Here is a 230,686-nt window from a genome sequence, read left to right on the forward strand (position 1 = left end):
GTGGCTCGCCCGCAAACGCAATGCGCCCGGAACGGTCTACGAATATAACGATGTCCGCGTGAATGTCCTCGCGCTCGCCGCTCTGAATGTTTGGCGGCGGCCGCTGCCTGAGGTTTTGCGGGAATATGTGATGGACGAGATCGGCGCGTCGAACACGTGGCGGTGGTTCGGGTATGAGAACTCGTATGTGGTAATCGACGGAAAGATCATCCAATCGGTCAGCGGCGGTGGCCATTGGGGCGGTGGAATGTTCATCAACGCATACGACATGGCGCGGTTTGGGCTTCTAACGTCGCGAAACGGCCGCTGGGGAACGAAACAGCTTCTTTCAGATGATTTTATCCGACAGGCTAGATCGCCTACTTCTGTGCAGCCGACATACGGCTTCATGAACTGGTTTTTGAATACCGATCAAAAGTATTACCCATCGGCTCCGGCGTCTGCTTTCGTTCACGTCGGCAATGGTACGAATATCATCTACGTCGATCCCGACAATGACATCGTTCTCGTCGCACGCTGGATCGAGAACGCGAAGATAAATGAATTTATCGGGAAGGTCATGGCGAGCCTAAAAAACTGATTCTTGCCCGTTATTTAAAGAACAGCTGATAGCCGTCAGTTAATGGCCATCAGCTGTTCCTCGATCATCGGACTTACTCGAGATATCCGAACTTGCCCTGCCGGTAATCGTCGATCGCCATAGCCAGTTCTGCCTGCGTGTTCATCAGGAACGGGCCGTACTGGGCGATCGGCTCGTTCAGCGGTTCGCCGCTCATCAATAAGAATATGCCGTCCTCAAGCGCCGCCACCCGCAGCGTTTCGCCGTCTTTTTCGAATAAAGCCAGATTGTTGAGCGGCAATTTCTCTTCACCGTTCAGCATTGCCGAGCCCTCGATAGCAAGCAAAGCCGTCGTATAGCCTTCGGGATAGGTCAGCTCGACAGTTTCGCCCTGCTTCATCTTCAGGTTGTAAAGATGGACGGGAGTGAACGTCGTCGCCGGGCCTTTTACACCGCCGAATTCACCGGCGATTATCTCAACCTCGCCGCCTAAGGGGAGTTTGACGCGACCCATTTCGGCATTCGTGATCGCCTGGTATTTTGGCTCGGTCATCTTGTCCTTCGCGGGCAGGTTGACCCAAAGCTGGACCATCTGAAAAGGCCCGCCCTGCCGGTTCGATTCCTGCTCGTGAAACTCTTTGTGAAGCAGGCCGCTGCCGGCCGTCATCCATTGCACATCGCCCTCGCCGATGATGCCGCCTCCGCCCCAACTGTCGTGGTGCTCGACCTTGCCTTTGTATGCAATGGTCACCGTTTCGAACCCGCGATGCGGATGCGGCCCGACGCCGAAGGGCTCTTCCCGCGGCGGAAACTCGGTCAACGCACCGTAATCGAGCAAAAAGAACGGGCTCATCCGCTCGCCCGACAGCGGCCCGTGCGGGAAAAATCCGTGCACGTTAAATCCATCGCCCACCCAATGCTTCGGCGGCGGCGGAACGATCCTCTCAACTTTTTTCACCTGCCCGGCCTGTTTTGTTTGTGCAGTCATCTTTGATCTCCTTGTTCTCCTTTGCGACTCTGCGTCGTTGCGGTAAAAATACCATCCACCGCAAAGTCGCAAACCCATTACAAGAAGTCTATCGGTTCAGACCGGCAATGTAACCATCAATTGCGGCAGAAAGGATCTAATACTTTTGGGTGAGTCAATGCAGAAGCCCGCGCGTTAGCAAGGGCGTAAACTCGTTCGGAGTGGACCCCACGCCACGATAACAGGTCATTTAATCCGTCGAATCTTGAAAATCAAACGGAATATCCTCTTGGCAATATAAAACGTAGTCGACCGCAGCGATGACGTGCTTTGGCTTCCATAAGTATCTGGTGCTCGCTCCGCGCGACCAGATCTTGCGTTCACGATCGACCACGTTCGCTTCCCGCAGCCTTCTTGTCGAATAAGCTTTGAGCTCGTTTACGATCTTTTCCGGTTTGCAGCTCGCACTGACCACCGCGTGGCCATGATTCGATCGGATGTTGACTGCCCGCAGGACATAACTCCGCACCCCACAAACTTCTCGGACCGCGGTCGCGACCAAACGCCTGCATTCCGCCTCAAGCGTGAACGACGGCTGAGCTTGTTGGTGTTTCATCGCGGTTACGAATTCATTGCGTGGTTTGATCATCGGAGCGCCAAAAACATTGTTCGTCCCATCGCGTCCGACTGAGCTTCGGGCATCGCCGTGGTGCCACGTTCCAAAGGTTCGGAAGGTCAGCAGATAGGCGATCGGGAAGTCATTGTTCTCGTAGATCTCGAAACCGTAGTCGTCTAACATCGTTTCCTTTTGTACTTCGCCTGTGTGATCTAAATTGCTCGCGTTTCAGCGAGCACTACGCCCTTGCTTACGCGCGGGCTTCCGCATTACTCGCCCTATTCTTCACGCCCTTGCTTACGCGCGGGCTACTGCATCTATCTTCCTCGCGACCATCAGCCCGTCTCTTATTGGCAGAAGGATGTTCTCGACGCGGTCGTCGGCTAGGACCATTTGATTGAAGTCGTGCAGGGCCTGCGTGTTCTCGTCTTTCTCTTCGTCGAGCACGCGGCCGCTCCAGAGGACGTTGTCGGCGATGATGAAGCCGCCGGGGCGGACCAGATCGAAAACGAGGCGGTAATAGTTGGAATAGTTGGGCTTATCGGCGTCGATGAAGACGAGGTCGAATGGGCCTTGCATATGCGGAAGGAGGAATGCAGCTTCACCGAGCCGCAGTTGGATGCTGTCGGCGTATTCGGTTTTATCGATAAAGCTTTGGGCCACGGCGTTCGTTTCTTCGTTGACGTCGAGAGATACGACCCTTCCGCCCGCTGCAAGGCCTTCAGCCAGGCAAATTGTGGAATAGCCAAGGTAAGTGCCGATCTCCAAAACGGCCATCGGGCGGATCATCCGCGAGAACATCGACAACAAACGGCCTTGATAGAAGCCGGAAAGCATCGATTTGTCTTCATAACTGGCTTCGCACATTTCGCGAAGCTCACGCAGCACAGAGCTTTCGTCTGAAGTGAAAGATTCGCCATACTGGACGACGGCTGAATGATCTTTGTCCTGAATGAAACTCATATGACGTAATTATAGTTGATGAATATCGAACCACTAGAAAACGATCGGATTGACGCGGTGGTCGAGCTCTCCCTACAGGCTTGGGCGCCGGTCTTTGAGTCGATCGAACGCACGTTGCATCCTGACCTCTTCCGCCGATCGTACCCCGACGGCTGGCGAGCGAGCCAGCAGCAGGCCGTGACGGACGTCTGCTCGTCCGGCGAGTTCGAGGTTTTCACCGCAAACGAGGGCGACGAAACGCTCGGCTTTATAGCGATCCGTCTCGACGAAAAAACGAAGATGGGCGAGATCTACATGATCGCCGTCGATCCGGATAAGCAGGGCCGCGGCATCGCATCGGTGCTCACTGAATTCGCCTTGACCAGAATGAAAACGGCCGGAATGGAGGTCGCGATGGTCGAAACGGGGGCCGATCCGGGCCACGAGCCTGCGCGGCGGACCTATGAAAAAGCGGGCTTTCATCCCTGGCCCGCCGTCAAATACTTCAAATATCTCTAAAGGTCGACGCGAACCAGCCCCCGCCTGATGGCGGTCGTCGCTGCCGATGTTCGGTCCGAAACGCCGATCTTGCCGAAGATGTTCTGGACATGCGACTTTATCGTATTTTCGGTCACATCAAGGGCAAAAGCGATCTCCTTATTCGACATGCCGCCGACGATCATCCGCAGCACGTTCGATTCGGTCGGCGTCAATTCTTCCTGGCCGATGTTCTCGCTCAGGATCTGCGCGATGTCATTTGGGATATACTTTCGGCCTGCGGCGACCGTGCGGATCGCGTTCAACAACTCGTCCGGCGATACGTCCTTACAGATAAATCCGCTCGCACCCTTGGTCAGAGCCTTTTTGATCTCGGCGTCGCCTGCATGTTCGGCCAGCACAATTATCTTTGCCTTTGGGTCTTCGATGAAATAGTCGTCGAGATCGTCGATCGAACACGAATCAGGGAATCTGAGCCCAAGTATGATCACATCCGGCCGCAATTCGCGAAACAACCTGAGGCCGTCGGCACCATTGTCAGTTTCACCAGCGATCGCGACGCCGGTCTCAGCGCCGATCACAGCACGGATACCGATCCGTGTAAGCGGCTGGCTTTCGGCAATAACTACGGTCGTCATGCAAGGTTTGCTGTAAATTCTACAAGCGGCCGGATCAGATCGGTATCGTAATTCGTCTTCACACCCTGCATCACCGCCGTGATACGTTCAAGGCCCATGCCCGTATCGACAGATGGGGCCGGCAGCGGTGTCAGTTTAAAAGTGCCGTCCGGTTCCTGCGTACGGTTGTATTGCATAAAGACGAGGTTCCAGATCTCCATCGTCGTGTCGCCCTCGCCGTTGACCCAGATGGCCGAGTTCTTTTCCGGGTCGTGCGGGTCGTCGCCCATGTAGTAATGGATCTCGGAACATGGGCCGCATGGGCCGGTATCGCCCATTTGCCAGAAATTATCTTTTCGTCCGAACCCTAGGATCCGCTCGGGTCTCGCGCCAACCTTCTCCCAAAGTGCCCGTGCCTCGTCGTCCGGCCCGACCTCGTCGTCGCCTTCGAAAACCGAAAACCAAAGCCTCTCAGTATCGAGCCGAAGTTCATTCACCAAAAATTCCCAGGCATACTTTATCGCGTCTTCTTTGAAGTAATCTCCGAAAGAAAAATTACCGAGCATCTCAAAGAATGTATGGTGGCGAGCCGTTTTGCCGACCTCGTCAAGATCGTTGTGTTTACCGCCGGCACGTATGCACTTTTGCGATGAGACCGCACGCTTGTATTCGCGTTTTTCATTTCCGAGAAACACATCCTTGAATTGGTTCATTCCCGCGTTCGTGAAAAGAAGCGTAGGGTCATTGGCGGGCAAAAGCGGCGATGAATGGACGATCTTGTGCCCGTTCCGCTCAAAATATTCCAGAAATTTCTGCCTGATCTCAGTACCTGTCATAAAAAAAGAATACTAGCACATCGCGACTTCTGCGAATAAGGCGCAAAAAAGCCGGACGTAGTCCCGACGTCCGGCATCAGCTCTAAAGGAGAATGTGGGATCACCTCCCCACAGCGGCCTCCGCAGATTACCTGCGAGGGCGAAAGCGAACGGCCGAGTGGGATGTTCGTGAGTGTCCGGCCGTTCTCTTTTCAAAAACCTGATCGCTCTCAAGGACCGCCCTTTCGTCAATTGTCTGCGATACCCGAAGAGCGATCGTCGATTAGTTCGGCATTACGACCGTGTCGATCACATGGACGACACCGTTCGATGCCTTGACATCAGCGATGATTACCTTCGATTTGCCGCCCTTCTCGTCCATCAGGATGACGTTCGCACCATCGAGCATAGCGGTGATCTTGCCGCCCTGAACGGTGGTGAGTTCAGCTTTGCCATTTCCTTTCTTGATCGCCGCAACCACTGACTTCGCATCGAATTTGCCGGCCACGACGTGATAGGTCAAAACCGCAGTGAGCGTACCTTTGTTCTCAGGCTTGAGAAGCGTCGCGACGGTTCCAGCCGGCAGCTTGCCGAATGCATCGTTAACCGGTGCGAAAACTGTGAACGGGCCCTTGCCCTTCAGCGTGTCAACCAGGCCTGCTGCCTGAACTGCTGCAACAAGAGTGGAAAGATCCGATGTCGCGACAGCAGTGTCGACGATGTCGGCTTTCTTTGTGTCCATGGCCATCTGAGCCGAAACGGCAGATGCCGAAACGCCCATTACGAGTGCGAATGCAAAAACACTTAAAATCAACTTTTTCATAATATCTCCCTAGCTCGTTTGTTTTTTAATTGTCAAAAGGAAATAGATTCCCCTTTGGCTACAGTTTTCGCAAAGGCTCTACTATCGGATTCAGAATGTGATGAATAATTCTTTCTAATGAGGGAGAAATATATGACGCGTGTGTTTTGGGGGCCGAAATTCGGCTAAACGGCTGGCGATATTCTGCGATCTTCGTTTTCATCGATCTCTTCTAAGATCGATTCGCCTGAACTTTCATCGCCGCAGGTCCAACGCCAGCTTTCATATAGTCGGATCCGTCCGTCGGGCAATATTTCAGGCTTTGACGAGCAAATCCCGGTCATCAACGTTCCCTTGCTGTTGACGTGTTGGTATCGCATATCAAGCGAACCGTCGCTAAGGACCTTTGCGATCAGGGTTCCGAAAACGATCTCACCATCGCCATATTCTCCCCAAACGATATCGCCTTTCTGGTGATAATGAAACCGAGTCTCACTGCCGACCTCGCCATTAATACTATTTGAGGCCGCACGGAATCGGCGATCGTTATAGTCGATGGTCATATAGCTTCGATCTCGTCGATGTCGCCGGATCTAGGCAGCGAGTTGAGCTTTGAACGGACCAGTTCAAAGCCAAAGCCTTGCCTCAAAAGGTGGTCGTACAGCTTTTTCAGATCTTCCCGCGACTGCGGCATTCCTTTCGATCGTAAACGCCGCTCGATCGCGAGATCGATCAAACCGTCCTCCGGAAATTTTTCGAAAGCCTCACGCACTGCGGCCTCGGCCGTCTCCTTGTCGATCTTTTTCTGCGACATTGCGAATTGGAGCCGACGCTTTCCTTGCGGCCGCTGACGCAGTTTGGAGGTTGCGACCTCTTTTGCGAACTGATCATCGTTCAAATAATTGTATTCCTTTAATTTCTCTAAAACACGGTCGACGATCTCGCTATCGGTCCATGGCTTCTCGAGCAGCCGTTCCCGAAGTTCAGCGACCGAACGGGGTTTTGCGGCCAGCAGTTTAACGGCGCGATTCATCGTCCGCTCGCGCGCCCGTTCCCGGTCCGCGATCACTCTTTCACTTTCCTCGAACTTTCGGGCCTGCCGCCTCATCGGTGCTCGTTCCTCCGATCGATACGATAAGAATACCGCATACACCGGCGGCAGTAAGCATTTTCCGCAGCGTTGGTCTAAAATGGGTCAAATGGATGGCATCCTGATAATCGACAAACCCGAAGGAATGACCTCGCATGATGTTGTGGCACGGTTGCGGCGGATCCTTAAAATAAAAAAGATCGGCCATACGGGGACGCTCGATCCGTTTGCGACCGGCGTACTTGTCATGCTCGTCGGGAAGGCGACCCGACTTGCACGGTTTCTAGACCGCGACATCAAGGAATACGATGCGCTGATCAATTTTGGTTACGAGACCGACACCGGCGACCGAACCGGAACACGGAAAGAAACTGAAGCGGTCATGGAGCAAAAACAAATAACTCCGGAAGATCTGATTCGGGTGATCGCAGAATTCATGGGCGAGATCAAACAGGTGCCGCCGATGTATTCCGCAAAAAAGGTCGATGGGAAAAAACTCTATGAATTTGCCCGAAAGGGCGAAGAGATCGACCGCGATCCGATCGACGTAACTATATTCAAGATACAGATAAGTCAGGACAGACTTCCGGCCGAACCTGCGCCGGGCACCTGGAATCTACGGTTCCTCATCAAATGTTCCGCCGGAACATATATCCGTACGCTCGCCGAAGACATTGGCCGCGAGTTGGGCCCGCGAGCTCATTTGGGTGAACTGCGTAGGACCGGAGCTGGCCGGTTTGACCTTTCACAGGCGTTCTCGCTGGACGACCTCGAGCGTCATGATGATCCGGCAAGTTTGCTCATACCGATGTCTGAAGCCGTCAGCGACCTGGCCGAGATGAGGCTTGATGCTGAGCGCGTAAGACGTACACTCGACGGGCTTCCCACGGGATTCGTCGACGAGGCAGTGAACGACGGCGATGCGGTCCGAATGGTCGACGAAAATGGAGAACTCATTGCGATCGGAACCTTTTGCAGCGGCGAGAATGTTGTCCAGCCAAAGGTCGTTTTAGGTTAATATTACTGCCGTGAGGAGATGATGAAGAAAAGAAATCTTGCGATAGCGGTTGGCGGTGGATTGGCGGCGGCGGTCGCTGTAAAGATGCTGACGCGCGCAAAAGCGGTCGATTGGGAATCGGTCTCCCGAAGTGTTCCGCACTCCGACCGATCTCATTTTGTAAATGTCGATTCGGCACGCGTGCACTATCAGGAATTCGGCGATAGTTCGAATCCGCCGATCATTTTGCTCCACGGCTATACGGCTTCGGTATATGTTTGGAAAACTGTCGCGCCGATCATCGCCGAGGCCGGTTTTCATGTGATCGCGGTAGACCTTCTTGGGTTTGGCTATTCAGAAAAGCCGGCTTGGTTCGATTATTCGATCGGGTCGCAGGCGCGGATGATATCGCGTTTCATGGACCGGCTTGGCATTGGTCAAGCCGTCATCGTCGGCAGTTCATACGGCGGTGCAATAGCGGCGACCCTGGCGCTTGACTATCCTGCACGCGTCGGCAAACTCGTCCTGGTCGATGCGGTGATCAATGATGATGTCAAGAACCACCCGATCCTTCGGCTGGCATCGATACCTGGTGTCGGCGAGGTTATCACACCCTTCTTGGTTGATTCGCGGATGTTCCTGAGGATGCGTATGCAAAATACTCTCGCTCCTGCGAACCATCACATGATCACCGACGAACGGATCGCAAATGTCCGCCGTCCGCTGAATGCAGCCGATGCTCATCATTCGGTCCTTGCGACCTCGCGAAACTGGCACGCCGAGCGCATCGAAAAGGACGCACATTTGATCAACCATCCAACCCTTTTGATCTGGGGAGATCAGGACAACGTTATACCGATCGCGAACGGATATAAGCTTTACGGATCGATCGTTCACTCGCGTCTTGTTGTTTTTAAGGACTGCGGCCATGTGCCGCAAGAAGAGAAGAGTGAACTTTTCGCCGAGATCGTTATCGAATTTTGTCGCCACGCCAAAGGCGAAATTGGCGAACGAAGCTCGGGTGACGTTGCTCTGACCGGCGTCTGACGTGGGTGCTGTCCGGATCCGGAATTTTCTCGATGACACATCCTGATTCAATCAGGGCCGATCTATCGAACGCGGCCCTCTACGGCAGCGGGGTCTTTACGACGGTTGCGATCATTAGGGGCAAGCCGTTGCTTTGGGAGAAACATTGGCGGCGCCTTGCTGCAAATGCGTTATCGATCGGTCTCGACACTTCAGGCTTCGATGAGCCGTTCGTATCCGGTGCACTTCGTGAGGTGATCGAAAAGAACCAGGTCGTAAACGGACGAGCGAGGATCACGTTTTTTGACGGATCGGAAAGCGTTCTGTGGTCCGAGAAGGACGAGAGAAAATGCGGGATCTCTATCATCACGGGTGAACCGCGAAAAAAGCCCGAAGTACTAAAGTTGAACGTATCGCCTTACCGGCTGAATTCCGCTTCTCCGCTTGCAGGCGTTAAATCGTGCAATTATCTGGAGAACATCCTCGCATTGAACGAGGCGCGACGCCGGGGCTATCACGAGGCGATCAGGTTGAATCAACGCGAAGAAATTGCAGGCGGTTGTATGTCGAACGTATTCTGGCTTCGAGGCGGCGTACTCCACACACCAAACCTCGCGACCGGTTGCCTGTCCGGAACAACTCGTGAGTTTGTGATGGAAAAACTCGCGTGTATCGAAACAGCAGCGACCGTCGATTCGCTCAGGCAGGCTGACGCGATCTATCTCACTTCTGCCGGTTTTGGTATCACGCAAGTGTCCGTATTCGAAGAAAGGCGTTTTGATGCAGGATCGCAGGCGATCGAAGCCATATGGCCGCGATAATCCTGGGCGCAAAAACACGAACACCGAGGAACGGCGTTCGTGCTTTTTATTCACAAGAACGGGAACGTTTTAAGCCGCGGTCTCGAAAAGTGCGAGGATCTGCTTGCCTTCGTTTGAACGCGGGTCGATCGTTCGAAGGTGTTTTTGGCCCTGCATTTCCCAAATCGCTGTCACCGTGCCTTCTTTTTCAACTGCCTGGTAATGGACGTCTTCGGGCTCGGCGGGCACCTCGTTCTCAATAGCATCGGCAACCGGCTTTTCCTCGGTCGCTTCGGCGGTCTGCACTGCTTCTTCTGGCATCAAAATTCGATTTCTCCTTAAAACGTTATCAAAACTGAACTTTTTATAGAACAAAGAGTTTTACACACATACTGCGGTCTTGTCGAGCATCATTTCGACTTGACCCGCTTTGGCGTCAGCTCGTAAAACCAAAAATCATTGTTCGGCTGATCTATCTTCAACTCGTCCGCTTTACCGCTTCGGTCGATGGTAAAGGAAACGAATCCGCGAGGAAAATTGTATGCGACAGATGGCCGCCATTTGATCTGAAACGTATCGTAATGCCAATGTTCGAGATCGGCGACAAATCTCGGTGACCTCGAAAACTTCATTACGAGACGGCCGTTTTCTTCGACGATGTTGACCGAACCGTAAAGCTTGTCGCTATACTCGCCGAAGTAATCCGAGAGAGCAAGACTCGGTTTTGTGTTGGCAATTCGGCTTGCAGTTTCGGTTTTCGATCTCTCAGCATCGGCTGCGGCCATCGCTTTCACCCTGGCAAGGAACTCGGCATTCCAGTCGCGTTTCGGTGCTCCGACCATGACGTCGGTGATCTTATTCATCATTACCGAGTAAGCCTGAAACTCGCTGTTCGTCAAGATCACAAATCCGGTGTTTTCCTCGGGTATCAAAACCGTAAAGGACAACATGCCATCTAACCCGCCGCTGTGATTGACTATCTTACGGCCGTGATAGTTGTAGGTGAACCAGCCCATTCCCACGCCGCTAAACTGCCGTGTCGGATTGGTTCGCGCCGCGTCCTCCGAGATCGGAAGAAACATGTGCGGCTGCCACATTTCCCAGATCCGGCCAGACCCGACCAGCTGTTTGCCCTCGAAAGAGCCTCGTCCGAGCTGAAGCCTGATCCATTTTGACAGATCGGAAACCGACGAATTGAGTGCCGCCGCCGAATACGCTCCATCCACATTTCCGCGATGCAATACGCGCAGCTTTCCGCCCGATTCGTTATGCGGAAAAGCGGCATTTTCAGGCAGGTCATTGACACTGCATGTGGTTCGTTTCATATCCAGCGGCGTCAAGATGCGATCGGTAACGAATCCGCACCAGGATTTGCCCGAAATCTTCTCTATGATCCGGCCGGCCGCGATGAACATAATGTTCTGATAACCGTAGCGCGTTCGGAAGCTTGAGACCGGCTTCAAATATCGGACGCGCGACAGTATTTCGTCGGGTGTAAGATCGGCCTCGTACCAGAGAAGGTCTCCGCTGAACGTATCGAGCCCGACCCGATGTGTGACCAGATCGCGGACGGTCAATTCGCTTGTGACCCAAGGGTCATACATCTGAAATTCCGGGAGAAATTTCGAGACCTTGTCATCCCAATTTAGTTTTCCTTCATCAACGAGCATCGCCAGGCTAGCGGTCGTAAATGCTTTTGAGTTCGAAGCGATCGCAAACACCGTATTCTGATCTACCGGAGAGTTCCGCCCGAGTTCACGTGTGCCGTAACCCCTTGAAAAAACGACCTTGTCATCCTTTACGATAGCTATCGCCATTCCCGGCTGCCCCCAATCGGCCATCACCTTTTGAGCGTAAGTGTCGATCTCGGCTACACGGTCCTCGATCGTTTGGGCCGATGCCATAAACGGCACCAATGTCAGGATCAAAAGCAGCTTTGCATACTGATTGAATTTCATATTTTTCACATTGTCTCGTGTCGACGGTCAACAGCGTCCATTCGCCCTCGACGCCTGAGAACGATCGGGCGCCGCTCTCGCTAAATTCGATCCCCGAGCCGGCCATAAGATCCTTGACCGTTCGCGAAGCTATCAATTCTCGCGGACGGGCATGCTCGGCGATGTGACTTGCCAGGTCGACTGCAGATCCGCTGTCTGCCCAATCCTTCGCGTCACATTCACCCGTGTGAAGGCCGACGCCGACCGCAATCCCCAGACCCGGAGCTGAGTTTCTGATCTCAGCTGCACATCTTATCGAACGAGCAGGCCCATCAAATGCCGCAACAATATTACCATCACCGTCCGATGTCCGCCGTCCGTTGAATAGCACGATCATCCTTTGAATGAATGCAATGGCGCGATCAAGCGCCTCTGACTGCTGCCTTTCGCTGGTTTTATCATCGCCGTTGACCGGTTCGACGCGGACACACATTACTGTCGCAAGTAAGCGGTCGACGGCAATGTCTGGATGCGAGTCGGAAACAAAACCCCTGATTTGCGCAACGATCGGTTCCTGATCGCCGACGAACGGTAAATGATCGTCGCCGTCGAGTTCGACGAACTTGCTGCCGGGGATCAACGAAGCGGCGTAGCGGCCTTCTTCGACCTTCAGGCAGAGATCGCCGCTTCGGTGAATGACGAACGTCGGTACACGGATCGACGGCAGCACATTTCTCACATCGATCTTCGATGCCGACCGCGGTTCCCCATTCACGCTACAAAGCGAAAGCAACACCATCGTTATCGACCAGTTCGGCCAAAATGGTGACATTCCCGTCGCCGGCGATTATGACGGCGATAAACTCGCCGACACTGCGATCTATCGGCCTAGCGTCGGGCAATGGCGGTTCAAACGCAGTTCTAACGGCTCGAATTTTGCAGCCACGTTCGGAACGCCGGCGGATCGGGCGGTGCCTGGCGATTATGACAAGGACGGAAAGCACGATCTGGCATTCTTTCGGCCAAGTACGAATGATTGGTTCATTGCCCGGAATTCAGATCAGTACGCATCGTTCTTCAGCCTGCCGTTCGGAGCAGCCGGCGATATCCCGATCGGTGTAGCGGTGAATCCTTAGCCCAAACGTTCGCCGTCACTTTTGACGGCGGATACCTTGCCCCAAGACAAAGGCGGACGTGACCGTAAAGTGATTTTCGGTAATATCCGCCTATTGCATTTCTGTGACCGCAGGAAATCCTGCAACGATCTTTTTTCCGCTCCCGCTACGACACTCTTCCCAATTCGGCCGTATTTCTGTATGCTTTGCGAACAATGTCACCGATCGCGATCACGCTGATGCTCCTGGTAGTAGCTATCGTGCTATTTGCCACAGAGAAGATACCCGTCGACGTAGTCGGGATCCTTCTTGTCATCGCACTCGTGATGACCCAGGTCTTAACGATGCAGGAGGCCGTTGCGGGCTTTGGCAATGACATCATCATCACCATCGGCGGGCTTTTCATACTTGTTGGCGGTTTGATCAAGACCGGCCTCGTTGATCTTATCGGGAGACGACTTTATCGTTTTGCAGGCAACAATGAGTTGATGTTGACCGCGCTGATAATGGTCACGGCGGCGATCTCGGCGTCAGTCCTGAAAAATACGACGACGACGGCGATGTTCCTTCCGGTCGTTATCGGCCTTGCCGCGAAAGCGAAGATCGCACCTTCGAAATTGCTGATGCCTCTCGCATTCGGTGCGATCCTTGGCGGCAGCTGCACCCTTATCGGCACGTCGACAAATCTTGCGGTAAGCGGAACCATCCAGCGCTATGGCTACGAAGCGTTGTCGATGTTCGAACTGACGCCCGTTGGCGTAATGGTAGCGCTGGCAGGTATTGCATACATGCTCGTTTTCGGCCGAAAGCTGCTGCCCAAACGCGGCGGTGGCGAATCATTGACCGACGAATACAGCATTCGCGAGTATATTTCCGAATTGGTCGTACTGCCGGAATCAAAACTCGTCGGTAAGACGATCGGCGAATCGAACATAAACACCGAACTCGAACTCAACGTTATCGGATTCATTCGCGAGGGAGAACGGCGCGTTTCGCCGAAGGCGTTCGAGCGGATCCACGCAAATGATCTGTTGATCGTTGAAGGAAAGATCTCGGATATCCTTCGGGTGAAGGAACAAGCCGGTCTCGAGATAAAGCCTGATTTCAAACTCAACGACGACGAACTCGAAAGCGCTGATATCGAGCTTTTCGAAGTAATGGTGATGCGCGATTCGATCCTGGTCGGCCAAAATCTCAAGGCGCTCAGGTTTCGCCAAAATTACGATCTGACAGTTTTGGCGATCAACCGTCACGGTGAGACCTTTATCGAAAAACTCTCGGACGTAAAGCTTAAGTTTGGCGACGTGCTGCTTGTTCAGGGTTCACGCGATACGATCGAACCGCTTGTCGTTGAGAACGAGATCCTGCTTCTTGAGGATGTTTCGGCGGCCAGCATGCGGCTCGAAAAGCGAAAATGGGCGATCGCCGCATTTGCCCTTTTTCTGACGTTATCGGTCTCAAAGATCACCGTAGGGATCGATATTCCCCTGGCGATCTGCGTGCTGGCTGGCGTTCTGCTTCTTCTTGCGACGAAGACCGTCCGTTATGCCGAAATGTACTCGCTGATCGATTTTCGCCTTCTTGTACTGATTGCGTGCATGATGAGCTTTGGTATGGCGATGGAAAGAACCGGGACCGACCAATTTCTCGCCGATCTGATCCAACGCTATTTCAGCGATTATGGGGCGATGCCCGTGCTTGCCGGGTTTTTTCTGCTGACCGTGATCCTGACACAGCCGATGTCAAATCAAGCCGCAGCTCTTGTCGTTCTGCCGGTCGCGATCAAAGCCGCTATCGCGCTCGGGCTCAATCCCCGAACGTTCGTCGTCGCCGTCACTTTTGCGGCGTCGTTTTCGTTCATCACGCCGCTCGAACCAGCGTGTGTACTCGTTTATACTCCCGGCCGTTATCGCTTTACCGATTTCGTCAAGATCGGTGCCATTCTAACGCTGATCGTTTTTTGTGTTGCGATGATCCTTGTCCCTGTCTTCTGGCCGCTCTAAGCCTTGTCCGAACCGACGGCGGACGTCAATTTTCTGCCTTCAACGAACTCACGAAAATGTCGTATTCGGATTCCCCGTTTTATGATCAGCAGGAGCCCGGCGGCCGACCAGAAAAGAATCCTCCCTTTTCGTATTATCGCCAGCGTCACGCCGATGCCGACACTCAGGCCGACGGTCTCGGCAACAAACTGCGCTCCTGCTTCATCGATCCCGATTGAGAAAGGAACCAGTTTGAATACGATCGTCAATAACCGGCTGATCGATTCCAACAAAAAAGCATTGACCGCAACCGCACCGGTCTCCGTGATCCGGCTCAGAATGAACAAGACTTCTGCGACGCCCAGCGCATGATATACGATCTCTATCAGACAGATCGGCAGAAAACGGCGCGGATGCTGCCGATAATAGCCGTAGATGAAGTTCTCGAACAGCCGGACCTGTACACGACCGTGACCCAAAATGCTTGTGAGAAATCCTTTCTGAAAAAGCCATTCACAGGCCTCGCTCGCGAAATGCCATTGTCGGATGATCAAAAGGATCAGGAAAACGAAAGAAGCGGCAATCAAACCGATCACAACGTTGATCGTGATCACCCAGTTCGGTTCCAATGGGAACAGCCGAACGAAGGTGATCGACCCGGCTATCAGGAACGCGCTCGTCGTAAAGCTGTAAAACAGATTCTCCGTCGCCACCGATGAGAGCCCGATGACCAGCGGAACCTTCCTCCGAACGGCGATCGCTTTTGCGGTGCCGCTGACGAGTATGCCGAGCGGCATCATGCTGCTCATTGCCTCGCCAATTACAACTGCGGGCACGGTCTCGCGAAGCGGGAGAGAGTAAGGATGAAAGACCGATAGGCTCCAGGCCGCGGCGCGAAAACAAATGCGGACAAAAAAGATGACGAGAATTATCGCGAAGCCGTCGATGCCAAATTTTTGAATATTGTCCGCGATCTCGCCGACGCCGACAGAATAGACAAAATATGAGAAAAGCCCGATGCCGAGAAGCGTCATCACAATGCCGACCGTCCTGAGCCGTCTCATCCTTTTTACGGGGACATCGCTAAGATCGATCACTTGGCCGTCATCGGTAGTTTCGGGTGTCACGGTCATTGCCTTTGCCCTTTGGCGTGTCTAAAATGGTATTTTATCCAAATTCGAATAACAAAATCGTATATAGGAAATTGATATGAGCACCGCAACAGGACAAGCATTTGCAAATAACGGCCTTACTGTTTTGACCGAAGAAGAAGAGCTATTTCGCGCGTCCGTCCGTGAATTTGCCGAGGGCGAGGTACGGCCCCGCGTCGAGGCAATGGAACATGCCGCAAAACTCGATCCGGAATTGATCAAACAGTGTTTCGAGCTCGGACTGATGGCTATCGAATCGCCCGAAGAATACGGCGGTGCGGGTTCGACCATATTCAACGCCATTGTGGCCATCGAAGAACTTGCCCGAGTTGATGCAAGCGTCTCGGTATTTGTTGATGTGCATAACACGCTGGTAACTAACGCATTTATGCGTTGGGCCACCGACGAGCAAAAGAAGAAGTACCTGCCGCAGCTTGCCGAAGGCCGCGTCGGTGCATATGCCCTAAGCGAAGCAGGTTCGGGCTCAGATGCGTTTGCATTAGCGACCCGTGCGGTCGATAAAGGCGACCATTACGAGCTCACCGGCCAGAAGCTTTGGATCACCAACGGCAACGAAGCCGAGATCTTCATATTGTTCGCGACCGTCGACCCGGCCGCGGGTTACAAGGGCATCACGGCGTTTATCGTCGAGAAAGGCTTCGAAGGCTTCTCGGTCGGCAAGAAAGAGGACAAGCTTGGCATCCGTGCTTCCTCGACGACGGAACTCATCCTCGATGGCTGCAAAGTGCCGAAAGAGAATGTGCTCGGCGAGGTCGGCAAAGGATACAAGGTCTCGATCGAAACGCTCAACGAAGGCCGCATCGGCATCGGGGCACAGATGCTCGGCATCGCCCAGGGAGCCTACGAGGCCGCTCTGAAATACACCGCCGAACGCGAGCAGTTTGGCCAATCGATCAACAACTTCCAGGCAGTGCAGTTCCAGCTTGCCGAGATGGCCGTCGAGATCGAAGCGACGCGTCTTCTGGTCTATAATGCCGCCCGGCTCAAAGACGCCGGCAAGCCTTTTTTGAAGGAAGCCGCAATGGCAAAGCTATATTCGTCGCGTTGCGCGGAGGCCGTCGCTTCAAAAGCTATCGAACTCTTCGGCGGCTACGGCTACGTCAAGGACTATCCGGTCGAGAAATTCTGGCGCGATTCGAAGATCGGTTCCATATACGAAGGCACCTCGAACATGCAGCTTCAGACCATCGCGAAGCTCATAATGAGCGGAAAGTAGGCGTAATTGACAAGATCGCCGCCGTTGGTTTAATGTTTTTCCTGCATCAGGAGCGGTTCGAAAGAACCCGGCAACCGGCGAGAAACGGTGCTTTGAGGTGAAAATCTCGATGTGCGAAAGCGAGTAGCTTTCAGAAATCTCAACAGTTCGCTTAAGGCCTATTACTCTTGATGTGAGTGATAGGCCTTTTCGCTGCCTGATGTATTAACCAAAAAAAGGAGAATACATCAAAATGACAAATTACCCATTTCTAGTTTACCTGCTCGAGCCGGGTAAATTTCTAACCAAGACGATCCGTTTTGTTCCGATCTCCGAGAAAAGTTCCGACAGGTCTGGTATAACGGTTCGTTGCCGGATAAGCCCTTACGACGATCTCGGCGAGCTTTTACCTGAGGTCAGGTCGCTCATTCGCAACGTCGGGCATGAGGAATTCATAAAAACAGGTCTTCTGGTGTGCGCGGTCTACGGAGCGGATGATTGTGACTACATTGCACCGAACGGAACGCCTTATCCTTCTAACGATCCGCCGAGATTAGGCAGGAATCTCTTTGATGAAGGAGAAACGGCCGAGACAGAAGAGGATCTTTCCGATCTTTGCCCGATCGGCGCAGTAATAAGTCTCGCTGACGCCCAAATAAAACGAAAGAACGAGACTGTCCATTGAAAACCGGGAGAGACCCCTCACTCTCCCACTTCAAAATTTCGAAAAACACTTCGAAAATCACAGCGAAAGTTGTATTCTCAGTGTCGGACTTCTTGGAAAAATGGACGAAAGCGTTCGAATTCAAAACTGCACCTTAGTATTCAAGTGCCCGTTATTGTGGACTGAGCTTGAACCGACCTCCGACGAAGGGATGAGGTCCTGCAGAGTTTGCGATAAAGGCGTCTATCTCGCGGAAGATGATGAAGCCGTCGCGATCCTTGCAGCTCTCGGGAGATGCGTGGCATATCGATCACCGATACGACCATTGAGAGAGGACGAGGTCGATTTACTCGGGATGTTTGTTCCTGACTTTGATGAAGACGAAACCGATACCGAATCATAGCTTATGGACTCGGCGGCTATCACGATAAAGAAGGCATCCGTCGCGGACGCGAAGCTTTTGACCGACCTTGCATACACGACGTTTTGGGATGCATTCGCACATCACCCTAAAAATGCGCCTGACGATTTGAACCATTACATGCGGCAGGCGTTCAGTCTTGAGCAGACCGCTGCAGAACTCAGTGACGAAAGGAACGTTTTTATCATCGCAGATCTGGATGACGAACCGGCCGGCTATGCCAAGCTTATCATTGGTGCGGTCGAGAACGGCATCACCGCTGAAAAACCGATCGAGCTCAATCGGCTCTATTCACATCAGCGATTTCTTGGCCTCGGCGTCGGCCAAACGCTGATGGATCACTGCTTTGAGCTTGGACGCGAATACGGCTGCGACGTGATGTGGCTGGGCGTTTGGGAATATAATTCGAGGGCACAGAGGTTCTACGAGAAGAATGGCTTTCGCGCTGTAGGTAGCCACGTGTTCCAACTCGGGGCCGACCCTCAGACCGATCTCTTGATGCAAAGGGAACTTTGAACGAACCGATACAGCTCGACGTTTTGTATTCCGCAGACGATTTTGCTCGCGGAACCATGTTCATTCAAAGCCGCTCGCCGATCCTTCGATATGCCTTTTTGGCACCGTTGATCGTTCTTGCCGTCTCTGCGGCCGGCCTCTTCGTTATCCCGGGGACTTATCGGCTAAGCGAGGCGAATCAGCGCTTTTTTCAGCTATTCGGAATTTTCCTTCTTATCTTGTCGCCGATGCTCTACTTTGCGACCCGAACCAAATCAAGCTTTTGGCTGCGACGACAATTCCAGAAACAGATCGACAGTTCGCCCGCTCTTCAGAAACCGCAGAGAATAGAAATAACCGAAGACGGTGTGATAGGTACAACGGAGTTGTCAAAAGGCGAGACCCGCTGGGAGGCAGTGATCGAAGCGATCGAGACTTCCGATTACTTTTACTTATTTACCGCAAAGAAGATGGCGATGGTACTACCAAAACGCGCATTTGCGGACAACACTCAGATCGGACAATTGCGAGAACTCGTGGCTGCCAAACTTGGGTCGAGGGCAGTGCTGCTCCAATAGCCTTGCTTCGATCGCGTCGATGATGTAACGTTTCATGTGTGCGACAAATCAATAACCCGCCGAATCCTTATTCCCGCTTTTCGGCGGAGTATGTAGGCGAACCACCGCCGACAAAGCTCGAGGTCTACGAAGAAACAGCGACAAAAAAGGTGATCACAAAGGCTTTTGCCTCTGATTGGGAAGGCGGGTGGCGGTATACGGTAAATTGCTACCGAGGCTGCATTCACGGATGTACATACTGTTTCGCACGTCAGTATCACGAATACCTCGGTTACGGAGCGGGAACAGATTTCGAGACAAAGATCGTGGTCAAACCGAATACACCGCAATTGCTTCGTGAAGAACTGAAGAAAACGTGGGACAAGATGCCGCATCTCGACTTTTCGTTCGCGACCGACCCTTACTTGCCGCTCGAGGCCGAATATCAGTTGACGAGAAAGTGTCTTGAGGTATGTGCAGAGTTCAGGGTTCCGGTCGCTGTAATTACAAAGAGCGCACTTGTAACCCGTGACGTCGACATCTTAAAGCGACTTGCCAGGGTTTCGGTCTTTTTTTCGCTTCCTTTTCTTACAAAAGAGAGATCAAACCCATTTGAGCCGTACACACCTGTTCCGGAGGCGAGATTCCGCGCGATGAAACTGCTTTCGGATGAAGGCATTCAGACCGGGATCGGGATCGCACCCGTAATTCCGGGTTATAACGAGGCCGATATCCCGGGCTTACTTGAGCGTGCCAAGGAATGCGGGGCCCAACGTGCTTTTATGTCGATGCTTCATATCGACACTGATTCGATCGAAGAGTATTTTGTTCAGAGGATGACCGACCGGCTGTCGCCTACGCGGGTCGCCAAGATAATTAATACAATGAAGCGCGAACGCGGCGGCACTTTGCGGCATCGTACCTACAATGAGCGCATGACGGGCAAGACCGAGCAGTGGGAGGTGACCGAACGATTGTTCGATTTTCATTCTCGGAGGCTCGGCTTTAAAACGCATGAGCGGCCCGAGCTATCTGATTCAGCCCCCGTATCAGAACCCGTTCAGCAGAGGCTCTTTTAAGCAGAGTCACAAACTTTGAAGGACGATTTCGTCCTTTGGCCTGCGCCGTCTAACATAATTTTCATTCCATGGAGGTAATAATGAGGTCTTTTTTCAATGTGATAATGTTCGCGGTTTTCGCGGCATCGGTTTTTGCGATAAACGTCAGTGCGCAGGACAAAGGAAAGGAACTGCGATCGGCGATCGATCGCGTCGACAAGGCGTCAGATGTGATAAAGGAGGTCATGAAGATCTCAGAACGATCGATCCCGCGCGATCTGCTTTCAAAGGCAAAAGCGATCGTCGTGTTTCCCGGAACGCTTAAGGTCGGCTTTATTGTCGGCGGACAAGGCGGAAGCGGCGTTGCGATCCGTCGGTTGGACAGCGGCTGGAGCGCACCGGCATTCCTGAACATGGCCGGCGGAAGCATCGGGCCGCAGGTCGGCGGACAGAAGACCGACTACGTTCTTTTGGTCATGAACGAAAATGGGCTCGACAAACTCTTGCGCGACAAGTTCGAGATCGGCGGCGAAGGGAGTGTTTCGGCGGGTCCGGTCGGCCGCACGGCTTCGGCAACGACCAATGCGAGGCTTGATGCCGAAATTCTTAGTTATTCAAGGAGCAAAGGCCTGTTTGCGGGTATATCGCTTAAGGGGGTCGTGATCTCGCAGGACGAAGATATGAACCAGGCGATCTACGAAAAATCAGCTCGTCAACTGCTGGTTGAGACTCCGATCGGTTGGGCCGATGCACCGGCGTCGCTGCAAAAGTTCCCAAAGACCGTCGCCACGTATACGCGATGATCGGCGTCCGGATGTCACAACGAAAGCGCCGCCATCGATGCGGCGCTTTTTTTGCATCGCCATTGGTGCTAGTTTCAAGATAATGCAAAACCGAATAGACGTTTTCGAGCAAATGCTTGCGGCTGATCCTGACAACACGATGGTGATGTTCGGACTGGCGAAAGAATACGAAAAGGCCGGCCACAACACCAAGGTCATCGAGCTTCTCGAAGCCTATCTCGCAAAAGCCGATGATGAGGGAAATGCTTACGGCACGCTCGCTGCAGCCTACGCAAGAAGCGGTGACCGGGATAAGGCGATCGAAACCTATGAGAAGGGCATTGGTGTCGCAATGGCCCACGGCCATCCAACGATGGCAAATGAATATCGGATGACGCTCGATCTCGACTACACCGACTAGGGTGTGGTGCAGGCCGAAACGGTCGCCTTCCTGATCCTAACGGGCTTTTCCGGCTTTTCGTCCGTCACCTTCGCTTTGTTGATCGCATCGGCCACTTCCATACCTTTTATCACACGTCCGAATGCTGCAAAGCTGCCGTCGAGATGTGATCCGGTGCCGACAAGGATGAAGAAGTTTGTCGTAGCGGTGTTTGGTTCTTCGTTGCGGGCCATTGAGACGACGCCGCGTTCATGAAGTATCTTGTTCGGCTCGTCAGGCAGAGTCCGGCGGGCACGAGTACCTATCTCATAGGTCACCTTTCCCTCTCGCGTCCAGATGTCTCCGCCTTGAATTACAAAGCCTGGAACTATACGGCTGAACGTTGTTGTATCGAGCAATCCGGTCGCCGCCATGTTAAGAAAATTTCGAACCGATTCAGGGGCGTGCTCCGGATACATTTCTATCACGATCTCGCCGGCTTCCGTATCGAAGCTGACACACTGGGCAGCCATCGTTTTAACATCAGCCTTGTCGAACGGTTCGGCCTTTGCTTCGGGTGTAGGCGTCGGCCGGGGATTCGCCTTCGCCGGCTCCTGGACCTGCGGGGTCTGGCCGGTGATGCCAACTACGAAAAACGCGACCAAAAAAATCATCGAATACTTCATACTCAGACGATTTTCGGCCAAAGCGAATCGGGTGTAAAGTGTTTTTGAGCCGCCGAGGACAACTTTTTAGATTACTCCGGCTTACTTACACCAACGAAGGCAAACCGAATTATGAGAACGATCTTGAATCTTGGATTGATACTGCTCATCTCCGTCTCTGTTTACGCCCAGCGTGAGCTTGGCGTCCGTCCGACCGAGACGGGCGGCCCGCTGATCGCCGAACAAGCTGCGTTCGATGTAATGACCTATAACGTCAGCGTCAGGGTCGAGCCAAGTTCGCAATGGATCTCTGGAACCACGGTCATGACGGCAAAGATCGTTAAGCCGACCGCCGTCATTGTGCTCGATCTTGATCCGGCATTCACGATCGAGCGTGTTTACGGCGAATCCGGCGAGAAGGACCGGCAGGCCGCGATGCGCTACGAGCATAAAGACGGGAAGATACGGATCTTTTTCCCGAAAGTGAAGAAGGCCGGCGAGGCTTTCGAGACGTTCATCACGTATTCGGGCAAGCCGCGAAGGGCACCGCGTCCGCCTTGGGTCGGCGGCTTTATGTGGGAAAAAACGCCGAGCGGAGCAGATTGGGTCTCGGTTGCGCTGCAGAACGACGGCGCCGATCTCTACTTTCCGGTGAAAGATCATCCGTCGGACAAGGCCGACCGCGTGACGATGAATATTACCGTTCCCGACCCGTTGGTCGCGGCAGGTCCGGGCGTCCTTCAGGATGTTAAGAAGAATGCCGACGGCACATCGACCTTCAACTGGCTGATGACCAATCCGATCCCGAACTACTCGATCGTCTTCAATGCGGCACCGTACCGCAAGATCGAGGATTCGATGAGAAGTATCACGGGCGAGACCATCCCGATAGTTTTTTACATCCTGCCAGAAAGCTACGAGAATGGCGCAAAACTGATCGCTGAGACAAAGAAATACGTTCAGTTCTTTGAAAAATACAATGGGCCGTTTCCTTTCCGTTCGCAAAAACTCGGGATCGTAGAAACTCCGCATCTCGGCATGGAGCATTCGACGCTGATCGCTTACGGCAATAAGTTTCAGTATAACGCCGACGGATTTGATTGGCTGATGCTTCACGAACTAGGGCATGAATGGTGGGCGAATCTCGTAACCGCCAGGGACTGGAAGGATTTCTGGATCCATGAAGGATTTCAGTCGTTCATGGATACGCTTTATCTCGAGCACATCGGCAAAAAGGACGCATATTTCGAATCGATGCGCCAGCGTGCTCGGCGAACGCGAAACATGCAGCCGGTAGCGCCGCGGGAAGCCAAATTCGCTTACGAGGTCTATCTTCAGGCTCCGGACTACATCCAGAGCGACGGCGACATCTACGGCAAGGGCGCTGTTGTTCTTCATACACTTCGATATCTGATAGGCGATGATGCCTTCTTTCGTGCCCTCAAGCGAATGGCGTATCCGACGATCGCTATGGAACGCCTGACCGACGGCCGACAAACACGCCTCGTTGATACCGACGATTTTCTTGCGATCGCCGAAAAGGAATCGGGCATGAAGCTTGGCTGGTTTTTTGAGGTATATCTCCGCCAGCCGAAACTTCCGAGACTGGTAGTGACCGAGGGTTTGTCGAGTTTCGCCAACCAGCCCAGCCGACTGGTGCTCCAATGGGAAACCCCGAACGCGCTGCCTTTCCCGATGCCGGTTGAGGTCGAGATCGGCGGCAAGACACAGCGCGTCGAGATGAGAGGTGGAAAGGGAATCGTCAATTTCACGGGGGCAACCCCGGTCGTTGATCCTAAGGGTTGGATATTGAAAGCACAATAGCATCGTTTGGTGAGCCTTTGCGTTTACCGAAACCAGAACCCGAATTGTTTCGGATCTGAAATTCGAAGTGGGCTTCGACCGCGGAAATTGCCCGAAACAGCCCATTTTGATATCCTTTTCAATTACACATCTATTAGAAATATTTATTGAAAGGGTTCATTTTAATGTCTACATCTGCGAAAGAGATCGATTCAAAAGCTGAAAAGAAGGCGATGAAGGGAAAAGCGGCCACCGAGATCGACGATAAATATCACGGGCTTTCTCCCGAAACTCTCGTCGGGATATACCGCACGATGTACCTGTCGCGCCGGATCGATGATAAAGAGATCCAGCTCAAGGGCCAGAACAAGATCTTCTTCCAAATATCGGGTGCCGGCCACGAGGCCTTGCTTGTTGGTGCGGCTCTTGCGCTCAAACCCGCTTACGATTGGTTCTTTCCATACTATCGCGACCGTGCGTTGATGCTGGGACTTGGCATGACGGCCCAGGAAATGCTCTGGTCGGCTGTCGGCGCTGAGAAAGACCCAAATTCGCACGGACGCCAGATGCCCTCACACTGGGGCCATAAGGATCTGAATGTGCCGTCGCAGTCTTCCTGCACCGGGACGCAGGCGCTCCATTCGGTCGGAGCAGCCGAGGCAAGCTACCGGGCTTCGCTCCTCAAGGAACTTCAGGATAAGGTCGTAGGCTTTAAGGGCGACGAGGTCGTTTATATGTCGGTCGGCGACGGAACGACCAGCGAAGGCGAATGGTGGGAAGCTCTGAATACAGCCAGCAACCTTAAGCTGCCAGTGATCTTTGTCGTAGAGGACAACGGCTACGCGATCTCAACTCCGGTCGAGGTCGGAACTGCCGGGGGCGACATATCAAAGTTGGTTGCCGGCTTTCCGGATCTTTTCATCCAGAAGTGCGATGGTACCGACCCGCTCGCGTCCTACGCAGCATTCAAACGCGCGGTTGCGTATTGCCGTCAACGCAAGGGGCCGGCGTTTATCCACGGAAAGGTCATCAGGCCATACTCACATTCGCTGTCGGACGACGAAAAGCTATATCGTCCGGACGAAGAACGCGACGCCGATGCGGCGATCGATCCGATCAAGACGTTTGCAGAATTTTTGATGAACGAGGGCATTGTTTCGTCAGAAAAGCTGGAAGCTCTTCGAAAGGAGGTCGACGACGAGGTGAACCGCGCCGCCGATATTGCGATCGAAACGCCGCAGCCTGCCCCTGAATCGGCATATAGGAACGTTTTTTCACCTGATGTTGACCCGACCGACCGCCAGTTGTTCGATACGGAAGATGGAGCCGAACTTTCGGGCAATCCGGGAACGATGGTCGATCTCATCAACCGCTGCATGCACGAAGAGATGGAGCGCGACCCGCGTATCGTGGTCTTTGGCGAGGACGTTGCCGATTGTTCTCGTGAAGAATATCTCGAGCGTGTCAAAGGAAAAGGCGGCGTTTTTAAGGTGACGGCAAACCTGCAGAGAAAATTCGGCAGCACCCGCGTTTTCAACTCACCACTTGCCGAGGCGAACATTATCGGCCGTGCGGTCGGGCTCGCCATCCGCGGGCTTAAACCGGTGGTCGAGATACAGTTCTTCGATTACATCTTCCCTGCATTTCACCAGATCAGAAACGAAGTGGCGGTAACGCGTTGGCGCTCCGACGGCGACACAAAATGCCCGATGGTAATGCGCGTCCCGGTCGGCGGCTATCTCAAAGGGGGAGCCGTTTACCACTCGCAATCGGGCACTACGCTCTTCGCGCACACGCCGGGGTTGATGATCGTTTACCCATCGACCGCGCTCGATGCCAATGGACTATTGCGGACCGCGATCCGATGCGACGATCCGGTCCTGTTTCTGGAACATAAGCATCTTTATCGCCAGGTCTACAACAAGTCTGAATACCCGTCGAAAGATTTCCTTATCCCGTTCGGTAAGGCTCGAAAAGTGCGTGAGGGAAATGACGTCACCATCGTGACTTTCGGCGCTTTGGTCGAACGTTCTAACCAGGCGGCAAAACGCCTCGAGCAGCAAGGGATCACAGTCGATCTGATCGACCTCCGGACACTTGTGCCTTACGATTGGGACGCGATCGTCGATTCGGTCAAGAAAACCTCACGGGTCATCGTTGCTCACGAAGATCCGATCTCTTACGGGTATGGAGCCGAGATAGCTGCCCGCATTTCGGATGAGCTCTTCGAGTATCTCGATGCTCCGGTACGCCGCGTCGGCGCGACAGATACGTTCGTTGCGTACGCCCCGCAGGTCGAAGACTTCATCTTGCCTCAGAGCGAAGATGTTGAGACAGCGGTGCAGGAATTGATGAAGTATTAGTTACAACTCGACGCAACTTTTATCTCTTTCTGCCGTATCTAAACTCGCACCCGATCGCAAGATGATCGATCACTTAACATCAAAGTTTCGCTATTTTGCATGGCTCGGTGCGGCTTTGATGTGCGCCTTCGCGGTACCTGCGATCGCTCAGCAGTCCAGCCCCGCGCCGCCAAGTATTGTTCGGCCTGGCGCTCCGGGCCAACCTACGACCGTTCTTCCCTCAACGACAAGGGCCGCTCTGCCGCCGCGATCTCAAAAGGATATCGAGTTCATGCGGGGAATGATCATGCATCATGCCCAGGCCGTTGAAATGACGGCCTTGATCGGGGCTCGAACCGAGAACAAAGAGATCAGATTGCTGGGCGCGCGCATCAGCCAGTCGCAGTCGGACGAAATCAACTTCATGCGTCGATGGCTCGAGATCCGGGGAGAACCTGTGTCAATGCCGATGTCGAACAAACCCGGTTCGCATGCGCACGGCGGCCATTCGGCGGGCGATCAGATGATGATGCCCGGCATGCTCAGCGAAAAGCAGATGAATGAGCTGAGAAAAGCGAAAGGGCCCGATTTTGACAGGTTGTTCCTTAAGGGAATGATCCAGCATCATTTGGGTGCGCTCGTCATGGTAAAAGATCTGTTCGACACGGCGGGTGCCGGTCAGGATGCCGAACTTTTCAATTTCGCATCGGACGTCGACAGCGGTCAACGTGCCGAGATAAAGATCATGGAGGCAATACTTGGTAAAGACGCTTAGAGGAGACAAGATGATATTCACTCGCAATTTTTCCGTACGATTTTTAGCCGCTCTGATATTTTCACTTTTGTCTTTCGCCTCAGTGGCCACGGCACAGGGGCTCGAGAAAGCACCGCCGCTGCCCGCCGGAATGAAAGGGTCCGACGCAAATGATCCGCGGTCAAAGTTGTCGCCCGGTCTGTTCGATGCTGGCGAAGTCTCATTCGGCATCAAGCATCTATTGCTCCTAAAGAAGCCCGACGCCTTTCAACTCGGTGTCGATCCTAACAGCCCGAAGGTCGGTAAGGCGCTGACAGCCCTCGGGGTTCCGCCAAACGCTCAGATCCCGGCTGCGATCAAAATGACCTTTGCCGGACTCGCGTTCGCCAATTCAGATCTGGCCTTCCAGGGAAATCATCTCTTTCTCGGGAATTTCTACGGGATGAATATCTACGACATCGGCGATCCGGCAAATGCAAAGCTGGTGACATCGATGATCTGTCCCGGCGGGCAGGGTGACGTTTCGGTGCATAAAAACCTGATGTTCATGTCGGTCGAGATGCCCAATGGTCGATTGGATTGCGGCGAACAGGGATTTCCGCCGCCCGCCGCTCCCGCTGCCGGGCAATCTCCTGAGCCTGGGCCGCCCGCGCCGCAAAAAGATCGATTCCGCGGGGTAAGGATCTTTGATATCTCGGATATAAGAAATCCGAAGCAGGTGGGTGCGGTTCAAACCTGCCGGGGTTCGCATACGCACACACTTTTGGTTGATCCGAAAGACAAAGCCAATGTATACATTTACGTGTCGGGAACTTCATTCGTTCGTCAGGAGGAAGAGTTGGCTGGTTGTTCTGGAGGTGCACCCGACAAAGACCCGAATACCGCCCTTTTTCGGATCGATGTGATAAAGGTTCCGCTTGCCGCGCCGCAGGACGCCAAGGTGGTCTCAAGCCCGCGTATCTTTGGCGACCCAAAGACAGGTGCTATCAGCACCCTTACTGATGGCGGTTCACATGCCAATAAAGGAAGGCCGGTCGAGACCGATCAGTGCCACGACATCACTGTTTATCCGGAGATCGGCCTCGCTGCCGGAGCATGCTCAGGCAATGGCATTTTGCTGGACATCAAAGATCCGGCAAATCCGAAGCGGATCGAAGCCGTAAACGACCCCAATTATGCTTATTGGCATTCGGCCTCATTCTCGAATGACGGGAAAAAGGTCGTGTTCACAGACGAATGGGGCGGTGGAATGGGGGCACGATGCCGAGAGAACGACCCGAACAAATGGGGAGCGAACGCGATCTTTAATCGTGAGGGCAATAAGCTCATCTTCGCAAACTATTACAAACTTCCGGCTGCGCAATCCGAAAGCGAGAATTGCGTTGCCCACAACGGCTCTTTGATCCCGGTACCCGGACGCGACATCAAAGTGCAAGCTTGGTATCAAGGCGGCATCTCGATCATGGACTTTACCGACCCCGCGAATCCGATCGAGATCGGCTATTTCGACCGTGGCCCGATCGATTCCAATATGCTGATGATGGGCGGTTCATGGTCTGCGTACTGGTATAACGGACGGATCTATTCCTCCGAGATCGCCCGAGGCCTGGACATCTTTCAGCTGACGCCGACAAAATTTCTGACTCAGAACGAGATCGATGCCGCCGAAGCCGTAAGGGTAGCCGAGTTAAATGTGCAGACCCAGGAAATGACCGCCTGGCCCCGATCGTTGGTCGTCGCGAAGGCATACGTCGATCAGCTCGAGCGTTCGAATGGGCTTCCGGCCGGTCAGATAGCGTCATTGCGCAAATCGATCGAGAGTGCCGAGTCTTCGAAGTCTTCGAACAATTTCGGGGCTTTGAAGAAGCATGCCGAGGTAATTGAAAGAGCAGCCCGGACATCGACAAACGCGGCCGACGTATCGCGGCTCAAGGCATTGGCCGAGATCCTCAGGAAACCGTCAAACTGACAAACCTGAGCATTGAATGGACATCGTTGCTTGCAACGACGGCTCCACTTTCTGCCGTCAATGTCAGATTAGGCGAGACATACGGGCTTTGGCCGTCCTTTCTAATAGGTATGGCTGAAGCCCGGCGTTTTTCTATATCCCGAACTGCGCGAAAAGCAGGCGGAACACTATGAAGACCATTCCCATCGTTCTTGCATTTACACTTTTATTCGTTCACAGTTCGTTCGCACAAAACCCATCGGTTGATTCAGTTCGCGACTTTCGCAAAGCGAACGAACATCGCCTCCTTACCGATTTCGTCAAGCTGCTCTCGATCCCAAATGTCGCCTCCGACACCGTCAACATCCGTAAGAATGCTGACCATCTCGTCGCCGAGATGCAGAAACGTGGGCTGAAGCCGAAGCTGCTCGAAGCCGCAGACAAGAAAGTTCCGCCGGTGGTCTATGGCGAATGGATGACGCCGGGAGCGACGAAGACCGTAATATTCTACGCCCATTATGATGGACAGCCGACCGATCCGGCGGCGTGGACGGGAAGCAGGCCGTGGGAGCCTGTTCTCAGATCGAGCGCGCTCGAGCAAGGCGGCACGACGATCGCGTTTCCGAACGACGGTGAGAAGATCGACCCCGAATGGCGAATTTACGCACGGTCGGCATCGGATGATAAGGCCGGCGTGTTCGCGATACTTACCGCTTTCGACGCACTGATCGCGAAGGGCATCAAGCCCACGGTGAATATCAAATTCTTTTTCGAAGGCGAGGAAGAAGCCGGTTCGGGCAATCTAAAGGAGATATTGGAGAAGCACAAGGATCTGCTCAAGGCCGATGCATTCATCGTCTGTGATGGGCCGGTGCATCAATCGGGGCGTAAACAAGTAGTATTCGGGGTACGTGGTGACGTGAATGTCGACCTCACCGTCTATGGAGCCAAACGGCCGCTCCATAGCGGCCACTACGGGAATTGGTCGCCGAATCCTGCAATGATGCTCGCACAACTTCTCGCTTCGATGAAGGATGACAAGGGCAACATTATCGTCGAAGGCTGGAACAACGACGTCGAACCGCTCGGGCCCGCCGAGATAAAGGCGATCGCCGACGCACCGCAATACGATGAGCAGATAAAGCGCGAACTTGGAATTCTCTTCACAGAGGGCGGCGGGAAAAGCTTGCTCGAACGCATCAATCAACCTTCATTGAACATCAACGGTATAAGAAGCGGGGATGTCGGCGAGCAGGCGCGAAATGTAATTCCGACCATGGCAACGACCGTGCTCGACCTTCGCCTGGTAAAAGGGAATGACCATATTCGACAGGTGGCTAAGCTTCGAAGGCACATTGAGTCGCGCGGCTATTACGTCATCGATCGCGACCCGACGGACGAAGAGCGGCAGAGGCATCCGCTGATCGCAAAATTCATCCATCTCTCGGGAAGCTACAATGCCCAAAGAACGCGGATGGATCTGCCCGTTTCGGTTGCAGTGGTCGAAGCGGTCCGGACGGCCTCGACCAAGCCGATCGTGCGAATGCCGTCGTTAGGCGGCAGCCTGCCGCTCTCGATCATCGCTGATGCGTTGAATCAACCGACCATAACCGTGCCGATCGCCAATCACGACAATAATCAGCACGCCGAAAATGAAAACATCAGGCTGCAAAATCTCTGGGATGGTATCGAGATATTTGCAAGCCTGATGACAATGAAGTTTGATTAGGTCTACTCCGCCGCAGTGTGCCGTGAGTGCTCGACTGCCATAATACTCGGAAATCCGACCGGAATCTCGCGGCCGTCGATCTCGTGGCCGCAGATCGCAAATCCGAGACCGGAATTGCGAAACTCGATCTCGTCCATCGCCGACCGAATATCAAAACCGGACAGCAGCGACGCGTATGCACCGCCGCCGCTCGTCTTTCGCGGAAGCTTTTCGTCGGATATGGCCGAATTATATGCGAATGTCGCCATGATCACGGCCGAACGCTTGAGGTCTTCTTCGAGTATCCGTTCAGACACGTCCTGTGTCGTATGCCACGAACGGGTGAAGTATTCGATCGGATCTTGTATGAACTGAAAACCCGGTAGACCTACAGCATCGAACGCCTGGTGATCGGTGCCTCCGGTGTTATTGATCGTCACGGTCGTTGCATTCCAGTCTTTGAAGTTGCCGAGCCAGTCTTTGAATGTCGAACGAAGCTGTTCGTGACCCTGAAGATAAATGCCGCGGATCTGTCCCGTTCCGTTATCCAGATTGTAGTACGCCGCAAATTTGTCATGTGCCGGCTTTCTGTTTATCGGCGGACGCGGGCCGCCGCCAAATGCCGCAAATGCCGCCGCGTCTGAGCCGTCACCGATCGTTCCGTAATTTTTGGCCACATAACCGCGGGCGCCGAGCAAGCCCTGCTCCTCGCCGGTCCAAAGGCCGATCCTTATCGTTCGACGCGGCTTAAGCCCTGATGCCTGTATGATACGCATCGCTTCCATTACAACCGTAACGCCCGCACCATTATCGGTAGCACCGGTCCCGGCATGCCACGAATCGAGGTGTGCCCCGACCATGACCACTTCGTCCTTGAGATCGGTTCCGGGGATCTCAGCGATAGTGTTATAACCCTGCAGATCGTCGTCGAAAAACTGTACCTGCAGGTCGACGGTCATCTTGACCGGAACTCCTTGTTTGATAAGCCTTACCAGGCGATTGTACTGCTCGACCTCGGCAACGAGCTGCGGGATCGTTGCGGGAGCATTCTTTGAGTAGATCCTCATTCCCGAAACCGGCTGTGCTCCCGGCTCGGTCGGCGGAAGGTTTGCACCCATTACGCGGATCGTGCCGGCATCGGTTCCGAAACCCGAATCGATCAACACGGCCGCACCTTCTTCAAAATAGAATCTGGCCTTACGCTGATTGAACTGCTGTGCGGCACGCTGTGCTTCCGTCGGGGTCGGCTGCGGCTGCGGTGCGCCGGCGGGTTTTGCATTTTCCAGGACGGCCAGAGCCTCATCGGTGTTTCGGGTCGCATAGGGTTTGAAGATATCGTTGATGCCACGCTCAGGTGATGTCAGAACAATGGCACCTTTGAGCTTGCCTTTGTATTTTTCGAGCCCTGCTTCGTCAGTTGCGTCGATATAAAAGACATCGCTCGTGACGGCGCCGTTTGTCGACGGCGACCACGCTTTCGGATACGCTCGAAATGCCGTGGTCTGTTCGCCGGCTGTCACCGTCGCCGAAAAATTCTTCAGTTCCCATCCCCGGCCAAATTCGCCCCAAGGATCGATGATCGCATTTTTCAATCCCCACTTTTCGAGCTGTTCTTTGGTCCAGCGGTTGGCTCGCCGCTGTCCCGGCGAATTGGTCAACCTCGGGCCGATGACATCGGTCAGATATCGGATCGTGGCCATCGCCTGCGAACGGTTCATGCCTTCGTCTTTGATCTTCGCGAGCGCGTCGGCCGCGGGCACGGCCTTTTGTCCAAATATGGTGCCCGGCATCAGCAGGGCAGCCAGGGCCAGTAAAGCAAAACTCTTATGTCGATTCATTAAAGCAGACTCCTTAAGGAAATTATTTGCAGCAAAATATCGGTGTCTTCAATACGATAAGGTTAGCCGTTTGGTTTCCGATGAGGCAATCAATGCGTGACAAGACGATATATTCCGGTGTCGAGGCGTTCGGCAAACCCTTCATCGACAAGCTCGTGATTGGCCCTGCCCGACTCCCAACGGTAAAATCCGAACTTGCCCGAAAGTTCGCCAAGCAATGTGATCCCGCACATTTCGAGGTATGCCCGGGCCAATTCGCGAACCGCTTCCTCACGTTTCATTTTTTTGCTCATCTCGGTCGGAAATCGGGCCTCGGCGGGCGTCCAGATGTAGGTGAACTTCGGCAGGTAAACCACTTCCTGAGGCACGACCTTCATTCGTCGCTGAAGCTCGTCGATCGCATTGGTGAGGTCCTTCTTGTCCTTGAAGCCGCACTCGGAGCGAAGGTCGGCGGTCGCCATTTCCCATTCTTTTCGGAGCACCTTCAACACCAATTGAGCGTTCTTTGAAAGAACTCCGCTCTCGCCCTTTCTCGAACAGCCCCAAATCGCATTGAATACAGGGATCATCCGTTTCGCGAGGAACATCGAGTTTCCTTTCACAAGCTTGGCATAATAGACGTTGCCGCGGGCGATCACTTCGTCCTTGAGGACCCATGCCAAGCTTGCTTCCGGATCCTTCTGAACGTTGCGCGGCATCATCGCATCGCGACGCCCGCAGACAGCCCAGTAGACCGAAGGCAATCGCTTTCTTTCATCGGTCAGCCCAAGACAAAACCCGAGGTCCTCGACCATTGCTTCGACGTCTTCGGCGGTCTCGACCTTTAGGGCTTCTTCGCGCCGCCATTTACGGTCGCGATACTGTTCGACCTCCTCGGGGATCTGTCTCATAACGAGACAATTTAACCACAAGCCGGCCGCTTACAAAAAAAGGAAGAGAGTTGATCACCTCTCTTCCCTTATCGATCTTGGATGTTTCGGTCGTTTAGTTTTCGGATACCGGTTCAGCATTGCGTATTGGCGAGGTTGATTCGACCGATATCGTCGAGCCGGCCATTAGCCGAATATCGTCGCGGCCCATGATCGCGACCGATCCCGCACCAGCGCCGCCGCCGATGATCGCTCCGAGTACGGCACCTTTACCGCCGCCTGCTATCGCTCCGATAACGGCGCCGATCCCGGCTCCTATGCCGCCGCGTTTTGCGGTCTCCTTCGTTTGGCTGTCGCCCTTGGTCGTACCTTCGTTATCGACCCTTACTTCTTTGCCGTTCTGGTCCTTGACGTTCTTGACCGAGCCGGCAAAGTCATAAGCCTTTCCGTTGCGGAGCGTGATCCGCTCGAAATTGAACGTGACGTTCGACCGGCCGGATATCTGTCCTGAGCGCCCGACACCGGAAATATAGCCTTCGATCACCGCCCCGCGATATTCCATCGGCGATTGAACCGTCATCTTGAAACGATCGTTGTTCTGAGAGACCTTTGTGTTTATCTCATTCTCGAGCACGCCGGTGACGATCGTTCCGTTCGGTATTAGAAACTCGCCGATACGTGGTTGGCTGAGTGTCGGATTCGGGCTATTTGCCCCGACCCGATCAGCCGGATCATTGCTCGAATAAGCGTCATCATCAGCATTGTCATCGTTTATCCCGAGACCCGCGACCAATTCGGTCTTTTTATAAAAACTTTCGGCGAAGATCGTTTCCTGCAGGTAGTCCGTCGTTATTCTGCGGGTGACCTTCAGGCCGTCGCCATCGGGTGTGAATGTGATGGTGTAATCGGTTTCCCCGCCCAGGCTCGAAACCGTAAGCGATTCGCCGCGAAGCGTCGCTTTGACACGAACCGATCTTCCGTTGGATTGCTCGGTGCGTTCGCTGCCGTCAGCCACGAAGCTTACCGGTGATGCCTTGGACGAAGCAAGAGTGATCCGATCGCCGCGAACGCTTATCGCAAGTTCGTCAGGAGCATCAAGCTTTGATTCGAGTTCCTTCCTTTGCTGCCCGCTGACCGTTGAGCTTGAAAGTATGTCGGCGATGTCTTCGCTTCGGCTGCGGTCGATGCGATACGTGCCGGTCAAGGGATTGGCCGGCGCCGAGTTGACCGGAACGTCCATTGACGGTTCATTATCACGTGAAGCGTTTGAAATGCGTCCGTTCCAACTCGGAGTGACGCCATAATTGGCCGAAAGTCTTTCGATCAATCCGCGGATCTCGGTCCAGGTACCTTCGATCGACCTGTTCTGCCGATTCTGCCGAAGAAATCCGTTGACGTCCTGTGCGGAGGTAATTATCGCTTCGACGTCATCGCGGTTCTCGCGCCTGCTTTCGAGGTTGTCCTGAAATGCCTTAACCGCAGCCTTGAGCCCGTTGACGCCTTGTGTCGCATCGTTGATCGCATCGCGTCCGGCCGAACTGCTGCGGAGTTGATACCTTAGCGTGTAATCAAGGTCGTCGATCTTTGAATTCAACGCCCGAAGTGTGTCCTGCACCTCGCGCATATTCGTTCGTTGAGCCGAGACCTGGCCCGCAAGCCCAAAAACAAGTGTACCGATGAGAGCAAAAACCGAAATTCCGCTTAAGATCCGTCGCATAAGAATATCTCCTGACAATTGAACCGCTTTCAGCGCACACCTGCGCCCGCGCGTTATGAAGCATTTTTCATACCAAACGTTGTTTTCTTTTGGCACCTACATATTGTACACAGTGCGTTATGATAAGATTTTGATTCATTCTTGAACTTATAACGGAGATCGATCAATGGCTTCAGCAACGCACAAGGGAATCGTGAAATACGCCGGCGATGAGCTTTTTATCGGCACCAGCCCGAGTGGTCACTCGCAAGTTATTGATACAAATGGTGATAGAGCTTCGGCACCGACGCCGATGGAAATGCTGCTCGTCTCGGTTGCGGCCTGTACCGCCGCCGATGTCATCTCGGTATTGAGAAAGAAACGTCAGGACGTGACCGACTACCGCGTCGAGGTCACCGGCGACCGGGCCGAAGATCATCCGCGAAAGTTCGTCAAGTTTCAGGTTCACCATATCGTGCACGGCCGTAACGTTTCCGAACAGGCGTTGGCTCACGCGATCGAGCTTTCCGATTCCAAATATTGTTCGGTGGCCGCCACAGTTCGGCCGACTGCCGAGATCGAGACAAGCTACGAGATCATCGAAGTCTCCTGAAATGTGGTTCGAAGCTCACTCTGCAGCTGCCATCACTCGTGAGGATTCAAAAAACAAATGAGATCTGCCATTGCCGCACTTTTGTGCTCGTTGTCACTCGCCGGCGCCGCCTTTACCCAAATACCGGTCTCAACCCAAATTGCGATCCTGAAGGCAGAAGACGCCCGACGATTTGACGCTACACTCGAAGGTCTTCTAAAAAGCCCAAGCGAGCAGGTACGAATCCGGGCGGCGCTTGCGGCGGGCCGGATCGGCAATGCGGCGGCAGTTCCCGCTTTGGTCAGGCTGCTGGGCGATCGGTCGGAAAAGGTGCGTGAAATGGCGGCGTTCGCGCTTGGCGAAACGGAATCGATCGAGGCGGCGAATGCGATCAGGATCGCGTTAGGCGAGACTGCCCGGGCTCAGATGCCGGGAGCTGAAAAAGCGAACGTCCGCGGGCGTCTGGTGGAAGCGGCCGGTAAGATCGCGGCTGCGAATGCACAGGATGAGAGGTCAAAAACTCTAGGCGAAGCGATAAAGTTCATTTTAGCCGCGGAAAAAGAGCAGCAGACGTCGATCGAGACAACGCGGCTAGCTCTGACCGCTGCCCTGCGTGCACGGCCCACGGGGGTTGAGGAAAATGTGCGATTCTTCCTGCGCCATACCGATCCCGGCGTGGTAAGCGATGCACTGAACACGCTCGCACGGCTGCGTGCAAAGAACGCTAACCGCGACGCACGCGACCTTCTCGAGACGAATACGAATGCGATCGTTAGAGCGAACGCGGCAAGGCTTCTCGGTGCGGCAGAAGACAAAGAAGCCGTCGATCTGCTGATCAGGGCCGCGACCGCTGATGTTGATTCCCGTGTCCGTGTTTCTGCAATTCGCTCGCTTGCAACCCTGCGTGACCAGAAAGCCGCCGAGCCGCTGCTTTCGCGGGGCGAGGCGTTGCTTCAGGCCTATTCAAAGGCGAAAAAGCCGAACTTCATGCCGACCGAACTCAACGAGTTCATCGAGGTGGCAACGGCTCTTGGCCGTATTCTTGCGAACACGGATAATGCACGTGCCGATACGCTGTTCAGCGATTTCGGCAAGACCGACAAGGGTCATACGCCTGAAGTTTACGTCGCACGTATCCGCATTGGGCCGAAACGGGGCGACGGTTCGACGCCAGATTTGGTCAGCTGGAAGCAGTACCGCACTCTCGCGCAGATCGGCGGTGAATTTGCGGCGATCGAACCGACGAGCGAAGTCGGCAAGGCGATGAAGTTGGAAGCACCTGGCGTTTTTCGTCCGCTCGCAAAAGCATTTGCCGACGCCGACCCGGCGGCTGAAGGCGACAAAATGAAAGCTGCTCCGGACGTGCTAAGAGCCTTCGCGCGATTCAAAACCTCCGATCTTGAAGACGTCCTGCTTGAAGCGCTGGATAATCGCGAAAAGGAAAAGGATCTTTTTACGCGGGCCGCGGCCGCAGAACTACTTTCCGAATTGCCCGCATCGAAAAAGATAATAGATGCGTTAGAGGCCGCATACGAAGTTTCTCTCGTGACCGATACGGAATATAACGATGTACAGCTCGCTATCCTCGACGCATTGTATAAGCTCGACAAAAGGGAAGGCATCAACGTTTTCATTGGCGCGATAAATGCTCAAGACTATCTCGTGAGAAAAAAAGGCTTTGAAATACTCGGAGATAAAGAGCTGCAAAAGGAATTTCCGGTTATCGAAACTGCCGTACGAAATGCCCGAAAAGAAATGAAGGACCAGGTCCTTCCCTGGGGCGGGGTCCACACGAAGCTCGGCCAGATCTTGAATGCCGAACGCGATTATCAGCGTGCCGCGGCGCGGCGAAACGGTAGTATCCGTGCTGTTTTAACGACTCAGAAAGGGACCTTTACGATCGATCTGCTGCCCGAAGATGCTCCGCTGACGGTGGACAATTTTGTGAAGCTTGCCCGGGCCGGTTACTTCAACGGGCTTGAGGTCCATCGTGTCGTACCGAATTTTGTGATGCAGGATGGCGATCCGCGCGGTGACGGAAACGGCGGGCCGGGCTGGTCGATCCGGTGTGAGGTCAATATGGTCCGCTACGAACGCGGCGCCGTCGGCATGGCCCTGAGCGGCAAGGACACCGGCGGCTCGCAATGGTTCGTGACCCACTCACCTCAACCCCACCTCGACGGCGGCTACACCGTCTTCGGTCGAGTGAACGAAACGGGGATGAAAGTCGTAGATAAAATTGTCCGCGGCGACAAGATCGTCAGCGTGCGGATCGTGGGGCGGTAGGTGACCAAAACCTTCTTTACGGTCGTTTTTCGGCCAGATGGATCAGCATTCGAATGAACGACCTAGAACTTGAGCGCCGGCGAGTCAAGGTCGAGGAAGGCCTCGATAACCTTGCTCATTACCTTGACGGTCTGTTCAAGATACCGTTTACAGGATGGCGGTTTGGGCTCGATTCGATCATCGGTTTGATACCAAACGTCGGCGATACGCTGACGATGTTTCCGTCGTTCTATATTCTGCTCGCGGGTGTGCGTTATGGCGTGCCGAAGATCACGCTGCTGCGGATGGCGTTCAACATCGGGTTGGATTACGTGGTCGGGATGGTTCCGTTCGTCGGCGATGCATTCGATTTCTTTTGGAAATCCAACAAACAAAATATGGACCTGATCCGCGAACGCGCCCGCGGACACGGGACAGGAACGACCAGCGACTATATCTTTGTTTTTGCCATCATCGGTTTTCTTATTCTGCTTCTGGCATCAACCATCTTCGTAAGTGTTTACATCATCTGGGCGATGATCTGGGAGATCGTGACCGGGAATATCTGAGCAAAAGAATCACCGTCCGCTTTTGACGACCAGCTTCCGTTTTGCCTCGACGACAAGACCAGGACGGCGTGATGTAACAGTGATCGTCCGTTCACCCGGCTTCTCGGCGAACGAGATCTTTGGCGTATACGTCAAGACATAGCTGCCGTCTATGACGCGGGCGATGGCTGCGGTCTTTTCGATCATCTCTTCCTTTGTTTCCGGGACGATCATCGAACCATTCGTGTTTTCGGTGAGTAACGTGAGGGCCTCTTCGGCCGCTTCGAGGTCTGCCTTTCTACGCCTCATCGTTTCGAGGTGTTTGCGGTCAAGGCTGATCGTCGGGCCGATCTTCGGGGCCGTAGCTGCATCGCGTGCGCCGTTCGGAAGCTGGGCCGCAACTTCGGGCGGCATCGCACGCGGCGGCGGCGTTTTCGAGATCGCTTTCGTCCGCGGTTCTATATCGGCAAGCTCGAGTCTTGTGTAGCTGACGACATGAACGTTGATGTCGGTTGAAAGAAGTTCGCGAAAGGCGTTCACACGCTCGAGCGAGTTTGCGAGGCTGTCGGTCCCATCCGTGATCAACACCAAATGCCGGTTGTCGACCTCGTCACGCGTCAGCATCTCGGCGGCGAGCTTTATTGCCTGTAGGAACGCCGACCGCAAGCCGAATTTCGTCCGGCCGATAGCAGCGATTGTCGCATCACGGTCGGTCGTCCATTCCGAAACGATCTCGGGCCGGTCAGAATATTGAAGTATCGCCACCGAATCTTCCGCCCGCAGTCCGCTGACGAGTGCGGCGGCCGCCTTTCGGGTTTGATCGAGCGACTTTACCCACCGCAATTCGCCGCCGGTATCCATCACTATCAGCACGCTGGCAGGTATCCGCCGAAGGCTCGTCGCCTGATGCAGAATGTCGTTTTCGGTTATCACAAGATCTTCGGGCCGGACATCGTTGATGAATTTGCCGTCATCGCCGTACGCGAGCACGTTGATCTTAATCTCTTCGGTTTCAATACGGACAGGTGTGTCTTCCGGGGTCGGTGTCGGAGTCGGTCGTGCCCGCCCGCTCTGGCCGCTGGCCAACGCAACGCCAAGCGTGAACAGCAAAGCAACGCAAGAGATAAGTCGATTCGAACCCAAGGTCATATTGAGGTGAGATGCCGGGTCGCCGTTTTCGTTTGCTCCGCAATTCAGAGATCGGGATGTGTGTTTACAAATCGGATCAGATGACCGACGTAATCACGAAAGTCCGGACATTCTATACCGTGGGCTTCGAGCAGTTCGTCAGCGACGGCGGTGTCGTATTCCTGTTCGATAAAGAAGTATGGCACGCCTGAATGCGGCAGGCCGGTGAGCTTCGGCGTGATCCCCAGCATCAGCGACCATTCCACCAATGCCGCAGGCGGATGAATGACCGAGAATTTCCCGGTGAATGAAGCCGAGATCGCGTCAAAGAGCTCGGCCGTCGTCAGCGGATCGGGGTCGGCGAGAGCGACCGTTTTGCCGACCGCTGCTTCGTCACGTGCAAGTTCTGCGATACCTTCGACAACAAAATCTACCGGCACCAGATTAAGCCGGACCTTATCGTTGCCGACATTCACGAACCGCAGCAAAGACGGCGCCTTTCGAATATAGTGGATCAGATAATAAATGCCATCGTACTTTGCGGTTTCGCCGGTTTTCGAATCGCCGACCACGACCGCCGGCCGAAAGATCGTAACCGGCAGCTCTTCCTTTAGTTTCTCTACCTCTATTTCGGCAAGGTATTTCGTTTCCTCGTAATGATTCCGAAATCCGGCATCGTGGACGAGATCGGTTTCGAGTATCTGCCCGAGCCGTTTGCCGGCAACGTAACAGGTCGAGATGTAGTTATACCTTCGGAGGCGGCCGGCTGAGCGTGCGAGATCGTTTACGTTACGCGTGCCTTGCAGATTGACCTTGTACGCGACCTCTTTATCAACCGCGAGGTCGTAAACGGCGGCAAGATGGTAAATTTCCGTCGTTTCATCTCGAATGATCTCGAGATCGTCTGCCGAAACGCCCAGATCAGGCAATGAAATATCACCTGTGACCAATGCGAAGTTCTCAAGCGGAACGTTCATATCGTTCGCGATCCGTTCGACGGCCTTTGTCGCCGTTTCGACGAACTTCGGCTGGACGAGCAGAAAGAACTGTACGTCTGAACGAGCAAGCCGCGCGACGAGCCGCTCGGCGATAAACCCGGGAAAGCCGGTCAAGAAAACTGTCTCAGAAAAGCTCATTTCTACTAACTTATCAAAAGAGCGGGGCTTAAAGAGTGTCAGGCATCACGGTCGTGAAATTATTTCCACCTGTGGAAATCTATGCTAAAGTGTTCGGTTACAGCATCTGAACCATGATGACCGAAAGCGAGACAAATTCAAGCACATCGAACGGAGGGTTGAAAGCCGCCGTGATGTCCGAACTTGATGAGCCGCTTTGGGCCGTCATCTCTTTCGACCGGGTCGAATCTTCGGGCGTTTCTTATGCCGAAGCGAGCGAGTTGATCGAAAAGCTAAACAAAGAAGGCGTTGCCGGACTTTGCATAGTCACGATCGATGCCGCCGAACGCGCCAAGCACTAGCGTCCATTCACCATTCCAAAACGACCTTTCCAAAGCTCTCGTTAGACTCAAGATAGCTGTAGGCCCTTTCAACCTCGTCAAACGAAAACACCCGGTCGAGATTCGGGCGGATAGTGCCCGACGCAAAGAGAGGAACGATGTCCGATTCGAAACCTTTCATCGCAGATGCCTTTTCTTCGGCCGAACGAGAACGAAGAACGGTTCCCTTGATCGTCAACCGTTTTGCCAGGGCGACCCCGAGGTCGAACTCGGCTCTTCGGCCGCCGGTCAGGCCGACAAGCATCAGTCGGCCTTTCGGTGCGAGGCATTTCAGGTTTTGCTCGAAATAAGACGCACCGACCAGGTCCAATATCACATCCGATCCGCGGCCTCCGGTCGCGCTGAAGACACTCTCCGTGAAATCACTTGCGATGCTTGTATCGATTCCCTTACCGAGCCCGAACTCCCGGCAGCGTTGAAGCTTTTCGTCGGAGCGCGACGTTCCTAAAACGGTCGCACCGATCGCTTTTCCGATCTGGAGTGCGGCAAGGCCAACGCCCGACCCGACCGCATGGATCAAAAGGGTCTCACCTCGCGAAAGTCCCGCTTGGGTTACCACTGCATCGTGAGCCGTGACAAACGCCTCAGGGATGGCCGCCGCCTCCGAAAACGAAAGATCTTCAGGGATCTTTGCGACGAGTGAATGATCGACCGTCAGATATTCGGCCTGTCCCTCGCCGGCCGTGATCCCGAAAACACGATCGCCGATCGAAAGCCCCTTTACATCCGGACCAACCGCTGCCACCTCGCCCGCAAATTCGAGCCCCGGGATGTTCGGCGAAAATCCGGGCGGCGGAGGATATAGCCCCTTTTTCTGGATCAGGTCGGCGCGGTTAACGCCCGCGGCCTTTACACGCAACAAGACCTCCGATCCGGAGGGCGGCGGCGGATCGGCCACTTCGCGGATCTCAAGTCCCGCGCCGTCGCCAAGATCTGTTATGAACACGGCCTTCATTCTGGTCAGTGGTCGCGGCCAAATGGGTCGTCAACGCCTGAGCATCGTGACAACGTCATTTGCCTTGAGCGAATTCCCGGTCGCGCGCTGCAGGTCGGCTATCGCTTTGTTGAGTTCGGTCTGTGCACGCAGTTCGCCGCTTCGAGCGTTTGTCAGCGCGGTCTGACGTTCGAGTACCTTGTAAACGTCCGATTGGCCCGCGTCCAGCTTGCGCTGTTCTGATTCGTACTGCTTCGCATTGTTTTCGCGGGCAACTGACGCGGCGCGAAGCCGTGCTTCTGCCGTTCTCACAGATTGGATAGCGTTACGAACGTCAACCTGGATATTTTGCTCCAACTGTTCACGCTGTGTCTCGATCCGTTCACCTTCGACGAGCGATCGACCCAATTGCGCCTTAGCCGTCTTATCACCAAAAAGCGGCAGGTTGAATTGGACACCGATCCGGAATGTCGGGTATTTGTTGCGAAAGATACCGTTGTAGGGATTGCCGGTCAAGAGTTCAAGGTTCGCCTGCTGCTGCTGACACGCTGGCGAATTCGGATCGGTCGAACAGGGTGTCGGGAAACTCGGATTGAAATCCGGATTCTGGCTGCCGCCGACACCCGACGATGTATAGCTGGCAACGAGATCGATCTGCGGCTTGCTTTGATTCTTGTAGAACTTTCTATCAACTTCGTTTATATCTTTCTGCACCTTATTCAGCTCGAGTTCAGGACGATTTTGCATCGCAGCCTCGATCGCCTCGACCAGGGTCGTCGATGGTGCCTTGAGGTCCACCGGATCGACGGGTGTTATCGATTCGGCCCAGACACGATCGTATCTGTTCGGAGAAATAAGGTTTTTCAGAGCGTTCTCGGTCTGTGTGACGGTATTCAGCGCATCGTAGACCGCCTGTTCGAAATTCGCGACCTGCGTCTCCGATGCGACGATGTCGATAGGCGCAAGCTGGCCTTCCTCAACCAGCCGCCGATTATGCTCGAGCTGATCTTTCGCGTCGCGGACCGCATCACGCTGAACCTGCAGGTTTCGCAGCGCAAAGGTAAGGTCCCAATATGCCCTCTGAACACTCGTGATTATCTCGATCGACCGCTGCCTGAACTGTGCGTCGGTTAGCGAGAGGTTACGCTTGGCGATCTCGATGCTTCGGCGGCCCTGGTCAAACCCGCGTCCTCTAAGCAGCGGCTGCGTGACAGTGAAACCAATGCTCGCATTGTACTGCGGGCTCAGGATCGAGATCGGGTTATTTGAGGTCAATCGCTGATTGCTGACGTTTGCGGTCAAGACCGTTCCGAAACTCGGGACGTAGCCCTGCAGGGCCGCGTTGCCGACCAGCGAACCGGTGGTCGTGTTCTGGTTGGAGCTAAAGATACTTACGTTCGGCGCCGTCGCACGTTCATAAGCGGTTTGGCCGGTCAGCCGAGGCTGGAAAAAACCGCGGGCCGATTGCAGGTCAAACTCGGCTATCTTCACGTTCTTTCGGGTCACCTCGATGTCCTTGTTGTTGTCCAGCGCAAGTGCTATCGCCTCGCGCACCGTCATCGGCCGCTGATCGGTCATTTCAACCCCGACGCGGCCAAGGTCTGGCAGCGAACGGTCGTCGGTTTTGAAATTCGGTGCGATCTGAGGGACACCCTTTACCTCATCCGGCGCAACGCCGGCCTTATCGCGACCGAATGGCGTCGGGGAAGCTACTGGCGACGGCGGTTCGGTCTGGCCAAAGGCCGACGCTCCGCCACAGAATGCTACAAGAATCAATAAAATGAATGATCGCGCTAACATAAAATTAAGTGGCTGATCGGGCACGGCATTGGTCGTCGTGCAGTCTCAGCGTTTCACAAAAAGTGAAACCGAATGATGCATTACGATTTGCCGAACAGCGAACTCGTAGCCTGCGAAAACCGCCGTCGAATACCGCCGAAGAGCCAGTCTGAGGCTCGTCCGACATACTGAAAGAGCCGCATCTCGCTGAGGTCGTCAAAGATCGAATAAAAGACCGGTACGGCAAGCAGCGTCAACAAAAGACAGAGCGACTGACCGCCGACGACAAGGACGCCGATCGAACGGTTCGTTCCCGAACCGGCACCTGTCGACATGATCAAAGGGATCATTCCGGCAACCAAAGCGATGGTCGTCATCAAGATCGGCCGCAGTCTGTCGCGGTTCGACTGAATGATCGCGTCATAGCGGCCAAGCCCCTGCGAACGGAGAGTGTTCGTATGGTCGATCTGAAGGATCGCGTTTTTCTTGACAACCCCGAAAAGGAGCAAAAGCCCCAGCCCAGAAAAGATGTTTACGGTCTGTCCGGCGATCAGCAGGCTGACAATGCCGAACGGGATCGACAATGGAAGCGTAAGCAGGATCGTCACCGGATGGATGAACGATTCGAACTGGGCGGCGAGTACGATGTACATGAAAATGAACGAAAGTACGATCGCAAGAGCAAAATAGTAGAGCGATTTACCGAGCTCTTTAGATTGGCCGACGTAACCCGTCGTGTATCCGGCCGGAAGATTCAGTTCCTTAACGAACTTATCGATCTCGGCGGTTATGCTCGTTGCCGATCCGCCGGGCCGCGTGTTTGCCAGCAGTGTTACCTGCCGCTGGCGGTTCGTCCTTTCGATCGAGCTCGGGCTTGTGCCCTCGATACCCTTGACGAGGCGGTCGAGCGAGACCCATCCAAGTTTCGTCGAGGGCACGATCATTCGCTTCAGCCCCTCGATGTCCGAACGATAGTTGCCCGTCGCCCTGACGACGACGTCAAACTGATCGGCACCTTCGTTGAACGTGGTGGCTTCCTGGCCGGCAACGAGCGTGTTGAGAGCCTGCGAGATGTCGCCGACCTTAACGCCCAGGTCAGACGCCTTTTCACGGTCGATCTCGAGCTGAAGTTCGGGCTTGCCGCTGATCAGGGTCGAATCGACGTCAACCGCATCGGGCACCGTTTTCATCCGCTCGATGATCTTCGAAGAGTACTCCTCGAGCTTCTTGAGGTCAGGCCCCGCGATGAGAAATTGAACGTTGGCGTTCCTGAAACCGCCGCCCGAAAATGCGGCGACCTGCTGAACTGCGGTACGAAGTTCGGCCGGAAATTGCTTGAGCAATTCACGCGTCTCGCTCATCAGTTCTTCCTGCGACCGTTCTCGATCCTTAATGTCTGTGAGCTTTACGTAGATGCTTCCGCTATTAACGACGAGATCTTGTCCGCCGCCGGCCGTAACAAGCGTATCTGTGACGCCGGGCTGCTTTCTGATCTCGCTTGCTATCCGCTCGAGCGTCAGCGAGGTCGCGCCAAGGCTGTAGCCCTCGGGTGCCCTCACCGAGACCTCGAACTGCGACTGATCGTCGACCGGCAGAAAGTTCTTACCGACGTATGTGAAAAGCGGAATGATCGACAGAAATACCAAAATGCACAACGTGACGATCAGCCACCTGCGAGCCATTGAGAATCTGAGCAACGCGGTATAACCATCGAGGACATGTCTGAACCAGCCCGTTTCTTTTGAGTCGTGGTGCGCGTGATGAGCCGGCGTTTCCGAATGCTCCGCAACCACAGTGTCGGATTCGATGACCTCGGCGACGTCGCCTGCCGGCTCGTCTTTCGGTCTTTTGATCAATCGGGCCGCAAGCATCGGCGTCAGTGTGAACGACACGATCAGCGAAACACCGACGGCGAATGATGCCGTCAGACCGAAGCTTGACATGAATCGCCCGACGATACCCTGCATGAACCCGATCGGGACAAACACCGCCATCAGCGACAGCGTTGTCGCAAGAACGGCGAGCCCGATCTCTCGCGTTCCTTCGATCGCCGCCTGAAATGGGTTCATTCCCTTTTCTTCGACGAAACGGTAAATGTTCTCGAGCACAACTATAGCGTCGTCGATCACGATGCCGACCATCAGCGTGAGGGCGAGCATCGTTATCGAGTTGAGCGTATAGCCCATTGCGAACATCAATGCGAAGGTCGAGATGATCGAGGTCGGGATCGCGAGTGCGGCGATAAACGTCGATCGAAAACTCCAGAGAAAGAAAAATACGACGATCGAAGCAAAGATAGAACCAAGGACCAAATGTTCTTCGAGCGCGGCGACCGAGTTCTCGATGAATATCGAGTTGTCGCCGATGATCCGCATCTCATAACCGGGCGGCAGGGTCGGTTCGATCTCTTTCAATCGCTCCTTTATCTCGCGTGCAACGGCGACCGTGTTCTGCCCTGATTGTTTTGCGACTATCAGCGTTACGGCAGGCTTTCCGTTGAGCCGAGCTTCGGATCGGATCTCTTCCGCCCCATCTTCGACATAGCCGATGTCCCTGACCTTTACCTGGTATTCGCCACGTGCCGCAACCACGACATTCGCAAATTCTTCGGGCTTTCTGATCTTACCCATCGTCCTTACGGCCGTCTCTTTTTGTCCTTCGTCGAGACGCCCGCTCGGAAACTCGAGATTTTGAATTCGCAAGCCGTTCGATACCTCTGCCGGGGTGATGTTGTAAGAACGCAGCTTGTCGGGATCGACCCAGACGTTTATTTGCCGCTCTTGTCCGCCTATCAGCGTGATCTGGCCGACCCCGCTTACTGATTCGATGCGCTCCTTGATCTTGTCTTTTGCGACCTGCGTTACGTCGCGAAGCGATGTCGGCGCCGACACCGTTATGCGAAGGACCGGTGCCGCATCAGTGTCAAGCTTTATGACGGTAGGCTGTTCGGCCGTAACCGGCAGCCGCGGGATGACGCTCTGCACCTTCTGCTGGACCTCGTTGAACGCGACCTCGACGTCCTTCTCAAGCAAAAACTGTACGAAAACACGCGAGACACCCTCGATCGACGATGACCGAAGTTCATCGATCCCGCTTATCGTATTTACGGCTTCCTCGATCTTGTCGGTGATCTCGGTCTCGATCTCCTCGGGTGATGCTCCCGGGTTTACGACCGTGACCGTCAGCGTCGGAAAATCGATCTTCGGAAAGAGATCGACACCGAGACTAAGAAAAGAGAACGCACCGACGACCACGAGCGAGAGGATCAACATCGTGGCAAAGACGGGCCTTTTAACACATACTTCTGCTAACCACTGCATAAATCAAAACTCTCCAGATCAACTAAGCCTCAGCTGCCGTTTTCAGCGCCTTATTCATTTCGATGAATCCTTTTCGGGTATCTTCTTCGAGCATTCGCCACAAGATCGGCACCAGTATTCCCGTAAACTCCTCGCGATGAATGAATCGCGTCGTGTCATTATCGATCGGCTCTAGCCGGAATTCGTGTTTTCCGTCGAACAGACCGCCGATAAGCAGCTTCCCTTTCCACACAAACGCCTCATGCTTCTCAAACCGTACGATCTCGGGCTTAAGGGTAATGCCCTTTCCATCGCCCGGTTTGATATGAACCGTGAGTCTGCCGCCAACCACCTTTTCACCCTCGATCTTCCGAACGAACGGATTCCATTCCGGATATCGGTCAAAGTCGGCCAGGATCTCCCAGACGCGCTCGCGTCCGGCGGCGATCTCGATCTCGGTCGAAAGCACCTTCATACGATCACTGCCTTACCAGGACGCCGTCCGTGAGCAAGTTAAGGTTGCTCGTTGCGACGGTGTCGCCTTCGACCACCCCGTTCTTTACCTGGATCATATTGTTCTCGAGCAGCCCAAGCTGAACGATCTGCTCGCGTGCCGTTCCATCCTTGATCAGATAGACCCGATTGACGTCGCCGTCCGTCCGCACCGCGGTCACCGGTATCATTACCGCCGGTTCAGGTTTCGATTGTGTGATCCGAACGGTCGCGAATTGTCCCGGTTTCAACAAGCCGTCGACATTCTGTACTTCCGCTTCGACGAGCATCGTCCTTGCCTGCTGATTGACCGATGGAGCGATCCGGACAATGCGCCCGGCAAAGCTGCGTTCCGGGTAGGCGCTCGTTTGCAGCGATATTCCCTGTCCGGTCGCGACCTTGCCGACGGTCTGTTCCGGAATGTCGATCTTCACCCTGAGCGTCGAAGTTCTAACGATCGTCGCGATCTTCGAATTCGGAACGTTCGGCGAAATGTATTCGCCGAGGTCGGCATTGCGCTCAGAAACGAAGCCGCTGATCGGAGCATAGACGATCGTATCGGTCACTGATTTTTGCGCCTGTGCGATCGCGGCCTCGCTTGTTCGGATGGTCGCCCGAACGCTGTTCGCCGCCGCCCTTGCCGAATCGACCGCCGCCTGAGCCGTGTTGATCGCACGTATGGCTACCGCCGCATTCGACCGAGCCTCGTCCAACTGGCCAAGCAAAGCGTCGCGCTGCGATTTGCGCTGATCGTAAGCCGAACGCGAAACGTCGCCTGTTTCGAGGAGCTTTTCGGTCCGCCGCAGTTCCTTTTCAGCGAGTTCGAGCTGTGCGGTCACCGATTTGACCTGCGAAAAGTCTTTGATCTGGAATGTCTCGCCATCCCTTACGCCGAGCCGTGCCTGCGTTTGCCGCAAGCTGGCAAGGGCCTGATCGACGTTGGCATCGGCCTGCAGAACCGCCTGTCGCTGCTGCTCAAGTTGCGCCCGAGCCTGCTCGAGCCGAATATTTGCATCTCGCGAATCGAGCCGCACGAGAACATCGCCCTGATTCACATAGCTGCCGATATCAAAATTCACCTCGACGATCTTGCCGCCGACGGCGGGCGCCACATCTGTCTGGGCATCGCTTGCGAGGTTGCCGGTCGCCTCGATGTACGACGGTATCGCCTGTATCGACGCCTGCGCCGTCGTTATGTCGATGGTCGTCGGCACATTGTTTGCGGAGTTGTTCGTGGCCGAATTGGCCTGCGAACCACATCCGGCGGCGATCATCGACAAGGTCGATATAAATGCGATCACCGCGAAAAGTAAGATTCGATTTCTCATGGTCTTCGTCTGCTCAACGAGCAAAAATATTATTCCCTCTAAACTATTTGAGTACGCCGCGGAGCAGTATCTCAGCAAAATTCTTCGCGGCCTCTTCGTTCGAAATATCAAGGATCCTCTTTTTCTTGTCCCAGAGAATGTTGTTAAGCGAGTGATGGATCAGCATTCCAAGAAATGAGCGGACAATGATCCGCGGGTGCATTTCGCGCATTGCTCCGTCAGCCTGCCGGCGCTCGATATAGCCGCCGATGAAATCGTAGACCTTCGAGACGAACTCATTGAAGAACCGGTCTGCAAGATCGTGCTCCTCAAGCGCCGAATAGAACAAGAGACGCATGAAACCGACGTCGGCTTCGTGTTTGTTCAGAGCCTGGAGGGCAAAGTTATAAAAGACAGCGTGATCGTCCTTTTCCTCGATCGCCCTGAGAAGCTCTGCGTTGCCCTCCCAAGGGTATTGGTGAAGCCCGTCCTCGCACGACTTGCTGTGCAGGATCGCACCGTAAAGCTCATCCTTGGTCGAAAAATGTCGAAAGACCATCGCTTCAGATACGCCCGCCGCGTTCGCGATCTGCTTTGTCGTCGTGCCGCTAAAGCCGTGACGAGAGAAAAGCTCGACAGCTGTCGTCAGTATCTGTTCACGCCGCTCATCGCCAGACATTCGGCCTCCGCGGTCACAATTGAATAGGTCTTTGATCAATTTTGCTCCTTAAATCAATGTTAAGTAAGTGCTTACTTACTCGGAATCGGTAGATTCTCATTTCCGGGATCGTAATGTCAAGCAAAAATTCGGTCCCGGACCAAAAGACGCATTTTCCGGGCATTACCGGCAATGTCTTCGCTCCGGAGAGATCCATGGTTTCGTATTGATCCGAACTTTTCGTGAGAAAATTCGTTACAACTGTCTGATGTTGTGAATCATCCGAAATGGCGTAAAATGCGGTGCCGATCTGGCCATACAGCGCACATAGGATCGAAACAGCAGCAAAAAGGAGTAGGAAAAAATGTCAGAATTCGAAGAGGAAGTAAAAAAGGCGGAGAAAGAGCTCGAACAGAGCCTTGTTCCGGTTGGTGGGGAATTTTCAAACCGCGTCAATGATGACGAGTATTTAGGAGATCTAAGAATGCAGGCACAGGAATACGGTCAGAAGTTTCAGGATGCGGCAAGCAAGGCCGCCGATTTCGCAAATGAGAAATTCGCGCAGGCAAGCGACAAGTTCAAGGAATTGCAGAACAAGGATCCGAAAGAGTTGATCGAAGATGCAAAAGAATTTGCCCGTCAAAAGCCCGGTCAGACGATCCTGATATCGGCAGCCATCGGCCTCGTATTGGGATTTTTGCTTAGACGAAAGTAACGGTCGTTCTGTTAGGACGCGCGACAAAGGCGGCCATTTCGATGGCCGCCTTTGTGTTTGTGTTGGTCCCAGATCTATTCTTGGGCGTGAATCAAACGCCGTGTCTTATCGCCGAATAGTACGTCGATCTTCTGAGCTTCGATCACAGCGGTGACTTCGCCATGTCCAAAGACCGAATGTGTCATGGCCTGGCCTTTTTTATACTTTCGGGTGCGGTCATACGGCGAGGCTGCCTTTGCCTTACCGACAGCGACCGAGGTTTTCACACCTCGATTGAAGGTGCTGGCGGCCTCACACGTGTCACAAGTCGCTTTTGAGATCTTCCCAAGTTTTGTAACTGTCTCGATCGTGTGCGGCTGTTCAACATCGCAACCCGAACACATCATGGTGATCGAATCACCTACTGCATACTTTTCAGCTTTCATATTCCTTTCTCCGTTTTACCGGCGTCTGCGGCCGCCGAACGAGCGAAACGTCCGTTTCGGGACGAATTTAGCTGCCGGCTTGACCGGTGCGCTAATGACACCGCCAAAATCCGGCAACAGGACGCGCTCGACGCTTTGCCCGGTCAACCGTTCAATATCGCGCATCGAATGTTCCTCTGCGGTGGTAAATAGAGTTATCGCTCGCCCTATATTGCCCGCCCGCCCGGTCCTTCCGATACGATGAACGTAATCTTCCGGGGCCACCGGTATATCATAGTTTATCACATGTGAGACCGAATCTATATCGATCCCGCGTGCCGCAACGTCGGTCGCAACGAGGATCCGTGTCCGCCCGTTCTTGAACTCGCGAAGGGCCGATTCGCGTTGCGATTGCGAACGGTCGCCATGGATGCGGTTCGATCGGTGAGATCGCTTTTCAAGAACATGTGCGATACGGTCGGCACCGCGTTTTGTCCTGGTAAAGACCAGAACACGTTCAAAATTCTCTCTTTCGAGAAGGTCCAGCAGCAGCGGCATCTTCATCTGCTGTGCAACGGGATAAGCCGTTTGTTCGATAGTAACTGCCGCCTTGCCGCGGGCACTTACCTCGACGTATGTCGGGTCGGTGACTATCTGACGGGCGATGCGTTCGATATCCGGGGCCATCGTGGCCGAAAAGAACAGGGTCTGACGATCGGCCGGAACAGCCTTCACGATCCGTTTGATCGCTGGCAGGAAGCCCATATCGAGCATTCGGTCAGCCTCATCGAGCACGAGCGTGGTCAGTTTGCTGAAATTGACCATGCCTTGCTCCATAAAGTCGATCAGCCTGCCGGGTGTTGCGATCAGAATGTTTACGCCGCCCTCGAGCGCCTTGATCTGTTTGCCGTAGCTCGAACCGCCGATCACGGCAGCACAGGTGATGCTTTTCGGGGCGAATTTACGGCATTCCGCATCGATCTGGTTTGCCAGTTCGCGGGTAGGCGCCAGTATCAGGACCGACGTTCCACGCTGTTTGCTTTCATTGAGCCGCTGTAGGATCGGCAGCAGGAATGCGGCCGTTTTGCCGGTCCCGGTCTCAGCGGTCCCGATGACGTCGCCGCGATCCAATATGACCGGAATAGCCTGTTTTTGGATGGGTGTAGGCTCGGTGTAACCCATTTGCTCGCACTTTGCCGTTAAAAACGGCTGCAAGCCAAGTTCACTAAAATTCATTTGTATTTAACTATATTAGTTCCACCGAAGAACTCGATCTGGTGGCGGATGCCCGGCTTTTTCGCAAGGCAGATCACGCGACCATCATAAGCACAGTTGGCGCAGACCTATGTCGGCGCTCTGCATATGCAGTTCATCAGTGATTATTTAAGAAGTTCTCTTACGGTGGGTTAAAACTTTCGGTGTAACGGTTGCAGCGAAGGACCAACGTTCGAAGGCACAAGACAATGTCAAATGCCCCTTCTGACAGGTATTAACGGACCATCTCTCGTTCCTATCCTAACGCCGTTCACGATGAAGGCATATTACCGTCGACAAAAGAGTGATGGAATTATCAAATTGTGAGATTACAACAATTTACGGAAAGTTGCAAGCTATTTCGATGCCAACCATTCCGCCGCCACGTCTTTCGTTAGGCGATTGTTGCTATCGACCTCGTAGTTCATCTTCCGCATCGCTTCAGTCGAGATCGCATCGGCAAGCCGGTCGAATGTCGGCTTAAGCATCGTGGTAAGATCGCTGCGGGCAATGAAAACGGCCTGGTACGGCGGAAAAAAGCGTTTGTCGTCTTCGAGTTGGAAAAGGTCAAGAGCCGAAATAAGGCCGTCTGTGGAATTACCGGCGATGATGTCGAGTTCGCCCGATCGCAAGGCCCGATACGTCAGCGAAAGATCCATTTCCCGCGGCTGCCTTGCAAAATCAAACCCGTATGCTTTCGCAAAACCGCGATAGCCGTCTGCCCGCGACATGAAATCTTGTCCGAACCCGGCTTGCCATTCCCGCGATATCTTTACAGCATCGGTGATCGTCCGGAGGCCTTGTGAACGAGCCAATTCACCGCGAACAAGTATCGCGAAGTCGTTCGAGAAACCGAGCGGCGGGCTAAGCGTCAAACCGAAATTTGTTTCATATGCGGCCTTCGTCTGGTCATAGACGGCCTGCGGATCGGTTATCGGTGTTTTCTTGAGGATCGCGGTAAAGGCCGTTCCGGTATATTCAGGATAAACATCTATCTGCTTTGCGATCAGGCCTTCGTGTGCGAGATTGCCGCCGAGTTCGAACTGCCTGACAACTTCGAAGCCTTCCTTTTCGAGCATCTGAGCGAGAATTTCGGCAAGAACGACCGATTCGGTAAAGTCCTTTGAACCGATCACTATCCGTCCTCGCCCGGTCGGGAGTTCGACGCCTGTCGAGTTCGCGTTTTCAGATCGGTTCCATCGATCCGATAGATAACCAAACCCTGTTGCCGCGACCAGAAAACCCGCGATCCCATAGCCGATGAACCGCCGCCGCATACGGTTCGGTCTGTCGGTCATAGCGTATGACCGCTCGATCTGCCCGAGGCCAAGGTCGAAAAGCAGCGCGAGCAAAGCCGAAGCCAATGCACCCGCGATCAGCAAGTTATTGTCGTTTTGCCTTAATCCGCGGAAAATATAAGTCCCTAGCCCGCCTGCGCCGACCGCCGCCGCAACTGTAGCAACGCCGACAGAAATAACGACGGCTACCCGAATTCCCGTAAATATCACGGGCATCGCGAGCGGCAGTTCGACCAGGGTCAGCCGCTGCCGATCGGTCATACCGATCGCTTTTGCCGCTTCGGTCACCTTTGGGTCGATCCCTGAAATGCCTGTAACGGTGTTCTTGATCACGGGCAACAGCGCGTAAAGTGCCAATGCAATGATCGCAGTTCGGGCCCCGATGCCGCCGATGAAGGGCAGCGGGATCAGCAGACCGAACAAGGCCAGGCTCGGAACCGTCTGCATTACGTTCGCAATGCCCAAGACAGGCGCTTGCAGCTTTTTGATGCGGGTAAGGGCGATGCCCAACGGCAGCCCGACGGCTACGGCTATTGCGGTCGAAAGGAGAACGATGAACACATGCTCGCGCGTCAACACCAGCAATTCGTGAAGATTATCGCGGATGAATTGTATTAGATCGGCCATTCTCGATCGACCATGACTAACGAGCCGTTAAGATACCTTCGGGTAGGTCGGCAAGAACTTCGGAGCGACCCGGCCTTTCGTTCTCTGCTCGAACGCGTATGCGTATTTGATAAGCGAAGGTTCAGTGAACGCTTTGCCAAAAAATGCCATTCCCGAAGCCGTGTTCTCGCGTAATCCGGTCGGGACGGTTATGAAGGGGTAACCGGCGACCGCGGCGATCGACCATACCGCTCCGCTCGTTGGCGCAACGATCGCATCTAATTTGTCCTTTACGACAACGGCATCGATGCCGTCCTCGCGGGTTGCCTTTCTTATTCTTGCCAGCGAATCAAGATATGCTTTTTCCGTCAGCTCGCCCTTTTCCTGTGCTTGAATGAACAGCTCCTGCCCAAAAAGCGTCAGCTCTTTTTCTTTGTTATCTTCATTGAACTTGATCAGATCTGCCAGCGACCTATATTTCGCCCCGCGTCCGGCAAGATATTTGTTCAGGTCGGCCTTGAATTCGTAAAGTAAGACATTGAGACGATCGGCCGAAAGATCTGCGTAATTCGGTTCGAAACGCACATCGATCAGGGTCGCGCCAGCCGATCGCAACGCTTCGATGAACGGTTCGAAATAGGCTTTTATTTCGGGTCGCGTCGTGAACTGCATGGCGAGCCCGAGCCTTGCTCCTTTCAGGCCGTTGACGTCAAGGACCCTGGTGTAGTCTTTCGGCGTCATCTTAACTGCAGCAGCGGTTATCGCGTCCGTCCGGTCGCGTCCGACCATTGCTCCGAGCATTATGGCTGCGTCGGCGACGGTTCGCGTCATCGGCCCGGCCGTATCCTGCGTATGTGCGATCGGGATAATGCCGCTTCGCGAGATCAGCCCGAGCGTCGGCTTCAGACCAACGACGCCATTCGTGACCGCCGGGCAGATTATCGACCCGTTGGTCTCGGTCCCGACTGCGGCCGCACAAAGATTTGCTGACGGGGCGACACCAGAACCAGAACTCGACCCGCAGGGATTCTGATCTAAGAAATACGGATTATTCGTCTGCCCGCCCCGTCCTGACCAGCCGCTGATCGAGCGATTGCCGCGAAAATTTGCCCATTCGCTGAGGTTCGTCTTTCCTATGATCACGGCGCCTGCATCGCGGAGCCGCTTAACGACAAAGGCGTCGCGTTTCGGAACGGGTGCGCCGACGAGCGCGAGCGAACCCGCGGTCGTCATCATCTTATCGGCCGTATCGATGTTGTCCTTTATCACGATCGGGATGCCGTGGAGCGGCGAACGCACTTTGCCGCGCTTCCGTTCGCTGTCCATCCGATCGGCGATCGACAGTGCGTCCGGGTTGATCTCGATGACCGAGCGGGTCTTTGTATCGATCTGCTTGATCCGCTCGAGATACATCTCGGTTAGCAGACGTGCCGAAAGATCGCCTGACCCAAGCTTTGCCTGCAGGCCGATGATGGTGGCTTCAACAAGCTCCGGGAACGGATCGCTGTTCATTGCTCCGGCGATCGATCTGCGTTCGGTGCCGAGTAAAGCGATCGCGGCGAGTCCGGCCGTTCCGTGTTTGAGAAATTCCCGTCTGTCAGTATTTTTTGTTTGCATGATCTTGATCGTTGCGTTCTGCCGCGCGTTTCGCGGCTCAAATAGTTTCAAGATACGCTCTCACAAGCGGTATCTCTGATGCCTCGAAGTCTGCCGGTTCGGCGTTCAGTACGATCTGTCCCTTTTCCATCAACACGATCCGCGTGCCGAGCAGCATCGCTTCGTGCAGATCGTGGGTCACAAAAACAGCGGTCTTTCCCATCCGAAGGACGATCGATGCGAATTCTTTCTGAAGTTTCGTTCGGGTCAACGGATCAAGGGCGCCGAATGGTTCATCAAGCAGGAGCAGTCCGGGGTCGGCAGCCAAAGCTCGGGCGACACCGATCCGCTGTCGTTGTCCGCCAGAGAGTTCGTGTGGGAACCGGTCTGCAAACCGCTCGGTAGCGAGGCCGACCAGCTCGAACAATTCATCGACACGAGCCTTCTTCTTTTCTTCGCTCCAGTGTTCGAGTCTTAAGATGATGCCGACATTCTCGGCCGCGGTCATATGCGGGAAGAGACCGCCGTCCTGAAGAACGTATCCCGTTTTTCGCCTCAACTCGATAGGGTCCCAATCGGTCGTCGGCCTGCCTTCGACCAATACATTTCCGGACGTCGGTTCGATAAGACGATTGATCAACCGCAGCGTGGTGGTCTTGCCGCAGCCCGATTCGCCCAGGAGCACGACGACCTCACCGCTTTCGATCTTGAGATCGATCTCGTTCAGGATGCGTACGCCGTCGATCTCGAACGAAACTCCCCGAAATTCAACTATTGGTCGTCTTTGATCAGGCATCGCATCGAGGGTCTATACGAGAGTATTCGTCATTCAAAGCACATTCATTCCCACTCGATCGTGCTCGGTGGTTTCGATGATATGTCATAGACCACGCGGTTCACCCCGCGGACCTCCGACGTAATTCTCGACGAGGCCTTGGCCAAAAAGTCGTGAGGGAGCCGGGCCCAGTCGGCGGTCATTCCGTCGGTCGAGGTTACGGCTCGAAGGGCGACGGTCTTTTCGTAGGTGCGAAAATCGCCCATCACTCCAACGGATTGTATCGGCAGCAGCACAGCGAATGCCTGCCAGACGTCTTTGTAGATGCCAAAATTGTGCAGCTCTTCGATAAAGATCTTATCGGCCTTCTGCAGCAGCTCGACCTTTTCGGGCGTGATATCGCCGAGGATGCGGACGCCGAGACCCGGGCCGGGAAACGGATGGCGTTCGAGTATCGTCTCCGGAATGCCGAGATCACGGCCGATCAGACGAACCTCGTCCTTGAACAATTCCCGCAGCGGTTCGATGAGTTTGAGGTTCATTTTCTCCGGCAAACCGCCGACGTTGTGGTGCGATTTTATCGTTACCGACGCACCGCGAAGCGAGACCGATTCGATAACGTCCGGGTAAAGCGTGCCTTGCACGAGCCACTTTACATCACCGATCCGTTTTGCTTCCGCGTCAAAAACGTCAATGAATTTTGCACCGATCGCTTTGCGTTTCTGTTCGGGATCAACGACACCTGCGAGCACCGAATAAAAATCTGCAGAGGCATCGACGCCAACAACGTTCAGATGAAGATTGTCCGTATACGCCTTCAGCGTATCTTCGAATTCGCGATACCGAAGCAATCCGTTGTTGACAAAGATGCAGTGCTGCCTCTCGCCGATGGCTTCGTGAACAAGCACCGCCGCGACCGTCGAATCGACACCGCCGCTCAAACCGCAAACGACCTTGCCATCCGGGCCGACCGTCTCGCGGATGCGTTCGATCTCTTCTTTGATAAAACTCGCCGGCGTCCAGTCACCTTTGCAGTCGCAGATATTGAAAAGAAAATTCCGCAGGACCTCTTTACCCAAAGTGGTATGCGAAACCTCAGGGTGAAACTGCACACAGTAAATGCCGCGTTCGTCGTTCTCGATCGCCGTAACGACCTCACCGGTCGTGGCCGTCTGCCGAAATCCGGGCGGCAATTCGGTAACGTGGTCGCCGTGGCTCATCCATGCGTCGAGTTCGAACGGAAGTTCGTTGAAGAGCTTTGTCGCACCGCTCAGCACTTTTACTTTTGCGTGGCCGTATTCGCGCTTCGCCGCCGGTTCGTTCCTACCGCCCAGATCGACCGCGACCATCTGCATTCCGTAACAGATCCCGAGGACCGGCGAATTCACCTTGTCATAAAAATCCGCCGCAACCCGCGGCGCGTCTTCATCCGTCACGCTCGACGGCCCGCCCGAAAGTATCACACCCTTCGGCCGCTTCGCGGCGATCTCATCCGCCGATAAATGAAACGGATGGATCTCGCAATACACGCCCTGTTCACGCACCCGCCGCGCGATCAACTGCGTGTACTGCGACCCAAAATCAAGAATTATTATTAGTTCGTGCTGCATCCTTATGTCAGAACCAGGAGCCGCAGCCAGCGGTTCCTCTGGTTGGCAATATGAAGGTTCGATTATACGTGGATTGTTCAAGATTGTCAGAACCGGAAACTTCGGGGATACTCCTTTCTTCCCACGGCTCCGCCGCTCGACGCGCGATGAGTCTCTGGCTTGCCTAGCGACTCCGTCACACCCGCGGCTTAACTACCATCCAGATCATCTAAATCTCCCAAACCACCGCTTTTCGCGCAAACTGCTATTTGAATGCTCTTCGGTTCGTTGCAACATCGAAGCGTGAGCGAAAAGGAATATTTCGAGGACGAAATCGAAACGGACCCCGAAGTTGCCGAAAGGTATCCGTGGCTGGCCGGCGGCGATGTGGATGAGACATGGGGAAAACCGCCGCCGCTTTCAGCGAAGCATCAAAAGATACTTGACCTTGAGCGCGAAAAGCTCGCGGCTGAATCAAAGGTAACCGCCGAGTGTAAGACCAACTATCACATACTTAGCGAATTGGCCGAAGAGCACTTGCCCGAGCTCAACTTTCGGCGTTACGACAATCTTTTTCTCGCACGTCAGGCAAATGCATTTCTTGCTGAAGAGACTCTCGGGCCCGGCCCTTTGCGCCGCCTGTTCTCGGACCTTTGGCTTTCCGGTGAACTATGCGTACTGTTTGGTGACACCGGCTGCGGAAAAAGCGTACTTGCAATGCAGATCGCACGCGCTGTCTCGGGCGGCGAGCGGTTCGAGCCTTTTGAAATGGATGTCGAACCTCAGCGCGTTGCTTATTTCGATTTTGAGCTGAGCGATGAGCACTTCAAGAAACGTTACAGCTCCGGCCCTCCCGATACTTCCATTGACGAGCCGTTGTTTCCCGCCGATCTGATCCGCTGTACGCCACAGGACCTGCTCCGGCTTCCGCCCGGTTTCGAAGACTATTATGAATTGCTGATCGACTCGATGGTCGACCTGGTGTTCTTTCTGAAAGCCAGGATCGTGATCATCGACAACATTACGTGGCTGAGTTCTACCGTCGAGAGTGCCAAGGCTGCCCTGCGGCTTATGAAAACGCTGGTCGCTTTGAAGAACAGATTCGACCTCTCGATCCTCGTGCTGGCGCACACGCCCAAACGTTATTCGCGAACGCGCATTACGGGCGAGCACCTTCAGGGATCACGGATGCTCTCGAATTTTGCCGACAGCATCTTTGCATTGGGATTTTCGAGCCGCGGCATCGAATGCAGGTATCTGAAAAGCATAAAACACCGCAATGCGGCCGCGCGCGATATCGAAACCGAAGTCGCCGCGATTCGCATCGAAAGATCCGGCCGGTTTCTCGGCTTCACTTTTGACGGCTACACCGACGAACGCTCGCACGCGGGCTGGAACCGCGGCGAATCCGAGTCGGACAGGGTCGCCCTGGTGAAGCGCATTGTCGATCTAGCTCTGAAAGGCCATACGCAGCGAGAGATCGCAAAGCAATTGGGAATGTCGGCCGCGACCGTGAACAGATGTTTGAAATTGAAGGAGGACGGCGATGAATAATGCGTTTCAGCTTGTTTCATATGAAACAAATTTTGTTCCGCGTTGTGAAACGAAACAAACAAGCCCTTTGTTTTCAACACGAACCGCCGGTTTTCTTTGTATACTGAAACGCATCCTTGATGATCCTTTCGAGCACCTTTTCGTCGATGTCCGAGAGCCGTTTGATGTAAAGGCAGCTTACGCTCGATGTATGCTTGCCAAGCTTCGCGAGCAATTCGGGCTGTTTAGGCGAACCGCAGATCACATAAAGCGTCATGTTCTGCTTTCGCGGCGAAAAGCCGGTCATCATCCAGTCGAGTTTGCGGCCGTCAGAATATGTGATCTCATAACTGCCGTAACCGACGATCGCCGGGCCCCACATCTTCGGCTCGAGTCCGGTCAGTCGATTGAACATCTCGAGAACACGCAATCCGTCCGCACGGCGTTCGGGATTTTCGATCGAGTTCAAAAAATCTTCAACGCTCGCATCCGTTTCGCGGGTCTTCGGTTCGTACTTTGCCATAGTGAAGAAATTATATTCACAAATATCGCGTGTCGCCTAGCGCAAATGGTAGGTGCAAGGCGACGGCACGGTTTGCGTTCATTAGTTGCGGCTGGGCTACAAACCCGGGTCTCAGATAGCAAATTGATCTCAAGCCGTCGGTTTCGTGATATAGTTCGCGCAAGATTTGAGGAGTTTAGGACCATGAGAGATCGGATGTTCGGCATTTTCATAATGATGATCGCAGCGTTACTTTTTCCGCCGACCATAAGCCCGCAGGCCGCAGGCAGTAAGCTCGTCACCTTCAAGAACAGCAGCAAAACACCGGTCAAGGTTTGTCTCTATAAAGATGTGAATAAGACCTACCCGTTTGCCTTGAAGTGTATGACGCTTGCACCGGGAGCGGCGCAGGTTTGGGACCAGGGAAAGGTCGCCGAGTACGATGTTTTTGCATTCGATCCCGGAATAATCGATGTTCTCCGGTGTTCGTTCATGGATCTTACAGAGTTCAGTGTGGTCGAGGTTTTCGATAAAGAAAAAAACGACCTTCGTTGCGTCAAACCATCTGGCAGGCACACGGTCGTTAGGCCGACACCAAAACCGTCGCCATCGCCGATCGCCGAGATACTTCGCGTCTGTAACACGTCGATCGACGAAGAGGTCTTTTTCGCCATCACTTTCGCGCTCGGACAAACGAACCACATGACAGAAGGCTGGCGGAGCGTAAAAAAGAATGAGTGTACGAACGTAAATCTGTCAGAACGTTGGCGGCTGCAAGGACTTCCGGCACAATTCCGCTACAAAACATACATCTATGGCGAAACTGCGGGCATACTCGGCGGTGCCGTCAAGAAAGTGTGGGAGGGCGACGACCCTAAGCTTGCTTTCTGCATCAATGACGACAAGACCAGGCAATTCGGCAACAAACAACAGGAAGTGACCGAAGACGCCGTTCTTTGGGAATCGGACTGCACCCCAGCAGCCGGAAAACGAATGGTAAAGATGTGGCCCGTCACGGTGCCGAAGCTAGGCGATCCGTGGAAATGGAATTTCTAATTGACGAACGAAGCAGTGCAAAACTTGACAACAACGGGCGAAATTCCTAATCTTTATGTTCGCCCGTCGCTCGGGCACGCGATATTCCGCAGTAGCTCAATGGCAGAGCATTCGGCTGTTAACCGAAGGGTTGTAAGTTCGAGTCTTACCTGCGGAGCCAATTCCTTTACAGAAAGGCCCGTCATCGACGACGGGCCTTTGCTGTTTCTGACCGGCTATTTTGTTGCGGCGTTTTCCAGGATCAACGGTTCAAAGGGGTCACGATCGATCGTTTTGAAGGACAGGCTATCAGATTCCAGCACGATCTCGATCAAACTGTCCTCGCGAATGCGGCCTTGGATCAACGCTTCCGAAAGCTCATCCTCGACGTATTTTTGCAGCGCACGTTTCAGCGGCCTGGCACCATAACTTCGATCCGCACAAGTACGCTCTATGAGCCAGTTGCGGGCATCCTCGGACATCGCAACCGTTAGATTGCGTTTCTCGAGCATTTGATTAAGCCGATCAAGCTGAAGGTCGACGATCATTGCAAGATCTATGTCGTTCAGTTCATCGAAAATTATCACTTCATCGAGTCGGTTGACGAACTCAGGTGCAAAGGTCTGCTTGACCTGAGTCATCACCTGCTCGACCAACTTTTCCCGAGAGGCGTCATTCCCCGATTGAAACCCGACATTGCCGCGTTTCTGGATCGACCGTGCCCCGATGTTCGAGGTCATTATGAAGATAGCGTGCTTGCAATCTACCGTGTTGCCCTGTGCATCGGTCAGAATTCCGTCTTCAAAGACCTGCAGGAGGATGTTGTAGACATCGGGATGCGCTTTCTCGATCTCGTCGAAAAGCACGACGGCATAGGGCGAGCGGCGGAGCTTTTCGGTAAGCTGGCCGCCGTCGTCGTGACCGACGTATCCCGGAGGCGAACCGATGAATTTGGCGACCGCGTGTTTCTCCATGAATTCGCTCATATCAAATCGGATCAAGACGCGCTCGGATGCAAATAGGTATTCAGCGAGACTTCGAGCTACCTCGGTCTTGCCGACTCCGGTTGGCCCGAGGAACAAGAACGACCCAACGGGTTTGTTTGGCTGTTTGAGCCCGGCCCGCGATCGCCTGATAGCGCGTGCGAGAGCTGAGATCGCCGGCCGCTGCGACACGATGCGCTTGTGCAGCTCGTTCTCGATGTTGAGCAGCTTTTCGCTTTCTTCGAGTTTGATCGATGCGACCGGCACGCCCGTCCAACGGGCGATCACCTCATCGACATCGTCCTTTGTCACTTCAACCGCGATCAGCGAATCCTCGATGGTCTGCAGTTCATACGATATCAACTGGTCTTCATTTGCAGCCGCGCGTTTCCAATTTTCGACCGCCGCTTTCCACGAAGGCTCCGACGGATTTTCGTGCTGGTAACGAAGTTTTGCCCGCGCGCCGGCTTCGTCAAGAACGTCGATCGCTTTGTCCGGCAGGAAACGATCAGGAATGTAGCGGTTCGATTGAAACACCGCCGCTTCGAGGGCCGATTTCGTATAGCGGATCTGATGGAACGCTTCGTATCGGTCGACTACGCCTTTGATGATCTCTATCGCCTGTTCTTCTGTCGGCGGAGCGACCTTAACAGCCTGAAATCGCCGTTCGAGTGCGCGATCTTTCTCAATTGATCTGCGAAACTCCGATGGGGTCGAGGCACCGATGCACTGGATCTCACCGCGGGAAAGCGCCGGCTTCAGGATATTCGCCGCATCAAGTGTACCTTCGGCCGATCCTGCACCTATCAATGTGTGCAGCTCATCGATGAAGACGATATTCTCGCTGTGCTCTTTCAGCTCGGCCATGATCTTTTTGAGACGCTCTTCAAATTGGCCGCGATACTTCGTTCCGGCAACGATCAGCGAGAGGTCGAGAGAAAGGACGCGTTTATTCTCAAGAAATGTGGGGACATTACCATCGACGATCCGTTGTGCAAGGCCCTCAACTATCGCCGTCTTCCCGACGCCGGCTTCGCCCAACAGTACCGGGTTGTTCTTAGTTCGCCGGCAGAGTATTTCGATCAGACGTTCGATCTCAGCGTTGCGCCCGATCAGTGGATCAAGCTTGCCCTTTGAGGCTTCGGCCGTCAGGTCGCGGGTAAACTCCCGAAGTCCCGGTGTTTTGGTGTCGTTGCCTTCGGTTTGCAAGATCTTGGGCAAACCGCTTTGCCGCCCGATCTCGTCGCGGACGTCCTGAATACGAAGGCCGAATTGAAAAAGTATCTCTGCCGCAACTGAACGCTCCTCGCGAAGCATACCCGCCAAAAGGTGCTCGGGCCGAATGTTCTTGTTGTTCAGCTTCCGGCTTTCTTCGCCGGCCCAAAAAAGGATTCGTTTGGTTTCAGGAGAAAGGTGTAGCTCGGCAGACTGCGGGATCCGGTCGCGAACAACGATCCGTTCTTCGACCTCTTTTCGTATAGTGTCGACCGAGAGCGAATTGCGAAACGGAAAAAACCGCGGAGCGATCGTCTTATCTTCGCGCATCAAGCCCAGAAGCAAATGCTCCGGTGCGATCACCTGCGAACCATATTGAAGTGCCTCGTAGCGGGCAAAAAATATGACGCGACGCGAACGTTCGGTGTAGCGTTCAAACATAAGTTACAGCTTCGCCTCGGTTATAACGCTATTATAGCGGAAGAACTGGCGAGTTCAGCAATGAGACAGATTGAAAGTGTTTCGAGCTACGCGATATATAGTTGCAAACAAAGGATAAATCCAGAAGAAATGTTTGGGCCGGATCAGTTTGTCATCTTCGAGCGTGTGTCTACTTTTATCGGCACATCGGGGTCCGGCTGCGGTATCTCTACCACTAGCGGCTTATGGTCTTTGCCGATACTGCCGATCACCTTGCCCGCCGGAGCTAGTTCGACCTTGGACGAAAGTACCCGCGAGATACGCTTTGGAAGCAGGATCGGTGCGATGCTCGCGATCGAATCAGCCAACGCAACTATATCGCCGCCGCCCGACCAGTGTTCGCGGACTATGTCTTCGTTCGTACGATTGACCAATCGCAAAAGCGTGAGAGCAACCATATAAAGGTCGTCGATCTGACCGATGAAAGGGAAAATGTCCGGTATCAGGTCTATCGGCGAAATTACATAGACGATCGCGGCGAGGAAAAGAGCTTTCTCGGCTACCGGGACCCGCATATCTTTGAGCAATCGTCCGAGAAGCAACACCATGTTCGGCAAGAACATCAGAAAATTACTCATCCTGCCGCGAGCCTCGCGCCTTACTTTCCTTCCGATCTGCGTCTTTGACTTTTCGATCTTACTCATCGTTCGATTCCCTCGCCTGAATGCACTAAGTCTAGAAACAACCCGAGGTTTGTGCAAGTTTAAGTCGTTATGGTTGTATGGTAAATTGACTGAGAGAGTAAATGCCAGGCGGTCGACCCGTCTGCTCATTACCTCTCGCAAATCGAAAAGATGATCTTAGAATCGATCCGCAAGCGGTCGGCGGCCGACCCGCAGCACATTATACTTCCTGAAGGCGAAGATCCGCGTACGCTGGCTGCAGCCGAGATGTGCTCGCGAGACAAGATCGCCCGGATCACTCTCATCGGAAATGAGGAACGGCTACGCGATGCCGCGAGCGATACCGGGATCAATCTGAACGGCATATCGATCATCGATCATCGCAAATCAGCCGATCTGGGCAAATTGGCCACCTTGTTCTACGACCTGCGCCGATCAAAGGGTGTTACCCTCGAAGAGGCCGAGCAGACACTGAAGGATCCGCTTTATTATGGAAATATGCTCGTTCGCGCAGGCAAAGCCGACGGTTCAGTTGCCGGTGCGACCAACACGACCGCCCATACAGTCGCGGCCGCCCTTCGGTGCATCGGCGTTCGGCAGGGTTTTAAGACCGTATCTTCATTTTTTCTGATGGTCGTTCCGGATAAGTACTTCGGAGCCAAGGGGGCAATGATCTACGCCGACTGCGGTGTCGTGATCGACCCGGACGCAGGCGAACTGGCAGAGATCGCTATTGCTTCGGCGGATTCATGCCGAACCCTTCTCGCGGTCGAACCGAGTGTCGCATTGCTTTCGTTTTCGACGAAAGGCAGCGCAAAGCATCAGTTGCTAGAAAAGGTGATCGAGGCAACGAAGACCGTGCGCGCTCGTATGCCGGAACTGATCGTCGACGGCGAGCTTCAGGCCGACGCCGCACTCATTCCTTCCATCGCCCATTCGAAAGCGCCTGGCTCGCCCGTCGGCGGAAAGGCGAACGTGCTTATCTTTCCCGACCTCAACGCCGGCAACATCGCGTACAAACTGACCGAACGTCTGACCGGCGGCACGGCCATCGGCCCGATATTGCAGGGCCTTGACCGCCCATGCAACGACCTCTCTCGCGGATGCAAGGCCGAAGATATTGTCGATGCGGTCGCCATTACGGCTGTCCAGTCCCAGGCCCGAAAGCGCAACTAAAGCCTGTCGGAAAATTTCGCCTCGTACCGGCTGGCTTTCAGAAACTCGTTAAAATCCTTGATCTCGAGAATATCCTTAACGGCCTGTTTCTTATCGGCGGCGTTCTTGTAATACGCTTCGGCGATCTTGTATCCGATGTAATAACCCAGATCCGCCGGACGGTCCTTTATCTTACCGCCATTGTAGAGCCATCGAGCGCTGTCATCTGTAACAGCCGAGTTCCTGAACTCTTCCCAGAGTTGTTTTTCTCGCGGGTTACCCCATTCGTGAAGATGATGGTTAATATGCTTTCCGGATATCATTTCGGCCAGAAAGTCTGCACTGCCTTCACCGATCACGGAACCCAATAGCTTTCGTTCCTTCGGATATTTCTGTTGATAGTGGATCAGTTCGTGAGCGACGATGTAGGGGATCTCATCGATCGGCTTTAGTACATTTTTCAGCCAATCGCTGAGTTCCTCCATCGGGGTGTCAGGGGTTAGGCCATACATGTCAACGCCGATCAACAATGATCTTTCCGTAAACGTTCCGCCGGAGTTCATCTTGCCGATCATCAAATAAACGTCCGGAAAAACCGCAGACGGATATAGTTCTTTCAGTCTATTAAAAGAGTCGCGCATCGGCCCCTGAAACTTGTGCGCCTTTAACGATACCTCGCGCAGCGAAGCGTAATACTTGGGCCGTGCCTCTATCACATCGACAAGCTCGCACGACGAAGCCACTCGATAGGCAGTAAATTCCTTTAAGCCCTTACTCCCTTTTCTCAGATATTCATCCCGGAATATGTAAAGGCTGTTTTCGGGTCTAGCCTTATCATAAGCCTTCCAGAAAAGGTCGATATCTGACGAAACGATCTGCGCCTTGTCCGGATCGGTGTTCAATATGACTGTTTCATTTTGAGCAAAAGCTGTAAAAACAAAGGCAAGAACACATTGCGCGAGAAAAAGGCTTCGAATTTGTATGGCATTTTTACTCATGGTAGTTTTCAATGCTTCTTATGGGATAAGACGCATTGACGCGGCGAACCCGGCCAACGCTGCACGGCGAGTTTATCTATTTCGATCCAATGGATCTGCGATCAAGGCAGCGATGCGCAACGGGCCGCCGCTGCCGCCCCTGATCTTCATCGGGAAGGCAAAAACGTGAAAGCCCTTCGCCGGAAGCTTATCGAGGTTTGCCACGTTCTCGAACGCCGGGATGTTGTTGGTCATCAGCGCGACATGACTTTCAAACGTGGACGATTGCCCGTTGTCGATGCTGGCGGTATCGATGCCGATCGCTTTGAACTTTCGGTTCTCGACAAGCCACTTTGCGGCCGCCGGATGCAGGCCCGGGAAATGTAGGTCTTTGACCGCATCGGGTCCTTTTCGATCGGTTCCAAGATAGCTTTTCTTATCCGGCCAACGCGACGCAAAGCCGGTTTGAAATAGGATGATGGCTCCATCCGGGATCGGCCCATTTGTCGTCTCCCACGCGTTGATATCATCAAGGGATATCAGATAGTCTCGATCGGCGGCAGCTTTTGCCGTTACGTCGATCTTCACACCGGGTGCGATCAACTCGCTCAACTCGATCTGGTCGGAGGTTTTCTTTCCTTCGGCGAAATGTATCGGTGCGTCGAGATGAGTTCCGCCATGCTCGGCCCCGGAAAAGTTGTAGGCAGAATAGTAGAACCCCTTGTCCGTTTTGCCTTCGGCGACCGTCGTTCGCTTGAACGGCTCGGCCGTCACCCAATAGACCGTATCTTCGGAGAATTCATGCGTCAGGTCGATCCAATCTCCGTTGAACGGATCTGCAGTACTCGGCGTGCATGATACAAATAAAAGCGCGCTGAAAAGCAATCCGACGAGATTTCGCATAGTGTTTTTTCCGTGCAACCGACCGCTTCACGATCATCGATCGATGGGCTTTCGCTTCGCAACATCAAATGACTTGCCTGATGTAAGAAAGCTCAACTGAAATGGCTGTTTTCCGTTCTTCGAGTAAACCAACATCACCTGCGTTTCGCCCGAGACGGTCAAGCGGCGGTTGTCTTCAATGAGAACAGCGGTGTCCTCATCAATGCCAATGCCAAGCATATTTGGGTTCTCCAGCATCAAACCGAACAGCCGGTTGTGACGCTGGCGAACGAGAAAGTGCTGATCGAATAACACATTAGGCAAAAGCCCGAGGCCTTTGCGGACACCGACCTTCGTGCCGTCCAGAACCTTTAGGTCGGCGTCTCCGGTCATCATTGGATCGGACATTACGGCTGCCCCGGCGCTCGTTCCGCCAAAAGGCGTTCCGGCGGCATACTTTTCGCGGATCAGCCTGAGCAATTCATCGTCGGCAAGTACATCCATTATTCGGTTCTGATCACCACCCGAAAAAAAGACACCTGATGAACCTTTAAGTTGGTCGATAAAAACTGACCTCGTAGCCGCATCGAGCGGCCTCACCGGCGCGTGCTCGACCGACACCGCCCCTGCCGAAACAAATTGCTTTTTGAGCGACTCGAAGCTTTCTGTCGGGACGCCGCTGGCCCACGTGATGACCATGATCTTAGCTTTTGTTCCGCCGCTCCATTCGACAAAGCGTTTCATCGCTTCGGGCGGACGTTTGCCGCCGCCGATAACGAGCAGTCGCTGCTGCCCGAAAGCAGAAATACAGAGGATCAACATGACCGTGATCAAGAGAAGCCGAGATCTTTTCAATGGATACAAGGTCAAAACCTTCATAATTAATTGTAAAGAATGAGATCCGCCATCCGGCGTTATCTCTTATCAACTGGCCGAACGGCTGGAATGTCCGGCAACGATCAGCCAGCGACCGTTGTTATGGACCAAAGTCATTGTGTAGTGAAGTACGAACGGGTCAGGCGATAACTTTGATTCCGCAGCCGACGCCGCTTCGACCTGACGGGGCGATACGCCTCGGACAACGGCTGTATCGCCGTATATCGACACCCTAATGTCGCGAATCTCCATTTTTGCATACTTAACTTTACTGGAAACATACGAGGTAATGAACGCCGCCCGATCGGTCGGTATGCCCGAACTATGTACCCAAACGAATGACGGGTGTAACAACTGTTCGACCGTTCGAACATCACCGGCGGCAACGGCCCGGCGAAATTCTGCTTCCGCGAAAAGCACTTGCTTCCGAGCATCTTCATCGGCGATAGGTATCCGAGTGGCCTGCCATGCCACGGCCTGCCACCTGCCGTTTTGCTTAACGAAAGTTCCGGTGTTCAGGTGCAAAGAGACCGTCTGCTTTCCCATCAGGTTGGTGGTTCCAACGAGTTTGAAAGCGACTACGGCTGTATTGCCGTATTTCCGTATCCTCACATCCTCAGCGGTATAAACTGTCGTTGCGTCATCAGGTTTTGCCGGCGTGACGGAACGAACGCCTTTCATGAGGTCGGCTTTTCCGATGCGTTGCCCGGTTCCACGCGTGTACACAAGGTCTTCTGACCAAAACCGCTCGTGAACCGCAGCATCATTTCGACCGGCGCCCGCAAGAAATTCGTTAAGGAGCCGGTTAAGTTCCGCAGCATCACCAACAGGTTGGGCAGTGGCAATTGTCCACAGTCCTGTCAGTACAATTACGAGCGAAAGGATCTTATTCATATAACGATCGGCTTAAAAAGAACAGCATCGGGGTGCGGTTTAGAACTCCTATCGGTAAATTTCCGCTTCTCCCTTTGGGCGGGTCTTCCAACGCTTATGCGACCACATCCATTGATCGGGATACTTGCGAACAATGGCCTCGATCTCTGCGGTGTATGCGGCGGTCGTCGCAACAAGGTCCGCTTTGCGGTCATCGGTCTTCACGGGGTCGATCGTCCGTCCGCGCACCAACTTATATTTGCGCAACTTATCGTCCCAGACACAAAATAACGGGAAAAGGACCGCACCGGAGCGGCGGGCAATCGTTGCGGCTCCGCCGGGCGTGCAGGCCTGCACGTGAAAGTACGGTACAAATACACCCTCTTTCGGGTGGGCATTGACATCGGCCACAATTCCAAGTGCCCGGCCTTCGCGCAAGATCGATATCGCGGTCATGGCTGAATTGGTCTTGTTCAAAGGGCGATTGCCAAACTGAGTCCTAAATCGCCACGTCATCTCTTCGATCCGCGGATTATCGATCGGCCGCGCCAGGTAACTGAAAGGTTCAAATGCTACGGCAATTGCAAAAGCCAGCAACTCCCAATTCCCGAGGTGGCCGGTTATCACCATGATCCCGCGCCCGTCACTTTTCAATTTATGAAACGCGGTATAAATGTCGCCGTCCTCATCGAGATCAACAAGATCTCTTACTTGTTCGGACGTTGCATGCCTTAACTTGCTCATTTCCCCGAGAACCCGGCCGAGATTCTTGAAGCTGCCCTTGGCGATCTTTAACCTTTCCTCAAGCGCCATCGTCGGGTAGGCCAGTTCTAAATTCACCAACGCTGTGCGTCGCATTCCGCCTAAAACGGAAAAACCAAACCGACCGAAAGCTAGCCCGATCGCAACCGCAGCGGATCTCGGCAAGAACCCGAGAAAGGCAAACACGACCTTGGCGGTCCAAAATTCGACCAAGATCTGAGATTTGCCCTTTTTTGCCATACGGCATTTTCAACCTTTCCATCGACGAAAGGCAAGTACCGCATTCAGGCCGCCAAATGCAAACGAGTTTGAAATCGCAGCATTCGTTGCTTTCTCGATCGGGATGTTCTTGATGACGTTTATCGAGCATTCGTCGTCGTTCTCGTTAAAATTTGCGGTTGGCGGAAGAACGCCATTTTGAAGCGCGAGGATCGTCGCCGCGGCTTCGATGGCTCCTGCGGCCCCGAGTGCGTGGCCATGCATTGATTTTGTCGAACTGACCGGCAGATCGTCGGTGTGATCGCCGAAAACGAGTCGTATGGCCTGCGACTCCATAACGTCGTTCGCGGCAGTCCCGGTGCCATGCGCGTTGATGTAGCCGACCTCGGCCGGATCCATGTGGCCGTCATCAAGTGCGCGGCGAATTGCCTTTGCCGCACCTTTTGCGTTCGGCAACGTGACATGATGAGCGTCGGCCGACATGCCGAACCCTGCGATCTCGGCAAAGATGTTTGCGCCCCGATCTATCGCTGTCGAGAGCTCCTCAAGGAAAAACATCGCGCCGCCTTCACCGATTATCATCCCCGCACGGTCGCGCGAGAAGGGACGACATGTGTCCGGCGAAACTACTCGCATTGCTTCCCAAGCCTTCAGATTTCCGTAGGTCATCGGAGCCTCGCTTCCGCCGGTGACCGCGGCGTCGATCGTGCCTTGACGTATCAGCCAATAGGCTTGGCCGATGGCGTGGTTTGAGGACGAACAAGCGGTCGAAAGGGTGAATGCCGGGCCCGTGATGCCAAATTCCATCGAGATGTGGCTAGCAACCGCATTGCTCATCGATCGAGGTATCGCTATCGGCGGAACGCGCGATCTATGCTTGGCGTAAAGATCGTAGAAGAGTCCGTCCTCGGTCATCTTGCCGCCGAGACATGAACCCGTAACGACACCGGTTCGGTCTCGCAGAAGATCGTCGAATTCGATACCGGCAGAGGTTATCGCTTCGCGTGCCGCAGCGAGCCCGTATTGTGCAAATGGATCGAGCAGTGTTTGCAGACGATCGTCAAAATGATCAGCGGCATCGAAATCACGAACTTCCGCCGCATTCTTGAACCGGAGATCCGAGGTGTCGACTTTTGTGATCGGGCCGATCGCTGCTTCGCCGGAACGCAATCTGTCCCAAAATTCAGACTGGTTCCCGCCCAGGGCCGAAACCACGCCGATACCGGTGATCACTACTCTTCTCATTATAGATCGGATCTTCGAGGAGGATATCTACGCGGCTTCTTTTGCCGCGATCAACGATTCGATGCCGCCGATAACCTCGGCGACCGAACGCATCGATCGGGCTTTTTCGTCAGGTACGATAATGTCGAACTCCTCTTCGAGCTCGAATATGAGATTGAGGCCGTCAAGAGAATCGAAACCCAGATCGTCGAAGGTCGCTTCACGATCGACTTTCGAAGGCTCCAACTTCTTAAATTCTGCAAAAATACCGACAACACGATCTGCAACCGATCTTTCCGACATCTGTTCACCCCTTTTCCAGCGCGTAAGTCTTGACCAAACACCAATATTATCTGTTTCTATCGGGCAATGAAACAGCGGTTCACCAAATCGCGAAGATGCGCCCTGCTCGGCATGCGATCAGGCAGCCGCCGAAACACCGAGCCACCGCAGCGCCGGGCCGATCGAACTGAAAAACTTGACCCTCGCACCTCGATTCCGGGCGGCCGTTACAAACAGGTCACTGATCTCGTCCGGTTCATAGTCATGTAAACAAAGAGCTATCCAGAGATCGGGATAAACCTCGGCCGCTTCTACGCCCGATTCGAAAGCATTTATCGTGTCCATCCGGCGCTTCGGCGATGTGCCTTCGATAAGGATCTTTCCGCAGGAATACTGCCGGCACAATTGACCGATCTTCTGCCAAAGCAGAGTCATCGAATCAGGGTTTATCTCCATCTCGGTTCCATGACGAATGTAGATATGGTCACCGCGAAACTCAACGAGCATTTCGACTTCCATGTTGCGACTCCTCGAATTGCTGATGAAACAGGCAGAAACTCCAACGTACCGGACCGGTCAAAACAACTCTTACAAAACTCTTACAATCATACCGAAAAAAAACTGTTACGATTCAGAAATCGGTGCAAATTGTGCACCTAACGATTATTGGGAGTATCGAGAGCAAATATGCAAAACGTGGCCGAGTTTAAGCCAAAATCTGAATCGATCAACTGGAGTACGTTGATCTTCGTCATTGTTTTTCACCTTGTCGCGGTAACGGCATTTTTCACATTCAGTTGGTCGAATTTGGCAGCGGGATTGCTCTTGTGGTGGGTTGCCGGTAGTCTCGGCATCGGTATCGGATATCACAGACTGCTTACACATCGAGGCTTCAAGGCTCCAAAATGGCTCGAGTATACGCTCAGTGTACTCGGTACCCTCGCGCTGCAGTCGGGACCATTAAGCTGGGTCACGACCCACCGAATTCACCATGCGTTCACTGACACTGACAAAGATCCGCACAGCCCGCGGAACGGCGCTTACTGGTCGCATATCGGTTGGATCTTCCGCGGAACCGCGCAGTTGCAATCGTGGGCGACGATGCAGCGTTACTGCCCTGATTTTGCAAACGACCGCTTTCACCAGTTCTTGAACAAATACTATTACGTTTCGACGATCATCGTCGCTGGCGGCCTCTTTGCCATCGGCGGTTGGTCGATGGTCGTTTGGGCAATATTTCTGCGAACGGTCGTGGGATGGCATTTCACCTGGCTTGTGAATTCGGCCACACATTTGTGGGGAAGCCGTCGGTTCGAAACACGCGATGATTCGCGAAATAACGCTCTGGTCGCGGCCGTCACGTGGGGCGAAGGTTGGCACAATAATCACCACGCCCATCCGCGATCAGCGAAACACGGACTTGCCTGGTACGAGTTTGACATCAACTGGATCGAGATCCGGATCCTCGAAAAGCTCGGGCTTGTGTCGAATGTCTACGCCTACAGCGACCGGCAGTTCCGCGATGAACCACAGTCCGAAGCGATCGAGCTGACACCGTTGCGCGACGCCGCCTGATAAGCTGACACTTTGAGCGGGAAACGGAAAATGAAGCCTTCTCGGTTTCAAATTTCCGTTTTCCGTTTTACATTGCAATGTACTGATGCGGCGCCGAAAAACAGCGATATTCTTTCTTGTGCTTGGCATTGCCCTGTCAGTGCTCGCGGTCGCATTGAACGTTGGGTGGATACTCCTAAATCTGCGTCAGGTAGCACTCCTGATCCTTGGCATCGTGTTCTTTGCTTTGATCATAACCGGATTGATCCTCAACACGGTCTTCCTGGTCCGTGAGATACGTCGCAGCGAACAACATGACGCATTTCTCAACTCGGTGACCCACGAATTAAAGACCCCGATCGCGTCGATCAAACTCTATCTTGAAACGCTCAAATCTCGCGAAGTCACGAAAGAGAAGCAGCACGAATTCTACGACATTATGCTTTCCGACGCCGACCGCTTGCTGAATACGGTCGAGCAGGTACTTCAGGCCGGCAGGTTGCGTGAGAAACGGCTCCAATACGACGTTACCGAGATCGATATTCAGGAAGTGATCCGGAACGCGATATCGGCCGTTCTTTCAAGGTACAACCTATCGCCGGGCGTATTTCGGTATTACGGACCGGATGAGCATTTGCCGGTGCTCGGCGACTACCGCGAACTCGAAACCGCGTTCATCAATCTTTTTGACAACGCGGTCAAATATTCCGCCGGCGAACCGAACGTTTCAGTACGCGTTCGTCGAATGGATATGAAAGACCGCGTAGCTATAAGGATTCGCGATAATGGAGTCGGTATACCGGACGCGGATCTCAAGCGGATATTCAAACGATTCTATCGGTCAACAACTCCGTTGGTGAAAGAGACAAAAGGGACCGGACTTGGCCTTTTCATCGTTAGATCGATCATCGAAAATCATGGCGGCTCGATAAGAGCCGACAGTAAGGGCGAGGGTAAGGGAACCACGATACTTGTTCAATTGCCATTACTTTGAAATGAAGATACTTGTAGTCGAAGACGAAGCCCACATTGCCGAGGGCCTTCGCTTTAATCTTGAGGCAGAAGGTTATCTCGCCGAGGTAGTCGCGGATGGTGAAACCGCACTCGATCGGCTTGATAAAGAGCGGTACGACGCTATTGTCTTGGACGTCATGCTTCCGGGCGTCAATGGCTTTGAAACGGCCAAAACGCTTCGCGAACGCCGCGATTTTACCCCGATACTTATGCTGACGGCACGAGGGCGCCCGGAAGACGTTCTTTTGGGGTTCGAGGCTGGCGCCGACGATTATCTTCCAAAACCTTTCGCCCTCGATATATTTCTTGCGCGGCTAAACGGCCTGCTGCGGCGAACCGCATGGTCAAAGGCCGAACCCGCGGCGGCAACGACCGACGATGTCGTCATTGTGAACGGTAGAACGATCGACTTCACAAATCTTGAACTGCGCAAGGACGGCACCGTCTACCATCTGACCTTAATGGAGATCAGGCTTCTCCGCTATCTGATCGAAAATCAGGGTGTTACCGTCTCGCGCCGAACGATCCTTGAGGATGTGTGGGGCTTGCAGGAAGATACAGACACCCGTGCGATCGATAATTTCATCGTTCGGCTTCGAAAGTACCTTGAGGACGAACCGAACAATCCGAAGATCGTACGAACTGTCCGCGGGGTCGGTTATAGATTTTCGCTCGTGTGACCCATTTTGGTTCAGGTCTCAGTCCCTGTAGTGCTTTCGAGCGATCACCTTGATAGCATGGCGCCAATTTTCATGGAGTTCCCATCGCCACAGCTCGATATCGCTGCTGATCATTCTCGCATACAGGTCGAATTCGTGGTGAAAACTTAGAGCCGGTGCGACCAAGTAAATGAGCGCTGGCTCTTCCGATATCTCAAGGTCTCCAAAGAGTCGGGCATCACGCAGATTGCCCCTTCGTCGTTGGATCTCGATCGTGCGCCAATAATCGACAGCCTGAAACACGGCATTGCGGTCGGGCGCGGCCTTTATCTCTATCACCACAAGTCGGCCGTCTTTCCGCAGAGCCAAAAGGTCGATCCGGTCGCCTGCCGCGCGAAACTGGTTGTGGATCGGAGCGAGGATGAGGTTTGCATCGAGCTTCGTGATGTCCCGCCGCAGGATCGATTCGAGCCAAGCCTCTGTACCAAGACGAAAAAGGTCGTGACGTCGATCTGGCGGTTCGTGGTCGCGACGCCGGTGGAGTTCGTCTACAAGATCATAGAATATCTCTTGTGTTTCTTCGTTGAGTGGCTTTCGGTCTCCGCCGGTTCCGAACCAGCATCTCTCATGCCCCATCGTCGTCCGCACACGAGCAAATGGGAGGCCTCTGAATCGGAGTGTCTCGCCGTTCCGTGAGAAAACGACATCGATCTTGTCAGGAGCCATTGCAATGATCTCTCTCGCCCGTCCGCTTTCGCAGATCCGACGTTCGGCGGGGAACTTCTTCGGGCGGTCCCGCCAAAGTGCGTTCATCGACAGGGCTCCGATCGCCTTGGCCTTGACCGCTCCGGACTCACCCGCGACCTCGAAAAAACGTAGGTCCGACGTATACGACGGTTTGAGCAGCGAAGCCAGTTTTCTCAGCTCTCTGATCTGGCGCTTTGTCCCGGCAATAAAAAACTCCTCCGCCGGACTCTTTTTTCGTTCCTTCGACCGCGCAAAAAGCTTCAATGCGTCAGCCAGGAGCGACTCGTGATTCATCGTCGCGGTCGTGTCGACGAGGATGGCGATAGAGCGGCCTAAAGCATCTACGGCGTCTGCGATCGCCAATCGTCCGTTTTCATTTATCAGCGAAATTGTTTTAACTTGTTTGAGTGGAAAGTTGTTTGCAACGGCGTCGAATACCGCATTTGCATAATGAAGCCTGGCAGCATCAATGTGCTCGCGTAACGCCGAGGCAGGTTCTCGTGGAATCAGCCGGATCAGTTCTTGACGATGTCTCGAAGGTGCAACAACCTGGATCTCGAGAACGCCTCCGTCCAAACTGCACGATATCACACGTTTTCTTTTGAAACCGGCCTCGTCAAACGACCCGATCACCAAACGATCGGCGATGGCCGCGATCTCGATCTCGTCTTGACGCAGAGGAATTGTCTTTCCGTTCTCAAAAACCGCCAGCCACTCGAAATGCGAATCCAGGGTTGTTCGGAGCATTTCGCCTGTGTCAGTTAAGTTCACCATTCGTATCTTTGGTCGAAGAAGTTCATCATCGCCTCTGACCAATCGGCATAACCCTTCTCCGACGGGTGAATTCCATCAGCGAAAAAACCGTCGATCTCAAGATCACGCGGCTGGTGGTAATAAAATATACGCTCCATCGGGCCGGTCAGATCCTTGATGTTCGCGTCATGCAGTTTAGAAAGTTCCCAAAGGATGAACTTTATTGGGTGAGGGATCGCCGGCGAGAGCTTGATCATCGGGCAGTTTGACAAAAAAATGACAGCGTCAGGATATCTGTCGCGCATGATCCCAAGCAATTCGGTCATATCGCGACGCCACTTCACCGGGCTGCTCAGTTTCATTACGTCGTTTCCGCCAAGTCCGATAAGGATATAGTCGAACTGCTCATCAGGGATCAGAGGAACGAGTTCGTCAATGGTCCGTCGCGCCGTGACGCCATTCTTCCCGACCACGATCCATTCCACGGGCCTACCGATTCGACGGCTCAATTGCGTTGCGAATTGGCCTGCGAGTGCTTTTTCATGAGTACTCGCACCAAGGCCGGCAACCGTCGATTCGCCTATGACGAATAACCGAGCCGAAGTCCCTTCGCCTGCCGTTCTTCCCTTTTCACCTCCGCCAGCACCCGGCAGCAGGCCAACCTTACGCCTTGTATACTGGCCCTGCAGATACAATAGCGGGGCGAACGGCAAAATCGCCGCGCCGGCGATCAAAAATGTGGCTTGCCACCTTATTAAACTCATTACATCTGCAGCCCGCTGACCACGCGCTATGTTAAAATTCAGGCACCCGGATGCGTTTGTCAAATGCCCCTAAATATTTTCTGTTCGGCGCATTTCTGTTGATCTCAACGGCGGCCTGCGGTTCATCCGGAAACGGTTCCAACAGCCCTCCGGCTTCAATTCCCGAGCCGCCGAGGAGCATACCGTTCGCAACTAAAGAACCTGATGTTTATTCGGCCGGACTCGTTGTCATCACCGGGGGATCAGAACGGAAATTCGCGATCGTCCGCGATAACACCAGGCTCCGCATTGACTTTGAGGTCGGAACACCTGCGCACCGCGTTTTCATACGCACGTCAGAGCTTTACCTTGTTGATCCCCTCAACAAGCGTTTTGCGGATATCTCAGGGGCCGATGATCCGTATTTCGGTCCGGAGTTTGTCATGGATCTTGCAAATCAACTCTTGACGGCAAAGATCTATTCGGACTTCGAAGATATCGGCACCCGGGACGGTTTGCTTGTTTTCCGCACCGTGCTCAACGGGTCGACCACGTCTGAGGTTTTGGTCCTTTTTGATAAGCTTCTGGGCATGCCGGTAAGACAGGAGTTTTATTCGGTCGAGGCCGAAAACCGGACCATGATGTATGCGGTCGAGTTGCGTGATTTTTCTACGTCGATCGACGCCGCAGCATTTGAGATCCCAAAGGACTTTCGGAGGGTTTCTCGCCGGGAACTTGAGCAATGATGGTGCGGCAGCATTCGTGATCTCGAGCTGGAAAAGATCCCTCGGCGCGGACACGGTCGCTGGGCTGTCGGGATAAAAAGAAGAAATGGACCACCTCAGAAAATTCCTCCGATATGTCATGCCCTACAAATGGTCCATTGTAGCGGGCGTGTTTTGTATCTTGATCTCGATGAGCTTTGGCCTGCTTGTGCCGTCGCTTGTCGGGATGGCAGTGGACGACCTCAGCGAAAGCGTTACCTGGCAAAAGATCATTTACTACCCAATTGCAATACTCGGCGTAAACCTCATAAGCGGAGTCTTTTTGTTTTGGCAGAGGCGGCTTTTGATCAATACCTCGCGGCATATCGAGTTTGACATGCGGCGGGATTTCTATGCATCGCTTGTCGGTCAACCGCTTGAGTTCTTCCAGAATACACGCGTCGGCGATCTAATGGCTCGGGCGACCAATGATCTTGCCGCCGTCCGACAGATCGTTGGCCCAATGATCCTCTATAGTTTTCAGGCGATCTTTGCGTTGGCGATCACCTTGCCGATCCTCTTCAATATTTCGGTCACCCTTACGCTCCTGGTTCTTATACCGCTTCCTTTTGTATCTTTGACAGTAAAATACCTCGGTCAACAGATACATATAAGGTTCGAGAAGATCCAGGAGTTCTTTTCCGACATAACCGCGCGAGCTCAGGAGAATTTGAGCGGCGTTCGAGTCGTTCGCGCCTACGCGCAGGAAGACTCTGAGGTAGAGCAGTTTCGTGTGCTGAATCATGAGTATGCCGAACGCAATCTGAAATTGGTCAAATTCTCAGCGGCAATGCGCCCATTGATGTTCTTTTTCATCGGGCTCGGTTTTGTCATCATTGTTGCGGTCGGTGTTCCGATGGCCGTGAGGGGTGAGATAACGGCAGGAGATTTTACGGCATTCATGCTCTATCTTCAGCGAATGATCTGGTATCTGATCGCGCTTGGATATGTGGTAAATCTCTATCAGCGCGGTACTGCCTCTTTGAAACGTTTCAATGCCGTGCTCGAGACCGAGCCGACAATCAAAGATGATCTGGACGTGTCACCGCAGTCGCCGATAAAAGGCGACATCGAGTTTCGCAACCTTTCCTTCGCCTACGGTGAAAAAGTTGTTTTGGATAAGATCGATCTCAAGATCGGGCAGGGCGAGACCGTTGCGATCGTAGGCAAGACGGGCAGCGGTAAATCAACTCTCGTGAATCTGATACCGCGGCTGCTCGACGCACCGGAGGGCTCAATATTGATCGACGGCCAGCCGATCAAGCGGTTCCCAATCGAACAACTCAGACGCTCGATCGGTGTTGTCCCGCAGGAGTCGTTCTTGTTCAGTGACACATTGGCAGAAAACATCGCCTTCGGTATTCCCGGATCACCTTCGTCAAATGGCCGTGCCGGAACTGACCCTGGAACGATCTCGGTTCAGAAAGCGGCTGCCGTTGCCGGACTTGCCGAGGATATTGGCGAATTTCCGAATAAATACGATCAGCTTGTTGGAGAGCGAGGGATCACATTGTCGGGCGGACAAAAGCAGCGAACGGCCATCGCTAGGGCCGTAATCCGCGATCCCAAGATACTTATCCTCGACGATTCGCTCTCGGCCGTCGACACGTACACCGAAGAAAAGATACTTCACAATCTGCGCGAAGTTCGCGAAAATCGAACGACTCTGATCGTCTCGCACCGCGTTTCGACGATCAAAGATGCCGATCTGATCTGCGTTCTGAACAACGGTCGGATCGCAGAACGCGGGACGCACCGCGAATTGCTCGAGTTAGATGGTGAATACGCCCGGCTCTACCAGCGCCAGCTGCTCGAAGAAGAGTTGGACGCTACGTTATAGGAACGGTTCGAAACACCGGATGATCAGGATCGTCAGACCGCGCATATGACCGAGATCGATCAGAAATACCGCACGCTGGCAATACTTTGGCTGATCTTGTTGTTTTCGCAGCTATTGTTTGTAGTTGTGATCTACTCGTCGAAGGCCGAACTGTTCAGCGATCGCAGCGAGCAGTCGTCGTTCGGCAACGAATCGACGGTTGTTTTTGGGGCTGCGTTCCTCGCCATCGCCAATCTAGCGATCTCTTTCTTTTTTCGAAGAAAGGCGATCGAACAGGGTATTGCTGAACAAAAGCCGGAATACATACAGACCGCGCTGATCATCGGCTGTGCGTTTTGCGAGGCTATATCGATAATCGGGCTCGTTCTTGCCCTTGTTTTCGAGTACCAGTATTTCTATCTCTGGTTGTTGGTTGGGTTTATTGGCATCTTTCTCCATTTTCCGCGACGAAAGAACCTCGTTGCCGCAACGCGACCCACGGCAGGCAATTGTTGACTTATTCGGATTTCGATTCGCTTTTACGAGACCTGATTTGAACCGCGGCAAATCCCGACCTCGGTTATCAAACCCGAACGGGACCGCGCAAAAAATAGAAACGCCGCCAAGATCTCTCAAGGCGGCATGATAAATTGTCACTGCGATTTGCTATGGAACGTGAACGGTTACTGTCCGGCGACCGAAGCGTCGAGCTTCGGTACAGCTTGCCATCCAGATGTCGAGGCGTTTTCCTTTGATCTTTCCGCCAGTATCCGACACAAGATAGCTACCGCTATAACCGCCGCCGTTAACATAGATCTTGCTTCCGAGTCGCAAAACGCGAGGGTCGGCAGCAATTATTCCCTGTCTGACGCTGTGTCCCATCGCGGTCTTACCGCGAAGGCAATAGGCCGTTGCCACAAACGAGCCGCGGTTTGCTCCCGCAGATTTCGACATGACCGTTTTTTCAACTAATTTCTTTGCTTCCGATCTGTCCTGACCTTCTTTTTTCTGTTCGTCTTTGCCGGCCTTTACCGGATCTTGAATGTTGACCTCGTCTACCAGGATCGAATCTGCTTTTGCCGAATCTAATGTTAAATCTGTCTCTAAAATATTACCGATCGTATTAAATTGTATTTGCGAACCGTTCGCTATATTGAGTTCGTTCTCTGTCTGGGACTGTGCGTAGATAAAAACCACGAACAGGCTCAAGATCGACAGAATAACGCCTCCTCTAACGAGTTTATTCATTATTCTTTCTTCTCCTAAATTTGTCTTCAATAAAACGCAAAAATAGTGGTTTTGACGAGGTATTACGTCGGCCACTATTCAAAAACAGCCATAAAATTGAAGACTCGTACCGGCCGGAGCCGGCTGCGTCGGCCGTTAAGGGCCAAAACAATTAAAGAGGCTACCACATTTCGGCACATGTGTCCAACAAGCACAATCCCGGAAGCCCTTATCGCAAAAGGCATTTCGGCTTTATCGCGTGTTTTATGGTGTGTTTTTCGGATGCTTTTGGTAGACTATCGAGGCAATTGCTGCCGCATTTTGCAGCCGTCGGTTCTCTTGTTCAAATCACCAAACAAACCCCGAGGAAGATGCTATGCAGGAACGCCGTCAGGGACAGCGATACATAATCTCCTTTCCGATCAGGATCAGATGGAAGGATGAGACCGGTACAGAGGTTATCGAAGAAGGGCTGACCGAAAATGTTGGTCTCAACGGTACGCTTGTCTACCTTCCGCGCAAGCTGCCAACTGTCGGTTCGAAGGTCAATCTTACGGTCACCGAAAATACCGACGACCCGGTCACGGTCACGGCGCAGGTCATTCGTCTTGAACGGAATGCAGCGCACCCGCAGGCGGCTCTCAATTTGATCGACGGGATCCGCGTCTGGAAAAAGAAAGTTTGGGAATTTGCGGGCGAGACGATCGCAGGTGAAAAGCCTGACGAAATAGACGATTGGTAGATCGGATCGACAGAGACGCTACGGTCATCGCTGGACCACCCAGATCAAATAATGAAAATTCTTGTCCTTGGAGCAGGCCGTATGGGTTACGGTGCGGCCTATGATCTAGTTCACAATTCGCCCAATGTCGAGTCGGTGACGGTTGCCGATTTTGACGTCAAAAAGGCCGAATTGGTCGCGGAGCAGGTAGGCACCTCACGGATCGCGGCGCATCATGTTGACGCGGCAAGCGAATCCGACATCGCGAGACTGATGACCGGCCATGATAGCGCCATTTCTTGTGTCAATTACTGGTACAACGAATCGCTTTCGCGAGCGGCGATCGCGACAGGTACGAATTTCTGCGATCTCGGCGGAAACAATTATGTCGTCGACGCCCAGCTTGCGATGGACGACGAAGCCGCCGCCGCGGGCATCAACATAATTCCTGACTGCGGCCTCGCTCCGGGTATGGTCTCGATACTCGCGATGTACGGAGCGGCAAGGTTCGTTCGTCTCGATGAATTGCACATCCGCGTCGGCGGCCTGCCGCAGCATCCGCAACCGCCGCTCGATTACCAGCTTGTATTTTCGGTCGAAGGTCTGATCAACGAGTATATTGAGGTAGCTCGCGTGATTCGTGACGGGAAAATAGCTGAGGTGCCGTCAATGACCGAACTCGAATCGCTCGAGTTCGCAGGTTTTCCGCCGCTCGAAGCCTTTCAGACGTCCGGCGGAACATCAACGCTGCCAGATACTTTCGTCGGGAAGATAAAAGAACTCGATTACAAGACGATCCGCTACGCCGGCCACTGCGAGAAATTTAAAACGATGATCGATCTCGGCCTGTGTTCCAGCGAGGAGTTGGTCGTCGATTTTCAGAAGATAAAGCCGCGAAAGGTGTTTGGCGAACTTCTCCAGCAGAATCTGCCGGCGGACGGGCCCGACTACGTACTCGTCCGGCTTGAATTCGTAGGAACGCTATTGCCGGGAGCTCGGGACACAGAGGCTTCCGCAACAGGGGTCACGAACTCCGCATCTACTCGGTTGCGATATGACATCGTCGACCGCTTTGACCCTGCGACCGGCCTTTCAGCCATGATGCGGACCACCGCATTCCCCGCCTCTATCATCGCCCAGATGATGGCAAAGGAAGATGTCCTGATGCGAGGCGCAACACCCCAGGAAAAAGCAATCGACCCCGAGAAGTTCGTCGCTGAACTCGCTCGGCGAAACATTTCAATAGTCAGCTCGTGAGACCACGGTCACTTCTTTGCGATCTCCTGAACGATCAGCTGTTGTATCAGCGGGGGGTTTTCCGGGCTGAGTGTGAAATAGACCAGGATGTCGATATTTTCGCCCTCAATCACGAACGTTCCCCGCAGTTGGTTTTGAGCGGCCATTCCCTTTACCGATAAGATCTTCCCCGCTTTTGCCCAGAGTTCCGCATGTTCTTTCTTCAGTTTGCCGATCGGGTTGTCCGGAAAGAAATTCTCGGCAAAGATGCCGCTCGATTCCGCTTTTTCCCAACTCGGAAGGAGCTTTAACAGTTCCGCTTTTCGCTTTTCCAGGATCGCCGAAACAGGCAGTTGTCGTGGTTTCAGTCCGGCATCCCTGATGATCATGTCAAGGATCTCGAGGTTGATATTCCCAAGGCCCGCATATGTCACGTTTCCGAACGCAACGATCCCGATCCCATATTCCGGCATCACTCGCCAGTGACTCCCGAACCCCGGCAAGCCGCCGCCATGTCCGATATAAACCCGGCCCTCGCAATCTCTCTGCCAGCTGAGCCCGTAGCCGTACGCGGTCACCGAGGCGCAAACACGTCCGCCCGGATATGTGAATCGTGGATTCATCCCGCTGAATCGCCAGGGGTGTTGCATCTCGCGCAATGAGTCGCGTTTCACCGGGCCATTGTCCGCGGCGTTCGAAGGCGGCGACGCAGACAAATGAAGGGCCATATACCTGCTGAACTCATCGATCGACGAGATCATGCTTCCCATTGCACCCCATGAACCGTCGGCCTTGTCATGAAGCAATTGCTCTTCGATCCATTTGTCGTCAAGCCAGCGATAGCCATGTGCGAGTTTGTCGGGTGGTATGTTCGCGAACTCCCATTCTGACGTATTCATTCTCAACGGCCGCCAAATATTGTCGCGGACGTATTGTTGATACGGCTTGCCCGAGACCTGAGTAATTATCCGTCCCAAAAGGGCAAAGCCCAGATTTGCATATTCGTACGCGGTGCCGGGCGGGTTTGAAAAGGCGATCTGGCTCTCTATCAGTTGCGAGAGTTCTTTATTCGAATCCGACAACTGTCGGTCGCCCCACGGATTATCTTCAGGAAATCCCGCTCCGTGTGTTAGAAGCTGCCGTATTGTGATATGTGTCGAGTCGGCTGTCGGATATTTCAGCTTTTTCATCTCCGGCACGTAAAGATAAGCCGGATCGTCGAGCCCAAGCTTGCCGTCGTCTCGAAGCTTCAGAATTGCCATCGCTGTAAAACTCTTGCTCATCGACGCGATCCGAAACAACGATGCCGACGTTACTGGCGTCTTTTTCTCTAAGTTCGTAAAGCCGTCACTGCCGGCAAATTCGAGCTTTCCGTCAACGACTATGCCAAAGGCGATGCCGGGAAAGTGGTTCCTTGCGGCGTACTCCTTGTAGATCTTTTCGATCGCAGGAAACAATCGCTTTATTTTTTCCAGCCTTGCCGGATCGGTAAATTCTGCCGGCTTATAAGCCGTATCGAACAACGGTGGTTCAGCCCGCCTTCCCTGAGCTGAGGCCGCAATGCCAACAACAAGCAACATGAGAATCGAAACAACATACCGCATATGAACACTCCCAGAGATACCCAAGGTCGTTAGCAACGACCGACACATAAATATCGAATTTCAGTTCGCTACAGATGACACCTACTTTAGTCGAAGTTGGTCGGGAAACGCTAATTCGACCGTTGTGGTAGACAAGCCCGCTTTCAGATTGCGATGGGCCTAATTTGACCACGCTCTTAGCCCTCGGATCATGGCAAAGAAAGGGGCTCTGAATGCCGGTTGCACGAAGCAGGGAACAGCCGTTGTCCGAAGGCGGTTCTTTCATAACTCGCTCCCTGGGAAAACACCCGTAGTTGCCTTATGTGATCGAATTTATTAACGACGAATGATTTGCTTCAGAGAAAACAAAATTTGAACTGTAGGTTGCGTCCGTGATATAATATTTCACAGACGGGCCGAAGTGACTGGCCGCGGTCTTTGATATTAGGTGTGAATCGTGCGATCAGCCGCCGTTGCCGAAGAGACAAAAGATGCAAAGTGTTACTCGTCTGATAATGCGCCTTGTAGAAATGGTTTCACTAAATGAGACGAATATAGTTGGTATCTTATTGCAAGGCTTCATGTTGAGCCACCTCAATGGGTATTCTAATGTGAGACGGCAGCTTCGGCCAAAAAGCGTAAACTCCTTGGCGTTGTTTGAATCGAGGCCCAGATCGACCGACATTGTTTCAATCGAGTGCCAGGCGGGATGGTTGGTCTACCTTACCGATTTCTCTCCTGGCCGGTATCTGACGATCGCCTGAGCGTCCACATCTGCTTTTGTAAAGGCGACGCGTTTCAGTTCGCCCTTTGCGAACATTTCGGCCTGGTCGTCGTGATAAGGCGACGAAGGTAAACGGCCCTGTCCATATGCAAGAACGGAATATGCCTTCGGCACGACGTCGAATTCGACCGCGAGAACCCAACAGTCGCCGCCTACTGCCGCAAACTTGCCGTCTTTATCGCGTTCGAACGTCATGATCCTGAAGCAACCCAGGTCATTGCCGCAACCCCCTACGGGCATGTCGACCTTGCCTCTACGGACTCGGTGGACATCGCCCCATTCAACGTCGAAACTGCCATAGCGTTTCTTGACCTCATCGACCGCCCAGGCGAAGGATTCGGCCGCTCGTTTCGGATCGGCCAACCCGCGAGGGGTTGTAAGCGGATCATCAGCCGTCCAGACGTTTGCGTAACGCTTGTCGTCCGGCAGTGCCTGACGAATTTCGCCATGAATGCCTGAGTAATGCCGCCACCATTCCTGGAAGACAACAGAACCCCGGCTCGCAGGCGAGGTTGTGTTGTCCCAACGTTCAATAAGGGAAAGAGATGCGGCAACGTCACCGGACGGAGCTGTTGCCCTGACCGCTGCGATCAGGTCGTCTTTGACGCGGTCGGCGAGAAGTGTCCGGTAACTGTGCTTGAGTCGGACAATATCCTCAAGGCTGAATTTCTCGTCACCGCCGATCAACTGAATGGCGAGTTGACTTCGGAGTGACAGACGAGGCTCTTCAAAATTAGGATATGCGTTCCGAGTAACTATCGGCATTCGAACATTGGTGTAGTGGTGCGAACTGTTCTCGTTATGAACGTAACCGCACGGCGGGTTCAGCACCTGCGGCAAAGCGTCGAAGGGAACATAATTGATCCATACATCCTTAATGCCTCGGGCAGCCACGGCCGTTAGTTCATCTACCGGAGGATGCGGCAGAAGAGGAAGAGCGGCGTTCGATAGATAGTAGATGTTTCCCGCACGGTCGGCGAAGGTAAAATTTGAGGTGACTCGCGCACGCATTTTCATCGCCGCTTTCCACTCGTTGAATGTCCGTGCGCGCATCATTCTTAGAAACTGCTCACCGGCACGGATCTCACCGTCGCCAGCGTATTTGAAAACGTAGATCTTGCCATCGGCCCGCTTGATCACCGGACCGAGAGCCGTTGTCCAAAACTCACGGGTCTCGGTAAGGGTGCTGCCACCGCTGCGAAACGGTATGGTGATCAGTTCACGCTTGATCGGAACTGATCTGCCGTCGAACAGGTAATGATCGGGCCTTTTCGGATCAGCATCCAGCTCATAGATCTCGTCGAGATCCTGCGCATTGTTGGTGGTAGAGAATCCGAGGTTGCGGTTGAAACCGCCGATGACGGCAAATGGACCGCCGATACGGAAATCACCGTAGAAATCGATAACGCCCGGCACGGTCAAATGAGCCTCGTAATATCCGGCGGTCCAACGCAGATGAGGGTTGCGAAGAAGGATCGTGTTGCCCGATCTGGTGCGGCTTGGGGCGAGGGCCCAAGCGTTCGAACCGTCGTCCGGGGTTTCACCCTCATCGTCCATCGCTGCCGGATCTTCGTCTGAACGACCGGACCGCCGATTTAGAAAGTTGCGAATTTTCTGGGGCGAAGGCTGGATAAGTTCGGTAGCAAGTACGTCGAAGCCGACAAAATCGCTTGGCATGCCGATCGGAAATTCGCTGCGATGGAGGTCGATAAAACGATTGACGCCTGCTGCAAATCCCTCGTAAACGTCACGTACGTTCTTCGAAAGGAACGGATATTTTGGCAAGGCTTTTGATCGCTGCCTGAGTATGTTGAAGTCGGAATCGATCCGCTCGTAACCGACGACCGAAGCTTGTCTTCCGCTTGCTTCAAGCACTCGCAGTCCCGTCAGATTTCCGTGATCCTCCAACTGAAGCCACGCGAGCGCGAATCCCGCGGCGAATAGATCTTTCGCACGGATGTGCGGTACACCTTTTTCGGTGCGGATGACCTCCATCCGCTGCCAAGGTTGTGATCCGACGGTTATTTGAGCTTTAGCTTCTACGTTCGAAACAAATATTGGAATAATAAGCAAAAATATGAGCTTCATCTTTATTTCGATTGTGCCAGCGAAGGGTGAACGGGATTGAAAGAACTATATCATCGAAAACGACAGGCAGTAAATCGACAGATTTTAAGCAAAAAGCCTCCCGTTTCCGAGAGGCCGTTTGACTTGAATCAAGTCGATACTTAGGCATTCACGCCAACTAAACGTGGGTTGGCCTTTTTCTTCAAGAGCTTCCGCAGTTTCAAACGGGCCTTGTGAAGTTGGGACTTCGACGTCCCCACCGAACATCCAAGGATTCTGGCCACTTCCTCGTGCTCAAAACCTTCGACGTCATGCAAGACAAACACGTTCTTGTAGCCGGTCGGGAGCTGTTCGATCGCGTTTTCAAGGGCGATCTTGTCAACGACCCTCATTCTCTCAGGATCGGCCGTTCCATTCACAACCTGATCGGGTGTTTCTCCTTCGTCGGTAACCTTTTCGTACTTAACATTCCGTTTCCGGAAATGCATGAGTACTTGGTTCACTGTCATGCGATGCAGCCAGGTGGTGAATGCCGAGTCACCTCGAAAACTGCCGATCTTGCGATACAGCTGGATAAAGACGTCCTGAGTTATATCTTCCGCCTCATAAGCGTTCTGGAGCATCCGTAAACAGATCGAATAGACGCGGCGGTGATGGCGCTGATAAATCTCTTCAAAAGCGACCATATCGCCCATTGCCGCCTTTTGCGTCAGCTGAAAGTCAGTACTGGCAACGGTGTTAGCAATCTCAGAACCGGAGCCGCTCGGAACCGTTTCACTCTGCCAAACCGGAAAGTTTAATGTTTCTGTTGTCATCTGCTCGTAACCCCCGCCATAGATGGAGTCAAAAAGCGTGCCAAACGATTGTTTTTCGAAAAATCCTGCCAGATCATTGAATTTTCTTTGTGTTTTTCTAGGCATATCTTTCTATTCGGCGAACATCTCACTCAAGATTCATCTCGATGCGTGTAGTCTTTAGAGCATTTCATGCACGATTTGGTGTGCACAATATCTTCGAGCGCATTGTCGTCGAAACGGCCCAAATGTTAAGATTCTTATTCCATTCATTGCCAAGATTATTTCGTGGTTTTTGATGGATCGATACATGTCATTCATTCGACAGTTCACGTCTTCTCTGATCCTTTTGTTGGCGCTTGGGTCGCAATTATTTGCACACGCTGGAACTACACCAAATACGAAGATTCAGGAGATCGACGAATTTGATGGCGTTCCTATTCTCTTGAAGCACTTGCCAAGGTGGGAACAGGTGCGCGAGAAAGCGGTCTTTACGACGTCAGTCGAAGGCCTTGTATCGTTCTTTGGTGAACAACCGATCTTTCAGCGGATGGATTTTATTCCTGGTACTGAAGCGGTCGCGGCTCAATATGATGAAGGAAAATTATTGATCATCGAGTATTCGACGCCGCAGGCCGCAACGCTAGCTGACGAGGCATTTCGGTCGCACCTCGCCGAAGAGCCCGAAACCCCGCCGTTGATGTATCGCAGGATCGGAAATTATAGTGTTTTCATCTTCGAATCGACTGAACCGGAAGCTGCGCAAAAGCTTATATCCGAAGTCAGTTATGGGAAAACGGTCCAATGGCTTGGTGAGGATCCGTTTCTTGTTCAAAAATTCGAGCGGTATTTTGCTTTGACGGCACGCGATGTGGTTGTGTCAACCATTTTATGGATGTTCATTGGTGGCATCTCGGCTGTATCAATAGGCGTGCTTGCTGGCTTGATGTTCTTCAGGGTTCGTGAGAACAAGCGAAAAATAAGACGACGTTACTCAGACGCTGGCGGATTGACTCGACTAAATCTGGACGACCTGTCCGAACCATGGCCCTCTGACTAAGGTAAGGCCGAAATTAGAGCATCGATATCTTCGCGAATATTGTAAAAATGCGGGGCGATTCTTAACCGGTCGCCACGGGCGCTCACAATAACATTTTCAGACCGAAGTCTTTCAAAAATGTCTGCCGAGTCTATACCACCGCAGTGTTTTAGGCACACGATTGCGGACCTCTCATTTGCGATTCGGGAACTGATGATCTCGTAGTTCTTCGATGAAAGAAGCTCACACAAGTAATCTGAAAGTCCGTATAAGTAGTTTTCGATCTTGCAAAGTCCTGTTTCATTCAATAATTTCAAGCTTTGTTCCAGCCCATAAAAAAGCGACGAAGGTCCAGTTCCGCTCTCCCACGCAAGAGCGTTTGGCTTGACTGGCTGTTCCGTATTGTCAAAGTCCCAAGGTGTCTCAACACTTATCCAACCGATTGAGGTTGGTTCGATGCGTTCACGGGCACGATCAGAAATAAAAAGTATGCCGCAGCCCTCGGGCGAACAAAGCCATTTGTGGCTGGCTCCCGACGCGATATCTACAAATTGCGCAGGAAGATCAAACCCCATTGCCCCAAATCCTTGAATAACGTCAACCGCGAATAAGGCATCGACGCCGCGGGCAGCCCGCCCAACTCGCTCAAGGTCTGCCTTAAAACCTGATCCATATTGGACTGCACTTAATGCGACCAACTGCGTCTTTGAATCAATCATCTCGATCAGTTCTTGCAGATCGATACGCCCATCGCGTTCGGGACACAGCCGTAGTTCGACACCCAGCCGGTCACGGATCATTCGCCACGGATAGAAGTTTGCTGGGAACTCACGCTCAAAACTAACGATATTTGCATCAGGATTCCAGGAGATCCCGTTCGCGACGGAAGCAAATCCGTCGGAAGTATTTCGCATAAACGCGATCTGCTCAGGTCTCACTCCCAGCATTTCCGCAACAATGTTTCGTACACGTGTTTTTGTTGCAATCCATTCCGAATAATGTTCGGAGCCGTGTGATGCAACGTCACGCAACTGTGAAACGACGGCATCGATCGCAGTAATCGGCATTGGCGACACCGCTGCGCTATTCAAATACGTTTGTTCGGTTGCTGCGGGAAATAGAGAGCGAATCGACGGGTTCATTTCACGATTACCTAATCAGATGTCGAGTGCACTGCAATCTTAGCACGACTCGCGATCGTCGCAAGGTTGCGAATCGATTCCAGAAATTCTTTGACAAACCTTGTAGCGAAAGCTACTTTCTAGTTTGGAGCATTGCGGCCCAGACTAATGGCGCCAAATTTGACTTGGATCAATTGCCAACAATGGAATTCAAAAGGAAAGGCCAAATCGCGTTCGGAAGAATCTCTCCTGAAGATGATGGCGATATTGTCGTGGTGGAAATGCGCCGTGAGTCGCGAAACGGACTCTGGAATGAAAGCCTCCGCTTGGTTCGTGACGTTTTCCTTATCCTCGTCGTTTTTGTCTTGTTTGGGGTTTTTGCAGTCCAACCGGTCGTCGTCGAAGGAACATCGATGCTGCCTCAATTAAACGACGGTGAGCGTTTGCTGGTCAACAAACTCGTGTATTACAAGATCCAAAGTGTCAGATGGGGGCACCTGGAACGCGGTGACATTGTTGTCTTTTGGTACCCTAAAGAACCTGACAAGAGCTATGTGAAGCGAATTATTGGCTTGCCCGGCGAGACAGTTGAGGTTCGAAGTGGACGCGTCTTCATCAATGACGTTGAACTTAAGGAAGACTATCTCGATATCGAACATAACCAATCGATGCCAAGTTGGCCGGCCCGAAAAGTCGAAGCTCATCATTATTTTGTAATGGGCGACAACCGTGACAACTCTTCTGATTCGCGATATTGGGGCTTAGTGCCTGAAAAATACATTTATGGAAAGGCCTTTTTTCGCTATTGGAAGCCCGGCAAAATGGGTTTTTTGGAACACGGGGAATATCAGGAATTGAAACCAGACTCTAACGACCTTCCAAATGCAGCGCGTCGTTAGAGTTTCGCTTTCAATTGAATTAGCAAATCAGACGTTTTGGTCACACACCTCTGACTCGCCAATCTCTCGGTTTTTGTTTTTCGTCCTCTCGCATAGTCAATTGCGTTGAGATAATATCGATATCCGATGACTTTTGCTGCAGACGCGATTCTAGTTCTTGAGGACGGTCGAACATTTCATGGCCGGTCTTTCGGTGCCATCGGCGAGACCTTTGGTGAAATGGTTTTTAACACGTCCATGACCGGTTATCAGGAGATCTTGACTGATCCGAGTTACGCTGGTCAGATCATTTGTATGACCTATCCACTGATAGGAAACTACGGGGTAAACCAAGACGATGTAGAATCACGCAGGCCATGGGCGGAGGGGTTTGTTGTTCGCGAATCGAGCAGGATCCGATCGAATTGGCGTTCGACACGGTCACTACCGGACTATCTCTCAGAAAACCACATCGTTGGGATCGAACACGTCGACACACGTGCTCTGGTACGCCACATTCGCAACAAGGGAGCGATGCGAGCCGGCATTTCTTCGGTTGATCTTGAACCCGAAAGCCTCCTCAAGAAAGTTCTCGAGTCGCCGGACATGAAGAAGCGTGAACTTGCTTGTGTTGTGACAATCGAGGATACGTTCGAATACCCGTCGCTGGATGAAGCCCGATTCCATATTGTGGCGTTTGATTTTGGTGTGAAAACAAACAGCCTGCGTGAGTTCTCCAAATTCGGGTGTCGCGTCACAGTCGTGCCGGCAACTACCACGGCAGAAAGTTTGCTCTCACTTAAGCCCGATGGGATCTTCCTATCAAACGGACCGGGCGATCCATCTGCTATGACGACAATAGTTTCCGAGATCAAGAAGTTGATCAGATCAAATGTACCAATTTTCGGAATTTGCCTGGGTCACCAACTGATCGGCGAAGCATTCGGAGCCAAGACGTTCAAGATGAAATTCGGCCATCGCGGCGGCAATCAACCGATCAAATATCTGAAGACCGGAAAGGTCGAGATAACTTCGCACAACCACGGGTTTGCGGTTGATCCCGACTCCCTCCCTTCAGATGTCGAGGTCACCCATATCAATCTGAACGACAATACCGTTGCCGGCCTGCGGCACAAGACCTTACCGGTCTTCTCGGTCCAATTTCACCCGGAATCAGCCCCGGGCCCGCATGATTCGGAATATCTTTTCGCGCAGTTTCTGGAGATGTTGGAGAAAAAGGAAGATTAATGAAGATCGAACGTGTTCACCCTCTGGATACGCCCAAAACGTGCTCTCTGGTTGAACTAAGGTTCGAGATCGTTGACGAGAGTGACCGGGAGGCGATAGATCAACCGTTAGAGGACTGCCTCCACCCGAATGGTAAGTTCGTTGGGATGAGCAACCCCAAAATGGTGGAGAAAATCGATGGGCATTCTTCTCTTATTTCCTCGATCCGTCTAGACCTTTATAATCGAGAAATGGCTCGGTAGTATTACCGGAAGAAAACCCCACTACCAAGCCATCTTTCATCTATATCTTACGAAAGGCCGTAGTCAGCCTACTGCCCGATGCCGTAAATATACGGAGCGATGATCAACGAAACGATCGACATCAACTTGATCAGAATGTTCATCGAGGGGCCGGAAGTGTCCTTGAATGGGTCGCCGACGGTGTCACCGGTGACTGAGGCTTTGTGCGGCTCACTCTTCTTGTAGAACATCTCGCCGTTAATTTCGACTCCCTTCTCGAAGGACTTCTTAGCATTATCCCATGCACCGCCAGCATTGTTTTGGAACATACCCATAAGTACTCCTGAAACAGTCACGCCCGCGAGCAACCCGCCAAGAACTTCAGGGCCAAACGTGAACCCTACAATCACAGGCGTTACGAGCGCAATGGCTCCCGGCATCAACATTTCGCGGATCGAAGCCTTGGTCGAGATTTCCACACATTTCTCATATTCCGGCTGTGCCTTATATTCCATAATTCCCGGAATGTCGCGAAACTGACGACGGACTTCCTGAACCATGTCCATTGCTGCTTTGCCAACGGCCTGGATACACAACGCCGAAAAGATGAACGGTATCATTCCGCCAACGAAGAGACCGGCAAGCACATTTGCTTTGTAAATATCGATGCGGTCGATGCCTGCGATCCCAACAAAGGCAGCGAATAGAGCAAGTGCTGTTAGGGCCGCTGACGCTATCGCGAATCCCTTCCCGGTTGCTGCAGTTGTGTTGCCAACAGCGTCCAGGATGTCGGTGCGTTCACGGACCTCGGCGGGGAGTTGGCTCATTTCCGCAATGCCGCCGGCATTGTCGGCTATCGGGCCAAAGGCGTCGATGGCGAGCTGCATTGCGGTCGTGGACATCATACCCGCGGCCGCGATGGCAACGCCATACAGCCCTGCGAAATAGTATGAGGTAATGATACCGCCGGCGAGGGTCAGGATCGGGATAACGGTCGACTTCATCCCTACCGATAGTCCGGCTATGATGTTCGTGGCATGACCTGTCGACGATTGCCGCACGATCGACATCACTGGCTTTTTGCCCATCGCGGTGTAATATTCGGTGACGTAGCTCATGATCGCACCGACCACCGTCCCGACGACGATCGCGTAGAACACATCCATTTTGTCGAACGAATTCGACCTAAGCGTGATCTGGCCTTCCGGCAGCAGCCACATTACCGCAAAATAGGCGGCGATCACCGTCAGCACGATCGATGACCAATTGCCGAGGTTGAGTGCGTTCTGAACATTCCCCTTGTCATCACTGATGCGAACGAAAAATGTCCCGACTATCGAGAAGATCAGCCCGAGGCCGCAGATGACCATCGGCAGCAGGATAGGCGACATGCCGCCGAACGCGTCGCGGACGAGTATCTCCTGACCCAGGACCATCGTTGCGAGGATCGTTGCGACATACGATCCGAAAAGGTCGGCGCCCATGCCCGCCACATCGCCGACGTTATCGCCGACGTTATCGGCGATCGTTGCCGGGTTACGGACGTCGTCTTCCGGAATTCCGGCTTCGACCTTGCCGACGAGGTCGGCCCCGACGTCAGCTGCCTTGGTGTAAATACCGCCGCCGACGCGTGAGAATAGTGCGATCGATTCGGCACCGAGCGAGAAGCCGGTCAAAACCTCGATCGCGGTCCTCACCTGGTTCGCACCGAGATCCGAGAATGTCGCAAGAAAAACGATGAACAATCCGCCGAGGCCGAAGACCGCAAGGCTTGCAACCCCGAGGCCCATCACGGTTCCGCCGGTGAATGAGACCTTCAATGCCTGCCTCAGGCTTGTGCGTGCGGCCTGTGTCGTCCGAACGTTGGCCTTGGTGGCGACGCGCATGCCGATGTAGCCGGCCGTCGCCGAAAAAACGGCTCCGATGATAAAGGCGACGGCGATCAGCCAATGGGAGTGTATCTGCCGCCCATTGACCTCATGGATGGTTCCCGAATAGGCCAGCAATGCGGCGGTGATGACGACAAAGATGCTGAGGACGCGCCATTCGGCTTTCAGAAACGCCATCGCGCCGTCTGCAATATGCTTGGCAAGGTCCTGCATATTCTGGTCGCCGGCGTCCTGCTTGCCGACCCAGGCGGATTTATACGCCATCACCAGCAATCCGATGACCCCGAAAGCGGGCACTAAATAGATCACGTAATCGTTCATATTGTTTTGTTGCGGACGGCCTGCAGAGAGATATCGGCGAAAGAGCCTTACTTCCTTCGGGTCGAACCGCCTTGATCAAAATGTCTTATGGATTCGAATAAACTCCGTTGAATATCAAAACTAATGATTATCGAACAAACGCCGCCTTTTAACAAACGTCGCGAGCGAAATTTCGGCGGTCAACACGGCGCCATTCGGCACCCGGCCGCGATATCCGGCAGGCGCGGGCGTAATGCTCAGCGGCAGCCGGAGCGTGACGGGCTCGATGCGGAGTTGGGCGGGAATCGAAAGATAAAGGCAGGATAAACGGGCCGGAAAAACGCGAACATTTACAAACCGGACGGATCGGCCAAAGCCGCCGGGCCGCCAATCGAGGCGGTGGGGGCGCTTCTTGCAGGGAGCAAGAAAATGCTTGACGCAAACCCAACGACCGTGTTATCAATGAAACATCCGTGCGAGAATGGCACGCGAAAGATGATGCAGCTTGACAGACAATGCGAGAAATTCATGGGCGGGCCGACGCTTGCCTACACCGAGCGGGTCCACGTGACGATCAGCCCGAAGGGCGCGATCTTCCTGAACCAAAAGGCACACAAGATGATGGGCCGCCCGCTCGCCGTCTATCTTTATTACAACCGGCCAAAGGACACGATAATCCTCGAACCGACCGACGCGATCACGGCGAATGCCGCGTTTCTCGTTCGCGACGACGGCCTCTCGACCGGCAGGCGGATCTATGCAAACCCTTTCTGTAAACATTTCGGCATCCGGATCAGCAAGACCCAGCGCTTCATCGAGCCGACCGTCGATGCCGTCTCTCGAATGTACCTGAAACTCTCCGAGACCGTCTCGGTCGCCACCGGCCCGCGAAAGAAAAAGTATCAAAAGTAAGATTTAAGGCGTGACATTATAGTACCGTATACAGTACCATTCTTTTTAGGCGGATTGCATAGACATAAATATGACAATTTCCGAAATTATCGCGGAGCTTGAGGTTCAAAAGGCCAGTACGAGGTTCTCCAAACTAATGCGAATATGCGAAGAGTTTTTCGGAAAGCCAAGAATGAAGGGCAGCCATCATATTTTCAAGATGCCCTGGCCGGGCGATCCGAGATTGAATATTCAATCCGACAAGGGCAAGGCGAAACCTTATCAGGTTGAACAGGTCATCGCGGCGTTAAATAAACTGGACAGAGAGAGTTGAGGTAGTAAGTATGACAAGGGCAAAAGCATTAAGATCTAACAATAAAGCGGAAGAATATAGCTATACAGTTGCGTGGTCTGAGGAAGACGATGCCTTTATTGGGTGGGTGGCCGAGTTTCCGTCTCTTGCGGCGCACGGCGGCACGCAGGAAAAGGCATTGCGCGAGATCCGCAGCGTCGTCGGATTTGTGATCGAAGACCTGATCGCCGAGAATGAACCGATCCCCGAACCGCTTGGCCGCCGCAGCTACAGCGGAAAGCTAAATGTGCGAATGTCAAAAGAGCTCCATCGCCGCCTCGCGCTCGAATCCTCTGTCCAGGGCGTTTCGCTCAACACTTTGATCAACACAAAACTTGCCCGTTCGTAGGCTCTCTGTCGGCCAAATGTATCTGATACTCTCCGAGACCGTCTCGGTCGCCACCGGCCCGCGAAAAAAAGGTCAGAACCGTGAGCGATAGCGACTTGGTTCTTTGGTCCGAAGCGAAAACCATCATTTTAAGAAGCGCAATTGCTACGAAAGTGCGATCGCAGCGAGCAGCACTACGTGGGCAAACATATGAGCGATGACGGCGGATTCGAGGCCGCGTTTCCAATATAGAAAGCCTGCAGCAATGCCGAATATCGAGTTTGCAGTGATGACATAGATAGTCAATGCTGCGGTCAGGCCGCCGCTCAATGCAGAGGCGATCGGCAAATGCCCGGCTCCGAACAAGATCGCCGAAGCCACGATAGAGACAACGAACCAGACGGAGCTCGGCGAACCCTTACCTCGGTCGAAGGCCTTCCAAAGAGCACAGACAATCAGCGTCATCATGCCCCATCGAAGCAATATCTCTTCCGTGACGCCGCCGTATAGAAAACGCGTGATCGGCGGCATCATTTTGTTGAATGCGTCAGCACGAGCGATAAATTCGTCGGACAGGAACGGAGTTGCCAACAGCCAGCACGTGGTTATCGCCATACCTGCCAAGATTCCCCCAAAAATGCCGGGAATGATCTGCGGCCGCAGTGCGGGAAAAAATGGCCTTCGCTCTGCAAGAGCTTCTGTGGCAGGCGCATGCAAACCTGCCTTTGGCGCAAGCCACATCCCGGCCAACACTGCCAGCGTCACCAATACACCCGGTTGGATAACGGCCAGCAGCCTGATCACGCTCATCGGGATGTCAGGCTGCGACATACCTTCAGCTTCCGGAAGCATCTTTATCAATGCCGAAATATCGACAAGCAAAAACGACAGAACGCCCGTAAAGCCTGCAATCCAAAGTAAAAGAAAAAGACGAAGTCTTGGAGACATTAGCTTTGCCTGAATTCAGTATACATCCCCCGTCGTACGTTCAGTTATTGCCATCAGAATTCATTTTGGGTTTTTTTGATCGACAAAAATGCGGTTCGGCAAAGCATCCATTTCCCTTTGCCGGCATCTCAAAACAAAGAAGCCAAGAATCTGAATGATCGTTAGCTAGAAAGATATAAAAACGAAACGAGGTGATCCTATGAAAGGCACGGGAAGTTTCAGCCTTACGGTGGTAGTGTGTCTATGCATCGCAGTTGTATCAGCTTTCGCCCAGACGGCGTATCGCGTATCGGCTCCTTACACGTATGAGAATCTCACGATATTTCTCATCCACGGAGCTGACACGAGCAGCAACAAGAATCTGATCACGCTGCAAGAAGCGATGGAGATGAAAGTATTCAAGGTCTATGAAACTGATGACGTTAACGAGCTGATCGTTGAGAATATCTCGCCGATATACGACGTTTTTATCCAATCCGGCGATATCGTCAAAGGTGGCAAGCAGGATCGTGTGCTCGCGATCAGCATAATCGTTCCGCGAAATTCGGGCAGAGTCTCTATCGAAGCTTTTTGCGTCGAAGCCGAAAGATGGGAGGGCCGCGGCAACGAAAGTAAGAAGGAATTTTCCTCGTCCGAAGAGCGCATTGTTTCAAGGGAATTGAAGATCGCTACACAGGGAAAGGTAGGCGATCCCGGATCAGGAAGCGGCACAGGTTCCGGCGATGGCCAAGGCTCGGCAACAGGATCAGGATCGGCTGGTGCACCGGGTCCTGCACCGGTGTCCGGCGCTGTTAGAGGTACATCAACGGCTTCGGAGGTTGTTACCGTCGCAGGACGAGGTGATCAGACTGCTGTTTGGAATGAGGTTGCGAACTCGCAAAAGAATCTTTCGGTCAATGTAACGGCGGATATTACCGTAAATGCCTCTTCGTCAAGTCTCCAGCTTGCGCTCGAGAACAAGAAGCTAAAAAAGGCGACGGAAGTGTTTGTTAAGAAGTTTGACGGCCTTGCAAAAGGCAAGAGCGACGTCATCGGCTATGCATTCGCGATAAATGGAAAAATAAACAGCGCCGATATTTACGTCTCGAATCACCTATTTGCGAAACTATGGCCAAAGATGCTGAAAGCCGCCGTTACCGAAGCGATCTCGCTCGCCGACAAGCCAAAAGCAGAAACCGAACCGACCGCCAGCGATATCAGCACATTTATCGCCGAAGCCGACAAAGGAACCAGGAAAGAACGACAGACCGTCGCTAAGTCAAAGGTCGTCACCAGGGCCTCAAAGAACGAGGCCGTGTACGAAGCCCGCGACAAATCCGGCCTCGTCGTCCATCGCAATTATGTGAACTTGAATTGATCCGGCAGTTGGTCTCGTGTTGTGCACAATGCTCCAGATTTCTACTTATGGCAATGCACAAGCTGCCAAACTTGGGTCAAACTCCGGCGCGAAGTTCACAGCGATTTTGAACGGCAGCACGTCAGGTGTTCAAGCGGCCAACTGCTAAGAATACTTTGCTCATTCGGTCACAAGACCAAAGTCTCCTTTGCACCTATCCGATCCGCCAAGTAGATGCCGAACCTCGATACGCTGCGCCAAACGGCGGGACCTGCATTTCTACCGCGCTATTGCAGAAGATCTTCATTTGCCCGATACTGCTTCGATATATGGGTTTAGACATTTATGTTGGATCGTACACTCGGTACTTCACCGGAAATTGGGAGAACATCGTACAGCAACGCGGACGAGAGGAAGGCTGGGACGTTCAGATCATACGGCCAGATGATGATGATGACGATGACGCAATTACCGACCCGGAAGATGTGCGCTCAGCGGTTCTCGATTGGCGACGCGAAATCGAAACAGGCCTCGGCAACGATCTGAAAGAGCCGCTTGATTGGGACGAATCGGACGACGCACCCTATTTCACTGATAAACCGGCGTGGGATGGTTATGGATCGCTCCTGCTTTGGGCGGCGTACTCAGAGCATCCTGAACTGAAACGACCGGTGGCATCGACCGAAGATTGGTACTCTGATCCCGCGTTTCAAAAAAGCGTTGAGCCCGACTTCAGAACGAGCTTCCCCTCCCTCCTAAGGGACGTTGAAGCTTGGCTTCCGGCGCAATTCATGTTCAATTTCAAAGCAGCGGACCTCTCGGGTAAAGAAATGCACTTCGGTTCCGCGTATTCGCTTCGCGACGAACTCTACCACTTGAACAAGACAACGTGGGATGCGACAGAGGAAACACTTACGATTTGGCGGCGCGAGGGGGCCGAACATCTTGCACCACTGGAAACTCTTGCTCGCTGTGCCTTTGGGATGTTTTGGCAACTAGTAAATGATGCCATAGAACACCGACTTATCATGAAGCTCGATTATTGAGGAGTGCTCAGATCAGTGAAAACGATTTCGATCAGATCAAACTTACGCGAATCGATGATCGAGATCACGACGGAGGTCTCGACGTTGCTTCGGGATGCGGGTGCGACGGACGGTGTGTGCGTTCTTTTCACGCAGCATACAACATGCGGGCTGACGATAAACGAGAATGCCGATCCTGATGTAAAGAGCGATATGCTCGGGTTTTTGCGGCGGCTGATACCGCAATACGACGGGCACTTCACGCACTTCGAACACAATTCCGACTCGCATATCAAGGCGTCGCTGGTCGGCTCGAGCGTAACGGTGCCGTTCGAGAACGGGAAGCTCTGCCTCGGCCGGTGGCAGGGAATATACCTGTGCGAATTCGACGGGCCGAGGGAAAGAACCGTTCTGGTGACGATAATATGACCGCCGGATATTCGGGAACGCCGCTGGCGAAAAAGCTCGGCATCAAAGAAGGGATGACGGTGGCGGTTGTTGACGCGCCGGAGAATTATGCCGAGTTGGTCGGGCCGCTGCCGGTGGGTGTAAGGGTGTTTAGCGGGACGGCAGATGACATGGTCGCTGCCTACACCCCGTTCCGAGATGCTCCGGCGGCGACCCCGCCTGCTCCCGGTTCTGACCCTGCCGATATTCTTCATTTATTTACCAACACGCGCGATGGTTTGTTTCGCGGACTGGCCGACGCGAAACACCGGATAAAACAGAACGGAGCGATCTGGGTCTCATGGTACAAAAGGGCCGCAAAGCTGCCGACCGAGATCACCGAAGACACGATACGCGAGGCCGCTCTGCCGCTCGGGCTGGTGGATGTAAAGGTCTGCGCCGTCGATGAAAAATGGTCAGGCCTAAAGTTGGTCATACGAAAAGAAAATCGTATATAATCGCTCAGTTCTCAGATACCTGATCCACCGACACGAGGAGGAGCGAATACGCGATGCCCAACGTTGACCCGCGAATCGACGCATACATAGAAAAGTCGGCTGATTTCGCAAAGCCGATCCTTACGCACATCCGCAAACTTGTTCACAAGGCGTGCCCGGACATCGAAGAAACGATGAAATGGAGCATGCCCCATTTCGATCTCAAAGGCCCGGTCTGCAACATGGCGGCGTTCAAGCAGCATTGCGCGTTCGGCTTTTGGAAACAGCAGATGCTGAAACACCCGAGTATCGACTCTGACCGAAATACTCTGAGCAGCTTTGGCAAGATCACATCGCTCAAGGACCTGCCGAAGGACAAGGTGATAATCGACCTTATCCATCAAGCGATCGAACTCAACGAAAAAGGCATCAAGGCCCCGCAAAAGAAGCCTTCCGAAAAGAAGGAACTCGTCGTTCCCGATGTGCTTGAAAAGGCACTTAAGAAGAACATCAAGGCGAGGGCGGTATTCGAGAATTTCAGCTACAGCCACCGAAAGGAGTACATCGAATGGATCAACGACGCAAAGACCGATGCGACGCGTGAAAAACGCCTCGGAACTACGATCGAGTGGCTGACCGAAGGAAAAAGCAGAAACTGGAAGTACGAGAAGTGTTAACAGATCAGGGAGATACAAAAAACTAAAATGGCAGATCCGATCCTAGTCGCAAAACGAGACGCATCAGAGTTTTTTCTGCTGCCGCAAATGGCAAACCGCCATGGGGTCATTACCGGTGCTACCGGGACGGGCAAGACCGTCACGCTGCAAAAGCTTGCCGAGGGCTTTAGCCAGCGGGGCGTGCCTGTCTTCATGGCCGACATCAAAGGCGATCTGACCGGCATCAGCCAACCCGGCGGAATGCACCCAAAGATCCTCGAGCGGCTGAAATCGCTCGGGATGGAGAACGTCGCGTTCGAAGGAAGCCCCGTCACCCTTTGGGACGTCTTCGGAAAACAGGGACATCCGCTGAGGGCGACCATTTCCGAAATGGGGCCGCTGATGTTATCGCGGATCCTGCAGCTTAACGAAACGCAGGAGGGTGTTCTGACGCTTGCGTTTAAGGTCGCCGATGAGCAAGGCTTGCTCCTTCTCGATCTGAACGATCTGCAGCAGCTGTTGATCTATGTCGCAGAAAATGCCGATGAATTTACGACCAAGTACGGCAATGTCTCGAAGGCCTCGGTCGGTGCGATACAGCGGGGCTTACTGCAGCTCGAACAGCAGCAGGGCGAGGTCTTTTTCGGCGAGCCTGCGGTCAGGCTTGAGGATTTCATGCAGACGCTGGGCGGAAAAGGCGTTCTCAACCTGCTTGCCGCCGATGATCTTATCAATTCGCCAAAGGTCTATTCGACCTTCCTGCTCTGGCTCTTGTCGGAATTATTTGAAATGCTGCCCGAAGCGGGCGACCTTGATAAACCCAAGATCGTCTTTTTCTTCGATGAGGCCCATCTGCTCTTCGACGATGCGCCAAAAGCGCTTGTGGACAAGATCGAACAGGTCGTCCGGCTTATCCGTTCAAAAGGCGTCGGCGTCTATTTTGTGACTCAAAGCCCGGCGGATATACCGGATTCGGTGCTTGCTCAACTCGGCAATCGCGTGCAGCATGCGCTGCGTGCCTATACGCCGAAAGAGCAGGAGGCGGTGAAGGTTGCCGCAAAGAGCTTTCGCGAGAATCCGAACGTCGATACCGTAAAGACCATTACCGAACTCGGCGTCGGCGAGGTGCTGATCTCGTGTCTTGATGAGAAAGGCGTGCCGACGATGGTCGATAGGGCGTTCGTCGTGCCGCCTGTCAGCCAGATCGGGCCGGTGACACCGGAACAGCGTGCACAGCTGATCGCAACATCGCTGGTTGCCGGCATTTACGAAAAAGAGATCGACCGTGAATCGGCGTTCGAAATACTGACAAAACGTGCCGACGAGCGGATGGCAGCCGAAGCGGAGGCGAAGGCCCAGCTGGAAGCTCAAAAGGAAGCAGAGAAACAGGCGAGGGCCGAGCGTTCAGCGGCACGCGGTCCTGACACGCTGATTGAATCGGTGACAAAGAGCGTAGCACGATCGGCGAGTTCGTCGATCGGACGGCAGATCGGGAATACGATCGTTCGGGGAATACTCGGCGGCATTTTTGGAGGAACTACCTCGAAGAAGAAATCGAGCTGGTTTTGAGGTTGAAAACGATGTCAGATGAAACGTTATTGATGGTCGGTACGGCGAAGGGCTTGTTCATACTTCGCGGCGGTAATGGCAAATGGTCGATCGACGGGCCGCACTTTCCGGGCCTTGCGGTCTATTCGGCGTTCCTCGATCAGCGGAAGGGCAGGAACGAGATGTGGGCCGCACCCGCGAGCTGGCATTTCGGCGCCGAACTTTGCAAGAGCATGGACATGGGCAAGACCTGGGATCAGCCCGAGAAACGCCGCATCAAGATGCCCGCCAATACGAAAAAGTCGCTTGAGAATATCTGGCAGATAGCCGCCGGTGGCGATAACGATTCGCTATACGTCGGCGTGGCACCCGCGGCGCTGTTTGAATCTCATGACCGCGGAGCGACATGGAAACTGAACTCCGGCCTCTGGAAACATCCGCACCGCAAGCAATGGCAGCCGGGCTTCGGCGGCCTCTGCCTGCACACGATCGTCACCGACCCGAAGAACCCTAAGGACATCAAGATCGCGATCTCGACCGGCGGGGTTTATCAATCTGCCGATGGCGGCGAAACATGGCGGGTGACGAACACCGGCGTCTCGGCCTATTTCATGCCGAACAAATATCCCGAGTTCGGGCAGTGCGTCCATAAGATCGCCCGCCATCCATCAAAGAAAAAGCTGTTCTTTCTTCAAAATCATCACGGCGTTTACCGCAGCCGCGACGGTGCCATTACGTGGGAAGAGATCGAGACCGGGCTGCCGTCGAACTTCGGATTTGGCCTGACGGTGAGCGAGGCCGGGTCGGCGTTCATCGTTCCGCTCCAAAAGGACGCCGAGCGATTTACCTGCGAGGGCAAGCTGCGCGTTTACCGCACCCGCGACGAGGGCAAAAGCTGGCAGCCGCTGACAAAAGGATTGCCTCAGAAAAATGCCTATGAGGTGATATTGCGCGATGCGGTCACCTCGACCGGCAACAACATCTTTTTCGGCACAAAGAACGGCAAGCTCTTTGCCTCGCACGACGACGGCAATTCGTGGAAGATGATCGAAGGCTCGCTGCCCGAGATCTGCTGCGTAAAGGCATACACGCTCTAATGAAGGTTTATCTAAGCGGCCATTTGAAAGCATTTACCGGCGGTGAAACGGAGGTCAGGCTGGGCGATGGACCGGCGACTGTCGGCGACGCGCTGATTGAACTTTGGTCGCAGCACCCTGCTCTCCGCGAGCGGGTATTGAACGAGCAGGGCGAGATCCGCACGCACGTAAATGTCTTTCTCGGCGACAAAAGCGTGAAGCAAGCCAAGGGCCTTGAGACGGCGATCGATGCGGACGAACTGCACATCTTTAACGCTGTAAGCGGCGGATAGTCCCATTACCAATTTGTTTTATCGAACGAATATGAAATCCTTTCTTATTCTACTCGTCCTGTTTGCCGCTAATGTCTGTGAAGGACAAATAGACCTCGATTCAAAAAGCATCGGTAATCTCGTCTCGATCGCTGACCTGCATTCTAAAGGCGGTAATCCCTCCGAATATGCCGCTTCACTTGATCAACTGCGGACCCCTCGCTTGAATAAATTGGTCGATACGATCGTCGCTCTTGGCAAACGAGACGGAACGATGCTTGATTCTAAGTTTCTGCAAAGGCCGGGTGATGATGAGCTGTACTTCTGGTACGTCATTAGAGAGATCCACTATAACCGCGTTTCTGAAACCAGGAAGCCGCGCCCAAACCTAGAGGTGGCTCAAGAAACCATAGCGAAGGAGATCGATAGCCGTTGGTTACTAGACAATTACTATTACCGAATCAGAAGCGGCATTGCGTCATATTTCAATGAAGCAGATCTGAGCAAACTTGATATCAAGATCGACGAACTCGGATTTAGAGACAAGACCGAACGGGCGATTTTCTATTTCAACATTGTGGAAGCGCTGGCCGGCGGTCGATTTATGGCGCTAATGATCTCTGGAAACGAAAAGAAGATCTTGACGTTCACCGATCGGATGCCGAGCTTCAATGGCAAACCGTATTACATGTTTGATGAGTTCGACTATCCCGATTTCGAATGGATCGGGTACGAAAAGGTTGAGTCGTATAATCAAAGGCATTTTGAGCGGTTATACATGACACTGTATGCGCATTTTGAGGCGGAATCTGACTTTCGAGATAAGCGCAAGGCCGAGGAGATCCTGCGCAATTCGATCCTAACCAATCGCGACTATTTTAAGTTTAGCGGAATGCAGAAGCGGCTGGAGCCGCTATTGAAACCGCGGCCTTAAACGGTAAACACAAGCTAATGCTCATAAAGAATGCAATTTTGGACCGCATCAAGGCGGGTGAGATCAAGCTGATCTTTCGCCGATGGAAGAAATGCGGCGTCAAGGCCGGCGGAACGCAGATGACGCAGCTTGGCGTGCTCGGCATAGACGCGGTCGATATCGTAAAGGAAAACAAGATCACGCCGGCAGATGCGGCGGCTGCCGGGTTTGGTTCGAAGAAAGAACTTCTCGCCTCGATGCCGCCGGCCGAGGAGGGCACGGACATCTATCGCATTGGTGTGCATTGGGTCGGCGAAGACCCGAGAAAGTCACTTCGGGCAAAAGACAAGCTATCGAAAACCGAACTCGACGACATCGTCGCAAAACTCCGAAAGCTCGACGCCGGCAGCAAACGCGGGCCATGGACGCAATTGTACCTGCAGATGATCCGCGACCAGCCCAACACCCACGCACAGATCCTCGCCGAATCCGTCGGCCTCGATATCCCGACCTTCAAACCCTGGGTCCGCAAGCTAAAGGCCCTCGGCCTGACCGAATCGTTGCGGCCGGGATACAAATTGTCGCCCCGCGGTCATAAGGTGCTCGAAACGCTAACGCGGAAACACGAATAATAGCGGGTCTAAGTCCCGATGAAAGTCGTTCAGCTAAATAAGAGTGTGTGTCTTACAACTGGGTATTATGACCCGAACCCAACACGCTTTCGTCCCGAGGAGCCGCCGGTTTCAGAACGACAACTTCCATTAGTGTTCAAGTGTGACCAGTGCCATACCGAGATCGCTTTCAAAACAAGTGATCTAGAGAAACACTGCGATTCGAACTTCACTAATCTGAGCGATGATCAATCGAAGCAGTTTGCGAGTTTCATCGCTGAAAACGACCTCAATGATCTTTCATTTCTCGATTTCCCCTGTCCGAACTGTAAACGAGCGGTCATGATTCTATATAGGTGTGGACCTTCCGGCTATTGGGGTGAATTCTCGTTCGAGATCGAATCGGTGCTTGTCCTGAACGCCTAGGTAATTCAAGTACGTCAACAAAATGAAGAAGTCGAATGACCAAACGAAGAGTCTAAAGGACCGCTTGACGATACTTATCCACGTAGTATTTTCTACGAAAAACCAGGCAAATCTCATCGATGAGAGAATTGCACCGTTGCTCTATACGTGTATCGAAGGGGTTCTCTGGGAACCATATCATTCACCGGCTTTGGCTACGGGAGGTGGAAGCGATCACGTGCATATTTTACTCGGCCTTTCGCGTACTGTGACGCTTGACGTCTTGGTTCGTGAGGTGAAGGAACGCAGTGCCGTGTTCATGCGATCACTTGGTGAGAAGTACAAGAATTTGGAATGGCAGGAAGGCTTTGCTGCCTTCACTATCAGCCGCTCCGACGCAAAAGAAATAGAAACTTATATCTTGCGTCAACGGGAGTTTCACGCCAAGACTTCATTTCAAGATGAATATCGTTCGATCCTGACGGAACACGGCATTGAATACGACGAGAATGAAATGTGGGATTGATCTGAGCTACGGAGCGATCAGTTCGACCGAAGGAAAGTATCGTTTGAATCTGCGAGGATCGCGGGTGAGAACTCGGAAGCCCGAGACCTCGGCATGTGCGCCGATGTAAAAGTCTGGCATCGGCGTGGTCCGCGAGCCGCCCTTTCGGCGGTATTTTACGAATGCACGGCCGGCAAGAAATGCAGCCGCGAACGGAAGCGGCTCACGCCTGTAAAGGTCCGTGGGAAGCCTTGCATCCAATTCCTCGATCCGCTTAAAACCCGACGCGACCTCGGCATAAATGATCGGGTTGATCACAACTGCCGAATCGTTCATTACGGATTCCAGTGCGGACGAAGACCATTCGAGCCAACGAGCGTCGCCCGTTAACACGTCGATCAAAACACTGCTATCCACCAGGGTCTCTTTCAGTCGGTACCTCGCGTCAACGCTAAGATCTCGTCCGTGGTCAGCCCCTTATCCGTCGCAGAGCCCGCAAGGAGTGCGACCGCACGAGCACCGCGGCTCATGTGACCGTTCTTGTTGGATTTACGCTTCTTAAGCGTCGCCGAATCACCGCGTACGATGAAGTCGACTTCACTGCCCGGACGGATCCCGAGTTTCTCGCGGACGTCGATCGGTATTGTGACCTGTCCTTTTGTCGTAACTCTCATGGTATTACTCCTTTGGTAATACCTGCCGAAGTATTACCTCGTAAAGTAATACTAGCATCGAGATAAGGTGAATACAACAAAGACGCTCGCCGGGCTTCGCCGAAGGCATTGAGGCCGGCGGCCCACGATGTTTCGATCTCTTTTAGCAAAGCTCCCGATTCGATCGCCTTTCGGATCTTGTCGGTGCCGCAGAGCCAGCCGGCGCAGCAATAGACGGCTTTAGCGGCACGGCCACAAATACATGCCGCCAAGTTTTTGATACGTTTGCTCGTCGGCCTTAGCAAGGTCTTTCTTGCCCAGCGAACAGTAAGCGGAGGCTCGGCTTGCGTAATAGAGCGGATTCTTAGGTTCGAGTTCGATCGCCTTCGTAAAATCCTTGACCGCCGATTCATGATCCCGCACGTCAGAATAGCTTTGACCGCGTCCGAAATAGGGCTTTGCAGACGCCGGAGCGAGTTCGACCGCTCGTGTATGATCTGCAAAACACACTGAGATCTTCTTTAGCGAACAATTATATTTTGCCCTCTGAGTGTAAGCATCTGAATATCTCGGGTTCAACGCGATGGCTGCGGTCGCATCATCAATGGCTAGTGAGTCATTTTTCATACCAAAGTGGGCCTGCCCCCGCCAGTTCCGATATTCGGCAGCCTTTGGTTCAAGCTTTATCGCTTCGTCGAGATCCGACAACGCTTTTTCAAAAAACTCCTCATCGTATCCGGCCAACAAAAGGTTAGCCCTGCCGCGTTTTGCCAGAACGGAATGTTGTTTCGGCGCGATCTTTAGTATGTGCGTGTAATCGGCAATTGCCAGATCGAGTTTCGCTGTATCCAGCTGCTGAGCCCGTTCATAAATATCGAAATAAACGTCACCGCGAACCTCACGGATCTTCAGATTTCCGGAATTGAGTTCGATCGAACGGCTCAGATCGGCAATCGCAGCGTCAAGGCTTCCATTTGCCCGGAGTATCTCGCCACGGGTCCAAAGTATCGCCCAATTTCCCGGCTTTATCCGGTTAGCTGTATCGATATCCGCCAAAGCCTGACGCAGATCCCCTTTCGCCTTGTACGCTTCTGCCCGAACCAGATAGCAGCCTTGATTCTGTTCGAGCCGCAAACATTCGCTTGCGGACTTGATCGCCTGGTCGAATTCACGTTTTTCAGCCTGGCGGACCGCAAGGTTCATCCATTCCAGCGGCGTTTTCGGAACAGATTGAGCAACCGCGCCAATGACAAAAGCCAAACAAAGGAACATAACCGAAAAAAAGATCTTCATATTGTTCTAATACAGCAGATACGGCTTTCTTGCTTCCGCAAATTCGTTCAAGCCATCAGACCAAGAATCTTCTATCTCTTTAAGCGAAGCTCCTGATTCGATCGCTTTGCGGATCGTGTCGGTGCCGGAGACGACGTCGAAAGGATTTTGGTCAAAGACGTATTCGTAGGGGTCTTTTTTCCATTCGAAGTGCTCGGTGTAAAGGTCGTAGGCGGTCTTGATCATCGCGATCCCGACGATGACGGGCGTGAACGCTTCGCGATCGGTGACGTGTATCTGGACGCCTCCGCAAAGCCGGCTGGCGCATTTTTGAAACGTCGGGATGAAGTTCGTTTGGCGGAAAGCGACGCCGGGAAAGTTGTAGGCTTCGAGAGCCGCGGCCCAATCGTACGCATCGATGAACGGCGCGCCGTTTATCTCAAAAGGCTTGGTCGTCCCGCGGCCCTCGCTCATTTCGGTGCCTTCGATGTGGACCGTCGCCGGAAAAACGACACAAGTATCGACGGTCGGGATATTCGGCGAGGGCAGCACCCAAGGCAATCCGGTCTCGTCGCCCCACATATCGCGCCGCCAGCCGTCCATCTTGACGACCTCAAGCTCGCAGCCGATGCCAAAGTGTTCGTTGAACAGCCGGGCAAGCTCGCCGGTCGTCATGCCGTGGCGGGTCGGTATCTCGAACTGGCCGACGAATGACTTGAACTCGTGTTCGGTGATGTTGCCCTCGATGGCGTTGCCGCCCAACGGGTTCGGCCGGTCACAGACGACGACGCGTTTGCCGAGCCGCTTGGCCGCGCGCATGCAGTTCGCCATCGTGTAGACGAACGTGTAGATGCGGCAGCCGACGTCTTGCAGGTCGAAGACGATCGTGTCCACGTCCGCAAGCATCTTGTCGGTCGGCTCGCGGGTCTCGCTGTAGAGCGAATAGATCGGCAGGCCCGTACGTTTATCGACCGTGTGGTCGGTCTCGATCATGTTGTCCTGCACATCGCCGCGGATGCCGTGCTGCGGGCCGAAGAGCGTGGTCAGGTCGATCTCAGGATGCTCAAAGAACACATCGGCCGCGTGGCGAAGATCGGGCAGAACGGTCGCCTGATTGCAGACCAACCCGATCCGCTGGCCTTGAAGAAGGTCGAGGCGGTCACTCAGCAATGCCTCAATTCCGGGACGAATTCTTTTACTGTTCATGTTTGAAAACTCGAGGAACGATCTCGAAGAAAAGATTGGGAAAAGTATCCCGCAAAGACACAAAGACGCAAAGTCCCGGCAAGCAAAACGAAGCCCCGAGCGAACCGGCTCGGGGCAACGTGTCAGCGGTCTTGAAATCTATTTCGCGTCGACGACCGGAGCGTCGGGCGCATTCTTGCCGACCGAAGCGATGCCATTCTCCATCGAGCGTTTTGTCTTGTACATTTCGCTTTTGCCGATGGGCTCGCCGTTGGCAGCCTTCAGCACAAAATAGACCGATCCGTCCTTCGCCGTTTTGCGTTCGAAGCGTCCGTCGGTCGTCGCGTTCTTTTTCACAGAAGCGATACCGCCCTCGGCGCTCTTTCGCGAATCGTAAGCTTCGCTGCTCAGTATTATCTGTCCGTTAGATGCCTTAAGATTGAACCGAAATTTGCCGTTCTTGCCGGCCTTGATCTCAAATTTTCCTGCCATAGATCGACTCCTAAAAGTAATATTAAATTCAGATTGCCTGAGGGATAATTCTCTGATTCGCCAAAGGATACCATAGACGGTTTCGCCCGACCAACCACACGACCGGGTCGGCAAATCTTATTCGAGAAAATCTCCGGCGCTGACCTGACGCGGTTCGAGCTTGTTGCGGTTGACGATGCGGGCGCAGCCGTTCCAGCGAAGGATAGCATCGTCGTTTCCGGCAGGCCTTATTGCCTCGGCCTTTTCGAAGTGGTCCATTGCGCGAGAGAACAACTCGTAGGCATCGAGGCCGCCTTTTGCCAACACGGCTTTCGCCCGGCGTTCATAAACGATGCCGGTGTAATAGAGCTTCTGATATTCATCGGTCAGCTTTGCAAGATAATCGTTGATGTGGGTATCGCCGACGGCATAGTCTTTTCCGAAGCGGTCGCTCATTGCCAGAACGATGTTTTTGATCGCTTCCTGATTGTCGGGATCGACGGCGAGTATGTCGAGATAGATGCTTTCGGCGGCACCGGGTTCGTTCAGCAATCGGTAGCGGTTCGCTTTCTCAAGAGCGGCAGCGACAGCATCGTGCGAAAGGGGTTTTAGTTCAAACATAAGCTTTGCCTCGCGTCAATCATTGGCCTGCGGTGCAGATCCCGATCCGGCGTACGTCTTTTCGTTACGCCGCCAGTTAAGATATCCGACAGCAAGCCCGAAAAGCGTCGCATGAAAAAAGAAGGTCGTCCACGTTCGTGACGAACCGAAATACTGTCCGAACGTCTGTCCTTCGTCACGCAAAATGAAATAGCCGACGACCTGCATAACAACGGCAAACGAACCGCCGGAGATCAGAATGCCGTCAAAGAACAGATATCTTTTGAGACCGGCATCGCGTTTCTTCTGCCAAAGCTCTCGCGAATACTTCATTTCTTTCTGAAAAGCCTGACCAATTTCTTGAGCGGATCGTAGTGCTCATCGACCACTCGCTCTTTGAGCGGGATGATCGCATTGTCGGTGATCGTGATGTGTTCGGGGCATACCTTGGTGCAGCATTTCGTGATGTTGCAATATCCGATGCCGAACATATCCTTAAGATCTTCGGTCCGATCCTCGGTGTCGAGCGGATGCATCTCGAGCGCCGCAGTATAGACAAGGAACCGCGGCCCGATGAACTCCTGGTGCTTGCCGTGGTCGCGCAGAACGTGGCAGACGTCCTGACACAAATAACACTCGATGCACTTTCGAAATTCCTGAACGCGGTCGATGTCGTCCTGCTGCATTCGCCAGGTGCCGTCTTCGGCGTCGGGCGGACGAGGCTTGAATTTCTTTATCCGTTTTTTTACTTCGTAGTTCCACGAAACGTCGGAGATCAGATCTTTGATCGCTGGAAAGGCCCGCATCGGCTCGATCGTCACCGGCTGCGTCAGATCGATCGTGTCGAGCCGCGTCATGCACATCAGCTTTGGCATGCCGTTGATCTCGGCCGAACACGACCCGCACTTGCCGGCCTTGCAGTTCCAACGGCAGGCGAGATCGGGTGCAGATTCGGCCTGGATCTGATGCACGGCATCGAGCACGACCATGCCCTCGCTCACATCGGTCTGATAGTCGATCATCTCACCGCTCTCGCGGCCGCCGCGTCGAATGCTGAATGTTGCGGTTGTCATTTGGGTATCGCGTCTAATGTTGCTTTGGCCTTTTCAATTAGCTGCCGAAACTCGACGAGTTGCTCAATCGGAAGGAAAACAGATTTGGCGCCTATAGATCCAGCCGAAAGTGCAACCTTGAGACGATTACTCGAATCGTTGAAAGTTGTAATCTCGAAGTCACCTTTCGTTTTGAATTTGGCTTCGAAATTCGCAAGTTGAGTCACTGATTTGTCCGCCTTTGCGACATACTCCAGCCCTTTGATCAACCCATCAATTTCTTTAAGTTCGATAAAGCTTCGTCGGGTGGTTGAATAACGCTCATTATCCGTGACTTCAACAGCAACACCCAGTACTTTATTTCGATTTGATGCGTCAACGAACTCGAATGCGGTTACCTCGACTGTGCCTCCGAGCCCAGACATAGAGCCAATCTTTGTAAAACCCTTTACGATTACAGTGCCGAGGCGCTCTTGGAACAAATCGAGTTCAGTTTTTTGATCATTTGTGGGTGCTTGAGCTGCACTTCTGGTTGCCTGGCTCGATGCATCTACAATCCCACAAGACAAAATAACAAATACCGTCAAAACTGCTGTTCTCATTACCCCATTTCCTCTATAACTTGTTTCAACTCTACAGGCATTTCCGGGATCGGTATCCGCGAGACCTGCATTTTGCCGTCAACCTGCCTTACCGCGATATTGACCTTGCCAAATTCCGGATCCTTTTCCGGGTAATCGTCGCGAAACTGTCCGCCGCGGCTCTCTTTGCGTTCGATCGCAGATAGGGTTATCGCTTCTGAAACGGTGAGCAGGTTTCTGAGGTCAAGCGCCGTATGCCAGCCGGGATTGAAATCGATATTTCCGGGGACGAAGGTGTTTGCGGCCCGGAAATTCAGTTTTTCAAGGCCATCCAATGCCTCGAGCATCTCGATCTCTTGCCGGACGATGCCGACCAGATCCTGCATCATCTCCTGCAGGTCGTGCTGTATCGCAAAAGGGTTCTCGCCGCCGTCACGCTCGAAGGGCTCAAGTGCGCGTTTTGCTTCGGCTTCGATCTGGGCGACGTCCATCGAGCCGTGGCCGTTCTCCTTTGCAAATTGCGCGGCATATTCGCCGGCCCGTTTGCCAAAGACGATCAGGTCGGAGAGCGAGTTGCCTCCAAGCCTATTTGCACCGTTGATGCCGGATGCACACTCGCCGGCAGCGAACAGGCCAGGCAAGGTCGAGGCCTGCGTATCGGCATCGACGCGGATGCCGCCCATGATGTAATGGGTCGTCGGGCCGACCTCCATCGGCGTCGTCGTGATGTCGAGATTCGCGAGCTGCATGAACTGATGGTACATCGACGGCAGCTTGCGTTTGATGTGTTCGGGCGCGTTCTGGATCTTTTCTTTGATCCAGGCGATATCGAGGAAAACACCGCCGTGCGGCGAACCGCGGCCCGCCTTTACTTCGCGGTTGATACATCGCGCGACATGGTCGCGGGTCAACAGCTCAGGCGGACGGCGTGCGTTCTTGTCCCCGGTGACGTATCGCCAGCCTTCTTCCTCGTTATCGGCGGTCTGATCCTTATAGTTTGCCGGGATGTCGTTGAACATGAACCGCTCGCCGAGGTTGTTCTTGAGGATGCCGCCCTCGCCGCGGACGCCTTCGGTCACGAGAATGCCGCGGACTGACGGCGGCCAGACCATGCCGGTCGGGTGAAACTGGATGAACTCCATATCGATCAGCTCGGCTCCCGCGTGATAAGCGAGTGCATGGCCGTCGCCGGTTCCTTCCCAAGAGTTCGAAGTGATCTTGTAAGCGCGGCCGACGCCGCCGGTCGCAAGAATTACGGCTTTGGCTTTGAAAACGCGAAAACGCCCGTGCTCGCGTTCATACGCAAAGCAGCCGACAACGCGGTCGCCGTCTTTGAGCAGCGAGATCACCGTCACTTCCATGTGAACATCAATGCCCTGATGGATGCCGTGATCCTGCAGCGTGCGGATGAGTTCGAGTCCGGTGCGGTCGCCAACGTGCGCAAGACGCGGATACCGATGCCCGCCGAAGTTTCGCTGAAGGATCTTGCCGTCCTTTGTCCGGTCGAACACGGCTCCCCAGGCCTCGAGTTCGCGTACGCGGTCCGGTGCTTCCTTGGCGTGAAGCTCGGCCATACGCCAGTTATTGACATACTGGCCGCCGCGCATCGTATCGGAAAAATGAACCTTCCAATTGTCGCGGTCGTCGACGTTGCCCATCGCCGCGGCCATCCCGCCCTCGGCCATCACCGTGTGAGCCTTGCCAAGCAGCGATTTGCATATCAGCCCGACGCTGACGCCGGCCGCGCTCGCCTCGATCGCCGCCCGCAATCCAGCTCCACCGGCACCGATAACTAGAACGTCGTGTTCGAATGTTGTGTAATCCGTCATTAAATAAGTTCACCGCCGAGAGATTAAAACGGCCAGAGCCTAGCCTTCGTTCGAAACCAGAAACTATCAAGCTTGCTGATCTGCTTGATCACATCACTATATCCGGCCTTTAGCTCCCTTGAGTCGGGACATTCCGCCCGAATTTTGAGTTCCTTCCCATATGCAAAAATCAGGTAGTCCGCATCTTCTTTAAGACGTGTTAGTGAAGGACATGATCCGCTGAAGTCCGTCATATCAATATCAACGGCGACGAATTCTTTGCGAACTCCTTTGAACGACTGCTCAACAAACAGAACCAGAAGACCATCTTTGTAATTCTGGACATTCTGGGGCGATTCATAATGATCTTCATCTGCCAGAGAGCCCACAAATATTGCGGTCGCTTTTCTAAACCTCTTAGGCAAGGGGTCAACCACGCACGTGCAGGCGAACGTACTTAATGAAGCGGCACAGATTACTAGCAACGCTGAGAAAACTACTCTCATAACCTCGGCGTCTCCCGCGTCTCGGCGGTCAAAAAATTCTGTAATCCGTAAAGACACCCATCGAACACATCCGCACGTAGAAATCTGAGAAACCCACCCAGAACAAGCTCATCCACGCGAAGAGCATATGATTTCGGTTCAGCTTGCTGACCCAATTCCACAATCCGCGACGTACTGGCTTGTCCCAGAGCACATCGCATCCGCCGCCGACGAGATGCCGCAAGCTATGACAGCCGAATGTATAGCCCGCAAGCAGGATCGCGTTCAGCGACAGAACGATCGTCCCGACGCTGACGCCGGCCGCACTCGCCTCGATAGCCGCCCGCAGCCCCGCGCCACCGGCACCGATGACTAGGACGTCGTGTTCGTATGTTATGTAATCTGACATTAAAAGAATTTGCTAACGAGAGACGCGATGACTCTTATCAAAATGACGGCTATAACAAAAAAGACGCCCAACTTAATAAGTCGCCAGCCCTCGCTTCTCTTTCCAGTAGTAATCCCTGCTGAGAAATGCTCGTTAACCTGCTTGTTTAAGCGATCAAAATCGGTTGAAATCGATTCTCCTTTTCCGCGAAATAATTCGCCGGTTTGCGGATCATATCCGGTGAACCCTTTCCCAATTAATACGTCCGAAATTATTCCAACCTCATCGGTTATTGCATTTGAACTGTTCACGTCCCAGTACGGAAGCGAGATAGCTATTTGCGAGTTGAACATACAAATCTGATAGGTTTCAAAATTCAGTTCTAGGTAATCCTCCTCTTTTCCTTCAAAACTTTCAAAATTAAACCCCCTCTTTGCAAGCTCGACTTTGATCTCATTCATCAGCTCTTTCGAAATGAAGTGCGGATCCGTGTCAGATGCTTCCGATTCGAGATACTTGTCAACGTTTTCAGCGGAAAGTTGGTTACTTCTTATGAAGTCAATGTCATAGCTCATCGTTAGAACAGTCGAAAGTCCGTCCAATATCCCATCGACACCATCCGCACGTAGAAGTCCGAGAAGCCGACCCAGAACAGAGACATCCACGCAAAGAGCATATGCCGGCGGTTCAGCTTGCTGACCCAATTCCACAATCCTTGCCGTACGGGCTTGTCGGAAAGCACATCGCATCCGCCGCCGACCAGATGCCGCAAGCTATGACAGCCGAATGTGTATCCGCCGAGCAGGATGACGTTCATCGTCAGCACCAGCGTTCCTACCCCAATGCCGAAGCCGTCGGAGAATTGTGTTGCGGCGACGGCGTCGTAAGCGAGAATTCCGATGAAGACGATCGCAACGTACAGGAAGTATCGATGGATATTCTGGAAGATCAGCGGAAACTTCTTCTCGCCGCGATATTCGTGCCGCGGTTCGCCGACCGCACAGGCGGGCGGATCGGCCCAAAATGCCTTGTAGTACGCACCGCGATAGTAATAGCACGTAAACCTAAATCCGCCTGGCGCCCACAGGATCAGGAAGGCGGGCGTAAGCGGCAGGATAATGTTCGGCATCCATGCAGGCCACGCCCCAAACCAGGAGTGTGTCGAGATCGGCTGTCCTGCGGCCTCCCAGATCAGCGGCGAATACATCGGCGAAAGGTACGGCCCGTAGGTGTAATGCTCACCCTGGAACGCGGCCCACGTCGAATAGACAATGAACGCCGAAAAGCCGAGAAATGTTGCCAGCGACTGCAGCCACCATCGGTCACGACGCGTTGTCTCGCCAAAACCGCGCCGCGTGATTGAAACCAAGTTCGATGCCATCGAGCCGACCTGACCTCCTGATTTAGGTGTGTTGACGAACTTGCCGGAGCGGGCTCGGAATGAGGACCCGAAACGCCGGAAGCCGGGCAAAAGCTGGAATTAAAGGACGTAACTTTGCGTGAAACTGATAAAGTTTTACGCGAAAGGCCCCGGCAAGTCAAGGAAAACCGATATTCGCTTCCTGCACCCGATTTGACTCAGATTGCGGGCCAACGTATTCTCGCTTTTCGGATTTTAGCGGTTTACCTGTATAATTTAGAGCTTTGTCGGGCAAAGTCTGAAAGGCAACCTGAGGTTGATTCGTCGAATCAAACTCGACGTAAAACATACGTCATTGAAAAGCCGCCCCCTTTGTCATTATTCCGGCGTTCTATATTAGGGAAAAGGCGGCTTTTTGAGCTTTCAGGGCTTACCATATCGCTGTTATTAGGAACTTTTTTTTGTATGCAAAAATTCAGCGCATTCGGACTTGTTTTTTTGAGTCTTGCCATTATGGCGTCTCCGGTCCTTGCGAATTCGGACACAATCAAGAATGCGAACCCTCTCCCAGAAACAGTCGCAGCTCGACAACAGGTCATCGAAAGCGTGGATATCCAGGGCAATCGCCGATTGCGTGACGACGACCTTATCTATTACATCAAGTCCCGGCCCGGCGACGTTTATGACCCTGTAGCTCTCGAACGCGACCTCCGCGAGCTCCTCTCTCTGAACTTTTTCGACAAGACAGCGACCCGTGTGCTGACGACCCCCGGCGTCCGCGGCGGTGTCAACGTGATCTTTGAGGTCCGCGAATGGCCGATCATTCGCGATCTTGTTTTCACGGGAATGAAGGCCGTCACCGAGTCGGACGTGCTCAAGGCGTTTCGCGAGCAGCGGGCGGGTATTTCGAAGGAAGCGATATACGACCCGGTCAAAGCTCGATCCGCCACCCGCATCCTTCGCGAACTTCTCGCCTCGAAAGGTTATCCGAACGCAAAGGTAAATATCAAAGAAGAAGAGGTTTCGGCGACCTCGATCGCGCTTACATTCGAGGTCGAACAGGGAAACCGCTCGAGGATAATCGACATCGTTTTCGAGGGTAACGAGAAATTCAAGGACGGCGAACTTCGAACGGCATTGCAGCTTGTCAAAGAAACCGGGTTGATATCGCGGTTCAAGGGCCAGGACATACTCGACATGCGCAAGCTGCAGTATGACCTGCAAAAGAACGTGCGTTCTTACATGTTCTCGAAGGGCTATTTTCAGGCCCGGATCGGCGAGCCCGTGGTCGAAGGCCTTGGCGTAAAGCGAACGAGCTTTCTCCCGTTCATCGTTCTCCCGATCCCGATCATTTCGACAAAGGACGATACGCTAAGGATCGTCGTTCCGGTAACTGAAGGGCGAATTTTCCGTGTCGGTGAGCTCAAGGTCGAAGGAAACTCGATCTTCTCCGAACAGCAGATCCTGAGCTACATCGGCTTGAGGTCGGGCGAGATCGCAGACGGCAAACGTCTTCAGGACGCAGTTTACGAAGATCTGAAAAAGGTCTACGGCGGGCAGGGCTTTGTCAATTACAACGCCGAATTCGAACCCAACTTCAAAGACAATCCGACGAACGCTGCCGAAGGGATCGTCGACATCACGATCACTATCGAGGAAGGCAAGCAGTTTTCGCTTCGGCGGCTGGAATTTACCGGCAACACTTTCACCCGCGATCGGGTGATGCGGCGTGAATTTCTGATCAACGAAGGCGATATTTACAATCAGAATTACCTCGAAATATCGATCGCCCGGCTAAACCAAACGCAGTATTTCGACCCGATCGATAAGGATCAGGACGTTGAGATAAGGACAGACGAGGAACAGGGCGACGTTGACCTGATCGTCAAGATCAAGGAAAAAGGAAGGCAGCAGATCTCGTTCAACGGCGGCATTTCGGGCGTCGGCGGTTCGTTTTTCGGCCTCGAATATTCAACGAACAACCTGGCCGGCCGCGGCGAAATATTGTCCTTCAACGTTGGCGCCGGCAACCGTCAGCAGAGCCTTCAGTTCACATATCAGGAACCTTACTTTCGAAACCGTCCGATCTCGGTCGGGTTTTCGCTCTTTGCCTCGCGGTACAAGTTTTTTGGCGAAGGCACGTTTCTGACGCAAAACCAGGACATTCTCAATGACCTGTTCGATCCGCTCGGCCAGGTCCAGACCGACGAAAGCAACCTCTTCACCCAGAGCACGTATGGTGCAACCGTGTTTGCGACCGCACCGCTTTCCGAGCTGTTCTTCAAAAAGCGAAGGTTCACCCAGTTTTCACGTGTCGGGCTGACCTATCAGTTTTCGACCACTTCGATAGAAGATCCCGAGATCAACGAATCAGCCGATCCGGCGGAACGGATCCCGGTCATCTATCGTCAGCCGGGCATCATCACCAGCCGCGTGACCGGCTCATTCGTATATGATACGCGGCAGCCGGCAGCAAACGGCATCGACACCCTGAGCGGATCGCAGCTTAGCCTTTCGTTCGCATTGGCCGGGCTCGGCGGCGACGTCCGAACATATCAGCCGAACGTTTCTTATTCGAAGTTCATCCCGGTCCGTAGAAAGAAATCTAAGAACCCTGAGGTGTTTGCTTTCAGGATACAGGCAGGAACCATCGGCGCATTTGCAACGACCGATACGATCCGAAATGCCAACTCGATCGCGTTCATCGGCGGCGTACCGGTCTATGAGCGTTATTATCTCGGAAGCGAGAATGACATTCGCGGCTACAACTCGCGAGCGATCGGGCCGATAGCCCCGTTCGACACATATGTCACGACCCGCAACATCCAGGTGGCGACGAATAGTTTTGGAACCCCCGTTCCGATCACAGGCTTTCCGCCGGGATCGCAGATACCGGGCCAACTCGCCTCGATAGGATTGCTTACCGGCCCTGACGGAGCCAATCCCGCACTTTTCACCCGAAATTTCCGGTTTATCGGCGGCGATACACAGTTGCTTGGGAACTTTGAATACCGCATCCCGCTCTTTGGGCCTGCAACGCTCGCCGCATTTGCCGATATCGGCAGCGTTTTCAACATCAGGAAGACCGGGACACAAAGGATCGACAGCGAATTTCTGCCTGATGACACTTTTCTCGGGGCGGGCCGGATAACCGCCCTGGGGCTGATAAATACTCCGGTCCTTGAAAGCAGTTTCGGCAGCATCCTCTATTACCGCGGCCGCGTGATGACGAAGACCGACTTTATCAACGAGTTTTGCCGGGGCAACAGGTTCGGCTGCCCGACCTCGCTTTCGCCCGAAGTGCAGCAGCTTTACCTCCGCGGCGAAGCCCAGCAGAACTCGCTCTTGAGGGTCGATGACAGTGCTTTCAATAAGATCAGTGACTACAGGTCGACCGTTGGCCTCGAACTGAGGGTTCAGGTGCCGATCGTCAATGTTCCGTTTCGTTTGATCTATTATTACAACCCTAACGGGAAGTTCGGCGTGACACAGGAAGTTCCCGGTATATTCCTTCCGGGTCAGCGGAGCGGCTTCCGATTTACGGTAGGCAGGACGTTCTAAAGGTCGCTTTCGGCGGCAGCATGAAAATTGACAAGAATTGCGGATTGAAATAATATTGTCGTTCTTTTGCCTGGAAGAATACCCACAGGCAACATTTTCAATGCAAAAGGTTTCAAAGTAGTTACCGAAATAACATCTCAGGTATTGGCAGGCAATTTTAAGGAGTTTTACAGATAATGAAAAGATTTAGTTTCTTGGGCATCAGTTTGGTTCTTGCGGCGGTGTTCGCGTTCTCGGCTTCGGCCCAGACAACGGCCGCACCGGCTAAGATCGGTTGGATCGACACCGGTGCATTTGCCAACGAAAAAGAAGGAATCAAGCGATTTACGAATGCAATGACCGCGCTCGGTAACGAAGCCAGGCCGAAAGAGCAGGAGCTGATCGGAATCCAGACCCGCGTCAACACGATCGCCGAAGAGCTGAGAAAACTCAGCGGACAGCCTGCAAATATCCCTGTCGATCAGAATGCCGTCCGGTCAAAACAGGACGAAGGAGCCCGACTTCAACGCGAATTCGAATTCAAAAAGAAAGAATACGATGCGTTCATCGAGAAACGCAGCGGCGAGGTCCTTGGGCCGATCAACCAGGATATCGGTAAGGCGATCGGCGAATTTGCCAAGCAGAAGGGTTATGTCGTTGTATTCGACATCGACAAGCTCGCACAGGCAGGAGCGATCTTGATGCTCGATCCGGCGGCCGACATCACAAAGGAATTCATTACTTTCTACAATGCCCGGCCGGCAGGCGCAGCTACCGCAGCCGCACCTCGCTAGTTTCGACATCAACAGGTTTTTAGTATAGTCAGTGGTCAGTTGAGGTTTACTTCTACTGGCCTCTGACTTTTATGATTTTTAGGCTCTGACGATGACAATTTACGATTCGATCGCGATACAGGCGATACTTCCTCACCGCCATCCGTTTCTTCTGGTTGACAAGATCATCGAACTCGAGCCGCGCGTACGCATCGTCGGCGTCAAGCAAGTGACGATCAACGAACCGTTCTTTGCCGGACACTTTCCCGAAGCTCCGGTCATGCCAGGCGTCCTGCAGATCGAAGCACTCGCGCAGGTCGGAGCCATACTCGCTTTGCGTGAGATGGACGATCGCGAATCGAAGATCCCGTTCTTTAGCGGCATCGAAGACGCAAAGTTTCGCAGGCCCGTCGTTCCCGGCGACACTCTGATCCTCGAGGTGACCGCACTCCGTATCGGCTCGAAAGTGCAAAAGATGCGCGGTGTCGCGACCGTCGATGGCAATGTAACGGCCGAAGCTGTGATAGTAAGCGTGATCGCCGACCGCAAGTAAAAGGAGAATGTACATGCAGGATATTCGTCTCAGTTACGAGGAGCTCGGGTCATACCTGATCGCGTTCAATATTTTGCTCGGGCTCCTGTTCGGCTTTTTCCCGCTGCTGGCAGGCCTCAAACTGCACAATCGAAAGTACGGGGTCTTTGGCTTGCTTTGCGCCGTATTTGGCGGAGCGGTCGCCGGATTGTTCCTGGCATTTCCGGCCGCGGCTTTGTTCACTTGGCTGATATTCAGGAGCGTAAATGAAAAGTATGCGGCTGTCGCCGGATCGGACGGCGATGTATCCGCAGACGCTCAAGTCACCGAAGTATCGGGCCAACATTGATGTCGACCTTCATTCACGATACCGCGATAGTCGCTGACGGGGCCGTCCTCGGAACCGGCTGCTACATTGGCCCTTTTTCGACAGTTGGGGCCGAGGTCTCGCTTGGCGACGGTGTCAGGCTCGATTCTCACGTCGTGATCGACGGCAAGACCACCGTCGGCGATGAAACCCATATCTTTCCGTTCGTGTCGATCGGATTGGCTCCACAGGACCTGAAATATGGAGGCGAACCGACCGCAACATCGATAGGTAAACGAAACCATATTCGCGAATTCGTGACGATCCATCGCGGAACTGCGGGCGGCGGCGGATTGACGCAGATCGGGGACGATAATCTCTTTATGGCGCAGGCCCATGTTGCACACGACTGCCAGATAGGGAACGAGGTGATCATGGCAAACGCTGCGACACTCGCCGGCCATGTCGAGATCGCCGACCGTGCAAATGTCGGGGCTTATTCCGGCGTTCACCAATTTTGCCGTATCGGGCTTGAGGCGTTCGTCGGGGGTTATTCGGTCGTCGTCAAGGACGCCCCGCCTTTTGCGACCATTCAGGGCAACCATGCAAAGTGCTACGGGCTGAACCGCGTAGGGATGAAGCGGCGGGGATATCCGCGTTCAACGATCGAGAAACTGAATCACGCCTACCATTTGCTCCTGACCGCAAAACTGAATACCACACAGGCCTTGGAACGCATTCGGCAGGAGATCACCGATTGCCCTGAGGTCGATCTACTTGTGAATTTCATCGAGACCTCAAAGCGCGGCGTCGTTAAATGATCGTTTTTGCCGGGCGGCAAGTACGCCAATGACCTCATCGAGCGTCACACCTTTCTCATCGAGCAACAAAAGATAATGGAACAAAAGGTCGGCAGCCTCTGACCTGAACGCCTCGAGGTCTTCGTCCTTTGCGGCGATGACAAGCTCGACAGCCTCCTCGCCGACCTTTTGAGCGACGGCATTCAGGCCCTTTCCGAACAATGCGGCAACGTATGAATCAGGGTCGGCGCTGAGACGACGGTTTGCTATCACGTCCGCGAGAGTCTTGAGGAAACCGAGCGATCCGGCCCGCTCGTCACCCGTCTCGCCAAAGCACGTCCCTTGTCCCGTATGGCAGACCGGACCCAAAGGCCGTGCCTTTATCAGGAGCGTGTCATTGTCGCAATCAGAGTGAAGCGATTCGAGTTCGAGAAAATTCCCGCTGGTCTCGCCTTTGGTCCAAAGCCGATTACGCGAACGCGAAAAGAAGGTCACCCGGCGGGTCTCGATCGTTCTCTCAACGGCCTCTTCGTTCATAAAGCCGAGCATCAACACGTTTCCCGAGATCGGGTCCTGAACGATGGCAGGCACAAGCCCGTCCCTGTATTTTCCAAATTCGAGTTTCATATTCTAACCTCGATCCCACGCATACGCAGGAACGATTTGAGTTCTGGTACGCCGATCTCGCCAAAGTGAAAAACGCTCGCCGCAAGGGCCGCATCGGCACGTCCGCTGATGAGAACGTCGGCAAAATCATCCATCTTTCCTGCCCCGCCGGATGCGATCACCGGGACCGCTACCTTTGTTGAGACCTCACGCGTCAAAGCGGTCTCAAAACCTGACTTCGTTCCATCGGCGTTCATTGATGTAAGGAGGATCTCGCCGGCGCCGAGTTCCGCGCCTTTCATTGCAAACTCTACGGGGTCGATCTCGGTCGCTTCCCGGCCTCCATTCAAAAAAACACGCCAACCGGCCGGGGTCGCCTTAGCGTCGATCGCGAGGACGACACACTGCGACCCAAAATGACGGGCTGCCTCGGCGATCAGCTGCGGATCGCGAACCGCGGCGGTGTTTATCGAGATCTTGTCGGCACCGGCGTCGAGCAGGGCACCGATATCCCCAACGTCCGATATCCCGCCACCGACCGTGAACGGGATATTGATCTCTGAGCCGAGGCGGCGAACGAGGTCGACGAGCGTCTTGCGTTTCTCGTTCGTCGCGGTTATGTCCAGGAACACAAGCTCGTCCGCTCCGCTGCGGCTGTAGATGCCCGCAAGTTCGACGGGGTCGCCTGCGTCGCGGAGGCCGACAAAATTGGTCCCTTTTACCGTTCGGTTATCACGAACGTCGAGACACGGGATGATCCGTTTAGCCAACATATGCCGTTAATTCCTCGAGGCTGATTCGGCCTTCGTAGAGAGCCTTGCCGACTATTACACCGCTGCAGCCTGTCTCGTCGAGTTCGAAGATGTCTGCCATCGAGGCGACGCCGCCGCTCGCGATAAGTTCGAGTCCGGGAAGCGCCGCGACTATCTCGCGGTAGATCCCGATCCCGGTGCCGGCGAGCCCGCCATCTTTTGAGATATCGGTAACGAACGCCCGATCGATCCCTTTCTCCATCCACTTTTCGAGAAACGGGACAACGGCCAGATCTGTTCGGGTCTGCCAACCGTCGATCGACACATTTCCGTCGCGTACATCCGCCCCGAGCAATATCCGGTCGGCACCGTATTGGCCGATCCATCGGTCAAGGCTCTCGGCCGACCGAACTGCAACGCTGCCGATACTCGCGATCGAGGCTCCGGCATCAAAGACCGCAGCGATGTCGTCGTCAGTCTTTATACCTCCGCCGAAATCGATCGTGAGGCCGGTTCCCGCAGAAATTTCCCTTAGAACCTGAAGATTGACCGGGCGGCCCGACCGCGCACCATCGAGATCGACAATATGAAGGCGCTCAAGGCCCGCGTCCTCGAAGCGTCTGGCGGTTTCGACCGGGCTCTGGTCGTAGGCCCTGACCGAACCGAAATCACCCTCGGTCAAGCGAACACATCTGCCGCCGATAAGATCGATCGCCGGTATTATCTGGATCATAAGCTTAAAAAGTTGTCCAGGATCAGCTCTCCGGCTGATCCGGACTTCTCGGGATGAAACTGCACGGCGTGGAAATTCGCATAGGTCAGCCCGGCACAAAAGCCTATGCCGTAGTCGCAGCTCGCCGTGGCCCATGGGTTTTGCTCGACGTAAAAGCCGTGTACAAAATAGAGATAAGTATTCGGTTCGACAGCGCGGAAAAGCGGTCCGCGCAGATCGGTGATCGAGTTCCAGCCGACGTGCGGGACCTTCAGGCCGTTCTTCGGAAACCGGCGGACTCGCAAGGGCAGAATGCCGAGGCACGATGTCTCATTTTCATCCGAGCTTTCACACAACAACTGCATCCCGAGACAGATGCCGAGTACCGGCTGGCCAAGAGACCGGATAACGTTGTCCAGGCCATGTTCCTGCAGATAGTTCATCGCGGTCGACGCCTCGCCGACGCCCGGAAAGATGACCCGATCGGCCGAGGCCAACATTTCGGCATCGTCCGTAATGATCGGCTCGGCCCCGAGACGGCGGAGCGAGTTTGCAACGGATGCCGTATTGCCGGCGTTGTATTTGACGATCGCGACCCTCACAAGACCCCTTTCGTTGTCGGCAACGACGTTCCTTCACGACGGACCGCCATTCGTATCGCTTTTGCGAACGCCTTGAAGATCGATTCGATCTTGTGGTGTTCGATAGTACCTTCGGCCCGGATATTCAAATTACAGCGAGCGCCGTCAGAGAATGATTTGAAGAAATGAAAGAACATCTCGGTCGGCATCTCGCCGATCTTCTCGCGTTTGAATTCGGCGTTCCATTCGGTCCAGCTCCGGCCGCCGAAATCAATGGCGACCTGGGCGAGACAATCGTCCATCGGGAGACAAAATCCGTAGCGTTCGATACCGCGTTTGTCGCCAAGGGCCTTTGCGAAGGCCTCGCCGAGTGTGATCGCGACGTCCTCGATGGTGTGATGCTCGTCAACATGGAGATCGCCATTTGCGGTGATATCGAGATCGATACGGCCGTGTTTGGCGATCTGTTCTAGCATGTGATCGAAAAAGGCGATCCCGGTAGCGATCTGCGACCGGCCGGTCCCGTCGAGGTCGATCCCGACCGTCACGCTCGTTTCCATCGTAGATCTGGTCTGAATGGCCCGGCGAGCCGGAGCTTTCAGGAGATCGTATATTTCAACCCAGCTGTCGACGCTGAAAACGCCCTCGCTTCGGCCCTTCAGGTCAAAGTTGGGGTTCCTGATAAATATGGCCTTTGCGCCGAGATTCTCTGCAAGTTCGACGTCGGTGGGCCGGTCGCCGATGACGTAGGAATTTGCAAGGTCAAAGCTGCCGTCGAGATATTTGGTCAGCATGTCGGTCCCGGGCTTGCGGGTCGGAGCATTTTCGTGGGGAAGGGTCCGATCGACAAATACGTCGGCAAAAACGATGCCTTCACCTGCGAGCGTTTCGAGCAGAAAGTTCTGTGCGGGCCAAAATGCGGATTCGGGAAAGCTCTCTGTGCCCATGCCGTCCTGGTTCGTGACCATTACTAGAACAAAGTCGGTCTCATTTGCGATGCGGCTCAACGCACTGATCGCTCCGGGAATGAACCTGAGTTTATCGAGCACATCGACCTGAAAGTCGTGCGGCTCGCGAATCAGCGTTCCGTCGCGATCGATGAATAAAACACGTTTCATATGCCTCCTGATAAGATCGGCAGAAGTTCGTCCTCCGGCCGCTGCAAAGTCGGATAAACGGCCAAAGCCGAAAGGAGACGGTCGTTCTCGGCCGGCGTTCCGATGGTGATCCTCAGGCAGCCCTCGCACTGAGTGACGCGGCTGCGGTCGCGAACGACTATCTTCTGCTCGACAAGGTGCGAGTAGATCGCGGCGGCATCGGTCGTTCTTACCAAGAGAAAATTGGCATCGGAAGGAAACACCTCGTTGACGCAATCGAGCGAAGACAATGATCGGGCCATCCGGCGTCGTTCATTGATGATGTTCGCGATCGACGATTCAACCCTCTGCGTGAGTGAAAGCGAATCTGCGACCTCCGACTGGGCGATGCCGCTAACGTTATACGGCGGCTTTACCCGATCGAAGAGGCCGATCACCTCCCGGTTCGAAAATGCCATCCCCACACGGAGCCCGGCCATACCCCACGCCTTTGAGAATGTCTGAAGGACGACGATGTTCGGCAGCCGGCCGAGCTCGGCGATCATCGATGGTTCGTTTGCGAAATCGATGTAAGCCTCGTCAATTACGACAATGCCGCTAAAGGCGCGGGCGATTTGCAGCACGTCGTCACGACGCATGAGGTTGCCGGTCGGATTGTTTGGCGAGCAGATGAAAATGAGCTTTGACCGCTCGTTGGCCGCGGCAAGTATCGAGCCGGTATCGAGCTGAAAACTCCCGGTCAGGCCTACTTCCCGGACCGCAACGTCGTTGAGATCCGCAGACACCTGATACATGCCGTAGGTCGGAGGACAGATGATACATTCGTCGACTCCCGGCTCGCAAAAGATCCTGAACAGCAGATCGATCGCCTCGTCGCTTCCGTTCCCGATGAATATCTGGTCCGCAGCAACACCGCGCATCGCTGAGATCTTGTTTTTAAGGTCCGACTGACGAGGGTCGGGATAGCGATTCCATCCGCCGCCCGCGGGCGATCCATAGGCGTTCTCATTCGCGTCGAGAAATACCTCGGCCTCACCTGCAAACTCTGATCGAGCGGATGAATATGGGCGCATCCGACGGACGTTCGGGCGGACCAAGCTGTTGAGGTCAAACATCATTCTGCCCTCCGGATGCTGCGACACGAACCGAAGCGGCCCGGGCATGCGCCTCGAGGCCCTCGGCAGATGCCATTGTCTCGATCGTCGGAGCGAGGTTACGGATGCCTTCTTCGCTCAGCTTTTGATAGGTGATCGACTTTTTGAAACTTGAGACCGTGACGCCGCTATAGGACCTTGCGGCACCGCCCGTCGGAAGCGTGTGGTTCGTCCCAGAGGCGTAATCGCCGGCTGCTTCGCACGAAAAATTCCCGATGAAGACCGAACCGGCGTTCGTGATCCGATCGGCGACCGCGCCGGCATCGTCCGTTGCAATGATGAGATGTTCCGCGGCATATTCATTCAGAAGTTCGACGGCCGCATCGATCGATTCGACCAGGATCGCCTTCGAGTTTGCGATCGCCGCCATTGCCGTGTCCTTTCTCGGAAGCCTGACGATCTGGCTTTCCACCTCAGCGATGACGGATCTGATAACGCCGCGGTCCGTCGATACGAGCATCACTTGGCTGTCGGGGCCATGTTCGGCTTGCGACAGAAGATCGGCCGCAGCAAACTCGGGCTTGCAGGTCGAATCGACAAGTACGGCAACCTCCGACGGGCCGGCAGGCATATCGATCGCGACGCCGGACCGCATGACCTGCAGCTTCGCTTCGGTGACGAACTGATTTCCGGGCCCAAATATCTTGTAGACACTCGGGACCGTCTCGGTACCATATGCCATTGCCGCTATTGCCTGCGCTCCGCCGATCTTGTATACACGGTCGACGCCGCAGACCCTCGCGGCATAGAGGGTGGCTGGTTCGACCTTGCCGTTTTCGTTTGGCGGCGAGCACATTATCACTTCGTTACAGCCGGCCAGCTTTGCCGGTATCGCGAGCATTAGAACGGTAGAGAATAGCGGAGCGCTGCCGGCCGGGACATATAACCCGACCTTCTCGATAGGCAGGATCCGCCGCCAGCACAAAACGCCCCGCATCGTTTCAATCGGCTCGGGATCGCTCTCGGTCACCGCATGGAACCGACCAATATTCTCGATGGCGGTCGCGATGGCCGATCTGAGCTCGGCGGATATCGCCGTTTCGGCTTCTGCAAACTCGTGTTCGGTCACCTCAAATTCATCTATCGAGTGACGGTCGAACTGTCGCGAGAAACGGCGCAGAGCATCGTCGCCGTTCTGGCGGACGTCGCCGATGATGCTCGCCACCGTCTCTTCGAGCATCTTTGTATCGAGAGACGGACGCCGAAGGAGATCGGCCCACGCATTTCGTTCCGGAAATTCTATGATCTGCATAGTTCTTACCTGATCATCTGATCGATCGAAAGCACCAGGATACCCTCGGCACCGGCCTGCTTCAGATTGCCGACGACTTCCCAAAAATCTTGTTCGCTGATCACCGAATGTAGCGAAACCCAGCCCGGCTCGGCCAGCGGCATGACGGTCGGGCTCTTGATGCCGGGCAACATCGCCGCGATCCGATCGACCTTTTCGGCCGGTGCGTTCAGCAGAATGTACTTGTTCTGGGTCGCGGCAAGAGCGCTCCGTATCCGAAATCGGATCTGCTCGAGAAGTTCGGCTGGTTCACCGCTAAGTCCGCGCCGTGCGATCAGGACCGCCTCAGAACGCATGACGACCTCGACCTCGCGAAGGCCGTTCGAAAAAAGCGTGCTGCCCGAACTGACAAGGTCACAAACGGCGTCGGCAAGACCGATCGAAGGTGCGATCTCGACCGACCCGCTGATCTGATGGATCTCGGCCTCGATCTTATGGGCTTTAAGATAGGCGCCGAGGGTTTCAGGGTAGCTGGTCGCGATACGCAGCCCGTTCATCGACTCGATGCCCGAGTAATCGACCGCTTTCGGCAAGGCAAGCGATAATCGGCACCGTCCAAACCCGAGCCGCTCTACGACATCGACGTTCTTTGGATGTTCTGCAAGAATGTTCTCGCCGCAGATGCCGATATCGGCAACGCCGTCCGCGACATAGTCGGGGATATCGTCGTCGCGGAGAAAGAAGAGTTCGAGGGGAAAGTCCTCGGCCTCGGCTCGGAGTTTTCCCTGGCCGTTGGAAAAGCCAATGCCGCATTTACGGAGGAGCGAGACCGAACCGTCAGCGAGCTTTCCTTGTTTCTGGAGTGCGATCTTCAATTTCATAAAGCTAAAAATGGCAACACGACGCCCTTGAAACTCTTTCAAGTTCGCGCCGATCTAATGAAAACTGTCTTTCGTATGAGTTAGAAAACGAGATTCATATCACGCGCTGTTGTTGCCGTGATGATGATGGTGAAGAAGCGATGAATGGAACTGGCTAAAGTTCATCTTTAAGAACATTAATTGCATATCGCATCTCGATTGGCAAGCCGGCCGCTTTGATCTTTGTGGTAAAATATCGACCGATACTATGGAATCAGAGCAAACAGCCGAGGTGCTGCACGAATTTGGAAAGCGCATCCAGCGCTGTTACGGCTGCTTCATCGCATATCATCTGAAAGACATGTACCTCGGTGAAGACGTGACGTTCTTTTGCGAACACTGCAAGGACGAGACGATGTTTCATTTCGACGAATTTTCGAGGCTTTTGGATCTCTCGAAGTTGAAAGAGGTCGCCGACGAGGAGCATCACCACTAGGGACGTGAACTTCAAACTACAGATCAAGAGCAATTACGATTCCCGAACCGTCGACGTTCGAGACGAGATCTCGATCGGTCGGGCCGATGCGGCCGATATCGTACTTGATGATTCGGGCCTTTCGCGCGTCAATACGACGTTCTTTATTGACGAAGGCGAATTGTGGGTTGCCGATGAGAACTCGACCAACGGCACATTCGTTAATGGCGAACGCGTTTCGGGCAAGCCGCGTCTGCTCCGCGACGGTGATTCGCTAACGATCGGCAGCAGCACGACGATACGCGTCGAAACCGACGAGGGTTCGCGGCAGAGCCCTCAGACGAGCGGGCCCGAACCGATCGCGGCTCGGCCGGCGGTTCGCCAGACTCCGTCGGTTCCGTCCGCAACGCCGTCGAATGCACCGCAGCCGGCGTCCGGATCCGAGGGCATTCCGATGGTCGTAATTGCGGCTGCGATCATGACGGTCGTCATTCTGCTGTTTGGCGGGATCGCCTTCGTGGTCGTATCGCAAATGGACTCATCACCCGGCACGGGTGCGAATAACCGCAACTTGCCGCAAATGACCGCTGCAGCGATGATCCCGATCCGTGTCATCGATCCACTGGGCGGCGAGGACGAAGACGACCTTGATGACCTGATAGCCTCATGGGAGGTCGCCGAAGAAGAATTAAAGGCCGGCGACGTTGCCGACATTTCCGGTGCAGCCGTCGAAGATAAGGACTTCGACCTGAACGTTTCTGCGACATTCCTTGCTGAACGACAAAGGCTTGCTTTCGAACCAAGGCCGGGAGAAGGAGGGATCAGGCCGGCCGGCCTGAACGTTCCGAAGGAACTCTTTGGCGACGGTGTGATAAAGCAAAAGCAAAAGCTTGCGCAGATGAACAGCAGCGGTTATCGACAGCCGATGGATTTTGCCGACCTTGCCGAAAAACGCTTGAGCGGCGATCTGCTCGAGATGCCGATGGCTACCGAGAGTTTTTACCTCGATGTCGGCGGCTCGGCTCAAGACAAGGTCTTTTCGTCGTTCAGCTTTCAGTCGGGCGTGGCCGACATTGTTCCGGGCCATCCGAAGTTTGATGTTCTCAAGCGCATCGCCGACAATTTTGCCGGTCAGAAATACGATCTGAACAACGCGGGCGACCGAAAACAGATGCGCCGGCGGCTCTTGCGAATGTTTCAGCCGCGAGCGAAACCCATATTGAAGGAACTCGCCGATGCCTACTTTCTACGTTTTCGGCGGCCGCTCCGCGTGACGTCGCTTACGCGGTCGATGGATTATCAGATATTGCTCAACTCGAACAACGCCAACTCATTCAAGGTTCGCGGCGAAGGTTCGCTGCCGCCGCACACATCGGGCTGCGCATTCGACCTTGCCCGTAAGCACATGCCCGTCGACGAGCAGAACTTCGTAATGGCCAAACTCGCCGAAATGGAACGCGACGGTAAGCTCGACGCCTTGATCGAATACGGCGCTAACGCTTGCTTTCACGTCTTTATCTATCACGACGGCAACCCGCCGAGAGCGTTGAACCTGGGACAAATGGAATATGAGACGTTTCCGTTCCTTGCCGGAATTCGCCTGAACACCTCGCATTGAACCACAGTCTGTGGACTTTCGCCGTTTCTCTTTTTACACTCGAAACATAAGTGGAAGAGAACTCGGCAAACAAAAGCTCATTTACCGAATTGGCCGCACGGCTCGGGCGCCTGCCGGCCGAAAAGAAGAGGGCCGCAATCGAAGTAAGCGCGGCTCTAGCAGGTGTAAGCCTTCGCGTCAGCCGCGATTTCGTCGAGGCCGTACCAAAAGCATCGAAGGTCTTGTCGGCAGATGACCTGCGTTTGTGGGGCGAACTTGGCCGCCGACTCGCGATGGGCAATGCTGAAACGGGCTCACAGTTCTTTGCCGAGGGCGTTGCAGGCCTTTCGAATGTTCCTCACGATGCCCGCGGCCTTGTCTTTCAGGTTTGCACGCGGCAGCTCGTTCTCTCAAGTTCGATCGCCTTAGAGACGTTTCGCCTGGTACCTCAACTGGCGAAAGAGATCGGGAATGATCACCTGCTCCATCAGATCCTCGATCTTGCCGTGAATATCGCGAACCGTTCGGCCAAACACAGTTCGGATTTTCTTAAACAAACACCTCCGGTGGCGTCGGCGATCGCGCAGTTCGGGACCGATCGCGATAGCGTCGCGGCTTCGGTCGTAGCCTTGGCCGCGGAATTCGCGAACAGGACCGGCGGAATGACCGCTGACCTGTGGTCAAATCTGCCATCGGCTCTCGAAGCCCTGTCGGCAGAGAATGCGGTGAAGCTGGCGCAGCGGTCGGCGCAGTTTCTTGAACACGGCGGAAGCGTGACGCTCCATTTCGTATCGGCAGGCAGCGACGTTCTCAGGCAGGCCGAGACGGTATTTGACGACTGGTGCGGCGTCCTGGCAAAGATCGCGAAAAGCGGGAATGCGGTGTTGATCGCATTTCTTCGTGCGTCGCCAAAGTTCTTCCGCCAGATCTCGGCGATGAAACTGGAAGGTGAGGATGTCGGGAGCGTAAAGACGGCCGCGATCAGACGCGTTCTGCGGCTTGCCGGTGAGATCGCTGACGCGGACGCCGAAAGCGCTCTTGCGGCATTCCGATCCTCTGCCGCCGCTCTTCGGCGTGTCTCGCTCGATCAATACGAGCAATGGATCGCCGCCGGACTCGACGAAATGCGCGACGAGCCGGCAAAGGCCCGACGCAGTTATTTCGCACTCGAGACACGGCTTTCGAACGACCGGCTGCAGCAAACGCGGACCGGCCTTCATCTCGAAGAGGTACAGCACATCCTTCGGCTCTACGTCGAGGCTTTGACCGGACACGAGGTCGAGATTGCGCCGCAGACGTCAATGCCGCAGGAATCGCGGATCGGCGACGGAAAAACGGTCTATCTGCCAAATAATATCGCGGAATTCGACACCGAGGAGATGGACTTCAGGCTCTATAAAGTTCTGGCGGCATACGGTGCTGGGCAAATAGAATTCGGCACATTCGCGACCGACTCGGTCGAACTCAAGGCCGCCTTTAGCGAACTTGCGGAGCTCTATTCGGCGACCGCTGAGCAGACCGATGCGTTTTCGCTTGCCGGTTACATCGAAGACGTCCAAAAGGGCGATCAGGCACTTTCCGACGCTGAACTCCGCGAAGAGATCAAACGTCGCCGGCGGTCGATGCCAAAGGGTTCTGACTATCGCGCCGTCCTGCAGATCTTTCCTGAGCCGCGGCTGGCGCGAAAGATCTTTACGACCATGGAGAACGCCCGGATCGACGGCCTGCTGCGGAGCAGTTATCACGGGTTGCGAAAGGACCTCGACCTAATGCAGCAGTTGCTGCGAAAGAACCGGCCGTTCATTTTCGACGTCCCGTTTCACCAGGTTCCTTTCGAATTGCTGTTCCAGATCACGCTTTGCGGCGGGGCAACCGACGATGCACGCAACTTCTACGGCCAGATCGTCTCTGAGATCGAGACCGTTATCGAAAAGCATCTGTTGAGCAGAAGCGGCTCGGAACTCAGGCCAACGGTCGCCGATTCGTTGTTTGCCGCAAGCCGCGTCTATAACCTGTTTCAGAACATCACGCCTGAGCAAACGCAAGAGGCCGAGAACGACGACCAGGAAGAAAGCAGCGAATTTGCCTACGAAAGCGAAAATACTGAAGAAGCCGTAGTTGAGGAGAGCGCAAAGCGCGAAGAAAGGCCGCAGACGATGCAGGACCTGCGTGACCTCTTTAACGCCTGGAACTCTGACGAAGACGACGGCGAGCCGGACGACCTGCAGGGCTCGGAGGCGTGGTCGCATAACGAAATGCCCGAGCAGCCGCTCGAGGCAGGCGACGAAGCGTTCGCATACGACGAATGGGACCGCGAACTGAACGATTACCGCGTCGGCTGGAGCCGTGTCATCGAAAAGCGTGTGAAACTCGGCGACCGCAATTTTGTCGAGCTTGCGAGGTCGCGATATCGGGGGGTCATTTCGTCGGTCCGCCATCAGTTTCAGTTGATGAAACCCGAAAATCTGACCAAGATCAACCGCGAGATCGACGGCGAGGATTACGACCTCAACGCACTGGTCGATCTCGTCATCGACCGTCGGGCCGACGGTCGGCAATCGGAGAACATCTATACCAAACGGCTAAGGCGACAACGCGACGTAGCCGTCTCGCTTCTTCTCGACCAATCGTCATCGACCGCGAGGACAATTACGCGAAACCCGCTCCAGCCGTATACCTATCCCGGGCGGCGGATAATCGAGATCGAAAAAGAAGGCCTCGTCCTGATGAGCGAGGCTCTCGAAGCGGTCGGCGACGTGTATTCGATAAACGGTTTTACAAGCGAAGGCCGGCGCAACGTGAAGTTCTACGTCGTTAAGGATTTTGACGAGAAATACTCTGAGGAAACCGAAAAGCGTATCGGCGGCATCACGTTCCAGAACAACACGCGGCTCGGTGCCGCTATTCGCCATGCGGCGCACAAGCTTTTGCGACAGGAAAATCGAACGAAGCTGCTGATAATTCTGACCGACGGCCGGCCCTACGACCACGACTACGGCGACGCCCGCTATGCCCGCGAGGATGTTCGCGAAGCTTTGATCGAAGCCAAAACGCACGGCATCACGCCCTTTTGCATCACCATCGACCGCGAATCCGAGGCCGAACTTCGCGACCTTTATGGCGACGTCGGCTATACCATCATCGACGACGTTTTGAGCCTGCCGGAACGAATGCCCAATATTTATCGGAGACTGACAAGCTAAACACCGTCGGCAATTCCTTTCAGCAGAACACCGACACCGTAAGCGAGTCCGGCGGCGAGGGCACCGACAAGAAGGGTTTCGAGGCCGGAGCGCAGCCACCCGGTCGTTGACCAACGGCTTTTGAACGAGCCGATCAGAAAGAAGGTGATACCCGTCATAACGCAGGCGACGAGGAACGACGATCCCCAGCCGAACAGATACGGGATCAGGGGAACAAGTCCGCAAACGATGAAGGCGCTGAAGGTGCTGCCGGCGGCAAGCCACGGCGACCGTATCTCGGAGGGCAGACCGTATTCTTCCATCAGCATCGTCCTTACCCACCGGTCATTGTCCGATGTGATCAGCTCTACCGCCTTTTCGAGCTCTTCGCCCTCAAATCCCTTTTCACGATAGATCTGTCTGATCTCTTCACGCTCGCCTTCTGGTGCGACCTCAATGTGGCGGTATTCGATCTTTTCAAGCCGGCGGTAATCGTCGATCTCGGCCCTTGTCCCGAGAAAATTGCTTGCCGCCATTGAAAAGCCGTCGGCGACTAGATTTGCGAAGCCGAGGATCAAAACGACCTTGGTCGAGAGTTCAGCACCGGCAACGCCCGAGACGACGGCGAACGTCGTGACAGCGCCGTCAACGCCGCCGTAAATGAAATCTCGAATATAGTTGTGGTTTGACGCAGCGATCCGCGCCGCTATCGCTTCGTGTGTGTGATCGTGCTCCAGATCTGACATTGCCGCATCATAACCTATTTCGTGCCGATGCAGTTCGGTTTGGCAGATCAAAAAACAAAAGAGACGGCCGATATCAGCCGTCTCTCCAAAATGTGGTGGCGGGGGGGAGACTTGAACTCCCGACCTTGGGGTTATGAATCCCACGCTCTAACCAGCTGAGCTACCCAGCCACGAACACTTGATTATAGTTTGCCGTGCAAAAAAATCAAGTTAATCGGGTTTTCGCAGCACCTCGCTTTTGCCCCTTCGAGAGTGCGATTGCTAAGATAAGAATTTAGAGGACCTTTCTGATCCGGGTTAAAAATGCCAATAATATTCGCGGCCGCGGCCGAACATTCACAGGTGCTTTTCGCACTTTTCATAATGATCGCCGCCGCCAAATTGATGGCCGAGTTGTTCGAGCGTCTGCGACAGCCGGCGGTCGTCGGTGAGATCCTTGCGGGTGTCATCGTAGGCCCGAGCGTACTGGGTTGGGTCAGGCCGTCCGAGATCATCGGGATCGTTGCCGAGATCGGCGTTATATTTCTTCTCTTCATGGTCGGGCTCGAGACCAAGCCGCAGTCCGTCTATCGGGTCGGAAAAAAGGCAATGCTGGTCGGCACGCTCGGTGTGATACTTCCCTTCATTGCCGGGTATTTCATCGCATTGCTTTGGGGCGGCTCTTTTATCGAAGCAATGTTTATCGGAGCCGCGCTCGTAGCGACATCGGTCGGCATTACGGCGCGCGTGCTCGGTTCGATGGACCTTTTGGATAAAGAAACGTCCCGGATCATCCTCGGGGCGGCGGTGATCGACGACATCCTAGGGCTGATAATTCTTTCCGTCGTCTCGGCAATGAGTTCGGGCGACATCAACTATCTCGAGCTCGGCAAAACAGCGGCCCTGGCGATCGCTTTCACTTTGCTCGTTGCGGTCCTGGGTGCGCGGATGATGAACAAGGTCGCACCGAAGGTCAGCAACCTGCGGGTCAGCAAACCGTTCTTTAATGTCGGATTGATCTTATGTCTCGGGCTTTCGGTGGCGTCGATCTATGTTGGCGTGGCCGCGATAATCGGCGCATTTCTCGCCGGGATGGCGATGGCTGAGGCAACCGAAGATAATCCGGGAATGCACAAACTGACAAGCGGCGTGACCGAGTTCCTCGTGCCGTTTTTTCTCGTCAATATCGGCATGCAGCTAAATCTGGCGGTCTTTAAGGATGCGTCGTTCCTGCTGCTGGCTTTCGTGATCACGTTCTTTGCGGTGATAACAAAGTTCATTGGCTGCAGCATCGGTGCCTGGGGGTTAACGCGACGCGAGATGGCTCAGGTCGGCGTCGGAATGATACCCCGCGGCGAGGTTGGGATCGTAGTTGCTCAGATCGGTCTCGGACTTGCCGTGATCACCGAAAGGTTCTTTGCCGCCGTGCTGTTCATGGCGGTTGCGACGACCCTGATAGCGCCTCCGCTTATTAAGTACTTCTACGCCGAGGATAAAGACAACGATGGCGTGCTCGACCCGATACTTGAGCGAGACGTATCAGAGGAATTCACCCGGATCGGCTAGTTCGTCCCCGGAAATTCGGTCAAAATGACCTTCAAGCTTGAGAAATGGCTGTTTCAAGCCGTCGCGGACCGAGAAACCCCCGATATTTACCGCCTGATCGATACTCCTAACACCAAAAGATTTCCTTGACACTTTGGTGACAAACATCTATTATCGTGTTGCGACGATGTTTATCATCGTTTATTCGGCAACCTCTCTGTCCGTGTATCTCTTTTAAACTCACACATCTGTCTTCCTCTTGCGCATTCGCATTCAGGAAACACAAATTAGAACTCGATGTCAGCGAAATTAGGGGAAATTCTTGTCCGCGAAAATCTCGTCACCCCGCAACAACTGCGTGAGGCTCTCGACTATCAGAGAAGCAGCGGAGGCCGTCTAGGCTCGAATCTCGTCAAATTGGGGATCATCTCCGACGACGTGATAACTGCGGTTCTGTCGCGGCAATATGGTGTGCCGTCGATAAATCTCGACCTCTTCCACATCGAAGCGGACGTAATAAAGCTGATATCGCAGGAGGTCGCACTCAAATACACGGTGTTGCCGATATCGAAGGTCGGTGCAACGCTGACCCTCGCGATGGCCGATCCGACAAATGTGTTCGCGATGGACGACATCAAGTTCATGACCGGACTAAATGTCGAGCCGGTGATCGCATCCGAGGCATCCATCCAGATGTCGATCGGTAAGTATTACAGCGGTTCCACGCAGATCGACATATTTGACGCGGCGTTCGCGGTCGAAGCCGACAAGGCGGTCCTCAAGAACGGTAAGAACGGTAAGAACGGAGCATCGAAGAACGGTACAAAGCTTAAGCTCGATGACCGCTTGTCAGAGGCCGACCTCGATGTAACGCTCGAAGGCTTTGATTTTCAGACTCACGACGGCGAAGAGCTCGAACTGGTCGAACAGAACGACGAGATCGACCTGGCGACATTGGCACGTGCCAGTGAGGATGCTCCGGTCGTCCGCCTCGTCAATGTTCTGATGGTCGATTCGTTAAGACGCGGAGCATCGGATATTCACGTCGAGCCATACGAAAAATCGTTCAGGATCAGGTTTCGTATCGACGGCGTTCTTTACGATGTGATGAAGCCGCCAATGAAGATGCGGGATGCTTTGATCTCACGCCTGAAGATCATGGCAAAGCTCGACATCTCAGAAAAGCGTCTGCCGCAGGATGGCCGCATCAAGATCAAGGTCCGGGTCGACGAGCGTTCACGAGAGCTGGACTTCCGTGTGTCGACGCTGCCAACCCTCTTTGGCGAAAAGGTCGTGCTTCGTCTGCTCGACAAAGACAAGCTGATGCTTGATATGTCGAAACTCGGTTTTGAAGCCGAAAGTCTCGAAAAATTTCAGCGTGCGATCGCCAATCCGTACGGGATGGTCCTCGTCACCGGGCCAACGGGTTCCGGTAAAACGAACACGCTCTATTCAGCTCTGCAGACGCTAAACACGTCGGAAACGAACATCATGACGGCCGAGGACCCGGTCGAATTCAACCTGGAAGGCATCAACCAGGTGCAGATGAAAGAACAGATCGGCCTTAATTTCGCCGCAGCCCTCAGATCGTTCCTGCGTCAGGACCCGAACATCATCCTCGTCGGCGAAATTCGTGACTTTGAAACGGCCGAGATCGCGATCAAGGCGGCATTGACCGGCCACCTTGTTCTCTCGACGCTTCACACGAACGATGCCCCATCGACCATCTCCCGATTGGTAAACATGGGTATCGAGCCGTTTCTTGTCGCAACAAGCGTCAACATCATTCAGGCGCAAAGGCTGATCCGAAGGATCTGTGTCAATTGTAAAGAGGAGGCACAGGTTCCGAAAGAGGCATTGGTCGAGGCAGGTTTTTCGGTGGAAGAGGCGGCCGGCTTGACGCTCTACAAGGGGGCGGGATGCGAGGCGTGTTTGAACACGGGTTACAAGGGCCGCGTCGGCCTTTACGAAGTGATGGAAGTTACTGATGAACTTCGCGAACTGATAATCATCGGAGCGAGCGCGATCGAGTTGAGAAAGAAGGCGATCGAGCTGGGTATGATCACGCTTCGCGAATCTGGTTTGTGCAAGATACGCGACGGCATCACGACGATCGAAGAGGTAATGAAGGAAACGGTCCTGTAAGACTTTTGGAGGAAATATGGTATTTAGGGCAATTGCACTTTCGATAGCATTGTTGATCGGCATCGGTACGCTCATTCCGTTAGCGACGGAGTACGCCGAGGCCGGTCCGAAGAAAACGCGCAAGTACAAAAAGAAACGCGAATGGCGCGGCGTGAAGAAATATTCGAAACGCTGGTGGCAGCTGTATCGGGCCCAGGAGCGCCGAAAACGGGCTGTTGCAGCCCGGCGTCGTGCGCTTCGGCTTCGCCAGATGCGGCTCGCTCGTGCCCGACAGGCCGCACAGAACAATGCCACTGCCGCAGTGAGATCGAAACCGGCCCAGACCGAAAAACCGCCGGCGGCCGTGCTGCCTTCCGGACAGGCCGCACCAAAGAACTGGGCACCGGGCCAGTCGACCGATGGTGAGGTTCAGTTTCGCGTTGCGGGCAACAGCGGAATGGAAGTGGGTTCGGCCTCGATATCGGTTGTCGGACCTGCAACGGGTGAAACGGTCGCGACCGGCCGGAACAGGAGTGTCGGCGGCGTGCCAACGACCTCGCTCCGGAGAGAGGTCATCAACCGGATGATCCGTGAGAACGGATGGGTCGTCAACGATTATCAGAAAGAGATCGGCGGCAAGACCGTTTACGTTGTCGTAGCTCAATCGCAGGCAAACGGCGGACGGGTGCAATCGAGATTGTTCTATTTCACCGAAGCCGACGGCCGCATCTATAGTGTCGCCACCAATTCGAATGCCGAGGCGGCCGACCGTCTTGCCGAAGAGTCAGAGAAGGTGGTCAATTCGATCCAGAGCAGACGACGACCGACGCAGCAGGCCGCTGTCAAGGAATAGTCGGCTCTTTTTTCCTCATTAGGATCGTGCAGCGGCGACGCTCGTCAGCTGCTGCACGGTCCTGCATTACCCTCTAACCAATATGAGCTTCGACCAACAAGAAAACATTGCCTCGCAGATCACCCTGCCCGAACTTCTCAAAAGAATGACGGATGCGGGCGGATCTGACCTGCATCTTACGACGAACTCTGCCCCGCAGGTGCGTGTACACGGCCACCTGTCCCCGCTCACAGGCATTCCTCCGCTTACGCCGGCCGACACAAAACGACTCGCATACTCAGTTCTGACCGATGCTCAGAAGCACCGGTTCGAAGAAAACCTTGAGCTCGATTTTTCGTTCGGTTTGAAGGGAATGTCGCGATTTCGTGCGAATCTCTTCAATCAGAAAGGTGCCGTAGGCGCGGTGTTTCGTGCGATCCCGTACGAGATCAAATCTTTCGAGGCCCTTGGGCTGCCGCCCGTCGTGGCAGATCTTTGCAAAAAGCCGCGCGGCCTGGTTCTGGTCACCGGCCCGACCGGTTCGGGTAAATCTACGACGCTCGCCTCGATGGTCGATAAGATCAATATCGACCGGCATGACCATATACTGACGATCGAAGACCCGATCGAATTTCTCCACAACCACAAGAACTGTGTGGTCAACCAGCGTGAAGTTGCCGCCGACACACATTCTTTCGGCGCGGCACTCCGCACCGCTCTTCGTCAGGACCCCGACATCGTCCTGGTTGGCGAAATGCGTGACCTTGAGACGATCGAAATGGCGCTGCGAATCGCCGAGACCGGACACCTCACGTTCGCAACGCTGCACACTAACTCAGCCTATTCGACCATCAACCGTATAATCGACGTTTTCCCGTCGGCCCAGCAGGCACAGGTCCGAACACAGCTATCGCTCGTCCTTGAAGGCATCATGTGCCAATCGCTGCTGCCCAAGGCCACCGGAGACGGCCGCGTTATGGCGCTCGAGATACTCGTGCCGAATGCCGCTATCCGCAACCTCATCCGTGAGGACAAGATCCATCAGATCTACTCGATGATGCAGACCGGACAGGACAAATTCGGAATGCAGACCTTTAACCAGGCCCTTGCGACGCTCGTCCACAAGCGTCTGATCTCGATCGAGGTCGCGATGCAGCGAACTTCGAACGCAGACGAGCTAAAGGAGCTGATCGAACGCGGTTCCGGCCTTAACCAATCGTATGCCGGAAATGGAACAGGAAAGCCCGCGATGCCGCCGTCGGGACATTCGAGCCCTTACGCCCAGGGCAGACCTATCGGACAGCGTCCTCCGGCACGCTAGAGAAACCAGACCTAGAGGAGCATAGAGAAAAGAAATGCCTACTTACGTATTCAAAGGACGAAACCGGTTGAACGAAATGGTCGCCGGTGAGCGCGATGCAGCCAGCCAGGACGAACTCCGTGCACTTTTACGGCGCGAGCAGATCGTAATGACACAGGCCTCTGAAAAGGGCAATGTCATTTCGATACCAAAGCTCGGAACGCGTAAAAAGGTCAGCGCCAAGGAACTTGCCGTATTCACCCGGCAATTCTCTGTGATGATCGATGCCGGTCTGCCGCTGGTCCAGTGTCTCGACATATTGGCCGAACAGCAGCAGAACGTCTTTTTCAAAGAGGTCCTGCGTCAGGTAAGGCAGAACGTGGAAGAAGGCTCGACGCTCTATCAGGCACTGGAAAAGCACCCGAAGGTTTTCGATTCGCTTTACACCCACATGGTCGAAGCGGGCGAAACGGGCGGTGTGCTCGACCTCATATTGCAGCGGTTGGCGACATTGATCGAAAAGGTCGTCAAGCTGAAACGCAGCATCATTTCAGCATCGATCTACCCGGCAGCAGTGATCGTGGTCGCGATCGCAGCCATCGCGGTGATCATGGTGGTCGTCATCCCGCAATTCGAACAGATCTTCCTTGGTCTCTTGGGACCGGGCGAGGCCCTGCCGTTGCCGACGCGTATCGTGATGGGAATAAGCGGCTTTCTGGCAGGCTGGGGCGGCCTTGCATTGCTGATCGGCATTATCGGCTCTGCGGTCGGTATCAAGTATTACTATAAGACCGAGAGAGGCAGATGGCAGATCGATTCCCTGCTGCTTAAAACTCCGATTTTCGGCAGCATTCTGCGAAAGGTGGCAGTCGCTCGTTTTTCACGCATTCTCTCGACGCTGCTGTCATCGGGTGTTCCGATCCTTCAATCGCTTGACATAACCGCAAAGACCGCCGGAAACGTGGTCATCGAAGATGCGATCCTGAAGGTGCGGGCAGGCGTCGAACGCGGTGAGAACTTTGTTGATCCGTTAAAGGCGACAAATGTATTTCCGCATATGGTCGGCCAGATGATCGGCGTCGGTGAACAGACCGGTGCTCTCGACGCGATGCTCGGCAAGATCGCAGATTTCTATGAAGAAGAGGTCGATACGGCCATCGCCGATCTGTTGGCGATGATCGAGCCGGTTCTGATCGCTTTCCTCGGTATCACGATCGGTTCGATCGTGATCTCGATGTACCTTCCGCTCTTCACACTCATCGGCAAACTCGCCGGTGGGCCGAAGTAGATCAAGCTGCAAGGGCAAGCGAAAGACGGCATCTTCGGGTGCCGTCTTTTTTTGCTATTGCTTTGGGGTTTTGAGAAGGCTGATCGCGAACAGTATCGCCAGAAGCAGGTCGATCGCGGCACCGGCCGTTATCTGCAAAGGGGCACGTCCGTTCGCGTAAAGATAGAAAGTCGGTATCACGAAGGCGATCTTTTCAACGATCGCAGCCGGCATTATCGGGCGAAACCGAACCGGGTCTTTCGCAATGATCAGGAACACAAGCTGGAAAGCCAGTGCCACACCGACGAATCCGTAAAAATACTCGGGGTGCGTGATCTCCGGCGGGCTGTCGATCGCGATCTGTCTTTCGAGAAAGTACTGCGGAACGAGAGCGAGGATGCCGTAAATGCCGGCGGCCGCGAATGTGTAGCGAGCGAATTTCATAACGATCCGGTTCGCGGGAATGGCCTGGCCGAAGCCAGCCTTTCCCGGCGTCTCCTTACGCTATACGCGACGCGGGCACCCGCTCTTGTATCATTCGCTCGACATATTTTGCGATGACATCGGCCTCCAGATTGACCGGATCGCCGGGTTTGAGCGAGGAAAGATTCGTCATCGTCCAGGTTTTCGGGATCAATGCAATTTCGAACCAATCGGTATCGAGCTTTGCTACGGTCAGGCTGATGCCTTCGACCGCAACAGAGCCTTTATAAATGAGATACTGCGACATTTCGCGCGGGAAGCCGATGCGAACGGTCCAAAAATCGCCGTTCTTTTCGGATCCGAGAAATTCTCCGCGTGTATCGACGTGGCCCTGGACAATATGGCCCCCGAGGCGTGTCGAGGGCGTGACGGACCGCTCAAGGTTTACCGGTGAGCCGGCCGATAGGCCGCCGATCGTCGAGCGGTCCAGCGTCTCTTTTGATACATCGGCCGAGAAATAGGAAGGAGCAACGTTCAGCGCTGTGAGGCAGACACCGTTGACAGCGATCGAATCACCGTCATTGGTGCCTTGAGTGACGATCTCAGCTTGAAGTTTTATACGGGCATTCGTGCCGAGCGTTTCGATCTCTGCGACCCGGCCGAGTTCTTCAATGATACCTGTGAACACTATTAAGCAGAGGGAAGAGGCCTAAAACCAAGGCTTCTTGCCAATGACGTACGTTTGAACAAACTCTTCATCCGATTTCGTCAGATAGATGATCCCTTCGATCAAGCCGAGGACACCCGGAATGATCAGCAAGAACGAACCGATGCCGCAGGTGAGAAAGGCGAGGATAAAAGCGACGCCGAACATTGCAAGATAGATTATCCCTTCTTGCTGGTAACCGAGAATGAACTTGTGTATCCCGAGGCCCCCGAGCAGGATGCCGCACAATCCGGCGGCGATCTTCTTATCAGCGCCGGGGATCTTTTGTCCATAATTGACCTGCTGCATCGGCATCGGACTTATCGGAAGCATCGTTCCGCAATTGGTGCATGTCGTGAAGTTGCCGGGATTCTGGGATTTGCAGTTTGGACAGGAAACGTATTGAGTGGCCATATATTTTATGATTCTCCTCAGACGGTCGGTCGACCTAAGTATCGTGCAGTAAAAGCCTGTTTGTCAACGCGGTCCGGCCTTTGCGTGAGGTTGATCTGTATCAGATAGCGGGGTTTGAAGAAGCCGCATTGAAATAGCCTGACCGGAGTGAAATAATCGTTATTCGTTCTTGAGGACAGAGCAAAGAAATATGACCGACGCCGCACCGACGGAAATTCAACCGCCGAAGCTTAAACGATCGCAGAGCGGACAGATCGAACCGAATTCGATCGCAGATCTGATAGAGTGGTTTCTTCTTTACGATGAACGCACGGCGAGGATGCGGCACGTAATGGTCGAAGAGCTTTTTCAGTGGAAGCAGAAAGAGGACGAGGCGAACGGCGTCGTGACATATCCCTTCGAGAACGCTGAAGCGCGGTTTGCGATCGGGGTCTTTCAGGCTTTGCAGGAGAACGATTCGGAGCCGCTTCTGGGGCTTTGGATGAACGACGTCCTTGCCGCTTTGCATGAATCGCGCGAAACAAAACGCGAGCTCACCGAATCGAACAACCTCGACAGCAACATCGAATTGTCGCCTCTGCAAAAAGCAGATCTGCTTACGACGAACGTCGAGCGCAGATTATATCTTTCAAGCTGTTGGCTCGAAGCGTTGTGTACCGCTGAGGTTCGAGTTTTGGGCTGGGTCTACCAGGAGATCTACGGACGCCCATTCACGCCGGCTACTTGAACACTTCGCACCGCTGCATTGAAGCGAACTGCATTCCCACAGCAAATGCTCTTTGACGCTGTTCGGCGGAGCCATGTGTGAACGTATCAGGCCGCACGACGCCCTGCGTTCGGCGCTGTATCATATCGTCACCGACCGCGCCGGCAGCACGAATGGCCTCTTCGATGTCCCCGACCTCGACCAGCCCTTTCTTCTGAGCATGGTTTGCCCAGATGCCGGCATAACAATCGGCCTGGAGCTCGAGGGCGACCGACAATTGGTTGTTTTGCCCGGCCCGCTGAACCTTCGCCATCGTACCCAGAAGGTTCTGAACGTGGTGGCCGACCTCGTGGGCGATGACATAGGCCTGTGCAAAGTCGCCGGGTGCGCGGAATTCGTTCTTTAGTTCGCGGAAGAAATCAAAATCCAGATAGAGCTTATAGTCGCCCGGACAATAGAACGGCCCGGTCGCGGCACTCGCATATCCGCAGGCCGATGAAACCTGGCCTGAGAAAAGCACCAGAACAGGAGCCCGATACTGCATCCGACGCTGCGCGGGCAATATCTCGCGCCATGCGTCCTCGGTGCTTCCCAGTACGGCACTCACGAACTGCCGATTCTCGTCGGGAGCCTGGTTGACGTTGTTGCTGGCCGTTGTAGGTGACTGAGTTTGGGTCGGAACACCACTCTCGAGCAGCTGGCGCGGATCGCCGCCAAGCAGGCAAACGATCGCCGCCAAGATCAGGACACCGAGGCCTCCGCCGCCCAATGCGACCCCGCGGCCCATCCCGCGCCGGTCTTCGATGTTCGTGCTCTGCCGCTGATCTCTCCAACGCATAACCAACCCCTCGCAAGCTTTGTGAGTTTTTAGAACGTGGTAGGATTCTATCACCTCGCGAGGTCGTTGCGAAACAACTAATGAGTGAGCTCCTGGACGATTGGAAACAAAGCGGCGATAGGTTCGAACACCCTTACGGGACGATCTTCTATCGGCGGTCGGCGGACGAGCGAGAATCGTTTTTATGCCTTCATGGATTCCCGACAGCGTCTTTCGATTATCACTTGATCTGGAAACAGTTGGCCGCGATATATCCCGTAACTGCCTTTGACATGATCGGTTACGGATTCTCGTCAAAGCCGGCAACGCTCGGCTATACGACGTTCGACCAGGTCGATGTTCTCGAATCGCTCCTGACCCATTTAAAGCTTCGGCGCGTCCATATCGTCGCCCACGACTACGGCAACACGATCACGCAAGAGCTTTTGGCTCGGCAGGCCGAGGGCCGTCTTGATGTCGAGATCGCCTCGATCTGTTTTCTCAACGGAGCATTGTTTCCGGAAACGCACCGGCCGATCTTCGCTCAGAAGCTATTGATCGGCCCGCTTGGTGCCCTTTTTGGCAGATTTATCCCGGATCCGATCTTCAGGAAAAACCTGGCATCGGTCTTCGGCGAACGGACGCAGCCGGATGAACCGTTACTTGACGACTATTTGGCGCTCTTTAAGCACAACCGCGGGAAGTTGGTCGCCCATAAATTGATCCGCTATATGCGTGAACGTGAGACGTATCGCGAGCGATGGGTTAAGCCGCTGACCGAACTCAAACAACCGTTCAGATTCATCAACGGCTCGGCTGATCCGGTTTCGGGAAAGCATCTGGTCGAACGGTTTCGCCAGGTCATTCCGGATCAAACCGATATTATCGAACTGACGGATATCGGGCATTTTCCACATGTCGAAGCTCCGGAAGTAGTTTTTCAGGCGATCCGCGAGTTCCATGAACAATTATCATCGGGCAGCCGTCGATGAATCCGGCTCTCGGATTTACTTGCGATCGGCCCGCTCCGCACGGCGTGAAGTATTTTCGCAAAATCTTGACAGAAGTAGAGTTACAGGATTATTATCTGTAAACGTCGGTAGCGGTTTTTTGTTTCTGCGTTTCATGCCTTACAAAGGAGGAAATGATGATCAAGCTAGACATCGTCAACCTGGTTGCCGATAAGACTGGAGTTCCAAAACAAAAGGCAGAGCAAGTTGTCGATTCGCTGTTCAACGCGATGAAAGACGCTCTTGCTCAAGGCAAACGGATCGAGCTCAGGGGTTTCGGCGTTTTTGTTGTAAAGCCACGGAAGCGGGGTGTCGGGCGTAATCCCAGAACCGGAAAAGAGGTTCCGATACCGGCCGGTAAAACGATTCGATTCAAACCGGGCAAGGAATTGTCGGCTCAGGCCGTCAAGAAATAAAGTACAGAGTTTGTAGCTGTTTGCTGCATCGGCTGCGGATCACGGAATCTAAGGTTTTCTTGTGATCGGCAGCCTTCATTTTCACCCCATCAATGAACGATCCGGCGGACGTCACCGAGACATTCTACTTTGAACGCCAAGCCCTGATACCGACGGCAGCGACCTGGTTTCGCCACGGACTGCTGCTCCTGCTGACCATCGTAACAGCCACGATCGCCGGATCGATCTACCCGTTCGGACGTCTCCCATTCATGGTCGGGCCTGACCCGGAAACCTGGGCCGACGTTGCCGACCTGTTATATCAACTGCCCTACTCCTATTTGTCAGTCGTGGTGAACACGGTCTATCTATTGGCGACCGACTGGGAACTTCTTAAAGATGGCCTGAGTTTTTCCTTATCATTGCTTTTCATTCTTACATCGCATGAAATGGGGCATTACATCGCATGCCGGATATATCGTGTAGATGCGACCCTGCCATATTTTCTTCCGACACCGCCGATGATCGGGCCCGCCGGAACGTTTGGGGCATTTATTCGTATTCTCTCACCGTTTCCGTCTCGAAAGGCCGTTTTCGATATCGGCATCGCCGGGCCGATAGCCGGATTCGTCGCGCTGATCCCGATCGCGATCATCGGGCTGATGACGATGGAGACGGCCATTCCTCAACAGGTCGGCCAGGGCGGCACTCTGGTATTTGCGGACCCGCTGCTGATACGCTTTGTTGCGATGATACTCGGACAGGATCTGACCTTCGGGATCGGAAATGCCTTCTATTTTGCGGCTTGGGTCGGACTGCTGGTAACGGCGCTGAACCTGATACCGTCAGGTCAGCTTGACGGCGGCCACGCGATCTATGCGATCTTTGGCGAGCGGGTCCATTATTGGACCGGTCGGATCGCGTTTGCGGTCATGGCAACGCTTTCGGTGATCGGGCTTGTCTATTTCAATAGCCCGAGCGGCTTTCTCATCGCAATATTGCTTGGGATAATGATGCGAATTCGACATCCCGAACCCTGGGACGACGCTCCGCTCGATGCAAAAAGAAGGATTCTCGCGGTCGTTACCTTGGCGATATTTGTGCTCAGTTTTGTGCCTTTTCCGATAAAGATCGGCTAGCAGATCACGATTCTCCGGCCTGAGGAAGCATTCCCTTTATCTCGCGAACCATCTTTTGCACGTCCTCCTGACCGTCAAGGGCGATCATAAAGAAATCGTAACTCGTCTTAAAACAGACCATTCCGTTGCCGAAAAACCAAACGCCCTCAAGAAGCGGGTTGCCACCGATCAGCCAGTCGATGGGCGCTCCCGTTATGGTCTTGGGATTGATGACGTTCGTCATCATCACCGCACCGGAGGCGAATGAGAAGGCGCCCAAGAGCGGCGCTCCGATCCGTCTGGCAATGTCCCGTTCAAACCGAATGCGCTCGATCTCGGCCTCGTCGAGCTTCCCTCTGGCGATCTTTTCTTCCTGCGACCGAAGGTAACCGTCAAAGCGTTCGCCAAGCTGCTTTATCGACCAGGCAGGCAGGGCCGAGTTGAAAAGCCAATGCGAACTGATCCCGGTAAACACGACTCCAAGCCCGGCACCGACCGCCATCGAAACACCGGTGGCAGCGGCCTGCATCGGATTTTCCTGAACCCAATCGGACGCTCGCGATAGCGAACGAAAAGCAGAATCTACCGTACGGGTCCATCCGGCGCCCAGGCTGAACGCTTTCGAAACGCTTTTGACATTCTTGCCGACCGTCTCTTTAGCGTCGTCGAATATCTCGCCGGCCTTTTCACCTGCGGTGCTTATGACGTCGCCGGCGGCCTTGCCCGCTTCGACAACTATCTCGCTTGCCTTGCCACCAGCGTCCTCAGCCGCGTCACGGAGCGGTTCGCTGACATTCCATGCCTTCTTTGCGGTCGCCTCGGCAGTCTTGATGGTCTCTTCAACGACGCCGACGGCCTGCTTGCCGACCTCGGATTTTTCCGCTTCTGCCTTTAGCTTTTCGGCGCCTTTCTGCGCGGTTTCGACGACTACTCGGGCCGTATCTTCGATCTTGTCGGTCAACCCGAGCTGTTTATCGATCTCGCTGAATTTCTCTTTAGCGTCCTTCTGCCACTTGTCGAACCTGTCTTTATAATCGCTCATATTACCGCCTCAATTGTTGGATCCCATCGAAGATTACGAGTAAAACTCGCAAATTGTTCGCCAATGCGGGAGATCGCAAACCTCTGGATCAAAGATTACATCACCGCGACGAAGAATCAACATTTATCTGTATGAACAAGGCTTTATAGAGCCTTACCGCTATGATAATCTTATCATTGTTTCTTGATGTTTATGCCGTTGGTGAAGTGTCCTAATTGCGGGCTGATGGCCGAATATTCCGGCAACGAGTTTCGTCCCTTTTGCTCGGAACGGTGTAAGCTCCTTGATCTCGGGGCTTGGATCGACGAGGCGTATTCCGTGCCCGATGAAACGGCTGAGCTTACAGATGCCGATATTGACGCCGTCGAGCGGGCGTTACAGGAAAAGGAATTAGACAGATAATGGATTCGCCGATATTTGCTGCCGATCTGACGATCGGAACCGCGGCTATCGCATTCGGAGCGGTAGTTTTTATCGTTGTCTCCGCGGTAGCGTACATTGCTTTCAGATTGCTGCGGAAAAGCGTCAAGATGGCGTTGCGGCTGGCTGTTGTTGTCGCAATAATGGTGATCGGGCTTGTCGGCGGTCTATCGCTTTGGTGGTTCGTCGCGGGTGACGGACAGAAGGCAAAACCGGGCGCGTCGAGACAGAAATGACCGTTTGCGAGATCGATTCGGGCTTTATCCGCCAATGAAAATGCAGGCTGAAAGGCCTGCTCCGCGTTTTAAATGCCAGAATCCGAAAAAATCTCAAAGTTTCGCTTCTGGCGTAGGTACAAGGGACTTCCGCCTACAGTTTTCGCGCTCAGTCTTGTCAGTTTTTTGAACGACACATCGAGCGAGATAATCTACCCGCTCTTGCCTGCCTTTCTGTTTCTTACGCTAGGGGCAACTCCGTTTGCGATCGGCTTGATCGAGGGATTGGCCGAATCGGTCGCGAGTATTCTAAAACTTTTTTCGGGTTATCTTAGCGATCGGTTCGGACGCCGAAAGCTGCCTGTATTTCTGGGATACTCGTTGGCCGCGGTAGTCCGGCCGATGCTCGCTTTCGTTACCAGCTGGCCGCAGGTCCTGGTCGTAAGGATGTCTGACCGCATCGGGAAAGGCATTCGAGGAGCGCCACGTGATGCATTGCTCGCCGCGGACGTGCCGGAGGACAAACGCGGCCTGGCGTTCGGTTTTAATCGGGCTGCAGACCATCTCGGTGCGGTCGTCGGGCCGATCGTCGCCTTCCTGCTGCTGACGTATCTGGCCGTCGACCCGGAAAATCCGACCGCGATGGAATATCAGCGGGTGTTTTTATTCGCATCAGTTCCGGTGGCATTAGGCCTTTTTGTGATCGTATTTTTCGTCCACGAGGAGCGAAAACCGATCGAGAACGTCGACACGAATCCGATAAAGTTCTCGCTTCGGGAGTTTGACCCGAACTTCAAACGGTTTTTACTGATCGTTGCCCTTTTCACCCTTTCAAATTCGACCGATGCGTTTTTGCTGCTCCGTGCAGAGCAAGCCGGCATCGCGCCGGCAATGCTGCCTCTGCTTTGGATGGTGCTCCATTTCAGCAAGGTATTCAGTTCTTTGATCGGGGGCGAACTTTCGGACAAGTTTGGGCGAAAGACGCTGATCGTAAGCGGATGGGTCGTCTACGCTGCGGTATACGGTGGGTTCGCATTCGTTGATTCCGCATGGCAGGCGTGGGTCTTGTTCATCATTTACGGCGCGTATTTCGGGCTGACCGAAGGCGTTGAAAAGGCGATGGTCGCCGACCTCGTAAAGGACGAGAAACGCGGCACGGGCTATGGTTTCTATAATCTCGCCTACGGCATCACGGTCTTTCCGGCATCCTTGCTTTTCGGATTTTTATGGTACCGATTCGGGCCCGAAACAGCGTTCCTGATCAGCGCATCGATCTCGATCGTGGCCGCGGGCTTTTTACTGACCGTAAAGGGGAACAATGACGAATAACGAAAAAGGCGGGAAGGCCCGCCTTTTTGCATTTCTTACCTTTGTCCACACCTACATCGAATAGTCGTTGAGCCTGATGGAATTTAGAGCATTTTGAAACGCACTATCGTATCGGGTCAGCTCATTTTGCGGAGCCACGGCGATAAAGTAGAAGAGGTCGCCGTTTCTCAGTTTCGCTGTATAGACCCTGACCGACTCATTGCGACGATTGACGGGCGATTGACCGGTCAAAGTAATCGCCTGGCCTTGACGCCCCGCAAAACGCGCGCTTTGGAAACCGGTTTGCCGGCGAAGGTAAGTATTGCTTTGCAGCAGCCCGTTGACAAAGGTCTGTGTATCCTGCGACAGACTCCCGTTCTGTCCGCGGTAAACGCCGATCATGACGCCGTGTGTGATCCCCTGGTTTCCAAATGCTCCCTGGGGAGCAAACGTCACATCGCTTTGGGTAGGGAATTCCTGCCAGTTGCTCGGGACATTCATTCGTATCCAATCGCCGCTTGAGTATGCCCGGACCCTCGTTGAAGGTGCCGGAACCGAATTAGAATATCTTCCGCCCGACATTGGATTCGTCCCCGATTCGCCCCCGCTCGGATTCGATTTCTGGATCTCGGCCATTGTGCGTGCGGGAGGCATTGCCCTTAGCCTTTCCTGAACCCGCTGGAAATCGCGGGTGATCTTGATCGGTGTCGGCGAGACATTCAACAAACGCGCTTCGGCGTTTATCTTCTGAAAACGATTGCCCGGATCGGGGTGGCTGCTCAGCCATTCAGGTGCGCGGCCGCCGCCCTGTTGAGCGATCGTCTGGAACATATTTGCCAGATCGCTTGGGTCATAACCCGCACTTGCCATTATCTGCGAACCGAGTATATCGGCCTGAGTTTCGTACTCGCGGCTGTACTTCGTCATCCAGGCCTGTGCGGTCAGGGCTCCCAGCTGGGCGCCGGTCTGCCCGCCAAGGATCGCACCGCCGAGGATCAATCCGATCGTGCCGAGCTGGCTGCCGAGGCTGCCTTGTTTGGTTGCCTGTGCGGTTCCGTGCCGGAGCGCGATATGGCTTATCTCATGGGCCATCACGCCAGCCATCTCGCCTTCGTTACGAGCGGCCTGTATCATCCCGCGATTTACGTACATTGGGCCGCCGGGCAATGCAAAGGCGTTGATATCACTGGCATTGACGACCTTGAATCCGTAATCGAAAGCAGGTATCCGGAACTGCGAAGGTATGTTCGCAACAAGCCTGGCGCCGACCCGTTCGACATAATCGGAGGCGAGTTGGTCGTCCAGGATCGGGAATTGCTGCTCAACCTGTACCGCGGTCTTCCTGCCAAGATCGACATCCTCTTCGATCTTATACTTGTTCTTCGGCATTGATACGCGCGTCTGGGCGATCGCCGTCAGCGGCGTAGCCGCAATGGCCCAAAGTGCCATAATGGCTATGAACCTGGTTCGAAAATGTGTGCGTTTCATTTTTTCCCTCCTGGAGATTTCAGACCCAGTTTAGACGATTCTTAACGGTGGTCACAACAAAGCCGCGGACCGAGTTGAGATGAAGGCCCGGGCACTCGTGGTTGGCTGGAAACGAACGGTGTGGCAAACTGACGGCTTGTATGCTCAATTGATGCCGAGGTGCAGGGATCAGGTGACCGGTATCCTAGTGGGATAAGGCGTTGGAGGTCTTTTCGACATCTTTCAAACGACCCTTTTCGCTCGGGTCATCAATATCGATCTGAAGCGCGGCTTTTACGCGCCCGATCAGGTCGAGTGCTTCGCGGGATTCGATCTTGTTAGAAAGACGCTTTTCTACTAAAAACGCATATGCGAGGTCGTTTTCGAGCTCGTCTATCAAATTCATATATTCCCCAACTGACCAACAGCCGGTAAGGCCTGTCGGCGTTTGAATCGAATTCACGGGATGGAAAATGATCGTTGTACGAAAAAGCCTATGAAACCGATGTTAATCCAGTGTTAACGAAATGTTAACTTTTTTCTCGGTCAGCTTAGCCGCTTATGCCAATTAAGTATAATTTAACTTTTTGAATCTATTGCCGGAAGTATAATCGGGTTCGACCGCAATTACAAGGTGTAACGGTCTTCCCCAAGGACTATATCCATATGCAAATTATTGAGAAAACAAGAATTCTATTCTATACATTTATTTTTTTGGTCGTAGCGATCGGGGTGAGCTGCAGCGGCCAGAAACTTGGCGATTCCAACAGCAGCGGAACGAGCGGGACGATACGGGTTGCGGGCACCGGATCGACCTTTGTTAAACCGATGATGGATAAATGGGGTAGCGAGTTTGGCAAGCTTAACCCGACCATAAATATCGATTACAGCTCGACCGGATCGGGAGCGGGCATCAAGGGTATTCAGAACCAGACCGTAGATTTCGGCGGCACCGATGCCGCGATGTCAGATGACGAACTCAAGCAGGCAGCCGGCGGCGAGATCGTACATATCCCGGTCGTCCTCGGTGCGGTCGTGCTGACGTACAATCTTGCGGAACTGAAAGAGCCCCTCAAACTGACGCCTGAACTGATCTCAGATATATATCTAGGCAAGATCCGTAAGTGGGACGATGAACGCATAAAGAAAGAAAACCCAAACGCAGCGCTTCCGGCCAATGACATCACGCCGGTTTTCCGTGCCGACGGCAGCGGCACCTCCGATATATTTACAGACTACCTTTCGAAGACCGTCCCGGAATGGAAAGAAAAGGTCGGCCGGACGAAGAATCCGCAGCTGCCGCAGGGCATCGGTATCGGCGGCAAAGGAAATGAGGGTGTGATGGGACAGGTCAAGAACACCCCGAACACGATCGGTTACGTCGAACTTACCTTTGCAAAAGCAAATAATCTGCCGGCGGCTTTGATAAGGAATAAGGCCGGCAACTTTGTCGAGGCAGGCAGTTCGACGGTGTCGAACGCAGCTGCAGGCATGGCCGACAAGATGCCGGATGATCTCAGGTTCGAGATAACTAATGCAGAAGGGGCCGACTCGTATCCGATCTCGGGGATCGTTTTCATGCTTGTCTATCGTGATCAGAAAGATGCCCGAAAAGGTAAGGCGCTTGCTGACTTCCTTTGGTGGGCGATCAATGACGGCAAGCAGTATGTCGTGGATCTCCACTATGCTCCGATCCCGCCAAAGCTTGTCGAAAAGGCGGGTGCCAAGATCGATCTTCTATCAAACGGAGGGAAATCGCTGCGTAAGCAGTAAGCGCGATTCGGACGTTACAACGTGGCAAGATCAGGAACTCTTGGCGATAAAGTGTATCGCACCGTTCTTCTCGCTGCGGCGATAAGCATTTTGCTGATCGTCGCTGCGGTGCTCTACATGATGGTGCAGAATTCGCTTCCGACGATCCAGCGATTCGGTGCGGGTTTCTTATTCGCAAGCGAATGGAACCCGTCGCAGGAGAAATTCGGTGCTCTGCCTTTCATTTACGGAACGGTCGTTTCGTCGATCCTTGCTTTGATCCTCGCGGTTCCGATCTCGCTCGGGATAGCGATCTTCCTGGTCGAACAAGCACCCAAAAGCATCGCCCGCCCGATAGCGTTCATGGTCGAGCTTCTTGCCGCCATTCCGTCGGTGGTCTACGGACTATGGGGTATTTTCGTGCTCGCACCGTTCATTCGCAACTACCTCGGCCCGGTGCTTCAGGACAATCTCGGTTTTTTGCCTTTGTTTCAGGGCAGGCTGACCGGGATCGGGATGTTTACCGGCGGCATCATTCTTGCCCTGATGATCACGCCGATCATTACGGCGGTCGTTCGCGATGTTCTGGAAGCGGTGCCCAACACGCAGCGCGAGGCCGCACTCGCGCTTGGAGCGACGAAATGGGAAACGACGATGATCGTTCTTGGTAATGCTGCATCTGGTATTGCCGGAGCGGTCGTGCTCGGCCTTGGCCGAGCGGTCGGCGAAACGATGGCTGTCACGATGGTGATAGGGAATTCGCCGCAGATAACAGCCTCATTGTTCGAGCCCGCTTACACCATAGCTTCGGTGCTTGCGGCAAATTTTGCTGATGCGACCGAAGAGACCTATCTGAGCGCGCTGATCGAGATGGCGCTGGTTCTATTCCTTGTTACTGTGATCATCAATGCTTTGGCCAAGCTGATGATCATGAGCGTGGCGGGCAGAGCAAATGCGGCCAAACACGTTTAGTTGAATTATTGCGGCCAAGCCTAGAGACCGATGTCAGAAACTGTTTCGACAGGACATAGCAGAAGAAAGTTGGTCAATCTTGTAATGACCACACTTACCGCATTGTGCGCGACATTTGCGACGGCGGTGCTTTTGATCATCATCGGATACATTGCCTATCAGGGCATTTCTTCGCTCAGCATCGAGTTCATCACGGATACCCCAAAACCGGTCGGCGAAGGCGGCGGTATCGGCAACGCGATCGCGGGCTCGGCGATGATGACCGCGCTCGCTTCGCTGATCGGCCTGCCGATAGGGATCGCCGCAGGCGTTTATCTGGCCGAATTTGGCAAGAATTGGTTCGGAAACATTGTGCGGTTCGTGGCCGATACGTTGATCGGGGTGCCGTCGATAATCATCGGGATCTTTATTTATACGGCGATCGTAATGCCGATGGGCCGGCAGTCGGGCCTTGCCGGAGGCCTTGCTCTCGCGATCATAATGATCCCGATCGTTACACGTACGACCGAGGAAATGATCAACCTTGTGCCACATTCGATGCGCGAAGGAGCTCTCGCTCTCGGAGCACCGCAATGGCGCGTCTCGTGGAATATTGTGCTGCCGGCTGCGGCCTCAGGCATCGCGACCGGTGCGATGCTTTCGATCGCCCGCATCACGGGCGAAACGGCTCCGCTGCTGTTCACTGCCCTGAACAGCCGCTTTTACAATTTCTTCTATGATCAGCCGATGTCGTCGTTGACCGTACAGATCTACAATTTTGCGACCGGGCCATTCGAGGTCGAGCACGCAATGGCGTGGGCCGCGACCTTGCTTCTTGTCGGGCTTATTTTGTTTATCAATATCGTAGTCAGGTTTTTGACCCGGAAAAAATATTAGTGAGGGCACGGGCTCGAGCAACCAGATGGAAAGTAAGATCAGCATTTCGGACCTGAATTTTTTTTACGGCAAAGAGCAGGCGCTGTTTGATATTGCGCTTGAGATCCCTCACCGCGAGGTTGTCGCTTTCATCGGCCCGTCGGGCTGCGGTAAATCGACATTTTTGCGGACGCTCAACCGGATGAATGACACTATCCCGATAGCCAAGGTCTCGGGAACGGTAATGATCGACGGCGAGAACATCTACGCGCCCGGTACCGACGTCGTCGCACTTCGCAGAAAGGTCGGGATGGTCTTTCAGAAATCGAATCCGTTCCCGAAATCGATCTTTGAGAACGTCGCTTACGGTATACGGATCAACAACATTCACTCGAGCAAAACCGATCTTTCGAACCGGGTCGAGAAGGCGCTTCGTGACGCCGCTCTTTGGGATGAGGTCAAGGACAGGCTGACCACATCTGCTTTCGGCCTGTCCGGCGGACAGCAGCAGCGATTGTGCATCGCCCGGGCATTGGCGGTTCAGCCCGAGGTCATTCTAATGGACGAGCCTGCCTCGGCACTCGATCCGATCGCGACACAAAAGATCGAAGAACTGGTCGTTGAATTAAAGCGGCAATATACGATAGTCATCGTTACACATAACATGCAGCAGGCGGCACGAGTTTCGGACCGAACGGCTTTCTTCATGCTCGGGAAGCTTATTGAATATAATCCGACGCAAAAGATGTTTCAGAATCCGGACGAGAAGCTGACCGAAGATTATATTACCGGCCGTTTCGGATAACGCCGTACATATTCAGCTTTTGTGATCAACTTATTGTGGTAGATTAATACGAATGGAACGCAGGATCTTAGATCAACAACTTGATGTTTTGCGCGACAAGATACTCTTGCTCGGCGGCGCTACCGAGGCAGCCGTTCACCGTGCGATGCAGGCTCTGACCGAACGCGACAGCGTACTCGCCAAGCAGGTCCTCGAGGAAGATAAGGTCATTGACCAGATGGAACTCGAGATCGACAGGATGAGCATCGAGATACTCGCCCTTCAGCAGCCCGCGGCGCACGACCTGCGATTTGTCATCTCGGTCGCAAAGATCACGCCGATTCTCGAACGGATCGCCGATCATGCCGGCAGCATTGCCGAAGCTGCATTGATCTTGAACGACGAACCGCCGATCAAGAAAAGCTATGTCGAATTCCCGATGATGGCAAATACTGCGGCAGAAATGCTCCGGACCGCACTCGATGCGTTTACCCGAGAGGATTCGCAGGTATCGCGTGATGTGATCAAGCGCGACAAGGAGATCGACGAAAGCTATCGCCGCGTATTTAACGAACTGCTCGAGTTGATGATCGACGATCCGGCGGTCACGCCCGGAGCGGCTCACCTGCTATTCGTGGCGAAACACCTCGAGCGGATCGGCGACTACGTTAAAGACATCTGTGAGCTAAACGTTTATCTGCGCGAAGCTGCCTTTATAAAACACAGCCGCAAGTTCTAGCAATTCGAAAGTACGGCAATGTACCGCTCCTAATTCGAGCGGCTTTTTACATTTTTCCGTGTCAAGTTACTCTCATCGATAGACATACCCGATTCGCTTGGTTATATTTTAGGCGCAATCCCTCGAATTCAAATGGAGTGTTTAACAGATGGCGTTTAGCTTACTGCCCCGCGCCGACGTTTACTTTATTTTCTTTTCTCAAATGTCCGAGAAGATAATGGCAGCGTCCGGGATCTTGGTCGAAATGTTCGATAGCGAACCCGGCGATTTTTCGCCGTATACGAAGCGCATCAAGGACGTTGAACATGAATGCGACCAGATAATGCATGAGATCACGACCAAGCTCAACAAGTCGTTCATAACACCTTTTGACAGGGAAGATATTTACCATCTTTCTGTCGCGCTCGATGACATCTGCGATTACATCGATGCCGGAGCCCGGGCGATCGTGATGTATGACATCAATGAGTTCAACGATCATGCCCGATCTTTGGCGAGAGTTATCTGTGAACTTGCGACCGAGATAAATGCAGCCGTCGGCCTGTTGAAGTCGCCAAACGGGATGAATGCTCACATAGTTGAGATCCACCGATTGGAGAATGAAGCTGATGATATTTATTTTCGGGCGATCGGCGAGCTGTTCAGGAGCGGATCTGACCCGATCTCACTCATCAAATGGAAGGAGCTTTATGAGATCCTTGAAAACGCGACCGACCGGTGTGAAAGCGTTGCCAACATAATCGAAAGCATAGTCCTCAAACACAATTAAGAGCAGCAGGCTTCGCTCAGTTTCGAATACCGTTCTGATCATATGGAAGGACAAACGGCAGCTCTGAGTCTCGTGGTGCTGATAATCTTTATCGCACTGGTCTTCGACTACGTAAACGGATTTCACGACGCCGCCAATTCGATCGCAACGGTCGTTGCTACACGCGTGCTCTCGCCGGGCGTTGCGGTTGTGTGGGCTGCGTTTTTCAATTTCATCGCCTTTATTGTCTTTGGAACTGCCGTTGCCAAGACCATCGGCGGCGACATGGTCAATATCGCCGTTATACCAGGTAATGATCAGCTTTTTGTTCTCCTCGCGGGGGTTTTAGGGGCAACGATATGGAACATCATTACCTGGTGGCTCGGGCTTCCGACTTCTAGTTCGCATGCGCTCGTCGGAGCTTATGCAGGTTCGGCCATCGCGTCGTACATTTGGCATTTTGGTCTCAATAACGTCGAGACGGTATTGAAAGCCTCAGGATGGATAAAAACCCTGAGCTTTATCGTCTTGTCCCCGCTCATCGGGATGCTGCTCGGGTTTGCCTTTATGGTTGCGGTTTATTGGATCTTTCATAAGGTCTCGATAAACAAGGTCGATCGGGGCTTTCGCGTTGGTCAATTGTTTTCGGCGGCCGCATATTCCCTCGGGCATGGCGGCAACGATGCGCAAAAGACAATGGGCATAATCACGATCGTCTTGGTTGCCGGAGGTTTTCTTCAAATGGCTCCCGGCGGCAAATTGCCCGATGTGCCGCTTTGGGTCGTACTTTCGGCACATGCGGCGATCGCGCTTGGAACACTTTCGGGCGGATGGCGGATCGTCAAAACGATGGGAACAAAGATCGTGAAATTGCAGCCCGTCGGAGGATTTTGCGCAGAGACCGCGGGTGCGATCACACTGTTCGGTGCGACCGCCGCCGGAATTCCCGTTTCAACCACACATACCATTACCGGATCTATCGTTGGGGTTGGCACGGCAAAGCGATTCTCGGCGGTCAAATGGGGCGTTGCGGGGCGGATCGTTTGGGCCTGGGTTCTCACGATCCCGATGGCCGGGCTGATCGCGGCCGCCTCATATGGGATCATCCTGATCATCGAAAAATTAACAGGTCACATATAGAAAGCCGTTCCAAGCTGCCGATTTCTTGCGAATCGCCGATCAAGGTGACATCATTCTCATTTGAGCATCGATAGATATCATTTATTCGGCTTCAAGGATTCGGAGGGAAAATGTCAGCGGTAACGACGCGATCAGCGGTTCTGGAAGATTACTTGGTAATGTCCGATGCGGAGATCGCAGCTCGGATCGAGGAGGCACGCCGCATCCTCGGTAAACGTGTCGTGATACTCGGGCATCATTACCAGCGTGACGACGTGATCAGGCACGCTGACCTGACCGGCGATTCTTACCAATTGTCCGTGATGGCCTCGCAGACCGAAGCCGAGTACATCGTCTTCTGCGGCGTTCATTTTATGGCCGAGTCGGCCGATGTGGTCGGTAAGGATTTTCAGCGGGTGATCTTGCCGGACCTCGGAGCGGGATGTTCGATGGCCGACATGGCATCGATCGATCAGGTCGAAGATGCCTGGGAGCAGCTTCGCGACATCGGCGTGCTCAAAAACAAGGTTGCCCCGATAACCTATATGAATTCGACCGCAGCGATCAAGGCATTCTGCGGCCGTAACGAGGGTGTTGTCTGCACATCTTCGAATGCCGTTCCGCTTTTCGACATTTATCTCAAAGAGTTCGACAAAATGTTCTTCTTTCCAGATCAGCATTTGGGACGAAATACCGGTGCTAAGTTCGGAATTCCGCTCGATAAGATGGCGCTCTGGAACCCGCACGAAGAACTCGGCGGCAATACCGAAGAACAGCTCCACGATGCAAAGCTGATACTTTGGCGGGGCCATTGCTCGGTCCACGGCCGGTTCAAGCCATGGCATGTCGATAAGATACGCCAGGAGGTTCCGGGCGTTAAGGTGCTCGTCCACCCCGAATGCACACGCGAAGTGGTCGAGGTGAGCGACCTTGACGGTTCGACAAGTTTCATAATCAAGACGGTCGAGAATTCCCCTCCCGGTTCGAAATGGGCGATCGGCACGGAAGTAAATCTCGTCAATCGGCTAGCCCAGCGGTTTCCCGACAAAGAGATCCACCTGCTCGCGCCCGATCTCTGCATGTGTGCGACAATGTATCGGATCGCTCCGCAAAATCTGGCGTGGGCGGTCGAAAACCTCATCGACGGCGTCGTCGTCAATGAGATCGTCGTCGACGACGAAACCAGGCACTTTGCAAAGGTCGCCCTCGATCGGATGATCGAGTTAACAGAAACGAGGAAATAGCGACGGCTTAGTGAGGCGATACACGGTCCGACAGGCCGGGTCCACGAGATCTCCGTATAAAGATCGATGGCCCAGATCAAGAACAGATTACCCGAGAACGCTCCCGGCAAATTCTACGTCGATCGCGAATGCATCGACTGCGACGTTTGCCGCGATACTGCCCCAGCCAATTTCACCCGCAATGACGACAACGGTTATTCATACGTTCTTCGTCAGCCGAATTCCCCCGAAGAGACGGCGTTATGTCTTGAAGCAATGCTCGCATGTCCGGTCGAAGCGATCGGCGACGACGCCGCAGAATCCGCTGCTGCCCGGTAAGCCCGGTCAGATCCTTGGTTTTGAAAAATAAACGCCGCAAGGTGCTAAAATACTAGCATCTAATGATCCACTCCCGGTTCGAAACGGTACTTGAAATTATTTTTTATCAGGGGGAAACTTTTATGAAAACACGAATTTTAATGGGGCTGATACTGCTATTGGGAATTTCTGCGGTGTCAAACGGACAGACGCCTTGGCTCGACAGGCCGCTAACTACGAATTGGAATAACGGAAACGGAAACGTGCCATCGGCGCCGAGAAATGCGTCGCCGATCGAAGGAAAATGCCAGGAGCAGATCCGCGCGCCCGAATCATTGGCGGATCGGGCGATCACGCGAGCGGGCTGGTCATTATTCGGAGCCACTCAGTCGTACGGTGCTGTCACGGTCGTGATGGCAATGGCGAGCGTGGACGGGATGTGCAGGCCGAATCAATACAACGGGTTCGTTTTTGTCAACAACCGCTTTGCCGGGACGCTTGCGCCCGCTCCGGTCAACTCGCGAACCGATGGCGCCCTCGGGCGGGTCATTCTGAATAACCAAAGGGAGTTGATCGCCGAATTTGCACGCTACACATCGAACGACGCTCTTTGCTGCCCTTCGCAATCGAGCCTTGTCTCTTATTCGATCTCGACCGGAACGAGGCCGATCCTAAAGGCCGACGATGTATCGACCACTGCTGTCTGCCAAACAAATGAAACGCCGGAAGTCCCGGAAAATGCGGTCACCGGCACGGTCACCTATCGGCAGCGAAGCGCACTTCCTCCGACCGCGGTACTCAATATAAAGCTGATCGATGTTTCGAGGGCAGATGCCCCTTCAACGACGATCGCCGAGGAGAACATCGAAACCGCAGGCAAACAGGTTCCGATCCCGTTTCAGCTCGAATATGAAGCACGTCAGATCCGCGAGCGGAATCGATATGCGGTCAGGGCCGAGATCAGCGACGGCGGCAGACTTCTGTTTACGACCGACACGAATTATCCGGTGATCACGCAGGGAAACCCGAAGACCGTCGAACTGACGCTGGTACCTGTGGGCAGCGGTACTGGCCCGGGTCGAGGTTCGGGCGTGATAAGCGGAACGGTGACCTATCTTCAGCGGATAGCATTACCGCCAAACTCAGAGGTGACCGTCAGGCTGATGGATTCTGCTGAACCCGAGGGAACTCCTGTCGCCGAAACGACCTTTGCCGTGACGACCCGGCAGGTCCCGCTGCCGTTCGAACTGCGATACGAGCAGCGCGACATCAATCGGCAGAAAGAGTATGAGCTTCAGGCCGAGATACGAACTGAAGGCACTGTCCGATTTCGGACCGAGCGCGGTCAGCCCGTCACGCTCCGCGGGGCACCGACGGCAAATATCGCTCTCGTTCTGGTACCGGCAGCTTCGACGCCCGAGGTCATAACAGGCAAGAGCCTGAATGCTTCCAAGTTTGGCACGGGTTCGATGCAGATCGAGGGCCGCGGTGCCGAACTGGTCGTTCGCGGGAACGTGACCATCCGAACGGATGGCACGGCGACCGTTTCGATCAGCCGGCTGAACGGTACGATCAATTTCACCGGCAAATTGGTAGCGTTCGACGCAAATTCGGCTCGAATTACGGTCGAAAGTTCAGGTGATGCTGATGCGAGCGGCGAGATCGAGATCCGCTACAGCGGCAGATCGTTGAACTCGATCACCGGCAATGCGCTCATCCTCGACGGGCAAAACGTGACGCTTCGGTTTTAGGAAAAGTTAAAGGCAGTTTGCTTTAACGGCGGATCCCCATTTGAGGGGTTCCGCCTTTTTTTCGCAAAAATGCGGACCTCCGGCAGTCAATATTGCTGTAACGGAGTCAATAGTTATGGGTTTTGTAGAAAACAAGTACAAGAAGGTCAAGCCGATAAAGCAGGTACATCGCAACAGCTGCTGGGCGGCATGCCTCGAATGGTGGCAGAAGGCGAACGGGTTTTCGACCGTTTATTCACAAAAGAGCTTGCGAGCCGAAGCCGACATAAAGGCAATGTATAAGAGCAACAGCGTCACCGGCGAAACATTCAAAAAGAGCCACGACGATTACGGAACGCTCGAAAAGCACGAACTTCTGAGCATCTTCAATCAGCCGCGTTTCAATATGACGGTGCTTGAGAGTCCCGCCCCTTCGGGCGAGCTGATCGAGGTCGTACTCAGCGTTAATGGGCCGATAATTCTGGGCTACTATGACGGAGTGGTGATGGGCAATCATGTCAACGTGATATGCGGATACGACCCCGATTTTCAGTTCGTTGAGGTGATGGAGCCGCGGACAGGGAAATTCGTTGAAAAAGGCCTGAGCGAGTTTTTGGGCGGGACCGACCCGAACGTGCTTGCGTGGAAGTGGTTCTTTAGCGGCTAAAGCGGCATCAGAGGCGGCGCGGCCGGTTCGCTATTCAGATCGTTATCCTGATCCAGCCGTCCTCGATAGCGACGTCAAATCGCTCGAGCGAACAGCCGGCCTTGGTATAACACTCGCCATTTCTTACATCAAAACGCCAGCCATGGTGTTCGCATTCGACTATGTTTCCGTAAAGGCGCGAATCAGCGATCGGGTATCCTTTATGAGGGCAAAAATTCTCGATCGCGTGAAATTGCCCACCAACATTGAACAATGCGATCTCGCTGCCGTCTTTCATTTTTACGGTCGCGCCGCGGCCGACAGGTACCGATTCGGCCCGTCCGACGGTGATCGTGCGCCCTTCGCGGGGCGGCTTTCGCTTGTTTTCCCTCGACTTTCCCATTTCTCGAACTGCGGCAAGCTGCGATCTATATTAAATGCCCGTTTACCGCCAACAATATAGAATAACGCGCCGGCCGCAGCATCTCACGCCCGCGGGAGGCGAAAATTTGTTTTCCTTGCTTTATAAGCCTAGACTACCGTATGGCGAATACGGCAGAAATAGCTTAAGGAGCTAAAATGTTCGAATACACATATAGAATCAAAGAAGCGGACGGCTCTTGGAAGGAGGTTCAGAAAGGCGATCCAGAGTACGATTCGCATTTCGTTGCCGAGTATGACGATTACGGAAATCTCATTCGTGAGGTTCCCGTTGGCGATGGCGCGGACATAATAGTTACTTTCGTCACGTATGACAACGGTAAAACCTATGCCAATGATCAAGAGCGGTGGTTGGAGCGTTGGCAGGACTTCGATGTTGAGAAGCTTTACGAGCACCCGACATTGAAGGAGTCGATTGCTGAGAAACTGCGTGAGTTTTGGGAAAAGTGGGGTCCAAAACGCCGTTCCTAATACGATCTCGACACCATAGCTCGAGCAGTAGCGCTTTTTAAGATGAGGGGCAAGGGTTAACATATGGTAAGACAGTCGACATAAAACAAAATAAAAGAACGGAGCAAATTGCGATGACCGAAGCGACAAAGAACGAGCGCGTTAAGTGCCGCGAGATAATGACTTCGAGCGTCCGGACGGCGACCGGTGAAATGCCGCTGAGCGAGGTCAGCGTACTGATGCGCGACGGCGACATGGGCTCTGTGCCTGTTATGGCCGGCGATAGACTGATCGGGATAGTCACCGACCGCGATATCGTCGTCAGGGCCGTGGCTGAGGGCAAGCCGCCGACCACGCCGGTGTCCGAAGTGATGACGACCGAGATCTTTTCGGTCGGGCCGGATGATTTTGTGTTCGAGGCGATCCGGCTGATGGGTGACAAACAGGTCCGCCGCATCCCTGTCGTGAACGAAGACGGTTCGCTCGCGGGCATCATTGCAATGGCCGATATCGCCCTCGGAATGGAGGACGAACGCGAGATCGCCGAAACGCTGGAAGAGATCTCAAGCGGCGTCGCATTTTGGAGCAAGGACTGAGTTCGTAGCATGAGAATTCGAGCGTCAACCGTTCTAACGGTCATAATCATCATTACTCTCGTCGGGTTCACTCGTGCTCAGGAGAAATTGAATGTAAGTTCGATCCCAGCATGCGACGGCAGCAATTCAAGGGTTACGATACACACTGGATTGCGAGGGGTCGTTACTAAAGACTATGTCACAAATCTAACGGTTGATAAGTTTCGACTCTCAGGAGACGAAGGTGAATATGCAATCAAGTGTTTCTCGCAACCGGATCAACCGCTCGTAGTTGGTCTGATAATTGACTATTCAAGTTCTTCGAAAAAAGAGAGCATCGAACAAGGCCTGAAGGCAATTGCTCGCTTTATCGAAATCAGCAACGAGAAGAACGTCTATTTTGCAGTTGGTTTTTCAGGAAGCCCATTTTTGCTGCTGGCGCCAACTGAGGACCGCAAACAAGTCGGTTCTGTGCTTGTCAAGGCAGCTTCCGAGAGGACCAGAGGCAAGACAGCTTTTAATGACGGCATTGATTTTGCGTTACGGAATATACCGCCGAACAAGGAAATGCGCCGGGTCTTTATTGTATTGTCGGACGGTGCCGAGAATTTTTCGAAAAATAGCAACCGTAATGAACTCAAGAGCAGATTGATAGATGCAAATGTTGCCCTGTTCGTGCTCTCACCTGACCAGGAACCAGGCAGTTTTTATTCTGGTGACTTTGAAGTAGCGTCGAAGGTTCATTCGCTTGTTGCTGGTACTGGCGGATGGTATGCAAAGTTCTACGATGAGACCGGAATCGATCGATTATTGGTTCGATTGGGAAGGATGTTACGGAGTCAGTACACAATAGGAATTGACCCTGCGTTGCCGACTCGCAAATGGCGACCGTTTAAGCTCGAGGTCAAGCTGCCCGATAATTTCGAGCAGATCACGCTGGTCGGATTGGAGAGTTTTTACTTCTAAATGCGGTATGGCGAAAGCATTCAACAGGCATTTCCAGTTTCTCGGCTCGTCAAAAGGGGCGAAGCCGTCGGGACGATTGTGGTTTCCGGCTGCTGACGTTTACGAGACCGCCGAGGGCTGGGTCGTCAAGGTCGAGCTTGCCGGCGTTGCGGCCGAAGATGTCGAGATCGAGGTGAACGGCAATGTCCTGTACATCGCCGGCTGCCGCAAAGACCGCTCGTGCGCGGCCGGAGCCGCGTATCACCAAATGGAGATCACCTATAGCCGTTTCGAGAAGACTCTGCAGTTTCCATCGTCGATCGAGGGCGTAAAGCTTGACCACATGTTCGAGAATGGCTTGTTGATCATAAGGCTGAAAAAGGCCTGACCTGCCGCGCAGGTGACGCCTATCAGCTGCCGACATACATCCAAGGACCGGGAAACGCGCTATGGCCGATGAAACAACAAAAGATCCGCTGACGATGACCGAGGTCGACCTGCCGAAAAATCTCGAGATCGCCATCCTTCCGCTTCAGAATACGACCCTTTTTCCCGATACGGTCGTGCCGTTGGCCGTCGGCCGCGAACGCTCGATGCGTGCGGTCGAATCAGCTCTTGCAAACGAAGAAAAGCTGCTCGGCTGCATCACGACCAAGACCGAGAACGTTACGGGCGACGAAGCGACCTACGACGATCTGTATCAAGTCGGTACCATTGTCAACATAAAGCGGATGATGCGCAACGAAGGCGTGATGCAGCTCATCGTCCAGGGGCTCGAGCGTTTCCGCATCACTGAATGGCAAACGGATCAGCCGTTCCTAAAGGCAAAGATCGAGGTCTTACCCGAGCTGACACGGATCGACGAAGAAGAGATCGAAGCGCTCAAGCGGAACATACATCAAATGATCCAGCAGGCGCTCGCACTGCTGCCGCAGGTGCCGCCCGAGATACGGATGGCCGTGATGACCCAGCAAGATCCGGTCCAGTTGTCATACTTCATGGCGTCGGTCCTCGACCTCGGCAATGAGACCGAGCAGAAGATGCTGGAAGCGGGAACCGTTGACGAACTCCTTTCGCTTACGCACGGTGCTCTTGCACGCGAACTCGAGATAATGCAGATCCGGTCAAAGATCGCGACCGAAGCGCAGACCGAGATGGACAAATCGCAGCGCGATTACATTCTCCGTCAACAGATGAAGGCGATCCAGAAGGAACTTGGCGAGGATGGCGACAGCGGCGAAAAGGCCGAGGCCGAACAGCTTCGCGAACGGCTCGAGACGGCCGATCTTCCGGATGATGTCCGCAAGGAAGCCAACCGCGAACTGAAACGGATGGAGGCGCTGCCGCAATCGGCGCCCGACTATCATGTCATCCGAACCTATCTTGAATACGTCCTCGAGCTGCCATGGCGAAAGGCGAGCGAAGAAAAGCTTGACCTGAACGAGGCCCGCAGGATACTCGACGAAGATCATTACGGCCTCGAAGATGTAAAGGAACGCATACTCGAGTCGCTGGCGGTCGTAAAGCTTCGGCCCGATTCCAAGAGTCCGATCCTGCTCTTCGTCGGCCCTCCGGGCGTCGGCAAAACATCGCTCGGACGTTCGATCGCCCGTTCGCTTGGACGCGAGTTCGAGCGGATGTCGCTTGGCGGTATGCGTGACGAAGCCGAATTGCGAGGCCACCGCCGGACCTATATCGGCGCAATGCCGGGCAGGATCATACAGGCACTTCGCCGCGTTGGCGTAAACAATCCGGTGATGATGCTCGACGAGATCGACAAGCTCGGCAACGACTATCGCGGCGACCCATCGGCCGCGCTGCTCGAGATACTCGATCCGGCGCAGAACAACACGTTTCGAGATAATTATCTCGATCTGCCGTTCGATCTCTCGAAGGTGTTTTTTATCGCGACGGCAAACTCGCTCGGCCCGATCCCGATGCCGCTCAGGGATCGAATGGAGATCATCCAGATCGCCGGCTACAGCGACCGCGAGAAACTTAATATCGCTAAGCAATACCTTATTCCGCGGCAGTTGAGCGAAAACGGATTGAAACCGGAACAGCTCGAGATCGCGGACGACGCGGTCAATCTTCTGACCGCTCGGTACACGCGTGAGGCAGGGGTTCGGCAGCTCGAACGTACTATAGGCAATCTTGCCCGAAAGATAGCACTCAAGGTTGCCGAGGGGTCGACGGAAAAGGTGACGGTAAATGCCGCGTCGGTGAAAGAATATCTCGGCGCGCCGCGGTTCTTTCCGGAATCGGCCCGCGTCGATATGCCGCCCGGCGTAGCAACGGGCATGGCATGGACCGAGATGGGCGGGCAGGTGCTCTTTATTGAAGCAACACTTCTTCCCGGCTCCGGCGGCCTTACTCTGACCGGTCAGCTTGGGGACGTGATGAAGGAATCGGCACAGGCCGCCCGAAGTTACCTTTGGTCGCACGCATCCGAATTTGGCATCGACCCCGAGAAGATCAAGCAGAACGGAGTTCATCTTCACGTCCCGGCCGGAGCGATCCCGAAGGACGGCCCGAGCGCGGGCGTAACGATGGCGTCTGCGCTTGCTTCGCTATACACCGGACGCAAGGTACGTAACGATACGGCGATGACGGGCGAGATAACATTGTCGGGTTTGGTGTTTCCGGTCGGCGGTATCAAGGAAAAGGTCCTCGCAGCTCATCGTGCGGGTATTTCGAGGATAATCCTGCCGGCACAAAACGAATCGGACATCGACGATATTCCGGAAGATGTCCGGAAAGAACTCGAGATCATTCCCGCTCACCGCGTGAGCGACGTCCTTAAAGCCGCCCTTGAAGAAGGCGTTGAAGAAACCAAGACCGAGGAATTCACTTTCAAGCCTCATGACGGCAAACCGACAGAGGCCCCGACCGATCAACTGATCGCGAGGGAAAAATAGTCGGTCCTCCGCGAAACAGTACGGCGATAGTGCTCTTTTCGTTTTACCGCGCGGCACGCGTGTTTCCATTCAAATCACCTTGCGGCTAAAACACCGAAAAGGCTCCGTTCCCTTGCCGCCACCAGCTGCAGACACGATAGTGTGACCTCTTTTTGAAATACCGCGATACCTCCAAGAGTTGTGTACGTTTAAAAAATCTTTGTCCGACTGCTTTCGAAAGTTACGCATATCCGATCAAGAAATCGTAATTTTCAAAAAGTGATCGGAGGAGAGTATGCGTCTTAGAGCGAAGGAAAGATGGTTGGTGATCGGATCGATGGTTTGCCTTGCTGCCATTGGCGTAAACGCAGCGAAGGTGACATTGGCGGACACGGACCGCCGCAATAATGGGCGCCTTCGGCAATCGGTGCCCGACGCAAACGCGGCAGGCGGACAGGTTGATCTGGTCGGGCCGGTAGGCAGCGGGCAATTTGGAGCACAGGTCGCGGTGCTGCCGAATGGCAATATAGTTGTGACCGATCCGCTTTTTGATCTTCCGGGGCCGATCGCGGATGTCGGCGCGGTTTACCTCTACGACGGAAACACACTCTCCGAGATCAGCCGTTTGACCGGCAGCGCCGCGGGTGATCGAGTCGGGAGCAGTGGAATCACGGTGTTATCGAATGGAAATTACGTGATAATGAGCTCAGGTTGGAACAATGGTGCAGCGACGTCCGCGGGCGCGGTAACATTCGGAAATGCGAAGACCGGCATTTCCGGAATGGTTTCAGCCGCAAATTCGCTCATCGGATCGACGACGTTGGATGAGGTTGGAGGAAATGGGGTCACAAAGCTGTCGAACGGTAACTATGTTGTGCCCAGTCCGAATTGGGATGCCCCAGGCGCAGCCAATGCCGGCGCCGCGACATTCGGCAATGGCAATACGGGTGTTACGGGCACCGTTTCCGCGGCGAATTCGCTTGTCGGTTCGACCGCGAACGATAGTGTCAGCCTTGCTATCACCGCCCTTACAAATGGAAATTACGTTGTGAGCAACCCCAATTGGGATGGCCCGGGTGCCGTCAATGCGGGTGCCGTAACTTTCGGGAACGGCACGATCGGGACATCGGGAACCATTTCTGCGGCCAACTCGCTTGTCGGTTCGACAGCGAACGATACCCTCGCCGGTGTCGGAGCAGGTAGCGCCGTCACCGCCCTCACGAATGGCAACTACGTCGTTACGAGCACGCGGTGGGATGCCCCCGGGGTCGTAGATGCCGGTGCCGCAACATTCGGGAACGGAACGACCGGGGTCTCGGGACCAATTTCCGCGGCCAATTCGCTTATCGGTTCGACCGCGAACGATCGCATCGGGAACTTTGGCACCAGCACAGGCAGCGGGGTTACCCCCCTGGCGAATGGGAATTATGTTGTGGTAAGCCAATTCTGGAATGCTCCGGGTGCGGCCCTTGCGGGTGCCGCAACGTTTGGGAACGGAACGACCGGGACTACGGGCACCGTATCTGCGGCGAATTCGCTTGTCGGTTCGGCCGCGAACCACAACGTAGGAAGTAGTGGCGTGACCGCACTGACGAACGGGAATTATGTTGTGTCCAGCCGCCAATGGGATGGCCCGGGTGCGTTACAGGCCGGTGCCGCAACTTTCGGGAACGGAACTACAGGGATCTCGGGAACCATTTCCGCGGCCAATTCGCTTGTCGGTACGAGGGCAAGCGATAGCGTCGGTACCGGCGGCATCATCGCATTGACCAACGGCAATTATGTTGTGATCAGCCCGGTTTGGGCGAGTGCCACCGCATCTGCGATCGGTGCCGTAACGCTGGGGAATGGCACAACCGGGATCTCGGGAACCATTTCCTCGGCCAATTCGCTGATCGGTTCGACGGCGCAAGATCGAGTCGGGGGCGGCGGCGTGACAGCACTAACAAATGGGAATTATGTTGTGGCGACACCCGAGTGGGATGCCCCGGGTGTAGTAAATGTCGGCGCTGTAACTTTAGGGAATGGCGCTACGGGTGTAACTGGCACCATTTCCGCGGCCAACTCGCTTGTCGGTTCGACCGCAGCGGATTTTGTTGGCTCTAACAATGGCGGCAACAGCAGCGTCGTCGCCCTCACGAATGGGAATTATATTGTGGCCAGCGTGAGCTGGGATTCCCCGGGCGCAGCCGATGTCGGAGCGGTGACATTCGGCAACGGCACTACGGGCGTGACCGGCGCAGTTTCCGCGGCCAATTCGCTAGTTGGTTCGACCGCGAGCGATAGCGTCAACTTCGTTATCCTCGGCCTCACGAATGGAAATTACGTGGTACGCAACCCGAATTGGGATGCCCCGGGTTTAGTAAATGCCGGTGCCGTGACTTTCGGCAACGGCACGATCGGGACCTCGGGCACTATTTCCGCGGCCAAATCGCTTGTCGGTTCGACAGCGAGCGATCAGGTCGGAAGCGGTGGCGTTACCCCGCTAACAAACGGAAGTTACGTGGTAAGCACTCCTGGCTGGGATAACGGTGCAACAGCAAACGCTGGCGCTGTCACATACGGGATCGGGTCCGGGGGTACATCCGGACCGATAAGTTCCAGCAATAGCGTTGTGGGAACTGTAACCGGAGTCCTTAGTTTCTCGTCCACTCTTTCAAACGGCCGTATGGTTGTCGGGCAACGTTTAAGGAATATCGTAACGGTCTTTGACCCCGATCCGGCTACGGTTCGATCGCCTTTCGACTTTGACGGAGACGGGAAGACGGACGTTGGTATCTTTCGTCCGGGGCCGGCTGAGTGGTGGTATCGGAGAAGCTCTGACGGACAGGTCCCGGCACTTCAGTTCGGCACCTCTACCGACGCGATCGCACCGGTCGATTACACCGGCGACGGAAAGTCGGATGTGGCGTTCTTCCGTCCGACCACGGGCGAGTGGTTCATCCTGAGATCTGAGGACGGATCGTTCTATTCGTTCCCGTTCGGCGGAGCGGGCGACACACCCGTCCCGGCGGACTACGACGGCGACGGCAAGGGCGATGTCGCGGTCTTCCGTTCGACCAACAACACATGGTACATCCAGCGTTCGTCCGACCTCGGGGTCTCGATCATCACCTTCGGAGCCTCGGGCGACCTGCCGGTGACGGCCGACTATGACGGCGACGGCAAATCGGACATCGGCATCTTTCGTCCGGGCCCGGGCGAATGGTGGTATCTGCGGTCGTCTGACGGCGGCAACCGTGCTTTCCAGTTCGGGACATCGACCGACAAGACGGTGGTCGGCGACTACACCGGAGACGGCAAGGCAGACGCTGCGTTCTTCAGGCCGACCACGGGTGAATGGTTCATCCTGAGATCGGAGGACGGCTCGTTCTACTCGTTCCCGTTCGGCGGAGCAGGCGACACACCGGTTCCCGGCGACTACGACGGCGACGGAAAGACGGACGCTGCGGTCTTCAGGCCGTCATCGGCGACGTGGTTCATGCTCGGCTCGACCTCGGGCACGCAGATCATCCCGTTCGGTGCCGCCACCGACCGCCCGATCCCGAATGCGTTCGTGAGGTAAGGGCCGATTACCTAAAGGCAACGGTTCCGGCGTTGGTCAGTACCTCGGCGTTCTCAGCGGACGCCGAGGCTTTTCGATTCTAGCCGATGAACTTTGATCAATTGACGTTCCGTCTTGCCCGGAACCGCGGATCTAACTGGATCGCTCGCTCGAACTGTCGTTCCGCGAGAGCGGTCATACCGACACTCTTCAGGCGGAGGCCGAGCATCCAATAAAAGTAAGGATCGCGAGGCGTTGCCCGTTCGCCTTTTTGCTCGAATATCCTTGCCGCTTCCGGCTTTCCGAGCGTGCTTGCTGCGCCGGCAAGATAGTAGTTTACGAGCACCAAACCCGGATTACGGTTCGCAGCATCGTTCCAGACCGCAACAGCATCTTCCTTTCGACCGATCTGCCAGAGCGATTCGCCTTTTTCCTCTAATGCGGTGATCAGGTCGGAACGCTCCGCGAGCGCCTGATCGAGGCTCGTCAACGCTTCGTCGTGCCGGCCCAAACGGTTCAATATCGCACCGCGATAATAGAGGCTCAACGCTTTCTCCCGGCCTTCCTGATATTCCGCGGCGGCGGCGAGCGCGGTAACTGCTTTTGCTGTATCGCCGGAGAGATATTCGAGCCAGGCAAATTTTGGCAGGGCAAAAGCATTGGTGAAGAGCCCCCATTTTGCCGCAGTTCGGTAATGCTCTTTTCCGGATGCGATCGCGGCACTGTCAGCCGGGCTCAGCCACTGCCTTGGATCGGCCTGAGCAAGAGCAAGTTCGTCGGGCAGCCGTATGCTCTCGAAGGCGATGTTCCCGGCACGCTCGTGAAACCTCACCCAGCCGCTATGGGCATTCATGCCGATCCATGCTGCCGAAAAGGTCAGAAATAACCACCCGGCGAGCGTGATCGTTCCGGAGGTCTTGAGGCTGTAGCGATAGAAGGCGAGGTTGCCGGAGCGAAACAAGCGGACCGTTCGGAGAGCGACAAACGTTGTGACAATGGCAACCCCAAGTGCCATCAGCATTGGAACGAGCTGATAAACATTCCACACGGCGAGAAAGGCGGCAAAGAAAACTACGGCGGCGAAGATCTCTTCGGGCCAGGTGATCGAATAATTTCGAGGCACGGTCTGTTTCACGCCGACCGCAGGCTTTCCGAAACCAAAGTACAAGGCTTCGTTCGGACATACACTGACGCAATCCATGCACTTCATACAGCCAGGATCGACGACCATGCCATACTGCTTAACCTCGGCATGAACGATAACATTGGACGTACACGTCGCGGTGCAGTGTCCGCATTGATTACATGCGTCAGTTACCCTTATTCGCCCGGGTGCGACCTTATCGGCGATCCCGAAAAAGCCGCCGTAGGGGCAGCCGTAGGTGCAGAATCCTTTCGAGCCCAGAAAATAAACGGTCATGAAGCCGCAAATGAAAAGGAATGGGATCGCTACCGAGACGGGCGGGAAGGTCGCCCAGAATTCGGTCGTGACGAGATGGTTGGTGAATTGCGGGATTAGAGGTTCATTAGGCGTTTTCGTAATGTAGCGGGAAAACGTTGGCCAAATGAACATGTAAAGAGCAACGATCAACGGAACCCAAACTAGGAGTCGCGAGCGAAAGGGACGCGGAGTAAGCCCGACCTTTTTGAGCATCCAGGCACATAGGTCCTGAAGCGAGACGACATGGCAGCCCCAGCCGCAGATAAAGCGCCCGAAAATGAGCGTGGCGGTTATGGCCAAGGCGAAGAAGATCGCACCGGCATTGACCGCACCTGTCTGAAGCGTATACATCGCTTCCGATGGTTCGATCGGTGAGATCGTTTTTCCCATTACCGCCCATTGAACGATGTGGGCAATCATCAGTAGATTGAGAGCGATCAGCGCAGCCGCACGCCAGCGGCTGGTACGAGACGCACGAATATCGTTTTTTTCGGGTGGGCTGCCTGGCAAAACAGGCAGCGGAACAGATCTTTTTTTAGATACCCTTTGGCCTTCACAACCGCTTTTCATATGTCATTTATGGTTTATTACCGATGCTTTTGCTGCAAAACAAGCCCGTACCGGCAGAAGTGAATTGCCCAAAAGGGTTGATTTAATCACCTAAAAGAGTGTAAAAGAAAAGAACGTTTTTAGAAAACGACTCCGAACAAGGGGTTAGGTCTCCACTAAGCCGAACAGGCACCAATCCGACACTATGCTCAAAACTATAGCGACAGCGTTTCTTCCCTTTCTGATCTTCTTTGGTAATGGCACGGTCGATCTCTTGACCGGCCTTGACCAATATGGCCCCAAGGCAAACACCGGCATTCTTGAAAAGATGATCGTCGCCGAAGGTACGGTCGTAATGGATGTCGATCTCAATCGCCTCAGCCGGCCTAACGCGGGCAAGACCCGATCAGTCCTGACATCGATGCGTTTCGGCATTGTAAACGATTCGTTCTTTACGGTGATGCTTTACAACGATGAGGTTCGAGGGCCGATTCCGAGTTCGATGGAGATCGTGCCTGAGCAATCGGCCGCGCTGCCTTCGAGGACAAGAAGTATCTCGCGCAATCTGATGTTCGAACGTACAGAGGTCGGGGCTCCGCACGAGCTTGCCGTCCGCGACACCAATTCAGGCTTGTTGTTGTTCTATGTAGAGGGGCATGAATACAGTTTTGAACCGGGAAGAGACATTTTGGACATCCACTCGGGACGCCTGGTCTTGTCGTACGACTATGCATCTGAGCTTGGCCGTCCGTCAGATGCCGGAGCGATCGTCGGTTCCGTCTCGGTCCGGGCAACGATGAAGCCCATTGAGGTGACCGAGATCGTTGATGGTGATATCGTCTCGAACGTTATGCCGTCGATCAGTTCGGAAGAAGCGGGAACCGTTCCCGGCCCGGATGTGATCGTTGGCGATGTCAACGGCCTTGCTCAATTTGGCAGTGCGAGCGGTGGTTATGTCGGGCTTGCTCTTGGTACGGATTCATGTAACGCCGGCACGATCGACCTTAACTGGTTTGCCTTGCCGAACAACGATCATCCGGTCATCCCGCAAAATCTTTACCGAATGAGCGGCGGAGCCGATAACACGGAACGCTTTGAGCAGATCGGTCAGTCGAACGTTAAGCACGGCTTTACTGCACTCACGCAGAACATCTGCGGTTTCGGCTGCAATGGTGTCGGAGGCTCGCGGCTTGGTTCGGGATGTTCCGACCCCTATTCGGCAAACCTCAATGCAGGGCCGAGCCTTGGTTCGCGTGCGTGGATCAATCCGTTCACCGGTGCGTTCCCGCGAGGAGATTCGGCAACACCGCCGAACAGCCATACGGGCCATACACATCCGGGGCCGGCGCACCGAATACTTACGGAGATCGACGATCTTAACACTTCGCTCAACCAGGGTGCGACCTATTACGCCGAAGGCCAGTATGTAACACCGCATGAATACGCCTGGTGCGTCTCAAACCCGACACAGTGCAACATGTACAACAATGTCTCGTACCGGAGATATAACGTATCGGGAACCGCCAGCCCTTTTAGCTTTTCACCCGCGTCCTCGACGGTTCGCGGAAAAGCCGCGATAGACGCGTGGACGGGCTCGGTCTCGGTCGAGATCAGGCCTGCACCGGGAACAGACGGTATCGGGGCGATCGCCTACAAGGTAACGAATCCGTCGCCGGGCGTTTGGCATTACGAATACGTCATCTATAACCAAAATATCGATCGGGCGATCCAGTCGTTTTCGGTTCCGACGGGTGCCGGTGTAACGCTGAGCAACATCGGCTTCCATTCACCGCCGCAACACCCGGGCTGGTCCGGCGATGGAACGGTGGGTAATGCCGGTTTCAGCAACGCGCCTTGGGCCCAGTCGCAGGCCAATGGAATGATGACATGGAGTTCAGAGACCTTCGCACAGAACCCGAATGCGAATGCGATCCGCTGGGGAACGATGTACAGTTTCCGGTTTGATTCCAATCGTCCTCCGGTGACCAGGACCGGCACGATCGGGTTCTATAAGACCGGCGAACCGATCAATGTGCAGATCCAGGCACCGAGCAGCCCGTCAGTGAATGTGACCGTCTCAGGACGTGTAACGACCAATGACGGACGTGGCGTGAACCTCGCCGTGGTCTCGATGACCGATTCCGGTGGGAATGTGAGGTATACGCTCACAAATCCTTTCGGACATTACCGATTCCCGAACGTTGCGACCGGCGGTGTGTACACGGTTGCTGTCGGGTCGAAGCAGCATACGTTCGCATCGCAAAATGTGCCGGTCAACGACCACATTTCGGATCTGAATTTTGTCGCACAACCGTAACGGCCGGTGCGAAGTTTCAAACCTTAGAAAAAGACGGCTTCGACGCCGTCTTTTTTATTCTCCGATGACCGGAAAGCGAAGCAAAGCAGCAACTCCCGCTGCGGGCGTTCGCCGCGGTTCCCGATCGAACACGTTCCGACTTTACAAAAGTGGCGAAAAAACCAAAAGAAATAAAGGTTTACGGTGGAAAAATAAAGTCGAATGGGTGTATGCTGTTAGGTTAGTCGTTTGGGGATCTGGTCACTTCTAAAATCTTACCTTGTACGGTGTTTTGGGCGGGGACACTTTTCAAACAATCTTGATCTGCTAACGGGAGTTTTTATCCCCGGGATATATATAAAATGGCATTAAAATCGTTATTCAGTTTATTTTCCAGCGATCTGGCGATCGATCTTGGCACGGCAAATACGCTCGTTTATGCAAAGGGCCGCGGGATCGTAGTTTCCGAGCCGTCGATCGTTGCGATCAACAAGGTAACCAATCAGGTCGAAGCCGTCGGCCGAGACGCCAAGGAAATGCTTGGCCGTACGCCGGGCAACATAGTTGCGATCCGTCCGATGAAAGACGGTGTGATCGCTAATTTTGAGGTTACGGAAAAAATGCTGCAGCATTTCATCCGTAAGGCTCACAATGGCAAATCTTGGGTTCGGCCGAGGGTCGTTATCGGCATACCGTCAGAGATCACACAGGTCGAGCGTCGGGCGGTTGAAGATTCGGCCTACAGGGCGAAGGCCTCTGAGGTCTATTTGGTCGAGGAGGCGATGGCGGCTGCGATCGGCGCCGGACTGCCCATCACCGAACCACACGGGAACATGGTCGTCGATATCGGCGGCGGAACCACAGATATCGCCGTCATCTCGTTGTCGGGAATCGTTTATTCGCGTGCGGTAAGGGTCGCAGGCAACGAGATGGACGACGCGATCACGCAGTACATAAAACGTAAGTACAACCTTCTGATCGGCGAACGGACCGCCGAGGCGATCAAGATCGCATTGGGAAGCGCGTTTCCGCTGGAAGAGCCGCTTTCGATGGACGTTCGCGGGCGAAACCTGATCGAGGGAATCCCGAAGACGATCACGATGACCGACGAGGAGATCCGCGAAGCACTCTCGGACGCCGTCTCGACGATCATAAATGCGGTTCGTGTCGCACTCGAGCGAACACCTCCGGAACTCTCGGCCGATATCGTCGAACGCGGCATTGTCCTCACGGGCGGCGGTGCACTGCTCAAGAACCTCGACAAACGCCTGATGATCGAGACCGGGCTGCCTGTCGTGATCGCCGATGATCCTCTCTCGTCGGTCGTTTTAGGCACCGGCAAGATGCTTTCTGATATTGAACTATTGAAACGCGTCAAATGGGACAATTCGTTGATGACCGGGAGCTAAAGAGGAACAAGAATGCGGGATTTAGGGTAAAGGATCTGAATTCGAAATTGGGATCTGTCCTTTATCCTTTTGCTTTTATCCTTCGTTTGAAATGGTTGAGCGCAGTCAACAAGAAGTATGGAAACTGACGCCGTGGCTGGTGATAGTGCTTTTATTGGGCAATTTCATCCTCATGGCGTTTGACGCGCGTGAGATCGGCAGCGGCAGACGCGTGATAAGGGTTTGGGCTCAGACCGGTGCCGATTTCATTCAGTCGCCGGTGACGACGGTCAGCTCGGCGGTCTACAACTATTTCAATTCGATTTCGTCGCTCCGATCTGCACAGAGTGAGAACGACCAGCTGAAACAGCGGGTTCAGGAACTCGAGGTCGAGCTTAAGGGCAATCAGGACCTGGTCTCGGAAAACGAGCGTCTTCGATCACTTCTAGGGCTTTCCGAAGAAAGTAAATACAAAGTTCTTACCGCTCGCATCATTGGCCGCGATCCTTCCGTTTGGTTCGATTCTTCGATCATCAACCGCGGCAGCCTCGACGGGATAAAATTGAACATGCCTGTCGTCACCGATGGCGGTCTTGTCGGCCGGGTCACGGCGGTCGGGCCGCTTACCTCTCAGATCGATCTGATCACGCGGGACAAATCGGGGCTGGGCGCGGTGATCGGGCAGATCGGCGAATCGAACGCTCTCGGCGTAGTGAGCGGAACGAGCAAAAGAGACATTGTTGAAATGCGATACGTTTCAGGGAGCGTTGTCGTCGAACCGGGACAAACGGTCTACACGACCGGGCAGGATGGAATTTATCCCGCGGGCCTGAAAGTGGGCGAGATCGTCGAGGTCGTCTCAGGGTCGGCGACGACACCGCACCAGATCTTCATTCGGCCAAGCGCAAGGCTCGGTTCGATGCAGGAGGTCGGCGTATTGCTCTACGAGCCGCCGCCGCGACAGGATTTCGAAAAGACCCTGCCAAATGCTCGAAAGGAGAACACAAAACAATAAGCCGAGGCGGCGGATATGATGGGGCCACGACCGACGGCCTGCGACGTAACGGATGGATAACGTAAAAATAACAGTTGCACTGATCATCGCCGTCCTTTTGCAATGGACGCTGCGAAACGTTGCCGAGCCGTTCGCCTACGTCGATTTTCCGCTGATCATCGTTGTTTACGCCGCGCTGCAGAGAAATGCACTCAGGGCGATCTTTTTCGGAGCCTTCGCCGGACTCGCCGTTGACGCCCTCAGCGGCGGGCTTCTGGGAGCGAACGGATTCTCGAAAACCCTCGTTGCTTTCGTCGTTTCCGAGATCGCCAGGAGGGTATATTTGGACAACCTTTTGCTCCGGATACCCGTCATAGCCGGAGCTTGTTTATTGGACGATCTCGTATATTACGGCGTTCACCGGCTGCTTGGCCAGGATCCTTCCGGACAGGTTCTTGTGATCGTTTCGTACACTCTGATAGGTACAACGATCGCCGGAACGATGATCTATATCTTTCTTGATTACTTTCTTGCCGAGCGGGCGAAGACAAGAAAGCGTGAGATGTTTCCGACCAAGCGGCAGACCCGCCGGCGCAACCCGATAAGGCTCGGAAAATAGAGCACCTTTGTTATGAAGTTGAACGAAAATGCTCAGAATCTCGGAGCAAGGATCGGAACGATACAGATCGTAGCGTTTCTGCTTCTTACGATACTCGGTGTTCGGCTCTATTACCTGCAGGTCGTCAAGGGCGATTACTACAGCGAACGTGCCGAGAACCAGCGGATCCGGCTGATCCCGATACCGGCGCCTCGGGGGGCCATCTTCGACCGGAACGGCAAGATCCTTGTAGATTCGCGGCCCACCTTTAATGTCGTTCTCTCGAATGAACCTCTGAAGCAGATCGCCGTCGAAGAACGTGTTGATGAATATGCCGAAGGGCTGAACCTCGAACCTCAGTTCGTTATCGAGCGGCTCAATGCGATCAAAAAGCAAAACGATTTTGAGACCCTTGTGCTGAAAGACAATGCGTCGATGCAGGACATTGCCTGGGTCGAGGCTCATTCGTTGGAATACCCTGAGCTTCGGATCGAACTCCAGCCGCAAAGATTTTATCCGCATGGCACAAACATGGCTCACGTCCTTGGCTATGTGGGAGAAATAAGTCCGAAGCAGCTCGAATCCGAGACGTTCAAGCAAAAAGGCTTTCGGCCGGGCGATATCATCGGCAAGGGCGGACTTGAGGAATACTACGATGAGTTTCTGCGGGGCAGGCCCGGTTACCGCAAAGTGATCGTGGACAGCCGCGGCCGGATACAAAGCGAGATCGAGGTCGTGCCGCCGCAATCGGGCCAGGATCTTGTTTCAACGATCGATCTTGACCTCCAGATGGCCGCCGAACAGCAGCTTGCGGCCTCGGTGACCAAGCGCGGAACGATCATTGCGATGGATCCGAACAATGGCGAATTACTTGCCCTTGCCTCGTGGCCCTCGTTCGACCCCAACGTCTTCGTTCAGGGAAGCAAGACACGTGAAGGGCGCAAACAGATCGCCGCATATTGGCAGGAACCTCAGCGGCCGCTCTTTAACCGTGCGATCCAGGGCCGATATCCGCCCGGTTCGACATGGAAGATCCCGGAATCGCTCGGGGCGCTGCAGCAGGGTGTCATCACGGTTCAGAATTCGAACATGGCGTGCGGCGGCGGCATTCAGATCGGAAACAAATTCACACGCTGTATGGGCAGCCACGGCTCGCCGCCCTTAAGCTACGCGATCACCAAATCGTGCGATGGCTATTATTACCGGCTCGCGCTAAAGATGAAGGTCGAGGGCCTGATCGAAATGATCGAGATGTTCGGTTACGACCAGCGGAGCGGGATCGATCTTCCGAATGAAAAGGTCTCGCAGACGCCGAAGAGCTGGAAACCGATAATCGAAAAACGCGAAGGCAAATGGAGCGACATCCGCACGGTTTATGCCTCGATCGGTCAGGACACGGTGTGGGTTACACCGATCTCGATGCTCAGGGCAGTTGCAAGCATCGGCGCTCACGGGAAGATGTATGTGCCGCATTTCCTTAAGGAATTCAAACCGATAAGCGGCACGGATAATTTTGAAGCACGGCCGGGCTTCGGATTTCAGCGGCCCGAGCCGAAAGACATCCCGATGACCCCTGAGCAGGAAGAGGTCATGGTCAAAGGAATGTGGGCCGTCGTAAACGGCGGCGGAACGGCGGCAGGTATTGCGATACCCGGCTTTGATGTCGCGGGCAAGACCGGGACGGCGCAGGTCGCTGAACTCGGAAAGGACGTTGGCGACAAGAAAGACCACGCCTGGTTCGTCAGCTTTGCTCCGGCGTACAAGCCGGAGATCGCCGTCATCGCCCTGATCGAAAACGTCGGTTTTGGCGGAAGCCATGCCGCTCCGGCAGTGAAGGGAGTTTATGAGGCTTATCTGGCAAAACGCGGCGGCGGTCCGGTTCAGACTGACGAGATCGCAAAAAAGTAACGGCTGAGAATAGAAGATGGTAGCGATAATCGAAAGACGGGATCTGCGTGATTTTGACTGGTTGACGACCATTGTCGCTATTGCCATCGCCTGTTTTGGCGTCTGGCAGATCCATAATGCGGTCCCGAATGCGGATACATGGTCAAAGCAGCTGATCGGGCTGGCGATCGCGATGTTCGCATTCGTGATAGTCGCCTTTTCTGACTATCGACGGATCATCGATGCCGCTCCGGTCTTTTATGCTGTCGGTCTGCTGTTGCTGTTTTTGGTGATAACGCCGCTCGGCGTCGAGGTCAACGGGCAGAAAGCATGGCTGCGTTTACCCGTGATCGGGCAGTTTCAACCGTCAGAGTTTGCCAAGATCCCGACGGTGCTGATGCTCGCAAAATACTTCGGTGCCCGGAAATCGGGAACGCTTCAGCTAACGGAGGTCTTTGTCGGCCTGGCGATACTCGCCGGACCGGTCGGGTTGATAATGCTTGAGCCGGATGCAGGCCAGGCGATCACATATTTCCCGATCCTCGCCGCGGTGTTCTTTCTTTCTGCGATCAAGATCCGTTACGTTGTCATCGCTCTTGTGGCGGCCGCGATATTCGTGCCGACCGCATTCTACGTCGGGATCCAGACCGGCGTTATCAAGCGGTATCAGCAAGAACGCGTCATGGCGATCATCGATCCGGAAAGCGCCGATCCGCGTGGATACGGCTATCACACGGTCCAGTCAATGATCACGGTCGGTAAGGGCGGACTTTCCGGCATCAAGGGCGATAGCGAGACCTCTCAAAGCGTGCTGAAGTTCCTGCCCGAGCCGCAAACAGATTTTATTTTTGCAGTTACGGCGGAAAATACCGGCTTTGTCGGGTGTATCGCGCTCCTTTTTGCATACGCGATGCTGATCTCGCGCCTGATCAGCGGAGCTCGCGAAGCTAACGACCGTGCCGGGATGCTTGTTATAATGTCGATAGCGACGGCGCTTGCGTTTCAGATATTCCTGAATATCGGAATGACGCTTGGCTTCCTGCCAGTCATCGGTGTACCGCTGCCGTTAATGAGCGCCGGACTGTCGGCGCTGCTTTCGACATTCCTTGCGATCGGGTTCGTGGTCAGTATCCGAATGCGTAGATTTGTCAATTAAGTGGTGGCCGGAAGGTCATTGAGGTTTTTATGGCAAGAGAAAGAAAGATCGTTGAACGAGAGGTCGGATCGATAGAATCGCGGAGCGGACTCGGGACAAAAGCTCTTTGGTTTTTGATGGCGGTCCTTCTTGCGGTCTCGGCCGGTGCGATCACGGGCGTACTTGCGTCTTATTATCTGAATAATTCGCGCTACTCCGTCGAAGTGTCTGCGCTTGCAACATACAGGCCGCCGCAGGTGACCACGATATATGCCGACGACGGCGAGACCGTACTTGCCGAATTTGCGATCGAAAAGCGGATCCCTATCAAAGAGCAGGACATCCCGAAAAATGTCGAGAATGCACTTCTCGCGATCGAAGATTACCGGTATTACGATCATATCGGTATCGATCCCTATCGAATTGTCGGCGTTGTCTTCAAGAACTTTACGACCGGCAGAATGGAAGGTGCCTCGACCATAACTCAGCAACTGGCCAAGAACTTGTTCCTTTACAAGGACCAGACCTATTCGCGAAAGATCAACGAGTGGATGGTAGCTCTTCAGATCGAGCGTTTTTATACCAAGCGTCAGATCCTCGAGATGTACATGAATTATGTGTTTCTTGGTGCGGGCGCGTATGGATTTGAGGCCGGTTCGAAGACCTATTTCGGCAAATCCCTGAAAGAGCTGAATCTTGAAGAAGCCGCTCTGCTTGCAGCGATCCCGAAATCGCCGGAATATTCGCCAACGCGGAACATGGAAAAGGCCAAGGCTCGCCGCGATATCGTGCTCGATCAGATGGCAAAATACGGGTATGTTTCGAATGATGAGGCTGAGGCCGCGAAAGCCAAACCGATCAAACTTGCCGACACGGCATATTACCAGGCGCTTCCGAAATCGACGCCTTGGGATTATCCGGTCGAAGAGATCCGGAAGTACCTCGAAGACAAATATACGACGCGCGTTGCACAGGGCGGGCTGAAGGTTTACACGACCATCAACGTAGAAGCGCAAAAGATAGCGACCAAAACGATCAGAGAAAAACTTCGGGCCTATGACCGCGGACGCAAGTGGCGTTCGGATTACCAGAACGTGCTTGTTGATCCGGACGGACAGCCATTGACGGATGAAAAGGACATTACAAAGGTCCTTAACACCTATAAACACGCCGATTGGTACGGTGACGAATATGACGAGGGCGAATACATCAAGGGCCTTGTCGTTCGGGCCAATCCGGCAGCCGATGAAGTGGGTGTAAGATTTGGCCGGTACAAGGCCGTGGTTCGACCGAAGGACATGGGCCGGAGCGGGAAGCGTCCGAAGGACGAGCTTAAGCCCGGCTTTCTCGCCGAGTTCCTGATCAAGAAGGTAGACAATCAGAATCAGATACTCGAGGTCGAGTTGGCACAGGTCCCCGAGGTTCAGGCGGCGATCGTTTCGATCAACGCCAAGAACGGCGAGATCGTCGCGATGGTCGGCGGTTACGACTATCATACCAATCGCTTTAACAACGCGACGCAGGGATTGAGGCAGACCGGCTCGGCGTACAAGCCGTTCATCTATGCGGCGGCGGTCGAAGACGGCATGACCCCCGATATGCTCGTTAGCGGTGCCCCGATCAAGCGCGGTGGCTGGCAGCCTTCCAATTACGACGGTTCGCCGAGCCATCCGAATGTTCCGATGAAGGTCGCGTTGGCCAAATCGTACAACCTCGCCGCGGTCCACCTTCTGGAACAGGTCGGGATCCAGGCCGGCGGACAAATGGTGAGGCGGTTCGGGATCACGAACCCGATGGCCCCGAGTCTGCCGTCAGCGCTCGGTGCGTCCGAAGCCTCGCTGCTCGAAATGGTCGCTGCATATTCGGCATTTCCGAACAAAGGCATCCGCATGCAGCCGCATCTGATCAGAAAGGTCTACAGCCGTGACGGTTCGCTGCTGGAAGAATATGACGGATCGAGCTCGAAGGTGATGAGCGAATATGTCGCATTGACAATGGTCGATATGATGCGCGGCGTCACCTCAGGCGGCGGGACGGCTCCGGGTGCGAGTGCGGGCGGCCATCCGCTGGCAGGCAAGACGGGTACGGTCAACAAACACACTGACGTCTGGTTTGTCGGTTACACGCCGTCGTACGTGACCGGCGTTTGGATGGGAAATCCGCTTCGAAAGGAATCGCTCGGTGCCGGCATGACCGGCGGCGGAACGGCACTTCCGATCTTCAATTCGTTCATGATCCCGTTCATGAAAGATAAGCCCCGCGAGAGTTTTCCACGGACGCCGCCAATGCCGTCAGAGATCCGATCACTGATGGAACGCAACCGTCGCGAAGAACTTGAAAAGCTCGCGCGTGCCGATCTGCAGGCTGCAAAGTCAGGCGCGGTGACGACGGCGACCCAGCCTGAATCGGCCGATTCGACGACCGCTGCACCGGCAGGTACCGGGTCCGATACAGAAAAGAGCATCGATATCCAACGGTCCAATCCGGGCAACGACCCGCCGCCGCCAGTTCGCCCGGTCACCCAGCCGCCGCCCGCAAGAAACAACGACCCGCCGTCGGCTCCTGAGGGGACGAAGCGAAAAGGCAAGAAAGGCGAAGGTTAATTTTCGCAGTTCAGCGTTGAATGTGCTTTAGCAAAAAAGCCCGGAGTCATTCGCTCCGGGCTTTCACTTTTATCGTTCACAAAATCTGCCGAGATAATATGGCAGCATCTTACGCCACCACGGCCAATCGTGATTTACGTCGTGTCCCCATAGCTCGAGCAGGTGAGGGATCCCTTTCGAATGCAGAACGCCCGATAGGTCGCGGCTGCGGTCCGGCGCCTCGTATGAACCCTGGCCCGAAACGATGACGATCGAATCTGCATTGCGAAGCCGCGGAAGGTGATGATCGTCGTTGAGATTCTTGAGATACATCATCGGGTTATTGAAATAGACGTTGTCGTCGAAGTAGCTCTCAAGATAATTATAGATATTGTAGCTTCCGCTCATCGCGATGGTTCCGCGAAACGCATCGGAATGTTTGAAATAGGTATTTGCCGCGAGAAACGCTCCGAGACTGGCTCCGGTCGTGAGTGGGCGGGCGTCGTTGCCGCATTCGTTCCGGATAAGAGGCAGCACCTCGTCGGTGATATAGCGGTCATACCGCGCGAGCATCTCGACCTTCCATGCCGGATGCGATTCTTTGTTCAAAAGGCTGTACTTATTAACTGAATTGATCGAATACGCGCGGATCAGGCCGTTCTCGATGAACCACTTGATCGAATCCACCAGATAGAACCGTTCATACTCAAGATAATCCGCCGCTGCCGTCGGGAACATCAGCAGCGGGTAGCCTGCGTGTCCGTATGCCACAAGCGGCATGTCCATGTTCAGATTGTGGCTGTACCACGAGGTTATGTCGCGTCTCATAAAAAAACTCTGCTCCAAAAGAAAAGAGGTTCTCAATAATCGAAAACCTCAATTCTATAACGAAATTCTGAAATCGCTTAATTCGCTGAGGTCAGCTTGAGGCCCGCGATACCGGCAATTATCAGAAAAATACAGGCGATACGGACAATATCCCTGGGCTCATCAAATAAAAACATCCCCAAGATCGCAGCACCGACCGTGCCGATACCGGTCCAAACCGCATAAGCTGTTCCGATCGGCAGTGTTTTTACGGCAAGCGAAAGGAAGTAAAAACTCGCGATCATCAGCACACCGGTAATAAGGCTGGGCACGAGCCGTGTCCAGCCTTCGGTATATTTCAGCCCGATCGCCCATGCGATCTCAAGCAATCCGGCTATGGCGAGATAGGTCCAGTTCATGATCGTCCGGGATAATGTCGGTCTCTGTAAGTCCGAAATGGGCTCGTCCTGCGAATAATCACAGCTACTTTACGACCGTGATCTCTCTCGATGTCGAGTTATAGCCGCCGTTGTCGACTACGTTCCCGTCTTTATCGACGAGTTCGAGCTTGATCGTATGTTTTCCGGCGGTCCAGCCTGAAAGCCAGAGCGGTGCCCACTTTTCGATCATTTTCGGCTCACCGCCGTTGACCGAATAGCGTACGCGATATTCACCGCCGTCGCCGACGAGCTTGGCATTTGCCAACCAAAAATCGATCATTATCGGGTCAGCGTCCGCCGCCTTGTATTCGCCCTTAGGCCGGCTATAAGTCAAGAGCGGTTTTTTGACATCGATCGCACCGCCGGTCGATACGGGCATGTCCTTACCCTCGGGTGTTGGCTTCGGTGCAGCGTTCGTGTTCGCATTCGCATTCGAATTCGACATTTGCTGGCCGGAATTGGTCGTTGCCGGCAGATCGAGGTTTGCTTCGCCATTCTTGACCGTAAACTTCACGACGTCAAAGGCGCCTTCGTTCTTGTAGCTTTCGTGCCACGGCCGCGAGGCAAATACTCGGAGCGTGTGTTCGCCGTCGGGGACGTTTCGGAGCTCAAACTCCTGCTCGATGTTGTAATAGGCCTCGTAAGCCTGATTGTCGAGGATCACGTGGATGTGATTGCCCATTTTTGTCTCAGGATCCATCCCGGGTCTGTAGCCTTTCAGATCTCCGCCAACGGCAAGCTGAACCCGAACGGTGGAAGATTCGACCGTGGCGCCGTCAACCGGAGCAGTTATCGCAACCTCGGGTGCGGCCGAATCCTGCTCGCCCCGAGCCGCCATCATGTCCTTGATGCGCTGCGGCGTGTCCGCAGGTGACAGGTTTACGGGCCCGGCGGGTGCCGCGTTGGTATTAGCATTGCTCGAGTGGTTCGAATGTTCGGTTTGAGCACCGCCGCATGCGATCAGCATCATTGAGCATGTCACGGCAAAAAAGATCGAAATATACTTCATAATTCCCCCAAAATTCTACAACCCTAAACGACCGTTTCAGCGGCTGTAGCCATGCTTGTTGCTATCGAACTATCCGCGAGAACGTGTTCGATCCCGAAAACGGCCGAAAAATTCGCGATCAATCGGTCCTCGACCTGTCTCAGATCGAGATCGCGGCCAAGCAGACGGTCCATCGAGGTGACCGGTTCACCTTCGCAGGCAATGATCCAATCAAAATAACTAAGGTCGGTGTTCACGTTTAGTGCAAAACCGTGTGTCGTGACCCACCGTTTGATATGGATCCCGATCGCCGCGACCTTTCCATCGGACGTATGGACACCCGTCAGACCTTCGATGCGAAACGCTTCGATGTCGTGATCGGCCATGGTCCTGATGAGCACTTCCTCAATGTCGCGGACATATCTATGAACGTCCTCGCGGTCCGGTGAAAGGCTAATGATCGGATATCCGACGATCTGGCCAAGGCCGTGATATGTGACCTTGCCGCCGCGGTCTGTCTCAAAGACCTCGGCATCGAGGCTTCTCAGAACCTCTGCCGAGGCCAGGATACCGCTTTCTTTCGCCCGTCGACCGATCGTGTAAGTATGAGGATGCTCGAGCAATAAGAGGTAGTCTCGCTCTCGACGTCCAATAACCTCGTGTTCAAGCGATCTTTGCAGGGTCAGAGCCGAACCGTAGTCGATCCGGCCAAGACGTCGAACCTCTAGCTGCCTTTTGTGCATCTATACTATGATAAAATTTTACATTGGTTTTGAACAGGCAGGCTATCTAATGAAAATATTGAGAATTCTATCGGTTTTGGTCGTCTCGACCACTATATTCGCTTTCGGGGCCGACGCCCAGACCCGCAAGACGCCGGCAAAACGACCGCCGACTCCAAAAGTCGTAACGACGAATACGGTGCCGGCGGCGACGGTAGCCGACACCAAAAGCGGCGCTGAAAAGCTCTCGATCCAGATAAAAAATGTAACAAAGTTCATTTATGCTCTCGGGGGCATCGCGCGGGGAATTGAGGATCTTGACAAGGAGGCGAGGACCAAGAAGATCGTCCAGGCAGCCATCGATCAGAACGAGACGAACAAGCGCGAGGTGATCCAGGCAATCAGAAACCTACAGGCGGGCTTGGCTACGCTTGAGGTGGAATTTCGAACGAAAGAACCTCTCAAGAGATACCTGGTGCAGATACAGGGGATAACTGAATTGAGCAATCAGTCAGAAGACCTTGCCCGATCAGGACGATTCAGCGAATCGGGCAAGCCGCTGCTTCTTGTGGTCGAAAAGCTCTCTGATACGCTGGTTGCGATGCGGTAACAATGAAGCCGGCCTACGGCTTGTTCAAAGCTGACGCATTCGTTGCCGGGTCGCATACCTCGATCTCATTCTTGCCGATCTTTCCGATCGCGTTCGCACCGAGGCCGAGTTTTTCGCGAATGTACTTCTCTGCCTCGTCTTTTATCAGCTCACCGTTCACCAGATCGACATTCCTGGCGATGACATCACCCTGTGATTCGAGCTTTCCGGGTTCAAGAAAGATGTACCAGGGCGTTCCCCATTTCCGTGTGTCGCCGGCGACCGTACGCTGCTGGTAATGTTCGGTCGTCAGCCGGTCGGTGGTCGAGACGGAATCGAAGACGTTCGGAAAGGTCAGCTTGTAAAATGATGTGTGGTTCTTCATTTCGCTCACCTTGGCGTAATTGCTGACGCCTATCACCGCAAGCCCTTTATCGCCGTATCTTTCGTGAAGTCCCTGAACAAATGCGACGTCGTGACGCCAGTTTGGGCACCAGGGAGCCCAATAGACCACCATCACCAACTTCTTGCCTTGAGTGAACGCACGTAAGTCGGTCTGGCCGTCGCCGCTGAGATTTTTGTAACTCCAATTGCGGTAATTGATCGTCTTCGCAACGATCGGCGATTGCTCGTTCTGAGCCGATACGAAAACAAATGAAAGCAGAACGATCGAAAATGCTGTAATGACCTTCATAAGATTGATTATAGAAAAGCCTAACGGTTCTGATGTCGCAAAACAAGCATTGGTTCGACCCGATCACTCGGCCGCACCTCTTCTGCCAAACAATCGGCTTCCCCAATAAGCGATGTTCAGGTAGATGCCCGTGAGTGCGGATAAGGCCGCCAAGCCAGAAAACAAGATCAGCAGAGGAACCTGCCACGAGCCGGCGAAGAAATAGAAATGAGCTTCGCGAAAGAAACGCGTTCTCAGCGACGGTGGCTTCGAATACGTCGCGGCACCGGTCTGAGCGTCAATAAATATCGATTCGGCACCTAGCCCGCCGATCGCCTGATATTGCGGCCGGCCGTCTTTCATCAGCAACGTTAAGGCCGTGATCGGGAGCGTGCGGCCGGCAAGTTCGTTGGCATTTGCCACCGCGTCGGCCGGCGCGATCATTACACGGCCGGTGTCGATATTCTCGACCACGCCGCCTTCGACCGTATTCGGCAATGAATAGAGAAAACCGCTCAAGGCCCAGGCCAATAGCGGAACGGAAACAAATATGCCAAGGATCAGATGGAGTTGATAGATTCGTCGGTTCATAACGGTGAAACAAAGACTAACATATAGCGGCTCCCAACGGCCCTCAGCCCTTGTTCGGCAAAGAAATTCGAAACGTAATGTGGTAAACTACCAAAAATCATATGAGCGACAGACCGACAGTTTCCGATATTTTCCGCCGGGCCTTAGAGATACGCGCGGCGAAGCCAAACGGTTCTTACAAGGAAGTCTCTGCCCAGATCGTCAGCGAGTTCAGCGGAAAACCGATGCCGGAAACGGCATATTTGACAATCCCGGAATATGACAATATAGCTCCGGAAGAGGACTGGACCGCAGGCTTGCCGATCGTGCTTCGGGGCATTCAGAACGATGACTGGAACGACGTGGCTCACGGCATCATCATCAGCCTCGAGCAAGTTGAGAACTACCCGAAGCAATCTGGCCGCGAAGACGATCCGACGAAAGACTGGCGGCACCGAAGCTCGCGCATTTCAGAAGCCGAGGATAAGGTGACCGAAAAATGGATGCCCGAAGACCTGATGGCGATGGCTAAACGGAACGTGAACGGTTAACGAGCAGATCCGCTCAATTCGAATCAATTTCAAGAACTGAAAGCCTGACCCCGGTTTTCAGTTCTTACTATTGGTGTCGTCCCTTCTCAGTTCGATACGCAGGCCGTCGGTTGCTTCGATGATCTCGCAATGCGGGTCGAACCTCGCGATCGCCTCGGCAAAAACCACATTGTCCCATTCTGGATAGAAATGCGTCAGCAACGCGCGTTTTGGTGCGGCCTTGCGGATCAGAAAGATCGCCTCAGCAAGTTCGAGGTGCTTTTCGATCGGTTTGTCCTTAAAGAACGAACACTCGAGGATGAGAAGATCGACATGGCGGGCGAGCGCCGCCAGCGGTTCGGCAAATCCGGTGTCCGAAGTAAAAACGAGAGACACATTGTCATCGTCCTGTATGTGGATCGCATGGCTTTCCGTTGTGTGCGGCGTTTTTGCCGCGACGGCCCTTACGCCGGTGACCATCTCGAATGGCTGCAGCGTTTCGACCTCGATGACGTCGATCGGGAATGGCTGCTCGAGCAAGCGATAACCATTCGCTTCGTCAAACCTCCTCAGCAATGCCTGCAAGCCGATCGGGCCGAAGATGCGCAGCGGCTTCGCCCGCGATCGGGTCTCGGGTGCGTGTTTGGTGCCGAAAAGAAACGGGGCGAGGCCGCCGACGTGATCCAGATGAAAATGTGAGATCCAGATCGCATCCAGCGATGCCCAGTCACATCCCTCAGCCGCCATCCGATGCAGCGAAGAGGGCGAGCAATCGAGGAGTATCGAACCGCCCGAGGTCTCGAGCCAATATGCCGAGCTGCTTCGTTTGAAATGCGGGACCGAAGTTCCCGAACCGAGCACTTGCAACTGCATCACTGAATCATAGCAGACCGCCGGGGTCGCCGGTCTTTTGAACGTCTCAGGGACTGCTGTAGAATTCAACCTTTATGCATCCGAAAACGCCCGAAGAAGTAGAGTTGGTCAAGAAACGCCGAATTCTGGAGCGTCTCAAAGACCGGCTGGCTGACCGGGAAGAAGAGGTGATCGATCTTCGAGGGGAACTCGAGCGCTTTGAGGCCCGGTACACGATCGAGGTCGGGCGGCTTTACGCCGAACAGGACGAGATCGACGCACAGATCGCCGAAGAAGAACTAAAGCTTGTGCCCGACGACGAAGAGATAAAGAAAAAGGTCGAAGAACTGCGTCGGCTGGCCGAAGAATCAGCTGCAAGAGCGAAAGCCGCTGCTGAAAAAGAAGCGGAATTCTGGGAACCGACTCCGGAAGCAAAAAAGGCCTATCATAATATCGCACGTGTCATTCACCCCGACCTTGCTCTCGATAGCGATGAAAAGGAAAGGCGTCATGGCCTTATGACCGAACTCAACCGGGCATATTCGTCCGGCGACCAACAGATGCTCGACAAATTGATGAGCGAATACCGCGTCAGCCCCGAGATGGTCACGGGCACATCGGTCGGCGACGAGCTTGTCCGGTGCATCCGTCAGATCGCACAGGTCCACAATCGATTGAAGGAGCTGACAAAGGAAGGTAAAGAGCACGAGGCTTCAGAATTGTTCGATCTGTTCAGAAAATGCGAGGCCGAGTTTGACGAGGGACGCGACCTTTTGAAACACATGGCCGAACGGGCAAAGACACATATTAGCAAGAGCCAAAGGCGTCTTGAGAACCTGCGAAACGTCACCGCGGCTCAAGAAGAACATGTGAAGAAAACCTACGGAATGGACATCACCGACTTTCGCGATGGCTAGACCGCGTGCCCTGCGGCGTGACCGGACGACCAGGCCCATTGAAAATTGTATCCGCCGAGCCAGCCGGTCACATCAACCACCTCTCCGATAAAATAAAGGCCGGGAACCTTTTTTGCTTCCATGGTTTGCGACGAAAGTTCATCAGTCGATATCCCGCCGAGCGTAACCTCGGCCTTATTCCAGCCCTCGGTCTCGCGAAATTTGACCTTCCAATCGTGAAGCGCTCCCGTGACCAGATCGATGTCCTTTTTGCTTAACTGGTCGATCGGCTTATTCGGCAGACGTCCTTCGGCAAAATTTTCGACGAACCGATGCGGCAAGATCTCAGAAAGGTAATTCACCAGCATCTTCCGGCTTCGGGCGCGCGAGCCTAGAGCGGCAGCGAGTTCGACGTCCGGCGCCAGATCGATCGCAACCGGCGTGTCAGGCCGCCAATAATTCGACGCCTGCAAAATTGCCGGGCCCGACATTCCGCGGTGCGTAAATAAGATGTTCTCGCGAAAACTGTGGCCGTCCGCAGTAACGTTCGTGTCGATCGATACGCCAGCGAGACCATCGATCTTGATCCCGGAAGCGAAAACAAGCGGGACAAGCGATGGTCGCGTCGGGACGACCTTTAGGCCGAACTGCTTCGCGATCTTGTAACCGAGGTCGGTCGCACCGATCTTTGGGAATGAAAGGCCGCCTGTCGCCATGACAAGGCTGCTGGCCACAAACGTTCCCTTCGAGGTTTCGACGAGGAATCCGCTGCCTTTGGCAACGGACATCACCGAACAATTCGTCTCGATCCGGACCTTTGCGCGCCGACATTCGTCGAGCAGCATTTCCACGATCTGATGCGAGCGCTCACGGCAAAAGAGCTGCCCGAGTTTCTTTTCGTAAAATGCGATATGGTGCTTCTTCACCAGATCGATGAAATCCTGCGGGGTAAAGCGGGCAAGAGCCGACTTGGCGAAATGCGGGTTGTTTGAAAGAAAATTCTCAGGGCGGGTGTTGAGATTGGTGAAGTTACAGCGTCCGCCGCCCGATATGATTATCTTGCGTCCGGCCTCGGCGTTGTGCTCGATCACCAGGACACGGCGCCCTCGCTTTCCGGCCTCGATCGCGCAAAAAAGGCCGGCCGCCCCGCCGCCGATGATCATCGCGTCGAACTTCATCTAAGCCAGATATCGTTCACGAAGGATGTTGATGTGGTGGCGTGCATGGCCGGCCATGATAAACGCAAGGGCACGTACCGAAACTTCGGCGTCGCTGGCGGTGCCGCGAAACGTCCACTGATCGTCACTGAAGCGGTTCAGCATCAAGACATTTGCCTTACGGAGAAGTTCGAATTCCTCAAAGAGCTCTTCGAGCGGCCGATCATTGGCCCGCCCAAGCTCAACATAGGGTTCCTGTTCGAACCCGGAAAGCGGTGTTTTGTCGCCACGAGAGATACGGTGTAATCGGTACCCGAACACCCGTTCGCCGTCGATCATGTGTCCGATGACCTCTTTGATCGACCATTTGTCGTCGTCGTAAGCGTAGGCACCGTGGTCGTCATTAATGGAGGCAAGGGCCGATCGCATTGCGGCCGGCTGCTCGGCAAGCACCGCCGCAATATCGTCCTCGGTCACAAGCGAGACGTATCCTTCGTAAAATTCGGCGTATTCGTTTCTTTCAGGTCTGCTCATATTCGGCTATAGTAGCAAAACGCTAACGTGATTTCTCGGTACGACGGCGCTTTATGTATTCGTGGTCAATTAAGATATTGCTGCTCGTCATCTTGATCGCACCGAACGTGCTATCACAAGGCGGCAAAGCCGAACCGAAGCGGATCGCGATCGCGAAGGGCAGGTCAACAGCTACGGCCAGCGGAACACTTTCGAACGGCCAGGAAATGGACCATGTGTTTTGGGCGGCCGCCGGGCAAACTGTCCGCCTGAAGGTCACATCGAAGCCACGAGGCAGCCTTTTCGATTTTCGAATCATCGGCGACGGATTTGAATTCGTGACCGATCATGATCGCTATTCTGAATATGAATTTACGGCACGCGAATCGGGCGATTACCTTGTCTTTGTAAGAAAACGGCCGACCGTAAATGTGAAGCGCGCTTCGTTTAGCCTGACTCTGACGGTAAAATAGCTCGGAAAATGTTCTGATCAACAAAAATTTGTGAATTTCGGGGGAGTGAAGATATGAAACGATCAATATTCATCGCGATGGTGGTTCTTTTCGCCGTCTTTTTAATGTCGAACGGTTCGTCAAATGCGGTCGAGCAGCAGTTCGCTGAGAGGTTCGTAGTCAATGGTTCAACCAACGCAGAAGGCGAATCCGGCACCTACAATTTTGATAAGGCCCATTCGTTCATTGGCTTTAAGGTCAAACATATGGGACTTATCGAAGTTCCGGGCTTTTTCCGTGATTTTACCGGCACTGTAAAATATGATGCTGCGGATGTCTCAAGATCGTCAGTGGCGTTCACTGCAAAGATGACAAGCGTTGATACGGGTGTCACTGGCCGTGACAATCACCTCAGAACAGCGGATTTCTTTGAGGTCGAGAAGTTCCCGGAGATGACATTTTCAAGCACCAAGGTAGAAAAGCAAGGAGCTGACCTTATGGTCACCGGCGACTTTACTATGAAGGGCGTTACCAAAACGATGACCTTCCCATTCAAGATAACGGGATTTTTGCCCGGCAACGACCGCCAGGGACCGCGAATGGGTGTGACCGCCGACACCAAGATCAATCGACGTGATTTCGGAGTGAACTACGGCAACAATCTTCCGAGCGGCGTTCCGGCTATCGCCGACGAGGTCAAGGTCGTGCTTCAGATCGAGGCGATCAAACCGAAGGAAGCCGCAAAACCGGCAGCAGAATGATGCAGACGAATGCATGAACTGCCTTGATAATAAAAAGACGCCGAGGGCACGACCCCGCGGCGTCTTTCGTTCGTGTAATGACGAACCTCAGTACATTTTTTCGGCCTCATTGAACGTAAGATCATAGATCGCATAGCTTTCCCAATCCTTATAGTCGAAATGCCACCATTCGTTCGGATTTACGGTGAAGCCTTCAGCTTCCATCAGTTGTCTGAGCAGGTCGCGATGCTTACGTTCCTCGTCGGTTCCGCCCGTGTAGTCTGGTGAAGCTCGCTCGGTGAATTCATCAAAGTCCGAAGGCATCGGGACGAGTTTCCCGGAACTTAGGTCGAACATACTGAGGTCGACGGCACAGCCCCGATTGTGTTTCGACCCGCGAGCAGGATCAGCTACGAACTTACGTTTGTCCGCGGGCGTTACCTCCCAAAATAACTTTGTTATCGTCCATGGGCGGTAACCGTCAAAGACAACGATCCCCAAGCCCTGCTTTGCAAGGCGCCGATGGACGCGAACCAGGGCCGCGGCCGCGGGCTTTTGCAGAAATGCTCGTGCCTCAGGGTAAACGGCCTTGCCGACAAAGTTATTTGATGTTGCGTAGCGGATATCGAGCTTTATCGAATTATCCAATCGGATGAGTTCTACCAAATCAGCCTCGCGTTTATTTTCTTCTTTTGGCGGGCCGGATTGCGAAGCGGCCCGAAACGAAAGGATAAGGCATAACAACAATGCCGCAAAAACGACAGAGGACCTTATCCTTGATCTGTCCGAATGATATTTTTTCACCTTCAGCGGTCCTGCGGCTTCTCTTCCTGAACCGGCTCATCATCGCTTTCGACAATAATGACCTCGGTCCCGAACTTCTGATATTCGCGAAACCTGATGACGTTGCGCGATTCGAAGACCCTGCTCTGATCGCGGAATGTCAGCCGGACATCGGAAAGTGACGGAAGCAGGTATTTTTCAGTGCTGATCGCGGCCCAATCGTATTCGATGATCCGCCGAGCGGACCGGATCGGGAATGATTCGGGTATCTCGGTCGCTTCGCTTTCGATCCTTAGCACGCGGTGCAGGTCACGATCGATCCAGAGCCGTCCTTTCATTCCGGTGATCGTCGAGTCTTTGACCGTGCCCGAAGCGATTATCTGCTGCTTGGCCCTGTCCCGCTCGATGCTGAATTCGAAAATGATCGCTCTGCGATCTCTTATCGTATCCGTGTCGACGACATCAAAGCGAGTCTCGCTTTCGGGCTTGAAGATCGTAGCCAGTACGGTAACGAATTCACCGGTCGAACTTGTCCCGCCGACCTCTTCATAGGTCCGTTTCGGTTCAGGGTTGGTCTGGACCGCCCCGTTTACCGAAAGCACCTTGTATTCTTCCTGGCCTGAAGCCCGATAACTAACGGCTACGACCAAACGGTCGAGGTTTCTGAAATTATTCGTCCCCGCATATGCAGCGGAACGCTGAATAAGCTGCTTGACAACGAAATCGGGCATTTCCTCGACCGCAGCAAGGGTTTTTTCTTTGGTTTTGGCGAGCAGCTCTGACGCTTCTTTGTCCGAAGGCGGTTTGCCGATGCTTGGGTCGATCCGGCGTCGGTTGGCCTCTTCGAGGGCTTGTCGGAGTTCCTGGTCGTTTCGGCCTTTTGTTCGCGTAAGCGATCGAAGGCCGTCGGTCAGCGTAAAATCTATTCCGCGACGACGAAGCGCGTCTATCAAGTCAGATCTTTCGGCGATGTTCTTTTCAAGGCTGTAAAGCAATCGAACGTATTCGGCCTGCGATAATGGCTTAGACTGGCCGAAGCTCACGGCGCAAATGATAAGCAGGAACGTGATCGAAATGAAAGATCTCATTGTAGTCAATGATGCCGCAGAGGCCGATGCAGTTGGCTTTCCGCTATTGTCTTTAGGCAAAGGCGGCCGTAAAGAAAAAGAAAAAGCGGAGAACTATCCCCGCTAATTCAAAACTGACATCCAAAGAACGTTTAATTTACCCATTCTTCTTCGTAATTCAACTGCCAATGCCTGGTTACCCAACGCTCGGCGGCTTCCATTGCGGTGTTTTTCCACTTTTTCAGCCCATCGAGAACCGAAAGAGCCGCAAGCGGTTTGCTCGGGTCGCGTTCGACTCGAATAACTCGGGTCGCGACGTCGATCAGCGTCTTTTCTTCTTCAAGTATCCGAAGCCGAACCTCGCTGCCAACGGGCGGCAAGACCTCAAGGTTTACCAAAGTACTGGATTCGCCGATATTCTCGGTTATCCCGTCCACTGTGATCTTCTGACCGCTTTCTGCATCTACCCAGCTCGCTTTCACGGGCATATTTGCCAAGATCCTGTGGTGAAGCGGTGTTTTGTACGACGACGTCGCATATTCTATCTGTGCCATATATATAACCCCCTTTTTCTTATTTAGAAAGTACTTCCCTCTGTCCTATGATCAAAAATAACAGAACAAGACCCGACAAGTTACGCCATTTTTACAAAAAAGTCAAGTTTCAACTAGATGGATGAACGCCTTTTTCTAAAAGGAGTTCCGGCTCTCCGGCAATTATCCGGAAAATCGACCCTTTACATTTGCAAAAACGCTTGCGTATCTTTTCACAAATCGCTTTGATGCACAAGCGGGAAAAAGGTTTCCCGTAAATTCAGAAATTTCGATGATTTACGGCCGTCATACCCGGATTCGTAAGCAAAATCATGTCGGATTCTGAATTTTGAGGGTTTTATTCATGCGTTGATCAGGCTTGGCCGCATCAGCCGAGAAAACTGGGGTGATGTAACCCGCATTTAATCTTTAAGCCGTATTGTTTAAGTTTATCCGTGCGGATCGGGCGACGAGGTAACTTAGGAACTCGATTTGCCTTTTGAAAACACGATCTAAACCAGTTCCCGCGGCGGCCTTTACTTCAAACGTATGAGGGCTTTCGTGCGAACAGGGTTAAGGTATGTAAGTACAACAGTTTATACGATTTTTCCGGGGAATTAGGTGATTGTTTCGTTCGGAAACAGCTTCAGAGAGGGAACATCGGATATTCAAAAATCAATAGAAAAATCCAAAATATCCGAAAGACCTAACTATTTGAACGGCAATATTGCACAATATCAATAAAAAACGAGGTCAAAAAACAAATGACTAAAAACTTCAGCTTCAGAATTCTCGGCATGATAATGTTGGGACTAATTGTCGGGCTTGGGCAGGTATATGCTCAGTCGACCGTAACGGGAGCGATCAGCGGTCGCGTGACCGATCCGCAGGGAGCGATAGTCCCGAACGCGACGGTTACAGTTACGAATTTAGGCACTAATCAAGCAACGACCACGACAGCGACCGGTAACGGCGACTATCGCGTGATCAATCTGCAGCCTGGCCGCTACAAGGTGGAATCGACGGTTTCGGGCTTCGCTGCCTTCACCGCTGAGAACATCATCGTTGAGGTCGGACAGACCACGAACGTCAACATCGGTCTCGTCGTCGAAGGCCAATCGGCCGAGGTCCTGATCACAGCAGAAGCGCCGGTCATCAATACGACCGACAATTCAAACGCTTCGAACATAAACCAGACCGCGATCAATGAATTGCCGATCAACGGCAGCCGTTGGTCGAATTTCGCTCTTCTTACACCGGGTGCTGTTCCTGACGGAACATTTGGCCTGATCAGCTTTCGCGGCGTTTCTGGCTTGCTGAACAACAATACGGTTGACGGCGGCGACAACAACCAGGCGTTCTTTTCGGAAGAACGCGGCCGTACGCGTATCGGCTACGTCATCAGCCAATCGACTATCCGCGAGTTTCAGGTCAACACCTCGAACTATTCGGCAGAATATGGACGTTCGGCGGGCGGCGTGACCAACGCTGTGACAAAAAGCGGTACGAATGAATTTCACGGCGAAGCGTTTTACTACAACCGCAATAACCGAAACGGAGCCCGCAACCCGCGCGCTTTCAACTCGGTCCTTATAAACGGCGTTTCTACGCTCGTCCCTGCTAAACCGAAAGACCTTCGCGAACGCTTTGGCGGCGCGATCGGCGGGCCGATAGCGAAGGACAAGCTATTCTTCTTCTTCAGCTACGACCAGCAAAAGCGAAACTTCCCGGGTTTGGGCGTGTTCTCGAATCCGAATTTTCTCAACACTGCGAACCGCACCTTGCTTACAGGCCGCGGCTTGACGAACGCACAGATCGATTCGACCCTTGCGTTTCTTAATTCTCTGACAGGCGAGACCCCGCGATCGGGCGACCAGACATTGTTCTTCCCCAAGATCGACTGGATCATTAACGATAAGAATTCGTTCGCTATCAGTTACAACCGCCTCCGCTGGGAATCGCCCAACGGCATCCAGACGCAGGCCGTAAATACCCGAAGCCGGTCGAATTTTGGCGACGACTTCGTCGAAGTCGATTCGGTCAACGGCCGATTGTCTTCGTCGATCTCGTCAAGCATTTTGAACGAGTTCCGATTCCAGTGGGGACGCGACCTCGAATATCAATTCAGTACACCGCCGCTTCCGGGTGAACCGACGACCTCGAACACGCAGGTTGGCGGCGTTCGCTCGCCGAACGTTTTCATTACGAACGGACTTGAATTTGGTACCCCGACCTTCCTCGAGCGTCCGAAGTTTCCAGATGAGACCCGTTGGCAGTTTGCGAATACGACTACGGTCACCCGCGGACGCCACAACATCAAATTCGGTGCCGACATCAACCGTGTCGAAGACGATATCGCGAACCTTCGATTTGAGGCCGGTGCATATTCTTATAACAACATCAATGATTTCATCATTGACTACGTCAACTACGTGACACCGCTGCCCGGTGCCACTGTCTGTGCGACCGGAACCCGCACAGTAGGCCGCTGCTATACGAGCAACTACCAGCAGGGCATCGGCTCGCCCGGCCTGGTAATGAAGAGTTGGGATTACAACTTCTTCATGCAGGACGATTTTCGTGTGACCCCGCGATTGACGGTAAACCTCGGCCTTCGCTATGAGTACATCAGCCTGCCGGAAGCTGTTCTGCCTAACAGCAGCACGGTCGTGATCCCGAACGACGGACGTACTTTGGCCGAGGCAACTTCGTCGATCCCGAGCGATAATGACAACTTCGGGCCGCGTATCGGCCTGGCGTACGATATCTTCGGCGATGGCCGCACTTCGGTTCGTGCCGGTTACGGTATCTATTTTGGCCGGATCCAGAACTCGACGGCGTACAACGCCCTTGTAAACACGGGCAATCCAGGCGGCCAGTTCCAGGTTCAGGTCGCTGCAACCGCTGCGAATTCACCGATTTTCCCGCAGGTCTTGAGCCCGTCGCAGCTGACGGCAGCCGGCGGAGCGGTCGTTTTCTTTGCCGATAACTTCGAAGCTCCGAAAATTCACCAGTACGATGTGATCCTCGAACACCAGCTCGCAAGGAACACGGTCGTTTCGGTCTCGTACATCGGCAGCCTCGGTCGTAATCTGCCGACGTTCATCGACAAGAACTTTGTCCGGACCGGCCAGACGAACTATTCGTTTGTCGGCGGCCCGCTTGACGGACGGACCTTCACGCTTCCGCTTTACGGTCGTGTACCGGGAGCCGGAACACAGGCGATGACGAGCATCGAGAGCACCATCACGTCGCAGTATGACGCGTTCGTGTTCAAAGCAGAGCGTCGCTTCACGAATAGTCTTCAGTTCTCAGCCAGCTACACGCTGTCGCGTTCGATCGACAACAATCAGAACTCGGCAACGTTCACACAGACCAATAGCCCGTACGATATCTTCGACGGCAGCTATGACCAGGGATTCAGTAATTTCGACACTCGCCACCGCATCGTCGCGAGTGCCGTTTGGGCGCCGAACTTCTACAAGGGAAGCAGGTCCTCGATCGGTAATTACGTCCTGAACGGCTGGTCGCTTGCTCCGATCCTAAACTATTTCTCAGGACGTCCGTTCAGCGCGACGATCTCAGGAACAAGTTTGAACGGAACGAACGGCGGAAACTGGAATCCGATACTTGGTCGAAATTCGGAGAGGCTTCCGGCCCTGACGAACATCGATCTTCGGCTTTCAAAGCGTTTTCGCTTTACCGAAACGATGTCGATCGAGTTTTTGGCTGAGGCATTCAACCTCCTCAACAAAACTCACATCTTCTCGACGAACAGCACCCAGTACAACCGCTCAGGCACGACCGGTACGTTGAACTACAACGCGTCGTACGGCCAGGTCACGGGTACTGACAGCACATTGTTCCGTGAACGTCAGGTACAGTTTGCTGCACGTTTCCAATTCTAGTTTCACGCTTGTGAAGCATTAGGTCAGGCACGTCCCGTTTTGGGGCGTGCCTTTTTCTTTTTGGTAATTTCCCGCCGTGGCCTTAAGATTAGCTTTTCAGGCCAATGCGGATACTTCAGATATCATCGGCGCGGACTTATGGCGGCGGCGAGCGCCATGTGGTCGATCTGTGCCGTGGCCTGCAGAGACGCGGGCACGAGGTATTTGCAGCATTAAGGCCCACAAGCGTCTGGCAGCACCGCCTCAGCTTCTTGCCGACATCGAATATATTTCAGGTCTCGATCAGAAACTCATTCGGCGTTTTGAGCGCGATGCGGATAGCCGAATTTGCCCGCGACAACCAGATCGACCTGATCCACGCTCATGTGGCACGCGACTACATTCCGGCGAGTATTGCCTGCATGGCGGCCCCGAATGCAAAGTTCGTCATTACCAGGCATGTGCTCTTTCCGCTCAAGCCGTTCAACAAGTATGCTCTAAAGAACGTCGAACGTGCGATCGGCGTCTCGGAGGCGGTCGGAGAGGAGCTTCGGCGAGTATTTCCATCACACAAGGTCGCGGTGATCGCGAACGGCATTGATGTAAAGGCACCGCCGGAAGACGAGGCCGAGCAGTTCAGGAAGGAATTTCGCGAAGCACACGGTATTCCGGAAGATACGTTTGTGGTCGGCACGCTGGGCGAACTTAAGGAGCTAAAGGGCCAACGCGACCTTGTTCTTGCAGCACCGCAGGTCGCAAACGCATTTCCTGCAAGCCGGTTTGTGATCGTCGGGCAGGACCATTCGATGGACAAGCGATTTCGCCGCGACCTCAAACGGCTGGTCTCGGTCTTTGGCCTCGATGACCGTTTTCTCTGGCTCGATTGGCTCGAAGACACACGTCAATTCTATGCCGCGATCGATCTTTTCGTATCACCATCGCATACAGAGAGTTTCGGCCTCGCCATACTTGAGGCGATGGCCCACGGCAAGGCCGTGGTAGCGACCGATACTGAAGGGGCGCGTCAGCTTGTCGTCGATAAGAGCCAGCTCGTTGCGGTCAGCGATCCGGTCGCTCTTGCCGAGAAGATCGCTGCGATGATAAAAGACCCGGATCGGAAGAAGTCGTTGGGGGACGAAGCGCGAAAGCGAGCAGCCGAACGATTTTCTTTCGATCGGATGATAGACGAGACGGAATCGCTTTACCGTGAGATCCTCGGCGAGCGGGCCGAGAAAGCACATGTGATGGAATAATCGCGGTATGGCGATCGATTTAGACCTACGATGATCAAACTTTCCCGAGACCTATGCAGCAAATTCGATGAAGCGACCAGCCGTGAATGGCTTGAGACCAACGGCGTCGGCGGTTTTGCTTCAGGTGCGGTCTCGGGTGCTAATTCGCGTCGATATCACGGCATACTTACGGCTGCAACTCGTCCGCCGCTTGGCCGGATAACGATGGTCTCAAAGGTCGAAGAGACGGTGACGATCGACGGTGAGCAGTTCGAACTCTCAGCGAATAATTATATCGGCAGCATTCATCCTCGCGGATTCGAATTCATCGATGAATTTCGGCTCGATCCGTTCCCGATCTGGACGTTCCGTCTGGGGGAGGTATTGCTCGAAAAGCGGCTCTTTATGTCGCAGGGTTCCGACACGACCGTTATTCGATACAAAGTTCTCAATAGCAGAGTACTTAAGGGACGAACGATAATGCTCGAACTGCGCCCGCTGGTCGCATTCACCGATTACCACCATCTTCGGCGCGAGACCGATGACCTTAGCGGCGAATTTGAATCAGCCGACGGCGTCGTAACAATGCAGCCGCTTGATGAACTGCCTGAGGTGCATTTTGCTCACAATGGCACAAAGATAGAAAAGACCGGCTATTGGTACCGCAATTTCCACTATGGCATCGAAGCCGAACGCGGTTTTGATTCTAACGAAGATCTCTTTCAACCATTCGCGATTAGGTATGATCTCAAGGTCGGCGCCGACATGATCGTTTCAACTTCGAAGGCGAAGGCCTCAGATGCGTCGAAGCTCGAAAAGGCCGAGGTCAAACGACGAAACAAACTGATCGGCCAGGCTGGTGTCGAAAACGATCTTGCCCGTCGCCTCGTGCTTGCGGCCGACCAGTTTATCGTAAAACGGGGTAACGGCCATACGATAATTGCCGGCTATCCCTGGTTCTCAGATTGGGGACGCGACACGATGATCGCCTTGCCGGGGCTGACGCTCGCAACGGGACGTCATGAGATCGCCCGCGACATCATTATTGAGTTCTCTAAGCACATTTCCGAGGGAATGATACCCAACCGGTTTCCCGATGCGGGTGACGTGGCGGAATACAACACGGTCGATGCCACGCTTTGGTATTTCGAAGCTGTACGAGCATATGCTGAGGCGACCGGCGACAACGATCTGGTGCACACCGAGCTTTACGACAAGCTGGCGGACATCATCGTTTACCACATGCGGGGCACCCGCTATGGCATTCACGTTGATACCGACGGTCTCCTTTACGCCGGCGAGCCAGGTGTTCAGCTGACCTGGATGGACGCAAAGATCGGCGATCTCGTGATCACGCCGCGAACCGGGAAACCGGTCGAGATCCAGGCGCTTTGGTTCAACGCTCTTAGGATAATGGCGAACTTTGCCGAGCGATTCGGCCACGACGAAGACGCCACGAAATTCGATGCCATGGCCGACCTTGCGCGGCAGAACTTCAACGGCGCATTCTGGAACGAAGACGAACAGTGTCTCTTTGACGTTATCGAGAACGGAACACGCGACGCGTCAGTAAGGCCCAATCAGCTATTTGCGATCTCGCTTGCATACCCGATCCTTGACGAGGACCGTTGGCCAGCCGTCTTAAAGAAAGCCGAAGATGAGCTCCTGACGCCCGTCGGGCTGCGTTCGCTTACACCGCGCGACCCGGCCTTTGTACCGGTTTACACGGGTTCGCCTTTCGATCGCGATTCGGCATATCATCAGGGAACGGTTTGGGGATGGCTGATCGGGCCGTTCATCGATGCATATGTCCGGGTTCATTCGGGCGAGGCTGACTTGGACGAACGGATCGCAGGACTTATTAAGGGGTTCGAAGATCATCTTCTGGAAGCCGGAATTGGACAGGTATCGGAGATCTTCGATGCCGTACCGCCCTACTCACCGCGGGGCTGTCCCGCACAGGCGTGGAGCGTTGCCGAACTGCTCAGGGTTCTTACGCTCAGATAAAGCACGCGAACCGGCGCGATCGCACATCTTCATGCACTCTTCATTCAGTTCTGCTTCATCTACCATCGTTTGTATCGGTAAGAGCGGAGACCGCACGCCGGTCTGAGCGGTCGGACAACGAGGGTCGGGTCTGCTTCCCGGTCCGTTGCTTGCCGTATATCCAACAAGCAGTTTATCTTAGAGCATATGAGATTCGTGTCCACACTGGCTCTCGGTGCGCTTATTTTTGCAATGCAGACCTTCTCACAAACTCCCGCCCAGCTTGCTGAAATATGGGACAAGGAACATGTGACGAACAAACTGCCGTCTAATCTCAGACATCAGGACCTGAAGCTCTACCTTGACGGCCTTTTGAAACTCGGGCTCAAGGTCAACGAGGTCGGCAGGAGCAACGCCAATCGTGAGATCTATCAGATCGAATGGGGCAAAGGCCCGCTTAAGATCTTCCTATGGTCTCAGATGCATGGCGACGAACCGACCGCGACATCGGCATTGATCGATATGTTCACGGTACTTGAAAAAAATCGTGATCAGGAATGGGCAAAGCGGATTGCCGAAAAGGTCACTATCCGAGCGGTTCCGATGCTCAACCCTGACGGTGCCGAGGTCTTTATTCGCCGCAATCTGCAAGGCATTGATATCAACCGCGACGCTCTCGATCTGAAGACGCCGGAAGGCCGGCTTCTAAAGCAGCTGCGAGACAGCTGGCAGCCGGAGATAGGCTTCAACCTTCATAATCAGCAGGCGCTAACGGCTGCGGGCCAGACCGATAAACAAGCGGCGATCTCTTTCCTGGTCGTTTACGGCGACGAAGCAAAAACGCCAAGTGACGGACATGAACGCAACAAACGGATCGTCGCGGCGATGATTCAGGCCTTGAACCAATTCATCCCGGGCCACATTGCCCGTTACGACGATGAATGGACTCCGACAGCGTTTGGCGATAACTTCTCAAAATGGGGAACGCCGGTAATACTCATCGAAACAGGCGGGCTTCACGGCAAAGACGAAATGTACCTCGTCAAGATGAATTTCGTTGCAATGATGACGGCATTAAAGGTCGTCGCCGATGGAACGGAAAAGGACTTTAGCCCGTCTAACTACGAGTATCTACCAAGCAATTCAGGGCGCCGGCTAATGAATATCGTCTTTCGCGGCGGCACCGTCATCGACGTCGCGACCGCTGCGGGAGCTGCGGCCGACATAGGAATAAATCTGGAACGCCGACGAGCCGCATTCGTTGCCCCGGCGATGGTTCGGGCGGTCGGGTCGATCTCAATGCGGGGACTTGACGAATATGACGCCAGCAATTTTCATATTGTTGGCAGGATCCAGCCGATAAAGCCTGGCAACTTTGCCGAGCTGTTATTCTATAAACGGGATCGCCAGATCGATTGGAAAGTACCTGACATAGAGAAAGAATTTCCTCCGGACGCGATCCTATCGCTCGGAAAATGGATCAAGGGTGCAGGTGTCGTGCCCAAAAGGTAATTGCAGGTAATGCTCAGTTTTCTCAGGATCGAAAATATCGCTTTGATCAATTCGATCGAGGCCGAATTTGGCCCCGGTCTTAATTTGTTGACAGGCGAAACGGGTTCAGGAAAATCGATCATTGTTGACAGCCTCGCGGCGCTTACAGGCGAACGGGTTTCGACGGATCTGATCAAAGAGGGCGAACGGTCCGCACGGATCGAGGGTGTGTTCTCGATCAATGGTACCCGCGAGGTACGACAGATCTTCGAAGAGGCCGGTGTCGAGCTGGAAAGCGGTTCCGAGGCCGAGATCGTAATTCGCCGCGACCTATCGCTCGCCGGCAAGAACCGTGTCTTTGTGAACGATCAGCTCGTCGCAGCCGCCTTTCTCAAAAAGATCGGGCCGCTTTTGGTGGATATTCACGGCCAAGGAGATCAGGCTTCGCTCTTCGAACCCTCGTCGCAACTGGCAATGCTCGATCATTTTGCACAAACTGGATCGCTGCGTGAAAACGCAGCCGTCTGTTACGCAGAGTGGCGCAGCGTTTGCGAGGAACTCAAGACGCTTAAAAGCGACGAAGCTGAGAAACTACAGCTTGTCGATATACTCAGGTTTCAGGTCGATGAGATCCGGCGAGCCGATCTAAGATCAGGCGAAAGCGACGAGCTTGAGGATGAAAAGCGGCGGCTGAATAATATCGAAAAGCTCTCGTTACTTAGTTCGCAGGCATTTTCGCTGCTCTATGAGATGGACGGATCGGCCGTTTCGACGCTCGGCCAGGCCGTAGATCGGATCAGACAGCTCGGCGAATATGACGATCGCTTCAAAGATTATTTCGAAGGGCTTGATGCCGCAACGGCCGTTCTTGAAGACGTATCGATAACCCTGCGTAATTACCAGAACAATCTCGAGTTTTCGCCTGAGCGGCTTGAAGCGATCGAATCGAGATTGGCTGAGATCGCCCGGGTCACTCGAAAGTACGGCGGTACGGTAGAGACCGCAATTGAACACCACGCTCGATCGGAGGCACGACTATCGAATATCGAGACTGCCGAACTTCGTGAAAAGGAACTCAACACCGAACTCGCCCGAAGACGAAAGTCCTACCTGGATGCCGCTGCCGCGTTGAACGAAAAGCGCCGCGCCGCCGCCGGCCGATTTGTGAAGCAGATCGAGACAAATTTTAAGGACGTCGCGCTCGAGAAAGCGCGGTTCGAAGTCAGGATAGATAACGGCGACGACGAATCCCGTTTCGGGCCGGACGGTTCTGACCGCGTCGAGTTTTTCTTCACGGCCAACCCCGGAGAATCGCCGAAGCCGATGGCGAAGGTCGCCTCGGGCGGCGAAGCATCGCGACTGATGCTTATATTGAAGTCGGTCTCGAATCAGCAGAACGGCAGCAAGACATCCGTCTTCGATGAGATCGACGCGGGTATCGGCGGCCGCGTTGCCGAAGCCGTGGGAATGAAACTCAAACGCCTTGCAGCTGCGCAACAAGTGCTTTGCGTCACGCATCAGGCACAGGTCGCGTCGAAAGCAGACCATCACTTCGTCGTGGAAAAATCGATGGGAAAGCGGTCGACGTCGATCACCATTCGTCAGCTCGATGACGCCGAACGGATCGAAGAGATCGCCCGGATGCTTGCCGGCGAAAAGATAACCGATGCTGCCCGTGAGAACGCCCGTGAGATGATCGCATCCGCGGGGAAGAGGTAGGAGTATCATGGCACCGGGGTTCCGAAACACTAAAACCGATCGCTGATCATTCGCCTCTCACAATCAAGTTACTTTTATGCCTTCAAAGATAATTGCAAAGGTCTTTCGCGGTGAAACGGTCGAATCGCTACATCGGGGACATGTGGTCGCGATAGATGGCGATGGAAATACGGTTTTCACATATGGCGATCCGAAGACGGTAACGTTCACGCGATCCGCCGCAAAACCGTTCCAGGCGATCCCGTTATTGACAACCGGGGCGGCGGACGCATTCGGGTTTTCGGAAGAAGAGATTGCGCTCGCTTGCGCATCGCATTCGGGCGAGCCGCGCCACGTTCGGATCGCGCAATTGATGATCGAGCGGATCGGATTGACCGAAGCTCATTTACGGTGCGGGGCACATCTGCCTTTTTACGAGAAAGAAGCCGAGCGGATGCAGCGCGCGGGGGAATATCCGTCACAGTTTCACAACAATTGCTCGGGTAAACATGCCGGAATGCTCGCGGTCGCAAAGCATATCGGGGCCGACCTCGCAACATACGATCAGATCGAGAATCCGGTGCAGCAGGAGATCCTTAAAGCGGTAGCGGCGCTTACGGGCGTGCCGGCAACCAAGATAAGAACGGCGATCGATGGCTGCGCCGCGCCGAATTTTGCGACGTCCGTCATCGCTATGGCTCACGGAATTCTGAATCTTGTCGCGCCGACGAACGTTCTCGACGCCGGGTTGAAAGCCGCGTGCGGCCGCGTCGTCGCGGCAATGACGAAGTTTCCCGAGCTGATCGGCGGCAGTGAAAGGCTAGATACTTTGTTGATGCAGGCAGCACAGGGGCAGATCATCTCGAAGGTCGGAGCCGAGGGCGTTTGGCTCTGCGGCGTTCTTCCATCTGAGAGATTTCCTGGTGGGCTTGGCATCGCGGTCAAGATCGAAGATGGTGACGATCGTCGGGCTCGTCCCGTGATCGCAGTTGAGATATTGCGTCGCCTGCAGATCCTCAAACACGATGATCTGACAGAGATCTCGCCCATGCCGGTCAAGAATCGGCGCGGCGATGTGATAGGTAAAGTTGTGGGTGTTTTACCGGATAGCGATGGCTAGGCCGGATTGAGGAGGTAAATGTGCCGATGCGACATGCCGTTTTAGCGGCGATCTTGCTGGCGACCGTTTTCGCCGGTTCTTATTTTGTCGACGCACAGGTACTCGAACCGCAGTCCGAGTTCTGGGCATCGCGCGATACCGTGATCGAACGGAAGAAGAACGCACCAGCCGTTCGGATCGGGATATGGGACAGCGGGGTGGACGTTACACTATTTCCCGGTCAGATCGCTCAGGGCGTGGATCGCAAAGCACTGTTGCGAGGCTACAACTCCTTCAAACTCAGGGAAGATACGGCAATGGAGGTCCTGCCGTCAACGTTTGCCACGCGGCGCGACGAGCTTAACCGAGCTCTAAAAGCCTCTGACGACATGGCGGATCTGGTGGCGAGCCCGAACGTAAAGGAATTTAACGAAAGGCGCAATAAGATGTCTGCGGAGGAGCGTCGCGAGTTTGATGCCGCTATTGGCCGTTGGAGCGGATATGTTCATGGGACAGCCGTCGCCGACATTGCCGTCAGAGGCAATAAGCAAGCACAGATCGTCATTGCCAGAATGGAGTGGTGGCACGGCTCGCCGCCCGTACCGTGCTGGAACCGCGAACTGGCCGACCGCGAGGCCGATTCGATTCGTGATCTGCTTACGTTTTTGGTGAGCAGCGGCGCCCGCGTTGTAAACATGTCCTGGGGCCGTTTCGAAGCCAGCTATCTCAGCAACCTGCGGCAATGCGCTCCGGAAATGACATTGGAAGACAGACAAAAGTTGGCGCGTTATACGGTTGAAAAGATCCGGGGCGTTTTGCAGGAGGGCATGAAGGCAGCCCCAAATGTGCTTTTCGTCGGAGCTGCGGGTAACAGCGGCACGTCTGTCGAAACTGCGAATCCGGCGACCCGGTTCACCTTGCCAAACTTCATCCTTGTCGGAGCCGTCGACCGATCGGGAAAAGCTACCCAATTCACCAACAAGGGACCTGAAGTCACCTTGTATGCAAATGGTGAACGCGTTCCCGCCCGTTTGCCGGGAGGCGAGGTATCGTATCCTTCTGGGACGTCGATGGCCACGCCGAACGTCACAAATGCAGCCGCGAAAATGCTTGCCGTCAATCCTCGTCTTAACGGTGGCGAGATGCGGATATTGCTTGAGCAGACCGGTGACAAGAATTCCACCGGCCAGCTATTGCTTCACACCGCAAGGGCCGTAGAGGCAGCACGCCAATCTCTGAAAGCGAAGGTTGCAGTACCGGCCTCGAAGTAGAAGCGAGCCGGCCGCCACGCAGGCGATCTGGCGAGCATTCAAGGACCTTACAATTCTCACGCCAAGGCGGCAATCTGATTCGAAAGTCGTCTCTCACCATTCTGCCGATGCGTATTGTGAGAACTATCGACAGTATTCGACTCAATGGTGACGCCCGTCACTGATTTAAGCTAACAAGGCACGAAACTGAAGTTGGGGCAGGTCAAAATGAAGTGCGAAAACGACCGTCCATTCGCTGCATTCACCGTAACCTGCCTGTCGTGATCCCGATCGTCCGGGAGGGTTGAAGCAATGAAACACAAGGCTGCAAAGGCGTCATGCACGGACATTCGTTTCGCTATACTCGTCACATTGTCTATTCTCGTTGGGTCGTTCGTGATCGATGCGTTTCCGCAGGGTCAGCAAAAGTCCTCGTCCATCGTTATTCACGACACAACCAGGTCGAGCAACGGCGGAGAGAATGCGACCAGGGGTCTGCGAGATAAGATCCGGACGGCTTTGGAGAAGGAGAAACCCTGCGTCGAAACAATGGACGATCAGGATCTGCGCGATGCATTACAGGATGAGCGCGAACGTGAAATCCTCGAGGGCGGTGATTCCGATGCGGCCCTTAAAGCTATCGGCGAACGGCTCGGATCCAGTATGGTGATGAGCGTTCAGGCGATGCCGGGGCCGGGCGGCACTACCGTTTACTCGGCATCCGTTATGGACACGAGGTCAGCAACGACGGTGACGCGTGCGATGGGAAAGGAAAGCGAAGTGGCCGACAAACTAGTGCGGGACCTCGGCCCTTACCTTGCCGATACTTGCAAACCACATTGGACCGGGACGATCAATTACAACTTTTTGGACAGCGAGACAAAGACAACGAACGACGCCGGAGCAGCCCACGCGGTGAGACGAAACGTAAAACGAACTACGACCCAATCGTCGAACATGCAGCACACGATCAGGGCATCGCTCAGTGGTACGCCTGCAGCCGGAACATCGGTGAATTCGCCAAACGCACGGGTGATGCAAAGGACGCGGTTCACGTTCGAGAAGAGTTCAAATTCGGGAGGCGAGGTTCGCTGCCGCGAACCCGGGAAAAATCCCTACTTCACAAATTTCAGCGAAGAATTTACAGAGACCACCACACAGCTCGGCCAGGGCACCGACTCGATGCCGGTGTATATTTCGATCGACGGCGACGGCAGCTATTCAATAAAGGTAACCGCACCGGCGGGCATCATATACGGCAAGATCGAAACAAAGCGAAACTATTCAGGATGCCCTTCGGAGAAGTCCCCGACGCCCGAAGAACCGCGATCACTGCCCGAAGGCAAGCTGCAGCCGACCAGTTTTGATGCCGAGGGAAAGGTCGACCCAAAGAACAAAGACGTACTGTCGGGATCGCAATCCTCGCCCGACGGAAAGACCAAGATCACATGGAATCTCAGACTTGTGAGACCGAAGGGAAAATAGCTGCGGATCTGATGCGAAAAAAAGCGGCGGGTCGATGACCTCGCCGCTTTTCTATTTATCCCAAGTTCGGCAGTTTATGCCGCCCGGCCATAGAGCTTCTTGAAATCGTCCCGGCCGAACGTACGGTCAAGCCAAAGATTCGTCAGCTTTTCCTGAACACTGTTCGCACGCAGCCGGTCATTGAGGTTCTTGAAATCGACGAAGTCGAGATGCTGATCCTGATTGAAGCACGAAAAGACCCAGAATTCCTCGCCGGTGTGCGGATTTACGTGCCGCTGCAGGCACTGTGCGCAGACTTCCTTCATCATGCACTGCATCGGTGAATTTATCGAACCTATCGCGACGTGCTCGTCTTTCAGGAATGGCTTCAAAAGGCCGTGACGCGCTTCGCGGACCCCGTTCATCATGCGGTCAGAGCCAATGGCTATGATCCGGTCCACATCCTTGAGACTGAGTTTCGTCTGGCCGAAACGTCCTTCGGCGTAGGCGGCCATTGCCTGGACGATGTTGCCGCGGAAATGCGAATCCTGCGGCCGCATCGGCCGGATCTCGTCGCCAGCGTCGGTCGCCCAGATCACCTGATCGGTCGCCTTCTCGATCTCCTCGCGTTTGAAAAGATCGGCGCCGTTCTTATAGCCGGCAAAATATACGACATGATTGTTCTTGTCCCGCAATGCCCTTGCGATCGAGAACAAGACCGCGTTGCCAAGCCCGCCGCCGGCGAGCAGAACCGTTTCGTTCTCGGGAATTTCGGTAGGCGTTCCGGTCGGGCCCATCACGAGAACTTCTTCGCCTTCTTTCAACAATGAGCAAAGCCGCGACGAGGTACCCATTTCAAGTACGATCATCGAAAGCAGGCCCTTTTCTTCATCGACCCACGCACCGGTCAGAGCGAGGCCTTCCATCAAGAGGCGTGTGCCGTCAACGACCGGCGCCGAAGACTCAAAGTTCTGGAGGCGATAAAACTGGCCCGGCTCGAATTTTCGTGCCTGAAGCGGAGCTTTGACAATGACGTCAACGATCGTCGGGGTGAGTCGATCGACCTTGACGACATAAGCTCGTAATTGTTCGTCAAGCGTCGCGGTAAGCCGATCGAAGATCGCATCGCGTTCGGCTTGCGGGAGCTTTCCACGCGTTGCCAATTCCTCGGCAAAGAGCGACACAACGTGAGGATACCCATGCTTGGCCGACGCCATCGCTTTTACGACATTTCCTGCATATTGCGGATGATTATCGCCATAGTATGAGATGAACTTGCCGTCGCGTTCATACGAAGTGAAGAACGCGGGCTCGCCCTTTTCCGCTTCGGCCAATCGCAGCGTTCCCGCTTCGTCCTGCCCGACCTTGAACGGTTTGAAAAACTGGCGCCATTCGTCCAATTCGAACGTGCCGGGCTTTTCCTTCTCGTAGATCACGTTCGGCGAGGTTCCCGCAGCCACACAGACGGTTCGCGCCGGCATTTCGTGTGACTCACCTGTATTCGTGAATTTTCCCGATCCGGCATCATAGTCGACGCGCTCGAATTTGAGTGCTTTTATCGCTCCGAATTCATCAGGAACAGCTTCGGTCGGCGACATCAATTCGACAAAGTTGATACCTTCTTCCAGTGCTTTCTGTACTTCTTCGTGATTGAGCCGGTAAGCCGGCGAGTCCTGCAGGCGCTTTCGGTAAACAAGCGAGACTCCACCCCACGAGCGAACAAGCGGAACAAAATTAGGTGTTTCGCCAGCCGCAGCGGCTCGCGCACGCTCGGCTCTGATCTCGCGGCCGTGTTCAAGGAATTCGAGCAGCATCGCCCGCTCTTCGCCATCAAATTTGCCGAGTGCTTCTTCTTCGCCAAACTCAGCAACGACGTCCTCAAATTTGTCGAGCATTTTCTCGACCTGTACCGGATAATAAGCAAAGATCTCGGTCGCGGTATCGATCCCGGTCAGGCCCCCTCCGATCACGACCGCAGGCAGCCTTACCTGCAGGTTTGAAAGTGTGTCTTTCTTGAACGCTCCGGTCAGCTGCAGTGCCATAAGAAAATCGGATGCCTGCCGGATGCCGCGGATCAGATTGTTTTTCATCGGGACGATCGTTGGGCGTCCGGCGCCGGTTGCGATCGCTATGTGATCAAAACCAAAGTCCCATGCGTCCTCGATCGTAACGGTGCCGCCAAAACGGATACCTCCGTAGGCACGAAAACGCTTTCGCCGCGAAAGCATCAGTTGCACCATCGTCAGAAAGTTCTTGTCCCAGCGGACCGTAATGCCGTATTCCGATACGCCGCCAAAACCCGAGAGGATCCTTTCATCCAGCTCTTCGGTGATCTCGCTGAGATCCACGATCGGTTTCGGGCATTGTCGGCCATTGTCGCCGGTCCATTCCGACGGAAGCGGTTCGATCTTGAGACCGTCGAATCCGATAACACCGAACCCTTCGTTCAATAAGTACTGTGCAAGTGTGTAACCCGCAGGCCCAAGCCCGACGACCATCACATTTTTGCCGTTATACGGTAAAGCGTACGGGCGCTTCGCATTTAGCGGGTTCCAACGCGTCAGAAGGCTGTAGATCTCAAAGCCGAAAGGAAGACCGAGCACGTCGGTCAGCGTCGCTGTTTCGGCGAGCGGTATGTTGACGGGTTCCTGTTTCTGAAATATGCACCCCTTCATGCAGTCGTTGCAGATGCGGTGACCGGTACCGGCGCACATCGGGTTATCGATCGTCACAAGCGCCAGCGAACCGATCGGGTCGCCCTGTTTTTTGAGCTGGTGCATTTCAGATATACGCTCGTCCAAGGGGCAGCCCTCGGTCTTGATCCCGAGCGGATTTCTCTTTGCCGTACCGTCCGGTTCACGAAGCCCGGTGCGGCATGCATCCTTATCGCGCTCATGACAGATCATGCAATAGTCGATCTCATAGAGCGCGTCACGCATGGTGCCGCGATCATCGGTCAGCTTGAAGCCTACACGCCGGCGCAGCTCATCGTCGCTTCCGCGCATCACGTTCGGCAGATCTGCTTCAGGCCGGATCAGATGAACAAGGCTCTGGTAATCGAGCGCATGCGGTGTCTTGAACGCTTTCCATCGCTTTTCCTTACGATAGAACTCCGCAGCCGACCAAGCTTCGACTATCGCCAACGCTGCTTTGACCGTGAGCAATTCGCCCGCGGCGTCGGTCTTTAGGACAAAATCGGAGTAGACCTTTCCGAACGTCTTGTCTTTCAACTTATCGTATGTCCGTTGAATATTTGCCACCGCTTCACGAGCGCCGGCATTGGGTTCTTCGTCCTTTCCCAGCGATTCTTCGGCATCGATCAATGCAGCGGCCATCGTCGCAATACCAAGCTCGTCATCGTAAACCAGCGTATGACCAAAGGCTTCGTTGCGAAGATCAGTGAGGGCCCGATTCAATTCCGAATGATCAAATTCGCCGACCGATTCAGGCTTGTAGGTCTTGACTGCCCGACGCTGAACGAAGAACTTATACTTCCAGACCGGGTTCTGTTCGAGGATCGAGCGTTCCAATTCGGAGCGTTCCTTCGAAATTCGGAAAAGCCTTGCGATAAAATCAGAAAGAAAAGGTGCGGCATCGGTCAGTATCTTTGACTCAACGCGCTTTTCGTAGCCGTTCCCATGGGCAGAGATGTATTTGTTCAGAGCGTCGCCGAGCGCAGGCTCCTTGTCCGAGACCTCGGCGTAGAATCGTTCGGCAAGCTCGCGAAGTTTTTCGGCATCAAAAAGGTCGGAGAAATTGAAATCAGATATGCCGAGCTCAAAATCAAAAGCGCCTTCGACGCCTGCCCTTTCGGAAAAAGTAGTCATATAAACCTGTAAAACCGGCAAAGATCGAAATAAACCCAAACGGTAATTATAACATTCGCGATGATCGCGAAACAAAACAACGGCCTTGCTGCGATCGGATCGACGGGCTCAAGTACGGTCGATTCGGCGTGATCAGATCGAAAAATCGTGAAAACACCGCCGATATATGGTATAAAACAAGATTGCGCAAGTTCTGTCGTGTCGGCGACGTGCAAGGCCAAGAAAGCAGTATGGAACAAGACCAACGGTTAACACCTTTGCCAAAATCGGCGGATCTGCGAGCGAATGCATCAGAGTACGGTTCGAGCTATTCTTCGTTTTACGACGAAGAGGTCATTGAAGGTAAACGTACCGTTCAACAGTATTTTCGGATCGTTTACAAAAGGCTTCCGCTGATTATCGCGATCGTCACGATCGTTACGGCCGCGGCCGCCATCTATATGTACCGCCAGCCGACGGTCTATCAGGCAACTACTGATATGATCATCGAACCGCGCCGGCCCAAAGTAACCTCTAAAGACGCGATCAATATCAATTTCGGACAGGACGCCAATTACTACCAGACGCAGTTAATGCTCCTTCGGAATAGGGATCTGGTCAAACAGGTCGTGATCGACCTCGGGCTATACCGTGAACCAAATCTTTTCGGAGCAAGCGAGCGAGGCATACTCGCCTCGTTAAGATCTATATTCACGGGTTCCGGCCAGAATGCCGAGGTGCCGAGCGCGCTGCCGGTCGTAAGCGAACCGGAATTGCTTGGCGAAGAGCGTCCGCGAACGATACTCTCGCCAGACGAAGAGAAGCGTGCAGATCAGTATGCTGGCATTTTGTTCAGCGGCCTGACGGTCGATCAGGTAGAACGCACCAATCTTGTAAATGTTCGCGTGAAGAGCACCAATCAGGCTTTGGCGCCAAAGGTCGCCGACAAGATAGCCGAGGTCTTCAAACTGCGGGATGCCGAACGCGAGACACAGGGGGCAAAGAATTCGGCGGCCGATCTGGCAAAGTCGATCGAAGAACTGCAGAACACGATCGCGCAGCAGGAGATAGATCTGATCGCGGAAATGCGGTCAAGCGGCCTGCCGCTGCAGGAACGCGGCCAGGACCTTTCAGCAAGCAGGTTGAGTTCATTGAGCGAGACGTGGCTCAAGGCGATGGAGTCCCGCCGTCAGTTGGAGGGGCGATATAACGCGGCTTTAACCGCAAATTCGCGTGGAGAAGGGATGAACATCCCCGATCTTTACGAGAACAAGATATTTCAGGACACGATAAGGCTCAATACCGAGCGAAAGGCTAAACTCCAGGACCAGATCCGCGACATCGAAAAGCAGATACAGGAAACCGAGGCCGAAAAGGCGGAGCTCCTGGTCAAATACACGCCGGAGTATCCCGAAGTAGGGAAGAAAGAGGCAAAGATAGCCTCGCTCAAGGAAACAAAGGACAAGACCGAACGCGAAGTATCGGGGATCATTGATCGCGATCAGAAAAAGATCGAAAAGGACGCCGTGACCGGAGCTCTCGTCTCGCTGCGGGCACAGCTTGATTCAAAACGACGTGAGGAGGCACAGGCTCTTGACGCCTACGAAAAGGAAGCCGCTCTGGCGAACGTTCAGGGGCAGGCTCAGACAAAGCTGACGACGCTAAAGCGCGAGATCGAGACAAAACGCAACCTTCTGGACACATACACCCAGCGATTAAAGGAAAAAGAGCTCGAGGTCGAGAGCGGGGCGCCGGACAATATCAAGATCGCGGCAAATGCCGGAGGTGCCTACCCTGTCGGGCCGCAGAGAAGCCGCAACATCCTCGTCGCGTTTCTGCTTTCGCTTGCCGCCGGACTTGGATTGGCGTTCCTTTTGGATTACCTCGACGATTCTGTAAAGACGTCTGAGGATATCGGCCGTCACGTCGGATTGCCGACGCTGGCCCTGATACCGCATTACTTCGGATCTGAGAAACGAAGGCTTCGTCTATTGGCTGCGAATGGAAATGGTAACGGCGGGGCTCCGTCGACGGGCCTGGTCACACTTGAAGAGCGCCACTCGCCGATGGCCGAAGCTTATCGCCACCTGCGTACTTCGCTGCTGTTTTCTTCGGCCGGAAAGCCGCCGCAGACGATACTTATAACGTCGTCTCAGCCGTCAGAAGGCAAAACGACCACTGCCATCAATACAGCGATCACGCTCGCACAGTCTGACGTAGATGTCGTGATCGTCGATTGCGACCTCAGGCGGCCGCGACTTCATTCGCATTTCGACCTCGAGAATACGCAAGGCCTGACAAATTATCTTTCCGGCGAGCGGAACACGCAAAACCTGATCAAGACCTGCCGTGATCTTCCGCGTCTGAAAGTGATCACTAGCGGTCCGATCCCGCCAAACCCCGCCGAACTTCTAAGTTCTAACGAGATGCGCAATCTGCTGCAATTTCTTCGCGGCAAGTATAAGCACATAATCATCGATTCGCCCCCGGCGATATCCTTTACTGATGCGGCCATCCTATCAACACAGGTCGATGGGGTTGTGCTGGTGGCAATGGCAGGAAGAAGTTCGATCCATCTGATGCGGAGGTTCAAGCAGCGGCTGGGCAATTTAGGAGCGCGGATCTACGGCGTCGTACTGAATGGTATCAAATCCGGCTCGGTAGAATATGAGTATTACGGAGCGGGTTATTATGACTATTACCGCAAGAGCGAGGTCGATACGGCTACGCCATTGATGGACGACGCACGCAATATTCACAATACGAACGGGTAACTATCCCTCTAAACGAGGTCGACGAGAGGCGGACACTTCAAGTGGTGTCCGCCTTTTTGCTTTCTGAACGGATGAATCGGTCAAGCGCATCTTTCCAATCAGGCAGAGGCTCGAGGCCAAAGGAAGCGGATCGCCGGCTGGCAAGTTTCGAGTTCAATGGCCTGGATGCGGGCCGCTTGAGCGACGAGTCTGAAATTGGTGACACGAGCTGTTTATCGTATCCGCCCAGATCGCAAACCATTTCAGCAAATCCGAAGTAGCTTGTGCCCGAGCCGCTGTTGCTGACATGAATTATGCCCGCGGCATCGAGCAATGCGAGCTCGCGCATACGTGCCGCCAGGTCTACAGCATACGTTGGCGTTCCGGACGAATCATAGATCGCGGTCATTGCTCGCCCGCCGCGAAGGAGGTCATTCATTATGCTTAGAAAATTTGTACCGCCCGGCCCGAATATCCAACCGGAACGCACGATCACCGATCGCGGATCAGCAGCAGCGGCAAGCTGCTCACCGCGGAGTTTGGATTCCGCGTAGACCGCAAGTGGATGCGGTTCATCGTCCTCGAAATAAAAGCCGTCCTTTTTACCGTCGAACACGTAATCGGTCGAGATGGTAACGAATTTCGAGCCAACTTCAGAAGCGGCTTTTGCAAGGTTTTCAACACCAACGGAATTCACCGCGAAACATGAATCCCGGTCTTTTTCGGCGCCATCGACGTTGGTATAAGCCGCACAATTGAAGATGGCTTCCGGAGCGATCGCGATTACTGTGCGGTTGACCGCGTCCAGATCGGTGATGTCCATTTCGGCCCGTGTAAGCGCATGAACCTCGTCACCCTGATCGCGACAATATTTCGCCGCGGCCCGGGCAACCATTCCGTTCGCACCCGCAATAAGGACTATCATTCAGCAGATCTCACAAATCAGGTAATTGATCCAATTTTCTTGATCGGAATCGCCAGCAATATTCAGGCTGGACGATCCCTTAATAGTGCGTTCAGATCTGGCCGCTTAGCCTTTGGCCATACATCTTCGCGTAATATTCGAGATATTCGCCGCTTCGGACATGGTCGACCCAACTTTCGTTGTCGCGATACCAGTCGATAGTGCGAGAAAGGCCGTCTTCCCAGGCGATCTGCGGAGACCAGCCGAGTTCGTCCTCGGCCTTGGAAGGGTCAATGGCATAGCGTCGGTCATGGCCGAGCCGATCGGTGACGTAGGTGATAAGCGACTCGGGACGGCCAAGCGCGGCAAGGATCGATCTCACAACGTTGATGTTCTCGAGCTCATTTCGCGCGCCAATGTTGTATGTCTCTCCGGATCTTCCTTTTTTGTATGCGAGCCAAACGGCACGGCAATGATCATCGACATAGATCCAATCCCGGACGTTCTTGCCGTCACCGTAAACCGGCAGCGGTTGGCCGGCCATCGCATTTGCTATCATCAGCGGGATCAATTTCTCGGGAAACTGCCGCGGGCCATAGTTGTTTCCGCACCGTGTTACAACCGTATCGACGCCGAAAGTCTCTCTTGCGGCACGCACGACGAATTCGGCACCTGCTTTCGAAGCGGCGTAAGGCGAATTGGGCCGCAGCGGAGATCCTTCGGTGAAGAGCTCGAGGCTCGCGTCAGGCAGGCTTCCCATCACTTCGTCCGTCGATACCTGAATGAAACGCCTGACGCTGCGTTCGCGCGCGGCATCGAGCAGAACCTGCGTTCCGATGATATTTGTCCGAAGAAATTCACCGGCCGACGCGATGCTCCGGTCAACATGCGATTCAGCGGCAAAATTGAAGATCGCGTCGCACCCGTGAGGAAGAGCGTCCATCACAGAGGGATGATCGCAGATATCGCCTTTGACGAACTTATGACGCTTGTCGTCCAGACCCGTGAGGTTTTCGAGATTGCCGGCATAGGTCAGCGCGTCAAAATTTACGATCTCGACGTCAGCCTGCTCCTCGAGAAGCAAATGAACGAACGCTGAACCGATGAATCCGGCCCCTCCAGTAACAAAAATTCGATGCATCAGGATCTAAAGAAATCAGAAGAGCACGGAAGACGCCGTGCGAGCGTTCGGCGGCGGTGATCTATTCGATCCGCCTCATTTGTTTCAAAAGCATATCTGCATACTTTCGGGGCGAATCGACATTCTTGAACACGATCCGGCCGCCATCGGTGCCTGCGTTGTCGACGACAACGTCGCCGAGGCCGAGCAGCCGCTGCGAGATAGTCGCTGAGACCGTCACATCCTGGATCCGGCGAAGCGGTATATTTTGCGTCGTGCGCGAAATGAGACCGTGGTCGATCTCGATCTTCGAGCCCATTAAGGTATAACGCGAAAGCCGCTGCCGGACGTGATAAAGCGCCGGTATCAGAAAAAGCGACATCCCGAGCGCAACCCCGACCCAGACCGTCACACCCGGAATAAGCACGCTAAACAGAGCGCTGACGAAGAACGCACCGATCGCCGCCAAAACGTAACCGACGATCACGAACTTCAGAGTCGGCGTTATCGAGAAAATTTGAACGTCGTCGGAGCCGACCTCGGCCTCGATATTCTTTTTTGCAACGACAGTTTCCTGTTCGCGTTCGATTCGGCGGCCGCACTTGTTGCAGAATACTGCATCGTCCGTATTGGTGTGCCCGCAAATGACGCAAAACATACGCCTAGTTTAAGGATTTCAGTTTCAACTTCCAAACTTCGCAAACAAAAAACGGCCGATTTGGTCGGGCCGTTCTTGATAGTTTCTCGTTTCAGTTACGATGGTGAACTCTAAGAGTTTGTGTTTACTGATTCACCAACATCATTTTGCCATCTGATAGTCTTACGGCAAGCGGGTCCGGTTCGTACACGGTCAGCGGTCGAGAATCCTTCTGGTCAACACGGGCTGACTGGCCGTTCAGTGGCCGAGCCATGCTCACATAGCTGGGATCGGATATCGCATTGTAGCGGGCAGTTATACGCCTAACATATTCCTGCGTTTCGCGGTAAGGCGGAACGTTTCGACCATACTTCATTACCGCTCCTTCGCCGGCATTGTAGCCCGCGAGAGCGAGAACGACATCCTGATTGAAAGTATCCAGCAGCCACCTCATGTACCTTATCCCTGCATCGATATTTTGCTTCGGATCGTAAATGCTCGTAACGCCAAACCGTCGGGCGGTCGCCGGCATCAGCTGCATCAAGCCGCTCGCACCTTTGTGAGATGTCGCCCTGATCTTGAAAGACGATTCCTGGTGCATCTGGGCATAAATGAGCAGAGGATCGATCCTGTATCGCAGGCTCGATTCGACGATCAGCGAATCGTGGAGCGCGTTTCCGGTCGTGAATCCCTTCAGGTGTGTACTCGACCCCATCGCCAAACGCGTTAGCCGTCCGGAAGCTGCGGTCTCGCGAGCGGCCAAACCGTCGCTTACACTCTGTGTCGACGCCGTACGCTTTACCTTCGGAGGTATATTCTCGACAACCTCGACGACCCACCTGCCGTTTCGCTTTACACGTTTAGTCGTTTTCTTTGTAGTTGCGGCTGCGATCGGTGCCGGCGGGCTGTAGACCTGCACGCCCTTCGATGTATCCCAATTGTCGAACGTACGCGACGAGTTCTGAGCGAATGACGCAGATGCGGCGGCGAGGATGGCAAGTATGGTAAAGACGGACAGCTTCATTGGATCTTGTCTTTTTTGGGTGAGACGGGAGATCAAGACGAACAAAAACGGGAATCTCCCTTTAGAGTATAAAGTCTGATTTACGGGTGAGTTTCAAAGAATTTTAGAAATGCAAAATGATGTTTTGCATCGAGGTTGTAAGAGTAACATAAAAATCGAAATTCGTGAAGATATTTATGCGAAAGTGTTTCGCCGAAGCGGAATTTTAGGATACCTTTTAGCTAATGCTCTACCTTTCGCAAGTTCTTGGGCGGCCGATACTTGATGCACGCGGCGAAAAGATCGCGTCGATCAACGATGTTCTGGTCCGCTATGGGAGCGAAGATTATCCGCCGGTGATAGGCATTGTCGCGCGTCTTCGGCGGCGAAACTTTTTTATTCCACAGCGAAATCTGGCGGAATTCGGCGAATTTGGAGCGCGAATGAGTTCGGCAAAGCTCAATCTGACCCCGTTCGAGCGTCGCGAGGGCGAGGTCCTGCTGGGTAAAGACGTTCTCGACAATCAGTTGATCGACGTCGATGGGAAACGGGTCGTTCGGGTTAATGATGTTCAAATAATCCCGGCAGGCGACACATGGCGAGTCTCGGGAGCCGATGTCAGCTTTCAGGGGTTTCTCCGCCGTCTGATGCCGAAGGGCTTTTATGGCAGCAGCCGTGTGGTAGAGGTTCTCGATTGGTCGGACGTCGGCTATCTTGCGACCGATACGGCGACCGCAACAGTGCAGCTCAAATCTTCGAAGGACAAGCTTTCTCGATTACACCCCGTCGAGATCGCCCAACTTGCGGAAACACTGTCGCCGATCCATCGGACCGAGGTCGTGGAGAGTCTGGATAACGAATTTGCGGCCGATACGCTCGAAGAGATGTCGACCGAAGCTCAAGCCCGAATTCTCGAGGAAATGGACGAAGAGCGCGCCGCCGACATTCTCGAAGAAATGTCGCCGGATGACGCTGCCGACGTTCTCGGCGAATTGTCGGACGAAAAAGCACAAGAGCTGTTTGACCTGATGGAAGACGACGAAAAGGCCGACGTGGCGGAATTGATGCACTTTGAGCACGATACCGCAGGCGGATTGATGACCACCGAGTTCGTCGTTTTTCCGAAGGACCTTACTGTCGGTCAGGCGATCGCCCGTCTTCGCGAAATGGCTGAAACGCCGAACATGATCTATTACCTTTACATTGTCGAGGAGGAAGGATCATGGAAGATCTGCGGCCTGATCAGCCTTCGGAGCCTGATATTGGCCGAGCCGACATTCAAGCTGGAAGAGGTAATGCGGACCCAGTTTCGCTTTGCTCATACTTCAGATTCGGCCGAGGATGTTGCCCAGACGATCTCTGAATACAACTTGCTTGCTCTACCGGTGATCGACGACGAAGGTGATATAGCAGGCATTGTAACGGTAGATGACGCAATGGAGGTCCTTCTGCCGAAAGGCCTGCAAAGGCGGATACCAAAGGTGTTTGGCTGACCTGCGCGATCCACGGAGATCGGTCCGGCTGAAAAAATCTGTTGGCACATCGATGGCTACTCTCGACGAACGCGGCCGAATCTATATCCCGATTTCGATCGAATTCGAAACTGAACGACGTACAAATCCGTATCAACCATTCAATAGTCTTGTGCAGGGCGACGGCGGCTGTTAAAATTCTAGAAAATCTAAGTGAATAAGGAGTATGGAGCTATGAAACAAAAGGCCTTTGTATTTTTTGCGATCCTCTCGCTCGCGACATTTATCTTCAGCCCGACCGCTACTGCAGGCGGTATCGAGGTCGGAGCCACGCTTGAAGATTTCACGATGACCGGCACCGACGGCAAGGAGCACTCGTTCAATTCGCTAAAAGGCAAGAATGGCGCGGTCATCATATTCCTGTCTGCCCAGTGCCCGGTAGTGAAGGCGTACATCGAGCGCATCAATTCCGTTGCTGCCGACTACAAAGCCAAGGGCATCAACTTCATAGGTGTCAATTCAAATAACCGGCAGGCTGAATCGCTCGAGTGGGTAACGTCGGATGCGGCAACGAATTTCAAGTTTCCGATGTTGATCGATACCGATAATAAACTGGCCGACAAATTCGGGGCGACCGTCACGCCTGAGGTTTACTTTTTCGATTCCAACAACGTTCTTAAATATCATGGTGCGATCGACAACGATCGTTCGGGAAAGAACATCCAAGAGCAGTATTTACGGACGGCATTCGATGCGGCGTTGATGAACAAGCCCATCGAGAAGACCAAGACCAACGCATTCGGATGCACGATCAAACGCGTCGGCATGGCAGGCAAGTAGTTCAAGGTCATGAGAACTCTATCTTCGATCAGCACGAAAGCCCTGGTGATAACAGGGCTTTTCGTTTCAATATTCTCGTCGGCACACGGGCAGGCGCCTGCCGCCAAAGCCGGATCTGACGCCGGGCAGACCAGGGCAGTCGTCACGAAAATAGACGAAAAAGCATTGGTCGACCTTTTGAAGCCCAAGGGGAAGCCGTTGCTGATCAATTTTTGGGCCACGTGGTGCGGCCCGTGCCGCGAGGAGTTTCCGGATCTCGTAAAGATCGATCGCGAGTATAAAGGCAAGATCGACTTCATAACCATCACTCTCGATTTCGAAGAGGAACTTACCACGGGCGTGCCGAAATTCCTTGCCGAAATGAAGGCCGAGATGCCGACCTACCTTTTGATCACGCCCGACGAATCGCAGGCAATTTCGTTGATCGCGAAGGACTGGAAAGGCGGACTTCCATTCACCATTTTGTTCGATCAGACCGGCGGCATTGCGTACTCGCATCAAGGGGTCGTAAAGCTTGAAACGATGAAAACGGCCCTGAACAAATTGATCCCAGCCCAAGAAACCAAATAACTCGCGGATCTGAGCATTTCAGTATTGACCGGCGATCTAGAGTGTGTTAGTTTCATCGACGCAACAACATTTCAGAAGGAGTCTCAAATGTATAGAAAGCTCGAAGATTTCAAAAGGGATTGGGCCTATGAGGCGGAAATGACCGAGAAGGCGTTGAGAAACCTGTCCGACGGATCGCTCGGACAAATGGCTTACGACGAGGGCCGGACACTCGGATTCCTGGCATGGCACCTAACGCTCACACTGGGCGAGATGCTTGGTCTCGTTGGCCTTAAGATCGATGCACCTGAGCCGGGGGCTCCAATGCCGTTGACCGCCGCTGAGATCGCAGATACATATGCAGCGGCCGCGCGATCGGTCGCTGAGCAGGTATCGGCGAACTGGACCGATGAAACTCTGATGCAGACCGACGAGATGTACGGCGAGACATGGTCGCGCGGACAGACGCTTTTTTATTTGATCGCCCATCAAACCCATCATCGCGGGCAGATGACGATATTGATGCGCCAGGCAGGATTGCCGGTACCGGGAATTTATGGCCCTTCGAAAGAGGGGTGGGCCGCGATGGGAATGCCGGCGATGGCGTAATATCAAACGATCCGACATCAGGACGTCTATAATCTGCAAATGCGATACCAAGAATGGCTGCCGAGGACCGGCGGCCATTTTTCCTTCCGCAAATCGACACGGCACATCAAACCGTCTAGAATGTCAGTTTCGTTTTCCATTCGGAAAGCAAAGAGATGATGAACGAAACACAGATCACGGCCGAAATCGTTGAACAACACGGCCTTTCGCCGGCAGAGTACGAAAAGATCGTTTCGATAATGGGTCGCGAGCCGAACCTGACCGAATTGGGTGTATTCAGCGTGATGTGGTCGGAGCACTGCTCATACAAATCTTCCCGAATACACCTCAAACGGCTTCCGACGACGGGTCCGCGGGTGATAGTTCCGCCGGGCGAAAATGCCGGAGTGGTCGATATAGGTGACGACTGGTGCATTGCCTTTAAGGTCGAATCACATAATCACCCCAGTTTCATCGAGCCGTTTCAAGGCGCGGCGACAGGCGTCGGCGGGATCCTGCGAGACGTCTTTACGATGGGTGCAAGGCCGGTCGCTGCGATGAACAGTCTGCGTTTTGGGCCGCTGAACGATCCAAAACACGGTAATCGCAACAAGTCGATCTTGAAAGGCTGCGTCGAGGGCATCGGCCATTACGGGAATTGCTTTGGCGTGCCGACCGTCGGGGGCGAGGTCGTTTTTGACGAATCGTACAGCTTGAACCCGCTTGTGAATGCATTTGCGCTTGGCATCGTCAAGAAAGACCAGATCTTCTTTGGCAAAGCGTCGGGCATCGGCAACCCGGTACTCTACGTCGGTGCGAAGACCGGCCGCGACGGCATTCATGGTGCGACGATGGCCTCAGCCGAGTTTGACGATGAGGCTCTCGAGAAACGCCCGACGGTGCAGGTCGGCGACCCGTTCCTTGAAAAGCTGCTTCTTGAGGCGTGTCTTGAGGCAATGCGAAGCGGAGCGATCGAGGGCATTCAGGATATGGGAGCGGCAGGCCTGACAAGTTCGTCGGTCGAAATGGCAGCGCGCGCCGGTACCGGCCTTGAACTAGACCTTACGCTCGTTCCGCAGCGAGAAACGGGAATGACCGCATACGAGATGATGCTCTCCGAATCGCAGGAGCGAATGCTGATCGTCGCCCGGAAGGGACGCGAAAAAGAGGTCGTTGAGATCTTCAATAAATGGGACCTCGACGCGGTCGTTATCGGGAGCGTGGTCGAGGGCGATCGCCTCAAGCTCGTCCATAATGGTGCGCTCGTTGCCGATCTGCCCGTGATCGCATTGACCGACGAAGCTCCGAAATACGAACGGCCGATGGCTCCTCAGGTGCCGCTGGCAACGACGAAAGAACGCCATGTTGACATTCTCTCGTCATCCGCACCCATCTCGGTCTCCGATTCGCTCATGAGGCTTCTTGCCTCGCCTAACATCGCATCGAAGCACTGGGTGTATGAGCAATACGATTCGATGGTGAGAACGAACACGGCGGTGCTGCCGGGAGCGGATGCGGCGGTCATAAGAGTGAAGGAAACGCGTCGGGCGATCGCGATGTGTCTTGACGGCCCCGGCCGGTTTGTAGCGGTCAACGCGAAGGAAGGGGCGAAACTGGCCGTTGCCGAAGCCGCACGAAACGTGGCATGCGTTGGTGCACGGCCAATCGCCGTTACCAATTGCCTCAACTTTGCCTCGCCTGAACGGCCGGCGGTCATGCGTTCGTTCTCTGACGTCGTCGACGGCATGGCTGAAGCCTGTGAAGCGTTTGAGACGCCGGTCGTCTCCGGCAATGTCTCGTTCTACAACGAAACCGATGGCAAGGGTATCCTGCCCACGCCGACGATCGGAATGGTCGGGCTGATAGACGACACCCGAAAGATGATCACGCAGGGGTTCAAGAACGAGGGCGACCTCATTGCACTTCTTGGTGCGACCCGCAACGATCTTTCCGTCAGCGAATACGCATCCGTGGTCGCAGGCTGGTCGACGGAGGACATGATCGCTGACGGTATTGTGCCTTCGATCGACCTCGCGGCTGAACGCAAGCTTCAGAGTGCGTTACTTGCGATGGCCGATGAGACACTGCTGAGTTCGGCGCATGATTGTTCCGAAGGCGGGCTGGCCGTGGCCATTGCTGAATCGTGCTTCTCATCGCTCGGCCGCGAGGCTCTCGGTGCCGAGATCTTGCTCGAAACCAACGGCCTCTCTCCCGAGGCGACGCTCTTTGCCGAGTCGCCCTCGCGCGTCGTCATCAGCTTTGCCGCGGAGAATCTCGACCGAGTTCGCGAGCTCGCCGCCGGACTTCCCTTTGCGGTGATCGGTACTGTGCGCGATGATGTTCTGAATATCTCTCTTGATGGCCAACGTGCTGTCTCCTCTCTCGTCGCAGAGCTTGAGGCCATCTGGGAATCGGCGCTCGAACACGAACTTGGCTGAACATAGGTCCGGAAACCTGCCGGGCAAGAGCTGAATATGGAAAATACTCAGACCGAACCGCCCGCAGATGCCCGGCCGGACACCTTCTATTTTCGCATTCTCGACCGCATTGAACGGGTCGGGAACAAGATCCCAAATCCCGCGTTCCTTTTCTTCATTCTCGCGGTGCTCGCCCTCGTGCTTTCGGCGGTTGTCTCGTGGGCCGATGTTTCGGTCGTCCACCCGGGCACGAAAGAGACGATCAAAGCGGTAAATCTACTTACGGTCGAGGGCTTGCATAGAATTCTCACCGGGCTGATCACTAACTTCACCGGCTTTGCCCCGCTCGGCGTCGTGCTGGTCGGTATTCTCGGCATCACGGTCGCCGAGGCAAGCGGGTTGATCGGTGCGGTGCTTCGCGTGTTGGTGATGAACTCACCGAAGCGGTTGCTGACGGCGGTGGTCGTCTTCGCGGGCGTTATCTCGAACATGGCCAGCGATATCGGCTACGTGGTCTTGATCCCGCTTGCGGCCCTGATGTTCCTTGCTGTCGGCCGACATCCGTTGGCGGGACTCGCGGCGGCATTTGCCGGAGTTTCGGGCGGCTTCTCGGCCAATCTTTTGCTTGCTCCGACCGATGCATTGCTTGCCGGGCTGACGCAGGAAGCGGCACGAATTCTAGACCCGGGATATATCGTCACGCCGGCGGCAAACTACTACTTTCTCGCCGCCTCGACCTTCCTCGTTACCATTCTCGGCACCTATATAACCGAAAAGGTCGTTGTACCGCGGCTTGGCGAATACAAGGGCGACGTTGTTGCCGATAAGCTCGAAAGGCTCAACGCAGACGAAAAGCGAGGACTGCTTTACACCGCGATCGCCGTTGCCGTTTTCGTCGGGCTGATCCTTTGGGGAACGATACCCGAGGATGGCTTTCTCCGCGATGCGAAGACCGGCAGCCTGATCCGCTCGCCGTTCCTTACCGGAATTATTGCCATCGTCTTTTTCGGCGGCGTGCTTTTCGGCGTCGTTTACGGCTTTGCGTCAAAGAGCTTCAAGAAGATCGACGACGTTGTCCACGCAATGGAAGGCGGCATGCGGACGATGTCGGTTTATCTCGTGCTTGCGTTTTTCGCCGCGCAGTTCGTCGCCTTTTTCAATTGGTCAAACCTCGGGCTGATCCTCGCAGTTGAAGGTGCCGAGGTGCTTCGTTCGCTCGAACTCGGCGGCATCACGCTCATCATCTCATTTGTCATACTCTCTATCATTCTCGATCTTTTTATCGGCTCGGCATCGGCAAAATGGGCCGTGATGGCACCGGTCTTTGTTCCGATGCTGATGCTGCTAGGCTATTCGCCGGAGCTTACACAGGCCTGCTACCGCGTCGGTGACAGCGTCTGCAATATCATCACGCCGCTGATGTCCTACTTTCCGCTGATCGTCGCATTTGCTCGAAAGTATGACCCGAAAGCAGGCATCGGCACGATTATGTCGCTGATGATCCCATATTCGATCGTCTTCTTCATCGGCTGGACACTTTTCCTTGTTGCCTGGTACCTGCTCGAACTCCCGCTCGGCCCCGGCGCCGAGATCTTCTATCAGTTCGAAGAGGCACCTCAGTAGTACACGATGCGCCGTGCCATAGCTCGAAAGTGAATTCTCATCGAGGATTTTTCGACCTTTTTTCACGTTTAAGCGCGTTGTAGAATTTGCAGGCCCGAAGGCGGCTCTTTATTTCCCGCCGTGTCGTTCCATCTGGATCGTCGATATATTTCTCGAAGACACGCCACGCCTTTTGTTCTTCTCCGATGAACACGAGGTCGACCATATGCGCAAGAGCACTACGGCGAATGTCGAGGCCAAGGCCGACATCCCCCGTTCGCGTTAGCACTGCAGACTTCTCTGTTAACCACTTTTCTGACGCTTGATGTCCTTGTAAAACGAAATCTTGAGCAATGCCAGCAATCGGGAGATACTCACCTTTTGCTTTGTCGTACTTAAAATACGCTCGCGGCTCAGGTGAGCACGAGCCACAGTCATCCATAAAGTATCTGAAGCATGAATCAAACTGCATTAGCTCATAGATTCCATCCCCTTCCGCATCGAATATTTCCATAGCATCGCGAAAACTGCCAAAATCTTCGCTTTGATAAATACTCCTCGGTCGATCCAATGATACGTCAACTATCGAGTAATTCGTGCAGCAAACGCCGCCCGGTCCCGAAACAACCGCGTATATCTGGGTCGAAGTCGGCCCAAGCAACGCCGAGGTGCCAATCAACGTTGCCCAGTAGCCACCGACCTCACGTTTTTTGAACCTAAAGATCACTTTTGCGTTGCGCTCAAGTGTACGAGGTACGTAGTCTTCGATCTTCAAGACATACCCGCCGGCATTGAGGTCGGCCTTGCTCTCACGTCCATCGTCGTCAATTGCTGAAATCTGCGCCGTGATCGAAAAAATTTGATCGATCGTTACACCTTTGTACTCTAATTCAGCGTCTGATGTTGTCTCGGGAACCGGAGTAGGCGATGTTTTGGCTGCTGATATCACAACCGCCTGGCGAACATTGTCGTCAGCCGTCGAGTTTTCCTTTCCGCAACCGATTGCCGTAATGGCAATGAAGATGATAAGTAAAATTCGCGCTAACAAAGTGAGGATATTAGAACACTCCATCACCAATCGACGCAATACTTTTTCTCACTGGACAGACTTTCGATACCGTTTAGACTAAGAACATGCGGCCAGGTGTCTATCTTCACATTCCATTCTGCAAGTCGCGGTGTTCTTACTGCGATTTTGCGACTGACGTTTGGCGCGATTCCGGTGCGGTTGAGCGGTATGTCGACGCGCTTTGCCGCGAGATCGAAGGCGGAAACCCGAGCGGTAGGGAGGGTGTCGGTACGGTGCCACAAGACGACACCCTCCCTACGGGTCGGGTTTCTGCCTCTCACATCGACACGATCTACTTCGGCGGCGGTACGCCTTCACTGCTCGAGCCCGAACAGATAGAGAGAATTCTAAACGCTGTGACCTCGGTGTTCTCTGTGGCTGAATCGGCCGAGATCACGATGGAAATGAACCCGGCGACCGTAACGCCGGAGAAGCTCGATGCCTTCAGAAAGCTCGGCATAAACCGTGCGAGTTTTGGCGTCCAGACCTTTAACGAACGCGACCTCAAACTCCTGGCCCGCGGCCATGATGCCGACGACGCTCGGCAAACGTACCGGATGCTTCGCGAGGCCGGTTTCGCGAACATTAGCTTTGACCTGATCGCCGGATTGCCGG

At 54.1% G+C, this 230,686-nt stretch carries 218 protein-coding genes, 2 tRNA genes, 1 pseudogene and 1 riboswitch (2 of these 222 running past the window's edge); of the genes and pseudogenes, 121 read left to right on the forward strand and 100 right to left on the reverse strand.

All coding sequences use genetic code 11. The annotated features are described in order from the left end of the window. Positions 1-580 (forward strand): annotated as a pseudogene (locus IPM28_12410) (serine hydrolase); it begins 636 nt to the left of the window's first position. A gap of 73 nt (positions 581-653) precedes the next feature. Here IPM28_12410 and IPM28_12415 read toward each other — a convergent pair. From IPM28_12415 to IPM28_12425, 3 genes are all read right to left on the reverse strand, one after another. Next, positions 654-1,547 (reverse strand): pirin family protein, encoded by an 894-nt coding sequence (locus IPM28_12415; protein MBK9173783.1) that lies wholly within the window; start codon positions 1,545-1,547, stop codon positions 654-656. 229 nt (positions 1,548-1,776) lie between these two features. Next, complete coding sequence (locus tag IPM28_12420) at positions 1,777-2,325, reverse strand: transposase (protein ID MBK9173784.1); 549 nt, start codon at positions 2,323-2,325, stop codon at positions 1,777-1,779. Positions 2,326-2,439: 114 nt separating this feature from the next. After that, positions 2,440-3,105, reverse strand: coding sequence for a class I SAM-dependent methyltransferase (locus IPM28_12425; protein MBK9173785.1), 666 nt, complete (start codon positions 3,103-3,105; stop codon positions 2,440-2,442). An 18-nt stretch (positions 3,106-3,123) separates the two neighbouring features. Here IPM28_12425 and IPM28_12430 point away from each other — a divergent pair, with 18 nt between their 5' ends. Then, positions 3,124-3,603, forward strand: coding sequence for a GNAT family N-acetyltransferase (locus tag IPM28_12430; protein MBK9173786.1), 480 nt, complete (start codon positions 3,124-3,126; stop codon positions 3,601-3,603). On the opposite strand, the gene IPM28_12435 is transcribed toward IPM28_12430, so the two are convergent. The 5 genes from IPM28_12435 to IPM28_12455 all read right to left on the reverse strand — a co-directional run bounded on the left by IPM28_12435 (position 3,600) and on the right by IPM28_12455 (position 6,924). Continuing rightward, positions 3,600-4,220: a response regulator transcription factor gene (locus IPM28_12435; GenBank protein MBK9173787.1), complete on the reverse strand. Its 621-nt coding sequence runs from the start codon at positions 4,218-4,220 to the stop codon at positions 3,600-3,602. The two genes, IPM28_12430 and IPM28_12435, sit on opposite strands and share 4 nt — an antisense overlap. Further along, entirely contained in the window at positions 4,217-5,035 is an 819-nt protein-coding gene (locus IPM28_12440; protein MBK9173788.1) for a hypothetical protein, read from the reverse strand. Before IPM28_12440 ends, IPM28_12435 begins: the two co-directional genes overlap by 4 nt. A 262-nt stretch (positions 5,036-5,297) precedes the next feature. Continuing rightward, positions 5,298-5,837 carry a fasciclin domain-containing protein gene (locus IPM28_12445; protein ID MBK9173789.1) on the reverse strand — a complete coding sequence of 180 codons (540 nt, stop codon included), beginning with the start codon at positions 5,835-5,837 and terminating at the stop codon, positions 5,298-5,300. A 164-nt stretch (positions 5,838-6,001) separates the two neighbouring features. Further along, positions 6,002-6,379, reverse strand: coding sequence for a n-acetylglutamate synthase (locus tag IPM28_12450; protein MBK9173790.1), 378 nt, complete (start codon positions 6,377-6,379; stop codon positions 6,002-6,004). Further along, complete coding sequence (locus IPM28_12455; GenBank protein ID MBK9173791.1) at positions 6,376-6,924, reverse strand: regulatory protein RecX; 549 nt, start codon at positions 6,922-6,924, stop codon at positions 6,376-6,378. Before IPM28_12455 ends, IPM28_12450 begins: the two co-directional genes overlap by 4 nt. A gap of 82 nt (positions 6,925-7,006) precedes the next feature. On the opposite strand from IPM28_12455, the gene truB reads away from it, so the two are divergent. From truB to IPM28_12470, 3 genes are read left to right on the forward strand one after another with little or no spacing between them, the layout of a single operon-like run. After that, positions 7,007-7,924, forward strand: a complete 918-nt coding sequence (truB, locus tag IPM28_12460) for a tRNA pseudouridine(55) synthase TruB (protein MBK9173792.1) — start codon at positions 7,007-7,009, stop codon at positions 7,922-7,924. Positions 7,925-7,945: 21 nt separating this feature from the next. Beyond that, positions 7,946-8,950, forward strand: coding sequence for an alpha/beta hydrolase (locus IPM28_12465; protein ID MBK9173793.1), 1,005 nt, complete (start codon positions 7,946-7,948; stop codon positions 8,948-8,950). A gap of 32 nt (positions 8,951-8,982) precedes the next feature. Continuing rightward, positions 8,983-9,750 carry an aminotransferase class IV gene (locus IPM28_12470; protein ID MBK9173794.1) on the forward strand — a complete coding sequence of 256 codons (768 nt, stop codon included), beginning with the start codon at positions 8,983-8,985 and terminating at the stop codon, positions 9,748-9,750. Positions 9,751-9,819: 69 nt separating this feature from the next. Here IPM28_12470 and IPM28_12475 read toward each other — a convergent pair whose 3' ends face one another. Then, positions 9,820-10,050 carry a hypothetical protein gene (locus IPM28_12475; protein MBK9173795.1) on the reverse strand — a complete coding sequence of 77 codons (231 nt, stop codon included), beginning with the start codon at positions 10,048-10,050 and terminating at the stop codon, positions 9,820-9,822. An 89-nt stretch (positions 10,051-10,139) separates the two neighbouring features. Next, positions 10,140-11,687: a serine hydrolase gene (locus tag IPM28_12480; protein MBK9173796.1), complete on the reverse strand. Its 1,548-nt coding sequence runs from the start codon at positions 11,685-11,687 to the stop codon at positions 10,140-10,142. 674 nt (positions 11,688-12,361) lie between these two features. On the opposite strand from IPM28_12480, the gene IPM28_12485 reads away from it, so the two are divergent. Continuing rightward, on the forward strand, positions 12,362-12,802 hold the full coding sequence (locus IPM28_12485; GenBank protein MBK9173797.1) for a hypothetical protein: 441 nt from the start codon (positions 12,362-12,364) through the stop codon (positions 12,800-12,802). Positions 12,803-12,996: 194 nt separating this feature from the next. Beyond that, on the forward strand, positions 12,997-14,784 hold the full coding sequence (locus IPM28_12490) for an SLC13 family permease (GenBank protein ID MBK9173798.1): 1,788 nt from the start codon (positions 12,997-12,999) through the stop codon (positions 14,782-14,784). Here the strand turns inward: IPM28_12490 and IPM28_12495 are convergent. Next, complete coding sequence (locus IPM28_12495) at positions 14,781-15,896, reverse strand: flippase-like domain-containing protein (protein ID MBK9173799.1); 1,116 nt, start codon at positions 15,894-15,896, stop codon at positions 14,781-14,783. The genes IPM28_12490 and IPM28_12495 overlap by 4 nt on opposite strands. Positions 15,897-15,972: 76 nt before the next feature. Here IPM28_12495 and IPM28_12500 point away from each other — a divergent pair, with 76 nt between their 5' ends. The 8 genes from IPM28_12500 (at position 15,973) to IPM28_12535 (ending at position 21,528) form a co-directional block, all read left to right on the forward strand. Continuing rightward, positions 15,973-17,151, forward strand: coding sequence for an acyl-CoA dehydrogenase (locus tag IPM28_12500; protein ID MBK9173800.1), 1,179 nt, complete (start codon positions 15,973-15,975; stop codon positions 17,149-17,151). A 38-nt stretch (positions 17,152-17,189) separates the two neighbouring features. Further along, a riboswitch (SAM riboswitch) is annotated at positions 17,190-17,283 on the forward strand. 100 nt (positions 17,284-17,383) lie between these two features. Next, entirely contained in the window at positions 17,384-17,815 is a 432-nt protein-coding gene (locus IPM28_12505) for a hypothetical protein (protein MBK9173801.1), read from the forward strand. Between the two features lie 190 nt (positions 17,816-18,005). After that, entirely contained in the window at positions 18,006-18,197 is a 192-nt protein-coding gene (locus IPM28_12510; protein MBK9173802.1) for a hypothetical protein, read from the forward strand. A gap of 3 nt (positions 18,198-18,200) precedes the next feature. Then, positions 18,201-18,731 carry a GNAT family N-acetyltransferase gene (locus IPM28_12515; GenBank protein MBK9173803.1) on the forward strand — a complete coding sequence of 177 codons (531 nt, stop codon included), beginning with the start codon at positions 18,201-18,203 and terminating at the stop codon, positions 18,729-18,731. Then, entirely contained in the window at positions 18,728-19,288 is a 561-nt protein-coding gene (locus tag IPM28_12520; GenBank protein MBK9173804.1) for a YcxB family protein, read from the forward strand. Before IPM28_12515 ends, IPM28_12520 begins: the two co-directional genes overlap by 4 nt. Before the next feature lie 38 nt (positions 19,289-19,326). After that, a complete protein-coding gene (locus IPM28_12525; GenBank protein MBK9173805.1) occupies positions 19,327-20,346 on the forward strand; it encodes a radical SAM protein in 1,020 nt (339 codons plus the stop codon). Between the two features lie 80 nt (positions 20,347-20,426). Continuing rightward, on the forward strand, positions 20,427-21,128 hold the full coding sequence (locus IPM28_12530; protein ID MBK9173806.1) for a lipid-binding SYLF domain-containing protein: 702 nt from the start codon (positions 20,427-20,429) through the stop codon (positions 21,126-21,128). 82 nt (positions 21,129-21,210) lie between these two features. Beyond that, positions 21,211-21,528, forward strand: a complete 318-nt coding sequence (locus IPM28_12535; GenBank protein MBK9173807.1) for a tetratricopeptide repeat protein — start codon at positions 21,211-21,213, stop codon at positions 21,526-21,528. On the opposite strand, the gene IPM28_12540 is transcribed toward IPM28_12535, so the two are convergent. Then, positions 21,525-22,172: a peptidylprolyl isomerase gene (locus tag IPM28_12540; protein ID MBK9173808.1), complete on the reverse strand. Its 648-nt coding sequence runs from the start codon at positions 22,170-22,172 to the stop codon at positions 21,525-21,527. The genes IPM28_12535 and IPM28_12540 overlap by 4 nt on opposite strands. Positions 22,173-22,283: 111 nt before the next feature. Here IPM28_12540 and IPM28_12545 point away from each other — a divergent pair, with 111 nt between their 5' ends. The 5 genes from IPM28_12545 (at position 22,284) to IPM28_12565 (ending at position 30,727) form a co-directional block, all read left to right on the forward strand. Continuing rightward, complete coding sequence (locus tag IPM28_12545) at positions 22,284-23,975, forward strand: M1 family metallopeptidase (GenBank protein ID MBK9173809.1); 1,692 nt, start codon at positions 22,284-22,286, stop codon at positions 23,973-23,975. Between the two features lie 164 nt (positions 23,976-24,139). Further along, on the forward strand, positions 24,140-26,317 hold the full coding sequence (locus IPM28_12550; protein ID MBK9173810.1) for a dehydrogenase: 2,178 nt from the start codon (positions 24,140-24,142) through the stop codon (positions 26,315-26,317). Between the two features lie 118 nt (positions 26,318-26,435). After that, positions 26,436-27,071: a DUF305 domain-containing protein gene (locus IPM28_12555; protein ID MBK9173811.1), complete on the forward strand. Its 636-nt coding sequence runs from the start codon at positions 26,436-26,438 to the stop codon at positions 27,069-27,071. Positions 27,072-27,081: 10 nt separating this feature from the next. Then, a complete protein-coding gene (locus IPM28_12560; GenBank protein ID MBK9173812.1) occupies positions 27,082-29,019 on the forward strand; it encodes a hypothetical protein in 1,938 nt (645 codons plus the stop codon). 169 nt (positions 29,020-29,188) lie between these two features. After that, entirely contained in the window at positions 29,189-30,727 is a 1,539-nt protein-coding gene (locus IPM28_12565) for a M20/M25/M40 family metallo-hydrolase (GenBank protein ID MBK9173813.1), read from the forward strand. Positions 30,728-30,729: 2 nt separating this feature from the next. Here the strand turns inward: IPM28_12565 and IPM28_12570 are convergent, their stop codons facing one another. From IPM28_12570 to IPM28_12580, 3 genes are all read right to left on the reverse strand, one after another. After that, positions 30,730-32,544, reverse strand: coding sequence for a M20/M25/M40 family metallo-hydrolase (locus IPM28_12570; GenBank protein MBK9173814.1), 1,815 nt, complete (start codon positions 32,542-32,544; stop codon positions 30,730-30,732). Between the two features lie 89 nt (positions 32,545-32,633). Continuing rightward, positions 32,634-33,434 (reverse strand): winged helix DNA-binding domain-containing protein, encoded by an 801-nt coding sequence (locus IPM28_12575; GenBank protein MBK9173815.1) that lies wholly within the window; start codon positions 33,432-33,434, stop codon positions 32,634-32,636. Between the two features lie 94 nt (positions 33,435-33,528). After that, positions 33,529-35,130, reverse strand: a complete 1,602-nt coding sequence (locus IPM28_12580) for a hypothetical protein (GenBank protein ID MBK9173816.1) — start codon at positions 35,128-35,130, stop codon at positions 33,529-33,531. A gap of 166 nt (positions 35,131-35,296) precedes the next feature. Between IPM28_12580 and IPM28_12585 the strand changes: the two genes are divergently transcribed. Genes IPM28_12585 through IPM28_12595 form a run of 3 tightly spaced genes read left to right on the forward strand, consistent with a single transcriptional unit; the run spans position 35,297 to position 38,535 of the window. Continuing rightward, entirely contained in the window at positions 35,297-35,722 is a 426-nt protein-coding gene (locus IPM28_12585; protein MBK9173817.1) for an OsmC family protein, read from the forward strand. 57 nt (positions 35,723-35,779) lie between these two features. Next, the gene (locus IPM28_12590; GenBank protein ID MBK9173818.1) at positions 35,780-37,987 is read left to right on the forward strand and encodes a peptidylprolyl isomerase; all 2,208 of its coding nucleotides are present in this window, start codon (positions 35,780-35,782) and stop codon (positions 37,985-37,987) included. Between the two features lie 53 nt (positions 37,988-38,040). Then, positions 38,041-38,535, forward strand: a complete 495-nt coding sequence (locus tag IPM28_12595; GenBank protein MBK9173819.1) for a DUF4112 domain-containing protein — start codon at positions 38,041-38,043, stop codon at positions 38,533-38,535. A gap of 9 nt (positions 38,536-38,544) precedes the next feature. Here the strand turns inward: IPM28_12595 and IPM28_12600 are convergent, their stop codons facing one another. Beyond that, the gene (locus tag IPM28_12600; GenBank protein MBK9173820.1) at positions 38,545-39,663 is read right to left on the reverse strand and encodes a VWA domain-containing protein; all 1,119 of its coding nucleotides are present in this window, start codon (positions 39,661-39,663) and stop codon (positions 38,545-38,547) included. A 44-nt stretch (positions 39,664-39,707) separates the two neighbouring features. Beyond that, on the reverse strand, positions 39,708-40,778 hold the full coding sequence (locus tag IPM28_12605) for an SDR family oxidoreductase (protein ID MBK9173821.1): 1,071 nt from the start codon (positions 40,776-40,778) through the stop codon (positions 39,708-39,710). A gap of 116 nt (positions 40,779-40,894) precedes the next feature. Between IPM28_12605 and IPM28_12610 the strand changes: the two genes are divergently transcribed. After that, the gene (locus IPM28_12610; protein ID MBK9173822.1) at positions 40,895-41,119 is read left to right on the forward strand and encodes a hypothetical protein; all 225 of its coding nucleotides are present in this window, start codon (positions 40,895-40,897) and stop codon (positions 41,117-41,119) included. Between the two features lie 7 nt (positions 41,120-41,126). Here IPM28_12610 and IPM28_12615 read toward each other — a convergent pair whose 3' ends face one another. The 6 genes from IPM28_12615 to IPM28_12640 form a co-directional block, all read right to left on the reverse strand. After that, the gene (locus IPM28_12615; protein ID MBK9173823.1) at positions 41,127-42,113 is read right to left on the reverse strand and encodes an NAD(P)H-quinone oxidoreductase; all 987 of its coding nucleotides are present in this window, start codon (positions 42,111-42,113) and stop codon (positions 41,127-41,129) included. A 30-nt stretch (positions 42,114-42,143) separates the two neighbouring features. Further along, positions 42,144-43,892, reverse strand: a complete 1,749-nt coding sequence (locus tag IPM28_12620) for a TolC family protein (GenBank protein ID MBK9173824.1) — start codon at positions 43,890-43,892, stop codon at positions 42,144-42,146. Between the two features lie 80 nt (positions 43,893-43,972). Beyond that, entirely contained in the window at positions 43,973-47,191 is a 3,219-nt protein-coding gene (locus IPM28_12625) for an efflux RND transporter permease subunit (GenBank protein ID MBK9173825.1), read from the reverse strand. A 22-nt stretch (positions 47,192-47,213) separates the two neighbouring features. Next, a complete protein-coding gene (locus IPM28_12630; protein MBK9173826.1) occupies positions 47,214-47,645 on the reverse strand; it encodes an SRPBCC domain-containing protein in 432 nt (143 codons plus the stop codon). Positions 47,646-47,649: 4 nt separating this feature from the next. Then, positions 47,650-48,990 (reverse strand): efflux RND transporter periplasmic adaptor subunit, encoded by a 1,341-nt coding sequence (locus IPM28_12635; protein ID MBK9173827.1) that lies wholly within the window; start codon positions 48,988-48,990, stop codon positions 47,650-47,652. Between the two features lie 43 nt (positions 48,991-49,033). Beyond that, positions 49,034-49,687, reverse strand: coding sequence for a TetR/AcrR family transcriptional regulator (locus IPM28_12640; protein ID MBK9173828.1), 654 nt, complete (start codon positions 49,685-49,687; stop codon positions 49,034-49,036). Positions 49,688-49,991: 304 nt separating this feature from the next. Here IPM28_12640 and IPM28_12645 point away from each other — a divergent pair, with 304 nt between their 5' ends. After that, positions 49,992-50,342: a hypothetical protein gene (locus IPM28_12645; protein MBK9173829.1), complete on the forward strand. Its 351-nt coding sequence runs from the start codon at positions 49,992-49,994 to the stop codon at positions 50,340-50,342. Between the two features lie 74 nt (positions 50,343-50,416). Here IPM28_12645 and IPM28_12650 read toward each other — a convergent pair whose 3' ends face one another. The 6 genes from IPM28_12650 to guaA all read right to left on the reverse strand — a co-directional run bounded on the left by IPM28_12650 (position 50,417) and on the right by guaA (position 57,891). Continuing rightward, complete coding sequence (locus IPM28_12650) at positions 50,417-50,767, reverse strand: hypothetical protein (GenBank protein ID MBK9173830.1); 351 nt, start codon at positions 50,765-50,767, stop codon at positions 50,417-50,419. A 15-nt stretch (positions 50,768-50,782) separates the two neighbouring features. Next, complete coding sequence (locus IPM28_12655; GenBank protein ID MBK9173831.1) at positions 50,783-51,982, reverse strand: DEAD/DEAH box helicase; 1,200 nt, start codon at positions 51,980-51,982, stop codon at positions 50,783-50,785. Between the two features lie 374 nt (positions 51,983-52,356). Further along, positions 52,357-53,925: an ABC transporter permease/substrate-binding protein gene (locus IPM28_12660; protein MBK9173832.1), complete on the reverse strand. Its 1,569-nt coding sequence runs from the start codon at positions 53,923-53,925 to the stop codon at positions 52,357-52,359. A 27-nt stretch (positions 53,926-53,952) separates the two neighbouring features. Then, the gene (locus IPM28_12665; protein ID MBK9173833.1) at positions 53,953-55,521 is read right to left on the reverse strand and encodes an amidase; all 1,569 of its coding nucleotides are present in this window, start codon (positions 55,519-55,521) and stop codon (positions 53,953-53,955) included. 37 nt (positions 55,522-55,558) lie between these two features. Then, on the reverse strand, positions 55,559-56,296 hold the full coding sequence (locus IPM28_12670) for an ATP-binding cassette domain-containing protein (GenBank protein MBK9173834.1): 738 nt from the start codon (positions 56,294-56,296) through the stop codon (positions 55,559-55,561). 44 nt (positions 56,297-56,340) lie between these two features. Further along, complete coding sequence (gene guaA, locus IPM28_12675) at positions 56,341-57,891, reverse strand: glutamine-hydrolyzing GMP synthase (GenBank protein MBK9173835.1); 1,551 nt, start codon at positions 57,889-57,891, stop codon at positions 56,341-56,343. Between the two features lie 276 nt (positions 57,892-58,167). Between guaA and IPM28_12680 the strand changes: the two genes are divergently transcribed. Continuing rightward, a complete protein-coding gene (locus IPM28_12680; protein MBK9173836.1) occupies positions 58,168-59,418 on the forward strand; it encodes an AAA family ATPase in 1,251 nt (416 codons plus the stop codon). A 73-nt stretch (positions 59,419-59,491) separates the two neighbouring features. On the opposite strand, the gene IPM28_12685 is transcribed toward IPM28_12680, so the two are convergent. After that, positions 59,492-59,920, reverse strand: coding sequence for a DUF1801 domain-containing protein (locus tag IPM28_12685; GenBank protein MBK9173837.1), 429 nt, complete (start codon positions 59,918-59,920; stop codon positions 59,492-59,494). A gap of 183 nt (positions 59,921-60,103) precedes the next feature. Between IPM28_12685 and IPM28_12690 the strand changes: the two genes are divergently transcribed. Beyond that, positions 60,104-60,955, forward strand: a complete 852-nt coding sequence (locus IPM28_12690) for a hypothetical protein (GenBank protein ID MBK9173838.1) — start codon at positions 60,104-60,106, stop codon at positions 60,953-60,955. Positions 60,956-61,040: 85 nt separating this feature from the next. Next, positions 61,041-61,115: transfer RNA gene (locus IPM28_12695), tRNA-Asn, on the forward strand. A 55-nt stretch (positions 61,116-61,170) separates the two neighbouring features. Here IPM28_12695 and IPM28_12700 read toward each other — a convergent pair. After that, complete coding sequence (locus tag IPM28_12700) at positions 61,171-63,573, reverse strand: ATP-dependent Clp protease ATP-binding subunit (GenBank protein ID MBK9173839.1); 2,403 nt, start codon at positions 63,571-63,573, stop codon at positions 61,171-61,173. 143 nt (positions 63,574-63,716) lie between these two features. After that, a complete protein-coding gene (locus IPM28_12705) occupies positions 63,717-64,256 on the reverse strand; it encodes a DUF1232 domain-containing protein (GenBank protein ID MBK9173840.1) in 540 nt (179 codons plus the stop codon). Positions 64,257-64,406: 150 nt separating this feature from the next. Between IPM28_12705 and pta the strand changes: the two genes are divergently transcribed. Then, a complete protein-coding gene (gene pta / locus IPM28_12710) occupies positions 64,407-65,411 on the forward strand; it encodes a phosphate acetyltransferase (GenBank protein MBK9173841.1) in 1,005 nt (334 codons plus the stop codon). Here the strand turns inward: pta and IPM28_12715 are convergent. From IPM28_12715 to IPM28_12750, 8 genes are all read right to left on the reverse strand, one after another. Beyond that, a complete protein-coding gene (locus IPM28_12715; protein ID MBK9173842.1) occupies positions 65,408-66,388 on the reverse strand; it encodes a hypothetical protein in 981 nt (326 codons plus the stop codon). The genes pta and IPM28_12715 overlap by 4 nt on opposite strands. 72 nt (positions 66,389-66,460) lie before the next feature. Beyond that, a complete protein-coding gene (locus IPM28_12720; GenBank protein MBK9173843.1) occupies positions 66,461-67,270 on the reverse strand; it encodes a cyclase family protein in 810 nt (269 codons plus the stop codon). A gap of 33 nt (positions 67,271-67,303) precedes the next feature. Next, the gene (locus tag IPM28_12725) at positions 67,304-68,104 is read right to left on the reverse strand and encodes a cyanophycinase (GenBank protein MBK9173844.1); all 801 of its coding nucleotides are present in this window, start codon (positions 68,102-68,104) and stop codon (positions 67,304-67,306) included. A 69-nt stretch (positions 68,105-68,173) separates the two neighbouring features. Next, a complete protein-coding gene (locus IPM28_12730; protein ID MBK9173845.1) occupies positions 68,174-69,019 on the reverse strand; it encodes a nuclear transport factor 2 family protein in 846 nt (281 codons plus the stop codon). A gap of 48 nt (positions 69,020-69,067) precedes the next feature. Beyond that, on the reverse strand, positions 69,068-70,000 hold the full coding sequence (locus IPM28_12735; protein MBK9173846.1) for a lysophospholipid acyltransferase family protein: 933 nt from the start codon (positions 69,998-70,000) through the stop codon (positions 69,068-69,070). A 9-nt stretch (positions 70,001-70,009) separates the two neighbouring features. Continuing rightward, on the reverse strand, positions 70,010-71,224 hold the full coding sequence (locus IPM28_12740; protein MBK9173847.1) for a beta-ketoacyl-[acyl-carrier-protein] synthase family protein: 1,215 nt from the start codon (positions 71,222-71,224) through the stop codon (positions 70,010-70,012). Positions 71,225-71,251: 27 nt separating this feature from the next. Continuing rightward, the gene (locus IPM28_12745; GenBank protein MBK9173848.1) at positions 71,252-71,506 is read right to left on the reverse strand and encodes an acyl carrier protein; all 255 of its coding nucleotides are present in this window, start codon (positions 71,504-71,506) and stop codon (positions 71,252-71,254) included. Positions 71,507-71,623: 117 nt separating this feature from the next. Continuing rightward, positions 71,624-72,004 carry a hypothetical protein gene (locus tag IPM28_12750; GenBank protein ID MBK9173849.1) on the reverse strand — a complete coding sequence of 127 codons (381 nt, stop codon included), beginning with the start codon at positions 72,002-72,004 and terminating at the stop codon, positions 71,624-71,626. Positions 72,005-72,172: 168 nt separating this feature from the next. Here IPM28_12750 and IPM28_12755 point away from each other — a divergent pair, with 168 nt between their 5' ends. From IPM28_12755 to IPM28_12765, 3 genes are all read left to right on the forward strand, one after another. Next, positions 72,173-73,060: a fatty acid desaturase gene (locus tag IPM28_12755; GenBank protein ID MBK9173850.1), complete on the forward strand. Its 888-nt coding sequence runs from the start codon at positions 72,173-72,175 to the stop codon at positions 73,058-73,060. A gap of 85 nt (positions 73,061-73,145) precedes the next feature. Further along, the gene (locus IPM28_12760; GenBank protein MBK9173851.1) at positions 73,146-74,033 is read left to right on the forward strand and encodes a HAMP domain-containing histidine kinase; all 888 of its coding nucleotides are present in this window, start codon (positions 73,146-73,148) and stop codon (positions 74,031-74,033) included. Between the two features lies 1 nt (position 74,034). Next, positions 74,035-74,733, forward strand: coding sequence for a response regulator transcription factor (locus tag IPM28_12765; GenBank protein MBK9173852.1), 699 nt, complete (start codon positions 74,035-74,037; stop codon positions 74,731-74,733). A gap of 18 nt (positions 74,734-74,751) precedes the next feature. Here the strand turns inward: IPM28_12765 and IPM28_12770 are convergent, their stop codons facing one another. Together IPM28_12770 and IPM28_12775 are read right to left on the reverse strand one after the other, a co-directional pair. Then, positions 74,752-76,206 (reverse strand): hypothetical protein, encoded by a 1,455-nt coding sequence (locus tag IPM28_12770; protein ID MBK9173853.1) that lies wholly within the window; start codon positions 76,204-76,206, stop codon positions 74,752-74,754. Positions 76,207-76,226: 20 nt separating this feature from the next. Beyond that, entirely contained in the window at positions 76,227-76,976 is a 750-nt protein-coding gene (locus tag IPM28_12775; protein ID MBK9173854.1) for an SGNH/GDSL hydrolase family protein, read from the reverse strand. 50 nt (positions 76,977-77,026) lie between these two features. On the opposite strand from IPM28_12775, the gene IPM28_12780 reads away from it, so the two are divergent. The 3 genes from IPM28_12780 (at position 77,027) to IPM28_12790 (ending at position 80,054) form a co-directional block, all read left to right on the forward strand. Beyond that, the gene (locus tag IPM28_12780; GenBank protein ID MBK9173855.1) at positions 77,027-77,701 is read left to right on the forward strand and encodes a hypothetical protein; all 675 of its coding nucleotides are present in this window, start codon (positions 77,027-77,029) and stop codon (positions 77,699-77,701) included. 85 nt (positions 77,702-77,786) lie between these two features. Next, positions 77,787-79,559, forward strand: a complete 1,773-nt coding sequence (locus IPM28_12785; GenBank protein MBK9173856.1) for an ABC transporter ATP-binding protein — start codon at positions 77,787-77,789, stop codon at positions 79,557-79,559. A 45-nt stretch (positions 79,560-79,604) separates the two neighbouring features. Continuing rightward, entirely contained in the window at positions 79,605-80,054 is a 450-nt protein-coding gene (locus tag IPM28_12790; GenBank protein MBK9173857.1) for a hypothetical protein, read from the forward strand. Positions 80,055-80,204: 150 nt separating this feature from the next. On the opposite strand, the gene IPM28_12795 is transcribed toward IPM28_12790, so the two are convergent. Continuing rightward, positions 80,205-80,786, reverse strand: a complete 582-nt coding sequence (locus IPM28_12795; GenBank protein ID MBK9173858.1) for a 3D domain-containing protein — start codon at positions 80,784-80,786, stop codon at positions 80,205-80,207. A gap of 355 nt (positions 80,787-81,141) precedes the next feature. On the opposite strand from IPM28_12795, the gene IPM28_12800 reads away from it, so the two are divergent. Together IPM28_12800 and IPM28_12805 are read left to right on the forward strand one after the other, a co-directional pair. After that, the gene (locus IPM28_12800) at positions 81,142-81,507 is read left to right on the forward strand and encodes a PilZ domain-containing protein (protein MBK9173859.1); all 366 of its coding nucleotides are present in this window, start codon (positions 81,142-81,144) and stop codon (positions 81,505-81,507) included. Between the two features lie 51 nt (positions 81,508-81,558). Beyond that, complete coding sequence (locus IPM28_12805; protein MBK9173860.1) at positions 81,559-82,743, forward strand: saccharopine dehydrogenase NADP-binding domain-containing protein; 1,185 nt, start codon at positions 81,559-81,561, stop codon at positions 82,741-82,743. Between the two features lie 8 nt (positions 82,744-82,751). Here IPM28_12805 and IPM28_12810 read toward each other — a convergent pair whose 3' ends face one another. The 3 genes from IPM28_12810 to IPM28_12820 all read right to left on the reverse strand — a co-directional run bounded on the left by IPM28_12810 (position 82,752) and on the right by IPM28_12820 (position 87,971). Further along, positions 82,752-84,326, reverse strand: a complete 1,575-nt coding sequence (locus IPM28_12810; GenBank protein MBK9173861.1) for a serine hydrolase — start codon at positions 84,324-84,326, stop codon at positions 82,752-82,754. Between the two features lie 697 nt (positions 84,327-85,023). Next, positions 85,024-87,177 (reverse strand): penicillin acylase family protein, encoded by a 2,154-nt coding sequence (locus IPM28_12815; protein ID MBK9173862.1) that lies wholly within the window; start codon positions 87,175-87,177, stop codon positions 85,024-85,026. Positions 87,178-87,317: 140 nt separating this feature from the next. Continuing rightward, complete coding sequence (locus IPM28_12820; protein ID MBK9173863.1) at positions 87,318-87,971, reverse strand: RNA polymerase sigma factor; 654 nt, start codon at positions 87,969-87,971, stop codon at positions 87,318-87,320. Between the two features lie 289 nt (positions 87,972-88,260). Here IPM28_12820 and IPM28_12825 point away from each other — a divergent pair, with 289 nt between their 5' ends. After that, the gene (locus IPM28_12825; protein MBK9173864.1) at positions 88,261-89,010 is read left to right on the forward strand and encodes a hypothetical protein; all 750 of its coding nucleotides are present in this window, start codon (positions 88,261-88,263) and stop codon (positions 89,008-89,010) included. Here IPM28_12825 and IPM28_12830 read toward each other — a convergent pair. Next, on the reverse strand, positions 89,007-90,131 hold the full coding sequence (locus IPM28_12830; GenBank protein MBK9173865.1) for an aminotransferase class V-fold PLP-dependent enzyme: 1,125 nt from the start codon (positions 90,129-90,131) through the stop codon (positions 89,007-89,009). The two genes, IPM28_12825 and IPM28_12830, sit on opposite strands and share 4 nt — an antisense overlap. Positions 90,132-90,313: 182 nt before the next feature. On the opposite strand from IPM28_12830, the gene lepB reads away from it, so the two are divergent. Next, the gene (lepB, locus tag IPM28_12835; protein MBK9173866.1) at positions 90,314-91,009 is read left to right on the forward strand and encodes a signal peptidase I; all 696 of its coding nucleotides are present in this window, start codon (positions 90,314-90,316) and stop codon (positions 91,007-91,009) included. A 126-nt stretch (positions 91,010-91,135) separates the two neighbouring features. Then, on the forward strand, positions 91,136-92,236 hold the full coding sequence (gene carA, locus IPM28_12840) for a glutamine-hydrolyzing carbamoyl-phosphate synthase small subunit (protein MBK9173867.1): 1,101 nt from the start codon (positions 91,136-91,138) through the stop codon (positions 92,234-92,236). A 310-nt stretch (positions 92,237-92,546) separates the two neighbouring features. Here the strand turns inward: carA and IPM28_12845 are convergent, their stop codons facing one another. After that, positions 92,547-94,667 carry a sodium-translocating pyrophosphatase gene (locus IPM28_12845; protein ID MBK9173868.1) on the reverse strand — a complete coding sequence of 707 codons (2,121 nt, stop codon included), beginning with the start codon at positions 94,665-94,667 and terminating at the stop codon, positions 92,547-92,549. 123 nt (positions 94,668-94,790) lie between these two features. Here IPM28_12845 and IPM28_12850 point away from each other — a divergent pair, with 123 nt between their 5' ends. From IPM28_12850 to IPM28_12865, 4 genes are all read left to right on the forward strand, one after another. Next, complete coding sequence (locus IPM28_12850; GenBank protein ID MBK9173869.1) at positions 94,791-94,973, forward strand: hypothetical protein; 183 nt, start codon at positions 94,791-94,793, stop codon at positions 94,971-94,973. Positions 94,974-95,075: 102 nt separating this feature from the next. Further along, on the forward strand, positions 95,076-95,558 hold the full coding sequence (locus tag IPM28_12855) for a hypothetical protein (protein MBK9173870.1): 483 nt from the start codon (positions 95,076-95,078) through the stop codon (positions 95,556-95,558). A 70-nt stretch (positions 95,559-95,628) separates the two neighbouring features. Continuing rightward, a complete protein-coding gene (locus IPM28_12860) occupies positions 95,629-95,871 on the forward strand; it encodes a toxin HicA (GenBank protein MBK9173871.1) in 243 nt (80 codons plus the stop codon). A gap of 10 nt (positions 95,872-95,881) precedes the next feature. Further along, entirely contained in the window at positions 95,882-96,238 is a 357-nt protein-coding gene (locus IPM28_12865; GenBank protein MBK9173872.1) for a type II toxin-antitoxin system HicB family antitoxin, read from the forward strand. Between the two features lie 144 nt (positions 96,239-96,382). Here IPM28_12865 and IPM28_12870 read toward each other — a convergent pair whose 3' ends face one another. Then, positions 96,383-97,165 carry a CPBP family intramembrane metalloprotease gene (locus tag IPM28_12870; GenBank protein MBK9173873.1) on the reverse strand — a complete coding sequence of 261 codons (783 nt, stop codon included), beginning with the start codon at positions 97,163-97,165 and terminating at the stop codon, positions 96,383-96,385. Between the two features lie 199 nt (positions 97,166-97,364). Here IPM28_12870 and IPM28_12875 point away from each other — a divergent pair, with 199 nt between their 5' ends. From IPM28_12875 to IPM28_12925, 11 genes are all read left to right on the forward strand, one after another. Next, positions 97,365-98,522 (forward strand): hypothetical protein, encoded by a 1,158-nt coding sequence (locus IPM28_12875; protein ID MBK9173874.1) that lies wholly within the window; start codon positions 97,365-97,367, stop codon positions 98,520-98,522. A gap of 308 nt (positions 98,523-98,830) precedes the next feature. Further along, a complete protein-coding gene (locus IPM28_12880; protein MBK9173875.1) occupies positions 98,831-99,547 on the forward strand; it encodes a hypothetical protein in 717 nt (238 codons plus the stop codon). Between the two features lie 15 nt (positions 99,548-99,562). Then, complete coding sequence (locus tag IPM28_12885) at positions 99,563-99,955, forward strand: YjbQ family protein (GenBank protein MBK9173876.1); 393 nt, start codon at positions 99,563-99,565, stop codon at positions 99,953-99,955. Next, entirely contained in the window at positions 99,952-100,431 is a 480-nt protein-coding gene (locus IPM28_12890; protein MBK9173877.1) for a DUF3052 family protein, read from the forward strand. Before IPM28_12885 ends, IPM28_12890 begins: the two co-directional genes overlap by 4 nt. A gap of 53 nt (positions 100,432-100,484) precedes the next feature. Beyond that, positions 100,485-101,087: a YdeI/OmpD-associated family protein gene (locus IPM28_12895; protein MBK9173878.1), complete on the forward strand. Its 603-nt coding sequence runs from the start codon at positions 100,485-100,487 to the stop codon at positions 101,085-101,087. A 27-nt stretch (positions 101,088-101,114) separates the two neighbouring features. After that, positions 101,115-102,635, forward strand: coding sequence for a DUF853 family protein (locus IPM28_12900; protein MBK9173879.1), 1,521 nt, complete (start codon positions 101,115-101,117; stop codon positions 102,633-102,635). Between the two features lie 11 nt (positions 102,636-102,646). After that, positions 102,647-103,711 (forward strand): exo-alpha-sialidase, encoded by a 1,065-nt coding sequence (locus tag IPM28_12905; protein ID MBK9173880.1) that lies wholly within the window; start codon positions 102,647-102,649, stop codon positions 103,709-103,711. Continuing rightward, positions 103,711-103,983 (forward strand): MoaD/ThiS family protein, encoded by a 273-nt coding sequence (locus tag IPM28_12910; GenBank protein MBK9173881.1) that lies wholly within the window; start codon positions 103,711-103,713, stop codon positions 103,981-103,983. Before IPM28_12905 ends, IPM28_12910 begins: the two co-directional genes overlap by 1 nt. A 31-nt stretch (positions 103,984-104,014) precedes the next feature. Then, positions 104,015-104,896, forward strand: a complete 882-nt coding sequence (locus IPM28_12915) for a hypothetical protein (protein MBK9173882.1) — start codon at positions 104,015-104,017, stop codon at positions 104,894-104,896. Positions 104,897-104,913: 17 nt separating this feature from the next. After that, positions 104,914-105,507 (forward strand): ASCH domain-containing protein, encoded by a 594-nt coding sequence (locus tag IPM28_12920; protein MBK9173883.1) that lies wholly within the window; start codon positions 104,914-104,916, stop codon positions 105,505-105,507. A 427-nt stretch (positions 105,508-105,934) separates the two neighbouring features. Next, the gene (locus IPM28_12925) at positions 105,935-106,417 is read left to right on the forward strand and encodes a transposase (protein ID MBK9173884.1); all 483 of its coding nucleotides are present in this window, start codon (positions 105,935-105,937) and stop codon (positions 106,415-106,417) included. 6 nt (positions 106,418-106,423) lie between these two features. On the opposite strand, the gene IPM28_12930 is transcribed toward IPM28_12925, so the two are convergent. The 15 genes from IPM28_12930 to IPM28_13000 all read right to left on the reverse strand — a co-directional run bounded on the left by IPM28_12930 (position 106,424) and on the right by IPM28_13000 (position 116,763). Continuing rightward, positions 106,424-106,828 carry a type II toxin-antitoxin system VapC family toxin gene (locus IPM28_12930; GenBank protein MBK9173885.1) on the reverse strand — a complete coding sequence of 135 codons (405 nt, stop codon included), beginning with the start codon at positions 106,826-106,828 and terminating at the stop codon, positions 106,424-106,426. Beyond that, entirely contained in the window at positions 106,825-107,070 is a 246-nt protein-coding gene (locus tag IPM28_12935; GenBank protein ID MBK9173886.1) for an AbrB/MazE/SpoVT family DNA-binding domain-containing protein, read from the reverse strand. Before IPM28_12935 ends, IPM28_12930 begins: the two co-directional genes overlap by 4 nt. A 219-nt stretch (positions 107,071-107,289) precedes the next feature. After that, complete coding sequence (locus tag IPM28_12940; GenBank protein ID MBK9173887.1) at positions 107,290-108,342, reverse strand: tetratricopeptide repeat protein; 1,053 nt, start codon at positions 108,340-108,342, stop codon at positions 107,290-107,292. 6 nt (positions 108,343-108,348) lie between these two features. Further along, positions 108,349-109,527: a DUF1343 domain-containing protein gene (locus IPM28_12945; GenBank protein ID MBK9173888.1), complete on the reverse strand. Its 1,179-nt coding sequence runs from the start codon at positions 109,525-109,527 to the stop codon at positions 108,349-108,351. Between the two features lie 138 nt (positions 109,528-109,665). Further along, complete coding sequence (locus tag IPM28_12950) at positions 109,666-109,998, reverse strand: YegP family protein (GenBank protein ID MBK9173889.1); 333 nt, start codon at positions 109,996-109,998, stop codon at positions 109,666-109,668. Between the two features lie 117 nt (positions 109,999-110,115). Next, on the reverse strand, positions 110,116-110,598 hold the full coding sequence (locus IPM28_12955; GenBank protein MBK9173890.1) for a hypothetical protein: 483 nt from the start codon (positions 110,596-110,598) through the stop codon (positions 110,116-110,118). A 15-nt stretch (positions 110,599-110,613) separates the two neighbouring features. After that, positions 110,614-110,910 (reverse strand): hypothetical protein, encoded by a 297-nt coding sequence (locus IPM28_12960; GenBank protein ID MBK9173891.1) that lies wholly within the window; start codon positions 110,908-110,910, stop codon positions 110,614-110,616. Continuing rightward, a complete protein-coding gene (locus IPM28_12965) occupies positions 110,907-111,650 on the reverse strand; it encodes a succinate dehydrogenase/fumarate reductase iron-sulfur subunit (protein ID MBK9173892.1) in 744 nt (247 codons plus the stop codon). Before IPM28_12965 ends, IPM28_12960 begins: the two co-directional genes overlap by 4 nt. Beyond that, on the reverse strand, positions 111,647-112,231 hold the full coding sequence (locus tag IPM28_12970; protein ID MBK9173893.1) for a hypothetical protein: 585 nt from the start codon (positions 112,229-112,231) through the stop codon (positions 111,647-111,649). Before IPM28_12970 ends, IPM28_12965 begins: the two co-directional genes overlap by 4 nt. Beyond that, a complete protein-coding gene (locus IPM28_12975; protein ID MBK9173894.1) occupies positions 112,231-114,039 on the reverse strand; it encodes a fumarate reductase/succinate dehydrogenase flavoprotein subunit in 1,809 nt (602 codons plus the stop codon). The genes IPM28_12970 and IPM28_12975 overlap by 1 nt, the downstream gene beginning before the upstream one ends. Before the next feature lie 23 nt (positions 114,040-114,062). Further along, the gene (locus tag IPM28_12980; GenBank protein MBK9173895.1) at positions 114,063-114,524 is read right to left on the reverse strand and encodes a hypothetical protein; all 462 of its coding nucleotides are present in this window, start codon (positions 114,522-114,524) and stop codon (positions 114,063-114,065) included. 28 nt (positions 114,525-114,552) lie between these two features. Continuing rightward, complete coding sequence (locus IPM28_12985) at positions 114,553-114,912, reverse strand: FAD-binding protein (protein ID MBK9173896.1); 360 nt, start codon at positions 114,910-114,912, stop codon at positions 114,553-114,555. After that, positions 114,912-115,466, reverse strand: coding sequence for a hypothetical protein (locus tag IPM28_12990; GenBank protein MBK9173897.1), 555 nt, complete (start codon positions 115,464-115,466; stop codon positions 114,912-114,914). Before IPM28_12990 ends, IPM28_12985 begins: the two co-directional genes overlap by 1 nt. 2 nt (positions 115,467-115,468) lie before the next feature. Next, positions 115,469-116,272, reverse strand: a complete 804-nt coding sequence (locus IPM28_12995; protein MBK9173898.1) for a succinate dehydrogenase — start codon at positions 116,270-116,272, stop codon at positions 115,469-115,471. 308 nt (positions 116,273-116,580) lie between these two features. After that, complete coding sequence (locus tag IPM28_13000) at positions 116,581-116,763, reverse strand: hypothetical protein (protein MBK9173899.1); 183 nt, start codon at positions 116,761-116,763, stop codon at positions 116,581-116,583. 1 nt (position 116,764) lies between these two features. Here IPM28_13000 and bamA point away from each other — a divergent pair, with 1 nt between their 5' ends. The 5 genes from bamA to lpxA all read left to right on the forward strand — a co-directional run bounded on the left by bamA (position 116,765) and on the right by lpxA (position 122,224). Beyond that, complete coding sequence (gene bamA, locus IPM28_13005; GenBank protein MBK9173900.1) at positions 116,765-119,812, forward strand: outer membrane protein assembly factor BamA; 3,048 nt, start codon at positions 116,765-116,767, stop codon at positions 119,810-119,812. 176 nt (positions 119,813-119,988) lie between these two features. Beyond that, positions 119,989-120,585, forward strand: coding sequence for an OmpH family outer membrane protein (locus tag IPM28_13010; protein ID MBK9173901.1), 597 nt, complete (start codon positions 119,989-119,991; stop codon positions 120,583-120,585). A gap of 91 nt (positions 120,586-120,676) precedes the next feature. After that, on the forward strand, positions 120,677-121,117 hold the full coding sequence (gene fabZ, locus IPM28_13015) for a 3-hydroxyacyl-ACP dehydratase FabZ (GenBank protein MBK9173902.1): 441 nt from the start codon (positions 120,677-120,679) through the stop codon (positions 121,115-121,117). Positions 121,118-121,130: 13 nt separating this feature from the next. Beyond that, complete coding sequence (locus IPM28_13020; protein ID MBK9173903.1) at positions 121,131-121,445, forward strand: hypothetical protein; 315 nt, start codon at positions 121,131-121,133, stop codon at positions 121,443-121,445. Further along, on the forward strand, positions 121,445-122,224 hold the full coding sequence (gene lpxA / locus IPM28_13025) for an acyl-ACP--UDP-N-acetylglucosamine O-acyltransferase (protein ID MBK9173904.1): 780 nt from the start codon (positions 121,445-121,447) through the stop codon (positions 122,222-122,224). Before IPM28_13020 ends, lpxA begins: the two co-directional genes overlap by 1 nt. Here the strand turns inward: lpxA and IPM28_13030 are convergent. Genes IPM28_13030 through IPM28_13065 form a run of 8 tightly spaced genes read right to left on the reverse strand, consistent with a single transcriptional unit; the run spans position 122,201 to position 129,217 of the window. Further along, positions 122,201-122,830, reverse strand: coding sequence for a bifunctional phosphoribosyl-AMP cyclohydrolase/phosphoribosyl-ATP diphosphatase HisIE (locus IPM28_13030; GenBank protein ID MBK9173905.1), 630 nt, complete (start codon positions 122,828-122,830; stop codon positions 122,201-122,203). The two genes, lpxA and IPM28_13030, sit on opposite strands and share 24 nt — an antisense overlap. Further along, the gene (hisF, locus tag IPM28_13035) at positions 122,827-123,582 is read right to left on the reverse strand and encodes an imidazole glycerol phosphate synthase subunit HisF (protein MBK9173906.1); all 756 of its coding nucleotides are present in this window, start codon (positions 123,580-123,582) and stop codon (positions 122,827-122,829) included. The genes IPM28_13030 and hisF overlap by 4 nt, the downstream gene beginning before the upstream one ends. Continuing rightward, positions 123,572-124,294, reverse strand: coding sequence for a 1-(5-phosphoribosyl)-5-[(5-phosphoribosylamino)methylideneamino] imidazole-4-carboxamide isomerase (locus IPM28_13040; protein ID MBK9173907.1), 723 nt, complete (start codon positions 124,292-124,294; stop codon positions 123,572-123,574). The genes hisF and IPM28_13040 overlap by 11 nt, the downstream gene beginning before the upstream one ends. Then, positions 124,291-124,875, reverse strand: a complete 585-nt coding sequence (hisH, locus tag IPM28_13045; GenBank protein MBK9173908.1) for an imidazole glycerol phosphate synthase subunit HisH — start codon at positions 124,873-124,875, stop codon at positions 124,291-124,293. The genes IPM28_13040 and hisH overlap by 4 nt, the downstream gene beginning before the upstream one ends. Continuing rightward, positions 124,872-125,972, reverse strand: coding sequence for a bifunctional histidinol-phosphatase/imidazoleglycerol-phosphate dehydratase HisB (gene hisB, locus IPM28_13050; protein MBK9173909.1), 1,101 nt, complete (start codon positions 125,970-125,972; stop codon positions 124,872-124,874). Before hisB ends, hisH begins: the two co-directional genes overlap by 4 nt. Further along, positions 125,969-127,069 carry a histidinol-phosphate transaminase gene (hisC, locus tag IPM28_13055; protein ID MBK9173910.1) on the reverse strand — a complete coding sequence of 367 codons (1,101 nt, stop codon included), beginning with the start codon at positions 127,067-127,069 and terminating at the stop codon, positions 125,969-125,971. Before hisC ends, hisB begins: the two co-directional genes overlap by 4 nt. Further along, positions 127,059-128,357 (reverse strand): histidinol dehydrogenase, encoded by a 1,299-nt coding sequence (hisD, locus tag IPM28_13060; GenBank protein ID MBK9173911.1) that lies wholly within the window; start codon positions 128,355-128,357, stop codon positions 127,059-127,061. The genes hisC and hisD overlap by 11 nt, the downstream gene beginning before the upstream one ends. 5 nt (positions 128,358-128,362) lie before the next feature. After that, positions 128,363-129,217, reverse strand: coding sequence for an ATP phosphoribosyltransferase (locus IPM28_13065; protein ID MBK9173912.1), 855 nt, complete (start codon positions 129,215-129,217; stop codon positions 128,363-128,365). Positions 129,218-129,464: 247 nt separating this feature from the next. Between IPM28_13065 and IPM28_13070 the strand changes: the two genes are divergently transcribed. Genes IPM28_13070 through IPM28_13080 form a run of 3 tightly spaced genes read left to right on the forward strand, consistent with a single transcriptional unit; the run spans position 129,465 to position 134,471 of the window. After that, positions 129,465-129,692 (forward strand): hypothetical protein, encoded by a 228-nt coding sequence (locus tag IPM28_13070; GenBank protein ID MBK9173913.1) that lies wholly within the window; start codon positions 129,465-129,467, stop codon positions 129,690-129,692. A 4-nt stretch (positions 129,693-129,696) separates the two neighbouring features. After that, positions 129,697-131,289 (forward strand): FHA domain-containing protein, encoded by a 1,593-nt coding sequence (locus tag IPM28_13075; protein MBK9173914.1) that lies wholly within the window; start codon positions 129,697-129,699, stop codon positions 131,287-131,289. Positions 131,290-131,339: 50 nt separating this feature from the next. Further along, positions 131,340-134,471, forward strand: coding sequence for a VWA domain-containing protein (locus IPM28_13080; GenBank protein ID MBK9173915.1), 3,132 nt, complete (start codon positions 131,340-131,342; stop codon positions 134,469-134,471). Here IPM28_13080 and IPM28_13085 read toward each other — a convergent pair. Together IPM28_13085 and IPM28_13090 are read right to left on the reverse strand one after the other, a co-directional pair. Then, positions 134,468-135,196 carry a VIT1/CCC1 transporter family protein gene (locus tag IPM28_13085; protein MBK9173916.1) on the reverse strand — a complete coding sequence of 243 codons (729 nt, stop codon included), beginning with the start codon at positions 135,194-135,196 and terminating at the stop codon, positions 134,468-134,470. The genes IPM28_13080 and IPM28_13085 overlap by 4 nt on opposite strands. Before the next feature lie 93 nt (positions 135,197-135,289). Next, a tRNA-Met gene (locus tag IPM28_13090) sits at positions 135,290-135,366 on the reverse strand. 133 nt (positions 135,367-135,499) lie between these two features. Between IPM28_13090 and IPM28_13095 the strand changes: the two genes are divergently transcribed. The 5 genes from IPM28_13095 to IPM28_13115 all read left to right on the forward strand — a co-directional run bounded on the left by IPM28_13095 (position 135,500) and on the right by IPM28_13115 (position 142,264). Further along, a complete protein-coding gene (locus tag IPM28_13095; GenBank protein MBK9173917.1) occupies positions 135,500-136,741 on the forward strand; it encodes a cation:proton antiporter in 1,242 nt (413 codons plus the stop codon). A 276-nt stretch (positions 136,742-137,017) separates the two neighbouring features. Continuing rightward, entirely contained in the window at positions 137,018-138,865 is a 1,848-nt protein-coding gene (pilB, locus tag IPM28_13100) for a type IV-A pilus assembly ATPase PilB (GenBank protein MBK9173918.1), read from the forward strand. Positions 138,866-138,881: 16 nt separating this feature from the next. Then, positions 138,882-139,697, forward strand: a complete 816-nt coding sequence (locus IPM28_13105; GenBank protein ID MBK9173919.1) for a hypothetical protein — start codon at positions 138,882-138,884, stop codon at positions 139,695-139,697. 82 nt (positions 139,698-139,779) lie between these two features. After that, positions 139,780-140,997 carry a type IV pilus twitching motility protein PilT gene (locus IPM28_13110; protein ID MBK9173920.1) on the forward strand — a complete coding sequence of 406 codons (1,218 nt, stop codon included), beginning with the start codon at positions 139,780-139,782 and terminating at the stop codon, positions 140,995-140,997. A 34-nt stretch (positions 140,998-141,031) separates the two neighbouring features. Next, complete coding sequence (locus tag IPM28_13115) at positions 141,032-142,264, forward strand: type II secretion system F family protein (protein ID MBK9173921.1); 1,233 nt, start codon at positions 141,032-141,034, stop codon at positions 142,262-142,264. Between the two features lie 54 nt (positions 142,265-142,318). Here the strand turns inward: IPM28_13115 and IPM28_13120 are convergent, their stop codons facing one another. Genes IPM28_13120 through IPM28_13130 form a run of 3 tightly spaced genes read right to left on the reverse strand, consistent with a single transcriptional unit; the run spans position 142,319 to position 143,681 of the window. Continuing rightward, positions 142,319-142,687: a hypothetical protein gene (locus IPM28_13120; GenBank protein ID MBK9173922.1), complete on the reverse strand. Its 369-nt coding sequence runs from the start codon at positions 142,685-142,687 to the stop codon at positions 142,319-142,321. Positions 142,688-142,742: 55 nt separating this feature from the next. Further along, a complete protein-coding gene (locus IPM28_13125; GenBank protein MBK9173923.1) occupies positions 142,743-143,354 on the reverse strand; it encodes a riboflavin synthase in 612 nt (203 codons plus the stop codon). A 21-nt stretch (positions 143,355-143,375) separates the two neighbouring features. Then, on the reverse strand, positions 143,376-143,681 hold the full coding sequence (locus IPM28_13130; protein MBK9173924.1) for an NINE protein: 306 nt from the start codon (positions 143,679-143,681) through the stop codon (positions 143,376-143,378). 295 nt (positions 143,682-143,976) lie between these two features. Here IPM28_13130 and IPM28_13135 point away from each other — a divergent pair, with 295 nt between their 5' ends. Next, positions 143,977-144,513, forward strand: coding sequence for a hypothetical protein (locus IPM28_13135; GenBank protein ID MBK9173925.1), 537 nt, complete (start codon positions 143,977-143,979; stop codon positions 144,511-144,513). On the opposite strand, the gene IPM28_13140 is transcribed toward IPM28_13135, so the two are convergent. Then, positions 144,506-145,330, reverse strand: a complete 825-nt coding sequence (locus tag IPM28_13140) for a zinc metallopeptidase (protein ID MBK9173926.1) — start codon at positions 145,328-145,330, stop codon at positions 144,506-144,508. The genes IPM28_13135 and IPM28_13140 overlap by 8 nt on opposite strands. A gap of 80 nt (positions 145,331-145,410) precedes the next feature. Between IPM28_13140 and IPM28_13145 the strand changes: the two genes are divergently transcribed. The 3 genes from IPM28_13145 (at position 145,411) to IPM28_13155 (ending at position 147,853) form a co-directional block, all read left to right on the forward strand. Continuing rightward, a complete protein-coding gene (locus IPM28_13145; GenBank protein MBK9173927.1) occupies positions 145,411-146,301 on the forward strand; it encodes an alpha/beta hydrolase in 891 nt (296 codons plus the stop codon). A 155-nt stretch (positions 146,302-146,456) separates the two neighbouring features. Next, complete coding sequence (locus IPM28_13150; protein ID MBK9173928.1) at positions 146,457-146,735, forward strand: integration host factor subunit beta; 279 nt, start codon at positions 146,457-146,459, stop codon at positions 146,733-146,735. 92 nt (positions 146,736-146,827) lie between these two features. After that, complete coding sequence (locus tag IPM28_13155) at positions 146,828-147,853, forward strand: site-2 protease family protein (GenBank protein MBK9173929.1); 1,026 nt, start codon at positions 146,828-146,830, stop codon at positions 147,851-147,853. A 4-nt stretch (positions 147,854-147,857) separates the two neighbouring features. Here the strand turns inward: IPM28_13155 and IPM28_13160 are convergent, their stop codons facing one another. Then, positions 147,858-148,874: a hypothetical protein gene (locus tag IPM28_13160; GenBank protein ID MBK9173930.1), complete on the reverse strand. Its 1,017-nt coding sequence runs from the start codon at positions 148,872-148,874 to the stop codon at positions 147,858-147,860. 192 nt (positions 148,875-149,066) lie between these two features. On the opposite strand from IPM28_13160, the gene IPM28_13165 reads away from it, so the two are divergent. The 3 genes from IPM28_13165 (at position 149,067) to IPM28_13175 (ending at position 150,838) form a co-directional block, all read left to right on the forward strand. Beyond that, positions 149,067-149,276, forward strand: coding sequence for a DNA gyrase inhibitor YacG (locus tag IPM28_13165; GenBank protein ID MBK9173931.1), 210 nt, complete (start codon positions 149,067-149,069; stop codon positions 149,274-149,276). Continuing rightward, positions 149,276-149,530, forward strand: a complete 255-nt coding sequence (locus IPM28_13170) for a hypothetical protein (protein MBK9173932.1) — start codon at positions 149,276-149,278, stop codon at positions 149,528-149,530. Before IPM28_13165 ends, IPM28_13170 begins: the two co-directional genes overlap by 1 nt. 72 nt (positions 149,531-149,602) lie before the next feature. After that, entirely contained in the window at positions 149,603-150,838 is a 1,236-nt protein-coding gene (locus IPM28_13175; protein MBK9173933.1) for an MFS transporter, read from the forward strand. A 51-nt stretch (positions 150,839-150,889) separates the two neighbouring features. Here the strand turns inward: IPM28_13175 and IPM28_13180 are convergent, their stop codons facing one another. Together IPM28_13180 and IPM28_13185 are read right to left on the reverse strand one after the other, a co-directional pair. Further along, positions 150,890-152,305 carry a M48 family metalloprotease gene (locus tag IPM28_13180; protein MBK9173934.1) on the reverse strand — a complete coding sequence of 472 codons (1,416 nt, stop codon included), beginning with the start codon at positions 152,303-152,305 and terminating at the stop codon, positions 150,890-150,892. A 184-nt stretch (positions 152,306-152,489) separates the two neighbouring features. After that, positions 152,490-152,690 (reverse strand): hypothetical protein, encoded by a 201-nt coding sequence (locus IPM28_13185; protein ID MBK9173935.1) that lies wholly within the window; start codon positions 152,688-152,690, stop codon positions 152,490-152,492. A 260-nt stretch (positions 152,691-152,950) separates the two neighbouring features. Between IPM28_13185 and pstS the strand changes: the two genes are divergently transcribed. The 11 genes from pstS to IPM28_13240 all read left to right on the forward strand — a co-directional run bounded on the left by pstS (position 152,951) and on the right by IPM28_13240 (position 163,191). Further along, positions 152,951-154,057, forward strand: coding sequence for a phosphate ABC transporter substrate-binding protein PstS (pstS, locus tag IPM28_13190; protein MBK9173936.1), 1,107 nt, complete (start codon positions 152,951-152,953; stop codon positions 154,055-154,057). Between the two features lie 21 nt (positions 154,058-154,078). Then, positions 154,079-155,008 carry a phosphate ABC transporter permease subunit PstC gene (pstC, locus tag IPM28_13195; protein ID MBK9173937.1) on the forward strand — a complete coding sequence of 310 codons (930 nt, stop codon included), beginning with the start codon at positions 154,079-154,081 and terminating at the stop codon, positions 155,006-155,008. Between the two features lie 30 nt (positions 155,009-155,038). Next, entirely contained in the window at positions 155,039-155,884 is an 846-nt protein-coding gene (pstA, locus tag IPM28_13200) for a phosphate ABC transporter permease PstA (protein ID MBK9173938.1), read from the forward strand. 25 nt (positions 155,885-155,909) lie between these two features. Next, entirely contained in the window at positions 155,910-156,668 is a 759-nt protein-coding gene (locus IPM28_13205; GenBank protein ID MBK9173939.1) for a phosphate ABC transporter ATP-binding protein, read from the forward strand. 52 nt (positions 156,669-156,720) lie between these two features. After that, the gene (gene phoU, locus IPM28_13210; GenBank protein ID MBK9173940.1) at positions 156,721-157,386 is read left to right on the forward strand and encodes a phosphate signaling complex protein PhoU; all 666 of its coding nucleotides are present in this window, start codon (positions 156,721-156,723) and stop codon (positions 157,384-157,386) included. Positions 157,387-157,534: 148 nt separating this feature from the next. Beyond that, positions 157,535-158,155: a DUF47 domain-containing protein gene (locus IPM28_13215; GenBank protein ID MBK9173941.1), complete on the forward strand. Its 621-nt coding sequence runs from the start codon at positions 157,535-157,537 to the stop codon at positions 158,153-158,155. Positions 158,156-158,197: 42 nt separating this feature from the next. Continuing rightward, on the forward strand, positions 158,198-159,274 hold the full coding sequence (locus IPM28_13220) for an inorganic phosphate transporter (GenBank protein ID MBK9173942.1): 1,077 nt from the start codon (positions 158,198-158,200) through the stop codon (positions 159,272-159,274). A gap of 110 nt (positions 159,275-159,384) precedes the next feature. Then, positions 159,385-160,497: a quinolinate synthase NadA gene (gene nadA / locus IPM28_13225; GenBank protein ID MBK9173943.1), complete on the forward strand. Its 1,113-nt coding sequence runs from the start codon at positions 159,385-159,387 to the stop codon at positions 160,495-160,497. Positions 160,498-160,563: 66 nt separating this feature from the next. Beyond that, entirely contained in the window at positions 160,564-160,815 is a 252-nt protein-coding gene (locus tag IPM28_13230) for a ferredoxin (GenBank protein MBK9173944.1), read from the forward strand. 122 nt (positions 160,816-160,937) lie between these two features. Continuing rightward, on the forward strand, positions 160,938-162,545 hold the full coding sequence (locus tag IPM28_13235; protein ID MBK9173945.1) for a YbaY family lipoprotein: 1,608 nt from the start codon (positions 160,938-160,940) through the stop codon (positions 162,543-162,545). 115 nt (positions 162,546-162,660) lie between these two features. After that, complete coding sequence (locus IPM28_13240) at positions 162,661-163,191, forward strand: hypothetical protein (GenBank protein MBK9173946.1); 531 nt, start codon at positions 162,661-162,663, stop codon at positions 163,189-163,191. A 34-nt stretch (positions 163,192-163,225) separates the two neighbouring features. Here IPM28_13240 and IPM28_13245 read toward each other — a convergent pair whose 3' ends face one another. Then, entirely contained in the window at positions 163,226-163,573 is a 348-nt protein-coding gene (locus IPM28_13245) for a Rieske 2Fe-2S domain-containing protein (protein ID MBK9173947.1), read from the reverse strand. Positions 163,574-163,749: 176 nt separating this feature from the next. On the opposite strand from IPM28_13245, the gene IPM28_13250 reads away from it, so the two are divergent. The 6 genes from IPM28_13250 (at position 163,750) to IPM28_13275 (ending at position 172,043) form a co-directional block, all read left to right on the forward strand. Then, complete coding sequence (locus IPM28_13250; protein MBK9173948.1) at positions 163,750-164,082, forward strand: hypothetical protein; 333 nt, start codon at positions 163,750-163,752, stop codon at positions 164,080-164,082. A gap of 113 nt (positions 164,083-164,195) precedes the next feature. Continuing rightward, positions 164,196-164,657: a CBS domain-containing protein gene (locus tag IPM28_13255; GenBank protein ID MBK9173949.1), complete on the forward strand. Its 462-nt coding sequence runs from the start codon at positions 164,196-164,198 to the stop codon at positions 164,655-164,657. 9 nt (positions 164,658-164,666) lie between these two features. Further along, positions 164,667-165,602 carry a VWA domain-containing protein gene (locus IPM28_13260; protein MBK9173950.1) on the forward strand — a complete coding sequence of 312 codons (936 nt, stop codon included), beginning with the start codon at positions 164,667-164,669 and terminating at the stop codon, positions 165,600-165,602. Between the two features lie 7 nt (positions 165,603-165,609). Beyond that, a complete protein-coding gene (locus tag IPM28_13265) occupies positions 165,610-165,969 on the forward strand; it encodes an Hsp20/alpha crystallin family protein (GenBank protein MBK9173951.1) in 360 nt (119 codons plus the stop codon). A 94-nt stretch (positions 165,970-166,063) separates the two neighbouring features. Beyond that, positions 166,064-168,499 (forward strand): endopeptidase La, encoded by a 2,436-nt coding sequence (gene lon / locus IPM28_13270; protein MBK9173952.1) that lies wholly within the window; start codon positions 166,064-166,066, stop codon positions 168,497-168,499. A 274-nt stretch (positions 168,500-168,773) separates the two neighbouring features. Continuing rightward, a complete protein-coding gene (locus IPM28_13275) occupies positions 168,774-172,043 on the forward strand; it encodes a VCBS repeat-containing protein (protein MBK9173953.1) in 3,270 nt (1,089 codons plus the stop codon). 97 nt (positions 172,044-172,140) lie between these two features. Here IPM28_13275 and IPM28_13280 read toward each other — a convergent pair whose 3' ends face one another. Further along, a complete protein-coding gene (locus IPM28_13280; GenBank protein ID MBK9173954.1) occupies positions 172,141-173,973 on the reverse strand; it encodes a tetratricopeptide repeat protein in 1,833 nt (610 codons plus the stop codon). A gap of 244 nt (positions 173,974-174,217) precedes the next feature. Here IPM28_13280 and IPM28_13285 point away from each other — a divergent pair, with 244 nt between their 5' ends. The 7 genes from IPM28_13285 (at position 174,218) to IPM28_13315 (ending at position 184,913) form a co-directional block, all read left to right on the forward strand. Then, positions 174,218-176,329 (forward strand): carboxypeptidase regulatory-like domain-containing protein, encoded by a 2,112-nt coding sequence (locus tag IPM28_13285; protein MBK9173955.1) that lies wholly within the window; start codon positions 174,218-174,220, stop codon positions 176,327-176,329. A 341-nt stretch (positions 176,330-176,670) separates the two neighbouring features. Continuing rightward, positions 176,671-177,717 carry a rod shape-determining protein gene (locus IPM28_13290; GenBank protein MBK9173956.1) on the forward strand — a complete coding sequence of 349 codons (1,047 nt, stop codon included), beginning with the start codon at positions 176,671-176,673 and terminating at the stop codon, positions 177,715-177,717. Between the two features lie 91 nt (positions 177,718-177,808). Next, entirely contained in the window at positions 177,809-178,711 is a 903-nt protein-coding gene (gene mreC, locus IPM28_13295; protein ID MBK9173957.1) for a rod shape-determining protein MreC, read from the forward strand. A gap of 52 nt (positions 178,712-178,763) precedes the next feature. Beyond that, positions 178,764-179,309 carry a rod shape-determining protein MreD gene (mreD, locus tag IPM28_13300; GenBank protein ID MBK9173958.1) on the forward strand — a complete coding sequence of 182 codons (546 nt, stop codon included), beginning with the start codon at positions 178,764-178,766 and terminating at the stop codon, positions 179,307-179,309. 12 nt (positions 179,310-179,321) lie between these two features. Then, positions 179,322-181,196 carry a penicillin-binding protein 2 gene (gene mrdA, locus IPM28_13305; protein ID MBK9173959.1) on the forward strand — a complete coding sequence of 625 codons (1,875 nt, stop codon included), beginning with the start codon at positions 179,322-179,324 and terminating at the stop codon, positions 181,194-181,196. 16 nt (positions 181,197-181,212) lie between these two features. Continuing rightward, positions 181,213-182,331: a rod shape-determining protein RodA gene (locus tag IPM28_13310; protein ID MBK9173960.1), complete on the forward strand. Its 1,119-nt coding sequence runs from the start codon at positions 181,213-181,215 to the stop codon at positions 182,329-182,331. A gap of 29 nt (positions 182,332-182,360) precedes the next feature. After that, a complete protein-coding gene (locus IPM28_13315; protein ID MBK9173961.1) occupies positions 182,361-184,913 on the forward strand; it encodes a PBP1A family penicillin-binding protein in 2,553 nt (850 codons plus the stop codon). A gap of 69 nt (positions 184,914-184,982) precedes the next feature. On the opposite strand, the gene IPM28_13320 is transcribed toward IPM28_13315, so the two are convergent. From IPM28_13320 to lipB, 4 genes are all read right to left on the reverse strand, one after another. Continuing rightward, complete coding sequence (locus tag IPM28_13320; GenBank protein ID MBK9173962.1) at positions 184,983-185,720, reverse strand: esterase family protein; 738 nt, start codon at positions 185,718-185,720, stop codon at positions 184,983-184,985. A 77-nt stretch (positions 185,721-185,797) separates the two neighbouring features. Next, the gene (gene sugE, locus IPM28_13325) at positions 185,798-186,118 is read right to left on the reverse strand and encodes a quaternary ammonium compound efflux SMR transporter SugE (protein ID MBK9173963.1); all 321 of its coding nucleotides are present in this window, start codon (positions 186,116-186,118) and stop codon (positions 185,798-185,800) included. Between the two features lie 64 nt (positions 186,119-186,182). Beyond that, positions 186,183-187,148 carry a hypothetical protein gene (locus IPM28_13330; GenBank protein ID MBK9173964.1) on the reverse strand — a complete coding sequence of 322 codons (966 nt, stop codon included), beginning with the start codon at positions 187,146-187,148 and terminating at the stop codon, positions 186,183-186,185. Between the two features lie 23 nt (positions 187,149-187,171). Next, a complete protein-coding gene (gene lipB, locus IPM28_13335) occupies positions 187,172-187,870 on the reverse strand; it encodes a lipoyl(octanoyl) transferase LipB (protein MBK9173965.1) in 699 nt (232 codons plus the stop codon). 49 nt (positions 187,871-187,919) lie between these two features. Between lipB and IPM28_13340 the strand changes: the two genes are divergently transcribed. Beyond that, entirely contained in the window at positions 187,920-188,459 is a 540-nt protein-coding gene (locus IPM28_13340) for a hypothetical protein (GenBank protein MBK9173966.1), read from the forward strand. Positions 188,460-188,472: 13 nt separating this feature from the next. Here the strand turns inward: IPM28_13340 and IPM28_13345 are convergent, their stop codons facing one another. Together IPM28_13345 and IPM28_13350 are read right to left on the reverse strand one after the other, a co-directional pair. Continuing rightward, the gene (locus IPM28_13345; protein ID MBK9173967.1) at positions 188,473-189,132 is read right to left on the reverse strand and encodes a redoxin domain-containing protein; all 660 of its coding nucleotides are present in this window, start codon (positions 189,130-189,132) and stop codon (positions 188,473-188,475) included. A gap of 63 nt (positions 189,133-189,195) precedes the next feature. After that, positions 189,196-189,702 carry a PepSY domain-containing protein gene (locus tag IPM28_13350; protein MBK9173968.1) on the reverse strand — a complete coding sequence of 169 codons (507 nt, stop codon included), beginning with the start codon at positions 189,700-189,702 and terminating at the stop codon, positions 189,196-189,198. A 101-nt stretch (positions 189,703-189,803) separates the two neighbouring features. Here IPM28_13350 and IPM28_13355 point away from each other — a divergent pair, with 101 nt between their 5' ends. Continuing rightward, positions 189,804-190,232, forward strand: coding sequence for a hypothetical protein (locus IPM28_13355; protein ID MBK9173969.1), 429 nt, complete (start codon positions 189,804-189,806; stop codon positions 190,230-190,232). A 57-nt stretch (positions 190,233-190,289) separates the two neighbouring features. On the opposite strand, the gene IPM28_13360 is transcribed toward IPM28_13355, so the two are convergent. Next, a complete protein-coding gene (locus tag IPM28_13360; GenBank protein MBK9173970.1) occupies positions 190,290-191,153 on the reverse strand; it encodes an MBL fold metallo-hydrolase in 864 nt (287 codons plus the stop codon). Positions 191,154-191,158: 5 nt separating this feature from the next. On the opposite strand from IPM28_13360, the gene IPM28_13365 reads away from it, so the two are divergent. Then, positions 191,159-191,980: a hypothetical protein gene (locus IPM28_13365; protein ID MBK9173971.1), complete on the forward strand. Its 822-nt coding sequence runs from the start codon at positions 191,159-191,161 to the stop codon at positions 191,978-191,980. Here IPM28_13365 and IPM28_13370 read toward each other — a convergent pair. Both IPM28_13370 and IPM28_13375 read right to left on the reverse strand, forming a co-directional pair. Beyond that, positions 191,977-193,137 (reverse strand): NAD(P)/FAD-dependent oxidoreductase, encoded by a 1,161-nt coding sequence (locus IPM28_13370; GenBank protein MBK9173972.1) that lies wholly within the window; start codon positions 193,135-193,137, stop codon positions 191,977-191,979. The two genes, IPM28_13365 and IPM28_13370, sit on opposite strands and share 4 nt — an antisense overlap. Beyond that, the gene (locus IPM28_13375) at positions 193,138-193,650 is read right to left on the reverse strand and encodes a DinB family protein (GenBank protein MBK9173973.1); all 513 of its coding nucleotides are present in this window, start codon (positions 193,648-193,650) and stop codon (positions 193,138-193,140) included. It abuts the gene before it with no gap. Positions 193,651-193,703: 53 nt separating this feature from the next. On the opposite strand from IPM28_13375, the gene IPM28_13380 reads away from it, so the two are divergent. Together IPM28_13380 and IPM28_13385 are read left to right on the forward strand one after the other, a co-directional pair. Beyond that, positions 193,704-194,102 (forward strand): hypothetical protein, encoded by a 399-nt coding sequence (locus IPM28_13380; GenBank protein ID MBK9173974.1) that lies wholly within the window; start codon positions 193,704-193,706, stop codon positions 194,100-194,102. Between the two features lie 53 nt (positions 194,103-194,155). Then, positions 194,156-194,842, forward strand: coding sequence for a YceI family protein (locus tag IPM28_13385; GenBank protein ID MBK9173975.1), 687 nt, complete (start codon positions 194,156-194,158; stop codon positions 194,840-194,842). A gap of 87 nt (positions 194,843-194,929) precedes the next feature. Here IPM28_13385 and IPM28_13390 read toward each other — a convergent pair whose 3' ends face one another. The 3 genes from IPM28_13390 to IPM28_13400 all read right to left on the reverse strand — a co-directional run bounded on the left by IPM28_13390 (position 194,930) and on the right by IPM28_13400 (position 197,225). Next, positions 194,930-195,553: a M15 family metallopeptidase gene (locus tag IPM28_13390; protein ID MBK9173976.1), complete on the reverse strand. Its 624-nt coding sequence runs from the start codon at positions 195,551-195,553 to the stop codon at positions 194,930-194,932. A 74-nt stretch (positions 195,554-195,627) separates the two neighbouring features. Then, entirely contained in the window at positions 195,628-196,692 is a 1,065-nt protein-coding gene (locus IPM28_13395) for a hypothetical protein (protein MBK9173977.1), read from the reverse strand. A 131-nt stretch (positions 196,693-196,823) separates the two neighbouring features. Continuing rightward, positions 196,824-197,225: a hypothetical protein gene (locus IPM28_13400; protein MBK9173978.1), complete on the reverse strand. Its 402-nt coding sequence runs from the start codon at positions 197,223-197,225 to the stop codon at positions 196,824-196,826. Positions 197,226-197,968: 743 nt separating this feature from the next. Between IPM28_13400 and IPM28_13405 the strand changes: the two genes are divergently transcribed. The 8 genes from IPM28_13405 (at position 197,969) to IPM28_13440 (ending at position 211,332) form a co-directional block, all read left to right on the forward strand. Beyond that, positions 197,969-201,112: a TonB-dependent receptor gene (locus IPM28_13405; GenBank protein MBK9173979.1), complete on the forward strand. Its 3,144-nt coding sequence runs from the start codon at positions 197,969-197,971 to the stop codon at positions 201,110-201,112. A gap of 104 nt (positions 201,113-201,216) precedes the next feature. Then, positions 201,217-202,344, forward strand: a complete 1,128-nt coding sequence (locus IPM28_13410; GenBank protein ID MBK9173980.1) for a glycosyltransferase family 4 protein — start codon at positions 201,217-201,219, stop codon at positions 202,342-202,344. Positions 202,345-202,374: 30 nt separating this feature from the next. Then, on the forward strand, positions 202,375-204,330 hold the full coding sequence (locus IPM28_13415; protein MBK9173981.1) for a glycogen debranching enzyme family protein: 1,956 nt from the start codon (positions 202,375-202,377) through the stop codon (positions 204,328-204,330). A 186-nt stretch (positions 204,331-204,516) separates the two neighbouring features. Further along, a complete protein-coding gene (locus tag IPM28_13420; protein MBK9173982.1) occupies positions 204,517-205,821 on the forward strand; it encodes a peptidase M14 in 1,305 nt (434 codons plus the stop codon). 9 nt (positions 205,822-205,830) lie between these two features. Next, positions 205,831-207,519: a DNA repair protein RecN gene (gene recN, locus IPM28_13425; protein MBK9173983.1), complete on the forward strand. Its 1,689-nt coding sequence runs from the start codon at positions 205,831-205,833 to the stop codon at positions 207,517-207,519. Between the two features lie 76 nt (positions 207,520-207,595). Further along, the gene (locus IPM28_13430) at positions 207,596-208,618 is read left to right on the forward strand and encodes an asparaginase (GenBank protein MBK9173984.1); all 1,023 of its coding nucleotides are present in this window, start codon (positions 207,596-207,598) and stop codon (positions 208,616-208,618) included. 20 nt (positions 208,619-208,638) lie between these two features. Beyond that, on the forward strand, positions 208,639-209,868 hold the full coding sequence (locus tag IPM28_13435) for a S8 family serine peptidase (GenBank protein MBK9173985.1): 1,230 nt from the start codon (positions 208,639-208,641) through the stop codon (positions 209,866-209,868). A gap of 291 nt (positions 209,869-210,159) precedes the next feature. Beyond that, positions 210,160-211,332 carry a hypothetical protein gene (locus IPM28_13440; protein ID MBK9173986.1) on the forward strand — a complete coding sequence of 391 codons (1,173 nt, stop codon included), beginning with the start codon at positions 210,160-210,162 and terminating at the stop codon, positions 211,330-211,332. Between the two features lie 74 nt (positions 211,333-211,406). Here the strand turns inward: IPM28_13440 and IPM28_13445 are convergent, their stop codons facing one another. Further along, a complete protein-coding gene (locus IPM28_13445) occupies positions 211,407-215,138 on the reverse strand; it encodes an FAD-dependent oxidoreductase (GenBank protein ID MBK9173987.1) in 3,732 nt (1,243 codons plus the stop codon). A 230-nt stretch (positions 215,139-215,368) separates the two neighbouring features. Here IPM28_13445 and IPM28_13450 point away from each other — a divergent pair, with 230 nt between their 5' ends. Continuing rightward, entirely contained in the window at positions 215,369-217,891 is a 2,523-nt protein-coding gene (locus IPM28_13450) for a polysaccharide biosynthesis tyrosine autokinase (protein ID MBK9173988.1), read from the forward strand. A 37-nt stretch (positions 217,892-217,928) separates the two neighbouring features. Here IPM28_13450 and rfbD read toward each other — a convergent pair whose 3' ends face one another. The 4 genes from rfbD to IPM28_13470 form a co-directional block, all read right to left on the reverse strand. Then, complete coding sequence (gene rfbD / locus IPM28_13455) at positions 217,929-218,795, reverse strand: dTDP-4-dehydrorhamnose reductase (protein ID MBK9173989.1); 867 nt, start codon at positions 218,793-218,795, stop codon at positions 217,929-217,931. Positions 218,796-218,886: 91 nt separating this feature from the next. Next, a complete protein-coding gene (gene rfbB, locus IPM28_13460) occupies positions 218,887-219,915 on the reverse strand; it encodes a dTDP-glucose 4,6-dehydratase (GenBank protein MBK9173990.1) in 1,029 nt (342 codons plus the stop codon). A gap of 61 nt (positions 219,916-219,976) precedes the next feature. After that, positions 219,977-220,552 carry a PH domain-containing protein gene (locus IPM28_13465; protein ID MBK9173991.1) on the reverse strand — a complete coding sequence of 192 codons (576 nt, stop codon included), beginning with the start codon at positions 220,550-220,552 and terminating at the stop codon, positions 219,977-219,979. A 124-nt stretch (positions 220,553-220,676) separates the two neighbouring features. Further along, the gene (locus IPM28_13470) at positions 220,677-221,246 is read right to left on the reverse strand and encodes a lytic transglycosylase domain-containing protein (GenBank protein ID MBK9173992.1); all 570 of its coding nucleotides are present in this window, start codon (positions 221,244-221,246) and stop codon (positions 220,677-220,679) included. Between the two features lie 533 nt (positions 221,247-221,779). Here IPM28_13470 and IPM28_13475 point away from each other — a divergent pair. From IPM28_13475 to hemW, 8 genes are all read left to right on the forward strand, one after another. Next, on the forward strand, positions 221,780-223,027 hold the full coding sequence (locus IPM28_13475; protein MBK9173993.1) for a magnesium transporter: 1,248 nt from the start codon (positions 221,780-221,782) through the stop codon (positions 223,025-223,027). 213 nt (positions 223,028-223,240) lie between these two features. After that, positions 223,241-223,846 carry a redoxin domain-containing protein gene (locus IPM28_13480; protein MBK9173994.1) on the forward strand — a complete coding sequence of 202 codons (606 nt, stop codon included), beginning with the start codon at positions 223,241-223,243 and terminating at the stop codon, positions 223,844-223,846. Positions 223,847-223,855: 9 nt separating this feature from the next. Continuing rightward, entirely contained in the window at positions 223,856-224,416 is a 561-nt protein-coding gene (locus IPM28_13485) for a TlpA family protein disulfide reductase (GenBank protein MBK9173995.1), read from the forward strand. A gap of 87 nt (positions 224,417-224,503) precedes the next feature. Further along, on the forward strand, positions 224,504-225,004 hold the full coding sequence (locus IPM28_13490) for a DinB family protein (protein ID MBK9173996.1): 501 nt from the start codon (positions 224,504-224,506) through the stop codon (positions 225,002-225,004). A gap of 158 nt (positions 225,005-225,162) precedes the next feature. Beyond that, positions 225,163-227,421: a phosphoribosylformylglycinamidine synthase subunit PurL gene (gene purL / locus IPM28_13495; protein MBK9173997.1), complete on the forward strand. Its 2,259-nt coding sequence runs from the start codon at positions 225,163-225,165 to the stop codon at positions 227,419-227,421. Positions 227,422-227,457: 36 nt separating this feature from the next. Further along, complete coding sequence (locus IPM28_13500; GenBank protein MBK9173998.1) at positions 227,458-229,023, forward strand: AbgT family transporter; 1,566 nt, start codon at positions 227,458-227,460, stop codon at positions 229,021-229,023. Between the two features lie 185 nt (positions 229,024-229,208). After that, positions 229,209-229,328 (forward strand): hypothetical protein, encoded by a 120-nt coding sequence (locus IPM28_13505; GenBank protein ID MBK9173999.1) that lies wholly within the window; start codon positions 229,209-229,211, stop codon positions 229,326-229,328. A gap of 808 nt (positions 229,329-230,136) precedes the next feature. Further along, positions 230,137-230,686 carry the 5' portion of a radical SAM family heme chaperone HemW gene (hemW, locus tag IPM28_13510; GenBank protein ID MBK9174000.1) on the forward strand. Its footprint extends 617 nt past the window's final position, so 550 of the gene's 1,167 nt are visible here — the first part of the coding sequence; it begins with the start codon at positions 230,137-230,139; its stop codon lies off the right edge, out of view.

Source organism: Chloracidobacterium sp. (assembly GCA_016716305.1).
Taxonomy (GTDB): domain Bacteria; phylum Acidobacteriota; class Blastocatellia; order Pyrinomonadales; family Pyrinomonadaceae; genus OLB17.

Excerpts from the sequence above, each read along its gene's own strand:
- nadA (MBK9173943.1), top strand. The coding sequence starts at position 159,385 with ATGTCAGCGGTAACGACGCGATCAGCGGTTCTGGAAGATTACTTGGTA.
- IPM28_12740 (MBK9173847.1), bottom strand. The coding sequence starts at position 71,224 with ATGAGAAGAGTAGTGATCACCGGTATCGGCGTGGTTTCGGCCCTGGGC.
- IPM28_12790 (MBK9173857.1), top strand. The coding sequence starts at position 79,605 with ATGACCGAGATCGATCAGAAATACCGCACGCTGGCAATACTTTGGCTG.
- IPM28_12575 (MBK9173815.1), bottom strand. The coding sequence starts at position 33,434 with ATGAGACAGATCCCCGAGGAGGTCGAACAGTATCGCGACCGTAAATGG.
- IPM28_12505 (MBK9173801.1), top strand. The coding sequence starts at position 17,384 with ATGACAAATTACCCATTTCTAGTTTACCTGCTCGAGCCGGGTAAATTT.
- IPM28_12435 (MBK9173787.1), bottom strand. The coding sequence starts at position 4,220 with ATGACGACCGTAGTTATTGCCGAAAGCCAGCCGCTTACACGGATCGGT.
- IPM28_12470 (MBK9173794.1), top strand. The coding sequence starts at position 8,983 with ATGACACATCCTGATTCAATCAGGGCCGATCTATCGAACGCGGCCCTC.
- IPM28_13130 (MBK9173924.1), bottom strand. The coding sequence starts at position 143,681 with ATGCAGCAGGTCAATTATGGACAAAAGATCCCCGGCGCTGATAAGAAG.
- IPM28_13180 (MBK9173934.1), bottom strand. The coding sequence starts at position 152,305 with ATGAAACGCACACATTTTCGAACCAGGTTCATAGCCATTATGGCACTT.
- IPM28_12570 (MBK9173814.1), bottom strand. The coding sequence starts at position 32,544 with ATGAATCGACATAAGAGTTTTGCTTTACTGGCCCTGGCTGCCCTGCTG.
- IPM28_12760 (MBK9173851.1), top strand. The coding sequence starts at position 73,146 with ATGCGGCGCCGAAAAACAGCGATATTCTTTCTTGTGCTTGGCATTGCC.
- rfbD (MBK9173989.1), bottom strand. The coding sequence starts at position 218,795 with ATGATAGTCCTTATTGCGGGTGCGAACGGAATGGTTGCCCGGGCCGCG.
- IPM28_13340 (MBK9173966.1), top strand. The coding sequence starts at position 187,920 with ATGAAAATATTGAGAATTCTATCGGTTTTGGTCGTCTCGACCACTATA.
- mreD (MBK9173958.1), top strand. The coding sequence starts at position 178,764 with ATGGATAACGTAAAAATAACAGTTGCACTGATCATCGCCGTCCTTTTG.
- IPM28_12420 (MBK9173784.1), bottom strand. The coding sequence starts at position 2,325 with ATGTTAGACGACTACGGTTTCGAGATCTACGAGAACAATGACTTCCCG.
- truB (MBK9173792.1), top strand. The coding sequence starts at position 7,007 with ATGGGTCAAATGGATGGCATCCTGATAATCGACAAACCCGAAGGAATG.
- IPM28_13235 (MBK9173945.1), top strand. The coding sequence starts at position 160,938 with ATGAAAACACGAATTTTAATGGGGCTGATACTGCTATTGGGAATTTCT.
- carA (MBK9173867.1), top strand. The coding sequence starts at position 91,136 with ATGACTTTTGCTGCAGACGCGATTCTAGTTCTTGAGGACGGTCGAACA.
- IPM28_12780 (MBK9173855.1), top strand. The coding sequence starts at position 77,027 with ATGCGTTTGTCAAATGCCCCTAAATATTTTCTGTTCGGCGCATTTCTG.
- IPM28_13010 (MBK9173901.1), top strand. The coding sequence starts at position 119,989 with ATGAAAAGATTTAGTTTCTTGGGCATCAGTTTGGTTCTTGCGGCGGTG.
- IPM28_12765 (MBK9173852.1), top strand. The coding sequence starts at position 74,035 with ATGAAGATACTTGTAGTCGAAGACGAAGCCCACATTGCCGAGGGCCTT.
- IPM28_12905 (MBK9173880.1), top strand. The coding sequence starts at position 102,647 with ATGTCAGATGAAACGTTATTGATGGTCGGTACGGCGAAGGGCTTGTTC.
- IPM28_13230 (MBK9173944.1), top strand. The coding sequence starts at position 160,564 with ATGGCCCAGATCAAGAACAGATTACCCGAGAACGCTCCCGGCAAATTC.
- IPM28_12630 (MBK9173826.1), bottom strand. The coding sequence starts at position 47,645 with ATGAAGGTGCTTTCGACCGAGATCGAGATCGCCGCCGGACGCGAGCGC.
- IPM28_12960 (MBK9173891.1), bottom strand. The coding sequence starts at position 110,910 with ATGAAGTATTCGCGAGAGCTTTGGCAGAAGAAACGCGATGCCGGTCTC.
- IPM28_12580 (MBK9173816.1), bottom strand. The coding sequence starts at position 35,130 with ATGCGACGGATCTTAAGCGGAATTTCGGTTTTTGCTCTCATCGGTACA.
- IPM28_12690 (MBK9173838.1), top strand. The coding sequence starts at position 60,104 with ATGAGAGATCGGATGTTCGGCATTTTCATAATGATGATCGCAGCGTTA.
- IPM28_12815 (MBK9173862.1), bottom strand. The coding sequence starts at position 87,177 with ATGAAGCTCATATTTTTGCTTATTATTCCAATATTTGTTTCGAACGTA.
- IPM28_13485 (MBK9173995.1), top strand. The coding sequence starts at position 223,856 with ATGAGAACTCTATCTTCGATCAGCACGAAAGCCCTGGTGATAACAGGG.
- IPM28_13405 (MBK9173979.1), top strand. The coding sequence starts at position 197,969 with ATGACTAAAAACTTCAGCTTCAGAATTCTCGGCATGATAATGTTGGGA.
- IPM28_13170 (MBK9173932.1), top strand. The coding sequence starts at position 149,276 with ATGGATTCGCCGATATTTGCTGCCGATCTGACGATCGGAACCGCGGCT.
- IPM28_12600 (MBK9173820.1), bottom strand. The coding sequence starts at position 39,663 with ATGACCTTGGGTTCGAATCGACTTATCTCTTGCGTTGCTTTGCTGTTC.
- IPM28_12855 (MBK9173870.1), top strand. The coding sequence starts at position 95,076 with ATGCTTGACGCAAACCCAACGACCGTGTTATCAATGAAACATCCGTGC.
- IPM28_13355 (MBK9173969.1), top strand. The coding sequence starts at position 189,804 with ATGAGCGACAGACCGACAGTTTCCGATATTTTCCGCCGGGCCTTAGAG.
- IPM28_12465 (MBK9173793.1), top strand. The coding sequence starts at position 7,946 with ATGAAGAAAAGAAATCTTGCGATAGCGGTTGGCGGTGGATTGGCGGCG.
- IPM28_12455 (MBK9173791.1), bottom strand. The coding sequence starts at position 6,924 with ATGAGGCGGCAGGCCCGAAAGTTCGAGGAAAGTGAAAGAGTGATCGCG.
- IPM28_13440 (MBK9173986.1), top strand. The coding sequence starts at position 210,160 with ATGAAACACAAGGCTGCAAAGGCGTCATGCACGGACATTCGTTTCGCT.
- IPM28_12735 (MBK9173846.1), bottom strand. The coding sequence starts at position 70,000 with ATGGCAAAAAAGGGCAAATCTCAGATCTTGGTCGAATTTTGGACCGCC.
- IPM28_12935 (MBK9173886.1), bottom strand. The coding sequence starts at position 107,070 with ATGAGAGTTACGACAAAAGGACAGGTCACAATACCGATCGACGTCCGC.
- IPM28_12615 (MBK9173823.1), bottom strand. The coding sequence starts at position 42,113 with ATGAAGGCCGTGTTCATAACAGATCTTGGCGACGGCGCGGGACTTGAG.
- IPM28_13185 (MBK9173935.1), bottom strand. The coding sequence starts at position 152,690 with ATGAATTTGATAGACGAGCTCGAAAACGACCTCGCATATGCGTTTTTA.
- IPM28_12595 (MBK9173819.1), top strand. The coding sequence starts at position 38,041 with ATGAACGACCTAGAACTTGAGCGCCGGCGAGTCAAGGTCGAGGAAGGC.
- IPM28_13175 (MBK9173933.1), top strand. The coding sequence starts at position 149,603 with ATGCCAGAATCCGAAAAAATCTCAAAGTTTCGCTTCTGGCGTAGGTAC.
- sugE (MBK9173963.1), bottom strand. The coding sequence starts at position 186,118 with ATGAACTGGACCTATCTCGCCATAGCCGGATTGCTTGAGATCGCATGG.
- IPM28_12970 (MBK9173893.1), bottom strand. The coding sequence starts at position 112,231 with ATGAGAACAGCAGTTTTGACGGTATTTGTTATTTTGTCTTGTGGGATT.
- IPM28_13250 (MBK9173948.1), top strand. The coding sequence starts at position 163,750 with ATGTTCGAATACACATATAGAATCAAAGAAGCGGACGGCTCTTGGAAG.
- pstS (MBK9173936.1), top strand. The coding sequence starts at position 152,951 with ATGCAAATTATTGAGAAAACAAGAATTCTATTCTATACATTTATTTTT.
- IPM28_12990 (MBK9173897.1), bottom strand. The coding sequence starts at position 115,466 with ATGAGCTATGACATTGACTTCATAAGAAGTAACCAACTTTCCGCTGAA.
- IPM28_13260 (MBK9173950.1), top strand. The coding sequence starts at position 164,667 with ATGAGAATTCGAGCGTCAACCGTTCTAACGGTCATAATCATCATTACT.
- IPM28_12875 (MBK9173874.1), top strand. The coding sequence starts at position 97,365 with ATGAAAGGCACGGGAAGTTTCAGCCTTACGGTGGTAGTGTGTCTATGC.
- IPM28_13375 (MBK9173973.1), bottom strand. The coding sequence starts at position 193,650 with ATGAGCAGACCTGAAAGAAACGAATACGCCGAATTTTACGAAGGATAC.
- IPM28_13350 (MBK9173968.1), bottom strand. The coding sequence starts at position 189,702 with ATGAACCGACGAATCTATCAACTCCATCTGATCCTTGGCATATTTGTT.
- IPM28_12965 (MBK9173892.1), bottom strand. The coding sequence starts at position 111,650 with ATGACAACCGCAACATTCAGCATTCGACGCGGCGGCCGCGAGAGCGGT.
- IPM28_12980 (MBK9173895.1), bottom strand. The coding sequence starts at position 114,524 with ATGAGAGTAGTTTTCTCAGCGTTGCTAGTAATCTGTGCCGCTTCATTA.
- IPM28_13140 (MBK9173926.1), bottom strand. The coding sequence starts at position 145,330 with ATGCGTTGGAGAGATCAGCGGCAGAGCACGAACATCGAAGACCGGCGC.
- IPM28_12995 (MBK9173898.1), bottom strand. The coding sequence starts at position 116,272 with ATGGCATCGAACTTGGTTTCAATCACGCGGCGCGGTTTTGGCGAGACA.
- IPM28_12845 (MBK9173868.1), bottom strand. The coding sequence starts at position 94,667 with ATGAACGATTACGTGATCTATTTAGTGCCCGCTTTCGGGGTCATCGGA.
- hisC (MBK9173910.1), bottom strand. The coding sequence starts at position 127,069 with ATGATGTTTGACCTCAACAGCTTGGTCCGCCCGAACGTCCGTCGGATG.
- IPM28_12605 (MBK9173821.1), bottom strand. The coding sequence starts at position 40,778 with ATGAGCTTTTCTGAGACAGTTTTCTTGACCGGCTTTCCCGGGTTTATC.
- IPM28_12895 (MBK9173878.1), top strand. The coding sequence starts at position 100,485 with ATGCCCAACGTTGACCCGCGAATCGACGCATACATAGAAAAGTCGGCT.
- IPM28_13150 (MBK9173928.1), top strand. The coding sequence starts at position 146,457 with ATGATCAAGCTAGACATCGTCAACCTGGTTGCCGATAAGACTGGAGTT.
- IPM28_13330 (MBK9173964.1), bottom strand. The coding sequence starts at position 187,148 with ATGAAGTATATTTCGATCTTTTTTGCCGTGACATGCTCAATGATGCTG.
- IPM28_12685 (MBK9173837.1), bottom strand. The coding sequence starts at position 59,920 with ATGGCAAAGTACGAACCGAAGACCCGCGAAACGGATGCGAGCGTTGAA.
- IPM28_12945 (MBK9173888.1), bottom strand. The coding sequence starts at position 109,527 with ATGAACAGTAAAAGAATTCGTCCCGGAATTGAGGCATTGCTGAGTGAC.
- IPM28_13240 (MBK9173946.1), top strand. The coding sequence starts at position 162,661 with ATGGGTTTTGTAGAAAACAAGTACAAGAAGGTCAAGCCGATAAAGCAG.
- IPM28_12720 (MBK9173843.1), bottom strand. The coding sequence starts at position 67,270 with ATGCGAAATCTCGTCGGATTGCTTTTCAGCGCGCTTTTATTTGTATCA.
- IPM28_12500 (MBK9173800.1), top strand. The coding sequence starts at position 15,973 with ATGAGCACCGCAACAGGACAAGCATTTGCAAATAACGGCCTTACTGTT.
- pta (MBK9173841.1), top strand. The coding sequence starts at position 64,407 with ATGATCTTAGAATCGATCCGCAAGCGGTCGGCGGCCGACCCGCAGCAC.
- IPM28_12480 (MBK9173796.1), bottom strand. The coding sequence starts at position 11,687 with ATGAAATTCAATCAGTATGCAAAGCTGCTTTTGATCCTGACATTGGTG.
- IPM28_12515 (MBK9173803.1), top strand. The coding sequence starts at position 18,201 with ATGGACTCGGCGGCTATCACGATAAAGAAGGCATCCGTCGCGGACGCG.
- IPM28_13430 (MBK9173984.1), top strand. The coding sequence starts at position 207,596 with ATGCCTTCAAAGATAATTGCAAAGGTCTTTCGCGGTGAAACGGTCGAA.
- IPM28_13475 (MBK9173993.1), top strand. The coding sequence starts at position 221,780 with ATGCTCTACCTTTCGCAAGTTCTTGGGCGGCCGATACTTGATGCACGC.
- IPM28_12530 (MBK9173806.1), top strand. The coding sequence starts at position 20,427 with ATGAGGTCTTTTTTCAATGTGATAATGTTCGCGGTTTTCGCGGCATCG.
- IPM28_12705 (MBK9173840.1), bottom strand. The coding sequence starts at position 64,256 with ATGAGTAAGATCGAAAAGTCAAAGACGCAGATCGGAAGGAAAGTAAGG.
- IPM28_12450 (MBK9173790.1), bottom strand. The coding sequence starts at position 6,379 with ATGACCATCGACTATAACGATCGCCGATTCCGTGCGGCCTCAAATAGT.
- IPM28_12655 (MBK9173831.1), bottom strand. The coding sequence starts at position 51,982 with ATGAATTTTAGTGAACTTGGCTTGCAGCCGTTTTTAACGGCAAAGTGC.
- IPM28_12775 (MBK9173854.1), bottom strand. The coding sequence starts at position 76,976 with ATGAGTTTAATAAGGTGGCAAGCCACATTTTTGATCGCCGGCGCGGCG.
- IPM28_13215 (MBK9173941.1), top strand. The coding sequence starts at position 157,535 with ATGGCGTTTAGCTTACTGCCCCGCGCCGACGTTTACTTTATTTTCTTT.
- IPM28_13265 (MBK9173951.1), top strand. The coding sequence starts at position 165,610 with ATGGCGAAAGCATTCAACAGGCATTTCCAGTTTCTCGGCTCGTCAAAA.
- IPM28_12920 (MBK9173883.1), top strand. The coding sequence starts at position 104,914 with ATGCTCATAAAGAATGCAATTTTGGACCGCATCAAGGCGGGTGAGATC.
- IPM28_12535 (MBK9173807.1), top strand. The coding sequence starts at position 21,211 with ATGCAAAACCGAATAGACGTTTTCGAGCAAATGCTTGCGGCTGATCCT.
- IPM28_12955 (MBK9173890.1), bottom strand. The coding sequence starts at position 110,598 with ATGTTTGAACTAAAACCCCTTTCGCACGATGCTGTCGCTGCCGCTCTT.
- IPM28_12825 (MBK9173864.1), top strand. The coding sequence starts at position 88,261 with ATGTCATTCATTCGACAGTTCACGTCTTCTCTGATCCTTTTGTTGGCG.
- IPM28_12650 (MBK9173830.1), bottom strand. The coding sequence starts at position 50,767 with ATGAAAGCTGAAAAGTATGCAGTAGGTGATTCGATCACCATGATGTGT.
- IPM28_12865 (MBK9173872.1), top strand. The coding sequence starts at position 95,882 with ATGACAAGGGCAAAAGCATTAAGATCTAACAATAAAGCGGAAGAATAT.
- IPM28_12745 (MBK9173848.1), bottom strand. The coding sequence starts at position 71,506 with ATGTCGGAAAGATCGGTTGCAGATCGTGTTGTCGGTATTTTTGCAGAA.
- IPM28_12925 (MBK9173884.1), top strand. The coding sequence starts at position 105,935 with ATGAAGAAGTCGAATGACCAAACGAAGAGTCTAAAGGACCGCTTGACG.
- IPM28_12800 (MBK9173859.1), top strand. The coding sequence starts at position 81,142 with ATGCAGGAACGCCGTCAGGGACAGCGATACATAATCTCCTTTCCGATC.
- IPM28_13085 (MBK9173916.1), bottom strand. The coding sequence starts at position 135,196 with ATGTCAGATCTGGAGCACGATCACACACACGAAGCGATAGCGGCGCGG.
- IPM28_12445 (MBK9173789.1), bottom strand. The coding sequence starts at position 5,837 with ATGAAAAAGTTGATTTTAAGTGTTTTTGCATTCGCACTCGTAATGGGC.
- IPM28_12755 (MBK9173850.1), top strand. The coding sequence starts at position 72,173 with ATGCAAAACGTGGCCGAGTTTAAGCCAAAATCTGAATCGATCAACTGG.
- lepB (MBK9173866.1), top strand. The coding sequence starts at position 90,314 with ATGGAATTCAAAAGGAAAGGCCAAATCGCGTTCGGAAGAATCTCTCCT.
- IPM28_12715 (MBK9173842.1), bottom strand. The coding sequence starts at position 66,388 with ATGAGTAAAAATGCCATACAAATTCGAAGCCTTTTTCTCGCGCAATGT.
- IPM28_13410 (MBK9173980.1), top strand. The coding sequence starts at position 201,217 with ATGCGGATACTTCAGATATCATCGGCGCGGACTTATGGCGGCGGCGAG.
- IPM28_12585 (MBK9173817.1), top strand. The coding sequence starts at position 35,297 with ATGGCTTCAGCAACGCACAAGGGAATCGTGAAATACGCCGGCGATGAG.
- IPM28_12475 (MBK9173795.1), bottom strand. The coding sequence starts at position 10,050 with ATGCCAGAAGAAGCAGTGCAGACCGCCGAAGCGACCGAGGAAAAGCCG.
- IPM28_12670 (MBK9173834.1), bottom strand. The coding sequence starts at position 56,296 with ATGCCTGATCAAAGACGACCAATAGTTGAATTTCGGGGAGTTTCGTTC.
- IPM28_13320 (MBK9173962.1), bottom strand. The coding sequence starts at position 185,720 with ATGAGACGCGACATAACCTCGTGGTACAGCCACAATCTGAACATGGAC.
- IPM28_12785 (MBK9173856.1), top strand. The coding sequence starts at position 77,787 with ATGGACCACCTCAGAAAATTCCTCCGATATGTCATGCCCTACAAATGG.
- purL (MBK9173997.1), top strand. The coding sequence starts at position 225,163 with ATGAACGAAACACAGATCACGGCCGAAATCGTTGAACAACACGGCCTT.
- IPM28_12810 (MBK9173861.1), bottom strand. The coding sequence starts at position 84,326 with ATGCGGTATGTTGTTTCGATTCTCATGTTGCTTGTTGTTGGCATTGCG.
- IPM28_13120 (MBK9173922.1), bottom strand. The coding sequence starts at position 142,687 with ATGAAATTCGCTCGCTACACATTCGCGGCCGCCGGCATTTACGGCATC.
- IPM28_13420 (MBK9173982.1), top strand. The coding sequence starts at position 204,517 with ATGAGATTCGTGTCCACACTGGCTCTCGGTGCGCTTATTTTTGCAATG.
- IPM28_12870 (MBK9173873.1), bottom strand. The coding sequence starts at position 97,165 with ATGTCTCCAAGACTTCGTCTTTTTCTTTTACTTTGGATTGCAGGCTTT.
- IPM28_12565 (MBK9173813.1), top strand. The coding sequence starts at position 29,189 with ATGAAGACCATTCCCATCGTTCTTGCATTTACACTTTTATTCGTTCAC.
- IPM28_13165 (MBK9173931.1), top strand. The coding sequence starts at position 149,067 with ATGCCGTTGGTGAAGTGTCCTAATTGCGGGCTGATGGCCGAATATTCC.
- hisB (MBK9173909.1), bottom strand. The coding sequence starts at position 125,972 with ATGAAACGTGTTTTATTCATCGATCGCGACGGAACGCTGATTCGCGAG.
- IPM28_12900 (MBK9173879.1), top strand. The coding sequence starts at position 101,115 with ATGGCAGATCCGATCCTAGTCGCAAAACGAGACGCATCAGAGTTTTTT.
- IPM28_12860 (MBK9173871.1), top strand. The coding sequence starts at position 95,629 with ATGACAATTTCCGAAATTATCGCGGAGCTTGAGGTTCAAAAGGCCAGT.
- IPM28_12620 (MBK9173824.1), bottom strand. The coding sequence starts at position 43,892 with ATGTTAGCGCGATCATTCATTTTATTGATTCTTGTAGCATTCTGTGGC.
- IPM28_12610 (MBK9173822.1), top strand. The coding sequence starts at position 40,895 with ATGACCGAAAGCGAGACAAATTCAAGCACATCGAACGGAGGGTTGAAA.
- IPM28_12430 (MBK9173786.1), top strand. The coding sequence starts at position 3,124 with ATGAATATCGAACCACTAGAAAACGATCGGATTGACGCGGTGGTCGAG.
- IPM28_12545 (MBK9173809.1), top strand. The coding sequence starts at position 22,284 with ATGAGAACGATCTTGAATCTTGGATTGATACTGCTCATCTCCGTCTCT.
- phoU (MBK9173940.1), top strand. The coding sequence starts at position 156,721 with ATGGAACGCAGGATCTTAGATCAACAACTTGATGTTTTGCGCGACAAG.
- IPM28_12540 (MBK9173808.1), bottom strand. The coding sequence starts at position 22,172 with ATGAAGTATTCGATGATTTTTTTGGTCGCGTTTTTCGTAGTTGGCATC.
- IPM28_12890 (MBK9173877.1), top strand. The coding sequence starts at position 99,952 with ATGACCGCCGGATATTCGGGAACGCCGCTGGCGAAAAAGCTCGGCATC.
- IPM28_13160 (MBK9173930.1), bottom strand. The coding sequence starts at position 148,874 with ATGAGCGATTATAAAGACAGGTTCGACAAGTGGCAGAAGGACGCTAAA.
- pstA (MBK9173938.1), top strand. The coding sequence starts at position 155,039 with ATGTCAGAAACTGTTTCGACAGGACATAGCAGAAGAAAGTTGGTCAAT.
- IPM28_13490 (MBK9173996.1), top strand. The coding sequence starts at position 224,504 with ATGTATAGAAAGCTCGAAGATTTCAAAAGGGATTGGGCCTATGAGGCG.
- IPM28_12425 (MBK9173785.1), bottom strand. The coding sequence starts at position 3,105 with ATGAGTTTCATTCAGGACAAAGATCATTCAGCCGTCGTCCAGTATGGC.
- IPM28_12750 (MBK9173849.1), bottom strand. The coding sequence starts at position 72,004 with ATGGAAGTCGAAATGCTCGTTGAGTTTCGCGGTGACCATATCTACATT.
- IPM28_13465 (MBK9173991.1), bottom strand. The coding sequence starts at position 220,552 with ATGTTTTGCGTCATTTGCGGGCACACCAATACGGACGATGCAGTATTC.
- IPM28_12795 (MBK9173858.1), bottom strand. The coding sequence starts at position 80,786 with ATGAATAAACTCGTTAGAGGAGGCGTTATTCTGTCGATCTTGAGCCTG.
- IPM28_13370 (MBK9173972.1), bottom strand. The coding sequence starts at position 193,137 with ATGAAGTTCGACGCGATGATCATCGGCGGCGGGGCGGCCGGCCTTTTT.
- IPM28_12660 (MBK9173832.1), bottom strand. The coding sequence starts at position 53,925 with ATGGCCGATCTAATACAATTCATCCGCGATAATCTTCACGAATTGCTG.
- hisF (MBK9173906.1), bottom strand. The coding sequence starts at position 123,582 with ATGTTGGCTAAACGGATCATCCCGTGTCTCGACGTTCGTGATAACCGA.
- IPM28_13245 (MBK9173947.1), bottom strand. The coding sequence starts at position 163,573 with ATGGGAAAGTCGAGGGAAAACAAGCGAAAGCCGCCCCGCGAAGGGCGC.
- IPM28_12665 (MBK9173833.1), bottom strand. The coding sequence starts at position 55,521 with ATGCAAACAAAAAATACTGACAGACGGGAATTTCTCAAACACGGAACG.
- IPM28_13030 (MBK9173905.1), bottom strand. The coding sequence starts at position 122,830 with ATGAAACTCGAATTTGGAAAATACAGGGACGGGCTTGTGCCTGCCATC.
- IPM28_13450 (MBK9173988.1), top strand. The coding sequence starts at position 215,369 with ATGGAACAAGACCAACGGTTAACACCTTTGCCAAAATCGGCGGATCTG.
- IPM28_13500 (MBK9173998.1), top strand. The coding sequence starts at position 227,458 with ATGGAAAATACTCAGACCGAACCGCCCGCAGATGCCCGGCCGGACACC.
- IPM28_13345 (MBK9173967.1), bottom strand. The coding sequence starts at position 189,132 with ATGAAGGTCATTACAGCATTTTCGATCGTTCTGCTTTCATTTGTTTTC.
- IPM28_13095 (MBK9173917.1), top strand. The coding sequence starts at position 135,500 with ATGCCAATAATATTCGCGGCCGCGGCCGAACATTCACAGGTGCTTTTC.
- IPM28_12490 (MBK9173798.1), top strand. The coding sequence starts at position 12,997 with ATGTCACCGATCGCGATCACGCTGATGCTCCTGGTAGTAGCTATCGTG.
- IPM28_13145 (MBK9173927.1), top strand. The coding sequence starts at position 145,411 with ATGAGTGAGCTCCTGGACGATTGGAAACAAAGCGGCGATAGGTTCGAA.
- bamA (MBK9173900.1), top strand. The coding sequence starts at position 116,765 with ATGGCGTCTCCGGTCCTTGCGAATTCGGACACAATCAAGAATGCGAAC.
- IPM28_13365 (MBK9173971.1), top strand. The coding sequence starts at position 191,159 with ATGCATCCGAAAACGCCCGAAGAAGTAGAGTTGGTCAAGAAACGCCGA.
- IPM28_12910 (MBK9173881.1), top strand. The coding sequence starts at position 103,711 with ATGAAGGTTTATCTAAGCGGCCATTTGAAAGCATTTACCGGCGGTGAA.
- IPM28_12830 (MBK9173865.1), bottom strand. The coding sequence starts at position 90,131 with ATGAACCCGTCGATTCGCTCTCTATTTCCCGCAGCAACCGAACAAACG.
- IPM28_13220 (MBK9173942.1), top strand. The coding sequence starts at position 158,198 with ATGGAAGGACAAACGGCAGCTCTGAGTCTCGTGGTGCTGATAATCTTT.
- IPM28_13070 (MBK9173913.1), top strand. The coding sequence starts at position 129,465 with ATGGAATCAGAGCAAACAGCCGAGGTGCTGCACGAATTTGGAAAGCGC.
- IPM28_12940 (MBK9173887.1), bottom strand. The coding sequence starts at position 108,342 with ATGAAGATCTTTTTTTCGGTTATGTTCCTTTGTTTGGCTTTTGTCATT.
- IPM28_13380 (MBK9173974.1), top strand. The coding sequence starts at position 193,704 with ATGTATTCGTGGTCAATTAAGATATTGCTGCTCGTCATCTTGATCGCA.
- hisD (MBK9173911.1), bottom strand. The coding sequence starts at position 128,357 with ATGCAGATCATAGAATTTCCGGAACGAAATGCGTGGGCCGATCTCCTT.
- IPM28_13135 (MBK9173925.1), top strand. The coding sequence starts at position 143,977 with ATGACCGACGCCGCACCGACGGAAATTCAACCGCCGAAGCTTAAACGA.
- IPM28_13155 (MBK9173929.1), top strand. The coding sequence starts at position 146,828 with ATGAACGATCCGGCGGACGTCACCGAGACATTCTACTTTGAACGCCAA.
- IPM28_13065 (MBK9173912.1), bottom strand. The coding sequence starts at position 129,217 with ATGAAATTGAAGATCGCACTCCAGAAACAAGGAAAGCTCGCTGACGGT.
- IPM28_13040 (MBK9173907.1), bottom strand. The coding sequence starts at position 124,294 with ATGATCCAGATAATACCGGCGATCGATCTTATCGGCGGCAGATGTGTT.
- IPM28_13020 (MBK9173903.1), top strand. The coding sequence starts at position 121,131 with ATGCAGGATATTCGTCTCAGTTACGAGGAGCTCGGGTCATACCTGATC.
- IPM28_12485 (MBK9173797.1), top strand. The coding sequence starts at position 12,362 with ATGACGAACGTCGGTACACGGATCGACGGCAGCACATTTCTCACATCG.
- IPM28_12635 (MBK9173827.1), bottom strand. The coding sequence starts at position 48,990 with ATGAGAAATCGAATCTTACTTTTCGCGGTGATCGCATTTATATCGACC.
- IPM28_12510 (MBK9173802.1), top strand. The coding sequence starts at position 18,006 with ATGAGGTCCTGCAGAGTTTGCGATAAAGGCGTCTATCTCGCGGAAGAT.
- IPM28_12440 (MBK9173788.1), bottom strand. The coding sequence starts at position 5,035 with ATGACAGGTACTGAGATCAGGCAGAAATTTCTGGAATATTTTGAGCGG.
- mrdA (MBK9173959.1), top strand. The coding sequence starts at position 179,322 with ATGAAGTTGAACGAAAATGCTCAGAATCTCGGAGCAAGGATCGGAACG.
- IPM28_12730 (MBK9173845.1), bottom strand. The coding sequence starts at position 69,019 with ATGAATAAGATCCTTTCGCTCGTAATTGTACTGACAGGACTGTGGACA.
- IPM28_13445 (MBK9173987.1), bottom strand. The coding sequence starts at position 215,138 with ATGACTACTTTTTCCGAAAGGGCAGGCGTCGAAGGCGCTTTTGATTTT.
- IPM28_12975 (MBK9173894.1), bottom strand. The coding sequence starts at position 114,039 with ATGACGGATTACACAACATTCGAACACGACGTTCTAGTTATCGGTGCC.
- IPM28_12625 (MBK9173825.1), bottom strand. The coding sequence starts at position 47,191 with ATGCAGTGGTTAGCAGAAGTATGTGTTAAAAGGCCCGTCTTTGCCACG.
- IPM28_13310 (MBK9173960.1), top strand. The coding sequence starts at position 181,213 with ATGGTAGCGATAATCGAAAGACGGGATCTGCGTGATTTTGACTGGTTG.
- rfbB (MBK9173990.1), bottom strand. The coding sequence starts at position 219,915 with ATGCATCGAATTTTTGTTACTGGAGGGGCCGGATTCATCGGTTCAGCG.
- IPM28_13110 (MBK9173920.1), top strand. The coding sequence starts at position 139,780 with ATGAGCTTCGACCAACAAGAAAACATTGCCTCGCAGATCACCCTGCCC.
- IPM28_12820 (MBK9173863.1), bottom strand. The coding sequence starts at position 87,971 with ATGACAACAGAAACATTAAACTTTCCGGTTTGGCAGAGTGAAACGGTT.
- IPM28_13415 (MBK9173981.1), top strand. The coding sequence starts at position 202,375 with ATGATCAAACTTTCCCGAGACCTATGCAGCAAATTCGATGAAGCGACC.
- IPM28_12415 (MBK9173783.1), bottom strand. The coding sequence starts at position 1,547 with ATGACTGCACAAACAAAACAGGCCGGGCAGGTGAAAAAAGTTGAGAGG.
- recN (MBK9173983.1), top strand. The coding sequence starts at position 205,831 with ATGCTCAGTTTTCTCAGGATCGAAAATATCGCTTTGATCAATTCGATC.
- IPM28_13285 (MBK9173955.1), top strand. The coding sequence starts at position 174,218 with ATGCTCAAAACTATAGCGACAGCGTTTCTTCCCTTTCTGATCTTCTTT.
- IPM28_13315 (MBK9173961.1), top strand. The coding sequence starts at position 182,361 with ATGGCAAGAGAAAGAAAGATCGTTGAACGAGAGGTCGGATCGATAGAA.
- IPM28_13470 (MBK9173992.1), bottom strand. The coding sequence starts at position 221,246 with ATGGGGTCGAGTACACACCTGAAGGGATTCACGACCGGAAACGCGCTC.
- IPM28_13205 (MBK9173939.1), top strand. The coding sequence starts at position 155,910 with ATGGAAAGTAAGATCAGCATTTCGGACCTGAATTTTTTTTACGGCAAA.
- IPM28_13400 (MBK9173978.1), bottom strand. The coding sequence starts at position 197,225 with ATGGCACAGATAGAATATGCGACGTCGTCGTACAAAACACCGCTTCAC.
- IPM28_13505 (MBK9173999.1), top strand. The coding sequence starts at position 229,209 with ATGAACACGAGGTCGACCATATGCGCAAGAGCACTACGGCGAATGTCG.
- lon (MBK9173952.1), top strand. The coding sequence starts at position 166,064 with ATGACCGAGGTCGACCTGCCGAAAAATCTCGAGATCGCCATCCTTCCG.
- pilB (MBK9173918.1), top strand. The coding sequence starts at position 137,018 with ATGTCAGCGAAATTAGGGGAAATTCTTGTCCGCGAAAATCTCGTCACC.
- IPM28_12550 (MBK9173810.1), top strand. The coding sequence starts at position 24,140 with ATGTCTACATCTGCGAAAGAGATCGATTCAAAAGCTGAAAAGAAGGCG.
- IPM28_13385 (MBK9173975.1), top strand. The coding sequence starts at position 194,156 with ATGAAACGATCAATATTCATCGCGATGGTGGTTCTTTTCGCCGTCTTT.
- IPM28_12555 (MBK9173811.1), top strand. The coding sequence starts at position 26,436 with ATGTGCGCCTTCGCGGTACCTGCGATCGCTCAGCAGTCCAGCCCCGCG.
- IPM28_12645 (MBK9173829.1), top strand. The coding sequence starts at position 49,992 with ATGTCAGAATTCGAAGAGGAAGTAAAAAAGGCGGAGAAAGAGCTCGAA.
- IPM28_12700 (MBK9173839.1), bottom strand. The coding sequence starts at position 63,573 with ATGTTTGAACGCTACACCGAACGTTCGCGTCGCGTCATATTTTTTGCC.
- IPM28_13395 (MBK9173977.1), bottom strand. The coding sequence starts at position 196,692 with ATGAGATCTTTCATTTCGATCACGTTCCTGCTTATCATTTGCGCCGTG.
- IPM28_12770 (MBK9173853.1), bottom strand. The coding sequence starts at position 76,206 with ATGCTCCGAACAACCCTGGATTCGCATTTCGAGTGGCTGGCGGTTTTT.
- IPM28_12590 (MBK9173818.1), top strand. The coding sequence starts at position 35,780 with ATGAGATCTGCCATTGCCGCACTTTTGTGCTCGTTGTCACTCGCCGGC.
- IPM28_13480 (MBK9173994.1), top strand. The coding sequence starts at position 223,241 with ATGAAACAAAAGGCCTTTGTATTTTTTGCGATCCTCTCGCTCGCGACA.
- IPM28_12560 (MBK9173812.1), top strand. The coding sequence starts at position 27,082 with ATGATATTCACTCGCAATTTTTCCGTACGATTTTTAGCCGCTCTGATA.
- IPM28_13290 (MBK9173956.1), top strand. The coding sequence starts at position 176,671 with ATGGCATTAAAATCGTTATTCAGTTTATTTTCCAGCGATCTGGCGATC.
- lipB (MBK9173965.1), bottom strand. The coding sequence starts at position 187,870 with ATGCACAAAAGGCAGCTAGAGGTTCGACGTCTTGGCCGGATCGACTAC.
- fabZ (MBK9173902.1), top strand. The coding sequence starts at position 120,677 with ATGACAATTTACGATTCGATCGCGATACAGGCGATACTTCCTCACCGC.
- mreC (MBK9173957.1), top strand. The coding sequence starts at position 177,809 with ATGGTTGAGCGCAGTCAACAAGAAGTATGGAAACTGACGCCGTGGCTG.
- IPM28_12880 (MBK9173875.1), top strand. The coding sequence starts at position 98,831 with ATGGGTTTAGACATTTATGTTGGATCGTACACTCGGTACTTCACCGGA.
- IPM28_13105 (MBK9173919.1), top strand. The coding sequence starts at position 138,882 with ATGGTATTTAGGGCAATTGCACTTTCGATAGCATTGTTGATCGGCATC.
- IPM28_12495 (MBK9173799.1), bottom strand. The coding sequence starts at position 15,896 with ATGACCGTGACACCCGAAACTACCGATGACGGCCAAGTGATCGATCTT.
- IPM28_12850 (MBK9173869.1), top strand. The coding sequence starts at position 94,791 with ATGATTATCGAACAAACGCCGCCTTTTAACAAACGTCGCGAGCGAAAT.
- IPM28_12915 (MBK9173882.1), top strand. The coding sequence starts at position 104,015 with ATGAAATCCTTTCTTATTCTACTCGTCCTGTTTGCCGCTAATGTCTGT.
- lpxA (MBK9173904.1), top strand. The coding sequence starts at position 121,445 with ATGTCGACCTTCATTCACGATACCGCGATAGTCGCTGACGGGGCCGTC.
- IPM28_13255 (MBK9173949.1), top strand. The coding sequence starts at position 164,196 with ATGACCGAAGCGACAAAGAACGAGCGCGTTAAGTGCCGCGAGATAATG.
- IPM28_12950 (MBK9173889.1), bottom strand. The coding sequence starts at position 109,998 with ATGGCAGGAAAATTTGAGATCAAGGCCGGCAAGAACGGCAAATTTCGG.
- IPM28_13000 (MBK9173899.1), bottom strand. The coding sequence starts at position 116,763 with ATGGCAAGACTCAAAAAAACAAGTCCGAATGCGCTGAATTTTTGCATA.
- IPM28_12985 (MBK9173896.1), bottom strand. The coding sequence starts at position 114,912 with ATGTCAGATTACATAACATACGAACACGACGTCCTAGTCATCGGTGCC.
- IPM28_13115 (MBK9173921.1), top strand. The coding sequence starts at position 141,032 with ATGCCTACTTACGTATTCAAAGGACGAAACCGGTTGAACGAAATGGTC.
- IPM28_12805 (MBK9173860.1), top strand. The coding sequence starts at position 81,559 with ATGAAAATTCTTGTCCTTGGAGCAGGCCGTATGGGTTACGGTGCGGCC.
- IPM28_13275 (MBK9173953.1), top strand. The coding sequence starts at position 168,774 with ATGCGTCTTAGAGCGAAGGAAAGATGGTTGGTGATCGGATCGATGGTT.